The sequence below is a fragment of the Victivallis lenta genome, from assembly GCF_009695545.1.
Classification (GTDB): domain Bacteria; phylum Verrucomicrobiota; class Lentisphaeria; order Victivallales; family Victivallaceae; genus Victivallis; species Victivallis lenta.
This window is the reverse complement of sequence record NZ_VUNS01000007.1, coordinates 1-201,145: the sequence shown is the minus strand read 5'-3', so window position 1 is coordinate 201,145 and position 201,145 is coordinate 1. Positions and strand designations below refer to the sequence as shown.

At 62.3% G+C, this 201,145-nt stretch carries 161 protein-coding genes, 2 tRNA genes and 2 rRNA genes; 89 read left to right on the top strand and 76 right to left on the bottom strand.

The genetic code is table 11. The annotated features are described in order from the left end of the window. Positions 1-297 precede the first annotated feature (297 nt). The 6 genes from FYJ85_RS08940 (at position 298) to FYJ85_RS08915 (ending at position 7,913) form a co-directional block, all read left to right on the top strand. Positions 298-2,451 carry a pyruvate formate lyase family protein gene (locus tag FYJ85_RS08940; RefSeq protein ID WP_154417978.1) on the top strand — a complete coding sequence of 718 codons (2,154 nt, stop codon included), beginning with the start codon at positions 298-300 and terminating at the stop codon, positions 2,449-2,451. Between the two features lie 3 nt (positions 2,452-2,454). Next, positions 2,455-3,342, top strand: a complete 888-nt coding sequence (locus tag FYJ85_RS08935; RefSeq protein WP_154417976.1) for a glycyl-radical enzyme activating protein — start codon at positions 2,455-2,457, stop codon at positions 3,340-3,342. Between the two features lie 77 nt (positions 3,343-3,419). Next, on the top strand, positions 3,420-4,322 hold the full coding sequence (locus FYJ85_RS08930; RefSeq protein ID WP_106054271.1) for a helix-turn-helix transcriptional regulator: 903 nt from the start codon (positions 3,420-3,422) through the stop codon (positions 4,320-4,322). Positions 4,323-4,402: 80 nt separating this feature from the next. Then, on the top strand, positions 4,403-5,419 hold the full coding sequence (locus tag FYJ85_RS08925) for a glycoside hydrolase family 32 protein (RefSeq protein ID WP_154417974.1): 1,017 nt from the start codon (positions 4,403-4,405) through the stop codon (positions 5,417-5,419). Positions 5,420-5,422: 3 nt separating this feature from the next. After that, complete coding sequence (locus FYJ85_RS08920; RefSeq protein ID WP_154417972.1) at positions 5,423-6,277, top strand: carbohydrate kinase family protein; 855 nt, start codon at positions 5,423-5,425, stop codon at positions 6,275-6,277. A gap of 28 nt (positions 6,278-6,305) precedes the next feature. Continuing rightward, positions 6,306-7,913 carry a sugar porter family MFS transporter gene (locus FYJ85_RS08915; RefSeq protein WP_154417970.1) on the top strand — a complete coding sequence of 536 codons (1,608 nt, stop codon included), beginning with the start codon at positions 6,306-6,308 and terminating at the stop codon, positions 7,911-7,913. 34 nt (positions 7,914-7,947) lie between these two features. On the opposite strand, the gene FYJ85_RS08910 is transcribed toward FYJ85_RS08915, so the two are convergent. Further along, entirely contained in the window at positions 7,948-8,268 is a 321-nt protein-coding gene (locus tag FYJ85_RS08910) for an MGMT family protein (protein ID WP_177994532.1), read from the bottom strand. A gap of 265 nt (positions 8,269-8,533) precedes the next feature. Here FYJ85_RS08910 and FYJ85_RS08905 point away from each other — a divergent pair, with 265 nt between their 5' ends. Together FYJ85_RS08905 and FYJ85_RS08900 are read left to right on the top strand one after the other, a co-directional pair. Further along, entirely contained in the window at positions 8,534-9,448 is a 915-nt protein-coding gene (locus tag FYJ85_RS08905; protein ID WP_154417966.1) for a nucleoside hydrolase, read from the top strand. Between the two features lie 19 nt (positions 9,449-9,467). Then, entirely contained in the window at positions 9,468-11,810 is a 2,343-nt protein-coding gene (locus tag FYJ85_RS08900; protein WP_106054265.1) for an alpha-L-rhamnosidase-related protein, read from the top strand. Here FYJ85_RS08900 and FYJ85_RS08895 read toward each other — a convergent pair. Next, positions 11,749-12,804, bottom strand: coding sequence for a GntR family transcriptional regulator (locus tag FYJ85_RS08895; protein ID WP_158704129.1), 1,056 nt, complete (start codon positions 12,802-12,804; stop codon positions 11,749-11,751). The two genes, FYJ85_RS08900 and FYJ85_RS08895, sit on opposite strands and share 62 nt — an antisense overlap. Before the next feature lie 285 nt (positions 12,805-13,089). Between FYJ85_RS08895 and FYJ85_RS08890 the strand changes: the two genes are divergently transcribed. The 5 genes from FYJ85_RS08890 (at position 13,090) to FYJ85_RS08870 (ending at position 24,218) form a co-directional block, all read left to right on the top strand. Further along, on the top strand, positions 13,090-15,408 hold the full coding sequence (locus FYJ85_RS08890) for a beta-galactosidase (protein WP_154417964.1): 2,319 nt from the start codon (positions 13,090-13,092) through the stop codon (positions 15,406-15,408). Between the two features lie 70 nt (positions 15,409-15,478). Further along, positions 15,479-16,159 carry a prepilin-type N-terminal cleavage/methylation domain-containing protein gene (locus FYJ85_RS08885; protein WP_154417962.1) on the top strand — a complete coding sequence of 227 codons (681 nt, stop codon included), beginning with the start codon at positions 15,479-15,481 and terminating at the stop codon, positions 16,157-16,159. A 19-nt stretch (positions 16,160-16,178) separates the two neighbouring features. Then, positions 16,179-19,250, top strand: a complete 3,072-nt coding sequence (locus FYJ85_RS08880) for a glycosyl hydrolase family 2 protein (protein WP_154417960.1) — start codon at positions 16,179-16,181, stop codon at positions 19,248-19,250. Between the two features lie 9 nt (positions 19,251-19,259). Beyond that, entirely contained in the window at positions 19,260-21,278 is a 2,019-nt protein-coding gene (locus tag FYJ85_RS08875; protein ID WP_154417958.1) for a sodium:solute symporter family protein, read from the top strand. A gap of 54 nt (positions 21,279-21,332) precedes the next feature. Continuing rightward, the gene (locus FYJ85_RS08870; protein WP_158704128.1) at positions 21,333-24,218 is read left to right on the top strand and encodes a DUF4091 domain-containing protein; all 2,886 of its coding nucleotides are present in this window, start codon (positions 21,333-21,335) and stop codon (positions 24,216-24,218) included. Positions 24,219-24,251: 33 nt separating this feature from the next. Here the strand turns inward: FYJ85_RS08870 and murD are convergent, their stop codons facing one another. Beyond that, a complete protein-coding gene (gene murD / locus FYJ85_RS08865; RefSeq protein WP_106054258.1) occupies positions 24,252-25,511 on the bottom strand; it encodes a UDP-N-acetylmuramoyl-L-alanine--D-glutamate ligase in 1,260 nt (419 codons plus the stop codon). 99 nt (positions 25,512-25,610) lie between these two features. On the opposite strand from murD, the gene larB reads away from it, so the two are divergent. The 5 genes from larB to hisC all read left to right on the top strand — a co-directional run bounded on the left by larB (position 25,611) and on the right by hisC (position 32,090). After that, entirely contained in the window at positions 25,611-26,357 is a 747-nt protein-coding gene (gene larB, locus FYJ85_RS08860) for a nickel pincer cofactor biosynthesis protein LarB (protein ID WP_106054257.1), read from the top strand. A gap of 21 nt (positions 26,358-26,378) precedes the next feature. Continuing rightward, positions 26,379-28,073: a 2-isopropylmalate synthase gene (locus FYJ85_RS08855; protein WP_106054256.1), complete on the top strand. Its 1,695-nt coding sequence runs from the start codon at positions 26,379-26,381 to the stop codon at positions 28,071-28,073. Between the two features lie 70 nt (positions 28,074-28,143). Continuing rightward, a complete protein-coding gene (locus FYJ85_RS08850; RefSeq protein ID WP_106054255.1) occupies positions 28,144-29,334 on the top strand; it encodes a D-alanyl-D-alanine carboxypeptidase family protein in 1,191 nt (396 codons plus the stop codon). A 65-nt stretch (positions 29,335-29,399) separates the two neighbouring features. Further along, a complete protein-coding gene (locus FYJ85_RS08845) occupies positions 29,400-31,007 on the top strand; it encodes a glycerophosphodiester phosphodiesterase family protein (RefSeq protein WP_106054254.1) in 1,608 nt (535 codons plus the stop codon). Positions 31,008-31,019: 12 nt separating this feature from the next. After that, positions 31,020-32,090 carry a histidinol-phosphate transaminase gene (gene hisC / locus FYJ85_RS08840; RefSeq protein ID WP_154417956.1) on the top strand — a complete coding sequence of 357 codons (1,071 nt, stop codon included), beginning with the start codon at positions 31,020-31,022 and terminating at the stop codon, positions 32,088-32,090. A gap of 102 nt (positions 32,091-32,192) precedes the next feature. On the opposite strand, the gene pepF is transcribed toward hisC, so the two are convergent. The 3 genes from pepF to FYJ85_RS08825 form a co-directional block, all read right to left on the bottom strand. Continuing rightward, positions 32,193-33,968: an oligoendopeptidase F gene (gene pepF / locus FYJ85_RS08835; RefSeq protein ID WP_154417954.1), complete on the bottom strand. Its 1,776-nt coding sequence runs from the start codon at positions 33,966-33,968 to the stop codon at positions 32,193-32,195. Positions 33,969-34,087: 119 nt separating this feature from the next. Beyond that, complete coding sequence (gene rpsU, locus FYJ85_RS08830; protein ID WP_106054251.1) at positions 34,088-34,255, bottom strand: 30S ribosomal protein S21; 168 nt, start codon at positions 34,253-34,255, stop codon at positions 34,088-34,090. Positions 34,256-34,347: 92 nt separating this feature from the next. Beyond that, positions 34,348-35,223, bottom strand: coding sequence for a PHP domain-containing protein (locus FYJ85_RS08825; RefSeq protein WP_106054250.1), 876 nt, complete (start codon positions 35,221-35,223; stop codon positions 34,348-34,350). A 194-nt stretch (positions 35,224-35,417) separates the two neighbouring features. On the opposite strand from FYJ85_RS08825, the gene FYJ85_RS08820 reads away from it, so the two are divergent. Together FYJ85_RS08820 and holA are read left to right on the top strand one after the other, a co-directional pair. After that, complete coding sequence (locus tag FYJ85_RS08820; RefSeq protein ID WP_154417952.1) at positions 35,418-35,699, top strand: TM2 domain-containing protein; 282 nt, start codon at positions 35,418-35,420, stop codon at positions 35,697-35,699. Positions 35,700-35,832: 133 nt separating this feature from the next. After that, positions 35,833-36,906 (top strand): DNA polymerase III subunit delta, encoded by a 1,074-nt coding sequence (gene holA / locus FYJ85_RS08815; protein ID WP_206213059.1) that lies wholly within the window; start codon positions 35,833-35,835, stop codon positions 36,904-36,906. Here the strand turns inward: holA and FYJ85_RS08810 are convergent. After that, complete coding sequence (locus tag FYJ85_RS08810; RefSeq protein WP_154417948.1) at positions 36,887-37,522, bottom strand: phosphopantothenoylcysteine decarboxylase domain-containing protein; 636 nt, start codon at positions 37,520-37,522, stop codon at positions 36,887-36,889. The genes holA and FYJ85_RS08810 overlap by 20 nt on opposite strands. A gap of 148 nt (positions 37,523-37,670) precedes the next feature. Here FYJ85_RS08810 and gatB point away from each other — a divergent pair, with 148 nt between their 5' ends. Beyond that, entirely contained in the window at positions 37,671-39,110 is a 1,440-nt protein-coding gene (gene gatB, locus FYJ85_RS08805) for an Asp-tRNA(Asn)/Glu-tRNA(Gln) amidotransferase subunit GatB (RefSeq protein WP_106054246.1), read from the top strand. A 5-nt stretch (positions 39,111-39,115) separates the two neighbouring features. Further along, entirely contained in the window at positions 39,116-39,730 is a 615-nt protein-coding gene (locus FYJ85_RS08800) for a recombination protein O N-terminal domain-containing protein (RefSeq protein ID WP_154417946.1), read from the top strand. Here the strand turns inward: FYJ85_RS08800 and FYJ85_RS08795 are convergent. The 4 genes from FYJ85_RS08795 to FYJ85_RS08780 form a co-directional block, all read right to left on the bottom strand. Next, the gene (locus FYJ85_RS08795) at positions 39,715-41,337 is read right to left on the bottom strand and encodes a hypothetical protein (RefSeq protein WP_154417944.1); all 1,623 of its coding nucleotides are present in this window, start codon (positions 41,335-41,337) and stop codon (positions 39,715-39,717) included. The two genes, FYJ85_RS08800 and FYJ85_RS08795, sit on opposite strands and share 16 nt — an antisense overlap. Before the next feature lie 268 nt (positions 41,338-41,605). After that, on the bottom strand, positions 41,606-43,636 hold the full coding sequence (locus FYJ85_RS24285; protein WP_476756247.1) for a glutaminase family protein: 2,031 nt from the start codon (positions 43,634-43,636) through the stop codon (positions 41,606-41,608). A 98-nt stretch (positions 43,637-43,734) separates the two neighbouring features. Continuing rightward, the gene (gene rnhA, locus FYJ85_RS08785) at positions 43,735-44,205 is read right to left on the bottom strand and encodes a ribonuclease HI (RefSeq protein WP_106054242.1); all 471 of its coding nucleotides are present in this window, start codon (positions 44,203-44,205) and stop codon (positions 43,735-43,737) included. After that, a complete protein-coding gene (locus FYJ85_RS08780; protein WP_154417938.1) occupies positions 44,202-44,867 on the bottom strand; it encodes a 3'-5' exonuclease in 666 nt (221 codons plus the stop codon). Before FYJ85_RS08780 ends, rnhA begins: the two co-directional genes overlap by 4 nt. Before the next feature lie 366 nt (positions 44,868-45,233). On the opposite strand from FYJ85_RS08780, the gene FYJ85_RS08775 reads away from it, so the two are divergent. The 23 genes from FYJ85_RS08775 to deoC all read left to right on the top strand — a co-directional run bounded on the left by FYJ85_RS08775 (position 45,234) and on the right by deoC (position 69,942). Further along, a complete protein-coding gene (locus FYJ85_RS08775) occupies positions 45,234-45,860 on the top strand; it encodes an SGNH/GDSL hydrolase family protein (protein ID WP_106054239.1) in 627 nt (208 codons plus the stop codon). An 18-nt stretch (positions 45,861-45,878) separates the two neighbouring features. After that, entirely contained in the window at positions 45,879-46,544 is a 666-nt protein-coding gene (locus tag FYJ85_RS08770; protein WP_106054238.1) for an SGNH/GDSL hydrolase family protein, read from the top strand. Positions 46,545-46,639: 95 nt separating this feature from the next. Continuing rightward, positions 46,640-46,715: transfer RNA gene (locus tag FYJ85_RS08765), tRNA-Phe, on the top strand. A gap of 460 nt (positions 46,716-47,175) precedes the next feature. Continuing rightward, positions 47,176-48,318 carry a GntR family transcriptional regulator gene (locus FYJ85_RS08760; protein WP_106053555.1) on the top strand — a complete coding sequence of 381 codons (1,143 nt, stop codon included), beginning with the start codon at positions 47,176-47,178 and terminating at the stop codon, positions 48,316-48,318. Positions 48,319-48,405: 87 nt separating this feature from the next. Continuing rightward, complete coding sequence (locus tag FYJ85_RS08755) at positions 48,406-49,164, top strand: type II secretion system protein (protein ID WP_154417937.1); 759 nt, start codon at positions 48,406-48,408, stop codon at positions 49,162-49,164. A 24-nt stretch (positions 49,165-49,188) separates the two neighbouring features. After that, positions 49,189-51,249 (top strand): hypothetical protein, encoded by a 2,061-nt coding sequence (locus FYJ85_RS08750; protein ID WP_154417935.1) that lies wholly within the window; start codon positions 49,189-49,191, stop codon positions 51,247-51,249. A 4-nt stretch (positions 51,250-51,253) separates the two neighbouring features. Then, the gene (locus tag FYJ85_RS08745) at positions 51,254-52,696 is read left to right on the top strand and encodes an MFS transporter (protein WP_154417933.1); all 1,443 of its coding nucleotides are present in this window, start codon (positions 51,254-51,256) and stop codon (positions 52,694-52,696) included. Between the two features lie 352 nt (positions 52,697-53,048). Beyond that, a complete protein-coding gene (locus FYJ85_RS08740; RefSeq protein ID WP_154417931.1) occupies positions 53,049-53,825 on the top strand; it encodes a DUF1559 domain-containing protein in 777 nt (258 codons plus the stop codon). Positions 53,826-53,912: 87 nt separating this feature from the next. Further along, the gene (locus FYJ85_RS08735; RefSeq protein WP_177996064.1) at positions 53,913-55,850 is read left to right on the top strand and encodes an acetylxylan esterase; all 1,938 of its coding nucleotides are present in this window, start codon (positions 53,913-53,915) and stop codon (positions 55,848-55,850) included. 1,042 nt (positions 55,851-56,892) lie between these two features. Beyond that, positions 56,893-58,581 (top strand): 2-isopropylmalate synthase, encoded by a 1,689-nt coding sequence (locus FYJ85_RS08730; RefSeq protein ID WP_177996062.1) that lies wholly within the window; start codon positions 56,893-56,895, stop codon positions 58,579-58,581. Between the two features lie 15 nt (positions 58,582-58,596). Continuing rightward, entirely contained in the window at positions 58,597-59,346 is a 750-nt protein-coding gene (locus FYJ85_RS08725; protein ID WP_106053564.1) for a class I SAM-dependent methyltransferase, read from the top strand. Between the two features lie 212 nt (positions 59,347-59,558). After that, entirely contained in the window at positions 59,559-59,747 is a 189-nt protein-coding gene (locus FYJ85_RS08720; RefSeq protein WP_106053565.1) for a hypothetical protein, read from the top strand. A 152-nt stretch (positions 59,748-59,899) separates the two neighbouring features. After that, entirely contained in the window at positions 59,900-60,718 is an 819-nt protein-coding gene (locus FYJ85_RS08715; RefSeq protein WP_206213058.1) for a glucose-1-phosphate cytidylyltransferase, read from the top strand. Between the two features lie 6 nt (positions 60,719-60,724). After that, the gene (rfbG, locus tag FYJ85_RS08710; RefSeq protein WP_106053567.1) at positions 60,725-61,795 is read left to right on the top strand and encodes a CDP-glucose 4,6-dehydratase; all 1,071 of its coding nucleotides are present in this window, start codon (positions 60,725-60,727) and stop codon (positions 61,793-61,795) included. Then, positions 61,783-63,111 (top strand): lipopolysaccharide biosynthesis protein RfbH, encoded by a 1,329-nt coding sequence (gene rfbH, locus FYJ85_RS08705; RefSeq protein ID WP_106053568.1) that lies wholly within the window; start codon positions 61,783-61,785, stop codon positions 63,109-63,111. The genes rfbG and rfbH overlap by 13 nt, the downstream gene beginning before the upstream one ends. Further along, positions 63,108-63,932 (top strand): beta/alpha barrel domain-containing protein, encoded by an 825-nt coding sequence (locus FYJ85_RS08700; protein ID WP_106053569.1) that lies wholly within the window; start codon positions 63,108-63,110, stop codon positions 63,930-63,932. The genes rfbH and FYJ85_RS08700 overlap by 4 nt, the downstream gene beginning before the upstream one ends. Positions 63,933-63,947: 15 nt before the next feature. Continuing rightward, positions 63,948-65,738 (top strand): thiamine pyrophosphate-binding protein, encoded by a 1,791-nt coding sequence (locus tag FYJ85_RS08695; protein WP_106053570.1) that lies wholly within the window; start codon positions 63,948-63,950, stop codon positions 65,736-65,738. Next, positions 65,728-66,366 (top strand): HAD family hydrolase, encoded by a 639-nt coding sequence (locus FYJ85_RS08690; RefSeq protein WP_106053571.1) that lies wholly within the window; start codon positions 65,728-65,730, stop codon positions 66,364-66,366. The genes FYJ85_RS08695 and FYJ85_RS08690 overlap by 11 nt, the downstream gene beginning before the upstream one ends. A gap of 19 nt (positions 66,367-66,385) precedes the next feature. Continuing rightward, positions 66,386-67,342 carry a glycosyltransferase family 2 protein gene (locus tag FYJ85_RS08685; protein WP_206213057.1) on the top strand — a complete coding sequence of 319 codons (957 nt, stop codon included), beginning with the start codon at positions 66,386-66,388 and terminating at the stop codon, positions 67,340-67,342. Further along, positions 67,339-67,761 carry a GtrA family protein gene (locus FYJ85_RS08680; RefSeq protein WP_154417925.1) on the top strand — a complete coding sequence of 141 codons (423 nt, stop codon included), beginning with the start codon at positions 67,339-67,341 and terminating at the stop codon, positions 67,759-67,761. The genes FYJ85_RS08685 and FYJ85_RS08680 overlap by 4 nt, the downstream gene beginning before the upstream one ends. Further along, positions 67,758-68,729, top strand: coding sequence for an NAD-dependent epimerase/dehydratase family protein (locus FYJ85_RS08675; protein ID WP_154417923.1), 972 nt, complete (start codon positions 67,758-67,760; stop codon positions 68,727-68,729). The genes FYJ85_RS08680 and FYJ85_RS08675 overlap by 4 nt, the downstream gene beginning before the upstream one ends. After that, positions 68,726-69,217, top strand: coding sequence for a peptidylprolyl isomerase (locus tag FYJ85_RS08670; protein WP_106053574.1), 492 nt, complete (start codon positions 68,726-68,728; stop codon positions 69,215-69,217). The genes FYJ85_RS08675 and FYJ85_RS08670 overlap by 4 nt, the downstream gene beginning before the upstream one ends. A 14-nt stretch (positions 69,218-69,231) precedes the next feature. After that, positions 69,232-69,942 (top strand): deoxyribose-phosphate aldolase, encoded by a 711-nt coding sequence (deoC, locus tag FYJ85_RS08665; RefSeq protein WP_106053575.1) that lies wholly within the window; start codon positions 69,232-69,234, stop codon positions 69,940-69,942. A gap of 22 nt (positions 69,943-69,964) precedes the next feature. On the opposite strand, the gene FYJ85_RS08660 is transcribed toward deoC, so the two are convergent. The 4 genes from FYJ85_RS08660 to FYJ85_RS08645 form a co-directional block, all read right to left on the bottom strand. After that, positions 69,965-70,597, bottom strand: coding sequence for a GNAT family N-acetyltransferase (locus tag FYJ85_RS08660; protein ID WP_154417921.1), 633 nt, complete (start codon positions 70,595-70,597; stop codon positions 69,965-69,967). Positions 70,598-70,608: 11 nt separating this feature from the next. Next, positions 70,609-71,748 carry a hypothetical protein gene (locus tag FYJ85_RS08655; protein WP_154417919.1) on the bottom strand — a complete coding sequence of 380 codons (1,140 nt, stop codon included), beginning with the start codon at positions 71,746-71,748 and terminating at the stop codon, positions 70,609-70,611. Between the two features lie 526 nt (positions 71,749-72,274). Beyond that, positions 72,275-75,355: an efflux RND transporter permease subunit gene (locus FYJ85_RS08650; RefSeq protein ID WP_154417917.1), complete on the bottom strand. Its 3,081-nt coding sequence runs from the start codon at positions 75,353-75,355 to the stop codon at positions 72,275-72,277. Then, positions 75,356-76,525 (bottom strand): efflux RND transporter periplasmic adaptor subunit, encoded by a 1,170-nt coding sequence (locus FYJ85_RS08645; RefSeq protein WP_206213056.1) that lies wholly within the window; start codon positions 76,523-76,525, stop codon positions 75,356-75,358. A 230-nt stretch (positions 76,526-76,755) separates the two neighbouring features. Between FYJ85_RS08645 and FYJ85_RS08640 the strand changes: the two genes are divergently transcribed. From FYJ85_RS08640 to FYJ85_RS08590, 11 genes are all read left to right on the top strand, one after another. After that, the gene (locus tag FYJ85_RS08640; protein WP_106053579.1) at positions 76,756-78,024 is read left to right on the top strand and encodes an ABC transporter permease; all 1,269 of its coding nucleotides are present in this window, start codon (positions 76,756-76,758) and stop codon (positions 78,022-78,024) included. Further along, positions 78,017-78,706 (top strand): ABC transporter ATP-binding protein, encoded by a 690-nt coding sequence (locus FYJ85_RS08635; protein WP_154417913.1) that lies wholly within the window; start codon positions 78,017-78,019, stop codon positions 78,704-78,706. Before FYJ85_RS08640 ends, FYJ85_RS08635 begins: the two co-directional genes overlap by 8 nt. Before the next feature lie 36 nt (positions 78,707-78,742). Next, positions 78,743-80,011: an MFS transporter gene (locus tag FYJ85_RS08630; protein ID WP_154417911.1), complete on the top strand. Its 1,269-nt coding sequence runs from the start codon at positions 78,743-78,745 to the stop codon at positions 80,009-80,011. Beyond that, complete coding sequence (locus FYJ85_RS08625; protein ID WP_154417909.1) at positions 80,004-81,020, top strand: ABC transporter permease; 1,017 nt, start codon at positions 80,004-80,006, stop codon at positions 81,018-81,020. The genes FYJ85_RS08630 and FYJ85_RS08625 overlap by 8 nt, the downstream gene beginning before the upstream one ends. A 19-nt stretch (positions 81,021-81,039) precedes the next feature. Further along, complete coding sequence (locus tag FYJ85_RS08620) at positions 81,040-82,068, top strand: hypothetical protein (protein WP_154417907.1); 1,029 nt, start codon at positions 81,040-81,042, stop codon at positions 82,066-82,068. 232 nt (positions 82,069-82,300) lie between these two features. Continuing rightward, positions 82,301-83,005 carry a type II secretion system protein gene (locus FYJ85_RS08615; RefSeq protein ID WP_154417905.1) on the top strand — a complete coding sequence of 235 codons (705 nt, stop codon included), beginning with the start codon at positions 82,301-82,303 and terminating at the stop codon, positions 83,003-83,005. Between the two features lie 19 nt (positions 83,006-83,024). Next, positions 83,025-86,690 carry a cellulase family glycosylhydrolase gene (locus FYJ85_RS08610; RefSeq protein WP_206213055.1) on the top strand — a complete coding sequence of 1,222 codons (3,666 nt, stop codon included), beginning with the start codon at positions 83,025-83,027 and terminating at the stop codon, positions 86,688-86,690. Between the two features lie 329 nt (positions 86,691-87,019). Then, entirely contained in the window at positions 87,020-87,745 is a 726-nt protein-coding gene (locus FYJ85_RS08605) for a type II secretion system protein (RefSeq protein ID WP_154417901.1), read from the top strand. Between the two features lie 11 nt (positions 87,746-87,756). Beyond that, the gene (locus tag FYJ85_RS08600) at positions 87,757-89,865 is read left to right on the top strand and encodes a hypothetical protein (RefSeq protein WP_154417899.1); all 2,109 of its coding nucleotides are present in this window, start codon (positions 87,757-87,759) and stop codon (positions 89,863-89,865) included. A 101-nt stretch (positions 89,866-89,966) separates the two neighbouring features. Further along, positions 89,967-91,493: a sialidase family protein gene (locus FYJ85_RS08595; RefSeq protein ID WP_154417897.1), complete on the top strand. Its 1,527-nt coding sequence runs from the start codon at positions 89,967-89,969 to the stop codon at positions 91,491-91,493. A gap of 72 nt (positions 91,494-91,565) precedes the next feature. Beyond that, positions 91,566-92,795 (top strand): MFS transporter, encoded by a 1,230-nt coding sequence (locus FYJ85_RS08590; protein ID WP_106053588.1) that lies wholly within the window; start codon positions 91,566-91,568, stop codon positions 92,793-92,795. 93 nt (positions 92,796-92,888) lie between these two features. Here FYJ85_RS08590 and FYJ85_RS08585 read toward each other — a convergent pair whose 3' ends face one another. From FYJ85_RS08585 to recN, 6 genes are all read right to left on the bottom strand, one after another. Continuing rightward, complete coding sequence (locus FYJ85_RS08585; protein WP_154417895.1) at positions 92,889-93,302, bottom strand: helix-turn-helix domain-containing protein; 414 nt, start codon at positions 93,300-93,302, stop codon at positions 92,889-92,891. A 175-nt stretch (positions 93,303-93,477) separates the two neighbouring features. Further along, the gene (locus tag FYJ85_RS08580) at positions 93,478-95,421 is read right to left on the bottom strand and encodes a glycoside hydrolase family 71/99 protein (protein WP_154417893.1); all 1,944 of its coding nucleotides are present in this window, start codon (positions 95,419-95,421) and stop codon (positions 93,478-93,480) included. A gap of 4 nt (positions 95,422-95,425) precedes the next feature. After that, positions 95,426-96,154 (bottom strand): prepilin-type N-terminal cleavage/methylation domain-containing protein, encoded by a 729-nt coding sequence (locus tag FYJ85_RS08575; protein ID WP_106055732.1) that lies wholly within the window; start codon positions 96,152-96,154, stop codon positions 95,426-95,428. A 22-nt stretch (positions 96,155-96,176) separates the two neighbouring features. After that, positions 96,177-97,292 carry a GntR family transcriptional regulator gene (locus FYJ85_RS08570; RefSeq protein WP_206213054.1) on the bottom strand — a complete coding sequence of 372 codons (1,116 nt, stop codon included), beginning with the start codon at positions 97,290-97,292 and terminating at the stop codon, positions 96,177-96,179. A gap of 147 nt (positions 97,293-97,439) precedes the next feature. Continuing rightward, positions 97,440-98,054 carry an SGNH/GDSL hydrolase family protein gene (locus FYJ85_RS08565; RefSeq protein WP_106053593.1) on the bottom strand — a complete coding sequence of 205 codons (615 nt, stop codon included), beginning with the start codon at positions 98,052-98,054 and terminating at the stop codon, positions 97,440-97,442. A gap of 497 nt (positions 98,055-98,551) precedes the next feature. Beyond that, the gene (gene recN / locus FYJ85_RS08560) at positions 98,552-100,216 is read right to left on the bottom strand and encodes a DNA repair protein RecN (RefSeq protein WP_154417887.1); all 1,665 of its coding nucleotides are present in this window, start codon (positions 100,214-100,216) and stop codon (positions 98,552-98,554) included. A gap of 270 nt (positions 100,217-100,486) precedes the next feature. Between recN and FYJ85_RS08555 the strand changes: the two genes are divergently transcribed. Together FYJ85_RS08555 and FYJ85_RS08550 are read left to right on the top strand one after the other, a co-directional pair. Further along, complete coding sequence (locus tag FYJ85_RS08555; RefSeq protein WP_154417885.1) at positions 100,487-101,638, top strand: glycosyltransferase family 4 protein; 1,152 nt, start codon at positions 100,487-100,489, stop codon at positions 101,636-101,638. 7 nt (positions 101,639-101,645) lie between these two features. Next, on the top strand, positions 101,646-102,614 hold the full coding sequence (locus FYJ85_RS08550) for a polysaccharide pyruvyl transferase family protein (protein ID WP_206213053.1): 969 nt from the start codon (positions 101,646-101,648) through the stop codon (positions 102,612-102,614). Here FYJ85_RS08550 and FYJ85_RS08545 read toward each other — a convergent pair whose 3' ends face one another. From FYJ85_RS08545 to FYJ85_RS08525, 5 genes are read right to left on the bottom strand one after another with little or no spacing between them, the layout of a single operon-like run. After that, complete coding sequence (locus tag FYJ85_RS08545; RefSeq protein WP_154417881.1) at positions 102,615-103,493, bottom strand: ribokinase; 879 nt, start codon at positions 103,491-103,493, stop codon at positions 102,615-102,617. Then, complete coding sequence (locus tag FYJ85_RS08540) at positions 103,490-105,760, bottom strand: AMP-binding protein (RefSeq protein ID WP_106053599.1); 2,271 nt, start codon at positions 105,758-105,760, stop codon at positions 103,490-103,492. The genes FYJ85_RS08545 and FYJ85_RS08540 overlap by 4 nt, the downstream gene beginning before the upstream one ends. 7 nt (positions 105,761-105,767) lie before the next feature. Further along, positions 105,768-106,388, bottom strand: coding sequence for an MBL fold metallo-hydrolase (locus FYJ85_RS08535; protein WP_106053600.1), 621 nt, complete (start codon positions 106,386-106,388; stop codon positions 105,768-105,770). Further along, positions 106,389-107,372: an ROK family protein gene (locus FYJ85_RS08530; RefSeq protein ID WP_106053601.1), complete on the bottom strand. Its 984-nt coding sequence runs from the start codon at positions 107,370-107,372 to the stop codon at positions 106,389-106,391. A 25-nt stretch (positions 107,373-107,397) separates the two neighbouring features. Next, the gene (locus tag FYJ85_RS08525) at positions 107,398-108,390 is read right to left on the bottom strand and encodes an ROK family protein (protein ID WP_158704022.1); all 993 of its coding nucleotides are present in this window, start codon (positions 108,388-108,390) and stop codon (positions 107,398-107,400) included. Positions 108,391-108,500: 110 nt separating this feature from the next. On the opposite strand from FYJ85_RS08525, the gene FYJ85_RS08520 reads away from it, so the two are divergent. From FYJ85_RS08520 to FYJ85_RS08510, 3 genes are read left to right on the top strand one after another with little or no spacing between them, the layout of a single operon-like run. Next, positions 108,501-109,292, top strand: a complete 792-nt coding sequence (locus tag FYJ85_RS08520) for a MotA/TolQ/ExbB proton channel family protein (protein ID WP_106053603.1) — start codon at positions 108,501-108,503, stop codon at positions 109,290-109,292. 1 nt (position 109,293) lies between these two features. Then, complete coding sequence (locus FYJ85_RS08515) at positions 109,294-109,704, top strand: ExbD/TolR family protein (RefSeq protein WP_106053604.1); 411 nt, start codon at positions 109,294-109,296, stop codon at positions 109,702-109,704. After that, positions 109,705-110,637, top strand: a complete 933-nt coding sequence (locus tag FYJ85_RS08510) for a TonB family protein (protein WP_106053605.1) — start codon at positions 109,705-109,707, stop codon at positions 110,635-110,637. Positions 110,638-110,723: 86 nt separating this feature from the next. Here FYJ85_RS08510 and FYJ85_RS08505 read toward each other — a convergent pair whose 3' ends face one another. The 4 genes from FYJ85_RS08505 to FYJ85_RS08490 form a co-directional block, all read right to left on the bottom strand. Next, the gene (locus tag FYJ85_RS08505) at positions 110,724-112,205 is read right to left on the bottom strand and encodes an ABC transporter substrate-binding protein (RefSeq protein ID WP_154417879.1); all 1,482 of its coding nucleotides are present in this window, start codon (positions 112,203-112,205) and stop codon (positions 110,724-110,726) included. After that, on the bottom strand, positions 112,205-114,472 hold the full coding sequence (locus FYJ85_RS08500) for a DUF4838 domain-containing protein (protein ID WP_154417877.1): 2,268 nt from the start codon (positions 114,470-114,472) through the stop codon (positions 112,205-112,207). Before FYJ85_RS08500 ends, FYJ85_RS08505 begins: the two co-directional genes overlap by 1 nt. 16 nt (positions 114,473-114,488) lie before the next feature. After that, on the bottom strand, positions 114,489-115,172 hold the full coding sequence (locus FYJ85_RS23060) for a type II secretion system protein (protein ID WP_206213052.1): 684 nt from the start codon (positions 115,170-115,172) through the stop codon (positions 114,489-114,491). Positions 115,173-115,299: 127 nt separating this feature from the next. Next, positions 115,300-116,388 (bottom strand): GntR family transcriptional regulator, encoded by a 1,089-nt coding sequence (locus FYJ85_RS08490; protein ID WP_154417875.1) that lies wholly within the window; start codon positions 116,386-116,388, stop codon positions 115,300-115,302. A 188-nt stretch (positions 116,389-116,576) separates the two neighbouring features. On the opposite strand from FYJ85_RS08490, the gene FYJ85_RS08485 reads away from it, so the two are divergent. The 5 genes from FYJ85_RS08485 to FYJ85_RS08465 all read left to right on the top strand — a co-directional run bounded on the left by FYJ85_RS08485 (position 116,577) and on the right by FYJ85_RS08465 (position 125,210). Then, entirely contained in the window at positions 116,577-117,668 is a 1,092-nt protein-coding gene (locus tag FYJ85_RS08485) for a substrate-binding domain-containing protein (protein WP_154417873.1), read from the top strand. 14 nt (positions 117,669-117,682) lie between these two features. Continuing rightward, positions 117,683-121,114, top strand: coding sequence for a beta-galactosidase (locus tag FYJ85_RS08480; protein ID WP_154417871.1), 3,432 nt, complete (start codon positions 117,683-117,685; stop codon positions 121,112-121,114). 22 nt (positions 121,115-121,136) lie between these two features. Further along, positions 121,137-121,835 (top strand): type II secretion system protein, encoded by a 699-nt coding sequence (locus FYJ85_RS08475; RefSeq protein ID WP_154417869.1) that lies wholly within the window; start codon positions 121,137-121,139, stop codon positions 121,833-121,835. A 34-nt stretch (positions 121,836-121,869) separates the two neighbouring features. Beyond that, positions 121,870-124,335, top strand: coding sequence for a LamG-like jellyroll fold domain-containing protein (locus FYJ85_RS08470; protein WP_154417867.1), 2,466 nt, complete (start codon positions 121,870-121,872; stop codon positions 124,333-124,335). Between the two features lie 107 nt (positions 124,336-124,442). Next, a complete protein-coding gene (locus tag FYJ85_RS08465; RefSeq protein ID WP_154417865.1) occupies positions 124,443-125,210 on the top strand; it encodes a type II secretion system protein in 768 nt (255 codons plus the stop codon). 83 nt (positions 125,211-125,293) lie between these two features. On the opposite strand, the gene FYJ85_RS08460 is transcribed toward FYJ85_RS08465, so the two are convergent. The 3 genes from FYJ85_RS08460 to FYJ85_RS08450 are packed head-to-tail and all read right to left on the bottom strand — an operon-like array spanning position 125,294 to position 127,824. Beyond that, the gene (locus FYJ85_RS08460; protein ID WP_106053613.1) at positions 125,294-126,190 is read right to left on the bottom strand and encodes a D-hexose-6-phosphate mutarotase; all 897 of its coding nucleotides are present in this window, start codon (positions 126,188-126,190) and stop codon (positions 125,294-125,296) included. Between the two features lie 5 nt (positions 126,191-126,195). Beyond that, positions 126,196-127,305 carry a hypothetical protein gene (locus FYJ85_RS08455; protein ID WP_154417863.1) on the bottom strand — a complete coding sequence of 370 codons (1,110 nt, stop codon included), beginning with the start codon at positions 127,303-127,305 and terminating at the stop codon, positions 126,196-126,198. Between the two features lie 9 nt (positions 127,306-127,314). Next, positions 127,315-127,824, bottom strand: coding sequence for a nitroreductase family protein (locus FYJ85_RS08450; RefSeq protein WP_154417861.1), 510 nt, complete (start codon positions 127,822-127,824; stop codon positions 127,315-127,317). Between the two features lie 173 nt (positions 127,825-127,997). On the opposite strand from FYJ85_RS08450, the gene hisF reads away from it, so the two are divergent. Together hisF and FYJ85_RS08440 are read left to right on the top strand one after the other, a co-directional pair. Beyond that, positions 127,998-128,771, top strand: coding sequence for an imidazole glycerol phosphate synthase subunit HisF (gene hisF / locus FYJ85_RS08445; RefSeq protein ID WP_106053616.1), 774 nt, complete (start codon positions 127,998-128,000; stop codon positions 128,769-128,771). A 17-nt stretch (positions 128,772-128,788) separates the two neighbouring features. Continuing rightward, positions 128,789-130,120, top strand: a complete 1,332-nt coding sequence (locus FYJ85_RS08440) for a malic enzyme-like NAD(P)-binding protein (protein WP_154417859.1) — start codon at positions 128,789-128,791, stop codon at positions 130,118-130,120. An 82-nt stretch (positions 130,121-130,202) separates the two neighbouring features. Here the strand turns inward: FYJ85_RS08440 and FYJ85_RS24010 are convergent, their stop codons facing one another. Together FYJ85_RS24010 and FYJ85_RS08430 are read right to left on the bottom strand one after the other, a co-directional pair. Next, complete coding sequence (locus tag FYJ85_RS24010; protein WP_154417857.1) at positions 130,203-130,961, bottom strand: prepilin-type N-terminal cleavage/methylation domain-containing protein; 759 nt, start codon at positions 130,959-130,961, stop codon at positions 130,203-130,205. A gap of 89 nt (positions 130,962-131,050) precedes the next feature. Then, a complete protein-coding gene (locus tag FYJ85_RS08430; RefSeq protein ID WP_154417855.1) occupies positions 131,051-135,154 on the bottom strand; it encodes a glycoside hydrolase family 2 protein in 4,104 nt (1,367 codons plus the stop codon). Positions 135,155-135,302: 148 nt separating this feature from the next. Here FYJ85_RS08430 and FYJ85_RS08425 point away from each other — a divergent pair, with 148 nt between their 5' ends. Next, positions 135,303-136,229, top strand: coding sequence for a helix-turn-helix domain-containing protein (locus FYJ85_RS08425; RefSeq protein WP_106053620.1), 927 nt, complete (start codon positions 135,303-135,305; stop codon positions 136,227-136,229). A gap of 123 nt (positions 136,230-136,352) precedes the next feature. Here the strand turns inward: FYJ85_RS08425 and FYJ85_RS08420 are convergent, their stop codons facing one another. The 4 genes from FYJ85_RS08420 to FYJ85_RS08405 all read right to left on the bottom strand — a co-directional run bounded on the left by FYJ85_RS08420 (position 136,353) and on the right by FYJ85_RS08405 (position 141,250). After that, positions 136,353-138,392, bottom strand: coding sequence for an ATP-dependent helicase (locus FYJ85_RS08420; protein WP_154417853.1), 2,040 nt, complete (start codon positions 138,390-138,392; stop codon positions 136,353-136,355). Positions 138,393-138,465: 73 nt separating this feature from the next. After that, complete coding sequence (gene truA / locus FYJ85_RS08415; RefSeq protein WP_106053622.1) at positions 138,466-139,290, bottom strand: tRNA pseudouridine(38-40) synthase TruA; 825 nt, start codon at positions 139,288-139,290, stop codon at positions 138,466-138,468. Beyond that, a complete protein-coding gene (locus tag FYJ85_RS08410; protein WP_154417851.1) occupies positions 139,287-140,363 on the bottom strand; it encodes a coproporphyrinogen-III oxidase family protein in 1,077 nt (358 codons plus the stop codon). The genes truA and FYJ85_RS08410 overlap by 4 nt, the downstream gene beginning before the upstream one ends. Continuing rightward, positions 140,360-141,250 (bottom strand): AraC family transcriptional regulator, encoded by an 891-nt coding sequence (locus FYJ85_RS08405; RefSeq protein ID WP_206213051.1) that lies wholly within the window; start codon positions 141,248-141,250, stop codon positions 140,360-140,362. The genes FYJ85_RS08410 and FYJ85_RS08405 overlap by 4 nt, the downstream gene beginning before the upstream one ends. Positions 141,251-141,373: 123 nt before the next feature. Between FYJ85_RS08405 and FYJ85_RS08400 the strand changes: the two genes are divergently transcribed. The 5 genes from FYJ85_RS08400 to FYJ85_RS08380 all read left to right on the top strand — a co-directional run bounded on the left by FYJ85_RS08400 (position 141,374) and on the right by FYJ85_RS08380 (position 148,978). After that, positions 141,374-142,723 (top strand): ADP-ribosylglycohydrolase family protein, encoded by a 1,350-nt coding sequence (locus FYJ85_RS08400; RefSeq protein ID WP_206213050.1) that lies wholly within the window; start codon positions 141,374-141,376, stop codon positions 142,721-142,723. A 119-nt stretch (positions 142,724-142,842) separates the two neighbouring features. Further along, positions 142,843-144,780: a cellulase family glycosylhydrolase gene (locus FYJ85_RS08395; protein ID WP_206213049.1), complete on the top strand. Its 1,938-nt coding sequence runs from the start codon at positions 142,843-142,845 to the stop codon at positions 144,778-144,780. Positions 144,781-144,802: 22 nt separating this feature from the next. Then, complete coding sequence (locus tag FYJ85_RS08390) at positions 144,803-146,710, top strand: glycoside hydrolase family 5 protein (RefSeq protein WP_154417843.1); 1,908 nt, start codon at positions 144,803-144,805, stop codon at positions 146,708-146,710. Between the two features lie 290 nt (positions 146,711-147,000). Next, complete coding sequence (ilvN, locus tag FYJ85_RS08385; protein ID WP_338116699.1) at positions 147,001-147,501, top strand: acetolactate synthase small subunit; 501 nt, start codon at positions 147,001-147,003, stop codon at positions 147,499-147,501. Positions 147,502-147,892: 391 nt separating this feature from the next. After that, entirely contained in the window at positions 147,893-148,978 is a 1,086-nt protein-coding gene (locus tag FYJ85_RS08380; RefSeq protein WP_154417841.1) for a hypothetical protein, read from the top strand. On the opposite strand, the gene FYJ85_RS08375 is transcribed toward FYJ85_RS08380, so the two are convergent. Next, a complete protein-coding gene (locus FYJ85_RS08375; protein WP_154417839.1) occupies positions 148,970-149,818 on the bottom strand; it encodes a helix-turn-helix domain-containing protein in 849 nt (282 codons plus the stop codon). The two genes, FYJ85_RS08380 and FYJ85_RS08375, sit on opposite strands and share 9 nt — an antisense overlap. 85 nt (positions 149,819-149,903) lie before the next feature. On the opposite strand from FYJ85_RS08375, the gene FYJ85_RS08370 reads away from it, so the two are divergent. After that, positions 149,904-151,025 carry a uroporphyrinogen decarboxylase/cobalamine-independent methonine synthase family protein gene (locus FYJ85_RS08370; RefSeq protein WP_106053637.1) on the top strand — a complete coding sequence of 374 codons (1,122 nt, stop codon included), beginning with the start codon at positions 149,904-149,906 and terminating at the stop codon, positions 151,023-151,025. Positions 151,026-151,063: 38 nt separating this feature from the next. Here FYJ85_RS08370 and FYJ85_RS08365 read toward each other — a convergent pair whose 3' ends face one another. Together FYJ85_RS08365 and FYJ85_RS08360 are read right to left on the bottom strand one after the other, a co-directional pair. Beyond that, complete coding sequence (locus tag FYJ85_RS08365) at positions 151,064-152,236, bottom strand: AGE family epimerase/isomerase (RefSeq protein ID WP_177995213.1); 1,173 nt, start codon at positions 152,234-152,236, stop codon at positions 151,064-151,066. Between the two features lie 90 nt (positions 152,237-152,326). Beyond that, positions 152,327-153,229: a GIN domain-containing protein gene (locus tag FYJ85_RS08360; protein WP_206213048.1), complete on the bottom strand. Its 903-nt coding sequence runs from the start codon at positions 153,227-153,229 to the stop codon at positions 152,327-152,329. Between the two features lie 210 nt (positions 153,230-153,439). On the opposite strand from FYJ85_RS08360, the gene FYJ85_RS08355 reads away from it, so the two are divergent. Together FYJ85_RS08355 and FYJ85_RS08350 are read left to right on the top strand one after the other, a co-directional pair. Further along, positions 153,440-154,213 (top strand): IclR family transcriptional regulator, encoded by a 774-nt coding sequence (locus tag FYJ85_RS08355; RefSeq protein ID WP_106053640.1) that lies wholly within the window; start codon positions 153,440-153,442, stop codon positions 154,211-154,213. Between the two features lie 23 nt (positions 154,214-154,236). Continuing rightward, positions 154,237-156,162, top strand: coding sequence for an FAD-dependent oxidoreductase (locus FYJ85_RS08350; RefSeq protein ID WP_154417831.1), 1,926 nt, complete (start codon positions 154,237-154,239; stop codon positions 156,160-156,162). Between the two features lie 99 nt (positions 156,163-156,261). Here the strand turns inward: FYJ85_RS08350 and FYJ85_RS08345 are convergent, their stop codons facing one another. The 14 genes from FYJ85_RS08345 to FYJ85_RS08280 all read right to left on the bottom strand — a co-directional run bounded on the left by FYJ85_RS08345 (position 156,262) and on the right by FYJ85_RS08280 (position 170,690). Beyond that, positions 156,262-156,843 (bottom strand): hypothetical protein, encoded by a 582-nt coding sequence (locus tag FYJ85_RS08345; protein ID WP_106053642.1) that lies wholly within the window; start codon positions 156,841-156,843, stop codon positions 156,262-156,264. A gap of 1 nt (position 156,844) precedes the next feature. Then, entirely contained in the window at positions 156,845-157,204 is a 360-nt protein-coding gene (locus FYJ85_RS08340; RefSeq protein WP_106053643.1) for a hypothetical protein, read from the bottom strand. Further along, positions 157,201-157,788 carry a sigma-70 family RNA polymerase sigma factor gene (locus FYJ85_RS08335; RefSeq protein ID WP_106053644.1) on the bottom strand — a complete coding sequence of 196 codons (588 nt, stop codon included), beginning with the start codon at positions 157,786-157,788 and terminating at the stop codon, positions 157,201-157,203. Before FYJ85_RS08335 ends, FYJ85_RS08340 begins: the two co-directional genes overlap by 4 nt. An 85-nt stretch (positions 157,789-157,873) precedes the next feature. Continuing rightward, a complete protein-coding gene (locus tag FYJ85_RS08330; RefSeq protein ID WP_106055734.1) occupies positions 157,874-158,260 on the bottom strand; it encodes a (deoxy)nucleoside triphosphate pyrophosphohydrolase in 387 nt (128 codons plus the stop codon). A 32-nt stretch (positions 158,261-158,292) separates the two neighbouring features. After that, complete coding sequence (locus tag FYJ85_RS08325; RefSeq protein ID WP_154417827.1) at positions 158,293-159,426, bottom strand: SGNH/GDSL hydrolase family protein; 1,134 nt, start codon at positions 159,424-159,426, stop codon at positions 158,293-158,295. Next, on the bottom strand, positions 159,423-160,472 hold the full coding sequence (locus tag FYJ85_RS08320) for a substrate-binding domain-containing protein (RefSeq protein ID WP_106053646.1): 1,050 nt from the start codon (positions 160,470-160,472) through the stop codon (positions 159,423-159,425). Before FYJ85_RS08320 ends, FYJ85_RS08325 begins: the two co-directional genes overlap by 4 nt. A 135-nt stretch (positions 160,473-160,607) precedes the next feature. Continuing rightward, positions 160,608-163,553 (bottom strand): hypothetical protein, encoded by a 2,946-nt coding sequence (locus tag FYJ85_RS08315; protein WP_154417825.1) that lies wholly within the window; start codon positions 163,551-163,553, stop codon positions 160,608-160,610. 1 nt (position 163,554) lies between these two features. Continuing rightward, on the bottom strand, positions 163,555-164,319 hold the full coding sequence (locus FYJ85_RS23055; RefSeq protein ID WP_106053648.1) for a DUF1559 family PulG-like putative transporter: 765 nt from the start codon (positions 164,317-164,319) through the stop codon (positions 163,555-163,557). 101 nt (positions 164,320-164,420) lie between these two features. Further along, positions 164,421-165,356 carry a glycerophosphodiester phosphodiesterase family protein gene (locus FYJ85_RS08305; protein ID WP_154417823.1) on the bottom strand — a complete coding sequence of 312 codons (936 nt, stop codon included), beginning with the start codon at positions 165,354-165,356 and terminating at the stop codon, positions 164,421-164,423. 21 nt (positions 165,357-165,377) lie between these two features. Further along, positions 165,378-166,469 carry a GntR family transcriptional regulator gene (locus tag FYJ85_RS23050; RefSeq protein WP_106053650.1) on the bottom strand — a complete coding sequence of 364 codons (1,092 nt, stop codon included), beginning with the start codon at positions 166,467-166,469 and terminating at the stop codon, positions 165,378-165,380. 295 nt (positions 166,470-166,764) lie between these two features. Next, positions 166,765-166,841, bottom strand: a tRNA-Ala gene (locus FYJ85_RS08295). Positions 166,842-166,947: 106 nt separating this feature from the next. Beyond that, a complete protein-coding gene (locus tag FYJ85_RS08290) occupies positions 166,948-168,009 on the bottom strand; it encodes a glycoside hydrolase family 5 protein (protein WP_154417821.1) in 1,062 nt (353 codons plus the stop codon). 12 nt (positions 168,010-168,021) lie between these two features. Then, positions 168,022-168,780: a type II secretion system protein gene (locus FYJ85_RS08285; RefSeq protein WP_106053652.1), complete on the bottom strand. Its 759-nt coding sequence runs from the start codon at positions 168,778-168,780 to the stop codon at positions 168,022-168,024. Further along, on the bottom strand, positions 168,777-170,690 hold the full coding sequence (locus FYJ85_RS08280) for an alpha-amylase family protein (protein ID WP_154417819.1): 1,914 nt from the start codon (positions 170,688-170,690) through the stop codon (positions 168,777-168,779). The genes FYJ85_RS08285 and FYJ85_RS08280 overlap by 4 nt, the downstream gene beginning before the upstream one ends. 92 nt (positions 170,691-170,782) lie before the next feature. On the opposite strand from FYJ85_RS08280, the gene FYJ85_RS08275 reads away from it, so the two are divergent. Both FYJ85_RS08275 and FYJ85_RS08270 read left to right on the top strand, forming a co-directional pair. Continuing rightward, the gene (locus tag FYJ85_RS08275; protein WP_206213047.1) at positions 170,783-171,634 is read left to right on the top strand and encodes an AraC family transcriptional regulator; all 852 of its coding nucleotides are present in this window, start codon (positions 170,783-170,785) and stop codon (positions 171,632-171,634) included. A 95-nt stretch (positions 171,635-171,729) separates the two neighbouring features. Then, positions 171,730-172,497 carry an IclR family transcriptional regulator gene (locus FYJ85_RS08270; RefSeq protein WP_106053655.1) on the top strand — a complete coding sequence of 256 codons (768 nt, stop codon included), beginning with the start codon at positions 171,730-171,732 and terminating at the stop codon, positions 172,495-172,497. A gap of 18 nt (positions 172,498-172,515) precedes the next feature. On the opposite strand, the gene FYJ85_RS08265 is transcribed toward FYJ85_RS08270, so the two are convergent. Beyond that, on the bottom strand, positions 172,516-173,574 hold the full coding sequence (locus FYJ85_RS08265; RefSeq protein ID WP_158704036.1) for a LacI family DNA-binding transcriptional regulator: 1,059 nt from the start codon (positions 173,572-173,574) through the stop codon (positions 172,516-172,518). Between the two features lie 188 nt (positions 173,575-173,762). On the opposite strand from FYJ85_RS08265, the gene FYJ85_RS08260 reads away from it, so the two are divergent. The 4 genes from FYJ85_RS08260 to FYJ85_RS08245 are packed head-to-tail and all read left to right on the top strand — an operon-like array spanning position 173,763 to position 177,198. Beyond that, entirely contained in the window at positions 173,763-174,425 is a 663-nt protein-coding gene (locus FYJ85_RS08260) for a hypothetical protein (protein ID WP_154417815.1), read from the top strand. Between the two features lie 18 nt (positions 174,426-174,443). Next, complete coding sequence (locus FYJ85_RS08255; RefSeq protein ID WP_106053658.1) at positions 174,444-175,301, top strand: glycoside hydrolase family 16 protein; 858 nt, start codon at positions 174,444-174,446, stop codon at positions 175,299-175,301. A 23-nt stretch (positions 175,302-175,324) separates the two neighbouring features. After that, a complete protein-coding gene (locus FYJ85_RS08250) occupies positions 175,325-176,032 on the top strand; it encodes a type II secretion system protein (RefSeq protein WP_106053659.1) in 708 nt (235 codons plus the stop codon). 8 nt (positions 176,033-176,040) lie between these two features. Then, positions 176,041-177,198 carry a sialidase family protein gene (locus FYJ85_RS08245; RefSeq protein ID WP_106053660.1) on the top strand — a complete coding sequence of 386 codons (1,158 nt, stop codon included), beginning with the start codon at positions 176,041-176,043 and terminating at the stop codon, positions 177,196-177,198. Positions 177,199-177,240: 42 nt separating this feature from the next. Here FYJ85_RS08245 and FYJ85_RS23045 read toward each other — a convergent pair whose 3' ends face one another. Beyond that, complete coding sequence (locus FYJ85_RS23045; RefSeq protein ID WP_206213046.1) at positions 177,241-177,657, bottom strand: uroporphyrinogen decarboxylase family protein; 417 nt, start codon at positions 177,655-177,657, stop codon at positions 177,241-177,243. A 12-nt stretch (positions 177,658-177,669) separates the two neighbouring features. Beyond that, positions 177,670-178,248 (bottom strand): uroporphyrinogen decarboxylase/cobalamine-independent methonine synthase family protein, encoded by a 579-nt coding sequence (locus FYJ85_RS23040; RefSeq protein ID WP_206213045.1) that lies wholly within the window; start codon positions 178,246-178,248, stop codon positions 177,670-177,672. A 200-nt stretch (positions 178,249-178,448) separates the two neighbouring features. On the opposite strand from FYJ85_RS23040, the gene FYJ85_RS08235 reads away from it, so the two are divergent. Further along, a complete protein-coding gene (locus FYJ85_RS08235; protein WP_106053662.1) occupies positions 178,449-178,832 on the top strand; it encodes a hypothetical protein in 384 nt (127 codons plus the stop codon). 50 nt (positions 178,833-178,882) lie between these two features. Here FYJ85_RS08235 and FYJ85_RS08230 read toward each other — a convergent pair whose 3' ends face one another. From FYJ85_RS08230 to FYJ85_RS08215, 4 genes are all read right to left on the bottom strand, one after another. Further along, positions 178,883-180,856, bottom strand: a complete 1,974-nt coding sequence (locus FYJ85_RS08230; protein WP_154417813.1) for an LTA synthase family protein — start codon at positions 180,854-180,856, stop codon at positions 178,883-178,885. Positions 180,857-180,861: 5 nt separating this feature from the next. After that, positions 180,862-181,407 (bottom strand): class I SAM-dependent methyltransferase, encoded by a 546-nt coding sequence (locus FYJ85_RS08225; protein ID WP_158704037.1) that lies wholly within the window; start codon positions 181,405-181,407, stop codon positions 180,862-180,864. 276 nt (positions 181,408-181,683) lie between these two features. Beyond that, a complete protein-coding gene (locus FYJ85_RS08220) occupies positions 181,684-182,982 on the bottom strand; it encodes an FAD-dependent oxidoreductase (RefSeq protein WP_158704038.1) in 1,299 nt (432 codons plus the stop codon). Positions 182,983-182,994: 12 nt separating this feature from the next. Further along, positions 182,995-184,296, bottom strand: a complete 1,302-nt coding sequence (locus FYJ85_RS08215) for an FAD-dependent oxidoreductase (protein WP_106053666.1) — start codon at positions 184,294-184,296, stop codon at positions 182,995-182,997. Positions 184,297-184,427: 131 nt separating this feature from the next. Here FYJ85_RS08215 and FYJ85_RS08210 point away from each other — a divergent pair, with 131 nt between their 5' ends. Then, positions 184,428-185,282: a helix-turn-helix domain-containing protein gene (locus FYJ85_RS08210; RefSeq protein ID WP_154417811.1), complete on the top strand. Its 855-nt coding sequence runs from the start codon at positions 184,428-184,430 to the stop codon at positions 185,280-185,282. Positions 185,283-185,363: 81 nt separating this feature from the next. After that, complete coding sequence (locus FYJ85_RS08205) at positions 185,364-185,768, top strand: VOC family protein (protein WP_154417809.1); 405 nt, start codon at positions 185,364-185,366, stop codon at positions 185,766-185,768. Between the two features lie 6 nt (positions 185,769-185,774). Here FYJ85_RS08205 and FYJ85_RS08200 read toward each other — a convergent pair whose 3' ends face one another. The 11 genes from FYJ85_RS08200 to pyrH all read right to left on the bottom strand — a co-directional run bounded on the left by FYJ85_RS08200 (position 185,775) and on the right by pyrH (position 197,647). Beyond that, the gene (locus FYJ85_RS08200; protein ID WP_154417807.1) at positions 185,775-186,887 is read right to left on the bottom strand and encodes an ABC transporter permease; all 1,113 of its coding nucleotides are present in this window, start codon (positions 186,885-186,887) and stop codon (positions 185,775-185,777) included. A gap of 1 nt (position 186,888) precedes the next feature. After that, positions 186,889-188,010 carry an ABC transporter permease gene (locus tag FYJ85_RS08195; RefSeq protein ID WP_106053670.1) on the bottom strand — a complete coding sequence of 374 codons (1,122 nt, stop codon included), beginning with the start codon at positions 188,008-188,010 and terminating at the stop codon, positions 186,889-186,891. Beyond that, positions 188,007-189,746, bottom strand: a complete 1,740-nt coding sequence (locus FYJ85_RS08190; protein ID WP_154417805.1) for an ATP-binding cassette domain-containing protein — start codon at positions 189,744-189,746, stop codon at positions 188,007-188,009. Before FYJ85_RS08190 ends, FYJ85_RS08195 begins: the two co-directional genes overlap by 4 nt. Before the next feature lie 92 nt (positions 189,747-189,838). After that, positions 189,839-190,723: a hypothetical protein gene (locus FYJ85_RS08185; protein WP_106053672.1), complete on the bottom strand. Its 885-nt coding sequence runs from the start codon at positions 190,721-190,723 to the stop codon at positions 189,839-189,841. 3 nt (positions 190,724-190,726) lie between these two features. Next, the gene (locus FYJ85_RS08180; protein WP_106053673.1) at positions 190,727-191,746 is read right to left on the bottom strand and encodes a PSP1 domain-containing protein; all 1,020 of its coding nucleotides are present in this window, start codon (positions 191,744-191,746) and stop codon (positions 190,727-190,729) included. A 70-nt stretch (positions 191,747-191,816) separates the two neighbouring features. Continuing rightward, a complete protein-coding gene (locus FYJ85_RS08175) occupies positions 191,817-193,526 on the bottom strand; it encodes a hypothetical protein (protein WP_154417803.1) in 1,710 nt (569 codons plus the stop codon). After that, the gene (locus tag FYJ85_RS08170) at positions 193,519-194,064 is read right to left on the bottom strand and encodes a hypothetical protein (protein ID WP_106053675.1); all 546 of its coding nucleotides are present in this window, start codon (positions 194,062-194,064) and stop codon (positions 193,519-193,521) included. The genes FYJ85_RS08175 and FYJ85_RS08170 overlap by 8 nt, the downstream gene beginning before the upstream one ends. Before the next feature lie 82 nt (positions 194,065-194,146). Next, entirely contained in the window at positions 194,147-194,809 is a 663-nt protein-coding gene (locus FYJ85_RS08165; protein WP_106053676.1) for a carbohydrate-binding family 9-like protein, read from the bottom strand. Positions 194,810-194,816: 7 nt separating this feature from the next. After that, a complete protein-coding gene (locus FYJ85_RS08160; RefSeq protein ID WP_158704040.1) occupies positions 194,817-196,025 on the bottom strand; it encodes an ABC transporter substrate-binding protein in 1,209 nt (402 codons plus the stop codon). A gap of 56 nt (positions 196,026-196,081) precedes the next feature. After that, positions 196,082-196,909 carry an acyl-ACP--UDP-N-acetylglucosamine O-acyltransferase gene (lpxA, locus tag FYJ85_RS08155; protein ID WP_106053678.1) on the bottom strand — a complete coding sequence of 276 codons (828 nt, stop codon included), beginning with the start codon at positions 196,907-196,909 and terminating at the stop codon, positions 196,082-196,084. A gap of 18 nt (positions 196,910-196,927) precedes the next feature. Continuing rightward, positions 196,928-197,647: a UMP kinase gene (gene pyrH, locus FYJ85_RS08150; protein WP_106053679.1), complete on the bottom strand. Its 720-nt coding sequence runs from the start codon at positions 197,645-197,647 to the stop codon at positions 196,928-196,930. 175 nt (positions 197,648-197,822) lie between these two features. Between pyrH and FYJ85_RS08145 the strand changes: the two genes are divergently transcribed. The 3 genes from FYJ85_RS08145 to FYJ85_RS08135 are packed head-to-tail and all read left to right on the top strand — an operon-like array spanning position 197,823 to position 200,495. After that, complete coding sequence (locus FYJ85_RS08145) at positions 197,823-198,839, top strand: Gfo/Idh/MocA family protein (RefSeq protein ID WP_106053680.1); 1,017 nt, start codon at positions 197,823-197,825, stop codon at positions 198,837-198,839. A gap of 10 nt (positions 198,840-198,849) precedes the next feature. Then, positions 198,850-199,707: a 4-(cytidine 5'-diphospho)-2-C-methyl-D-erythritol kinase gene (gene ispE / locus FYJ85_RS08140; RefSeq protein ID WP_106053681.1), complete on the top strand. Its 858-nt coding sequence runs from the start codon at positions 198,850-198,852 to the stop codon at positions 199,705-199,707. 26 nt (positions 199,708-199,733) lie between these two features. After that, the gene (locus FYJ85_RS08135; RefSeq protein WP_154417801.1) at positions 199,734-200,495 is read left to right on the top strand and encodes a Nif3-like dinuclear metal center hexameric protein; all 762 of its coding nucleotides are present in this window, start codon (positions 199,734-199,736) and stop codon (positions 200,493-200,495) included. Between the two features lie 300 nt (positions 200,496-200,795). Here the strand turns inward: FYJ85_RS08135 and rrf are convergent. After that, a 5S ribosomal RNA gene (rrf, locus tag FYJ85_RS08130) occupies positions 200,796-200,910 on the bottom strand. 122 nt (positions 200,911-201,032) lie between these two features. Continuing rightward, a 23S ribosomal RNA gene (locus tag FYJ85_RS23035) occupies positions 201,033-201,145 on the bottom strand; the annotation flags it as partial.

The following is a 201,145-nucleotide window of genomic DNA, read 5'->3' as shown; positions in this document are numbered from 1 at the left end:
GGCATGGTCTCTTGAGACGAGCACGACACGCAGTGTCGGGCATGGTCTCTTGAGACGAGCACGACACGCAGTGTCGGGCATGGTCTCTTGAGACGAGCACGACACGCAGTGTCGGGCATGGTCTCTTGAGACGAGCACGACACGCAGTGTCGGGCATGGTCTCTTCAGAGAGCGGGGCCCCCGAAAAGTATCATCCGCCGCGCAGGCGCTGTGGATGACAAGTCCGACTTGTCCTCCGCAGCCTCGGCGAAGGAGGAAGGGGGGGAACTTTTCGGGAAACATCAGGAGGTGCATATCATGCTGGTTTTCAACCGGGACAAAGCGGAACTGGAGGCCGAATTCCGGAATCCGGGAATTCCGGAGACCGGACTTTCCGTCGAAGAGCTCAAGGCCGGACTGCTCCGGCTCGCCGGACGGAAAAAGGACGGTTCCCGCGCAGTCGTCAAGGCGGAGGCGTTTTCGTATCTGCTCGACAACATGAGGATCGGCGTATCGGCGCGGGATCTGTTCGTAACGCTGGGCGTCTGGGGCCGCAAACCATTCGACGACGCCATCCTGCCGGGCTGGAAGCAGGAGCTGTTCGACGGAGCGCTGAGGGAGGCCGCGGCGCGCGCCCGGACCCTTTCGGACAACGGGACCGTCGCATTCCATTTCGATTTCTGGCACAGCGTTCCGGACTGGGACGCGATCCTCTCTCTCGGCTTCTCCGGTCTTCTGTCGCGGGCGGAGGCCGCGGAAAAGCGCTTCATGGAACGCGCCGGAAATACGATGACGGCGGAAAACCGGGATTTTTTCGCCTCCGTCCGGCTCGAATACGAGGCCGTGCAGCGGCTGATGAACCGCATCTGCGCCTGTGCGGAGCAAACCGGCTGCCTCCCCGAAACCGTCACCGCGCTGCGCCATTTGCGCGACGGAGCTCCGGCGACCCTTTACGAATGCATGCTGCAGATCTGGCTCTATTACCAGCTTTCGGAGTATGCGGACTGCATCCAGACCCGTTCCTTCGGCAATCTGGACCGCGTGCTCTATCCGTACTACGTCCGCGATCTGGAATCGGGGGAGTTCACGCGCGACGACATCCGGGCGGTTTTCCGCAATTTCATGTGCAGAGTCTCCGCCATGAACTACTATTTCGGGCATCCGTTCTACTTCGGGGGCACGAATCCGGACGGCTCCAGCGCGGTCAACGAGCTGTCGCACCTGATTCTGGACGAATACGGAAAACTCGGAATTTACGACCCGAAGCTCCAGATCAAAGTCGCCGGAAACACGCCGCGCGATTTTCTGGACAAGGCGCTCAAGCTGATCCGGAGCGGCCGCAACAGCATCGTCTTCGTCGGGGAGCCGTGCATCTGCAAAGCGATGCTCGCGGCGGGATATTCGGAGGAGGAAGCCCGCACGGCGGACATCAAGGGCTGTTACGAATACGCTGTCCGGGGAAAGGCGGTGGAGACCTGTCCCTGCGTCCTCGGGCTGCCGGAGATTGTGGATAAGACCCTGCGGGCAGGAGACGGTTTCCGGAACTTCGACGATTTTCTGCAAAGCTGCCTCCGGCGTCTTGAAGAGAGCTGCGACGACTGCATCGAGGTTTCGAACGAATTCGAACGGTATCTCGACGCCGTTGATCCCGCGCCTCTCTTTTCCGGCGCCTGCGCGTCCGCCCTGGAGAAAGGGGTCGACGGTTATGCGAAGGGGTCGGTTTACAACAACTCGAATCTCTGGCTGATGGGTCCCGCGTCCGCCGCCAACGCGCTTGCCATGATCCGGAAATATGTGTATGAGACCCAGACCGTCACGCTGGACGAATTCCGAAAGGCGCTCGACGCCGACTGGAAAGGCTGCGAACCGCTCCTGCAGCAGATCCGGAACGATCCGGACAAATTCGGCAACGACCGGGATATGCCGGACAACCTCATGCGGCTGCTGGTCGAAACCGCCGCCGCCCGGATCAACGGACGCCGGAACAGCCGCGGCGGCCGCTACACCACGGCGCTCCATTCCGCAGACCGTTTCCTGACCTGGGGACAGGTTTCTCCGGCCACGGCGGACGGACGGCGGCGGGGGGAGGAGTTCTCCAAGAACGTCTCGGTCCAGCCCGGCAGCAACCGCAGCGGAGTCACGGCGATGATCCGGTCGGTCCTGAAGCTGAATCCCGCGTACTTCATGGCGGATTTTCCGCTCGATGTCATGCTCGCCCCCTCTGCGGTATCCGGCGAAGACGGCCTCGGCGCCATGCGTGCGCTGCTGATGACCTATCTCCTCCGCGGCGGCCATGCGATCCATTTCAACATTTTCAGCACGGAGACGCTGAAGGAGGCGCAGATGCATCCGGAGCGGTACGCCGACCTGCAGGTCCGGGTCTGCGGCTGGAACGTCCTCTGGAACAACCTCAGCCGCCGGGAGCAGGACAGCTACCTGATTCAGGCGGCAGCAAATGAAAGGGAAGCGTGAATCATGGAACCCGAAGGAGTTTTCGCCGACGTCAAGCCGTTCGCCGTGCACGACGGCCCCGGCATCCGGACGACGCTCTTCCTGAAGGGATGCCCCCTGCGCTGCGTCTGGTGCCACAACCCGGAGACGATCCGCCGCGAACCGGAACTTGCGTTCTTCGCCTCGAAATGCCTGTCGTGCGGAAAGTGCGCCGGAGCCTGCTCCCGACACCGGTTCGAAAACCGGGTCCACACCGTCGACCGGAACGGCTGCACGGCCTGCGGCGAGTGCGTGAAACGCTGTCCCGCCGGCGCACTGCGGATTTACGGAGAACGGATCTCCGTTCCGGAAGCGTTCCGGCTGCTGACCGCCGACCGGATGTTCTACGAGACCTCCGGCGGAGGCGTCACGCTTTCCGGCGGGGAACCGCTGCTTCAGCCGGAGTTCTGCGAGGCGCTGCTCCGGCAGCTCCGCAACGACGGAATCCACACCGCGCTGGATACCTGCGGCGATGTGCCGTGGCGCAATTTCGAGCGGCTCCTGCCGTGGACGAACCTGTTCCTCTTCGATCTCAAAGCGGTCGATCCCGGCGTGCACCGGAAATGCACCGGAGCGGACAACCGGACGATACTGGAGAACCTGCGCAGGCTGGATGCCTGCGGAATTCCGTTCGAAATCCGGATGCCGCTCATGCCCGGCTGGAACGATGCCGAGGACGACCTCCGGAAAGCCGGGGAACTCCTCTCTTCCCTGCGGAGCGCGCCGGTTCCTGTCCGGCTCCTGGCCTGTCACGATTTCGCCCGGAGCAAATACGCGGCAGTCGGCAGGCCGGATGCGATGCCGCGCCCGACGGCGCCGGAGCTCTCCGCCGCCGCATTTCTCCGGCGCTATCCGGTGCGGATCGTAAGCTGAATTCCGGCTTTTGCCGCCGCGGATCATTGCAATTCCCCTCCCGGCGTGGTACTGTATCCGCAGGGAGGAGAATTGTTATGGAGACCGTACTCGTATCGCGCGCCGTCGAGCAGCATGATCTGGATTCGGTTCCGAACCGGACCCGGCTGGAGTTCACGCACGCCGGCACCCGGCTCGTGCTGAACCTCGATCTGTTCAACTTCGGCTGCGACCTGCGCGAAGAAGAGCGGCACTACCGCCACCTTTCGCCGCCGTTCTGCCGGCTCTTCCACTTTGCGGGCGCAGTCTCGCCCGGCGCCGAAATCATCATCGGCGGCGCCGTCCACCGGCTCGACACGGCCGGAATCTATCTCCTGAATGCCGAGCATTCGTTCGACGTCCGCTATTTTGCGGGGTCGAAGCTCTGCTACGCGCACCTGCGTCTGGCGGACCACACCCGCAGTTCGGTGTTTCACGATGCGCCGGGACTGCTGCGCATCGAACAGCCGGTCATTTCCGCATATCTCGAACACGCCTGGGAAACCGGCATGCCGCTCGCCATCCAGAGCGCGGCTGCGGCGGCCATGTCGGAATTCGTCGCGCCGCATCTCGAACGGCTCCGCGAACGCAGCGAACTCTTCAGCCGCTTCGCCCCGGTGCTGGCCGCGATCGACCGGACGCCGCCGGCCCGGCTCCGAGTCTCGGAACTGGCCGACGTCATGCAGATGACGCCGTTCGCGCTGTCGAAAAGCTTCCGGCGGAAGATCGGCATGCCGCTCAAGGAATACCTGAACACGATCTATCTCGACCGCGCCCGGGAACTGCTGACCTGTTCCGGCGGAACCGTGGAGGATGTGGCCGTGCTTTTAGGTCACAGCGATGTCCATTATTTTTACCATGCGTTCCGGCGGCTCACCGGGCTCTCCCCCGGAGAATACCGGGCAGAACGCATGAATTTCGGGACCAAAACAGATGAAAGTCCTGAAATCGCACGTATCTGACCATTTTTTGCAGTTGCGTTCCGGGCGGTTTTCCATCATAATTTAACAGCAGAGCAACAGAAATCACAAGGGAGAGAACGATGCAGAAGATTCCGCCGCGTCCACAGTTTCATTTCACGGCACGCCGGGGCTGGCTCAACGACCCGAACGGGCTCGTCGTGCTGGGCAGCCGATATCACATGTACTTTCAGCACAACCCGGAGGCGCCGGAGTGGGGCAACATCCACTGGGGGCACGCCGTCAGCGACGACCTGCTGCACTGGGAGGAGCTGCCGATCGCCCTCGTCCCGAAGGCTGAGAATGACCTCTGCTTCTCGGGAAGCGCGTTCCTCGACACGGAGAACGCCTCCGGCCTCGGCACGCCGGAAAATCCCGCGCTGCTGGTTTACTTCACCTCGACCGGGCGCGGCGAATGCCTCGCGTACAGCCTCGACGGCGGCATGACGTTTACGGAGTACGAAGACAACCCGGTCATCCGTCACCGCGGCCGCGATCCGCGCATTCTGCGTTACGCCCCCGGCCATTACGTCATTGCGGTCTACGACGAAGTCAACCATATCGCCTTCTACCGTTCGGCGGACCTGAAGAACTGGACGTTCTGCAGCCGGATTCACGGCTTCTACGAGTGCCCGGAGCTCTTCGAGCTCGGCGGCCGGTGGGTGCTTTTCGGCGCCAACGGCGTCTATTCGCTCGGCAGCTTCGACGGAGAGGCCTTTACGCCGGAGACGCTTCCCCGACCGCTTTTCGAGGGGGACGCCTATGCAGGGCAGACCTTCGCGAACTGCGGCCGCCGGATCGCGGTATTCTGGCTGCGCGACAATGGAATATTCCGCAGCGGCGGCTTCAGCCAGCAGATGTCGATCCCGGTCGAGCTGACTTTGAAGGATGACCGGATTCTGGTCAACCCGGCGACGCAGGTTCCGGGCAGCCGCGTATGGTCGAGCCCGGAATGCCCGGTGACGCTCCGCGGGATCGAGCTTCCGGCGGCGGAGCATATGCTGATTATCGAGGATTCGGCCTCGGTCGAGGCTTTCATCAACCACGGCGAACGCTGTATCCTGCGTTCGACTTCCATCCCGATGCAGAAGGAGATTTGAAGCATGACAGCTGTACCCCTTGAAAACGGCGGCCCCGGGCGTCCGCTCCGGATCGTCTCGTTCGGAGAAGTCCTGTTCGATATTTTCGACGACGGCGCCCGCCTCGGCGGCGCGCCGCTGAACCTGGCCGTGCACCTGCACCGGCTCGGCGTGGAGTCGCTGCTCGTTTCGGCGGTCGGGCAGGATACGCTCGGCGACGTGGCGATTCAGGAGATCGTCCGCGAAGGGCTGCCGGTCGACCATGTAGCCCGCGTGCCGCAGCCGACCGGCAGCGTGACGGTGTCGCTCAACGAGGCGAAGGTACCGGCCTACCGCTTTTTGCGCGACTGCGCCTATGATTACATCCCGGTTCCGAAGCTCGACCTGTCGGAGCTTGATCTGTTCTGCTTCGGCACGCTGGCCCAGCGCGGTGAAGCGTCGCGGAGCACCCTCAGGCGGCTGCTGTCCGGAATCCGCTGCCGGGTATTCTGCGACGTGAACCTGCGGCAGGACTTCTATTCGAAGGAGATTCTGGAACACTCGCTGGCGGCGGCGGATGTCGTCAAGCTGAATGACGACGAGCTCCCGGTGATCGCCTCGATGTTCGGCATCGAGCCCGAAAGCGGCGCCGTGGCGAAGCGCTTCGGACTCAACACGGTGATCCTGACCCTCGGCCCGGAAGGGTGCGAAATCTGGCACGGCGGGGAGAAGTTCACCTCGCCGGCCTATCCGGCCGAGGTGGTCAGCACGGTCGGGGCGGGGGACGCATTCAGCGCCGGCTTCCTGTTCCACTGTCTTTCGGGCCACCGGATCGAAATCGCGGCGGCGGAGGGGAACCGGCTCGCGGCCGAGGTGGCCGCCATTCCGGGCGCATTCTGATCAACGGACATCACGCGGAGATGATACGATGACAAAAGGACGTTTATTGCTCTGGTCCATCACATCGGCCCTGGCCGGTTTCCTGTTCGGCTTCGACACGGTGGTGATTTCGGGGGCCGAAAAAGAGATTCAGGACCTCTGGGCCCTGAGCGGCACGATGCACGGCTGGGCGCTGAGTTCGGCGCTGTGGGGCACCGTGCTCGGCGCCTGCTTCGGCGGAATCCCGACCAAAAGGTGGGGGCGTCGGAAAATCCTGATTTTCAACGGTATTCTGTACGTGGTGTCGGCGATCGGCTCCGGACTCGCCTGGGATGTGGGTTCGTTCATCGTCGCGCGCTTCATCGGCGGGGTCGGCATCGGCATTTCGACGATCGCGGCGCCGCTCTTCATCGCGGAGATCTCCCCGGCGAAGGACCGCGGCAAGCTCGGCGGACTTTTCCAGTTCAACATCGTCTTCGGCATCCTCGTCGCCTATCTGTCGAACTACATCATCGGCAATCTCTGCGACATCGGAGTCGGCTGGCGCTGGATGCTCGGCGTCGAAGCGGTTCCGGCCGTCATCTACACACTCATGTGCTTCTCGCTGCCGGAGAGCCCGCGCTGGCTCATCGTCGATGCGAACCGGCCCGAAGAGGGCGTCGAGGTGTTCCGGAAAATCAATCCCGGCATGAGCGAAGCCGAAATCGCGGAGCTGGCCGGCTCGGTCGAAGCAACCCGGGTACCGGCCGGAAAACATTCGAAGTTCTGGACCATGCGCATGCGCAAGCCGATCTTCTTCGCATTCCTGATCGCCTTCTTCAATCAGGTTTCGGGGATCAACGTGATTCTGTACTTCGCGCCGCGGCTGCTCGGGCTGGCCGGGATGAACAACGCACTGGCGGCATCGATCAGCCTCGGCGTGACGAACCTGATCTTCACCTTCGTCGGGCTCTGGCTCATCGACCGGCTCGGCAGGCGGACGCTGCTTTACATCGGTTCGGCCGGATATATCCTGAGCCTCGGCGTCTGCGCGATCGCCTTCTTCAGCTTCTCCGAATTCAAGGTCGTCTCGGCCTCGATCGACACGATCACCGGCGCCGAGCAGGCCATGCGCATCGAAAGAGGCGAAGGCTATTTCTCCGCAGCCGACAAACAGCGCGCTGCCGCCGACTACGCCGCCGCCCGGAAAGCTCTGGCCGACGCTGCCGCATCGGAACGGTACAAGGGGGCGAAAATCCTCCTTCCCGAGCAGCTCCCGCCGGCCGAGGTGAAAGCGGCGGCCGAACTCTCGAAAATCGAAGCTTCGAAGCTTCTCGGCGCATCGAGTTACATCGTGCTCGTCTGCATGATCGTCTTCATCGCGGCCCACGCCGTCGGGTCCGGAACGATCATCTGGGTATTCATCTCGGAGATCTTCCCGAACGACCAGCGCGCGGCCGGACAGGCGCTCGGCAGCTTCACGCACTGGATTTTCGCGGCGCTGCTGACGCTGGTCTTCCCGATCGCGATCAAGGCGTTCGACGCGGGCTACATGTTCGCCTTTTTCTGCGCGATGATGATCCTGCAGCTGATCTGGGCGAAAACCATGATGCCGGAGACGAAGGGGCTGTCGCTCGAGCAGATCGAAAAGCGGCTCGACCCGGTGAGCGAAGCGTGAACGCAGGCGGAAGGGCCGTTTTCCGCGCCTCCGGTCACTCCGGCAGCGGAAACGCGGCCCACAGATGGCGGTCGAGGTCGACACAGCCGTTCGGCTTGAAACGGACACCTTCGCGCTCGAGCAACGCGCGCTGCTCCGGCCAGCCCGGAGCGGTGCGCCCGGCATGGTTCACGACCCGGTGGCACGGCAGTCTCCGGCCGGCCGGAACGCGGGAGACGGCCCGGCCGACCATGCGCGAACGGCGCGGGTGGCCGGTCAAAAACGCGATCTGCCCATAGGTGGCGACGCAGCCGCGCGGAATGGCGGCGACCAGCTCGCAGACGAGCGCTTCGTATCCGGCGGTTTCACCTGTCACATGTTCCTCCTTTTCCGCCAAGTTGAGCCGGATTTGCCGAACTGCGGCCGGAATGCCCGGCCGCCTTCCGTATCCCCCTGCCGTCAAGCGCGGAAAACTTTGCTGATCGGATGATTCGTTCTAAAATAGCCGCCGGGGAACCGTTTTGCAAGCCGGGAAGTCCGGACGATCCGCCAAAACTCCTTCCACGACCGCTTGCTTCCGGCGGCGGCCGGTGTTATACTAACAGGAAAACCGGCAAACCGGAATTACGGATGGATATCTTATGGAAACGATCATTCTCGACACTGATTTTGAAACCGACTGCGACGACGCGGGCGCGCTTTGCGTGCTGCACGCGCTCGCCCGGCGCGGAAACGCGGCAATCGCCGGCGTCATCGCCAGCGTTCACTCCCCCTGGCCGGCGGCGGGGGTCCGGGCGCTGAACCTCCGGCTCGGCCGGCCCGACATTCCGGTCGGCTGCAACTTCGACTACCCGGACAGCGGGCGCTACCGGCAGCACAGGGAGCGGATGCCCGACCGGCTTTACCACCGCGCCATGGCCGAAGCCGTCCCGGAGGCGCTGCCGGACCGGTTCCGGCCCGAAGAGGGCGTCGCCCTCTACCGCAGGCTGCTAGAACAGGCGGAGGACGGCAGCGTGACGATCTGCGCGATCGGGCTCCTGACGCTTCTGGCCGAGCTGCTGCGGCAGCCGGGCGGGCGCGAACTTGTCGCCCGCAAGGTCAAGCTCCTGGTCTCGATGGCCAACGGCGTCCGGCCGGAGGGACGTCCCGGGTTCAACTGGGAGATGGCGCCGGAGGCCGCCGCATTCGTAACCGCCGAATGGCCGACCCCGATCCTGGTTTCCCCGATCGGCGGCGACGTGCTGACCGGAGCGGAGCTGGCCCGCCGGGTCGCGGCGGACAACCTCGAACTGCTGGCCTACCGGAAATTCGGCGGCGGAACACCCGGCTTCCGCCGCTCAAGCTGGGATCAGCTGGCGGTGCTCGCCGCGGCGGACGTGCTTGAGCGCAGCGGTTTCGCCGCGCGCAGCGAGCCCGGCCGGATCGTGTTCGACCCGGCCGGCTGCTCCCACCGCTGGACGGAGCCGCACGGCGCACCGCACTGGTGCCTGTCGCTGACGCGCAGCCCGGACGAAAGTGCCGCATTCGTCGAATCGTTCATGGCCGAAGTCTGGTAACCGCCTGGGAAGGAAAACGATGGAAGAACCGCAAATTCCCCTCGCCCCGGAGACTCTGCCGGGCAGCTGGTGCTGGCACCCGGACTATCCGTCCGGCGCGCCGGAGTTCACACTCTTCCGCCTCGCCTTCCGAACCGCCCGGCAGCGGACCGTCCGGCTCCTGTTCAGCGCCGACAACCGCTGCAATCTGTTCCTCGACGGAGTCTTCGTCGGCCGCGGCCCGGCGCGCGGCGACCTCGAACACTACCGTTACGAATCCTGTACGCTGGAGCTCCCGCCCGGCAGTCACGTCCTCGCCGCCGAGGTGATCGTCTACCCGTGCGGCTTCCGGGAAGAAGAGGGACCGTGGAGTGAAATCCACACCGGCGGCGGCTTTCTCATCCTCTCCGGCGACGCGGCGTTTGCGACACCCGGAAGCTGGCGCTGCCGCCGGGACGCTTCGCGCCGTCACCGCAAATGGCGCGACAGCTGGAACGGCCGGGGCGGCATTCCGGCTCCGCCGATGGAGGAGTACGAGCCCGACCCGGCGCTCACGGGCTGGAAGCTGCCGGAATTCGACGATTCGGACTGGCCCGCCGTCAGGCATGTCGGGGAACCGTATTTCGCCGACCGCTGCAAAACCGATCCGCCGACCCGCTGGCGCCTGGTTCCCGGAACGACTCCGCCGATGCGGCAGGAACCGGTCGCGGTGCGAAGCATCCTCGCCGGAAACGAATTTCTCGCGCCGGACGGTTCCGGGGGAGCGACGGGGCGCATCCCGGCCGGAAAGCACACAATCCTGCTCGACCTCGGGCGCTACCGCACCAGCCTCGTCCATCTGCGTTTCTCCGGCGGAAAAGGCGTCTGCCGGATCGGCTATGCGGAAGCGCTTTTCCGCAACGGCGTCCGCACGGAGCGCGGCCCGGTCCCCGGCGGCCGCGTCGGGGAGTACGGATTTTCCGACCTGCTGAAGCTGAACGGCGCCGACGGAGCCTTCGACAGCTTCTGGTACCGTTCCGGCCGCTTCGTCGAGCTCGCCTTCGAACTTGATGCCCCGCTTGCGATCGAACGGCTGTCGTTCGAATTCGTCGCCTACCCGTTCGACCGCAAAGCTGTCTGGAGAAGCCCGGAACGCCCCGTCCTCGAACGAATCTTCGAAACGGCCTGGCACACGGCGCGCTGCTGCGCCCATGAGCACTACGAGGATTGCCCGTACTGGGAGCAGCTGCAGTACGCGGGCGACACGCGCATTCAGGCGCTGATCTCCTATCTTGCGACCGGCGACGCGCGGCTCGGCAGGCAGGCGGTCCGGCAATTCGACGAATCGCGGCTCGGCGGCGGCCTGACCGCCTCGCGCTACCCGTCGAATTTCCGGCAGGTCATCCCGGGTTTCAGCCTCTACTGGATCATGATGGCCGGGGACTGTTACGACTACACCGGCGACCAATCCGTCATTGCCGAACACCGGAACGGCATCCGCGACGTGCTCGAATATTTCTCCGCGCACCGCGACGGCGGCACCGGCCTGATCGGGCCGGTGCCGGGCTGGAACTTCAGCGACTGGGCCGCGGGGTGGCCGGACGGGCGCAGCTCCCGCGGCGAAGAGCTCCCGGAAACGCTGCTGAATCTGCTCTACGCCGAAGCGTGCCGGGTGGCCGGGCGGCTTTTCCGGGCAGCCGGGATCATCCCCGGACACGACTGGGAAGCGGAGCGGCAAAGCGTTCTCGCCGCGGTCAACCGGCACTGCTTCGACCAGGAGCGCCGCCGCTACACCGACGTGCCGGGAAAGGCGTACTTCAGCTGTCACGTCAACGCCTGGGCGATTCTCGCCGGCGCCGCGGACAGCGGCCTGAGAACGGAGCTTTCCGCCGCGCTGACGGAGGACCCCGGCCTGACCGGCTGCACGCTCTACTTCGCCTTCTACCTGCTCGAAGCGATGCACAGAACCGGCAACGATGCCGGCTTCGAAACGGTGCTGAAGCAGTGGGAGCCGATGCTCGAGCTCGGCTTCACGACCTTTCCGGAATGCCCGTCTGCCGATACCCGGAGCGACTGCCACGCCTGGAGCGCGGGGCCGCTTTACCATCTGCTGCGGCACTATGCGGGCGTATATCCGGCGGAACCGGGCTATGCGGTCGTCGGCGTGGAGCCGGCGGCGGGGGCTCCTCCGTTCACGGCCGTGCTGCCGGTCGGCGGCGGCCGGCTGCTGACCGTCTCCGGACGGCCGGGGGACGGCTGTACGCTCTCGTCCGCCTCCCGGCTCAGAATCCGGCGGAAGGACGGCACGGAATTCGATCTCAAGCCCGGCGAACCCGCGACCGTCAGCCCCACAGCACCCGGTACGGCTCCGGCGACTCCGACGGCGGGGTCAGAACCGGGTTGAACCGGTGCTCATGCGGCAAATTTCCGGCATTGTGAATCAGTTCGTTCACGACCCATTTCATACGTTCATTCATATTGAAACAGAGCGTCGCGCAGGCGGAGGGACCGGAAGTGTGATAGACCGAAATCACCGGTGAACTCCGGAACCCCGCCTCCTGCAGCCGGGTCTGCACGTAGCTGGCCTCGAAAGGGTCGTTGTCGTCGATGTAACCGCAGCCATCCTCCAGCGGCAGCTGGAATTCCTGCGGCTGCCAGCTCCATCTGAAACTCCTCACATCGAGCATCATCTTCCCGAACATGCGTTCCACCGGAAACGAAAAATCCGCGCTGGCCTCGTCCACCCCCTGCCGGAACTCCTCGTGCTGCCAGGCGATGGAATTGTAGGGAGCGATGTGGATCACCTTCCTCACATTCTGCCGCATGAGCTGAACCAGCGCCATATATCCGGCCCGGTGATAATTGAAGCTGTAAGTCGGATAGCGCCGCCGGAGCTCCTCCGAACCGTTCAGCAGCACGACACGCGTCCCCTGCGCGACAAACCGGTCGAGGGTTTCGCGCATCTTCGGATTTCCGGGGTGGGGATCGATGACCAGTGCGTGCAGCCGCCGGGTCAGCAGATGCTCAAGGCACTCCTGCTCCGCGACGATCTCCGCATGGTCGATGCCGAACAGCAGAAACTGGTATTTGTTTTCGAGCGCCAGCGAATGCGCGTCGCTCATCTGCGTGATCATGTCGTGCAGATACGAGCGCACGACCGCGATGACCCGCTCCCGCGGGCGGCGCTCGAGTCCGCCCGGAATGTAGGTTCCGGAGCCCTGGATGGTCACCCAGCCGCGCTCGGCATTCAGCTCGGCCAGCACCTTCCGGACCTGATAATGGCTGGCTTCGAATTTCCGGCACAGTTTGTTTTCGGTCGGAATCCGGTCTCCCGGCTCGAGATGCAGCGAATCGATATATTCGCCGACCGACCGTTTCAACGCGATGAAATCAAACACTTCCGATATCTCCCCGTCCATAAAAAACCGATGCCGGAAACATCCGCTCCGCCGGACATGTTCCCGCATTCCCCATTACTATAAAAGGGGGTTCGGGAAAATGCCAGCGGCATTCCGATGAACGGCAATCAATTTTTCAGTAAAAATATATTGTATATAACTTTCAATAAATTACAATATCTTTCTATTTCAAATTTATTTAAAACCTATTGTCTTTTGCCGGCAAATCGATCATAATATAAGCGAACGAAAAATGAAATGAATCAACCGGAGCGGTGAATCGAAATGTTTCAGGTGGAAAAAGAATATCTGGTAATCGGCGGGAAACCGCGCTTCATTTATGCGGGCGACTTCTCCTACGGCCGCATTCCGCGTGCGGTCTGGCGCGACCGGCTGCTGATGATGAAGGCGGCCGGAATCAACACGGTCAGCTTCTACTGCGTCTGGCGGTACCATGAAACCGCGGACAACGTCTGGGATTTCAGCGGCAACCACGATGTCGATCACCTGCTCGGGCTGCTCGGCGAACTCGGCCTTTACGCCATCTTCCGCATGGGGCCGTTCGTGCACGGCGAATTCCGCAACGGCGGCTATCCGGATTTCCTCGTGGAGAAGCTCGGTGCGAAGCTCCGCAGCAACGATCCCGAATACCTCGGCTATGCGGAGCGGTTTTACCGGAAATTTCTCGCCATTGCCGGGAAGCACCTGATCACTTCCGGCGGTCCGATCATCCTGTTCCAGCTCGAAAACGAACTCGGCTCGGCCGGCTGCAAAGGTGACGACATTCCGCGCGGCGACACCGATGACGCCGAAAACCGCAAGCATCTCGAATTTTACAGCCGTTTGGTCCGCGAAGCCGGCATCGACCTGCCGTTCATCGACATCAACCGGATCGAAGGACGCGAGGAGCTGCTCGGCAGCCGCGTCGATACCGGCGGACACTATCCGGCCTCCTGCTTCGGCACGGACGGGGAACTCTCCCCGCTGCGGCCGCGCGAAAACCGCGGCGTGCCGTATATTTCGATCGAAACCGGCTGCGGCATGTTCGTCCGTTTCTTCGATTACCCCGCCTACCGCAACACGAACGGCTTTCAGGGACCGATCATCAAGGCGCCGAGCGTCGAGGCGCTCGCCCAGCAGACGGTCGCCGAGGGGGCGTCCGGCGTCGGATTTTTCATCTTCTGCGACGGACAGCACTTCGGGGACGATAACGAATCGATGATCCCGCACCGCGACATGAATTTTCAAGCACCGATCAGCTGCACCGGGACGCTGCGCGACTCCTACCGCGGATTGAAACGGCTCGGCTGGTTCCTGCGCAGTTTCGAAACCGAAATCCTGAAAACCCATCCCGATCCGGACTGGTGCACACTCCGCGCCTTCGGCTCGGCCCATCCCGGGGAAAATCCACAGAGCGGCGATCTTTTCGACGGCTACGGCCGGGAAATTCCGGCTGAGGCGGCCGCGGCGCGCGCGCAGCCGGGCCGCAAAGTCGAAGCGCTCGCCCGGGTCACCACCGGGCTCAACCTGTCGGACAGCAACTTCATCTTCGCCCGCAACGTCAGCAACATTCACGCCGGCTGGAAGCGCGACGTGCGCATCGCAACCACGCCGAACCGGCTGGCCAGCGAGGTGTTTCAGGAGTATCCGAAACTGGTCCAGCTCGAGCTGCCGCCGCAGACCACGAAGATTCTGCCGTTCTTCGTCAAGCTCAAAGAACGCTGCTTTCTCGACCACTCGACCGCGACGCTGCTGGACCGCCGCGGTTACGGCAACGCCGTGCAGCTGATCGCCTTCGCCACGACCGACGAGTTCACCGAAAGCAGCTTCGTGCTGCCCGATGCCGATCCCGTCCGCGCCACGCCGGGACTGCTGATCAAACGCCACAGCCCGAACCTCGTCAGCGCGGTCGGCTCCCCGTCGCGCGGCATCGAGGCCGCCGAATTCGGAGGGAAGGACGGCGTCCGCTTCATACTCGTGGATACCGAACGGGCCGGTGAGTGCTGCGATATCGCCGAGTACGCCGCCTTCAGCTCGATGCAGATTCTCGAAAGCGTGCGCAGCGGAGAAAACGTACGGATTTCGGCACTCTGCGACCGCGACTTCTTCACGCTGGACGTCCTGAGCCCGCGTCCGCTCGAACTCCATTGCGGCGAGGCGGAGGTGCGGCTGCAGGAGACGCCCGGATTCGGCATCCGCAGCTTCTCGGGCAACCTGCCCGGCCACCGCGCGCCGGAACTCAGTTTTCACCGCAGCCGGGCCGGGAACGACCTCGTGCTCGAAACCGTCGTCACGCCCGATATGCTGCGGGACGCCGCCGACCTCGTCCTCGAAGCCGCCTACGACGGCGAATATGGACAGGCGTTCCTCGACGGCAGGCTGATCTCCGACCACTACTACGGGAAATTCCTGGTCTGGGAGATCGGGCTGGCGGCATGGAGCCGCCGTTCCGGCGCCGAACGCCTGACGCTGCGGATTCCGGGCGGACGCAACTGCGAAATCAAAATCAGGCTGCTCCGGAAGTACGAATTCCTCATCCGCCATTCAGACGCGGCAGACAAACGCCCCGCCCCCCGCCGGAAACTCCAGGAACAGGAGGTCTGATTTTTTGAACCGCAAATTGGAAAATACAGTCGGACACGCTACCTTAACCAATGACAGAAAGGTATTCACCATGCACAGGAAAATCAGGAACTTCACGCTGATCGAGCTTCTGGTCGTCATCGCCATCATCGCGATTCTGGCCGGCATGCTGCTGCCGGCCCTGAACCAGGCGCGCTCCCGGGCGCACTCCATCAGCTGCATCAACAACCTCAAGCAGATCGGGATGGGCATCAACTTCTACACCATGGAACAGGACGGCTTTCTGCCGATCCCGCAATACGGCCCCGGCGAATACAACAACAATTACTGGGTCATCTCCATCACCCCCTACATCGCCAGAACCGTCGCTCACGCGGGAGAGGATTACGGCAAGACCCTGCTCTGCCCGAGCAGCGAGGAGTCGATCCGGATCGCCGGAGACAATCCGATGACCAACTACGCGATCAACGGACACTTCGACCCCAGCGACAACGGCTCCTCCATCCGGAAGGTGACCTCGGCGAAAACGCCGGGCAATCTCGGGGCAGTGGCCGATTTCAAATGCCGGCAGAATGCGACCTGCCTCTGGCGCATCTGGGAAAACATTGTCCAGAGAACCGACTGGCGGCACAACGATTCGCTGAACCTCCTCTATGTCGACGGCCATGCGGCCAACACCCGCGATATCGGGCGCCTTTCCTGGGAGGTCGACAACTGCTGGAGCGGCAGCGAGCCCCAGTCCATGCTGACCTGGGCCTGGATCAAAGACTGACGGAGCAAAACGGCAAACAATGACCTGTTCCTGCAAAACAACCGCACCGGTTCCGAACGAATACCGCACGGTTCCCTTCTGGAGCTGGAACGACGAGCTCGAACCCGATGAACTCGTCCGCCAGATCCGCGCCATGAAGCAGGCCGGACTCGGAGGATTCTTCATGCACGCGAGAAGCGGGCTGAAAACACCTTACATGGGCGAACGCTGGTTCGAATGCGTAAAGGCGTGCATCCTCGAAGCGGAACGGCTCGGACTCGACGCCTGGCTCTACGACGAGATCGGCTGGCCCTCCGGCTTCGGCGGCGGAGAGGTCAACGCCTCCGGAGACGAATTCCGGCAGAAGTTCCTGCGCTTCCGCACGGTCCGGCGGGAGGAGTGCGCCGTGGAACAGGTCGCCGGCCTTTACTCGCCCGACGGCAGCCGCTATCTCGGTTCGGACCCTTCCGAACTGCCAGCCGGAGAGATCCTCGAAATCACGTATGAGGTCAACCCGTTCTATGTCGATGTGTTGAATCCGGCCGTGACGGAGAAGTTTCTCGCCGTCACCCACCAGCGCTATTTCGACACGCTCGGCGCCGGACTGTGCCGCCGGATCAAAGGGATTTTCACCGACGAGCCGCAGGTCGTCATCGGCAGGCCGGTCTGGTCGCCGACGCTGAACGCCGCCTACCGCCGACGTTACGGGCGCGAGCTGACGCCGGAACTGCCGATGCTCCGGCTGGACCTGCCCGGAGCCGCCGCGTTCCGCATCCGCTTTTACGGCCTGGTCGCGGAGCTGTTCTCCCGGAATTACACCGGGCGCATCGGCGCGTGGTGCAGAACGCACGGCTGGGAGTTCACCGGCCATCAGGTGCAGGAGATCAATTATGCCGAAGCAGTCTGCAGCAACGGGGCGGTCATGCCCCATTACCGGCATTACACCATTCCCGGCGCGGACTGGCTCGGCTTCGCCGAACCCTCCGTCTATGTCTTCACGCAGCCGGCGAGCGCGGCGGCGCAGTCCGGCAGAAAGCGCGTGATGGCCGAAGCGTTCGCCATGTGCGGCTGGAATCTGAACTTCCGCGGCATGAAGCACCTCTATTCGCAGATGCAGCTGCTCGGAATCAACTTTCTCTGCACCCATCTGCAGAGCTATTCGCTGCGCGGCATGCGCAAGCGGGATTACCCGCCCTCCCTTGCGCCGCATCAGCCGTGGTGGCCGGACTACCGCCAGCTCAACGATGCGTTCGCGCGGCTGAACCGGCTGCTGGCCGAAGGAGAGAATCCGGTCGATACCCTCGTGCTGCACAGCCAGAGCTCGGCCTGGGCGCTCTACCGCGACCGGATGGAAGATGAACGGATCGCTCCGCTCTGCCGCTCCATCGAGTCGCTGTCGGAACGGCTGTACCGGAACTTCGTCCCGTTCCACTACGCCGACGAGTCGATGCTGGCCGCATCGGGAGCCTGCGCTGCGGACGGGACATTGCAGCTCGGCTGCTGCCGCTACCGGCAGGTCATCCTCCCGGAAACCGTGAACTTCCCGGCGGCCGTTCTCGAACTGCTGCGGAAATTTCCCGGCCCGATCTGGCGCAGCGGGGAACGGCATGCGCTCCTGGTCGACGGAGAACCGGCTCCGGCCGAAACCGCAGCCTGGTTCGAAGCGCTGCCGGAGCTGCCCGACCAGCTGCCGTTTCGCGGCATCCTCTCCGTCTCCGGCGCCGGAACCGTCCGCGCCACGCGGCGAATCTACGACGACGGCGTCATCTACTTTCTGGTCAACACGGCCGAGACGGCGGCCGCAGAGGCCGAAATCACGCTGCCGGAGCCCTTCGCCTCGCTCGAACGCATCGACCCCGAAACGGGGGAACCTGACCCGTTCCCCCTGCGGGACGGAACTCGCTTCCATTACACGTTCCCTCCCGCCGGAACGCTTCTGCTGCGGGCGCGAAAAACCGCCGGCGCCGCGCCGGTGCCGGAAACCGTGCCGGAGACCGCCGCGCTGCCTCTCCCGGCCGAAGCGCGGCTCCGGCTGCTGAACGACAATTTTCTGCCGCTCGACCGGGCCGCTTACAGCGTGGACGGCGGCGCCTTCATCGACGCCGACGTCAGCTCGATCCAGTGGCGGCTGCTGGCGCTGAGACGCCCGTGCGACCTGGTCATGCGCTTCCGCTTCGAAACCGGTGAAACGTTCGCCCCGGACACGCCGCTCTCGCTGGTCATGGAGGAGCCGGAGCGCTATCGGCTTCGATTCAACGGCATCGACGTCCCGGCGCAGGCGTGCGGTACGGTATTCGACCGCGCTTTCCGCCGCGTGGCGCTGCCGGAAGGCGCGGTGCGGCGCGGCGGCAACACGATCGAACTCGCCGTCCGTTTCGGGCAGGGCGAGCAGGTCTATGACGATCTCGACCGGGCCGGGCGGTTCGAAACCGAATTCAACCGGCTCGCGTTCGATCTTGAGATCGAACCGCTCTTTCTCGCCGGGAAATTCGGCGTTTCCGGCGCAGGCGAGTGGCGGGAACTGCCGCACGGCGCACTGCGCCAATCCGGAAGCTTCCGGCTCGAAGCGCTGCCGGAACGGATCGACCCGGCCCGGCTGGCTCAGAACGGACTGCCGTTCTTCGCCGGGAAACTCGCACTCGACTTCGCATGCGAACTGCCGGAAACCGCCGCACGGGCGCAAATCGAAACCGGACTCGACGGCGCGAATTCGGTCCGTTTCTCCGTCGACGGCCGCGCGTGCGGTTTCGCCTGGTGCGAGCCGTTCGAAAGCCGCGACTGCGCCGCGCAGCTGCGGCCGGGCGGCTGCACCGTCACGCTGGAGCTGACCACCTCGCTGCGCAACCTGCTCGGCCCGTTCCATCTGTCCGAGGGCGAAAGCCGCAGCGTCGGCCCCCTTTCGTTCAGCAGAGAGCCCAACGGCGTGACGCCGCAGGAACCGCCGCCGTACGACGCCGGCTACTGCGTCGTCGCGACCGGTGCGCGCGGCAGCCGCATCACCGTCTCCCAGAAACTTATCCCCGAACAAGGAACCGGGAAAGCGAGGCGCCGAATATGCAGCGATGCCCGCCAAGACACAATGTCATCATTCAGGAATAAGCTCCAAGCATAAGGATTGAACATGCAGCCGATCGACTGGTTCCTTTTCTCGATTCCGATTGCCGTAATCGCCGTTTTCTGCTTCCACTCGCAGAAGTACATCCGCAGCGTGGCCGATTTCCTCGCGGCGGGGCGCACGGGCGGGCGTTATCTGCTCTCCTCGGCCAACGGCATGGCCGGGATGGGCCTCATCACGCTGGCGGTCGCCATGCAGAATTTCCGCCACGCCGGCTGGGCGGTGTCGTGGTGGGGCCAGGTCATCACGCTGGCCATGACCATCCTGAGCCTCTCCGGCTTCGTCTACTACCGCTACCGCCAGACCAAGGTGCTGACGCTTGCGCAGTTCTTCGAAATCCGCTACTGCCGCGCATTCCGCGTGGTCATGGGGATTCTCTGCTGGCTTGCCGGAATCATCAACTTCGGCATCTTCCCGGCGGTCGGCGCGCACTTCTTCATCGCCTTTCTCGGGCTGCCGCGCGAAATCGGCGGCATTCCGCTCTACCCGGTTCTCATGGTGCTGTTTCTAGGCAGCGCCGCGGTCATCACCATGAGCGGCGGCCAGGTGCAGAACATGATCACCGACATGATCCAGTCGCTGTTCGGCTACTTCATGTGCGTGGTGGTCGGCATCTCGGTGGTCTGCATCTTCTCGATGGAGCAGTTCCGCGAAGCCATGCTTGCGCAGCCGCCGGGACAGTCCTATGTGAATCCGTTCGACTCCTTCGAGGTCAGCGACTTCAACATCTGGTTCATCCTGATCAATCTCATCGTCATGGTTTACGGTTACGGCTCCTGGCAGGGCAACCAGGGCTACTCGGCTTCGGCGCTGAATCCGCACGAGGCGAAGATGGGCAACATCCTCTCGACCTGGCGGATGCTGTCGATCACGATGTTCTCGGCGATGATCTCGCTCGGCGCCTACACGTTCCTGACCCACCCCGCCTTCGCGTCGGAACAGCTTGCCATCAGCGGCGAGCTCGCCTCCTACTCCGCGCAGAACGCCGACCAGATGGCGATGCCGATGGCGACCAGTTCGTTCCTTCCGGCCGGAATCAAGGGACTCTTCGCCGCGGTCGCTTTCTTCTTCATGCTCTCGACCGACACGACCTACCTGCACAGCTGGGGATCGATCTTCATTCAGGACATCGTCCTGCCGCTCTACGGCAGACCGGTTTCCGCCCGGCTGCATCTGCTGCTCCTGCGCCTGGCGATCCTCGGCGTGGCGGTCTTCGGCTTCGTCTTCAGCCTCTGCTATCGGCAGAACGAATACATCAACATGTTCCAGATGATCACCGGAACCTTCTTCAGCGCCGGAGCCGGCTGCGCGATCATCGGCGGGCTCTACTGGAAGCGCGGAACGCGGGCCGGAGCCTGGAGCGGCGTGGCCGCCGGCGCGTTTCTTTCGCTGGCGGGAATCGTGCTCATGGATGCGCGCGGCTGGCACGCGGCGCGGCAGTTCCTGCTCGGCATCTTCCCGAACTCAACCGTTCTGCAGGAAGCGGCGGACAAATGCCCGGTCAACGGCGCCTGGCTGAGTCTCGTCGCCGTGCTCTGCGCCGGGAGCGTCTATGTCCTCGTCTCGCTCCTGACCTGCCGCAAGCCGTTCAACATGGACAGGATGCTGCACCGCGGCAGGTACGCCGAAGCCGACACCGCGCTCCGCGTCGAAAACGCCCGGAAGATCGGCTGGTGCAAACGGCTGTTCCTCGGCTTCGACGAGGAGTTCACGCTGCGCGACAAGATCGTTTCGGTCTCCGTCTTCAGCTGGACGGCGTTCTGGACGGTCTGCTTCGTGGTCATCACGCTCTACAACATCATCGCATTCGCACTTCCCGCCGCCGGATTCAAGCCGTGGGACGACGGCATGTGGTTCAACTGGATGATGTTCTACCTGATGGTTCACGTCGTTCTGGCGCCGGTCACGGCGGTCTGGATGACCTGGGGCGGCATCCGCGACCTGCGCGAAATGTACCGCCGGCTGAGCGCGCTGACCCGTTCGCAGGACGACGGATATGTCCCCGAGCCCCGCAAAGATGATTGAACCGCCATCGCCGCAATGCCGTATTCAACCCGAAACAACAAGGAGAATGAACCCATGAATCTTTCGATCGACAACCGCCTGCTGCGGCACGGCCTGACTGTGCTCGGCGTGGCTTCCGCCGCGCTGGCCGGCGCCGCCGACTGGAAGCTCTCCGGCAGCAATGAATGGAACACGGCGAAGCAGACCATGTCGGACGGCGTGCCCGAACTGCTGTTCACCGGCAGCGGCAACGGCGAAAGCGAAGCACGGCTGCGGACCGGCAGATTCCGGCCGGGCGGCTGGTACGCGCTCGACTTCGAATTCAGCACGGAGCTGAAATTCCGGGAGTGGCCGGTCGGCGCGCCGTTCGTCGAGCTGCCGTTCCGGCGCGAAGAGCTGTGGGAGCCCACGGCCGTCCGGCGGCATGTCACCTGGCGTTTCCAGGCGCCCGAAACGCTCGCGGACGGTGCGGATTTTCTGCGCTGCGGCCAGAAGGACCATACCGGCAGCGTCCGGATGCGAAACTTCGTTCTGCGCCCGGTGACTCCGCTTGCCGCCACCGTCGGCGGCGACACGCCGCTGCGCCGTCACGAAGCGATTTTCGGCAACACCTTTTATGCGAACGAGGATGTCGCCACCGTCGGGAGGCGGACCGAATTCACCGCCGAAAACCCGCTCGTGCTGCGCTACGCGCTGCCGGGACGCAAATTCACCGGCGCAAAACTCCATTACAACGGCTCGAACACCCGGATCGAATTCTCCCGCGACGGCGTGAATTATACCGTAATCGGCGAACACCGGGAAAACGGCGCGCCGTTCCGGCTGCTCGGCGAAAACGACTCTTCCGCCGCGCTCCATCTCCGGCTGACGCCGCTCGACCCGTCCATGCCGGGCCGCCTGAACCATACCCGGCTCTCGGCGGCCGTCGACGGCCGCCCGCTGCACACGGCGGGACGCACCTTCTTCGTGGAGAGCGCGGATAGAACGAAACCGCATCTTTCCCTCAGAAAGATCGGCTTTGATCCGGAAACCATGCGCTGCATTTTCACGCTCGACGCGGTCAACCCCGGCCAGACGCCGCAGGCTTTCCGGATTGCGCTCAGGGACAACGGAACCGAGCGCGCCGCGGCCGACGCCGTCACCGTCGCGCCGCAGGAGTGCGAGACGGTCACCATCGTCTCCACGCTGCCGGAAACCGGCGAACGCGTGCTGACCTTCACCGATCCGCAGCTCGGCACATTGCTCCGCGCCGATACGAATCTGCCCGTCATCGACGACCTCGCCCACGGCGTGAAACTGAAACCCGCCCCGGCGGGCGCCGAACTCTGGAGCGCGAGCTCCTCCTACCACGTCAACCGCCGGCGGCCCGCGCCTGAGGCGGAGGCGGAAGCGCTCGCCCTGGAACTCGCCCGCAACGAATCCGCTTCCCGCCAGCTCGTGCTGCGCGGAACCGGCCCGGAACAGCCGGCCGAACTCCTTCCGCGCGATCTGGTCAGCGAATCCGGGGACGTGCTGCCGGCGAACCTCTTTGACGTCCGGCTGGTCGAATACCTGTTCATCACGAATCCGACCGACGAGACCGGCACGACCGGATTCTGGACCGACCCGGCCTCGCCCGTCAGCGGCCCGGCCGCCGTCCGCCCCGGTGAAAACACGCCGCTGCTCGTCACCGTCAAAACCGCTCCCGACACTCCGGCCGGACTCTATCGCGGGAATTTCGAGCTGAAACTCGGCGCCGATGCCGTGAAGCTTCCGGTCACGGTCCGCGTCTGGGATTTCGCGCTGCCGGACACCCTCTCCACCACTGCGACCAGCGAGCTAGCGCCGCGCTATATCGCCGAACTTCAGCGGCTCGGGACGGATGCGGAGAAACGCGAAGCTTACAACCGGTACCTCAAGCTGTTCGCCGACAGCCATGTCTCGCCTTATGACCCGACGCCGTTCGACCATCCGGCCGTCACCTGGCCCGAAGACGGCTCGGACGAGGTGAAGATCGACTTCTCCGCATACAAAAGGGAGCTTGAGCGCGTTCTTTCGACCTATCACTTCAAGCGCTTCGTGATCAGCATTCCGCTTCCTCCCGGCATCAAGCGCCTCAGCGACCCCATGACTCCGGAGCAGGAGGCGCAGTTCGCCTCCGCCGCCCGGCAGTATGAAAGATTCTACGAGGAGAACGGCCTGCTCGACACCGGCTTCGTCTACACCTGGGACGAGCCGCACGTCAATGTCTTTCCCGACGCGGACCGCTGCCTCGACCGCTACCGGAAATACGCGCCGAAGCTGAAACTCATGATGACGCCGTTCTGGGTGCAGGAGCGCTGGCGCCCCCGCCTCGACATCTGGGCCTTCCTCAGCAATCACTACGTCGATTTCACCGCCGACGCCTGCCGCCGGAAGGGCGAGGAGCTCTGGTGGTACGTCTGCACCGGGCCGCGCGCGCCGTACACGACCGGGTTCATCGACCACGGCGGCGCGGAGTTCCGCACCTGGCTCTGGCAGACCCGCCGGTACGACATGGCCGGAACCCTCTACTGGTCCTCGACCGTCTGGTGCGACGCGATGAAAGCGCCCGGATATCCGGCCCGCAACGTCTACGAAACGCCGGTGTTCTTCAACGAGTCCGGCAATGAGTTCGGGAACGGCGACGGGCTGCTGGTCTATCCGCCGCGGGCCGCCTACGAGCCCGGAACCGGGCCGCTTCTCTCCGATCCGGTCACATCGCTGCGGCTGACCGCCTGGCGCGACGGCCTCGAAGACGTCGAATATTTCAAAATCCTCGAAAAAGCGCTGGCCGAAAAACGTTCGAAACTCACTCCCGCCGAACGGAAGCAGTTCGAAGCCCTGCTCGAAGTGCCTGCCGACGTGGCCGTCAGCCTGTACGAATACAACAAGCTCCCGGATGCGCTCGAACGCCACCGCGCGAAACTCGCGCGGGCGATTGAACGGCTGAACGGGAAATAGCCCCCGCGCAATCCCGGGGCGGCCGGCACCGGATTACGGCTCCGCGCCGTTTCTCACGTACTCCGTGAACCGGTCGCCGCGCTCCTTGTAGTCCCTGAACATGTCCATGCTCGCACAGGCCGGAGAGAGCAGCACGGTGTCGCCGCTCCGGGCGTGTTCGCGGGCGGTCCCGACCGCAAGGGCGAAATCCATGCCGCAGTCCGCCGTCGGAACCGACGGCGGCAGCGCGGCCGCGATCTTCGAGCGGCATTCGCCGTACAGCACGGCGAAGCGGATGCGGTCCGCAAACGGCGCGATCGGGGAGAAATCCATCCCCTTGTCGAGCCCTCCGAGCAACAGCACGACCATTCCCGGTGTCGACCGCAGCGCGGCGACGGTCGAAGCCGGGTTCGTCGCCTTCGAGTCGTTCACAAAACGCACCCCCGCCGCCTCATGCACGGCCTCGAGCCGGTGACGCCCGGGATGAAAGGTGCGGACCGCCAGCCGGAATTCGGGCGACAACACCGCTTCGGCAGGAAGGACCCGCAGACAGAGTTCGACCGCCGCCGCGAGGTTTTCACGGTTGTGCGGGGCTGAGAGCGCCGTGTCCCCGAGATCGATCAGCACTTCGTCGCCGTCAACCATCAACGCCTCGCCGCAGAGGGTCACGCGGCGCGGCGACGGGGAATCCATCGAGAGTCCGTAAACCCGGTTTTCCGGAGCGACCCGGTCGAAAATCCGCCTTTTCACCGCTGCATATTCGCCGAAGCCGCCCGCATAGCGGTCGATATGGTCCGACTCGAGATTCAGCAGCGCCGCCGCATACGGTGCGAAAGTGTCGCAGCGTTCGAGCTGGAACGAGCTGACTTCGACGACCGGCAGCGCTTCGGCGGAGAGCTTCCCTTCGCGCAGGTCGGCCGCGAGGTCCGAGAGCGGATAACCGATATTCCCGGCCGGGCGCGCGTCGACTCCGGCAGCCGAAAGCAGGGCGGCGGTCAGTTCCGTCGTCGTGGTTTTCCCGTTGGTCCCGGTAACCGCGAGCACACGGCCGGGCCAGTGGCGGAAACCGAACTCAAGCTCGCTCAGAAATTCGCACTCTCCCCGCGCCGCGCGGCGCATCGCAGCCTGCCAGAGCGGAGAAGTGAGCGGCTTCACGCCGGGACTCGTGACGACAAGATCGGCCGGAGCGACGGCGGCGTCGGCGTCCAGCCCCGGGGAATCGGATAAAACCGCGGCGGAGAACCCAAGCGAAACGGCCAGCCGTTCGGCCGCTTTTCCGGAGAGTCCGCCGCCGAGAATCAGACAGTGCTGCATGGTGCTTCCTTCGGCGTTTCGATGACGTTTTTTTTTCGGTTAACCCCCTTAATATAACTTGATATTTCGGCGGCCGCAAGTTATATTCTTTAATTCATTATGAACGCGAAAGATAAAATACTGGAGGATGCCGCGGCGGGGCGCCTCGGCTTCGCGGAAGCCGTGGCGAAACTGGCCGCGTCGGCCGGTGCGGTCGGCGAACTCGCCGAAGCGAGAATCGACCACGCGCGCCGGGAGCGCTGCGGCTTCCCGGAATTCGTCTACGGCGCGGGAAAGAGTCTCGACCAGCTGCTTGCGATCGTCCCCGAAATCCTCGGCCGCACCGGATCGGTGCTGGTCACCCGGATTCCGGCGGAATACGGCGCGGCGCTGCTCGAAGCGTTTCCGGCAGGCGAGCACGATCCGCTCGCGCGGACGTTCCGGGTGCGCGGTCCGCATAAGACGGCGGGGCGGGTGCTGATCGTCACGGCCGGCAGCAGCGATGCGGGCGTGGCCCGCGAAGCGCTCCACACGCTTGAAGCGTGCGGCGTCGGCGGCGAGCTCCTGAACGATGTCGGCGTGGCCGGCATCGAGCGGCTTTTCGCCTCGCTCGACAAGCTGCGCGCGGCGGACGTCTGCATCGTGGTCGCCGGAATGGAGGGCGCGCTCCCGAGCGTGGTGGGCGGCCTGGTCCGCTGCCCGGTCGTCGCGGTGCCGACCAGCGTCGGCTACGGCGCGGCGTTCGGCGGGGTCGCGGCGCTGCTCGGCATGCTGAACTGCTGCGCTTCCGGCGTGACCGTCGTCAACATCGACAACGGGTTCGGAGCCGCCTGCGCCGCCGCGAGAATGATCAAACATATCAGATAAGTTTCAACATACGGTAACATCATGGAAAGCTATCCGAAATATCGCTATCCGGACCCGGTAAAAATCGAAAACCGGCAGTGGCCGGACCGGGTCATCACCCAATCCCCGAAATGGGCCTCCGTGGATTTGCGCGACGGCAACCAGGCGCTCCCGGAGCCGATGAGCCCGGCCCACAAGCTTGAATACTTCAACATGCTGGTCAAAATCGGTTTCAAGGAGATCGAAGTCGCGTTCCCGTCCGCCTCGGCCGATGACTACAACTTCGTGCGGATGCTGATCGAAGAGAACCTGATTCCGGACGACGTGACGATCTCGGTTCTGACCCAGGCGCGGAAGCACCTGATCGACAGGACCGCCGAATCGCTGCGCGGCGTGAAGAAGGCGCTGATCCACTGCTACGTCCCGACCAGCGACCTGCACGGCCGCTTCGTCTTCAACCATTCGCGGGACGAGGTCAAGGCGATGGCGATCGAGGGCACCCGCATGGTCCGCGAAGCGATTGAGCGCGAAGGACTCAAAGAGGTCTGCGGGTATGAATTTTCTCCCGAGGAGTTCACCGACAGCGATCTCGATTTCGTGCTCGACCTCTGCTGCGCGGTCAAGCGGGAATGGGGGCCGTCGACGCCGGAGAGCTTCATCCTGAACCTGCCGGCCACCGTCGAACGCCGTCCGCCGAACCAGTATGCGGATATGATCGAGCTCTTCTGCCGCAACTATCCGTATCTGTCCGAGACCGCGATCAGCATTCATGCTCACAACGACCAGGGGTGCGCCGTGGCGGCCAGCGAGCTTGCGGTCCTCGCCGGGGCGACCCGGGTGGAAGGGACGATCTTCGGACACGGCGAGCGGACCGGCAACCTCGATCTCGCGGTGCTCGCGCTGAACCTCGAGTCGCGCGGCGTTCCGACCGGGCTTTCGTTCAGCGACATGCCGGAGATCGTCCGGATCGTCGAGCGCAACTCCGGCATCGAAGTGCATCCGCGCCATCCGTACGCGGGCGACCTCGCCTTCACGGCGTTTTCGGGCTCGCACCAGGATGCGATCCGCAAGGGGTTCGAACACCGCGCGGAGATCAGCGACTTCTTCCGGCAGGGTTGGAAGATTCCGTACCTGCACCTCGATCCGGCCGACCTCGGCCGCCAGTACGAGAAGCTGATCCGCATCAACAGCCAGTCCGGCAAGGGCGGCGTCGTCTACGTGCTGGAGAAGGAGTTCGGCATCTATCCGCCGAAGAGCATGCATCCGGAAATCGGCGCGGTGGTTCAGAAGTACATCGACGAGACCGGCGGCGAGATCGATTCGAAAATCCTGCGGCAGATCCTGGACGACACGTTCGTGAACATCGAAGGGCCGTACCGGATGGAGAACTACCAGCGCGCTTCGGTCGGCGACCGTTCCGGCGCGACCTTCACCTGGTTCATCGGCGGGGAAAAGCACGAGCTGACCGGACAGGGCAACGGGCCGCTGTCGGCAGTGGTCCATTCGCTGAAGAGCTCGGGACTCATGCCGTTCTTCAAGCTCGAGGATTTTTCGGAGCGTTCGCTCGGCAAGGACGCCGATGCGCACGCCATCGCCTTTGTCGGGCTGCGCTGCGGCCCGGACGGCGAGCACCTGGTTTACGGCGCCGGGGAGCACTCGAACATCGACCGGGCGGCGATCGCCGCGCTGATCAGCGCGATGAACCGGGCCGCGGCGGCCGGCGTATTCCACGACTGACGCGAACCAGACTGACGGAATCGGAAATTCGGCGGCACGGCGCCGCTTGCGTATAAGGAGAAGGGGATTTATGAACGAAGTCAACCGGGCCCGGTGGAAACTGCTGGGCGGCATTTTTCTGGTCATCATTCTGATTCACATCGTTGCAATCAGTTGTATCGTGGCGACCCACCGCACGCCGGAAGAGGAGCCCGCCGCAACGCAGACGCAGCAGACGGCGGCCCCGGCGGCGCAGCAGCAGCCGGCAGCGCCGGCCGTGCCGGAGCGGCAGCCGGAGAACAAGAAGAAATCCGGCGGTTTCTGGTCGTGGCTGTTCGGCGGCGGGGACAAGCAGCAGCCGGAGAGCGAGCCGGAAGAGGTCCGGCCCCCTCGTGTCTACCGTTATAAAAAGCCGTCGGAGAATCCGCTCTTCGGCAAGCCGTTCAACTACGCGCTGGCGAAAACGGGGGATTTCTCCGAAAAAGAGGTGCCGGGCAGCCGGGGGGCGACCTCCGGAATCATGGTCGACCTCGGAACCCGCACCGTGCTGTGGGAGAAAAATTCGTCGAAGCAGGTGCCGATCGCATCGATGGTCAAGATGATGACGCTGCTGGTCGCGTTCGAAGCGCTGGAGGACAATCCGTCGCTTTCGCTCGAAAGCCCGGTGAAAATCTCTCCCGAAGTGCTGAAGGTGGCGCGCACCGGCATCGTCTGGCTCGATCCGCGCGAGACGCTGCCGCTGTCGGATCTCATGAAGGCGGCGGCGATCAAGAGCGCCAACGATGCGGCCGTGCAGATTGCGCTCTTCTTCGGCAACGGAGACCAGGAAGCGTTCATCACGAAGATGAACGCAAAAGCACTCGAACTCGGCATGACCGGCACCCACTTCGTCAGCCCCTGCGGACTGCCGGACCGGAAAAAGGGAAACTCGCTCAGCACCGCCCGCGATATGGTGCTCCTCGGAGAACGCCTCCTCGAATATCCGAAATACCTCGAATGGAGCACGACGAAACTCGACTATATGCGGACCGGGGAGAAACGGACCATGCTGAATGCGACGAACCGCCTGATCAATCCGCACTGGCCCGGCGTGGACGGCCTCAAGACCGGCTACACCGACGACGCCGGCTACTGCCTGACCTTCAGCGTGCTGCGGGACGGACGCCGCATCGTCGGCTGCGTGACCGGTTTCCCATCCGCCCGTTCCGGCCGCGACCCGTTCGCGCGCAAGCTGATCGACTGGGGTTACAGGCGGGCCGCCGAGCTCGAGCAGAAGAAGTAGCGACACATGAGGGCGGGAAGGAATTTCCCGCCTGAACTTTTCTACTCAAGAGAGAGGATGTGAACATGAAACTCTGTGCGATCCAGCCGGAATACCCGTATACTCCCGACCGGGCGGATGCAGCCGTCGAATATCTCGTCGATGCGCTTGGCAGGTGTGATGAAAGCTGCGATCTGATTCTGCTGCCGGAGTATTCGAATGCGCCGACGGTGTTTCCGAAAGGAGAGTGCATTCCGTACGCGAAAAACCATACGGACCGGCTGATCCGCGCGGCAGTCGACGCCGCGCGCCGCTGCCGGGCGATCGTCGCAGTCAACTATGTCGCCGAAATCGGCGGGAGTTTCCGCAACACGACCCGGGTGTTCGATTCCCGCGGCAATGTCGCGGGGGATTATTACAAGCAGCACCTGCCGGTTTCGGAAACCGCGGTGAAGATGATGGACGACGCCTACACCTTCGGCTATCTTCCGCCGGAGATCGTGGAGGCGGACGGAATCCGCCTCGGTTTCCTGACCTGTTACGACTGTTATTTCAACGAGTACATCGCGCATATCGCGGCGCGGAAGCCGGATATCGTGCTCGTCTCCTCGCACCAGCGCTCGGAGCGGGCGGACATTCTTGAAATGCAGGTGAAGAACATCGCTTTCAATACAAACGCATTCGTGCTGCGCGCCTCGGTCGCCATGGGGGAAGGCAGGGACGGCGGCTGTTCGATGGTCGCCGGACCGGACGGACGCATCCTCGCCGGCTTCGGGCAGCAGATCGGAATGCTCAGCTGCGAAATCGGGGACCCGCACAGGAAATACATGCGCTCAAACAGCTTCGGCGGAGCCATGATCCCGAACGACCGTTTCGTCGAGCAGGGACGCACGCCGTGGAGTTACCGCGCCTGCGGCAGCGCGGTCATTCCCGGAGACGACAAGCTGCCGTATCCGCGCGTCTGCGCGCACCGCGGCTTCAGCGCGATTGCGCCGGAGAACTCGCTGCCGGCATTCGGAGCGGCGATCGCACTCGGCGCGACGGAGATTGAGCTCGACGTATGGGAGACGAAGGACGGCGTTCCCGTCGTTTCACACGATCCGTCCGTCGAGCGCACGTCGAACGGGACCGGCTCGATCCGGGAGATGACGTTCGCGGAGCTCCGTAAACTTGATTTCGGCGCACGCCATGCGGAAGCGTTCGCAGGGCTGCGGATTCCGGCGCTCGATGAGGTGCTCGGGCAGTTTCCGCGCCAGGTGATCGTGAATCTGCACGTGAAGTCTTCCGGCACGGAACATTTCAGCCGCGAAACGATCCGGAAACTCGACGCCGCCGTCCGCAGATACGACTGCCTCGGGCATGTCTATGTGACCGGGCGGGCGGATGTCATGGAAGCGCTGCTCGAAGCCGCGCCGGAGCTCATCCGCTGCATGGGGGCCGGGGATGACCCGATGAATGTCGTGAAGAACGCGATCCGGTACCAATGCCGGAAACTCCAGTTCATGAAGCCGCACTTCACCCGGGAGATGATCGACGAAGCGCACGCTCACGGAATCCGGTGCAACATGTTCTGGTCCGATATTCCCGCCGAAGCCGCGGAGATGGTCGGAATGGGGATCGACACGGTGCTGACCAACAACTATCTGCAAATCGCCCGTGCCGTCCGGAATAAAGTCAATAAATCTGATGATTGAGGGATAAAAACGATGAAATCCTATTTCAGAACGGAAATCGCCGGGATGGAAGGCTATGTCCCGGGAGAACAGCCGAAGCTCGAAAACCTGTGCAAGCTCAATACGAACGAGAACGCGTTTCCGCCGTCTCCGGCGGTGAAGCGGGCGATTGCGGAGCTCGACTGGGAGCGGCTGCGCCGTTACCCGGACCCGCTGGCCGATGCGCTGCGCGACAAGATCGCCGAAGTTTTCGGCCTGAAGCGGGAAAATGTGATTGCGGGCAACGGCTCGGACGACATCCTGACCATGCTGTTCCGCTGCTTCACATCGCCGGAGCTCCCGATGGCATGTCTGTACCCGACCTATTCGCTCTACCCGGAGCTTGCGAAAATGCAGGGGGCGGCCGTCATTCCGGTGCCGCTTGCGCCCCGGACATTCGAATTGCCCGGCGACCTGCTCAAACGGGTGGAAAAGGCAAATCTGCTGATCATCACGCGCCCGAATGCGCCGACCGGGAATTCGTTCCCGCTCGAAACGATGCGCGAACTCTGCCGTAATTTCGACGGAGTCGTGCTGTTCGATGAAGCGTACGCGGATTTCGCGGACGACAACTGCATGGAGTTCGTGAAGGAGTTTCCGAACGTGATCGTGTCGCGCACGTTTTCGAAGAGCTATGCGCTGGCCGGGCTGCGGCTCGGGTTTGCGGTCGGCTCCCCGGAGCTGATCGCGGGGATGTTCAAGGTGAAGGACTCCTACAACCTCGACCGGATGACGCAGGCGCTGGGGCTTGCGGCATTCAGCGACCGCGCCTATCTGAAGGAGTGCAGCGAAAAGATCAGAACAATCCGGAAGGATTTCACAGAGCGGCTTGAAAATCTCGGTTTTCAGGTGGTTCCGTCGCAGACAAACTTCGTCTTTGCGGCGCCGCCGGACCGTGACGGAGAGCGTTGCTTCCGGGCGCTGCGGGACCGTGCGATCATCGTGCGGTACTTCAGGGGGCCGGAGACGGGGGATTACGTCCGGATCACAATCGGCACGCCGAAGGAGATGGACCGCGTCATCACCGCCCTGCGGGAAATCTATGCGAATCCGGGCGCAAACTGACGCCACTCAGCTCCCTTAGAGCTTATTCAGGGATAAGCTCTTAACATGTCGCGGGACTCGCAGGAAGAGGAAGCGCCTCCTGCGAGTCCCGCGGTGCAACGGTTAAACGGCCAGTTCCCGCCGGAGCCTTTTGACGGTCTCGTGGAAATAATCGAGGGCGGCGTTGACGGGAGCCGGGGTGGAGAGGTCGACGCCCGCGTTGCGCATGATGTCGAGAACGTCCCGAGAGCCGCCGGCCTTCAGAAAGCCGAAGTAGGCTTCGCGTTTGGCGGGGTCCCCTGAAAGGAGGTTCCGCGACAGCTTGACGGCGGCCGACATGCCGGTCGCATACTTGTAGACATAGAAGTTGTAATAGAAGTGCGGAATGCGCGACCATTCGACCGCGATGAGCCGGTCGGCGTCGACCTCCGGACCGTAGTAGAGTTTGTTCAGCTCATAATATTTTTCGTTCATGAGGTCGGCGGTCAGCGGGACGCCCTGCTCCGCGAGTTCGTGAATCAGCAGCTCGAATTCGGCAAACATCGTCTGCCGGTAGATCGTGCCGCGGATCTCGTCGGCGAGGTGGCCGAGCAGGTAGCAGCGGAAGTCGCGGTCGTCGGTTTCGGCCAGCAGATATTCGAAGAGCAGCATTTCATTGGTGGTGCTGGCGACCTCCGCCACGAAGATGCTGTAATCCGCGTAATGATAGTGCTGCGCCTGATTCGAGTAGAAGCTGTGCATGGAGTGGCCGAGCTCGTGGATCAGGGTGAAAACATCGTTCAGCGTGCCGTTGTAGTTCAGCAGCAGGTACGGAAAGGTGTCGTAGCAGCCGCTTGAATAGGCGCCGGAGCGTTTTCCCTTGCGTTCCGGGACATCGACCCAGCGCTGGGAGAAAGCGAGTTCGAGGTTCCGCGCATACTCCTTTCCGAGCGGGGCGAGCGCTTTTTTCACGATATCGACGGCTTCGGCGAAGGTGTACTCCCTGCGGCAGGAGGGCACGAGCGGGTTGTACATGTCGAACATGTCGAGTTTGTCGAGCTTCATGACCTCGCGCCGCAGCTTCATATAATCGTAAAATGCGTCGAGCTTGCCGTGGACCGCCGTAATCAGGTTCCGGTAGACCTCGGCCGGGACGTTGTCGGAAAAGAGCGCCTGTTCGAGCGCCGACGGGTAACGGCGGATTTTCGCGCCGGTAACATGGCGCTTCACGACGCCGTCGAGCGTCGAAGCGAAAGTGTTGCGGAATTTGTGGTAGGTTGAGAACATTTTCCGGAACGCGCGCTTGCGGACCTCGCGATCGGAACTTTCGAGAAAGCGCCGGTAACTGCCGTGGGTCAGGGGCCGGCTTTTGCCGTTCTCCCCCCTGATCCTGCCGAAATCGAGATCGGCGTCGTTCAGGATGCCGAAGGTCTTCGAGGGGGTGCCGAGCACGTCACCGAGGGTGCCGAGCAGCCGCTCCTCGGGTTCGCTCAGCGTGTGCGGCTTTTCGCGCAGCAGCTCCTGCAGGCTCCGCCGGTAGAGGGCGAGCTCGGGGGCGTCGAGGAAACAGTTCATGGTTTCATCCGGAATCGCCATGATTTCGGGGTCGAACCAGGCGCTGGTTTCGGCGAGCGAGGCGAACAGCGCTTCGACGCGGTCGACCCGGGCGCGATTCGTGTTGTCGGCGGTGTTTTCGTCAGAGCGCAGGTGGGCGTAGACGTACACCTTTTCGCCGAGACGCTCGAAGTCGTCGAGCGCCTCGATCGCCTTGCGGAGCGTCGCGGCGCTTTCCGACAGCCTGCCGCGAAAGGCGAGAAACGCCTCCGCCAGCGGCCTGATGCGGCTGAAATCGGCCTCCCACGCATCGGCGTCCGGATAGATTGCTTCGAGATTCCAGGTTTGTTCTGCGGAAATGATCATGATAACTCCTCTGTCTCCTGTGAATTTCTTATAAAGTAACACCGGGGACGGGATACGTCAAGAAAAAAGAAGCGCCGCAATGACTGATTCACTGCGGCGCGATTCTTATCCGGCAAAGCTCAGCGGTGACGCTGCTTCGCCTCCCGGCGCTTGACTTCGCTCGGCTTCTCGTAATGACGCCGATTGCGAAGTTCCTTGAGGGTGCCTTCCTTGTCGAGCTTTTTCTTCAGCCGGCGCAGAGCGCGGTCGATGATTTCACCTTTTTTGACGCGAACTTCGGTATCCATGCAGATTCACCCCCTTTACCGGATTTTAGATTGATCACATAATCAATCAATATATCACGGAAGCGGCAAAATTGCAACCCGGTCGAACGAAATTAATGGCTTTTCGGCAGACGCTCCTTCAGGGGAGCAAGGAGCGATTCCGGCACACGGAGCCCGCCGGCGCCGACGCCGATGCGCAGGTTCGGGGAGTTGAGCCCGTGGTAATCGCTGCCGCCGGAGAGGGCGAGCCGGTACGCGGCGGCCAGCTCGGTGACGAGCTCCGTCTCGTGCGGGCCGAATAAACTGTAATACCCTTCGACCGCATCGAGTCCGAGCGGCGCAAAGCGTTTCATGACCCGCCGGGCCCAGGCGCGTTCGTTGCGTTCGCGGTAGACCGGGTGCGCCCAGACGGTGACGCCCCCGGCGGCGTGGATCGCCTCGAACGCGCGCACCGGGTCCGGCAGCGTCCGCTGCACGTAGGCCGGGCAGCCGCGCTTCAGGAGCTTGTCGAACACCGACTGCATGGTCGGAAAGCCGTAATTCTCCATCAGCGCCCGCGCGAAATGCGGGCGCCCGACCGAAGCGGTGTCGCCCGCCGCCGCAAGCGCCGGATGGTCCCAGGTCAGCGGATAGCCGAGCGAATTGAGCTTGATCCGGATCGCCTCGTTGCGGATCTCGCGGTTGCGGCGCATCTCCCCGAGGAATTCGCCGAGCTGCGGATTCGCATGGTCGACGAACAGCCCGACGATATGGAGCTCACGGCTGCTGAAGGCGGTCGAAATCTCGACTCCGGCGATCGCTTCGAGCTGCGGAAACGCCCGGGCCGCTTCGAGAAATTCCGGGACGCCGCCGACCGTGTCGTGATCGGTCAGCGCAACGGCGGCGAGACCGGATTCCGCGGCGAGCGCGGCGAGCGCGGCGGGAGTGTCGCTCCCGTCCGACGAACGGCTGTGTACATGTAAATCGATATAACGCATGCGGGAAAACATACCACTCCGGAGCGTTTTTTTCAATCCGAACCGCGCCGGAGCCGGGTATTTTCGCCCATTTTCTCAATATTGCGTAAATTTTTATGCGATGCGTTTGTATTGCGGCGGGGGAATAGTATAATAATAACGGGAAAACGGACCTGCGCCGAGATTTCCCCCCGGTTTATTCAACTTTATTCGAAGGAATCTGGATCATGGATCAGGAACAGTTGACCCCTCAGCAGCTGGAAGAAGCCCACAACAAAAAAATCGTCGCCGGAATTCTGGGCATTCTGCTCGGAGGCCTCGGCATTCACAAATTTTATCTCGGATATACCACGGCCGGCATCATCATGCTGGTGGTGTCGATCGTCTCCTGCGGTTTCGTCGCCCCGATCATCAGCATCATCGGCCTGATCGAAGGAATCCTCTACCTGACCAAGAGCGACGAGGAGTTCTACCGCACCTACATCGCCGGCCAGCGCCCCTGGTTCTGAACCGGCGGATGCATCCGGAGCGGAAACGGCCGTCGCAGGACGGCCGTTTTTCTGTTTACGGTGCCGTTCCGGCTTGAAACCGGCCCGGGATACGGTTATCTTATGCAATCGGCAAATCAACGGGAGCGGCAGCGTGGGAAAACTTTATGTTATTACAGGCGACGATGAATTCGCGGTCAAGGAGCGTTCGCGGGCGCTCGCAATCGAACTCGGCGGAGAAGCGCTCGAGGAGAATCCGGCCGTCGAAATCATCCCCGGCGACAGCGACTCGCTCAAGCCGGACGAAATCGCGCGCCGCTTCCTCGAAGCGATGCGCACTCCGCCGTTCCTCTGCGCCTCGAAACTGGTCTGGCTGCGTCACTTCCTGAACTTCGACGTCTTCAATGCGAAGGACCCGGTTCCGGTCTATACCGAGGTCCAGTCGCTGCTGACCGCGCCGCTGTCGGAGGAGCTGACCGTGCTGGCCGACGGATTCAACCTCGACATGCGCAAGCAGTTCGGCAAGGCGCTGAAGAGCGCGAAAATCGAGATTGAGGTCCTGAACCTGCCGAAAACCAACGACCGCCGCTATGCGGAGGACCGCCGCATGAGCATCCGCGCCGTCTGCCAGGAGCTCGGAAAAGGGATCGAGGGCAATGCGGCCGCGTATCTGGCCGAGACGCTCTCGGGCGACTCCGGGCTGCTGCGCAACGAGCTCGAAAAGCTGGCCTGCTATGTCGGGGAAGCGCCCTGCATCACGCTGGCCGACTGCCAGGCGGTCTGCAGCCGGACGCCAGAGACGGTCAGCTGGGAGTTCACCGGCGCGATCACGGCGCGCAACATCCCTGCCGCGATGCGGCTGCTCGATGTGCTGCTGTCGCAGGGAGAGCCGGAGATGCGGCTCATGGCCGCACTGTCGGGCGAGTTCCAGAAACAGATTCAGACCAAGCTTGCGATGCAGCAGCTGAACCTCACGCGGGTCAACGCGCGCACCTTCGATTCGCTGCCGCAGGAGCTGCGCGACAGGTATCCGGACAATTCGCTGCTGAAGCTGCACCCGTTCCGCGCCTTCAAAATCTGCGAAGGCGCCGCGAACTTCACCGATGCCGAACTGGTCCGCAACCTCGAGCTGGTCCGCAACGCGAACCGCAGCCTGGTTTCCGGCGGCGGCGACCGCCGGATCGTGCTCGAGCAGCTGATTCTGAAACTCACTGCCCGGAGTCAGTGACGATTTCGAGAATCGCTTCGGCCACGGCGCGTTTCGTATCGGGACCGATGCCGTAGCGGCGGCCGTCGCGCCCGAGCAGCGTCACACAGTTCTCATCGCTGCCGAAGCCGATGTCGGAACGGCCGACATCGTTGGCGCAGATCCAGTCGAGATTTTTCTTTTCAAGTTTTTCGGCGGCATTGGCCAGCAGGTCGTCGGTTTCGGCGGCGAAGCCGACGAGGAGCTGGCCGTCCGGCTTCATCCGGCCGAGCGATTTCAGGATGTCTTCGGTGCGTTCCAGCTCAAGCACGAGATCGCCCTCCCGCTTCTTCATTTTCCCGGCGACGACCAGCTTCGGACGGTAATCCGCGACGGCCGCGCACATGATGACGAGCGCCATCTGCGGCGCGCGCTCCTTCACCGCCTCGGCCATTTCGGCCGCCGACTCGACCGGCACCAGCGTGATCCCGCGCGGAACGGCGAGCGCAACCGGCCCTGAAACCAGCGTGACCTCGTGCCCCGCATCGCGGGCGGCCTCAGCCAGCGCATAGCCCATTTTTCCGGTCGAACGGTTCGTCAGAAACCGGACCGCGTCGATCTTCTCGCGCGTCGGCCCGGCGGTAACCAATACTTTCATCAGGATCGCTCCTTCTCTTTAGCTTCGTCATAAGGTAGCATTCGAATTGCCTGAAATCAATCGAAAAGTCGTCGGGCGCCATTGACAAAGCGCGGCTTCTCCATTACATTAAGTAGAGTAATCATCAACCCTTTAAGCTGAAAAGACCATGAAATACGAAGCAGTTATCGGCATTGAAATACACGTCCAGGTCCGTACCGAAAGCAAAATGTTCTGTTCCTGTGCGAACCGGTACGGAGCGGAGCCGAACACGCTGACCTGTCCGGTCTGCCTCGGGTATCCCGGCACGCTGCCGGTTCCGAACCGCGAGGCGATCCTGAAGGCGGTGCGGGCCGGACTCCTGACCGGGTGCGAGATCGCAAAGTTCAGCAAGTTCGACCGCAAGAGCTACTTCTACCCGGACCTCGTCAAGAACTACCAGATCAGCCAGTTCGACCTGCCGTTCTGCAAGGGCGGCAAACTCCGGATCGGAGGAACCGGCTTCTCCGGCGAGCCGCTGCCGGAAAAGGTCATCGGCATCACCCGCATCCATCTTGAGGAGGACCCGGCCAAACTGAACCATATGGGCAGCGCGTCCGGCGCTGATTACAACCGTTCCGGCGTGCCGCTGCTCGAGGTTGTCAGCGAGCCCGACATGCGCAGCGCCGACGAAGCGTACGCCTATCTCGCCGGAATCAAGGAGATCATGCAGTACGGCGGAATCAGCGACTGCGATATGGAAAAGGGACAGATGCGCTGCGACGTGAATATTTCGCTGCGTCCCGCCGGGCAGAAGGAGTTCGGCACGAAAATCGAGCTCAAGAACATGAACAGCTTCCGCGCCGCGCACCGCGCCATCGAATATGAGATCTGGCGGCAGGCCGAACTGCTCGACCGCGGCGAGACGCTGCGGCAGGAGACGCGCGGCTGGAACGACGACTCCGGCGAAAGCTATCTCATGCGTACAAAGGAGCAGGCGCACGACTACCGCTATTTTCCGGACCCGGACCTGATGCCTGTCACCTTCACCGACGCCGAAATCGAGGCGATCCGGGCGGAGTTGCCCGAGCTGCCCGCCGCGATGCGCGAACGGTTCCTCCGCGACTACGGCCTCACGGAATACGACGCCGGAATCATGACGCAGGACCGTGCGCTCGCCGCCTGGTTCGACCGCGCGGCGAAGGCGTCGAAGTCGCCCAAGCTCGTTGCGAACTGGATCGGCAGCGAGTTGCTGCGCATGCTCGGCGAGGCGAAGTGCCCGATCGACGAATGCCGCGTCACGCCGGAGAACCTGGCGGAGCTTGTCGATCTCATCGAGCAGAAAACCATCAACGGCAAGATCGCGAAAGAGGTGTTTCCGGAGATGTTCGAAACCGGCAGGAAGGCCTCCGAAATCGTGAAGGAGAAGGGGCTTGTGCAGGTCAGCGACTCCGGCGCGATCGCCGAGGTCGTCGCGCAGGCCGTCGCCGCGAATCCGGCGCAGGTCGAGCAGTACAGGAGCGGCAATGCGAAGGTGCTGCAGTTCCTGGTCGGGCAGGTGATGAAGCTCTCGAAGGGCAAGGCGAACCCGCAGCTCGTCGTCGCCGAGCTCAAGAAACAGCTGGATTGACCGGTATGATTTCGACCCAGATGATCGTGCTCGCCAAGCAGCCGTACAAGGAAGCGGCGCTGCTGCTTTCCGGACTCAGCCCCGATTACGGGCGGTTGAATCTGGTCGCCAACGGCGCGCAGAAGCTGTCGGAGAAGAAGTTCCCGGCGGCGGACCTGTTCCGCGAGCTTGAGGTCGAATTCAACGAGGAGGGCGCGAGCGATCTCTTCACCGCGAAGCAGCTCGAACTCGCCGCCGCATTCGATGCGCTGGCGGACAATCCGAAGCACTTCCAGCTCGCGGGCCGGATCGGCAGCTTTCTGTTGAAGAATGCGGTTCCGGCGGTGCCGCAGCCGCTGACCTACGATGCGCTGCGCTGCATTCTCGACCAGCTCTCCCGCCCGGCCGATGCGCCGGAGCGGTGGACCATGGAACAGTGTGCGGTCGTCATCCGTGCGACCTACCTTTATGAGAACGGCATGCTGCCGGAAGTGCAGAGCGAGAGGGAGAGCGATTTCCTCGAAAATCTCGTGGCCGCCGGCGTCGAATGTTCGGCGCTGCCCGAATGCCGGCCCGACTACTGGAAGACGCTGAACCGCTGGCTCGGCGACCTCTGCGACTACCATCATCTGCAGAAATAGAACTGCATCTCCGTGCTCCGCAGCGCAAGCGCCTTTTCCCAGTCGGCCGGCGTGAGATCGCCGGCCGGCACGGCGAAAATCCGGGCGATCAGTTTGGTTCCGGAAGCGTCCGCGACCGGCGCGAGGATCGGCTGATTCAGCATGATCCGGCGCGGCCACAAAGCGCGCAGCGCACTCCCGTTGATCCTCAGCCGCGATTCGCTCTGCGGCGGCAGGATGGCGACGACGACGCTGCCGGCTTCGGGAGCCTTCCGCAGCGGTGTCAGCGGATAGAGCCGCCCCGTGCAGCGTTCGAGCTTTACCGTTTCGGCGGGCTCCCCGAGGGGAAGCAGAACCTCCTGCCCCTCTTCGGTGAGTCCCGACAACCCGTTCCGCTCCCCCAGTTGAAGCAGGCAGCGCGGATTGCGCCCGCGATAGCGGATCCGTTCGATCTGATCGTGCGTGATGGCCGGGCGGTTGTTCCACTCGGCGGCGACCGCTTCATTGCCGCGGTAGACCGGCAGAATATTCGGCGGCAGCTCCTTCGCCTGGGCGAACACCTCGGCGAGATCCGGCTCGCGCATCGCTTCATAGCTCTGATGCGCATTCAGGCAGAGCAGGAGCCCGGCGCCGAGAACGACCGCGGCTTTTCCGGCCCGGCGGCGGAACCGGCGGCAGAGAAGTGCGATGCCGAATGCCGCGAGCAGCGAAAGCGGGTAGACGAGCGGCAGATAGACGCGGACTCCGCCGCCGCGCGTCAGCAGCGCCGCCAGCAGTGGAAACAGGATGATGCTTCCGAGCAGCGGCAGGAGCGCGAGCCGCCGCCGGTTGAAACAGCCCGGCAGGAGCGGAATCAGCATCCAGCCGGCCAGTCCCCAGAGCACCGAAGCGGCGAAGGCGAAAAAATCGCCCGGCGCCGCAAACGTTTCCCCGAACACCTGGCCGGCGCGGAACGCGGCGCAGTTCAGCGGATACCAGACTGCGCAGAAGAGGGCCGGCAGGAGTGCGGCGGTCCACGCCGCCCGGTTGCGCCGCTCCTTCCAGACCAGAAAGGCGAGCGGCGGAATCAGAAACAGCACCGAGGTCGGCAGTGTCAGGACCGCGCCGACGGCCGCCGCCGCGCTGCCGAACACAGCGGGCCACGGGCTCTTCCGGCCGTGCGCATCGGTCAGGGAGAGGAGCCCCCAGGCGAATGCGAGCAGCAGCGCGAACTGGATTTCGTAGCCGCGCGCCGACTGCGCGTAAAGCAGCGTCGGGATGTTGAGCGCGAGCATGGCCAGCACAAGCAGCGACACGCCCCGGCTGCGGGTCAGCCGCAGCGTGACCGGAATCGAGAGCAGCAGCACGGCGATTCCGGCCAGGAATGCCGGGAGCCGCAGCGTGATCACTCCGGCGCCGAACACGCTGATCGAGAGTTTGGCCAGCAGCGAATGCAGCAGGTGGTTATTCGGCACGGCGAGATCCGTGAAGATGACGGAGAGCGGTGCCGAAACATAATGCTCAAGCGTCCAGACCTCGTCGTATTCGAGCGCGCGGCCGAGCCCCGGAACCCGGAGCGTGGCGCCGAATATGACCAGCAAAGCCGCCAGCAGTTGAAAATTCCGCCGATTTTGAAACAGATAAGTCATGGCAGAGAATATAGCGCAAAACCGGCGAAAAAGAAAGCGGAAGAGCATTCCGCTCCTCCACTTTTTTCGGGAAATTATGCTGTGTGCAAGTTTATGCAGGAACAGACTGCCTGCCGTCCACGGGTCCAGGGCCGTCCGGTCCTGACGGATTCCCAAAGTGCGGAACCTCAGGCCGCGGGGACCCCGCCCGCTCTGAAGGCGAAACGTTCCCCGAAACTCTCATCCGGGAGAGCTGCGGACGGCGTTGCATCAGAATTTCCCGATGCTCTTACCGGCAGAGCGCCAGATATTTCTTCCGGAGCTCCGGGTCGGCCAGCATTCCGATGAAGACGCCGCCGACCACCGAACGCGCCTGGAAACCGACCTGCCTGCCGTCTTCCGTCTCATACCAGTCGCAGAGCGGTACGCGGGTCGGCGTTTCGTCGAGCCAGGTGTAAAGCGGGGCGACCAGCGCTTCGAAGTCGTCGCGTTTCCCGGTCAGCACCGCGCACCAGACGATCCAGTCGAATTTCGTGTAGCTCCTGCGGCTGTCGAGCGGCAGGCCGTAGCGGGTCTGGATTTTCCGGTAGTGCGCCATTTCGGTTTCGGCAATGTCGGCCGGGAAAAGTCCGAGTCCGAGCAGCCGGTCCCAGACGAGGTTGTATTTCTGGCTCCAGCTGCCGGGGCGGTCGAAGGCGAGGCGGTAGAAGCCGGACTCGTCGCAAGCGTCGTTTTTCCAGCGTTTCGCGGCCTCCTCGGCGGCGGCGCGGTACTTCTTCGACTCCGCCGCGTTCCCGAGCTTCTTCTCGACCGCCGCCCAGGCGCCGAGTGCGAGGATCGCCTTCAGCGACAGATTCGTATTGTGAGCGAGGTGGCCGGCGAAGTCGTCGGTGCAGAGCTGGTTCTCGGGATCGTACCCCTTGTCCAGCAGATAGTCGGCCCAGAGCTTCAGGGTCTCCCGGTAGCGCCTCGCAAAATCGAGATCGCCTCCGAATTCGACCAGCGCGCCGGCGAGCAGCAGCATGTTGCCGCACTCCTCGACCGGCATCTGATTGTCATCCGTGCGCTCGCCGCCGCCGTAGACCTGGCCGTTCGCGAGCGGATAAGTGCCGAGATCGTGCGGCGCAAACGGGAACTTCCAGCGGCCGGTCTCCGCATAGTCGAGGATCGGAATCAGCATCCCCTTCAGCAGCGCCGGAGCAGTCAGCAGATAGAGCGGCGCCGAGGGGTAGGTCACGTCGACCGTCGCAATGCAGCCGTTTGAAAAATTCTCCTTCGAGAAAAAGAGCGGCGTACCGTCTATGTCGGCGACAAGCTTGTGCGCCGCGATCGACTGCCGGAACGAAAGCGCGCAGATTTCGGCGTACTCGCTGCCGCCCGCCCGTTCGGCATCGGCCATCAGCATTTCATCATACGCTTCGCACTCCCGGCGAAGCGCATCGAACTCGTCGGCCGCAAGGGTCAGCAGTTCACTGAAGCTCGAAACCTTGCAGCGCCAGTAGGCCGGCAGCCGCCGGTGCAGGTATTCGATCGACAGCACGTCGTCGTAGGCCAGGACAGCCCACGCTTCGGCGGAGCCGGCGGCCGGAACGGCCAGCGGAAGCGCCAGCGCCAGCGCAATCCAGTTCTGGTTGGCCCGCTGCGGCATGTCGAGGTTGTCGGAATCAGGCAGCTTGCCCTCGGCCGCGAACCGGCCGCGGAGAATCCGGTTCTCGTCGATTGCGGTCTGCGCCCCGAACCGATGCGGCGCTCCGAGATAGAAATGTCCCCAGTCGATGCGGAGATCGTCGCCGCTGCGCAGGAGCGGCTGCTGGTTCGCCGCCCCGAAACTCAGAAGCTCGAACGCATTGTGATGGTAGCGGCTCCAGACGACCTGGTCGCCGGGCCGGTCCACGCAGGGTTCGCCGCCGCAGTCGAAATAGACTTCGCAGCTGTGCGCGCGGCCGTCGGTCGAATCGACGCGAAAAACCAGATAGGTGAGCGGCCGGGACAGCACCTCGAGCCGATGCGGCAGCGCCGGGGTCAGGAAGGTGACCGTGAGACGGATTCCCTCCCCTTCGAAGGTGTAGACGGTCCGGGTCGGCAGCACCCGGCATGAGGTTTGCGGCAGAAGCGGGGCAACCTGCTCCCCGCCGCTCCAGGTGAACGTTTTTCCGTCGATCCGGATCAGGCCCCCCAGACCGATGTTGCTGCCGGTCCAGTGGTGGTGCCAATGGCCGTTCAGCGTATCGTCGAACGACCAGATGCTGAAGTAAGGATCGTGAACGACCAGCGGCACGGCGGGGTAGCGAAGCGGGGATTTCCGGCTCATGACAAATATCTCCTTCGTAAATGCCCTGTTGAAAGAATTATGATGTAATATATACGCCCGGGCCGAATTATAAATGCGTTAAATTGTCAATTTGATGTGACAAATAATCATTCTGCGGCAGCAAAGCCCGTATCCGGCGGCAGGCCGGGCCGGAGCGCGGCTCCGGAGGCGAGTTCGTCACAGCGCGCATTGCCGGCGTTGTCGGCGTGTCCCTTGACCCAGACCGGAGTTACCAGATGAATTCCGAGCAGCTCCTGCAGCCGCCGCCAGAGATCGGCATTGGCGACCGGCTGCCTGTCCGCCCTGCGCCAGTTGTTCCGGCACCAGCGCGCCAGCCACCCTTTCGCCACGGCGTTGACCAGATAGCTCGAATCGGAGTAAAGCGTCACCCGGCACGGTTCGCGCAGTGCGTCGAGCGCCGCAATTGCGGCATAGAGTTCCATGCGGTTATTCGTGGTCGGCGCGAAGCCGCCGCACAATTCCCTGCGGTGAACTCCATATTCGAGAATTGCGCCCCATCCGCCGGGACCGGGATTTCCCTTGCAGGCCCCGTCTGTATAGATGACGATCTCTTTCACCGCGATTTCCCCTTCGGAACGACCCGGCAGCCGACGCAGCCCCGGGGCGAAACGAGCCCCGGGTTGATCCGCAGCTTCTCCAGCAGTTCCCGCCAGTCGGCTGCGCCGGTCGCTTCGAGCATCCTGCGGACGATGAAAGCGGCGGCGGCCGCGTCCTCTCCGGCCTGATGGTGTTCAAACCGGAACCCGAGGTAGTCGCAAAGCGTGTTGAGCCGATGATTCTCGAGTCCGGGCCAGAGGCGGCGCGCGAGTTTGCAGGTGCAGAAGTACGGAAATTCCGGCAACGGCAGTTCATACAGCTCCATGACGCGCCGGAAAGCGCCGATGTCGAAGGCGGCATTGTGCGCCGCGACGACATTTCCGGCGAACCGGCCGGCGATTCGCGGCCAGACGTCACTCCACTCCGGAGCGTTGCGCACCATATCCGGCCGGATGCCGTGAATCATGACGTTGAAACAGCTGAAACGGCTGCAGGAGTCATGCGGACGGATCAGGATCTCCTCGCGTTCGATCTCACCGCCGCCGCCGAGCGAAGCGATGCCGACCGAACAGATGCTGCCGGCATCGCCGTTGGCCGTTTCAAAATCGAGCGCGAGAATCATAGGTGCAAACAGGAACTGCGGTTGTTGTCGCCGCGCATATCCGGCAACAGGATGAATCATGAATCGAATCAGCTTTCCGGATAAAATACCCGTCTTCGGCGTTTTTGCAAGCGGCAAAGGGTTTTATTTGCCGGAATCGGCCGGAATCGGCTCCGATAACCGGAGCCGCCGCATATCGGTCTGCGCGAAATTCCAGAACCTCCGGCGGAACGGCCGGCAACGGAAAAGCAAGATGTCTTACCGGATATCTGCCGGTGATCGGACTGTTTTGATTTTCTCCGTTCGCCTTACCGTGAATCTCATCCCGGCGATTCTCAAATCCGGGGAGAGAAATTTGAAAGATTTCCGAAAACCGAATTTGCAAAAAAATGAGTCCGCAGTATAGTTAACTGGTTATCTTCAATTTTATCGATACGGAGTCCAACGATGAAAACATTGGTTGCAGGGGCGCTTCTGGCGCTGGTTCTGGCAGGCTGCGCGAGCGCGCCGCAATATAAGGAGATGCTGGTGATCGGGGATGCGATCAGCTTGTGCGCACCGATTCCGGCGCAGGGCTGGAACCACAACTGGGGAATGGCGGCGACGGCGAAGGAGAACGATTACGTACACCGCCTCGGCGCGGAGCTCCGCAAAAATTCGCCGGAGCTCAAGCTGACGGTGGACAGCATCATGTACCAGGATACAATGACCGGCTGGGTCCACCTGATCCCGTGCAGCGCGGACCTGATCGTGATCCAGCTCAGCGAGAACTATCAGGGCGGCGTTTCGCTCGAAGAGTATCAGGGGGCTTACGAGCAGATGATCGACGAACTTTGCGAAAACGGCCGGAAGACCGTGGTTTGTGTCGGGCCGTGGAAAAACATACAGCTCGAACCGGTCATCCGCAAGGCGGCGGAGAACCGGAACGCGATTTATGTTTCGCTGCGGGAGATTTACGCCGATCCGGCCAACCACGCCGCCGCGGAAGGGAAATTCCCGAAGCTCGGCGATATGCCGGGCGACCGGGGCATGCGGAAAATAGCCGAAGCGATTCTGGAATCGCTCGTCAAATAACCAATCGGGAGGTGGAAAATGTGGAAAAAGGGTTTATTGTTCGTCTGTTCCGCACTGATGCTCGCCGGAGTGCAGGCGCAGGAGATCAAAAAGGTCATGATCATCGGCAACAGCATCATGCGGCACGGAGCGGCGCCGCAGCTCGGCTGGAACTCCGACTGGGGCATGGCGGCGACCAGCCGTGATAAGGATTACGCCCATTTGCTCCATAAGAAAATCAGCGATGCGGTCGGCCAGGCGAAAGCGCCGGAACTGCAGCTGGCCAATCTGAGCAATGAAAAGCAGATGAAAGGCTGGGAACATCTGTCGGACAACGATGCGGACGTCATTGTGATTCAGATTTCGGACAACTACCGCGGCAAACAGAACGCCGAGGAGTTCCAGAACAACTATGCGCAGATGATCAGGGATCTCCGCGGAGACCGCGACCCGATTATCGTCTGCCTGACCAACTGGGGCGGCGGCAAGCTGAATGAAATGATTCAGGCGGCAGCGAAGGAGAACAACGCATTGGCGGTCGATCTGGCGCCGCTGGCAGCCAATCCGGAGAACAAAGCCGGCAGCGAAGGACATTTCACGAACGGCGGCGTCAACTGGCATCCGGGTGACCGCGGCATGGCGGCGATTGCGGACGCGGCCTTCACCGTTCTTGAAGCTCCCCTGAAAGCGAAAGCGGCGAAGTGAAAAAAGTGAAAAATCTCTTCAAAAATAATTTGACTTTTTCAAAAATCGGTGTTTATTATAAAATGTCAGAACGATAAGTGCTGACGTTTTAAGGTGGCAGGATAGCTCAGTCGGTAGAGCAGGGGACTGAAAATCCCCGTGTCCCCAGTTCGATTCTGGGTCCGGCCACCATTATTTTTGCCTTCTTTCGGGGATTCCCCCTCCCCTCAAACAGCTTCCGAACGATGGATCGAGCAGATCCGGATATGATGAGGAAATACCGTTCCTCCGCTTCGATAAAGTATCGATAAGACAGCGTTTTGCCGGCCGGAAATCACGGTTGTCCGGGACGGAACCGGAAAGGCGCGATTCTGCTGCCCAGATAAATTGTGCTGAATCAAGCGGTTTCAACACGAAAAAGGAGACTCCGGAATGGACACGGAGTCCCTTTTCGTCTCAAGACGACCGTCACGGATCCGGGATTGCCGGAAACCGTATTGGCCGGAAAATTGTCTACAAGTTCCGTATGATTGTCCACAGCCGGACAGTTTTGCTGTCCGCGGCACTTGTTTTTTCTCCCGGAATCGGTCATAATTATAGCGTGCTGACAAACGGAATTGACCGCAGGCGGTCGTAAACGGACAGGAATTCGATGATGATGCAGACGGCGGAAATCAAAACCGAGGAAACCGGGCGGAAATATCGGTGCCAGGATATCGTGAAGGCGCTCGAGGCTCATATCGTCGGCAGCCAGCTGGCCGCAGGCGTGGAACTGCCCGGCACGGCGGAACTTGCTTCCCGCTACCGGGTTTCCGAGAAAACCGTCCACCGGGCGCTGCAACACCTGGCCGACCTGAAGCTGATCCGCCGGGTGCGCGGCTCCGGCAGCTTCGTGCGCGGCAATATGGGACTGCCGCCGCACAGCCGCATCGGTTTTTTCTACTTCGAATCGCTGAATCATGAGATTCCGTCGCTCAACAGCATTCTGTGCCGGAATTCGCGGTCGCTGCTCAGGCAGGTCCTCGAAGATGCCGGTTTGTCGGTCGAGTTCCACAGCGAGCAGCTGCCGAAGGTCGAAAATTGTCCGCTGCTCGAAATGGAGCTGAGCCGTTTCGATTATATCATCGCCGAAGCCGGATACCGGCAGGTCGCGGCGGATGCACTGCGGAATTTCCCCGGCGAAGTGATCCTTTTCGGCGACGACGAATTCGTGTTCGGTCCGTGGCATCAGGTGTTCTTCGACTACCGCCCCGGATTCCGCCGGGCGCTGGAGTTCCTGATGGAGCGCGGGTTCCGCAAGGCAATGGCGGTCGGTGTACCGAATCTGTCCACTGCGGAACATCGTTACGAAGCGCTCTGCGATGCGGCCGAGCTGTGCGGTTTCGGCCGGGAAAACCTCTGTTTCCCGGTTCCGTCCGGCGACTACTTCCACTTCCAGATCCTCTGCGGCCGCGAATACGGCAAGATGTTCCTGAAGGAATTCAAATGCGACACGGCGATCATCTCGCTCTCGGATTACGTGACGGTCGGCGTGCTGGACGTCCTCTACGAACACGGCCTGAAGCCGGGACGCGAAGTTCAGCTGATCAGCTACGACAATCTCCTCAGCCAGGTGCCGGAGTTCAAGGAACGCTTTATCTGCAATGCGGTCACTCATCCGCTGAGCAGCGAATTCCGGGCGATCGTCAAGCTGATGTCGGAGATCCACCTTGCGCCGAACCCGGATTTCTACCGTTCGATCGTGGTTCCGGCCCGGGAGTTCGTGGTCAGAACCGACGGGCCGCGCCTACGTTGAAAAGCGGCCCCTCCCCCTGCCTGAAAACAGTTGTTTCTCCATATGGAATGTAACGATATCACCCTAAACCCGAAGGAATTCTGATCCATGAAAAGGAACTTCACGCTGATTGAATTGCTGATCGTGATCGCGATTATCACAATTCTGGCCGCGATGCTGCTGCCCGCCCTGAACAAAGCGCGCGAAAGGGCGCAGTCGATTTCATGCCTCAGCAATATCAAGCAGATTTTCATGCCGGCCACCATGTATCAGGCGGACAACGACGATTACTGTCTCGGCCGGGTGGCCGCGCTGCCGGCCGCCCGGAACGGCCTGAATGCCGGCGACACCGTCAGCTGGTCAGTCTACCTGAACGCGGCTTACGGATTCAGCCCGAAGTCCTTCCTGTGCCCCACGGAGCCGCTGGCGGCATGGTGGGAACACGACCCGATGTACCCCGATCAGAACAGCATCGCGATCGGCCTGAACATGTCCACCTTCGGCTACCAGTGGGAGGCGAAGGACGACAGAGGCACCATGCACAAGCTGTCGAGCATCCTGAATTTCGTCCGGCAGGAGGGGCGCGGGCTGCCGCTCTACTTCGCGGATACGCCGCCGGGGACGATCAGCGACCAGTACAACGGGGAGTTTTTCCAGCCCGGCTCGTGCAGCGAAGGCGCATTCCACATCCCCGGCCTGGAAGCGAGCAGCTGGTACCCGATGGCGGCGCGGCACAGCGGCGTCTCGGTGAACGCCGGACTGCTCGACGGCAGCGCCCGGAATATGACGCGGCAGGCGCTGATGGCCGACAAGAAGCAGTATCTCTGCGGTCCGCAGCAGTGGAACGGCAATTTTTACTACAAATAATCCGGCGGGAAAAAGGTTGATCCGATGAAACATCTCATGCTCTTTCTGATGATGCTGGCGACTGTCGCGGCCGTCGCGGCCGAAACCGACGGCTGGCGCGACCTGAGCGGCCAGACTGACCGCAGCGCCGGATTCGTGCTGGCCGACGGCGAATTCCCGTCCGGCGCCAACGGCTGGCGGAACATCGACGGCAGGGCGGTCCGGGTGGCCGCCAATGCCGGAGTCAACGGCAGCCCGGCGCTCTGCTACGAACGCACCGACCCGGACAACTATACGCTGGTCAGCCGTTCGCTGCCGCTGAAGGCGGGCAGTACCTACCGTTTCGGCGGAACCGTCCGCATCGAAGCGATCAAAGGCGGTTACGCCGGGATCGTCGTCGAACTCTATGACGCGGACGGCAGATGGCTGCGCAATGTCGAGTGTCCGACCAGCGCCGACAAGGTGTGCGGCTGGACACCGATGGAATACACGGTCACCGTCGCGCCGCAGGAGAAGCAGTGCACGTTTGTGATCCATCTGATGATGCCGCGCGGCGCAACCGGAAAGGTCTGGTTCGACCACGTGTTCGTGGAGGAGCTGGGGCCGCGCTGGAAGCTGCATCCGGTCTATCCGACCCACAACCTGATCGATGCGGAAGGCGGCGTGCTGCGTTTCTTCTCGCATTGCACAGGGAGTTTTCAACTGCCGGAGGGCGTGACGCCGTCGCCGGAACAGACGCTTGAACTCCGGCTCGAAACGGCCGGCCGCACTGTGCTTCGCACCGTCCCGGTGAAGGGACGGATCGCCGAAACCGAACTGCCTGCGCTCCCGGAAGGGGACGGCCTTCTGCGGGCCCGGCTGCTCGATCCGGCCAACCGCCTGATCCTGGCCTGGAAGGAGATGCCGGTGAAGATCCGGAAACGGTTCGGAAAAGCGCTGCCGGGCAACTGCGTGATCGACGCCCGGGGACGGGCGATCGTGGATGGGAAACCCTATATGCCGCTCGGCCTCTATACCGGGGAATTGACCCGCCGGGACGTGAAGCGCATTGCGGAGAGCCCCTTCAACTGCGTGATGCCCTACGGCAGCATGCAGCTCGGTCCGGACGGCGAAGTCGGCGGCAATCGGGCTCCCTTCGAGGCGGTGAAGCTGGCGCTGGACGAACTTCACGCCAACGGCCTCAAGATCCTCTTTTCGATCAAGGACGTGTACCGCTCCAACCCGCTTGGCCCGGACGATTACGTCTACCGCGATCTGAAGGGGGCCGACGAGACCGTGAAGCGTTATGTCGAAGCCTTCCGCAGCCACCCCGCCCTGCTGGCATGGTACACCTGCGACGAGAAGATGGCGGACTGGGTCGATATCATGACCCGACGGCGCGAACTTGTGAACCGGCTCGACCCGGACCATCCGACCTGGGCGGTCTTCTACCAGCCCAATGTGGAGGATTATCTGCCGATGCTGGACTTGTTCGGCGGCGACCAGTATCCGATTTCCCGGATTTCGGAGGGATACGACCACCATATGACTTCAATCGACCGGCTGATGGGGCTGGCTGAAGCGACCGGGATTCCGACCTGGAACGTGCCGCAGGCGCACAATCTGAATATCTATTCCCCGGCGGAAAAAGCCGCCGACTACCGCGACCCGACCGGCGAGGAGATGCTTTCTCTGGCGCTGGTGCAGGCCATCCACGGGGGAAAGGGATTCGTTTTTTACAGTTACTTCGACTTCTTCCGCGGTCCGGCCGGGACCGAAGCCGAGCCGGAGCTGGCGGAGAAGCGCTGGCGCGACGCATGCATGGCCGCCGGCGAACTCAAAAAGCTCGAGCCTTTCCTGATGGCGGAGGCGGATGGCCCGGCGGTTGAAATCGTCGAATCCGAGGGGAAGTTCCGGGCGCGCTGCTTCACGGACGGCAACGGCAATTACCGGCTGCTGCTGGCCGGGGTCGGGCCGGGCCGGACCGCCGGCACGCTCCGGGTGAAGCTGCCGGAAGGTCTGACTTTCCGCAGCCGCACCGGAAACACGGAGCAGCGCGCACCGGGTGAATTCCGGTTCACCGGGAACGATATTGCAAGCGACATCGTCGAGCTGAACCGGCAGTAATCCGATGAACGACGCCATTCTGACGATGGAGGCGGCCGACGACCCCTTGAAGGCGGAGGCCGTTCCCGGCCCCTGCCCGCCCGCCGCCTCCGACCCGAAGCGGCCGTACACGGTCGGCACGCTGCGCTACTCGCTCGGCGAAGTGATCGTGGTATCGGCCTGGGTGATCCTCGGCGGCACCGTGTTCGGGATGCTGGGCAGCCTGGTCCCGACGCTGCTGCCGCTGACGCTGGAGCATTTCGGCGCTTCCGGCGCGTTGATCGGCCTGGTGGTCGGCAGCGTGCCGGCGGCGATGAATTTCGTGATGAACCCGATCCTCTCCACGGCCAGCGACCGGACCCGGACGCGCCGGGGCAGGCGGATTCCGTACCTGCTCTTCGCAACGCCGTTCGTGACGTTTTTCCTGATCCTGATCGGATGGATTTCGCCGATCACCGGGTACGTACATGCGAACCTCTTTCCCGAAGCGGACATCAATACGCTCGGCGTGTTGCTGATCTGCATATTTTCGGTGGTGTTCCAGTTCTTCAACCTGATCGTCGGATCGATCTACTACTACATCTTCGCAGATGTGATTCCGCACCGGTTCATCGGGCGTTTCATGGCGGCACTGAACCTGGCCGGAACCGCCGGAGGATTCCTGTTCAACTTTTTCGTGATGCCGTATATCATCGACTATGCTCCGGCGGTTTTCACCGGCATCGGGCTGCTGTATCTGGTCTGCTTTCTGCTGATGTGCTTTTTTGTGAAGGAGGGAGAATATCCGCCGCCCAAAACGGTGCGGCGGCCGGAGGGCCCGCTGCTGAAACGGCCGGCGGAGTGGATCGGCATCTATTTCCGGCAGTGCTACCGCCACTGGTTCTTCACGTTCCTGTTCCTCGGAACCGCACTGAACAACGCCTCGACGGTCTGCCGCAGCACCTTCAATCTGCTGTTTGCAACCAGGGAGCTGCAGATGACCGCCGGACAGTTCGGCAAGGTGATGGCGGCGGGAGCGGTCGTATCGGCCGGCGTGGTGGTGCTGACCGGTTTCCTGATGGACCGGCTGCACCCGCTGCGGGTCTTCGTCGCAAGCGGCGTCATTGTGGTCGCCGCAAACGTGTGGGGCTATTTCGGCGTGGTGGACTACCCGACTTTTTTTGTGGTCGGAATCGCCATTTCCGTGGTGTATGCGGTGCAGTTCGTCAGCAACGGCCCGGTGTTCATCGAACTTTTCCCGCCGGATAAATTCGGTCAGTTCAGCAGTGCGAATGCGATGATGAACAGCATCCTGCTGATCTTTGCGAACTACTTCGGCGGCGTGGCGATCGACCGTTTCGGCTACCGCTTCATCTTCATCTGGGATACGATTTTCACGGTGGCCGCGACGCTGGCGCTGCTTTTCGTCTACGTCCGCTGGAAACAGCTCGGCGGCCCCCGGCATTACGCGCCGCCGCCCACCGACTGAGCCGTTGCGGACCTTTTCCGCTTTTCCGGTCCGGCTGCCCGGCGGTTCATCGTTCCGCCGGCAGTTTCGGCGGCGGGCATCGGCGGAAAACGTCCCCCCGAACCGAAGGGAGAAGCTGCGCGTTTACCGGATTCCGCACGAGCTTGTCAAGCCCGGCCGCAACCTGATTGCAACTGCGATGCCGATCTTGTGCGCATGGATTGATTCCGTCCCGCATCCGCCCACGAGTCTCCGGCGGCAGCCGGTCCCCGTGAATTTGCCGGAAAATCGTGCGAATGCCTTGCAAATACCCGAAACGCATTTTATATTGTTCTTTTCTTATCACGAATGATCGAGAGTCAGGGGCAATCCGGTGAATTCATTGCGGCGGCAAAGCATGGCCGGACGGCGGGAGTATACGCTCACGGAGCTGCTGGCCGTCATGCTGATCGTTCTGATCCTGGCCGCGCTGCTGCTGCCGGCGGTCAGCCGCGCCCGGGAAAATGCGCGTCGCAGCCACTGCCGCTCGAACCAGGCCCTGTTCGGGACGGCGGTCCAATTTTACGCCAACGACTGGAATGACTATCTGCCCTACTATATCATCGAAGACAAACATGCTTCGTATTCGACTGAATTCCGCTTTTTCTGGGAGCTGCTGAAGGGATATCTGCCGGTCGGCGGGATTTATTATCCGGATCAGTACAATCCGCCCGTGCCCGGGCCGTATCCGGGAGGAGTGCCGCGCGCGATGGCCTGTCCCTCAGCGGTGATGAGTTACGACGGCTGCCGCTCCGCGCTGAAGGAGAAGAATCTCTATCTCGCCCGCCCGACCCGGGCAGGTTCCTACCAGACCGTGCTGCTGGCCCGTTTCGTGCTGCCGGGCAATGTCGTTCACGACGGCGGAATCCGTGTCGGCAGCATCCGTTCCCCCGGCTCGTATTTCATCGTCGAGGATACCGGTTTCAACGACCGTACCGACGACCGTGAATATCCGTACTGGCGCTACGGCGGATTCGTCGACGGCCGCTATTTCTGGGGACACGGCAGATATTACAATGTCGCATTTCTCGACGGCCATGTGCGGGCATTCCGGCGCAAGCGGAGGCGGCTCGAGTGGCAGGCGGAATTCACGCGAGATTTTTCGGAATAATTTTTGCATTCCACCCTCCCCGCCGTTTTTCTCCGGCTTGCAAACCGTATGGACAAAGGCTATATTGGAGAAACCAGGAGGGATTCTATGAAACTGTTGTACGGCATGACGGCGCTGGCGGTTCTCGGCGGCGCGACGCTCCAGGCGGAAGTTCCCGAGCTTCTCGAATTGGTTCCGGAGGCGAAAGGGTACGAGCTCATCGCAAAGCTGAACCCGACCAGATGGGGCGCCGACGGCTATCAGGTCGACCGCACCGAAGCGCTGGACGGCAAGCTCAAGCGGGTCGGCTACCTGCTGAAGCTCACCGACCGGAGCGGAAAAATGAGCTGGGTATTCACTGCCATGGACCCGTTTGCGGAGACGCTTGCGGCCGTCGCGGTGCCCTCGCCCGGCGGCAGCATCAGCCAGACTTATGTGAACAATCTCGAGGTCTCCTCCAATGTCGAAGGGGTCAAGACCGGCAGGTTCGACCGGGGAAATGTTGAATTCTGGGGCAACGACTACGGCGCCGGGAATGCGAAGCAGATTCCGGGCGCCAGCGATTCGCAGTACGATTTCGGCGACTCGGTTTCGGGCGGCGGCACCTACGGCTCGATGCAGGTGCACAATTTCCAGGAGAAGCAGACTGTCTTCGCCTTCAACCACCTGGGACAGAACCAGAACTGCGACCTCGGCATCGGCAGCAGTCCGCAGGGGCATCCGGACTGGACCTTCACGGCCTCCGGCAAAAATTACAGCGACGCCGAGCTCTATGTCGTCGGGCAGTTTGACGACTTGAAGATCAGGGAGGTCATCACCCTGAATCCGGCCCGGACCCGGGTCACCGGCGTGACCGACAAGGACCCGCTCAGCTATGCGCCCGGCGAGGAGATGACCTTCACCATCACCGCCGACCTGATGGGGCAGCAGCCGACCGTGCCGTATTTCCTCGCATGGTCGCGCACCGGCGACGACGGCAAAAGCGACAGAGGGAAGGTTGAAGTTTCCGGCGAACCGCTTGTGATCAAAACCTCGATCGACAAGCCCGGGTTCGTCCGTATCATCGCCCGTCTCGTGGATCGGAACGGCGCGCCGCTGCGCGCGAAGAACATGTGGGGCGGCAGCATGGATATCTCCTTTGAGGGCGGCGCCGGCGTGCAGCCCGAAAAGCTGGTTGCGGGGGCGGAGGAACCGAAGGATTTCGACGCTTTCTGGCAGAAGCAGAAGGAGCGTCTCGCCGCGGTTCCGATGAAGTTCAAAATGGAGAAGCAGCCGACTTCGACTCCGGAGGTCGATGTCTACGAGGTCACCGTCGACTGTGCCGGGCCGCGCCCGGTCACCGGTTATCTGACCATTCCGGCCGGCGCGGAGGCAAAATCGCTGCCGGCCCAGGCCAACTATCAGGGGTACGGCGTTTCGCGGCAGACTCCGCCTTCCGGCGGGAGCAAAGACAGGATCGTCTTCCACGTGAATGCGCACGGCTTCAAGCTGAACCAGCCGAAGGAATATTACGACAACTTCACGAACGAGATCAAGTCGAACGGGCAGATTTATGCGTTCGACCCGAAGCAGAATTCGAATCCGGAAACCGCTTACTTCAACGGGATGGCGATGCGGGTCATGCGTTCGCTCGAGTTTCTGAAGTCTCTGCCGCAGTGGGACGGGAAAAACCTCACGGCAGCGGGCGGCAGCCAGGGCGGACTGCAAACCGTCTGGGCGGCCGGGCTTGATCCGGACGTCACGCTTGCGAAGCCGGATATTCCGTGGTGCAGCGATATGAAGGGCGACTCGAAGGGGCGTATTCGCGGCTGGTTCCCGCCGTACGTCGACGCGCTCGGCTATTACGACACGATCAACCACGCGAAGCGGATCAAATGCCCGGTGGAGATCACGCGGGCGGGATTGGGCGACTATACGTGTCCGCCCTCCGGCGTGGCGATTCTCTACAACAACATCAAGTCACCGAAGAAGATCCGCTGGTTCCAGGGGTCGACGCACGGTTACGTGCCGCCGAATCCGCAGATCATCGAGCAGACGGGCAGGTAAAAAGGCGGAAGGTAACTGCGTACCCGCTAAAGGCGGCGGAGCCGCCGACGGCGCCGGCGCCTTGCCGGTCGGGTTCCAAGGGCGAAGCGCCTTGGCCGCCGGAGGCAATCTGTACGCGAAGCGAAACAGCTGCATCAGCAAAATGAAATTTTGCCGCGCAGCGTACACGGTCTGATGCGCGAACGCGCAGAAAGACCGCGCCCCGCAAGGGGCGTGCATCCCGGAAGCAATGGCACAGCGGGGGAGCGTTTTAATAATGTGCGCGTTTCCCTCTAAAACATGGTTGTCCGGCCGAAGACGGCAATCATGCCTTGGCTTCTGATCGTGTCGGCACCCCCTGTCCGGAACTTTCATTTCCCGCAGGCTGCGCCCTTACCACTCACGGAGTCACCCCTCCGGGAGGGCTTACTTGTCCGGCTGAAAGCCGGACACTCTTCAACGCACGCCGGCGGTACGCCACGCCGGAGGAGCTTCGTTTCGCTGCGTTCACCTTCGTCATTATCGCTCGCGCTGCCCCTGTCCAGAAAGCAGCCACCCCTTCGGATACTTTCCGGAGCCGCTGCTGCCGCCGAGTCGTGCAGTCCGTTCGTATCCGCTGCGCGGAGCCTGCCGCGCTTTTATGATCGGACAACATTGGCCGAGTCTCTCCGGGTGCGAGCTGCACATTCGGATAATATTGAATTTTTTTTGCGAAATCAACTTGATTCTTCTGCAAAACATGATATTATATTTTTAAAGCGAAAGAAGCATGAAAGCATATGAGTTTCTCTGATTACAACCGATGCTCGATTTTCCGAAGCGGGACGGCGTGTCCGGTTCCGGCTTCTTTCATTTCCGCCAACTTCAATCTCCTGCGACTTACTTGCGCCGATCAGGCTTGAGTGAAGACGCTTGCGACACCGTTTTCCGGAACCGGACTCAGCCAGGTCGGCGCGTTGATGCCATGTTTCAGACCCCGGAAAATGTCCGTCTTTCCGTTCTCCCGGCGTTCTGAACCGGCTCCACCGAATCGAAGAATCGAATGAAGTCCCGGAGAATGAGAATGAGTGAATATCCGAAGTATCGAGCCCCCCAGCCCATCGAAATCGAAAACCGCGTCTGGCCGACCCGGCGCATCCGGTCCATGCCGCTCTGTGTCCCCGTCGATTTGCGCGACGGCAACCAGGCATTCGCGAAGCCGATGAATGTCGAGACGAAAATCCGTTACTTTGAAATGCTCTGCCGGATCGGATTCCGGGAGATCGAAGTCGCCTACCCGGCTTCGTCCGGCGAGGAGTTCGAATTTGTCCGCCGCCTGATCGGCGAAGGGCTCATCCCCGACGGCGTCCGCATCAATGTGCTCACTGCCGCCCGGAAGGACCTGATCGACCGGACGGTAGCCTCTCTCGCCGGCGTCCGGCAGGCGACAGTTCATTGCTATATTGCGACAAGCGAGCTCCACCGGGAATTCGTCTTCGGTAAAACTTCCGGAGAAATCATGCAAACGGCCGTTGACGGCACCCGCATGATCGCGGAAGCCGTCGACGCGGCCGGAATGCGCGACCGCATCCGGTACGAGTTTTCGCCGGAGGAATTTTCCGACAGCGAGGTCGGCGCCATCGTCGAATTGGCCGAAGCGGTCCGGGAGGCATGGAAGCCGCGCGGCAAACGCGATTTCGTGCTGAACCTCCCCGCCACCGTCGAACGCCGTCCGCCTTATGAATTCGCCGACATGATCGAGTCGTTCTGCCGGAGCTACACCGGCCGGAACGAAACGACCCTGAGCGTTCACACCCATAACGACCAGGGGTGCGCCGTCGCAGCGGCCGAAATGGCCGTGCTGGCCGGGGCGGACCGGGTCGAAGGAACGCTCGCCGGGCACGGGGAACGGACCGGAAACATGGATCTCATCACTTTCATCCTGAATTTGAAGTCGCGCGGCGTCGAGCCCGGGCTCGATTTTTCCAAACTGCCCGAAATCGCCGCCTTCATCGAAGAGGTCTCCGAGATCGGCATCCATCCGCGTGCGCCGTACACCGGAGGACTCGTGTTTACGGCCTTCTCCGGTACGCATCAGGATGCGATCCGCAAGGGGATGGCGCAGCGGAAGGAGATCGGCGAGCGTTTCCGGCAGGGCTGGAAGATGCCGTATCTGCACATCGATCCGGCCGACGTCGGCCGGAATTACGACGGGCTGATCCGCATCAACAGCCAGTCCGGCAAGGGCGGCGTCGCCTACGTGCTCGAGAGCGTTTACGGAATCTCAGTGCCGAAGGGGATGCAGCCGCTGGTGGCGAAGGCAGTGCAGGCCGAAGCCGAAGCGACCGGCAGCGAAATCACGCCGTCCGAGGTGTACCGGATTTTCCGGGAGAAGGTCGCGGCACGGAACGGCCGGGTCACGGTCGCCGGCTTCCGGCTGCAGCGCCCTGCCCCGGGAGCGGCGGACAAAACGGAAGTCGATCTCGAACTCGAGGCCGGCGGGGAACGTTTTTCCGTCTCCGGCACCGGCGGCGGCCCGATCGAAGCGGCCGCCGCGGCGTTCCACGACTGCGGCGCCGTCCCGCCGTTCCAGGTCGAGATGTACAGCGAACATGCGATCGGGCGCGGAGCGGGAGCGGAAGCCGCCGCTTTCATCGGAATCAGGCCGTCCGGCTCCGACCGGATCGTCTACGGGGCCGGAATCGACGTCAATATCAATCTCGCGGCGATCCATGCGATCGCCAATGCGATCAACCATATCGGGGATAACTAGACAAGGTACGGAAAAATGGAGAGGAATACGGTACAGACGGAACCCTGCAAAACCAATCTGTTCGCCGAGTACGGCAAATCGCTGATGGTGCATGTGGACATGTCGCCGGGGCAGCGGATTCTCGACCTCGGCTGCGGCACCGGCGCGCTGACTGCCGAGCTCGCGAAGAACGGCGCGAACGTGCTCGGCATCGACAACTCCGCCGAAAAGATCGTCAAGGCCCGCTTCAGCCATCCGGAGCTGATGTTCGCTGAGATCGACGCGCTCGAGCTCCCGTACAACGAGGAGTTCGACACGGTGTTCTCGAACTCGGTTTTCCACTGGATTCCGAACGTGGACCGGCTGCTCGCCGAGATCCGGCGCGCGTTGAAGCCGGGCGGCAAACTGGTCTGCGAATTCGGTGCGGCGAGCAATATCGCGACCATGCGCCAGGCGTTTGCAGCGGCCTGTGCGCGACGCGGGCGGGAGTACCGCGAACGCTTCTACTGCCCGACGCCGGACGAGTTCTTCGACCGGCTGAAGGCGGCCGGTTTCGAACCGGAGCGCGTGCTTGAATTCGACCGCCAGACGCCGCTGCCCGGCGGAGCGGAAGGGCTGCGCCGCTGGGTCCGCTGTTTCCTGGCTGATGAATTGTCCGTGTTCGGCGCCGCAGTGCAGGAGCAGATTCTTTCGGAGGTCGAGACCGCCTGCCGTCCGCTGCTCTGGAACGGCGAGGAGTTCGTGGTGGATTACCGCCGCCTCCGGGCCGTCGCCTTCAGGGGCTGAACGCTCCCTGTGCTCCGGCGTCGGAACCGCCTGCCCCTCAACGGCGGGCCGCAGAGGATGGCCGGTTTTCGCGGAAAAAGCGGCGCAAAAGGCGAAAAAATTGCTTTTTTTGCATAAAAATCATGTTTTGAGCTTGAATTTATGTATAACTCTAAGTATAATTACTCTCAGTTACCACGGCTCACCACAACCAAATAGGAGGGAGTTGAACGATGAAGCATGATTTCTACGATGTCAAGGCCAAGACCAAGGTCAGCGCGGATGTTCTGGATTGCGTTACGTTTGGCGATGCCGGCCGTAAGCGCTATGCGTTCAAGGGCAAGACTGCCGATGGCCGCAGCCTGACCGCCTTTGTCGGCAAAGACGTCTGGGAAAAAGCCAAGGCCCAGATGAAGAAGTAAGACTCTCTCTTGACTGAGATGTCCGAAGCTCCCTGCTCCGCCGGAACAGGGAGTTTCTTTTTTTCTGCCGTCCGTCCCGATTGACTTTTGTCCGGATGATGATACATTACCATAATTAGAGTAACTGTGTCATTCGACGGAAAGGATACGGCATGAATGGACCGCGACAGCCGATGCCGCCGGCAATGATTCTCTGCGGCGGCCAGGGCACCCGGCTGAGGGAAGTGACCGAGCTGCTTCCGAAACCGATGGTTCCGATCGGCGAGCAGCCGATCGTCTGGCATATCATGCGCTGTTTCGCGGCTTTCGGCGTGCGCCGGTTCATCCTCTGTCTCGGCTACAAGCGCGAGGAGTTCATCGACTATTTCCTGAATTTTCACGCCCGGTCGACCGACATCACGGTCAAGCTCGGCAAGGATCACGGCATTGTCTACCACGGCGAAGCCTACGAGGCGGACTGGGAGGTTACGCTGGCAGACACCGGCATCGAAACCATGACCGGCGGCCGGGTGCGCCGCGCATCGCGTTACCTCGCGCCGGAAGACCGTGAATTCTTTCTCACCTACGGCGACGGAGTGGCGGACATCGATATCGGCGCGCTGCTCGATTTTCACCGTGCTTCAGACAGGCTGCTGACGGTCTCCGCCGTCCACCCCGAGGGGAGATTCGGCGAAATGAAGCTCGACGGCGACCGCGTGACCGGCTTTGCCGAAAAACCGCTGCGGACCGGCAGCTACGTCAACGGCGGCTTCATGGTCGTCGACCGGCAGTTCCTGCCGCGTTATCTCGACGACGCGGAAGACTGTTATTTCGAGGCCGCGCCGATGCGCGAAGCCATGCGCGACGGCGAGATGGCCGCCCGCCGTCACGAGGGGTTCTGGCAGTGCATGGATACGCCGCGGGAACACCGGCTGCTCTCCGACCTCTGGAACTCCGGCGCCGCGCCGTGGACCAAATACTGGCAGGAGTGAAAGATCGTGTTCAACGATATTTACCGCGGGAAACGGGTGCTGGTCACCGGCCACTCCGGCTTCAAAGGATCCTGGCTGACGATGTGGCTCGGGCGCCTCGGCGCAGAGCTCTGCGGCGTTTCGCTGCCGCCGGAGACGGAGCCGAACCACTTTCGGCTGCTGAATCCGCCGGGCCATTCGGAGTGGTGCGACATCCGCGACGCGGAAAAACTCGGCTCCGTTCTTCGTGAGTTCCGGCCTGAAATCATCTTTCACCTCGCCGCACAGCCGCTTGTCCGCCTCTCTTACCGGAAGCCGGTCGATACGCTTGCGGTCAACGTCGGCGGCACGGTCAATTTGCTCGAAGCGGCGCGGAACGTCCCGGAACTTCGTGCGGTCGTGGTCGTCACCAGCGACAAATGTTACCGGAACAGCGAGAAGGCCGAAGGCTACCGCGAAAACGATCCGCTCGGCGGTTACGATCCGTACAGCGCCTCGAAGGGGTGCCAGGAGCTCGTCGCCGCGAGTTACCGCGACAGTTTTCTCCGCGCGGCGGGAGTGGGACTCGCCACCGCGCGGGCCGGCAATGTGATCGGCGGCGGCGACTGGGCGGCCGACCGGCTCGTGCCGGACCTGGTCCGGGCGGCGGCGGCCGGAGCCGTCGAACCGCTCCGTTCCCCGTCCGCCGTCCGGCCGTGGCAGCATGTGCTTGAGCCGCTCGGCGGCTATCTGCTGCTCGGGCAGCGGCTGCTTGAAGGGGATGCGGCTGCCGCGTCAGCCTGGAATTTCGGTCCGGAGACGGCGGACGCATTGACGGTCGGCGAGGTCGCCGCGCTGATGAACCGCTTCTGGCCCCGGGTCGGATTCCGCTTTGCGCCGCCGGCGGATGCGCCGCATGAAACGAAGCTCCTGCGGCTCGACTGCACGAAGGCGGCGAGGGATCTCGGCTGGCGCGGAGTCTGGAACGCGGAGGAGTGCATTCGCCGCACGGCCGGCTGGTATCGCGGTTATTACGATTCGGGACGGATCAATACGGCGGCGGATCTTGAAGCTTATGTCGCCGATGCCGCGCGGAAGGGATTGTCATGGACGAACTGAGTTTGAAAAAAGAGATTTTAAGCCGGGTCGAGGCGCTGGCGGCTTTGCGGGGACAGGAGAAGCCGCCGTTCGTCCCGGGAGAGAGCCGGATCAACTATGCCGGGCGGGTTTACGACGAAAAGGAACTCGTGAACCTCGTTGACGCGGCACTCGAATTCTGGCTGACCGCCGGGCGCTATACGCGGGAATTCGAAGAGAAGCTGGCGGCATACCTCGGCGTCGGGCGGGCGCTTTTCGTGAATTCGGGTTCCTCGGCGAATCTGCTGGCCTTTATGACGCTGACCTCGCCGCTGCTCGGAAAGAGGCGGATCGAACGCGGCGACGAAGTCATCACCGTCGCGGCCGGATTCCCGACCACGGTCGCCCCGGTCGTGCAGTACGGCGCCGTTCCGGTCTTTGTCGATGTCGAGCCCGGAACCGCGAATATCGATGTTTCGCTGCTCGAAGCGGCCCTGTCGCCGCGGACGAAGGCGGTCATGCTCGCCCATACGCTCGGCAATCCGTTCCGGCTCGATGCGGTGAAGGCGTTCTGCGACGCAAACCGGCTCTGGCTCGTCGAAGACAACTGCGACGCGCTCGGCTCGCGGTATTGCGGCCGGCTGACCGGCGCCTGGGGCGACCTCGGCACGTCGAGCTTCTACCCGCCCCACCACATGACGACGGGCGAAGGGGGCGCGGTCTACACAAGCGATCCGCTGCTGGCGAAAATCGCGCTCTCGATGCGCGACTGGGGGCGCGACTGCTCCTGCGGTTCCGGCGAAGACAACCGCTGCGGCAGCCGGTTCACGCGCCGGTTCGGCACGCTTCCGGCCGGATACGATCACAAATACGTTTACAGCCACTTCGGCTACAATCTGAAGGCGACCGACCTGCAGGCGGCGATCGGCTGCGCCCAGCTCGATAAGCTCGACGGCTTCACGGCGGCGCGGAAACGGAACTTCGAACGGCTGCACGACGGCCTGAGGGAGCTGCCGGAACTCGCTCTCTTCGAGCGCTACCCGGAGTCGGACCCGTCCTGGTTCGGATTCCTGATCCGGCTGACGCCGCGGGCCGGATTCACCCGCAACGAACTTGCGGAGCATCTCGAAAGCCGCGGGATTCAGACCCGCAACCTGTTCGCGGGCAACCTGACCCGGCACCCGTGCTTCGAAACGCTGCGGGAGGGATGCGACTACCGCGTCGCCGGGAGGCTCGCCAACACCGACGAACTCATGAACAACGCCTTCTGGATCGGCCTCTACCCCGGTATGACCGGCGCAAAGCTCGACTTCATGATCGAAACCATCCGTAATTACTGTGGAGGGAAGTCCTTATGATCGACAATATCACTCTTTTCGACTGCACGGCGCGCGAAGTCGGCTACCAGACCGGATGGTTTTTCGACCCGGCGTTCCTGCGCGACTACTACCGGTTCGTCGAAGCGGCCGGGTACGACTATATGGAACTCGGCTTTTTCCACAATCCCGAGGCGGACCCCGGCCGCGGCGCGATCCGGTACTGCGGACTTTGCACGGAGGAGCTGAACGATATTTTCGGCAGCACGAAGAACATCCTGAAACTTTCGGCCATGCGGGATATTCAGCGCCCGCTCGCGCCGGTCGGCCCGAAGGCCGATTCGGTCGTCGATGCGGTCCGCATCCTGACCCGGTCGAAGCAGACCGAACCCGATGTGCTCTGCCGGCATATCGAGGAGCTCCAGAAGCTCGGCTACCGTATTTTCATCAATTTCACGAGCGCCGGACGCAACACGGTCGAGGAGAACACGGCCTTCGCGCGGCTTGCGAAGAAGATGGGCATCGACGTCATCTACTTCGCGGACACCGAAAGCATTTTCACTCCGAAATACGTCTCCGACGCGATCGAGCTCTGCCGCGCCGAGGGCGTCGAGGCCGGCATTCACCTGCACAACAAGAACGGCACGGCCGAAGAGCTGCTTGATGTCGCCTTCGCCCACAAGTGCCGCTATACCGATTCGACGCTGCTCGGGCTCGGCGGCAAGTGGTACGACGGGAATATCGCAACCGAATATCTGCTCAAACACTTCAACTACAATCCGGGCTATGAACTGACCCGGCTCAAGACCATGCTGATCCAGCAGCTCATCAAATACCATGAGCACAGCGCGGCAGTTCTGTAAACAGCGGGAAACAATATGCGTACAGCCGATTATATCTTTCAGTTTCTGGCCGACCGCGGCGTGAGGGACGTCTTCATGGTTTCGGGCGGCGGGGCGATGTTCCTGAACGACGCGCTCGGTTCGGAGCCGCGGCTCCGGGCGGTCTGCACCCACCACGAGCAGGGAGCGGCCATCGCGGCGGAGGGGTACGCGCGGGTGACCGGCGGCCCCGCCGTGGTCAGCGTGACGACCGGGCCGGGCGGCACGAACGCCCTGACCGGCGTCATCGGCGAGTGGCTCGACTCGCAGCCGGTGCTCTATCTCTCCGGCCAGGTGAAGTTTCCGACTACCGTCGCTTCCGTGCCGGAGCTGCCGCTGCGGCAGCTCGGCGATCAGGAGATCAATATCGTCGACATCGTCCGTCCGGTCACAAAATATGCGAAGATGGTCACTGATCCGCTCGACATCCGCCGGGAGCTCGAGAAGGCGCTCCGCATTGCCTGCTCCGGGCGGCCGGGGCCGGTCTGGCTCGACATTCCGATCAACGTGCAGTCGGCCGAAATCGACCCGGCGGCGCTTCACGGCGAGGAGAACGTACCGGAATCAAAGCCGGAGATCCCGGCGGAGACGATCGAACGAGTCGTCGAAACCCTGCTTTCGGCCTCCTCGCCGGTGCTGGTGACCGGACAGGGAATCCGGCTTTCCGGCAATCTCGCCGGATTCGAAAAGCTGGTCGAACGCCTGAAGATTCCGGTGCTCGGCAGCTTCAACAGCTTCGATCTGCTGCCGACCGGCTCTCCGTATTCGATCGGGCGGATCGGCACGATCGGCACCCGGGCCGGGAACATCGCGCTGCAGAATGCCGACTGGGTGCTCTGCCTCGGCACCCGGAACAACATCCGGCAGGTCAGCTACAACCATGAGAATTTCGCGAAGCGCGCGAAGGAGCTGATCGTGGTCGATATCGACGCGGCCGAGCTGGCCAAGCCCACAGTGAAGCCGACGCTGCCGGTCCACGGCGATGCGGGGGAGTTCATCGACCGGCTGCTGGCGGCGCTCGCGGCGCGTGAACTGCCGGACTGGAGCCGCTGGCTCGCCTGGAACCGCGAACGCAAAGAGCGCTACCCGGTCGTGCTTCCGGAATACCGCTCCGCCGCGGGATTGAATCCGTATGCGCTGATGGAGCCGCTCTGCGAACAGCTGCCGGCCGACGCCGTGGTCAGCTGCACGAATGCGACGCCGAGCCTCGCGCTGTTCCAGGCCGGCGCCGTAAAGCGGGGACAGCGGATGTTCTGCAACTCCGGCTGCGCGGCGATGGGGTTCGGCCTCCCGGCTGCGCTGGGGGCGGCGGCCGCCGTGCGCGGCAAACGGCCGGTGGTCTGCCTCGAAGGGGACGGCAGCCTGATGATGAACCTTCAGGAGCTGCAGACCATCCGGCACAACGGTTTTCCGGTCAAACTGTTTTTGTTCGACAACAACGAATACTGTTCGATCCGCCAGACGCAGGATTCGTTTTTCGCGGGCCGCCATACCGGCTGCGACAACGGTTCCGGCGTGACCTTCCCGGAGTGGCAGGCGATTGCCGCCGCATTCGGCTGGCGGTATCTGCGGCTCGACTCGCTCGCGGACGCCGCCGCGACGGTCGCCGAAGCGCTGGCTTTCGACGGCCCCGTCTTCTGCGACTGCGTGCTGGCGCCGGGATACACGTTCGCGCCGAAGCTCTCTTCGCGGCGGCTCCCGGACGGTTCGATCATTTCGCCGTCGCTGGAGGATATGTTCCCGTTCCTGCCGCGCGAAGAGATGGAGGCGAACCGTTATGAAGCCTGACGGCTGTTTTTTCGATCTGGACGGCACGCTCTGCGATACGGCGCCGGATATCTTCGGCTGCTGGCTCGCCGCTCTGAAGGCGGCCGGACTGGAGACGGAACGTTTCCGCCGCGATTTCCGGATCGGGCCGCCGCTCGAGCCGATGATCGCCGGCCTGTTTCCGGAACTGACGGAGCCGGAGCGGGAGGCGCTGATCGCCTCCTTCCGGGAGCTTTACTGTACGAGCGGTTTTCCGGGCACGGTTCCCTATCCGGGGATTCCGGCGCTGCTGGAGCGGCTGCGCAGAGACGGCACGCGGCTGTTCCTTGCGACCAACAAGGCGCTGCGCGCGACCCGGCTGATCGTCGAAAAGCAGGGGTGGCTCCCGGTGTTCGAACAGATTCATACGCCCGATTCGACGCCGGGCCCCCTCTGCGGCAAGTCTGAACGGCTGCGCCGGGCGCTGGCCGAAACAGGACTCGATCCGGCGCGCTGCGCGATGGTCGGGGACACCGTGCCGGACATCGAAGCCGGGCGCGCGGCCGGAATGCGGACCGTAGCGGTCACCTGGGGCTACGGCGGCGCGGCGGAGCTCGCGTCCGCCGCGCCGGACCGGATATGGAACGCTCCGCCGGCGGAATGGACATAAGCGGAACTGCACGGAAAGCATGGAAAAGAATCAGGACATCATGAAAAAAATCACCGTCGTTACCGGCTGTTTCAATGAAGTTGAAAATCTCGAGGAGCTGTTCAACCGGGTTGCCGGCGCGTTTGAAACCATGCCCGGCTATACGTTCGATATGATCGTCGCCGACAACGCCTCCACCGACGGCAGCCGCGAGCTGCTGCGCCGCATGGCCGCGAAGGACAGCCGGGTGAAGGTCATCTTGAACGCAAACAACTTCGGGCATATCCGCTCTCCCTACAACGCGCTGCTTCAGGCGGACGGCGACGCGGCGATTGTGATGTGTTCAGATCTGCAGGAGCCTCCCGAAATGATTCCGGCCATGCTGCGGGAGTGGGAGGCGGGGGCGAAAATCGTCTGCTGCGTCAAGCCGGAGAGCCGGGAGAACCCGCTGATGTTCGCAGTTCGCCGGTTCTATTACTGGCTGCTCGATAAATTTTCCGAAACTCCTCAGCTGCGCAATTTTACCGGATTCGGCCTTTATGACCGCCGTTTTCTGGATGCGCTGAAGCTCTTTCACGAGCCGTATCCGTATTTCCGCGGTCTTGTGACGGAGATCGGTTTCAAGCGCGTCGAATTGCCGTTCGTGCAGGACAGGCGCAAACACGGGCGCACCAAAAACAATTTTTTCACGCTTTACGACATGGCGATGACCGGCTTCGTCAATCACACCAAGCTGCCGCTGCGGCTCGCCGTGTTCGCAGGTTTCCTGCTGGCGTTTCTGAGTCTGCTGGTCGCGGCCGGTTACCTGGTCTACAAGCTCTTCTACTGGGATACCTTCCAGCTCGGGCTCGCGCCGCTGGTCATCGGGCTTTTCTTCTTCTCGGCGGTCCAGCTGATTTTCATCGGCATCATCGGGGAGTATGTCGGCGCGATCTGGACGCAGGTGAAGAACAAGCCGCTGGTGATTGAAGAGGAAAAGATCAATTTCGACCGATGAAACTGCTCGAGCTCTACCGGAACAACCGTCCGGAATTTTTCCGGGTGATCCGCTACCTTCTGGCCGGCGGCTGGAACACCGTTTTCGGCGTAGGACTCTATACTGCGGTCTATGAGCTCTGGGGGACGTCGGGAAATTACCTGTTCTGGGCTGTTCTCGTCAACATCCTCGCCATCACGAATGCGTTTCTGTGCTACAAGTTCTTCGTGTTCCGGACAAAGGGGAATTTTCTGCGGGAATACCTGAAATGCTATCTGGTTTACGGCGCCGGGGCGCTGCTGGGGCTGGCCGGCCTGTTTCTGCTGGTCTCCATTGCCGGAATGAATCCGGTGCGGGCCAATATCCTGATCACCGGAATTACGGTGATATTGAGCTACTTCGGGCATAAGTACTTTTCTTTTCGAAGGAGATCCTCATGAGCGGCGCGGCGCGGATTCTGATTACCGGCGGAACCGGTTTTTTCGGGAAGAGCCTGCTCGCGGCCCGGAAACGGGAAGCTGTCTCCGAGGGGGAACTGGTGATCCTTTCGCGCGATCCGGAAGGGTTTCTGTGCCGCTTTCCGGCATTTGCCGGGCTGCCGGGCGTCTCTTTTGCGGCGGGCGACGTGCGGGATTTTCCGTTTCCGGACGGAGAATTTTCAGCCGTCCTGCATGCCGCGACGCCGGCCAGCGCCCGGCTTGAGGCGGAGAACCCGGCGGAGATGCGTTCGATCATCGTCGACGGCACGAAGCGCGTTCTCGACTTCTGCCGTTCCCGGAAGGTTCCGCGGCTGCTGCTGACCAGCTCCGGCGCGGTCTACGGACCGCAGGAGCCGGAGTGCGAACGAATGGCGGAGACGTATCCGTGCCGTCCGGTCACGGCTTACGGACAGGGCAAGCTCGAGGCCGAACGCCTCTGCCTCGACTCCGGCGTCGAAACGGTCATTGCGCGCTGTTTCGCTTTCGTCGGGCCCTATCTGCCGCTCGGCATCCACTTCGCGGCCGGCAATTTTCTGCGCGACGCGCTGGAAAACCGCCCGATTGCGATCCGCGGGGACGGGCGGCCGCTGCGCAGCTATCTGTATGCGGACGACCTTGTCCGCTGGCTCCGGCGGCTGCTTGAGGCGGGGGAGCCGGGCCGTATCTACAACGTCGGCAGCGAAAATGCCGTATCGATCGCGGAGCTCGCGGAGCGCTGCGCCGCACTGCGGACGCCGCCGTCCGCCGTTACGGTTCTCGGGCATCCGGACGGCCTGCCCGCGCCGCGCTATCTTCCGGATACGGCCCGGGCCCGGCGGGAGCTCGGCCTGGCGGAGACGGTCAATCTCGACGAAGCGCTCCGCCTGACATTTGAATTTCACCGCAACAACGGCTATTGTATGAAAAACCAGCAAGGAGAAAAATCATGATTACGTTGAAAACCAGCAAGGGCGACATCAAAATCAAGCTGTTCGAAAAAGAAGCGCCGATCACCGTGAAGAACTTCCTCGATTATATCGACGCGGGTTTCTACAAGGGGACGATCTTCCACCGCGTGATCCCGGGCTTCATGGTTCAGGGCGGCGGCTTCACGGCCGACTTCGTCCAGAAGCCGACCAGCGATCCGATCAAGAACGAGGCGGACAACCAGCTTTCGAACAAGCGCGGCACGCTGGCGATGGCCCGCACCAGCGTCGTCGACTCGGCGACGGCCCAGTTCTTCATCAATCTGGTCGATAACGATTTCCTCGACTTCAAGGCCCCCACGCCGCAGCACTTCGGCTACTGCGTGTTCGGCGAGGTCGTCGAAGGGATGGATGTCGTCGACCAGATCGCGGCGGTCAAGACCGGTTCGCACCAGATGCACCGCGACGTGCCGACCGAGAACATCGTGATCCTGGACGCAGTCCGCGACTGAAAAAGAGGTGCCGTATGCCGGATTGGACCGTTGACGAACTCGCCCGGATGATCGACCATTCGCTGCTCCATCCCATGCTGGACGATGAGCAGCTGATCAAGGGCATGGCCGTCGCCGTGGAGCGCAACTGCGCAAGCGTCTGCATCAAGCCGTATTTCGTCGGCATTGCCGCGAAACTGCTCGACGGGACCGGCATTCGAACCGGAACCGTCGTCGGTTTTCCGCACGGTTCCGGCACGGTCCAGCTGAAGATCAATGAGGCGAAGCAGGCCGTCGACGACGGCGCGGACGAGATCGACATGGTCGTCAACATCGGCAAGGTCCGTTCCGGTGAGTGGGGATACCTCCGCGACGAAATCGGCGGCGTCAACGCCTGCGTGACCGCCGGAGGAGCGATTCTGAAGGTCATCTTCGAAAACGACTTCCTCTGCGACGCCATGATCGAGCAGCTCTGCGGCATCTGCAACGAAATCATGCCGGCTTTCATCAAAACCTCGACCGGATTCGGGTTCACCGAACGCGAGTCCGGCGCTTACGATTACGACGGCGCGACGGTTCCGCACCTCGCGCTCATGCGCCGCCTCGCCGATCCGGGCATCGGAATCAAGGCGGCGGGCAAAGTCCGCACCCTGGACGATCTGCTGGCCGCCCGGAAGCTCGGAGCCACCCGTATCGGCACTTCCGCCACGGAACGGATTCTCGACGAGGCGGCGGAGCGCTGCTGACCGGCCGGAGCGCTTCTATCCTCTATTCCGCCGCGTGGCGTTCCTCCGGGCGCTCCGGACGGATTCCGTTTTCCCCGTCTGACGGTTTCGCCTTCTGCGGCGGGAACCAGCCCAGGTTGAGGCGGACCTCCTTCCGGGCGAGGTCGTTGTTGCCGTAGCAGCAGGAGTCCAGGCCGATCAGGGTGAACCCCTCGTGCAGGTAAAAGTCGACGGCGTTCACATTGCAGGACTGGGTCTCCAGAATGACGGCCCGCCTGTGTTCCCGGAGGGCCTGCTTTTTCGCAACCTCCATCAGCGCATGGCCGAGCCCCTGCTTCCGGAACGGGGCGTCGATCCACAATTCGGTGACCAGCAGCCGGTTCGACCAGATTTCGGGACAGGTTTCGATGGCGGCGACAAGCCGGCCGGCCTCCAGTACGCCCCAGGCGCGGGCTTCCGGATAATATTCGGCATACAGCCTGTCGGGACAGTCGTACTCCTCCGGAGTATGGGTGACGGGACGGCCGAATTTCTTTTTCCGGATCGTGAAGGTGAAACCGGATTCCTGCCGGTCGACCGCCACGTCGTAGTACTCCTGCGTCGTATATCCGATCGGCAGCACCGTGCCCTGCCACTTTTCTTTCGGCAGGTGGACGATCCTGTATTTCTCCTTCATCCCGTTTCCGTTCAATTACTTCCGGCAAGTTCGACGGCGGTGCGGTAGTAACGCAGCCGCTGCCGGGCGTCGGCGACGGCGCCCGGCAGAGCGGCGGCCTGAAAGACCTTGACCGCCTCTTCCTGAAGCCGCGCGGCCTCCTCGAGCTTGCCGAGGCGGGCGGCGAGCAGCGCCTGCGTATTCAGACAGGCGCCGCGGAGGGCGCCCTGCGTATCGCGTTTCAGCAGCGACATGGCGCGCCGGGAGAGCATCAGGGCGCTCTTCAGCGCCTCCGGGTCGCCGGGCTGGCGGGTCAGGAGCATCCACGCCATCTGGTTGTCGGTGTCGGCATTGTCCGTGACCGCTCCGGCGTAGGCCTGCACGGTCGGCCCGGTGTAGGCAGCCAGAGCCGGATTGCGCGCAATGAGGTTCATTGCCTCGAAGTAGAGCCGGGTGTTTTTCGGAACAAGCCTGAGCTGGGACTGGATCAGCTTCAGCGCCTCTTCAACGCGCCCGGCGCTCTCGAGGACGAACAGGCGGATGCGCAGCGCGGTCGGATGGCCCGGCTCGAGCTGAAAGATCGAATCGACGGTTTTGCGCATGCGCGTCTCGTTTTCCCCGCGAAGCAGCGTGGGCAGTTCCTCAAGCAGCGGAGCGATTTTACGCTGCGCTTTCCGGTCGAACGTTCCGTCGAAACATTTCTGCAGCGCCTCCCCGAGGTAGGCAGCCTCGCCGCTCCAGATGATTTCGCCGCTTTTGTCGGTCAGGAAAGCCAGCGGAAGAAGCGGGCTGTCGCCGATATATTTCGGAGTCAGCGTCCGCTTGGTGTCGATGCCGAAGCTCAGGGTGAAATCCGGCCGTCGGGCGAGCAGCGCCCTGACGTCCGCTTCGGAATCCGGAGTGACGACGGCGAAGCGGGCGCGGTTGGCGAAGGTGCGCCGCAGATAATTCAGCAGCGTCAGCGTGTCGTCGGTGTTCTGGGCGCGGGTCAGCAGAAAGATCACGGCCTTGTATTCCGGATCGCCCGGCGCGGGCTTGGCGGGGGGAAGCATGGCGAACGGAACGCCTTGAATCCACTTCACATCAACAAGTTCTTCGACCGGGTCGCCGGGACGGAGGGCAAACGCCTGAAAGGCCATGACGGCCGCGAGACATAAAAACAGCTTTTTCATAATAGTCCCCATATAAAATCTGCAAACGTCAAGGCGGCAAAGCCGCCGTCGGCACCGGCTCCCTGCCGGCCGGGCTCCAAGGGCGAAGCGCCCTGGCTGCCGGAGGAAATGTACGCGCAGCGTACACGGTCTGCTGCGCGAACGCGCAGAAAGACCCGGCGCCGCAGGCGCGGCAAATGACCGCATCACATTGTCAGCTCGCATTCTAACAGAATGTGCTGTTCCGATCGACCGTCGTTTGCCGGAGCTGCAACGGCGGCAGCCCCTTTGGACTGCCCGGCCGCCTTCGCTCACACCGGTCGAAGCGCCGCAACTCCGTTGCGGACATTTCGGCAGGGGCTTCGTCCGGGCAACCTGAAGCGCCGCCTCAAACTCCGTCAAGGGGCTCCGCGCCCCCTGGAACCTCGCCGGGGCCGAACGGCCCTGAATCCGGCCGCTTTCCTCCCCGCGAAGAAGCCGGCGTCCTGTCATTTCGTTAATATATAAAATTCGACTTTCCTGAATATACTCCGTATTTCGGCCGGTGTCAAGCCGCACGGTCCGGGCCTTTTTTCTTTTTTCTTCCGGCGAAGAGAATGTAGAGCGCCGGAATTACGTAGAGCGCCAGAATCGTCGAACTCACCAGCCCGCCGATGACCGGCACCCCGCAGCTCGACCGCATCTCGGAACCGATCCCGTTCCCGAACGCCATCGGGACAATGCCGAGAATCGCCGCAATGCTCGTCATCAGGATCGGCCGGAACTTGTTCTTCACCGCTGCGCGCATCGCCTCCGGCGGCTCCATCCCGGCCGCACGGTTCGCGTTCACGTCGTCCATGATCAGGATCGCGTTGTTGACGACGATCCCGATCAGCATCACAAAACCGAGCAGCCCGAAGATCGAAAGCTGCAGTCCCGCAAGATAAAGCGCCCCGAACATGCCGATCAGCGCCATCGGCACCGTGAACATGATCAGGAACGGACCGCTCCACGACTCCATGATCGCCGCGATCAGCAGATAGGTCAGGAGGATCGCCAGCACGATCGCACGGGCGAAATCCGCATTCGCCTCCTCCATGCTCGTGACTTCTCCGCTGAATGCGAGCTTGTAACCCGGCGGCAGGTCCGCCCTGACGGTCTCTTCGGCCAGCTTTGCAAAGTCCCCGAGCCCGACGCCGGAGGCCGGGTTCCCGTAGATCTTCGCGACCCGCTGCCGGTTGGTCCGGTTGATCTGGATCGGCATGGTCGAGGGCTGAAGCCGCGAAATCGCATCCATGCCGAGCGGTTTTCCCTCTTTCGAGGAGAACGAAAGCGACGGAAGCTGGTCGTACCCGTTGCGCTCGTCGAGTTTGACGCGGATGTCGAACGAACGCGAGCCGACCTTGTAGGTGCCGTTCCTGATTCCTTCGATCGAGCCGCGCAGCAGCGTGCCGACCGAGGCGGAGGAGATCCCGAGATTCTGCAGCACCGTGCGGTCCGGTACAATCCGGATTTCCGGCTTTCCGGGCCGCACCGAACTGTCCACATCCCGCGCGGCCGGGTGGGTTTTCAGCGCGTTCGCCCCCTGTACGGCGATCTTCTCAAGCGTGTCGAGGTCGTCGCCCGTGATTTCGAGTTCCATCGATGCCGACGAACCGCCGGTCGCCGACGGAATATTGATCGTGACGATGCAGTTCGACAGGTTCTTAAGCTCGTCGCGGAACAGGTCGCGCATGTCGTCGAGCGTCTCCTTCCGTTCGTTTTTCGGTTTGGCGACCACCGTGATTTCGGCGAGGTAGACCCCTTCCGACGCCTGGCCGACCACCCCCTGCACCTTGCCGACCACGGTCGAGGTCGCCAGCACGTTCGGCAATTCCCGCACATGCTTTTCGACCTCCAGCGTACGGTCCAGAGTACTCTCCAGACTGTAATCGGTCGGGAACTCGAGCTTGATGACGAATTCCCCCTGGTCGCCGTCCGGCACGAAAGTCATGCCGACCCTGGCCGGCAGATAAGCCATCGAAGCGAGGAAAAGCGCCGCCGCCAGCAGCACGGCCGCAAGCCCGTGGCGGCAGACGAAATCGATCGAACGGCCGAACTGCCGCTCGAGCGCGCCGAATCCGCGGTTCCACCACCGGAACAGGAAAGCCAGAGAGTTCTGCTCCGGCCGTTCGGCGCGCAGCAGGATCGCCGCGAGAATCGGCGTCAGCGTGAAGCTCACGAAGAGCGACACCAGCGTCGCAATGCCGATCGTGACCGCGAACGGCACGAGGAAGCGGCCGACCAGCGAACCCATCATCGCAATCGGCCCGAATACCACCACGTTCGTCATGGCCGATGCGAAAACCGGCAGAGCGACTTCGGCCGCGCCGCTGTCGGCCGCCGTCTTCGGGTCCTCGCCGCGTTCAAGGTGTCTGGCGATATTCTCGATGACGACGATCGAGTTGGTCACCAGCGTGCCGACCGAGGTGCCGAGCGCAAGCAGCGTGAAGATGTTGAACGTGAAGCCGCAAAGGTCCATCGCCCAGAACGAAACGACGATCGAAACCGGCATCGATATGACGACGATGAAGGTTGAGCGCGCTTCGTGCAGAAAGGCGAAAAGGATCACCGCAGTCAGCAGAATGCCGATGGCGATGCTGCTCCAGGCATCGTCGACCGATGAGCGGATGTAACTGCCGGAGTCGCGCACCCAGACCAGGTTCATGCCCGAAGGCAGCAGTTTGTCGCGGTTGATTTCATCGACCGCCGCGCGTACGCCGTCGATGACCCGCACAGCGTTCGCCTCGCCCTTCTTGACGACCTTCAGCACGACGCCCGGCTCGCCGTCGAAAAAGGCGAGCGAGCGCTTCTCCTCGGACTCCATCGTGATTTCCGCCACGTCGCGCAGATAGATCCGGCGTTTTTCGCGCGTGCCGATCTCAAGCGCGCCGAGGTCGTTGAAATCCTTGAACTCCGAATCGTAGGTGACGTTGATCTCCTGCACGCCCTGCCGGATGCGGCCGACCGGGACTTTGATGTTCGCTTCCCCGAGCTTCGAAAGCACCTGGCTCACGGTAATGCCGGCGGCGGTCAGCTTCTCCTTGTCGAGCGTGACCCGCAGCTCGAGCGGCTCGCCGCCCGACAACTGGATCTCCGCCACGCCGGAGATGACCGACAACCGGTTCGCCAGCGTCTCATCGGCATAATCATAAAGCTTGTCGACCGGCAGATCCCCGGTCAGCATGAGGGTGATGACCGGCGTTGCGTTCGGGTCGAACTTCGAAATTTCCGGCTGCTCGATGTCGGCAGGGAGCTCTTTCCGGATCTTGTCGATCCGTTCGCGGACATCCTGCGCGGCGACGTCGACCGACTGCCCGAGCTGGAATTCGAGCGTGATCTGGCAGACGTTTTCCATGCAGGTCGTATTCATGGTCTTGAGTCCGTCGATGGTGCCGACCGCGTCCTCGAGGCGCTTGGCGACATCGACCTCGATCTCGGCCGGGCTCGCGCCCGGATAGACCGTCGTGACCGTCACATACGGAATCTCGACGTTCGGGAACGCGTCGAGCCCGAGCTGGTCCCAGGAATTGATTCCGAACAACACGAGCATGATGAGGAAACAGCTCATCGCGATCGGGCGCCGGACGGAAGCGCGGGAAAGAAACATTTATTTCCCCTCCTTCCCCGCCGGCGCGATGTCGACCCGGTCGCCGCTGCCGAGAAACGCCTGCCCTTCGACGACGACCGGCAATCCCTTCAGCGCCGCGGGATTGAGCAGCATGGTCCATTTGCCATCGACGATGCCGGTTTTCACTTCAACCTCCTCGGCCCTGCCGTCCCTGACGACGAAGACGGCGCGGCGGTTGTCGCGCCGGTCGAGAAGCGCCTGGTTCGGCACGCCGACTCCCTCTTCGCTGCGCAGGATGAGGTCGAGCTCGCAGAGCTGGCCGCCGACCATGTGGAACTCCTTCGGGATGTCGATCTTGACCGTGAAGGTCCGGGACAGCGAGTCGATCGCCGGGCTGCGGAAGCCGACTGTTCCCTCTCCGGCCACAGAGCCGTTCGGCGCGTAGATGACAGCCCTGGTTTTGCCGGGAACGATCCGGTCGTAGTAAACGGCGCTGATCATGGTGACCAGCTCGAGCCGGTCCGGATCTTCGAGCCGGTAGATGATGTCGCCCGTATTCACGAACTCATCGGGGTCCTTCTTCTTCAGAATGACCATGCCGTCGAACGGCGCGCGGATCAGCGAGTCGGAAAGGTTCTTTTCCGCGATTTCGAGGTTCGCCTGCTCCTGCCCGACTTTGGCCCGGGCGCAATTCGCCTGCGCTTCGGCCTTCGAGACGCCGGCTTCGGCCTCCTTCAGGTTCAGCGCGGCGCGTTCATAGGCGTCGTCCGACACGGCATTCGCCTTCCTGAGCCGGTCGGCACGGTTGAAGTCGACCTGCGCCTTGTCGGCGACGGTCCGGGCCAGCTCACTGTTGATCACGGCGATTTTCAGCTCCGCTTCGGCGACGGCGAGCTTGTGTTTCTGCCCCTTGACATCGTTTTCGAGCTTGATCCGGTCGACCTGGAAAAGGATGTCCCCTTTCCTGACCCGCTGGCCTTCATCCGCCTTCATGAGGTCGAGCGTGCCGCTGATGCGGCTCGACACCTCGGCCTTCGCCTTCGTTTCGACGTTGCCCTGCACCCGGATCTTCTGGACGAATTCCATCTTCACCGGCTGCATGACGACGACCTTCACGACCCGTTCGGCCGCCTCTTTTTTCCCCGCGCCCCAGCCCCCGGCCAGCAACGCGGCGGCGCACAGGGCGGCAGACAGCTGCAATCCACGCATTTTCTCCCTCCAGATCATCATTTCCCGGCCGGGAAGCGGCCGGTTCTGTCCATTCCGTGAAAAACGCATCAACTTCCTCTGTCATTAGTTTACGGCTCCCCGCGGAAAAGTCAAGCCCGCACCGTAAAAAATCCGGCGGATATCGGCAGGGCTGTTGCGTTTCATTCCGAAACATGCTATATTAGCCCGAAATGACGAATCTCTAAGGAACCATCGGGGAAAAAGGCGCAATGCTCACAGAACTGTTCCTGGCCGGCCGCTACCTGAAGCCGCGGCGGAGCGCGGTCTCGCTGATCACCGTGCTCAGCATTCTCGGCGTGACGCTCGGCGTCGCCGTGCTGATCGTGGTGCTGGCGGTCATGACCGGCTTCACGGATCTCATGAAGGAGAAACTGATCGAAACACAGGCGCACTTCCAGGTGCGTCCGCTCTACGGCGGCGTGATCTACGACCCCGATGAGGCGGTCAAAGCCGTGGAGGCGGCCGGCGGCCGGGGGGCCCCGGTGCTCGAATCGCCGGTGATCGTCCAGCTCGGCAAATCGCTCGACCCGCGCGTGATCATGTTCGGAACCTCGGCGGAGAATCTGCTGAAGTTCGGCATCTTCAAGGCCGATACGCTCAAGGAAGGCAAACTGTCGCTCGACCGGGGGGAGATCGTCATCAGCGAGGACATGGCCCGGCGCTGGAACGTGCGCGTCGGCAGCAAGCTTCTGCTGCACACCCAGCAGCGGCTGACCCGGCTGGTCGATTTCAAGCCGGAGGGCGGCGTGGAGCTGAACAGGAACGCTTCGGCCTATCTGCCGGCCGAGTTCGTCGTCAGCGGAATTTACAGCGTCGGCAAATACGATTTCGACCGGACCTTCCTTTTCGTCGGGAGCGACGACGCGGCCGACCTGCTGACGCTGCCGTGGGGCGCGGCCACCGCGATTTTCGGGTGGGGGCCGGACCCCTTCGACCAGAAGGAGCTGGTCGGCAAGGTGCGGGACGCCCTCAGTCACCTGCGGGTCGTGACCTGGGAGGAGGACAACCGGCAGCTGCTCGGCGTGCTGGCGGTCGAAAAGAACATGATGTTCTTTCTGCTGATCTTCATCGTGCTCGTCGCGGCGTTCAGCATCATGAATACGCTCATCACGTCGGTTTACCAGAAAACGCGCGAGATCGGAATCCTGAAGGCGCTCGGTGCGAGCGACTGCTGCACGACCTTCATTTTCATCTTTCAGGGGTTCCTGATCGGTGTGCTCGGCAGCATCACGGGGACGCTGGCCGGCGTGCTGGTCATCTTCTACCGGAACGACATCATGGACTTCGCGTCGAAGACGTTCCATGTCGAGCTCTTCCCGAAACAGTTCTACTATTTCGACGGACTCCCGGCGCATATCGTTGCGACGGATGTACTGATCATTGTCGGAGCCTCGATCGCGCTCTGCACGCTGGGGGCGCTGCTCCCGGCGCTCTGCGCGGCCCGGCTCGACCCGGCCAAGGCATTGCGCTATGAGTGAACAAGAGAATATCATCGAACTGCGCGGCGTCACGCGCACCTACAAACTCGGCAGGGAAAAACTGCCGGTCCTGCGCGGCGTGGACTGGGAGATCCGGCGCGGCGAATGGGCCTGCCTGCTCGGCGCCTCCGGCAGCGGCAAAACCACGCTGCTGAATCTGATCGGCACGCTGGAGCAGCCGGATTCCGGGACGATCCGCATCGCCGGAGTCGACGTGTCGAAGCTGGGCCGCGGCGAGGCCGCCCGGTTCCGGAACCGGAAGATCGGCTTCGTCTTCCAGGCCTACCATCTGCTGCCGGAGCTGACCGTGCTCGAAAACGTCATGCTGCCGGGCAATCTGGCGGGGCTGTCGCGCGGCGAAGCGAAGAAGCGTGCGGTCCCGCTGCTGGAAACGGTCGGGCTTTCCGGCCGCATGCGTCACCGGCCGTCGGAACTTTCGGGCGGCGAACAGCAGCGCGCGGCGATTGCGCGAGCGCTGCTGAACGAGCCGGAGCTGCTGCTGGCGGACGAACCGACCGGGAACCTCGATACGCATACGGGAGAGGCGATTCTCGAGCTCTTCACGGAGCTGCGCAAGCTGCATCCCGGGCGGTCGATCATGATGATCACGCACAACTGGGAGATCGCGAAACTGGCCGACCGGACCGAGGAGCTGGTCGACGGCCGATTGACGAACCAATGAAGCACGGCGGTTGAAACTTCAGGCGATGGAGACGACATGCATCTGACGCGCGCGCAGTTGAGCTGGATCTGCTACGACATGGCCAATGCGGCCTTCGCACTGATCGTGCGCACGGTTTATGCGCCGCTCTTCTTCAAGGATTATTCCGCCGCCGGAATGAATCCGACGCTGGCGACCAGCATCTGGGGGTATGTCAGCGCCGGCGCCGGACTGGCGGCCGGACTCCTCGCCCCATGGCTCGGCAGCATCGCCGACGCGAACGCGGGACGCAAGCGTTTTCTCGCCGCCTTTCTCGGCATCGGAGTCGCGGCGACGCTCGCGCTCTGCTTCACCGGGCGGGGTGATGCGGGGCTGATGCTGATTTTCTACTTTACGGCGCTCGTCGCCTACATGGGCAGCAACTCGTTCTACGACGCGCTGCTGCCGGACATCGCGAGCCGCGGTTCGTCCGACAAGCTCTCTTCGCTTTCCTATGCGTGGGGCTATGTCGGCGGCGTGATTCCGTTTCTGGTCTGCCTCGGCGTTTCGCTGCTGCTGAAGGACGCGGTCACAGCCGCCATCCGGTTCGCGTTCGTGGCGGCGGCGGCATGGTGGATCGCGCTGGCGATCCCGATGTTCCGGTTCGTGAAAGAGCGGAAACGGAAGGAGGTGCGCCGGGCCAGTGCGCTGGACGGGTTCCGCAAACTCTGGCGGACCGCCAGCGAGATCCGGCAGCACCGCGACGCGGCCCTGTTTCTCGTCGCCTACTTCCTCTACATCGACGGAGTCGGCACGATCCTCATGATGGCGGCGCCGATCAGCGTGGATATCGGCATCCCGCAGGGATGGCTGCTGCTGACGATCCTCGCCTTGCAGTTCCTCGCCTTTCCGTTCACGATTCTGTACGGGGCGCTGGCGAAGCAATACGGCGCGCGGAAAATGCTGTATGCGGCGATCGGCGTATACATCCTGATCGCCGTCCTGGTCGGACTGATTCCGCTCTTCGACACGCCGGGGGCGAAACGGGCGCTTTTTCTCACCGCCGCGTTCCTGATCGGCACGTCACAGGGGGGAATCCAGTCGCTGAGCCGCTCGTTCTTCACGCGGCTGATTCCGGCCGGACAGGCGGCGGAATTCTTCGGTTTCTACAATATTTTCGGCAAATTCACCACGATTCTCGGGCCGCTGCTGGTCGGGCTGGCGGGCTGGCTCTTCGGATACAGCGAAATCGGCATCGCGCTGCTCGGCATCCCGTTCCTGCTCGGCGGCTTCCTGCTCGGGAAGGTCCGGCTCCCGGCGGAACGGAAGGGGACGGCACATGGTTGAGTACATCATCAAACGGCTGATCCTGGCCTTTTTCACGCTGCTGGCGATCCTGCTGGTCAGCTACGTGCTGCTGCGTCTCGCGCCGGGCGACCCGACCCGGAGCAGCATGTTCGGCAGCGATTCGGCCGGCAGCGCGCTCGACGCTTCGAAGGGCGCGCTCGCCCGCAACACCGCGATGCGCGAGAAACTGAACCTCGACAAACCGGTTCTGGTCGGCTTCTGGCTCTGGCTGAAGGAGGTCGCCCAGGGCGACTTCGGAACCTCGGCCTCGGTCGACCCCGGCCGCCCGGTGACCGAACTGATTCTCGACCGGCTGCCGGTGACGGTCAGCCTGAACGTCTGGGCGATTCTGCTGACTTATCTGCTGGCAGTCCCGCTCGGCGTTTATGCGGCCGTCCATGCCGACAGCTGGTTCGACCGGGGTTCGGCATTTCTGCTCTTTCTGCTCTATTCGCTGCCGGTCATGTGGGTTGCGCTGCTGCTGCAGTCAACGCTCTGCGACGGCGGCAAATGGCCGCTCTTTCCGCTGAAGGGGCTGACGCCGGCCAACGAGGATGCGCTGTCGACCTGGCAGCTGCAATGGGAAATCCTGCGGCACTACATGCTGCCGGTGCTCTGTTTGACCTATGCGAACTTCGCGGGACTTTCGCGCTACGCCCGGAACGGCATGCTCGAGGTGATCCACTCCGACTACATCCGCACCGCCCGCGCGAAAGGGGAATCCGAAACCGTAATCATCTGGAAACACGCGTTCCGCAATGCGCTCATCACGCTCATCACCCTGTTCGGCGGCCTGCTGCCGACGCTGGTGGCGGGAAGTCTGCTGGTCGAATACATCTTCAATATTCCGGGCATGGGGACGCTGTCGCTGCTGGCGCTGTCGAGCCGCGACTACCCGCTGCAGATGGCGCTCTTCGCGTTCACCGGGATGCTGACGCTCGGGGGGATCTTCCTCTCGGACATGCTCTATCTGGCCGCCGATCCGAGAATCAAGCTGCATACGAAATAACCGCCGGGAGGGACCTGCCATGCTTCGACTGCTTCTGCTGAGTTTCTGTTCTTCGGCCGCCATCCTGCTTCCGGCGGCGGAGCTGCGGATCGCGCTTTTCACTCCGGCGCAGGGCGACGCCGCCGCCTTCCGCAAGCTGGTCAACAGTTCGGTGATCGGAGCGCCGGCCGGTCAGCTCGAGCGGCTCAAGGCTGCGCTTTCCGAAGCGAAACCGCAGCCGACGCCGCCGGTCACGCTGCTGACCGACGGCCTGAAGGGGAAACGGGTCGAATCGGGCCGGAGCGGGAATCTGAACACCCTTGCCTTCGCCGACCCGGCGAAGCGGCAGCTGCAGATTCTGGTCTGGAACACCGGGTCGACGCGAGGCTTCGCCGAACTGGTCATGGCCGACGCCGGCCGCTTTTTCGGATCGAAGCGGGTCGATCTGCGGTTAAAGCTGCTGACGACTGACGAGAAGGAGAAACAGCCGAGTACGGACCGCGGCGACCATGCGATTCTCGACGGCGCGTTGAATTTCGGCATCCCGCTGCCGCCGGAATCGGCCGCGCTGCTCGAACTCGCCCCCTCCGGACAGCTCGAACCGGACGAAACCGCCCCGGCCGTCTCTGCCGAAACGGACCGGAAGGCCGCCGAACTGCCGCCCGGTGCGCGGAACGAGTTCGCGGACCCTCATTTCCTGCGGCACCGCACTACCGGCATGAACGGCGGCGTCTACGTGCAGTTCCAGGGGGAGTTCTGTCCGGTTTCCGGCGGCGGCCTCCGGATCGACGCGGGCCGCTCGCTTGCGCTGCGCGTGCTGCGCGTACAGGGAAGCGGCCGCTTTTACGCGTATTACGAAGCGCGCGCGACGGAAAGCGTCAAGCTCGTGCTCGAGGTGAATTTCATGCAGCGCCAGAAGCTTCTGGCCCGGCGGAAACTGGTCGCCGAGCCCGGCAGGGAGTGGCAGCGCCATATGGGTTCGTACCCGATCCCGGCCGGAACCACGCACGTCAACTGCACACTGACCGGCGGTCCCGCCGAAGTCCGGGGACTCGGCATCACGAAATGAACCTTTCTCCTCCGCCGCCGTGCCGCCGGGAGCGCCTTCCGGCGGCACGGCATGAAAATTCATAATTTTTTCGCAGTTTTCGTCATCGCCTCTTGACTTTTGCGGTATTTTAGGTCATAATAAAAGAAATGAAACGTTTGGTTATTTTGATAAAAAGGGTTTACGTTAAAAAAATGAAACGTTTGGTTATCGATTTGCAGATGTATTCTTCAAACAATCGGGAGGTCAGGGTATGAGCAGGAAACACACATTCACACTGATTGAACTGCTGGTAGTGATCGCGATCATCGCAATCCTCGCATCGATGCTGCTGCCTGCGCTGAACCAGGCGCGGGAACGGGCGTACAGCACGAACTGCATGTCGAACCTGAAGCAGATGGGCGGAGTACTCCAGCTGTACACGACATCCAATAACGATTTCCTGTTTCCGGTCGATACCTCCGCGATGGATTACCACTGGGCGCGCCGGATTTCCACGATGGTGGGCGAGCAGCTCGGTTATAACGCCAAAGCGAGCGGAACCGGGAAGAAGATTCTGCTTTGCGTCACCGGAATCCGGGTTTCGGGCGGGGGGAACAACCAGTGGCTCTCCTACTGCATGAACCGGCGCACCTGGCCGGGACACGGGGGAACGGTGGACTTTCAGAAGGGAGCCAAAGTGACCCGGGTGAGCAATTCCAGCCGGGTCACCCTGATCGGCGATGCGAGCTTCTGCACAGGCGGCTGGTTTTCCAACGCTCTGATCGATCAGCGCGACATGGGATTCTGGCACGGTTCGTCCGCCACGAAATCCGCCGGAACCACGGCCGACTGGCAGCCGGCCGTACAAGGCACCGGTTTCGGCAACTTCCTGCTCATGGACGGTCATGTCGACCGGATTCCGAAAACCGACATCGGCGAGACCTCCGAATCCAAATATACTTTCATTCCCCGGTAGGGACAAGGGAGATTCCGCCATGAAACAGCTCCTGGTCATTCTTGCCTGCATCGCCGTGTCTGCGGCGGAGGCGGCTCCGGAATATCTTCCGCTCCTTTCCGGCGCGCAAATCCGGGCTGAAAAGCTCGGCAACCGCTGCACCTTCTCTGGCGCCGGACTGGAAAGCAAGCTCATCCCCGGCGCAAATTCCGCCGTCTGGAACACCGTTGCGGGGAAAGGCGAAAAAGAACGCTGGTCCGCGCTCGGCATCGAATTTCAGAATCCCCGCACCGCCGCTCCGGCCGGCTTCCGGCTGGAGGTCACGCTGCCGCGGCCGGTCAGGCTCAACATCGAGCCGCGGATCAACAAGACGCCCGGCAAAGGGTTCTGGGCGACCGAATGGCTCGGGCGCCGCAGCGTCGAGCTCTCCGCCGGAAAACAGACGCTCGAATTCACCTGGGGGGACCTGAATGTGAAAAGCGCGGACTGGAACCGGGTCAACGCCGTCACCTTCTCCGTCGCGGAACCGTACCGCATGGAGCTTCACTCCTTCGGGCTCCTCTACCCGGAACCGCTCGCCGCCGACGCTCCGGTCGTTGTGAACTGGCTCGATGCCGCCGAGGGCGCCGTCAACCCGGTCGCCCGTCCGTTCGATAAATTGACCGGCGTGTTTTCCCTGCGCGGCGGCGGCGGCCTGACCAGCCGTCTCGAAGAAACCGTCGTGGACGGCGTAAAAGCCGCACTCTGGCAGGTGCAGGGAAAACCGGGCGCAAAAGGATGGGCGGTCTACGGCTTCGGTTTTATCGACCCGATCGATCCGCCGCCCTCCGGCCTCCGGTTCGAGGTGGTGCTGCCGGAGGAGACGGCGTTGACGCTGAACGTCTGCAAAGGCTTTTCCCGTGAAAAGGGTTTCTATGCCGCAAAAAAATCCGGGCAGTCGCGGAAAGTCGTTCTGCCGGCCGGCCGGCAGTTCATCGATTTCGACTGGGCCGCATTCGGAGTCCCGGAACAGGAGCGGGAGCTCATCAACTCGGTCGAATTCGTCGCCGGTGAAGCCGGGAAGGAGATGGCCATACTGAAGGTGGACATGATTTTTGCCGATGCCGGAAAAGCCGCGGCTTACCGATTGACGCGCGACCGCAAGCTGAACCTGGTTCAGCGGACGATGCTCGAGGCGCTCGAGGCGCGCGGCGTCCCGTGGCGTGCCGCGCTGAACGGAAAGACTCCGCAGGAGATCGAACCCTGCCTCTGGACCGGCATCATGCTTGCCGCACAGCGCGAGCAGCTGAATTATTTTAAAACACTGTTTGACCCCGAAACCGCCGGGCGGCTGCTGGCGGAAAACGCGGTTCTCATCGAAACCGGAAAACAGGGCGGTTTCAACGGCCTGCGGCAAAAGAGCGAGGAGCTCCAGAAATCGGCAGATGCCTATGTCGACGCCGCGCTCGCATCGCTGCCGCCCGAAAAACGCCGTTTTGTCTACGATCCCGTAACAGAACAGTTCCGTTACCCGGACGGCCGTGAGTTTCGGATGTTCGGTCCCCATTTTTTCCGCGCGCTGTACTCTCCGGGGCTGAACCAGTGGCGGCCGTGGGACATGCGGTATCTCGCCGGGCTCGGTTTCAACGGAATCCGCCTGCACGTGATCTGGCAGAAGCTCGAGCCGGAACAGGGAAAGTTCGACCCGGCCTTTCTCGGCATGCTGAAGGATATCGTCCGCGAGGCGGAGCGCTACGGTTTCGGTGTCAGCGTGGATCTGCACTGGCCGTATCCGGACTGGTTCAACCGGGGAAAACCGGGGTATGAACTCAATGGAAAACTCGCCAAGGCCAATTCCTATCACTGGCCGGAGGCGCTGGAAGATTCCTGGCGCCGCCTCGGCGCGGAGTTTGCGGAGCTGCCGAACATCGTCGCTTTTGAGGTGCCGACCAATGAAACGCCGATCGGCAGCGACAGGGACGGCCTGGCCGCCAGCCGCTACCTGCTGCGGCGCTGGAACGAATTTCTGAAGAGCGAATACGGAACCCGAGAAAACCTGCAGGCGGTCTGGGGCGCCGCGGCCGACGGAGCCGACCGTTACGGACTCGCTCCCGGCGAGAACTGGGACGACTGCACAATCCGCCCCCTCGGTTTTCAGGATGACGCTTCGCCGGATCAGGCTTATGAGTCGAATCCGCGCTTCTACGATCACCTCCGGTTTGCGGCGATGATGCAGAAGGAGCAGTCGGGCCGGATCGTCGCCGCTTTGCGGGAGACGCGCCCGGAAGCATACGGCATGTTCCAGCGCACGATCGGCGATATGTGGGACCGCAGTCCGGTTCCGGTCGATTACCGTGCGATTCTGACCTCGGTCGGAGAGCATGTCCTGCCCGGCACGCACTACAATATGGGCGGCGTGCAGGCACGCAAGGCCGCAACTCTGACGCGCGGCAGCTATGACTCCGAACAGCAGATGGAGGGCAGCCGCAATGCGGTCGAACGCCACGTCGCGCTCGGGCTCGGCTTTTGCCCGTTCGCCTTCCATTTTCGCGGCGGCGGCGGGATGCTGCTGGCGGATGACGACTGGCATCTGAAACCGGAGGTCGGCTATCTGCCGAAGCTTGCATCGCATATCCGCACATTCCGCCCGGTTCCGAAAACCGGCCCGGCGGTCGCGGTAATCGTCAACGCCCGGCTCGAAGCCTCGACCGGGGCGAAGCTCGGCGACCTGATTGCGCAGCTCGAAGAACGCGGCTGCCGGGTCGGCGTCTTTGAAACGCTGCGGATCATCGACGAGCCCGCGCTGCTGGACGGCTATGCGCTTGCGGTCACGGCAACGGATTATGCCGACCTGCGGCTTCTGGATGTGCTGCGGAACCGCTTCAAAGGCAAAGTCCTGCTGAACGGAAGGCTCGACTTGGATTCCTACGCCCGCAGGCAGGATGCCGGGCTGCCGGCGTATCTCGTGAAGAACGGCCTCCTGCTGAAGTCCGGCCCGGTCCGGCGCGCGGCGGAACATTCCGGGCGCATCGATCTTGCCGGAAGCTGGGAATTCATTTTTCTCGGGCCGCAGGAGAAGGCTCCGGTCGCTCCTCCGGCCGGCTGGAAGAAAAGCGAAACGGTGAAAGTGCCGGGGATGTGGGGCGAAACCGGCATGACCGGTTCTCTGCAATACCGCATCGGCGACGGAGCCTGCCGCCGCAGTGTCGTGATTCCGGCCGGCTGGAAAGGACGCCCGCTCAAGCTGAAACTCGGCGCCGTCGATGATCTCGACTGGGTTTTCTGGAACGGCAAACTGATCGGGCATACCGGCGAAAAGACGCCGAACTACTGGATGGTGTCGCGCGAATATGCGATTCCGGAAGACGGAACGAACTTCGGCGGAGCGAATGAACTGGTCATCATCGTGCGGAATCTGCGCGACGATGGGGGGATCTGGAAGGCTCCGATCGAAATCACCGGCAGTGCTTCAGGCCGTTTTCTGCCCGCCGGCGGCGGCTCGATGGCGGCGCCGTGCGGCGGCGCGACTTCGCTGGTGGTTCCGGAGCAGCTCGCCGACGGCTGTGAAGTCCTCGCCCGGTTCCGGATTCCCGGTTCGGCGGGAGAAAGCGCCGCATTTGTCCGGCAGGGCCGCTTTTACTGGTATTTCAGCGATCAGGAGTTCCATGCCGAAAATCCTGCCGACCGGTATGTGCTCGACCAGGCCGTCGGCTCGGTCAGAAAATAAATGGCGCCAGGAGGATATTGCGACGTATAATATTGAGTATGTTATACTTGCCGATATTCTTCTTCATAATTCATTTCCTTTGCAGTTAATAGGTTATGGTCATCCTTACAGCACATTGTCCGATCCATGTCGCATGGCTTCGCGGCTGCGGGCGGCGCTATGTTCCGCCCGTATGCCCGGTGCTGCATCCTGATTCCCCATCCGGGGCTTCGGGCACTTTCCGAGGAGGCCGCCGCCGCCGGACCGTGCAGTTCGTTCTCCGGCGCCGCGGGGCTCCGGCAGCGCTTTTCTTCATCGGGCCGGCTCTCCTTTTTCACATACTCAATATTATGCGCAACACATTTACGCTGATCGAGTTACTGGTTGTTATAGCGATCATCGCAATCCTCGCATCGATGCTGCTGCCGGCATTGAATCAGGCGCGTTCCCGCGCTCACGCCGTCAAGTGCGCCGGGAATCTGAAGCAGTTCGGCATGGCCGAGGCGATCTATTCGACGGCATATGACGATTTCGTGGTTCCTCTGCTGCTGAACAACAGCTGGGACAATGCGATGCGCTGGTGCAACAATGCCGGCTTCCTGCAGGCGCTCGGAGCGAGCATGAAAAGCACGTATGACGACGGCAACGTCAACCTGAATACCGGCTTCTTCTGCCCGGCCAAGCCGGCCGACCGCAACGCCAACAACTATACCGGACACTGGTATGCGAAGAACATGCACTATCCGGGCGTCGCGGCCAGCGACAGCTTCCCGTCCGGGACGGACGCCTCGCGGCAGAGTTTCAAGATCACCTCGCTGGCCCGGCCCTCGCTGCGCATGAACATCGTCGACGGCGTCGGCACCTTCGTCCGTTACAACGACCCGAAGTACATGATTCCGGAGAAGGGAGACAGCAGCGGCTACTGGATGGCCTTCCGCCACCACAATTACACGCTGAACGCACTGCTCTGGGACGGCCACGTCGAAACGCTGAACCGCCGCCAGCTCCACGATGGAAACTGGACGCAGCAGCCCGGCTGCCCGATTTTCGACCGCTGGATTCTCTCCGCCAGATAAGGAATATGCAGATGAAGAAATTTCTGACAACCGTATTTGCGGCAGCCGCCTTTGCAACTCCCCTCGCCGGGGCCATGTATGAGAACGAGTTTCCGTTCATCATCCGCGAACCGGCGGCCGATTCCGTGGTCAACGTCTCGTTCCTGAACCACAAGCCGGCCGGAAAGCACGGTGTGCTGCGCGCCGTCGGCGGGAATTTCGTCTTCGAGGACGGCACGCCGGTACGCTGGTTCGGACTCAACGTGGTCGACAACCGCGTCTTCAACATGTACGCGCCGGAAACGGCGAAAACCGTCGCCCGGAAGATGGCCGCGCTCGGCATCAATATCGTGCGCATCCATCATATGACGGCCGGCTGGCAGAATGCCGCGCCGTTCTTCAAAGACCGTGCCGAAAGCACGCTCGAATTCAACGACAGGGCGCTGGAACTCCTCGACCGCTTCACGGCAGCACTGAAGGAAGAGGGGATCTATGTGACCTGCGAGCTGCCGGATTCGTCGCTGGAACCGGCCCTCTCCGAAATTCCGAACGGCACGCGCGAGGGGTTCGACCTCAAGTTGCTGATGCTGTTCGACCCCGAAGTTCAGGCGTATGTGAAAAAATATGTCCGCGCTTTTTTCATGCGGCCGAACCGTTACACCGGCAGGAGCCTCTTCGAGGACCCGCAGTTCGTGATGCTCGGCGTCGTGAACGAGGTCGCCTACAACTATCACCCGAAGGGACTCGCCGGGCTCAATCCGTACTACACAGGCAAACTGAGGCCGAAATTCCGGGAGTATCTGAAACGCAACCGGCTGCCGGAACGGGAACTCGACCTCTCGCTGAACGACGATGCTTCCGCGAAGTTCTGGAACGAAACGATGGCGGAGGGATACCGCATGTGGCGCGATTACGTCCGTTCGCTCGGTTACCGGGGCGTCATCAGCGGTTCGAACGTCGGGGAGAACTTCTACCATACGCAGCCGTCGCTGGCCGGGGATTTCATGGACGCCCACCTCTACTGGGGCTACGCGCCGTGGTCGGAGGGCAATGTCCGCATTCTTTCCGGCGGCCGCTGGAGCCCGCTGCTGAAGAAACCGGTCAACGAGTCGCGCGAAAAGGAGAAATACACGAAGGACCTTTTCGCCCGGTTTTCACTCGCCTCCGTGGCCGGAAAGCCGCTGATCTCGAGCGAACACCGCACCGCGAAGGGCGGCGCGACCGCGTCGCTCGGAGCGAACCCGATGCAGTACAACGAGTACCGCGCGGCGGGACTGCCGTTTTTCTCGGCGGTCCATGCGTTTCAGGAGTGGGACGGCTTTTACCTCTTCGCCTCGCAGGGAACCGAGCAGCTGAATCAGTACGAACGCATGGGGCACATTCTCGACGTGCGGCACGACACGACTTATCTGGCGACCTTCCCGCTCTCGGCCTGGCTGCTGCGCGGGGGAGCGGTTGCGCCGGCCCGGCAGCGCGTGCTGCTGAAGGTCTCCGAAAAGGATATCCTCTCGACGAAGAAGTCGCCGTCGTTCTTCAGCGATCTCCTGTTCAACACGCCGGAACGGCACCGGCTTGAGCTTGCCTACCCCGGGACCGCATACCGCCCGGAGGATTACGCGCAGGTGTTCGACTATGCGTCCTCCTGCGACCGGAAGCTCGATGACATCGGCCCGGTCATCGAGTCCGATACCGGCGAATTCCGGCGGAACTGGGAAGAGGGCTACTGGGTGCTCGATACGCCGTCGGCGCAGGGGGCGGAAGGCTTCTTCGACCGGACCCGCCGCTTCGAGCTGAACGACATGACGCTTGAGATGGAGTCTCCGTTCGGAGTCTGCTTTCTGGCCTCTTTCGGAGAAGCGGAGATCGCCGGGGCGAAGCGCATGATGTTCCTTGCCGCCGGAGAGTGCGGCAATACGCTTGCGCCGGGAACCGATCCCGCGCCGAACGGCTGGTGGCTGAAAGGCGGGAGCCCGGTCGTTCTGAAGCCGGTGGCCGGAACGCTCCGGCTGAAAAGCGGCCGCTGCGATGTCTGGATTCTCGGCGAACACGGAGAACGCAAAACGAAAGCTGCGGAAAAAACCGACTGCTTCCGCTTCGACACCGGCCGCGACAGGACCGTCTGGTACGAACTGGCCAGGTGAAGGGGAGAGACGATGCAGGCGCGGTTTTGCCGGACAATCCGCAGAAGCATGAAATTCCTCATATGGCTGACTTTAAAACCGCAAAGGAGAAAAATTCAAAAATGTCAACAGAGAATGCTTCCGAAACCGCTCCGCTCCGCCTGACGGCGGACGAGTTGTCGATCGCGACGGGCAGCCCGGAAAAAAGAACGGCCGTCATCGATTCCCGGGCGGTCCCGGTCTGGACCTTTTCCGGGAAAGACGCGGATCAGTCTGTCGCCGGAACCATCTCCCGCCTGCCTGCGGATTGCCGCGGAGTGAAGGTCGAAATCGTCGTGGCCGCTGCGGGCGGGGCGGAAAACTCCGGACTCGAAGACGTATACCGGCTGCATCTGTCGCAGGGAGCGGGCAAAGCGCCGGAAGACACATGCGAAGAGCATATGACGCCGGTCCGCACCGCGCTTTCCGCCGCGCCGGGTCTCCCCCGGACGATCGAACTGGAGTCATACTGCGCGACGGACCCGGACCGGCCGCTGACCGTGCGGATTGAGCGCTGTCCGGGGGATCCGGCCGATACCTGCCGATGCCCGACGGACCTGCTTCTGGTCCGGGTCACGCCCGTGAAAGCCCCGGCCGCGCCGTTTATCGTCGAAGATGCTCCCGGCTATAATTCGTGGCCCATGCTCCAGGCGATCGGCCCGAAGCTGGTCTGCGCCTACAGCCGGGGGCGCGGGCACGACATCGTCGAAAGCTGCCGGGGCGTCTACGCCCGAACCTCCGGGGACGGCGGGAAAACCTGGTCGCCGGAGACGCTGATCTCGAACGCGCCGGACTGCGGCGAAGTCACCATCGGGAAAGGGCTGGACGCCGACGGCGCGATGCTTCTCTGGGTGCGCTGCTGGGGGGCGAAGCGGCGTCATGATCTCTACCGTTCGGCGGACGGAGTGACCTTCACCCGCATTGCGACCCCGGTTCTGGACCCGATGCCGATGCAGATCACGGATATTTTCCCGGTCCCCGCAGTCGGGCTGATGGCACTCTGGTTTGCGGGAAATTACAGCGACGACGGACAGAATTCATGGGGCACGCTGACCAGCAGCGACAACGGCGCGACCTGGAAACAGCGTGTCATCGAGTCCGGACTTCCGAAGTCCGAATGGCCGACCGAGCCTTCGGCGGTCTGTTTCGGGAACGGCAGAATCTTCGCCGTCGCGCGGACGGAATGTCTGGAAAACACGACGGAACGCGCCCAGTTCCAGCTGGAGTCGGAGGATTGCGGCGCAACCTGGACCCGCTCCAGAACGAACATCGGAGATGTTGCCCTCTCCACCCCGAGCCTGGTCTTTGACGAGGCGACCGGGCTTTTGAGCAACTACTACTTTCACCGGGGCAGAGGCGTCCTGAAACGCCGCGTCGTAAAGCTCGACCGCATCATCGGCAACCCGCTTGCCTGGCCGGAGCCGGAGCCCGTCGCCCTCGGCAGCACGGCCTTTCCGGATGCGGGAAACGTGAATGCCTCGGTGATTCAGAACATGCATTTTCTGGCGTACTATTCCGGTACGGCACCCGACACCTTCGTCGCGGTGTCGGCGGCGGCGGCCCCGGCCGGCGCAACCGGCGAAAATGCGGTGCCGGGAAAACAGGACTGAATCCGAATCCTCCGCCGGAGGCGCCGGGAAGCAATTTCCGGCACTCCCGGCGTGGCTGTCTCACGGGTCTTTATGAAAAAACACAGTGTCGTGCCGACCGCGTTCCATGCTTCGGGAACCCGGGTCGCCGTTCTCTCCGCCGCCCATTTCACGGCGGATATGCTCGGCGGGCTCCTGCCGGGATTTCTGCCTGTCGCGCTGAAGTATTTCAGAATCGATCTCGGCATGGGAGTGATCATCCTCACCTGCATGAGCATCGGATGCAACCTCATGCAGATTCCGGCCTCCCTGCTCGGCCGTGAAACGCGCACTCCCCGCCTGCTGACCGTCGGTCTTGTGATGGCGGGAATGATTGTCCTCCTCGCGGCGATGCCGGAAACCACTCCGGTCATCGTGCTCTGCCTTCTGATGGCGGCCGTCGGCGCGGGAATAGCGCTTGTCCACCCTCACGGACTTCGCGGAACCCAGCATATCGGCAGGATCGCCTCCAGCATTTCCGTGCCGGCTTTCATGACGGGCGGCTTCCTCGGCAGCGCGGTCGGCCCCTGGGTCAGCGCACTGCTGGTCGGCAGTTTCGGGCTGAAGGGACTTTACTGGATGGCTCTCCCCGTTCTGGCCGTCATTCTTGCTTTGCGCCTGAGCAATGTCAAGCTCGCGCCGGATCGTCATGCCCCTTCTTCCGACAGAAGCCCGGCGGGGAAAAATGCCCCGGCCGCTCCCGGAGAGGATTGCCCGTGGAGCTTCCGGAGTTTGTGTCTGATCGCGACCCTGCTGAACACGGGGACGCTTGCAATTCAAGCCCTGCTGCCTTCTTATCTCGTGACACTGGATTTCACCCTTTCTTTCGGCGGCTTCAGCGCGATGCTGTTCGGTGCCGGGTCCGCGGCCGGGTCCATTGCGATCGGCTTTCTGGTCCGGAAATACCGGAACGCCCCGTTTGTTCTGGGCGGGCTTGTGCCGGGAATTCCGGTTGTGCTGCTCTATTTTCTGTTCGCCGGGCACCCGGCATCCTGTCTGCTGATCATGCTCGGCGGGCTGCTGGCGAGCTCCTGCTATCCGCTGCTGGTTTCCATGTCGCGCCGCGCGGAAGGAACTTTGCCGATGAGCGCGCGCATGGGGATTATCGTCGGCGGAACGTGGGGGATCGCCGGAATCGCGTTGCTGGCGATCGGCCAGATCGCATCCCGGATCGGCCTTGCTCCGGTCATGCATCTTTCCTGGATTTTTTATTTGCTCTCCCTGATTGCCGCATTGCTGACCAGGAACGGAAACGCACGCAGCCTGCCGGTTCCGGGAAAATGATTCCGCCCCGCCGGCAGCCCGATCAATCCCCGCAGCCTGTCAAGTGAAAAACCCGGAATCCGGTCGCTTCGTGTCTTCGGCGGCCCGCGGCGTTCAAAGATTCTCCGCCGGCTTCTCCGCCGCGATCGACTCCAGCAGAGCGACACGTTCCTTCCGGCTCATCCCGCGAATATGCGCCAGGAGTTCCAGACTGCGCGGCGCGGGTTTGTTCCCGCCGCGCTCCCAGCTCCGGATCTCTTCGCCGCTCACTCCGAAAAACTCGCCGAAAACGTCCCGCTTCAGCTTCCACTTTTTCCGGAGTCTGGCGATATCCTCCGCCTCAAACACCGCCGTGCTCTTTTGACCGGAAACGGCTTTCCCCTGTTTCTCCGGCTTTCCGGCTTCCGGTCCGGCGAGCTCCTTTTTCAGCTCGGCGATCTGTTTCCTGAGCGGCCGGATCGCGGCTTCGACCTCTTCCCGCACCAGCCGGCGAAGCTTGTCATCCACTTTCGATTGATTGCCCGACATCGTTCCGTCTCCCTGTCAGTTGATGCTGCAATTTCCCCATTTCTCCCCGCTTTATTCTACCACGGGACGATGGACACGGCAAACGGCATAACGAAAGTCTAATACAATCCTAACGGAAAAGGCGCGCTCCTTCCCGAAGAAAAAGCGTCAGTTCCGCTTGCCGGACCGGTTTGCTTTACTTCAGGAAGTCGAACTGCCGGAGCGTCAGGGTTCCGGCGGCATCACCCTCAGCCGGAATTCCGATCGGCCCGATATGTCCCCAGCGAATCCGGGCGGCGGTCGGAATGTCGACCGGAGACGCGGCACTCCAGCCGGTCCGCCGGAACTGCGCGAGCGGGACGATCAGCTCGCCGCCCCCGGCCGCCTCCTCCGGCAGCGGCAGCTCATACGAACAGCTGACGCCGCCCTCCTCCTGCAGAACGCAGAGCAGTTTCATGCCGGCCGGAATTTTCCCCGTGTAAGCGAGGCGCACGAACCGCGCGTCGGCCGGAACGCTCCCTTCCGGCATATGGTTCCGCAGATAGATCCAGTTGTGCTTTCCCGGAACCGCAGTGAAATTCATAGTAATTCCCGTCGCGGCATCGAACGACTTCTCCGCCCGGCTCTCGTCGTTTTTCGAAAAGTCCCAGCCCGTCTTCGGGTTGCCGACCGTCCGCATGGCGGCGGAGCCGAGCAGATTCACATAACGGTGCTCAAGGCCGCCGCCGTCCCCTTCCCGGGCCGTTTTCACGACGGGCGGCAGAACAACCGTCCGCCCGTCGAGCTTCGCGCCGACCGGAATCGACGCGGGGTCGCCGCCCGGGTCGAGCGGAATCTCGCCCATCGCAATCCCGGCCGGAAGCTCGAGCGTCCGGCCGGCCAGCCCGACACGTTTCGGCCGCCGCAGCGCGCTCCAGTAGAACACCTTCGGTTCGAATGCCGGAGAGGCCCACTTGCCGCCGCCGTAAACCGGAGGCTTGGAAGCCGCCTCGGCCGGAGCCCGGAACGGATAGGCGACGATGAGCTTCTCCTTCACGATCTCCGGCTGTTTTCCGCGTTTGAACCAGTCGTTATAGAAGGCGACCACATCGAGCAGTTCGCTCCCTTTGTTCGCGGAGGGCCAGATGTCATGGTCCTCGCCGAGATCGTTCCAGGTCATGACGATGATTTTCCGCGCCCCGGCACGCAGGGCGGCCAGGTAAGTATCGTGCAGCCGGGAAAAATCAGGCTGGGTGTAGTCGCGCCGGATTCGGTGATATCCGCTGCTGACCGTCCAGTAATACGGCGTTATCCTGAGGCGCCGGGAGATGTCGGCCTGATACTCCGTCATGAACGGCGCGGGGCCGGCCGGGGCGAACAGATAGGCGGCGTCGGCCAGGCCGTCCCAGTCGCCGTCCCTGCCGTGCGGCCGAATATCGGAGACGAAAAAGAATTCGTCCCCCTTCTCCCGCAACAGCTTCCAGACTTCGCGCCAGCCGCCGTCCGGCATCGGCGCCCCCGGAACCGGCGAAGCTTTCAGGTTGTAGACGCAGTCAGTACCGAAATGGACCACGCCGTCGACGCCGTTCACCTTCCACGCCGCCGGCGACTCCGGAATCATCCCGAGCGCGGCATGCAGGATCTTCACCCACTCGTCCCGGGTGATGCTGCGGTACTGCGGATAGCGTGCCGACTGATTGCCGACATCCGCGAAGATTCCGAGCTTCAGATTATTCTCCTCCGCCGCCTTCATCCATTCGAAATAGTTCGAAAAGTAGTAGAACGGTTCGTTCGTGAAGGTCAGCGCCTGCGCCGGATCATAGTCCGGAATCGGCAGCATGTCGAAGAAAACAAGATCAAACCCGGATTCGCGGATCCGCTTCATATGCTCCCGCGCCGCGGCGAGTTCGAGCGGCAGATATCCCTCCTGTCCGTACAGCACGGCCTTCTCCGGCAGCGCGGTCAGCGGCAGCGGATAATTCTTCGCCTCGCGGCTGTTCTTGTGCATGCGGTAATCGTACGAGTTGAGCGATTCGCGCGCCACCGGGCTGATGAATGAGAGCACAACGACCGCGGTTTCACGCTCCGGCAGTTCCGGCGCACCGACCGCGCCGGATGCCAGTGCGAACACCGCTCCCAGAATCAGCAGAGTTTTCTTCATTTTCTCACCACCACGCAAAGTAGATTTTTTCGGAATTGTAGAGCTCGAGCCACTTGTGATATTCGACGTGGCCGTCCGCAAAACTGACGTTCGCTCCATCGCCGTGCCAGTTGGCCGGCTGCTTGACGTTGTTGCCGAGCCAGTCGATATGGGTGCGGAGCCGGGTCTCCGCCGCAGTCAGCGGAAAATCGTTGACCCGGAACTGCATCGCATCGGAAAGGACGATCCGCTTCGAAACCTGCGAAGCGTTCCCCCGCAGTCTGGTCCGTTCGCCTCGATTGTATCCCCATCCATAGCTCATCTGGGGATTGAGCCAGGTGATCGGCCCGAGCGAATACGGCGCATACCCGGCGCCCCAGCTCTCCCCTTCGCACATTTCGGATTTGACCGACGGGCAGGTCCAGACGCATTTTGCATTGTACCTGACGCTTCCGGCCTCCTCGGAGCGCCATTCGACCGGCGGCAGGTAGACGGCCAGCATATTCGTCCACCAGCGTTTATCGGTCACGTTCGAAGCGCCGCCTGCGTTGATGACCGGGAAGTAGCCGTGGTTGTCGTTGCGGTAGAAATCCACCGCCGACATGATCTGCTTCAGATTGCCGGTACACTTGACCGTCCGCGCCCGCTCACGCGCCTGATTCAGCGCCGGCAGCAGCATCGAAGCCAGAATGGCGATGATCGCAATAACCACCAGAAGCTCGATCAGAGTGAACGCACGTGACCTGATTTTCATGGGAAACCTCTTTCGTTGAAAGTTAAAGGTTGTCGGGCGGTAAAAGCGGCGATACCGTTTCTCCCGGAACCAGTTCCGGCTCAACGGTGAAACAGCGCGGCGGCAGGCCGGGCTCCTGCATTCTCCGCCGCAGGGCTTCAAACGCAAGCTCGGCGTGCCGCCGGTAGGAGACGCGCACCAGCGAGAGCCGGGGGCGGTAGAAGCGCGCCTCCTGCCGGTCGCCGATGCTGAGGATCGAAAGCTTCTGCGGGACGGCCAGGCCGCTGTCCGCCGCGGCGGAGATGACACCCCACGCGACCGCAAGCGGCAGCATGAGCGCGGTGAAGGGCAGGTCTTTCCCGTTCACATACAGATAGTCGTAAAACGCCTGGTGAGGCAGCTCGTAGGCCTTGACCGGAATCCGGATTTCCATCCGGTCGACCTCCTTCGCGGAAAACCGTTCCAGCATCCGCAGCCGCCAGTTCCGGTAAAAGGTCTCGGTCTGGCGAAGCAGCTTTCCGCCGCGCTCTTCGACCTGAGTCATCAGGCCGATCCGGCAGTGCCCGAGCCGGCGCAGCTCCCGGATTCCGGCCTCCGTGCAGGCGTCGCCGGTCACCGAATCGAGGCCGTACGGCGTTGCGTCGAGCCCGAGCACGACGACCGGCGTCGTTCCGGCCCGGAAACGGACCAGCATCTCCTCCGGAAGATCCGCGAGCGGCGCCGGCGGCACGAGCAGCAGGTAGTCGCAGCTCTCATACGCATCGACGACCGTCCGGTCCTCCCACGAGCGGCAGAGATGGAATTTCGGCAGCACTCCGTTCTCCCCGGCGATTGCAGTGAGGATCATCATGAGGTCCGCATGTTCCGGCGTCTCCCAGGCGGGGACGACGATTCCGAGCGTCTGCTGCATCCGGTGCAGCGGCACGTCGCCGCGCACATAAGTGCCCTTGCCCTGCACACGGGTCAGAAAGCTGTCATCAACCAGTTTCCCGATCGCGCGCCGAACCGTCATATAACTGACGCCCAGCTGCTTCGCAAGCTCCCGCTCCGACGGGAGCAGGGAGTTCCGCCGAAAATTGCCGAGGTCGATCTGCCGCAGAATCTCCTGCTCGACCAAGCCGGTCTTGCCGCCGTTGAATTTCTCAAAATTGTCTATCATTGCTATCTCCATTTCGATATTAATTATAGCATACTGCTAACAAATATCCAAGCGCCGATCCGACTTTTTTCGATTTATTTTGAAAACGGGGGCATTCGAGGCGCTGCCGGCGCGAATATTCCGGCAGAGAGGAACCGAGACGGCAGACTATCCGAGTTCGGCGAGGCGGGATGGATACGTCTCGTCCCGCTTGAGTCCATACCCGTAGGTCAGGCTGTCGCCGAAGCAGACGATCCGGGCGGACGGGAGAGCATATTGCCGGATCGCATCATCCGCGCAACGCGCGACGGCCCCGGCTCCTTCCGGAGTCAGATGCAGACCGTCGGGGACGCCGCTGTTCGAGAGGTTCCGCAAATACGATTCGGGAACTTCGTCGACCGGACGGCTTCTGACCACCGCTTCGAAATCCGCCAGCGGAACGCCGAGACTCCGGAGATGGGCGTTGACCGGGGCCAACCGCTCCTCCGGGGTTTCCGGAAACTCCGCGATGGGCGGAAACTGCGTGAAGAGATACGGCTTGTACTGCGGCGGCAGGGTTCCGATCAGCACCTTTGCACCAATCACGCGGATACGGTCGAGCAGTTCGGCATAATTCGCCCTGAATTCCGCCGGTTCGACGGTGTGGCCCGGATAGAGCCGGTCGTTGACGCCGGCCCAGAGGATAACCAGATCCGGCGCGCGCATGGCGACATCCCGCTGAAAACGCGCCAGCAGTTCGCGCGTCGTGTCGCCGGGGATTCCGGCATTGAAAACCCGTCTCATAAACCATACCTCAAAACAATCGAAAATTCGCACACACAAAAGGCGGCAAAGCCGCCGACGGCACCGGCACCCTGCCGGTCGGGGCTCGGGATGAAGCGCCCCCGACCGCCGGAGGCAATGTACGCGCAGCGTACACGGTCTGAGCCCGGAGGGCGACAGACCGCGCCCCGGAAGGGGCGCCTCCCTCTTCCGGCCAATCACACTGTCAGCCCGCATTCAACCATCGCCTGCCGGTCCGGTGCATCATCGGTTTTACGGCGGCAACTACGCCTCGGCCCCTTCGACCGCTCCGCAGCCTCCGGCCGCGTCGCTCACACCGTTCGAAGCGCCGCAACTCGGTTGCGGACTGTCCGGATTGAGCTTCGCACGGGTCTGCCTGAGGCTTGGCCTCAAACTCCACCAAAGGCTTGCGCAGCCTTTGGAATCCCGCCAGGGCCGAAAGGCCCTGAACCCGATCGCTTCGCTCCCCGACTTAGAGCTTATTCAGGGATAAGCTCTTATTGCTCTTTGATTTTACTCAGGATAGCGCGCGCGTGGGTCACCGCCGACTCCCCGCCGCCGAGCATCCGCCCGATCTCCCGCACACGCCCTTCCGCATCCAGCTCCCGGCACTCCGAAAACGTCCGTCCCTCTTCCGTGTGCTTCTCCACCCGGAAATGACGGTCCGCACGCGCCGCGACCTGCGCCAGATGCGAAATACACAAAATCTGCCGGTTCCGGCCCAGATGGTGCAGCTCTTCGCCCACCCGGTTCGCCGTCTCGCCGCCGATATTCACGTCGATCTCATCAAACACCACCACCGGAATCGAATCCGCGTCCGCCAGCACCGTCTTCAGCGCCAGCATCAATCGCGACAACTCCCCGCTCGACGCAATCTTCCGCAACGGATGCACGCTCTCACCCGCATTCGCGCTGAACAGAAGCTCAACCCGGTCCATCCCGTTCGGCCCCGGCTCGACTTCCGAAAACGCCACCTCAAGCACGCATTTCGCAAACCCGATCGCTCCGAGCTTCGAACGCACCCGCTCCGCAAACTCCGCCGCCTTCTTTTTCCGCAGCGCCGACAGCTTTTCCGCCGCCCGGCGCAGCTCAGCCGTCAGCTCCGCCTTCCGGCGCTCGAACTCCTGGCGGCGCACAGCGGTATTCCGGTACAGCTCCAGCCGCCGGAACGCCTCCCCGCGCACCGCCAGCACCTGCTCGAGCGTCGGCCCGTAACGCCGCTTGATCGTAAACAATTCTCCCAGCCGGCTCTCAATCGCGGCCAGCGCCTCCGGGTCCAGGTCCACTTTGTCCGCCAGCTCCGCAACGCGGCCCGAAAGCGCGCTCACATCTTCCTGAATCCGGTCGCACTCCTCAAGCAGCCCCGCCGCCAGCGCCTCATCGATGCGCGACAGTTCGAGCAGCCTGCGGTAAACGCTCCCGAGCCGGTCTGCCACCGAGTCTTCCCCCTCAGTCAGCGCCGCGGTCAGCTGCCCGGCCGTTTCAAGCACCTGCCGCGAATTCCCCGCCACCTTGAACCGAGCCGAAAGCTCTTCATCCTCGCCCGGCGCCGGGTTGACCTTGTCGATGTCTTCGAGCTGAAGCTCGAGACGGCTCCGCTCGGCCTCGTCCGGCGTCTGCCGGTCGAACTCCTCGCGCTCCTTCGCCAGGGCTTCGAGCTCTCCGGCGATCCTGCCGCAGAGGGCAGCCGCCTCCTCCGCACCGGCGTAACGATCCAGCAAATCGAGCTGCCGGGCCGGGACCGTCAGCGAAAGCTGCTCGTTCGCGCCGTGAAGATCGATCAGCTGCTCCCCGACCGAAGCCAGCAGCCGCGCGCTGACCGGCGTGTCGTTCACATAATTGCGGACGCTCGACTGCCCGATCACCCTCCGCAGCTGCAGCGGCTCCGCCGGATCGAACGGAATTCCGGCCGGAACGAGAATCGCGCCGACCGCACCGGCCAGCCCCGCCGGCACGGCAAATCCGCCGCACACCATGCAACGGTCGCACCCGTTGCGGATCACTCCCTTGTCGACCCGGCCGCCGAGCAGCAGCTCAACCGCACCCATCAGGATCGATTTGCCCGCCCCGGATTCCCCGGTGACGACGTTGAAACCGGGCCCGAACTCCAGCTCGGACTCCTCAATCAACGCAAAATTCGTGATTTTCACATAGATAAGCATGCAGAGAAAATATCGCCGGAAACCCTCTTTTTCAAGCCGGAAGCCGGAAGAAAAGACCTGAAAATCCCCCGGCCCCGCCTTTCATTTCCCCCGTGCCGGAGAAACCGGCCGGGAACGGCCGGGCGGTCCGTATGTTCCGTGCCGAACCGCAGTCAGGAGGGCTCCGATTGTACGCAAATTTCTGCGGTACGCCCTTGACATGGAGCGGCATCTGCGTTATTGTATCGGAAATTCAGTTCCGCAGCAACAGCAGAAAGGGCCTCCGGGTTTATGAACATATGCCTCTTCACCGCCTCCTTCCTCCCGAAGGTGGCCGGTATGGAGATCGTGATCGACCGGCTCGCCAGAGAATATATCGCCATGGGACACCGGGTCGCGGTTCTCGCCAAGACGCCGCGCGGCATGAAAGAGGCACCCGCCTTCGACTATCCGGTCTGCTATTACAAGCGCAGCATGTCCGAAGTGTGGTTCAACGGAGCGCCGAAGCGGATGCTGACCCGCCTGCACCGTCAATACCGTTTCGACGTGATCCACGCCCACCAGATTTATCCGACCGGATACCTTGGCTGGAAGATGAGCGGCAAGCTCGGAATTCCGACCGTCATGACCTCCCATGTCGGCGATGTGCGCGAAGGCTCGCGCCTGCGGAAAAAACCGGTCACGAACCGCCGGATGATCGAGGCGATGACCTCCGGAAGCGCCGTCACCGGCGTCGGCCGCGGCGTCTGCGACACGATCGACGCGATGGTCGGTTTCCGCCGCGCGTTCTATATCGGCAACGGCGCGGATATTCCGCTGCCGCCGCCCGAACCGCCGTCGCTCGCGGGGCGGCTGCCGGTTCCGGCAGCCGAACGCGGCTTCGACCTGACGCTTTGCCGGCTCCATGCGAATAAAGGGCTGACCTGCCTCATCGATGCACTCGGAATTTTAAAGAAGCGCGGCGTCGGCCGCCCGCCGCTCCTGATGGCCGGAACCGGCCGCGAAGAGGCGGCGATCCGCGCGAAAATCGCCCAGCACGGTCTCGAAAACGACGTTTTCCTGATCGGCCAGGTCAATGCGGCGGAACGCGACTGGCTGATGAGCCGCTGCCGGCTGTTCCTGCAGCCCTCCGTGGTGGAGGGCATGCCGATGACGGTGCTCGAGGCGATGGCAAGCTCCTGCGCGCTTATCGGAACCGACATTCCCGGCATCCGCGAGCTGCTCCGCGACGGCGTGAACGGCCGTCTCGTGCCGCCCGGAAACCCGGAGGCGCTGGCCGACGCCCTCGAAGCGTCCGCCGGAGAGTCGGGTACGCTTGACCGGTTCCGCGCCGCCGCGCGCGAAACGGCGGAAGCCAACTCCTGGCGTGCCGTGGCCGGACAGTATATTCAACTCTTTGAACGGACTATCGCCGTGAATGGCAGGCCGGTTCTGCCGGAATAAAGGTTCCATGAAGTACGGATTGCTCTCTTACGAATTCAAGCGGCATTTCAATGTAGGCGACTATGTGCAGAGTATCGCCGCGCGTCAATTCCTGCCGCAGGTCGACCGGTTCCTGAACCGGGAAAAACTCCACGGATACCGCGGGGAAAAGATCCGGCTCATCATGAACGGCTGGTTCATGTTCCATCCGGAAAACTGGCCGCCGTCGCCCGACATCGAACCGCTCTTCGTCGCATTCCATATCAACCCGAAACACGCCGATGCGATGCTGTCTCCCCGGAAAGCCGATTACCTGCGCCGTTTCGCGCCGATCGGCTGCCGGGACGAACAGAGCCGGGCCGTACTCGAAGCGCACGGGATTCCTGCCTGGAATTCGGGCTGCCTTACGCTGACGCTCCATCGCAGCTACCGCTGGTCGCCGACCCCGGACTCCCCCGTCCTGCTGGCGGACGCCCTCTTCAAGGCGCCGACCCTGCGAAGCTGCTTTAAAAGTCCGAACGCCTTCGTGAAATCGCTGAAAAACGGCAGATTATTCCGGATCGGACGACGCCGGGCGCTGCTCAACCGGCTGCTGGCCGGAGTCGGGCAGCGGAAAGAAGAGTGCACCTGCGACTACCCGTCGAACGCATTTCCCGCGCCGGAAGCCCGTTTCAAGCTGGCCGAACAGCTGCTGGAACGCCTTGCACGCGCCCGGCTGGTCATCACCTCGCGCATTCACGTCGCGCTGCCGTGCATCGCGATGGGGACGCCGGTCATCTTTGTGGACAGCGATCTGGCCAAGAAAAGCGAGCGCGCGCGCATTGAGGAGTTCCTGCCGCTTTTCAACCTCGTCACGGTGCGGCCGGACGGAAGCTATGTCACGAGCTTCGACCCGGCGACCCCGCTCTGCGAGCTGAGAAACCCCGGCGACGCGTGGCGGAAAAAGGCCGAAAAGCTCACCGCGCTCTGCACCCGCTTCGCCGCAGGACAGCCGTAATTACCGGAGCTCCTTCCGGAACGGAATCGAATCGGCTGCCCCGGCGCGGCTCACCGTGATTGCGGAAGCCCGGCCGGCCAGCTCCATCGCGGCCTTCAATTCCATTCCTTCGAGCAGCCCGGCGAACAGATAGCCGATGAACGTGTCGCCGGCGCTCGTCGTATCGACCACCTCCGCCGGACAGGGCGGAACGGGCACCATGACGCCGTCGTCGCCGAGGAAGGCGGCCCCGGCCTTGCCGAGCGTCAGGATGACCCGGCAGCCGGGATAACGCTCCTTCAACGTCCGGAGAATCGCCTCCGGCTCCGCGACGCCGGCGACGCCGGCGCCTTCGATCTCGTTCACGATGAGGTAACTCAGCAGTCCGAGCGGCAGCGTTTTCGCGTCCTCCGGGTCGAACGGGGCGAAGTTGAACGCGGTCCGGATTCCCCGCGCATGCGCCTTCTCCAGAATCGTTCCGAGCGAATTGATCTCGTTCTGCAGCAGCAGGATGCCGTCCCCGACCGCGTCGAGCGCCGCATCGATTTCAGCTTCGGTGATCCGCCGGTTCGCGCCGCCGTAGAGAATGATCGCATTTTCTCCCTTCGCATCGACCTGAATGATCGCATGTCCGGTCGGAACGTCCCCCTCGACGAGCAGGGAGACGTCAACCCCGGCCGCTTCAAGGGCGGAACGCAGAATACCGCCGTCATGCCCGATCCGGCCGGCATGCATGACCGGCGCACCGGCCCGGGCCAGGGCGATCGACTGATTCAGCCCCTTCCCGCCGCAGCCGACCGAATAGGATTCGGAGCCCAGCGTCTCGCCGGGACGGACAAAGTGATCGAGCCGGTAGACGTGATCGAGATTCAACGACCCGAGGCAGACGATTTTTTTCATGCGCTTGCTTGCTCCTCCGCGAGTTTTTTCAATTTGGCCAGATCGAGTTTGCCGCTGCCGAGCAGCGGCAGGCGGTCGAGCTTCACAAAATCCTCCGTCTTCGGAATCCAGAGATTCGGCAGCTTCTCCTTCCGCAGCTCCTCGACCACGGCGGCGGGATCGAAATCATCCGGCGTATAGAACACCACGAGGCGCTCGCCGCGCTTCGGGTCTCCGCGGCCGGCGACGGCGACTTCGCGTTCCTCGCTGCCGCGCAGATTCGCGATCGCCTGCTCGACCAGTTCATGCGGCACCATCTCGCCGCCGATTTTGCTGAAGCGGGAGGCGCGCCCGGTGATGTAGACATAACCGTCGCGGTCGATCCTCGCAATGTCGCCGGTGTTGTAATAGCCGTTCTGGATCACGCGGGCAGTCTGCTCCGGATCATTCAGATACCCCTTCATGACGATGCCGCCCCTGACCTGCATGAGGCCGGGCTCATCCGGACCCAGCTCGACGCCGCTCTCCGGATCGACCACCCGCACGTGAATGCCGGGCAGCGGAATCCCGATGCTGCCGGGATGGTGCGCATGCCTGCCGAGCAGATAGATCGAGTTGCAGAGATTGATGGTCACGATCGGGGAGAGCTCCGTGCAGCCGTACCCCTCGATGATCTCGAGCCCGGTCATGTCGCGGAACTTCGCGGCGAGCTCCGGCCGCAGCTTCTCGGCCCCGGTGATGACCAGCCGCAGCGACTTGAGCTGTTCCGGCTTCGCCTTGCGCATGTAGCCCTGCAGGAAGGTCGGCGTCGCAGTCAGGAGCGTGATGTCGTACTCGTCGATCGCCTTGACGACCCCGGCCGCGTCGAGCGGATTCGGCAGGTAGACCACCGGGGTCCCCGAAAGCGCCGGGAACGCGAATTCGACCGTAAAGCCGTAAGCGTGGAAGAGCGGCAGATTTCCGACGATCCGGTCCCGCCGGCTCCAGAGGATCATCCGCCAGAACGCCCAGAGGTCGCAGTTGATGTTGCGGTGCGTGAGCTGCACCGCCTTCGGCCTGCCGGTCGATCCGCTTGAAAACAGCAGCACGGCCTCGCGGCCGGCGTTGAACGCGCTCTCCGGCGCCAGACGGCGCATCAGCATCCGGAACGGCAGCAGCAGAACCAGGCGGATCATCGCGCGTTTTTCGGATTTCGTGATTTTTTTCGCTTCATCCTCGAGGATCACCATGCCGGGTTTCTCTTCCCAGCCGAGCTTGTGCAGAAATTTCCGGCTGGTCAGGATCTTCCCGATTCCGGCACGGGAGGCGGCTTCGAGCGCGACCTCGGCGCCGGCGCTGAAATTGATGACAGCCGGAGTGCGCCCCGCGAAAAGCACGCCGAACATCGCGGCCGCCATCGAAGTGCAGTTCGGCAGCAGGACGCCGATATAACGCGATTCCGTCCCGAGCGCCCTCACACGGCGCGACAGAAGCGCGGCCCGGACCAGCATCTCGAAATTCGTCAGCTTCGTGCCGTCCGCATCGAGATAGGTCACCGCGAACGGATGGCGCTTCGCCCGCTTTGCGAACGCGACATGCAGCGGCAGTTCGCCCGGCTGCGGAGCGGCTTCCGCCTCGGCGCCGAGCTCCGAAATCAGCTGGCGCAACTGAAACGCCGAGAGCCCCGTCGAAGCGGGCGCGCCGATGCGGAGGCTGAAATTCAGCGGCAGCGAGCGCGGAGCGCGGTATTTGAGTTTTCCGTCATGCACGGAAAACAACCTGCCCCAGAGCATGCCGATCCGGATCGGTATGACCGAAACGTCAACTCCGGCCGGCAGCAGCGGCGCAACGCCGGAACGGAAACGCATAAGCCCGCCGTTGCCGGAGATTCCCCCCTCCGGAAACAGGCAGAGCACCTCCCCTTTGCGAAGTTCGCCGCGTACCCGCCGGAAAAAACGCTGCATCGCCTTCGGCCGCCGGATCGACGGCACCCGGATCACCCCGAGATACCAGAAGATGAAACGGGTCGGCACAAACTCCAGCACCTCCTGATGGACCATGAATCTGACCGGGCGGCGCGAGACGGACTGGATCAGCAGCATGTCGATCAGCGAAACATGGTTCGACACGATCAGCACCGGGCCCGAATCCGGGATGTTCTCCAGCCCCTCCACCCGCAGCCGCACCAGCGTGTGCCGAAGAATCCAGGTCAGCAGCTTCAATGTGAAGGAGGGACGCAGGAACAGGATCACTGCGCCGAGCAGAATCAGCGCATCGAAAACGATCATGAAAATCATCGACGGGGCCATGCGGACCTCACTCCAGATGCCGCAGCTGCTGCCGGAACGCTTCGAGCGTCGGGCAGTTCAGATACGGGTTGAACTTTTTCTCTTCCCCCAGCGTCCGGAACGGCACGGAACCGTAATCGTGGCCGGAATAGACCACAAGGCCGTCCGGCAGCGGCAGGAGCTTTTTCGTGATGGTGTCGAACATATCCTTCGACCGGCAGAAACCGATGCAGTCCACAAAAAGCGTGTCGCCGGTAAACAGCGCCGAATCGTCGGAGAGCCGGAAGGCGATCGAATCACGCGTATGCCCCGGCATCGCAATCGCTTCGATCCAGCCGCCGCCGAACGGCAGACGCATGCCGTCATGCAGCTTGATCCGTCCGGAAAGCGGATGATTCGGGTGGCTGGCGATCCCGGCCGGAAAAAAGCTGCAGACCTCGCCGAGACACTCGGAATGGTCCTGATGGCCGTGCGTCAGCAGGATATAGCGCGGCGTGAGCGGCCCCGCCGCTTCGACCGCCCTGCGGATTTTTTCACAATCGCCGGTCGGGTCGACCAGCGCCGCATCGCCGTTGTCCGCGACAACCAGATACGAGAAATTATGATCGTACCCGCCGACATTCAACTGTTGAACCTGAAACGCCATCATTCAATACTCCCCGAGCGCCAATGCCAGCGCCGCATAATCCCCGATCGCTTCGCCCAGCGCCGCCGGAACGACCCGGCAGCGGGCAGCGGCGCCCGGCAGCGCCTCTTCCGCAATGCTCCGCTCCATCGCGGGGCGCAGCAGAGACTCCGAACGCGCAAACACGCTGCCGATCACAATGAGTTCGGGATTCAGCAGGTCGATCAGCACGGCGAGGCCGCGCCCGAGATATGCGCCGCACTCGGCGTAAACCGCCAGCGCCAGCGGATCCCCTGCCCCGGCCGCATCGCCGACGATTTTGGCGTTCAGCCCCGGAATCGCTTCGGGCGACGGACACCATGCAACCCGGTTCCCGAGCTGAAGCTGTTCACGCACCCGCACAGCCGCGAGCTGCGCAATGCCGCCGCCGGAGCAGAAACCTTCGAACGAGCCGGCCTTGCCGAAACCGACCGGCCCGAACGGAGCGAGCCGGATATGCCCGCACTCGCCGGCCGAGTCGCCGATGCCGCTGTAAAGCCGCCCGTCGAGGATCAGCCCGGCGCCCAGCCCGGTGCCGAAGGTCAGGAAAACCATGTTCCGAACGCCGCGACCGGCGCCGAATTTCCACTCGGCCACAGCCCCGGCATTCGCATCGTTCTGAAGCCGGACCGGAATGCCGAGCCGGCCGCCGAGAATATCAACCGCCGGGACCTCATCCCAGCCCGGCAGATTCGGCGGGGACTGGATTACGCCGCGGCGGCTGTCGAGCGGGCCGCCGCAGGAGACGCCGCAGCCGCGCAGCCGTTCGTGCGCGACGCCGTGCCGGGAGCAGAGCTCGAGCCCGAGCTCCGCCATCCGTTCGAGACACTGCCGCGGCGTCCCGGCCTCGGCGGTGGGAAATTTGACTTTGTCGAGAATTTCGATGCCGCCGCCGGAAACCGCCGCGCCGAGAATGCAGGCGCACTTGGTTCCGCCGACGTCAAGGCCGAGGAGGAAATTTTTTTCCATTGAACCAGACGTCCCTTTCCGGCGGTCAGCGCTTCTTTTCGTCCTGTTCCTTCAGGTAGTTCAGTGCGGCGGCGACGCCGGCGTAATAACCGATGTCGCGGCGCAGTTCGGAAGAGACGATTTCGCACGCCTCCATCGGTTCCTTCCAGCAGAACTGCGGCAGGTACTTCCTGATCGGGTCGGTGTAGAGATCGCCGACCGCCCAGGCGAGCGTGCCGAGCACCAGCCGCTCCGGATTGAACATGTTGATGAACATGCCGAACGCCTGCGCGTTGCGGAGGCTCATCTCGTCCCACAGCGCAACGGCGTACGGGTCGCCGGCGCGGACCGCCTTTTCGAGCGGGACCATGTCGATCGCGCCGACGTTCCCGTCGACGAGCTGCATGATCATGCTGTCGGGTTTGTTCCGGAGCTCCTCCTGCATGCGCTGGGCGAGCGCGCGGCCGCCCGCATACGCCTCGTAGCACCCCTTGAGCCCGCAGTTGCACTGCCGGCCGTTGAGCTCGACGCAGATGTGGCCGAGTTCGCCGGCGCTGAGGGCGCGGCCGCCGCGGACGAGGTGGTTCGCGGCGATGATGCCGCCGCCGATGCCGGTGCTCATGGTCAGATAGATGAAATCCTTACAGCCGCGCCCGGCGCCGAAAAACCATTCGGCGAGCGCGCCGCAGTTCGCGTCGTTCTCGAAGCAGCCGGGCAGCCCGAGCCCGTCGCGCAGGTACTGGAGGATCGGCACATTGCGCCAGTGGCGGTTGTTGGTCGGCGCGGTCATGATCCCGTTGGCCGGATCGGCCGGGAACGGGGCGGAGATGCCGAAAGCCGCGATGCCGGCCATCGTCAGGCCCGCTCCGGCGACGAGCTTCTTCGCCTCGGCGACCATCTGCGGCAGGACGTCTTCCGGATAAGTATCGACATTTTCGATGCGCGCCTTGCCGAGAATCCTGCCTTCGCTCGAGCCGAGGCCGACGCCGATTTTGGTTCCGCCGACGTCGAAACCGAGTACGAGTTTTTCCTGTGCCATGTTTTTCTCCATTTTTTTGGATTTTGTCGCATACATACATTTGTAGAATATAATCCCTGTATTATATTTTATAAAGGGTGTTATTTCAACTTTCTCGGAGTTTTTTCAATATGTTCTCACTTCCATCCGTCATCGCGGCCTCCCCCGGCGTTTATTATGCGTTTGAAAACAGCGACATGGTCGGCAAAGGGATCGTCGTCCTCCTGCTGGTCATCTCGACCTTCACCTGGTCGGTCATGATCGAAAAGGGCATTTCGCTCTACCGCGCGAAAAAGCTGTCGCGCCAGTTCGTCGCGCGCTTCAAGTCGAACAAGAAGACCATCACGAATCCGCAGCTGCTGCGCGAGGCGGCCGGCAATGCGAGCCCGGCCGCGCAGATCTACAACCAGGGCGTCGAAAAGCTGCTCGAATTCTACGAGAGCGACCCGGCGACCTTCAGCCACAGTTCCGGCATTTCGGTGCGCCCGACCAAACTCTCCGAAGCGCAGTACAACGCGATCGAGGCGGTCCTGATCAGCGAGGTCTCGGGGCAGGAGATCGAACTAGAAACCCGGGTCGGCTTCCTGGCCACGATGGTCAGCGTAAGCCCGTTCCTCGGGCTTTTCGGCACGGTCTGGGGCGTCATGCTCGCCTTCTGCGGCATCGCGGCGGCGGGAAAGTCGGATTTCTCGGCGCTGGCGCCGGGCGTGGCGGGCGCGCTGCTGACCACGGTGGCCGGGCTCGTCGTCGCGATTCCGTCGCTGATCGGCTACAATCTGCTGACTTCGACGATCCGCAACATCGCAACCCAGCTCGACAACTTTTCGGATGAATTCATGGCGCGGATCAAGCTCGAACAGCTGAGCATCGCCCGGGAGCTGGCCGCCGAGGCGAAAGCGGCCGCCGCGGGGGAGGAGGAGTGAGATGAGGGGCCGCCGCAAAAGACGGCAGATGGCCGCCATCGACCAGATCAACGTCACGCCGCTGCTGGACCTGACGTTCCTGCTCCTCATCGTCTTCATGATCACGATGCCGCTGATGGAGTACGGCACGAACATTTCTCCGCCGGAGATGAACAGCGACAAGCTGCCGGAGGACAATTTCAAGAGCGTGACGCTGACCAAGACCGGCACGATCATGCTCGACAAGGATACGGTCACGCGCGAAGAGCTGCCGGCGCTCCTGGCGCGGCTGAAGGAGAGCGAGCCCAAAACCCAGCTTCTGCTGCGGGCGGACGGTTCGCGCACCTACAACGATGTGATCGAGCTTATGGCGCTGATTCGCCGCGCCGGTTTTCAGGATGTTTCACTGGTCACACAAGCGGAGGGCAAGTAAATGAGACAGAATCCGGTCGCCCCGCCGCTGCGGCCGCAGGAGCCGCAGCCGCTGACATCGCACAAGCTCCGTTTTTCGATCGGAGCGCAGGTTGTCGCCATCCACTGCCTCGTGATCTTCGGGCCGCTCGGCTATGTGCTTTACCGGAACTGGCTCACTCCGCAGGAGAGTGCGTTCAAGGTGAAGCTGGTCGGGCCGCTTTCGACCGGAGAAGAGGTCGGGCCGCCGTCGCGGCTGCGTCCGTCGCCGAATCCGGGTCCGCCGGAACCGCCGGCGCCCGAACCGCCGGCTCCGGAGCCGCCGAAACCCGTGCCGCCGTCCCCGAAACCGCCCGAGCCGCCGCCGGTCCCGAAACCGGCGGTGAAGAAGCCGAGCCCCAAACCGCCGGTCGTGCGGAAACCGACGCCGAAGCCGCCGGTCGTGAAAAAGCCGGTGCAGAAGCAGCCGGCCCGGCAGACGACGCAGCGGAAACCGGCGACGCAGCAGCGCCCGCGGCAGCTCTCCGCCGCCGAACAGGTCGCCCTTGCGCGCAGGAATGCGACGAAATACGGCGACGGCGGCGGCAGCAACACGAACATGGCCGTTCCGATCGGAAACGCCGACCGGGCGCAGACTTACGGAAAGCAGAACAACGGAACACCCGGCGGCGGAGCAAAGGGCGAAGACGAACGTTACTGGAGCCGGCTCGGCAACTACATCAAAATGCGCTGGTCCGAACCGCCCGGGTCGCTGCTCGGCGATGCGCGTCCCCAGGTCACGATTCAACTTGCGATCGCGGGGGACGGCCGGGTGACCGATGCGCGGATCATCAGGCGCAGCGGAAACCGTTCCATGGACGAATCGGTTCAGCGGATGCTGGCGAACCTGGACCGGGTTCCGGCGCCGAGCAACGGCAGCACTTCCATTCAGATGATCCTCCGCACCCAGGATTGAGCCGGAGGAGGACTTTCGCCGCGCGGCGCAGAGTGCGGCGAAAGTCCGGGCCGGACTGCCCGGGCGGACAGTCCGTCGCCGAACGGTCAGTGATCGGCCAGCATTCCCCTGTCGCGGTAGAATTTGCGGTAGAACGGATTTCGGATCCAGCCGGCCGGAATCTTCTCTCCGGCGGCTTTCCGGTGGTCGATCTGCCGCTGACGTTCGCAGGCGGCGCGGTACTCCTCCTGCAGCGAGGCGGTTCCTTCGACGGTTGACCGGATCGAGTAATTGATCGCCTCCTCCGCCTGCTTCAGCGCCTCCTCCGGAGAAGCGAGTTTGCTTTCGACCTTCGCAAAGGCGTAGGAGAGTTTATTGTCGCCGAGCGGATAGTACGGACTCTGGCTTTCCGGAATCCCGATCGAAAGCGTCCATTTGAGTTCGTTGTCGTGGAGATCTCCCTCGAACTCCCGCCCCGGCGGGGTCCGGAACTCCGGATTGCCCTCTGCCCACTCCGGATTCGGCGGCAGTCCGTCGGAGCTGCGGATGATGAGATCGTTGTACTCCTTCGCCGCCAGGAACTTCAGGAACAGCCTGGCCTGCTCCTTGTGTTTCGAGCCTTTGTAGATCGCGGTGTTGCGCGAGGTGGTGACCAGGTTTTTGTACTCCCATTCCGGCAGCTGCACGAAAGCGAGACGGAATCTGCCGTTCCGGAACCGGCGCAGATCCATATTCACATAGCGGCCGGTCAGGATCATGCCGTAGCGGCCGGCCGCGAGTTGCGGCGTCGCTTCGCTGTTCACGCTGGTGCCCTCGCTCTCCGTGGAGGTGGCCTCGGCGGCGGTCGGGATCAGGTGATGCCGGTAAACCCAGCCGTAATAGGTTTCGAGCGCCCGGACGAAGGCGGGGTCCGTCAGCGTCGCAGCGGTCAGCGTCTCGTTGAAGACGTCCGCGCCGAGGCTCCGGGCCAGCGGCAGGATGGCCTGCGGCATGGCGCCGGAAAAGAAGACCTCCTGCCGCGGACGGCCCGCGTTCGCCTTGCGGACGAATTCCCGGCCGATCCGTTCAAAGTCGGCCGGAGTCCACTCCTCCGGCGGCGGTTCGACGCCGTATTTTTCGAACAGATCGAGATTGAGGAGAAGTCCGCGCGTGGCGAGATTGCAGAAATATGCGTACTGCTTCCCGCCGTACATCAGCAGGTCGCCGGCCGCCTCGCCGTATCCGGCGGCCGGGTCGAGCCCGTTTTCACGGGCGAACCCGGTGATCTCCTCGAGGACGCCCATCGGAGCAAACCGCTTTACAGGCACATGATCGATAAGATCGCCGGCCATGCCGGAAACCGCCTGGATCAACGCGCTCTGGTTGTCGGTCGTCTCGAGCCGGACGGTAAACAGCAGTTCGCCGTCCTTGTCGACATACCCGTTTGCGCGCAGCCACCCGTGGAACGCTTCGACCTGTTCGACCCGGTCCGGTGAAAGCCCGGCGGTCCAGACGATCTGCGGATGCGCCGAGCGCTCCTGCAGCGTGTACCAGGTCGCAGCCGATGCCAGCGCAAGCAGGACGAACAGGATGAGGAAGATGCGGCGCATTATCTTCCGCTCTTCCGGGGGATCAGGATGATCCGGTCGATCCAGACATTCCGGACGGCAGGATTGACGACCGGCGCGATGAAGATGCAGATGTCGTCATTCAACGTCACCGTCCCGATCCGGACGGCCCGATAGTTCTCTCCTGAGATCTCGGCGGCAGGGATGTCGCGGTGGAATTCCCGGCGCCTGCTCCAGTCGTAGGTGCCGACCCGGATTGCGTTTCCGGCAGGAGCACCGCTGTCGCAGCGCAGCTCGGCATAGAGCTCGAATGTTCCGGCCGGAAATCCGAAACCCTGGATATGCCATTCATTGTGAGTGTTCGGCATCCGGGCCGCTTCGCCGACGCTGGCCGCCGGGTCTTTCTCCCAGAAGAGCTCCCGGCCCAGAGCGTGCAGCTCGGCCGCCTTGCGGATGCTCCAAGCATGGTAAGGGCCGGAGCCGGCCGCAGTCGGGCGTTCTCCGTCATTCGGGAGCACTCCGTACCCCCGGGCGGTTTGTTCCACCCACTCATCGGGGGATAGTCCACCCTCATTCACGCGGGCAACTCCGGCCCGCTTCATCCGGGAAACGGTTTCGACGGCAGCCTGATTCACATCGACGTCCTGCAATTCCGGCAGCCGTTTTCCGGCAGGCGGGCTCAATAGTTCCCGGCGCTCAAGCAGCGCCGCGCGGATCGGCACGGTCGCGGCGGCCATGCGCGGCCCGTAAACCGGATCATCCTTGACGCGCCCGTAGGCCTGTTCCATCTCCCGGTAGCTTTTCACCAGCACGGCAGGCTCCAGCCAGCCTGCCGTGGAAGGCGCATAGCAGGTGTTCCGGCAGTCGGGACGACGCCGGGCGGACTGTTCCATCACCTGCAGATAACTCTTTACGGCCGGGGCCGCGGGGCCGTAGTAGCCGGTGACGAATTCATCCATCAGCTTCTCCGTGTCGAGATCCGGATTCCAGAGCAGCTTGCTGAGAAGCCATGCCCGCAGGTCGGCGAGGTCGGCGACTGCCCCGCCGCCGTTCCACGAACCCTGTTCATAGATTGAAATTGCGCCGCACTTCCGGAAAAAGCGCAGATCAGGCGCCGCTGTATGCCAGTTCGGGTGCGGCTGGTAATATTTTGTAAAATCGGTGACATAGTTCCAGATCATGAAATGGTCCGCCATGCGCGACCACTCCTGCAGGTCCTGCTCCAACGCCCGGTTGGCTTCGGACTCCAGCGGGTGAAAACTGGCGGCTTCGATCGTGCAGTAGCGCACGACCACGTTCCGCCGGGCCCGGACCCGTTTCGGGGCGCTTCGCGTGTAGTAATATGCCAGGGTTTCGACATAAACGCCGGGAAACTCCTTTTCCACCGCCGCGGCCACCTGGTTAATAGCGTCGATCAGCAGGTCTGACTGGCTGCCGTGCGACTTGACGAACGCTTCGCACGCCGCGCACCGGCAGAAATCGTGATTGTCGTCCTGAGAGACCGAAATATAACGTGTCTCCGGGTAATTCCGCAACCGTTCGAGGACGCGCCGCGTCAGCTCCTTTCGCATTTCCGGGTTGCTCAGGCAAAGCTGGCGCGGAACCCGCTTCCCGTCCCGTTCGGAAAACCATTCCGGATGGGACGCAAAATCCTTGTCCCGGGAGAACAGCGGCATGTTTTCACTGAAGGTGTGGACGCCGCCGAGCAGCTGCTCCGAACCGCCCCATTCGACCGAATCCACAACTCCGTGTCCGTTATTCCGGGTACGGGCAGAAAAGCGAGGGTCGTGCCTGATGAGGTCGTAACCGGCCGCCCGGACTTCGAACGGAGGAGCATATCGCAGGTCAATCTGCGGCAATTCGAGCTTTTCCCGCTTCGGAACGTGCGTGGCGTCAGCCGTCCAGAAGCGGACTCCGAACTCCTTCTCCAGCAGTTCGTAAACGGCGTAGAGCGTACCGCGCGGCCGATCCCCGGCCAGATACAGATTGCCGCCGGCGCTCTTCAGCCGGATCTCGTCCGGCTTCAGCCGCTTCCAGTCCGGAATCCCGAGCGCCGAGGCGGTTTCCGGAGATTGGCCGATGAAAATCGCCGGACCGGACGGGGAGGCGACAATCGGCAGTTCCACTCCAGAAATCTGTTTCAGAAATGACTGCAATTCCCTCGCCGCGGTCTGCTCAGCCGGCACGGCATCGGCCGGCAGGACGATTTCATAGCGGCTCCTTCCGCCTTCAGTCAGAAGTTCGGCACCCGACAGCGAAAGGCCCAGCAGGCAGCACAGCAGGATCGTGATTTTCCACATGGTTCTCATTTCCTTTTCCGGATGGTCAGAGCGAGGTTTTAAGCACGTCGTTCTCGACGGCGACGGTGAAGCCGCGTTCCTTCAGGTCGTTCTTCTTCAGACCGGCCACATGCCCGTCGCCGAACGCCATGTTGCAGGTGCCGGTATGACGCAGGCCTGCGGCGCTGTTCTCATAAACGATAACCGGAGAAAAGGTATAGAAATTCCGCCCCATATAAGTCCCTCCGACGGAAGCCGTATACGTATCCGCAAGCAGGAACACCCGCGAGGCCTGCCGCATGCGCCCGGTATCGAAATACATCCTGGTCCAGTGCAGGGGCGCGACGCCGAAGTCGCCCCATTCCGCCTTCACGCTGTTGTAAAAGGTCTGGTTGTCCTTGATGTTCAGCACGCCGTAGGTTCTGTATTTATCATAAGGGGAAACGCAGTAGGTCACCGGCGCATCCTCCGGCAGATAACCGTCGTCGATCAGCGCACTGCTCCAGGTCACATCCGGAGACGTTTCGGCGGAGTAACCTTTGATCAGTCCCTTGAAGTCATTGGCGTACAACAGCATGGCCGACATGCACTGCTTCAGGTTGTTCGCGCAGGTTGCGCTGCGCGCCCGTTCCCGTGCCTGATTCAGCGCCGGCAGCAGCATGGATGCGAGGATTGCGATGATCGCAATCACCACCAGGAGTTCGATCAGGGTAAAGGTCCGTCTTTTCATTGTTTCATCCCTTCTGTTGTGTGGAGGTCCGGTTAATCTGTTTTTGGATTACAATATTAATTATACTGGATTTCGATGCCAATGTCAAGAGCGGAATCAGGAAAGTTTGCAATATTTTACGGCCGTCTCACTCCGCCGCCGTTTTTTCCGGCGCCGGCAGCAGCCATTGCACGGCCGGTTCGCCGCTGCCGGTGCGCAGCCGCGTGAGCAGCATCCTCACCGTCAGCTCCGCGATCCTGCGGCAGTCGACCTCGTAGTTGACGACGTCGCGGCACGGAAAATCAATCGGCGCGTTGCGGTTGCGCAGGCAGAAGCCGGGCGGCATGTAGCCGATGCGGCTGCCCTGCCGGCGGACGAGCTCCGAAAAAAAGCCCTGCGCGATGATGTCGTCGCACAGCACCATGCAGTCGGGACGTTCGGCGGGGGGCAGAGCCAGCACGTTCCGGGCCGCCGTCCGGCCATGCTCGAGGCCGTAGCCCTCGAGATAGAGATCGTCGAGCGGAACCCGGCATTCCGGCCAGTGCCCGAGAAACTGGGCGAGGCGCGGAAGGCTGAAGTGACGCAGCGGACCGGGCCCGACCAGCACGCGCGGGGAACGGAACCCCCGTTCCCGCAGCTTTTCGAGCGATTCAAGCATAAAGCCGACCGTGTCGATGAATACGCCGCAGTCGGCGAGTGCCGGAGAACCGCTGAAACAGAGCTGAAGCCCGGCATTTTCGAGCCCGGAGAGAAGCTTGTCCGGAAAAAAGTCCGCGATGCTGATCAGCCCGTGCAGCCCGCCCTGGCCGACCGCGTATTCGAGGCCCGGGAAATCGGAAAACTCCGGGTGTTTCCGGTAACCGTCGCGGAACGGGAACATCGTACACTGGCAGCCGTTCCTCTGCAGTTCGCTCTGAAGGGCGTAGGCCATGCTCCAGTTGAACATGTGCGGCGTGTCGAGCAGCAGCCCGGCCACGCCGATCGACCGGCCCGGCAGCCCTTCCGGGCTCGCGTTGCGGACGAAGACGCCGACCCGGCGGCGCGATTCGAGAACACCGTCCTGCACCAGCGATTTCACCGCCCGGTCGAGCGTTGCGCAGCCGAGCCCGAGGTGGCGGCTCAACTCGGCCTGAGCCGGAATCTTGTCGCCCGCCTTCAGCTTCCGGTCCCAGATATAGCGCAGGATTCCCTGTTTCGCCTTCTCCGTCTGCCTGCCGAGGTTCTGGCCGAAAATCATGATCGTTCTCCCGTCATTTATAATCCATAACAGGATTACAATAAATCCTGTCCACGGCAAAATCAAGCAGGAATGCGGAAAATCAACTTTTTTATCGTCGGACTCTTGACATCGGTTTTGTTCTGTGTCATAATTATTGCTAAATAAAATTAATTTTTCATTAGCACTATTGACACTGAGAGGGTGAAATGGGCGATTCACTGTTTGCGGAGACGCGCAGATATATTCTGGACCGCATGCGGCGGCGGCTGGCCGAGGGGAGCCGGAAAATGCCGACCGAGAAGGAACTGGCGGCGGAAGTGCTGGCCAGCTATGCGACGGTCCGGCTGGTCATGAAGGAGCTTGAGCAGGAGGGCTTCGTACGGCGGATTCGCGGCTCCGGCACCTATCTCGAACCGCAGGCGGAGACGCTGCTTGAGGAGGCCGCCTGGCCGCGGCTCGGGCTCTTCACCTCTCCGGTCGGCGGAAAGCCCGACGACGACTACGCGGCATGGCTCGTCGAGGAGCTGCGGCGCGAGGCGCGCCGGGCGCACCGGCGGGTGGTCCATACGCAGGTCCGGACGCACGACGAATTTCTCGCCGGGCTCGAACGCTCGGCCGAACCCGGCGACGCAGTCGTCTACCTGCCGCCGACCGAGGCGTTCACGATGCGCCAGCTCGGCGTACTCGGCAAATACGACGAGCTTCCGCTCATCGTGATCGACTGCGAGCTCGGCAACATCAACGTCGGCAATATCGCGACCGACAACCGTCGCGGCGGCATGATCGCGGCCCGCGCGCTGCTCGAAAGCGGCTGCCGCGACCTCGCGGTCCTGCTCTGCGAACCGATGCTGCGGCAGAGCGCTCAGCGACTGCAGGGTTTCCTGGAAATCGCCGAGCTCTCCGGCCTCGAACCGGCCGTGGTCGACTGCGAGGTCCGGGTTGAGGACGACCGCGCGGGGCTGGCCTATGCGAAAATGCTGGCCGTCCTGAAATCGGGGCGGCGCCCGGACGGAGTCTTTGCGATTTCCGACTGCGGCGCGCTGGCCGCGGCGGAAGCGATCCGGGAATTCGGCCTCGAACCCGGCCGCGACATCGCGCTCATCGGCTTCGACGGGCTGGCGGCCGGACGGCGGAACGATCCGCCGCTCACGAGCGTCGCCCAGCCGGTCGGTGAAATCTGCCGCGAGGTGTTCCGGGTCCTGCAGGGCTGGAAGGCCGGAAATCACGAACAGCGACTGCTCTCGCCCGTTCTCCAGCCGGGCGGAACGCTCTGGAAGATCAACGAGAAATTTGCCTGAGGAAAGGAGCCCGCATGATACGGAAAGCACCCTGTTTCGCATTGTTTCTGACCGCCGCCGTCGTTGCGGCGGAGCCGTTCGACTGGAAATTCGACGCTTCCGAGTCGTGGAAGGCGGAACCGTCGCTGCCGCTCTGCATCGGTTTCGACGGTCTGGAACTCCTTCCGCCGAAGACGCCGGAGTGGGGAAAACCGCCGGTCGTCTACTCGCTGCGGGAGGCCGGCTCGCAGAAGACGCCCGGAAATCCGGAGCAGATCGCGTTCGAGGCGGAACTGCTTTCGGGCGGCGGCGCCACGCTCGGACTCTGCCTGCAGGATGCCGACGGCGAGTTTTTCGCCTATCCGCAGCGCCCGCTGAAGCCCGGCCTCAACCGCGTCGGCTGGAAGACCGCATCGGAAGCCATCGGGTCATGGGGGGAGAAGAAGAACGGGAAAGTCGATTTCCCGGTCCGGCTCGAAGCGCTTCAGCTGCACCAGTATCCGGCGAAGGAGGCGGCCCGCGTCCTGCTGCGGACGCCGGAACCTGAAACGGCGGAGGGGAGCCGCCGCGTCGTCCGCTCCTTCGTGAAGTTCGACGACACGGCCCGCTGGAAGCCCTCCGGCGAACTCGAATGCGGTCCGGAGCCGGACGGCCTTCGCGTCCGCAGCAGGCAGGTTCCCGAGCCCGGCAAGCCGGCCGTAATCGGCCGGTTGAAGGAGGTCATGTTCGATTTGAAGGAGATCGGTTCGCCGGATGCGGTCGGCTTCGACGTCGAACTGCTCGACGGCTCCGGCGTGAATCTCGCACTCGAACTCGTCGATGCGGCCGGGGAGAATTTTTCGATGAAGCAGAAACCGCTCCGGAAAGGAGCGAACCGGGTTGTCTGGGATCTCCGGCACGACATCGCCGGAAGCTGGGGGAAGAACAAGGACGGACGGCTCGACCTGCCGGTCCGCATCGCCAATCTCGTCGTCCTGCAGTTCCCGGCGCGGAAACCGGCGGAACTGCTCTTCCGCGACGGGCTCAAGCGCGAGACGCTGCGCGACATCGACGCCGTCGAAGCCCGGCTCGACACCGGCAATCCGCTGAATATCCTGAAACCCGGTGCGGAGAAGCCGCTGAAATTCCGTTTCCGCAACCGCTATCCGGAGAAGAACGTTTTTACCGCCCGCCTCCGGCTTTACACGCTGACCGGCGCGGAACGTTGTTTCGAACGATCCTTCGAACTCGCTCCGGGAGAAGAAGCGGCCTGGCCGCTCGACTGGCCCGCCGCCTCGCCGCGCGGCATCTGGCGATGTGACCTTGTGCTCCGCAATGCGTCCGGCCGGGAACAGCGTCTGAACCGCCCGGCCTTCGCCTGCCTGACCCCGGCCGGCCCGACGGAGGGGCGCAACCCGGAGTTCGAAATCGGCATGAATATGCGCCAGCAGGGCTGGAGCCGCGCCGAATGCGAACGCGAATCGCAGGCCGCCGCCGCAATCGGCGCGAAGCTCCTGCGCACCGGCTTCACCTGGGAATCGCTGGAACCGGCGCCCGGCGAGTTCCGCTTCGAACTGCTCGACGAGCTGCTCGCCATGAATGCGAAGTACGGCATGCGGCAGATCTTCATGGTCGCCTATACGCCCGCCTGGGCCGCGAAGCCCGGACTGGTCGCCAACGCCAAGGACTGGAACGAGTGGAACAAGAGCGCCCCGGACCCGGATGCGCTCGAAGCCTTCGTCGAAAAATTCGCGGAGCATTACAGAGGGGAAATCGAATTTTACGAATTCTGGAATGAACCCGACCTCGACTTCTGGCGCGGCACGGCCGAAGAGTACCTCGAATGCCTGAAGCGGGTCCGCCGCGCGCTGAAAAAGTCGGACCCGGAGGCGAAACTCATCACCGGCGGCTTCGCCTACGTCGGCGCGCGGTCGAAACCGGGCTTTCAGGAACAGGTGCTGGCGGAGGGACAGGACGACTTCGATTTCCACGGCTACCACCAGCACGGCGATTTCTCCGAATACGAGCGGGTGCTCGAGGGGCCGCTGGCACGGATGCGCCGGGTTCTGCGCTCGCCGAAACCGATTTTCTTCACCGAAACCGGTTTCTACATCAGCAACGGGAACTATCTGCAGCAGGCTGAAAACGTGGTCCGAAAGATCGTCCACGCCTGGGCGACCGGCGCGCGCGGTTATCTCTGGTTCAACATGCGCGACGACGGGTTCCTGCCCGGCTACTGCGAGCACAACTACGGGCTGGTCACAAATGACTGGTATCCGAAGGAGGGATTCGCCGCATTCAACACGCTGAACCTGCTGCTCGGGCAGGCGCGTTACGGCGGAGTGCTTCTCCGGAATCCGCGCACAACCGCCCACTGGTTCCGGCGCGACGACGGGCAGGCCGTGGTCTTCTGGAAGAGCGGGCGCGGCACGGTCGAGGAACCGCTGACCCTGCTGACCGACGCCGCCGAAGCCGAGTTCGTCGATCTCTTCGGCAATGCGACGCCGCTGAAACTCTCCGCCGGGCGGCTGACCGTGCCGGTGCCGGAGCATCCGGGGTACCTGCTCCTGAAAGGAGCGGCGCGTGCACCCGAGTGCGGCCGGAGTGTGGTGAGTTTCGCCGGAACCCGGGTGACCGCCTCCCCCGGAGTGCCGTCCGGAATCCGGGTGACGCTGCACAACCCGCTCCCGGCGGAGGCCGTTGCCGAACTGCGCTGGAAGCTGCCGGAGAACATCGACGCTCCCGCGCCGGGAAAACGCCGCCTCGCCGCCGGAGAAGCGGTCGAACTCGTGCTGCCGGTCACGGTTTCGGAAGCCACGCGCGGCGGCATCGTCCGCCCGGAGCTGCAGGTCCGGCTGAACGGCGGCGACTGGTCCTCGATTTCGATTCCGGTCAACGTGGCGACCCGGATCGCCGACGGCGCGTATCCGGCCGAACCGCAGTTCACGCTCGATTCGCGGGCGAATCTCGTGAGCCAGATGGAGCACAATCCGTACACGGCGCACCGGGTCTGGTCCGGGCCGGAGGACCAGAGTGTGCGGATTTTCCTCGCTTCCGACGATACGGAGCTGAAGTTCCGGGTCGAAGTGACCGACGACGTCCATGTGAAGTCCCCGGGCGCCGCCTCGAGCTTCATGGAAGACGGCATTCAGCTCGCGCTCGCCGTTCCGGGGCAGAACGGCCACTGGGAGTTCGGTTTCGCGGAGCTGGAGGACGGTTCCCCCGGCACACACTGCTGGATCAGGCCGGACAACCTCGCGGAGCCCCGGACGAAACTCGCCGTATCGGCCCGCGGCAGGGTGACAATTTATGAGATTGCAATCCCGCTCGCCGGAATCGGCGCCGCGCCGGAACAGCTGAAACGCGGCATTCAGTTCAATCTTCTCGTCAACGACAACGACGGCGAAGGACGCGACGGCTGGATGCAGATCGCCCCCGGCATCGGCGAGGCGAAGAACCCCGAACTTTACCCGTTCATTCTGAAATAACCGCAAACGGAAGGAAAGCGTCATGAAGAAAACGTTCACCCTGATCGAACTGCTGGTCGTTATCGCCATCATCGCGATTCTGGCCTCAATGCTGCTGCCTGCATTGAATAATGTACGTTCCAAAACCAAACAGATTCAGTGTGTGAACAATCAGAAGCAGCTGATGGGTGCACAGCTCCAATATACCTCTGACAATCAAGGACATCTGACGCCGCTCAATCTCGGCCCGAGCTGGTCCGCAAGAGTCAATAAGAAGTGGTGGGAGAATCTCCTGTCGGAAGGCTATCTGCCTCCACCGAAATGGTTTGATGAAAACAGCGGTTACCCGGCAACCGGAGTACAGATCTGTCCCTCCACTTTGGACTATTCCACCGGATCCGGAATCGGCATTCACGGGCAGGGGGACAATCATCGGTTAGTGGGATACGGTTTTTCAGTAAAGATATCCAAAATCAAACGTCCTTCCGAATCCGTACTGATCGGAGACGCCAGTTGCCTGAAAGCAAACGGTACAATCGTTCCGGCCCGGGTATTTGTCTGCTGGTGCTGGTATACCCGCTGGACGGTTCCGAACGACAACAATTACAATCTTCTACCCCGCCACCGGGACCAGTCGAACTGCGGTTTCCTTGATGGGCATGTTGATTCCTTCACCTACGCGGAAATGACAAATGACCAATCCAACTTGTTCGGTCATATTTCAAATTATACCGGTTACTGATTCTCTGTGAACTGAAATAAAGGAGTCTTTTGCAATGCGTATTCCCAACAGAAAAATGGTTTCTCTTCTGATGTTGAGTTTGTCGCTCTCACTCTCCGGTGCGGAAAAATTACTCGACTGGAATTCCACCAGGCCGGATGACTATGGGAAATGCCGCCTTTCAAAGAAAGGTGCTCTGACGATTACAAAAGAGGGGGCTCAATTCAACGGCCAGGACTCTTTCCTGCATCTGGGAACTCCGAAGATCGCCGAATCTCTTACGATTGCGCTGCAGGTGAAGCTGACCGGACTGCCGGAAAAGCAGTATACGTTCGCCGTACGGCGCGGTTTCAACCATACGCTCGGCTGCGACAATCAGGGACGGGTCACGTTGGAGATCTGGGGGCAGGACAAAAAGGAGAGAATCATCGTCCGCTCACAGCAGAAACTTGTTCCGGGGAAGTTTTACAACATCGTTTCCGTGTTTGACCGGGCCAATAATCAGAACCAGTTAAAACTCTACATCAACGGCAAACTCGAAGGAGACGCACGGCTCGGAACTCCCCCATTTCCGTATGACACCGAGGTGATCTTCGGTAATGCCAATCCCTACGGGAAATGGTCCTTCCCGCTGAAAGGGACATTGAACTTTCTGCGGGTGTATGACGGAATTCCCACCGGTGAGGAGTGGAAGAAGCTGAACGAGGTACCGCCCCCCGCCACCGGATCTGCCGACGGAACGGTCTCGGTGATCGATTTCGGTGCGGTTCCGGGGGACGGTGTCGATGATACCGCGGCTGTCCGGAAAGCACTGGCGTTTGCGTTGGAGAATAAAGCACGCCGCCTGTATTTCGGACCGGGAATCTTTGATTTCGAAGAGGCTGCCGGTTCTCTCTGGACTCCGCCGCACTGGGTGCTCTGGCTGGAGAAGGTGTCCGATCTGGAAATCGACGGCGGCGGCGCAACGATGATGCTGCATGGGACCCAGTGTTTTGCCTGGTCGAAGAATTGCCGCAACGTCACGTTTAAAAACATGACTCTTGACTACAAGGAACCGCATTTCACCTGCGGCAAAGTCACTTATATCTCGCCAGACAAGTATATTTTTGATGTCGCCTTCAACCCCGTTTACCGCCCGCGCGGCGGAGAACCGGTTCCTTCGTGGGCAGAGGTGGAGGGAAAAGATTTTCTGAATGTTAACGGAGGACTTTTCGTCTGTCACCGGGTATCGAAGACACAGCTCGTCCAACCTAATGTCATGCGGATATATGCGTCAGATGCCATGCATCCGCTCAAGGAGGGAATGCAGCTCATGTTGCGGCATCACATCTATACCGGATCATTGTTCCGCCTTCATGATTCCGTCGGGCACAAACTTGAGAACATCAATATTTACGCCGGCAAGGGTATGGGAATCGTCGGCCAGTATCTCGACGGGATTACGCTGAATAAAATACAGATCCGTCCGGCCCCCTATGCCGCGTGGCCGCTCTCGACCTCCAGTGACGCGATCAATCTGCTCGGCTGTTACGGAAAAATTTCAATCACCGACTGCTATATCAAAGGGGCCAAGGACGATTCCATCAATATTTTCAGCAACTACTACGGTGTCAAGAAGGTGACCGGGGGAAACAGCATCCTCATGCACAACCCGAAATTCAACTCCGGAGAGATGCCGCAGGATAAACCGGGCGATACGCTGCTCTTTCTGCACAATGATTTTTCAGTCTATGCCAGACGGACGGTCGCCCGCATAAAAGCGGTGGGGTCTCAGCGTCATTGCGAGGTGGAATTCACTGAATCGCTTCCTGCGGAACTGGACTGGAAAAACGACCTGATCATGGCAGCCCGTCAACCGGAACAGATCGTGATCGCCAACAGTAAATTTCACAGCGAAGGCCGCGTCGTCCTGCAGTGCGGCAATGCGATTGTGGAGAACTGCGAGTTCATCGATGCTGCCGGGTTTCAGCTCAATACCTGCATCGCACCGTGGTACGAGGCGGCTCCGGGCAATCACGTTGTGGTTCGCAAAAACCGTTTCATCAACTGCGGAAGAAATGGAATGCGTAAAATTCCTGCCGTCATCGCCGTCACCGCTGAAGGGCCGCTGCCCAATGTGAAAGATCTCTCCAGCCAAGGAGCACCAGTACCTTACCCGGTTCATTCCGATATCGAAATCTCCGACAATCTGATCGACAAATCCAACAATTCGGCCATGATTTTCACTTCGGTGAGAAACCTTGTCGTGAAAAACAATATTCTGCGTGATCTCTCTCTGCAGCCACAGGTGAAGCCGTGGCAGCTCACGGAACGCAACTGGAATGAAAATGCCGTGACGTTTGTCTGCGGCATTGAATCCGCCCGCTTCGAAGGGAATAGTTATCAGAACTCCAAAACTCCGAAAAAAAACGGCGTCATTGCGGTAGGAGACTCCATCTCAAATGATGCCATCTCCTTCAAAGACAACAAAAATTTCACGATCCTGCGAACCGATGTATTCCCCGAGCAACGGAAAAAATAATTCTGTACCCAAAGGCGGAAACGATGTTGCCGGAACTCCCGGGAATAGCCCGAATGGATTAATCGGCGCTCCAGCTCATCAATCTTCAACAAAAAGAAAAGCAAAACATGGAAAAACACTTTTTCGAAACAGCGTCGGTGAAACGGCGTCTCCCGGCGGAATATCGGCACTTCACCCTGATCGAACTGCTGGTCGTTATCGCCATAATCGCGATTCTGGCCTCAATGCTGCTGCCTGCGCTGAACCAGGCGCGGACGCGGGCGAAATCCATCGCCTGCGTGAACAACCTGAAGCAGCTTTTCACGGCCGAAACGATGTACGAAAACGATTACGGTTATTATACCATCGGATCGGCCGCCGAATCAGGCGTCCAGTTCAAACAGAACATCTGGCACCAGAAGCTGCGCCATTACCTCGGCTGGACCGGTGAGGTGACAAGCTGGAACGACTACCGCAACGGCATCGCCCGCACGAAGGTGCTGCGCTGCCCCGGCATTGCGGACTACGGCACCGATACGCTCGGTTATTCGGTGAACCGTTTCGGCTGCCTCGCCGAATGGTTCAAGCTTTCGCCGCAGAAGCCGGCGTCGGAACCGGCGAACCAGGATACGCGGCGGTATGTGAAGTCGAATTCGGCGTGCCCGGCAATCCAGCCTTCCCGGATCATTTTTCTGGCGGACATGGGGCACACCCGGGATACCGATTCCGGCACGAAGGAGACGCCTCCGGATATCTGCAACCGGGATTATCTCGTCGGCAAAGCCGATATCGTCTACGACCTGCGGCACGGGATTTCGCAGAACATCGTCACACTGGCCGGCAGCGCCAGAAATGTCCACCCGGACGAGGTCGACTATTCGATGTACCTGAAGTGACTCCGGCGCTCTGAACACACTCCCCCGGATACAGCGGAAGAATCAGCCCGGGGGAACCGGATCCCGGTTCCCCCCGATTCAGCTCACTTCAGCGTGATTTTCTGGCTGATGACGTGAGTTGCGCCCGGGGCGAGAATCCGGCGGTCCTTCGCGGCGTTGACCGCCTCGATGCAGACCATCGTGTGATACTCGTCGTCGCCGAAATCCGGCATGGCCTGAGACTTGCGGATCCACGGATTCCAGACGACCGTCGATTCGCTGCCGAATTTTTCGACGAGAATCGTCCGGTCATAACCGGGGTCATGGATTTCGACCGCATCGGCCGTATCGAGATAGACCCGGTCGACTTCGCGGTCGATCCGGATGTCGCCGTCCTGAACGCCGCCGAAAACCTTCGCGCCGACCACGCGGTCCTCATAGCTGACCCCGTCGAGGCCGGAAATCGTGATCGCCCCGGCCGACTTGACGTTGAAATAGGTGTGAAGCGCGTCGGTGATGATCTGCTCGGAGTCGGAGCAGTTCTTCATGGTCAGCGTCATCTGGAGCACCTTGCCGATCACGAACTCCATCCGGAGTTCGAACGGGAACGGCACCGGCACAGCGGTCACATCGGCAGGAGAAAGCGTCAGCGCCACGCGGGTCATCCCTTTCTCAGAGGAATCGATTTCCGCGAGGTTCCACTCCGAAAGCCGGGCGAAGCCGTGGGCCGGCAGCGCCGGGTCCGCCGCCGCACCGAAGTACGGCCAGCAGATCGGTACGCCGCCGCGGATCGGCCGGTTCGGTTCGAACCAGCTCGATTTGCTCATCCAGAGCACCGGAACCGCGCCGGCCGGAACGAACTTCATGAGATGCGCGCCATGCAGGCAGATCTCCGCCTCGGCCGCGCCGTTGTCGATGATGACGGTGGTGAATTCGCCCGGCCCTTTCCTGAATGTCACGGTGTCGGCGCCGAATGTTTTCTGCAATTCTTCGAGATTCATTTTCCTTATTGCTCCTCAAGCGGAAGGCGCGGGTACTCACCCAGATTGGCCGCGCTCACGGAACCGGCGAACGGCCCTTCCGCCGCCGGCGTGATCCGCAGATGATGACCGTTTTTGGCAAGCTGCCGGTTTCCCCACAGATAAAAACTGATGCAGTCGTCGAGATCGAGATGCTCAAGCTCCTTTTTTCCGGGGCGTTCGAGATGGGCGGCGGCGCAGCAGCAGCCGGGCGCCAGCCCCCCGATGCGCAGGTCCGCCGCAGAACGCCGGACGAAATCCCGGAAAATGCGGCGCGCGGCCGGACTGGTCAGGCAGGGGCGCGATTCCGCCTCCCCGCCGCAGCGGACCCTGCGTCCCGACTCCGGCAGAGCAACATCGGCAAAATCGAGCACCGCCTCGTCGCCGGGCGCGGCGAACGTATCGCCGGGGAGAGACCATGCAAAGCTGTTCCGGAACCGCCACGGCCGTTTTTCGATGACCGCGTCCGCCCCGAAGGCGAACACCTTGCGGGTCAGCACGATCCGGTCCGCGCCGCCGGAAAGGGCATACTCGCCCACCGCCTCCGGCAGGTGCATCGCCGCGCGATGACGCCAGAGATCGCCGCCTGCATTGAATTCGACCCGGGCGCCGTCCGCGGCGGTCAGCCGGACGGACATGACCAGCTCGCGTCCGCGGTAAAACTCCGTCTCCGTTTCGCCGGGCTCGACCCGGCGGAACTCCTTTTCACCGTAGATCAGATATTCGAGCGTCCGCCACGGCCCCGGAAAGGTGACCGGCTCAAGCTCGACGGCGCTGACGATCCCGCGTGCAACGGCGCTGACGTCGACCGTCCAGAGCGCAAGCCCCGCAACCATTTCAAGTTCGCGCGAAACCAGGTATTCGCAACCGAACGGAATGACCGACGCCGTATCGATCGACGCCGAAAGCGAATCGAGCGAAGCGTGAAAGCGGAGCTTTTTGAGCAGCGCGCCGTCTTCGGCGAAACCGCCGCAGCGCGTGCGGCCGAGACGAAGCAGCGGGCGGCCTCCGGCAGCCAGTTCGAAGACGGCGCCGCCTTCGGCGTATACCGTCCCGGTGAAACCGGGCCCGGCGATGGTTTTCATTTCAACAGGCATATGATTCTTTCAGTCGATGATTTCAAACAGTTCCGGCACCGGCTTGTGCTCGATCGGCGCGGCCGGTTCGGAGGCGTAACCGAGCGGAGAGACGGCGAGCGCGCTCCACGGTTCCCCGAGTTTCAGAGCCTCGTCCATGCGTTTCCGGTCGTAGGCGCAGACCCAGCAGGTCGACAGCCCCTCGGCCGTCGCCGCGAGAACCGCGTGTTCAAACACGATGCCGAGGTCGATTTCGACGATGGAGTGGTCGTCCCCGACCCGCCGCCATGCGTTTTTCATATCGCCGAGAGCAACGAGAATGACCGGAGCCTCCGGCAGAAAACGCTGCGGGCAGGCCCGGCAGATCGCGGCGCGAAGCTCCGGATTGCGGACCGCGAGAATCCTGAACGGCTGCCGGTTGCAGGCGGTCGGCGCCAGCTGCACGGCCTGCGCGATCCTGTCGAGCGAGGCGTCCGGAACCGGACGGTCCGAATAATGGCGAATGCTGCGCCGCGTGGAAATGACGTCGTAAAAATCCATATGGTTACCCCCTTCCGTAAAAAAACGAAACTCATCCTGTACAATTTAACCGAAAAGCCGCCGGAAAGCAAATTTCCGGCCGGAAATTTCCGGGAAATCCGTGCAAACCGGGGAATCCGGTGCTATATTTAAATATCCATAATCCGACTTGAAAGAGTGAACGAGAGGTCCGAATGCTCGCAAAACGCATCATCCCCTGCCTGGACGTGACCGGCGGCAGAGTGGTCAAGGGGGTCAATTTCGTCGATCTCGTCGACGCCGGCGACCCGGTCGAAATCGCGCGCCAGTACGATGCGCAGGGGGCGGACGAGCTGGTTTTTCTCGACATCACCGCGAGCAGCGACGCGCGTGAAACCATGGTCGACGTCGTGCGGCGCACGGCAAGCCAGGTGTTCATTCCGCTCACGGTCGGCGGCGGCATCCGCACGGCGGAGGACATCCGCCGCATGCTGCTGGCCGGGGCCGACAAGACTTCGGTCAACACGGCGGCGATCCAGCGCCCGGAGCTGATCCGCGAGGGAGCGGAACGGTTCGGCAGCCAGTGCATCGTGCTGGCCGTCGACGCACGGAAAGTTCCCGGAGAAGAGCGCTGGCTCGTCTACACCCACGGCGGACGCCGGGCCACGGAACTCGACGCCGTCGAGTGGGCCGTGCGCGGCGTCGAACTCGGCGCCGGCGAAATCCTGCTGACCAGCATGGATGCAGACGGAACCTGCGCCGGGTACGACTGCGAGCTGACGAGGCGGGTTTCCGATGCGGTCTCCGTGCCGGTCATCGCCTCCGGCGGCGCCGGGACGCTCGACCATCTGGCGGAGGTGCTCGATGCCGGGCACGCCGATGCGGTCCTGGCGGCAAGTATTTTTCATTTCGGAACTTATACGATTCCGGAAGCCAAGCGGTTCCTGAAGGAGCGCGGCATTCCGGTCCGGGAACCATCCACTTTCTGAATGCGGGGAGAATTGATATGAACAAAGAAGAGTTGAGAGCGAAGGCGCTGGCTTACCACAAGGACGGCAAGCCGGGCAAAATCACCGTGAACGCATCGAAACCGTGCGAAACCGCCGAGGATCTGGCGCTGGCCTACACGCCGGGCGTCGCGCAGCCGTGTCTTGAAATCAGGGAGAAGCCGGAAACCGTCTGGGAGTACACTTCGCGCGGAAATCTCGTCGCCGTAGTCAGCGACGGTACCGCCGTGCTCGGGCTCGGCAACATCGGCCCCGAGGCCGGGCTGCCGGTCATGGAGGGGAAGGCCGTGCTGTTCAAACGCTTTGCGGACATCGATTCGGTTCCGATCTGCCTCGGCAGGGTGTTCAATGAAAAGGGCCGCTCCGACGCGGCGAAGATCATCGAAACGGTCGAGCGGCTCGAGCCGACCTTCGGCGGCATCAACCTCGAGGACATCGGCGCGCCGGCCTGTTTCGAAATCGAGCAGACCTTGAAGAAGCGCATGAATATCCCGGTCTTCCATGACGACCAGCACGGCACGGCGATCATTTCGCTGGCCGCGATCATCAATGCGCTGAAGGTCACCGGCAAAAAGATCGAAGAGTGCCGTTTCGTGGTGAACGGCGCGGGCGCGGCCGGAATCTCCTGCTCGCGCTTCTACATCACGGCCGGGGCGAAGAGAGAGAATTTCATTCTCTGCGACTCGAAAGGAGTCATCCGCAAAGGGCGCACGGACCTGACGCCGGAGAAGGCGGAATTCGCAGTCGAGACCGAGGCGCGGACGCTGGCCGATGCGATCAAAGGCGCCGATATCTTCCTCGGTTTTTCCGCTCCGAACTGCGTAACCGCCGAAATGGTGAAAACGATGGCGCCGGGGCCGGTCATCTTTGCGATGGCGAACCCGGTCCCGGAGATTTTCCCGGACGTGGCGCTCGCGGCGGGCGCAGCAGTGGTCGGCACCGGCCGCAGCGACTTCCCGAACCAGATCAACAACGTGCTCGGCTTCCCCGGCATTTTCCGCGGCGCGCTCGATGTGCGCGCGAAGGATATCAACGAAGCGATGAAGCTCGCCGCCTCGCAGGCGCTGGCCGAGCTGGCCGCCGAACCGGTTCCGGCCGGCGTGAAGAAGGTCCTGGCCGAAGCGTATCCGGCGGATGCGGCGGCGGGAATGTTCGATTCGAAGGGCGGCGTCAACGTGAACTGCGTGATTCCGAAACCGTTCGATCCGCGCGTCGTGCCCCGCGTGGCGCGCCGCGTGGCCGAAGCCGCGATGAAATCCGGCGTGGCGCAGCTCGACATCGGCGACCTCGACGCATACGAGAAAAGCGTCGCCGAACGCCTCGGGAAATAACCGCATACAGCCCGAAACCGCAGCGGGAGCGGAGAAGCAGCGCCTTCTCCGCTCCCGCATTTTTCCCGTTCCGGAAAGCGGATCAGTCCGCAAGGTTGGCGGTATAGAAGCCGAACCAGAGATGATCGACGGCGACATCCTGCCAGCCGCGGCTTTCCACATGGCCGTCCATCAAACCGACATTCGTGAAATTGCCGTGCCGGTAGGCGACGTTCCGGCGGTTGAGCGTCCAGTAATTCAGGGTAGACCACCGCTTGTCGGTCGTCGGATCGGCCGAATCGATGAACATCAGCCGCTGCGAGGGGCCGATGATGCGGCTCAGCTTGTAAGCGGCCACGCCCGGCAGTCCCTGATAGTTCCAGCCGGAAACCGGAATTTCCTCGTGGGTCATCCCGTAGGAGTTGCTGTAATACGGCCCCTGCCTGCCGGCGGCGTTTGCCGCAAGCGCCGGGCAGAGCAGCCCCGGATTGCCCGCCCGGTCATTGGAGCTGTCCACCTGCGTGGCGCCGAACCAGAGAGGCCCCGGGCAGTCGCCGAGAAGCCGCCGGAAGGCTGCGTTGCGATACCAGATGCAGACGGTTACGTTGGTCGGGTCGGCAGGCACGAGATAGTCGTTGCTGTCGTTCGCGTAAGTGAGGCCGGACATCGTATAGGTTTTCAGATTGGCGACGCACTTGGTCGAGTGCGCCCGGTCTCTGGCCCGGTTCAGAGCGGGCAGCAGCATCGCGGCGAGAATCGCGATGATCGCAATTACAATCAACAATTCAATCAGGGTGAAGTGCCGATATTCCGCCGGGAGACGCCGTTTCGCCGACGCTGTTTCGGAAAAGTGTCTTTCCATGTTCTGCTTTCCTTTTTTTGAAGATTGATGAACCGGGGCGCCGCCGGTATGCGAATCAGGAGACGCCCGAAGAAATTGATCCATCCGGGCTATTCCCGGGAGTTCCCGAATTCGTACCGGATATCCGCGACCTCAAAGGAAACCGGGCCGCGCGGATAACCGGACCGCCGTTCCTTGCCGTTGAAGAAACCGATTTCGCTGCGCGGCCCGGCCGGGGAGAACGCCTGCCCGGAGAGCCGGAAATCCTTTGCGAGATCGAGCCGCACCCGCACCCACTCTCCGCGTGAAAGGCCGAGATCCAGCGGCGCCGACAACCAGCCGCGCCACTCCTTTTCCGGCAGCTGCACATCAACAACGCCTTCGGAACGGCTGCGGAAGAGGAGGCTCAAATGCGTCGGCCTCCTTCCTTTCATGCCCCCCAGATACGCCGGAGCGATTGCGAACGGGCAGCCGCCGTTTTCCGCGGCCGGGAAATCGACTCGCATCGCGGCTTGTCCGACCGGTGTTTCGAGCCTGACGGCGCGGGCAACCGCCTTTTGGCCGGGACCGTCGCAGCCGCAGACCCACTGCTGCTTTCCATTGGAGAACGGAATCAGGTTCGTCGATTCGGCGGGAGGAAGCAGCGTGAGCGCCGCCAGCACCGCGACGGCATCCGTTCCGGCGGAGACGAAATCGATCGATTCGATCTCCTTTTCCGGGGCCGGATTCTCCCACGCCGCAATGAAGAACGATACTCGGCCGGTCGCTCCGTTCGGGCGGGAAAAAGCCGGGAAGGCCTCCTCCGGCAGCGACGGCGTCCACCAGTCGGCAATATTCCGCCCGGGGACCAGCGGAAACTTCGCCGTCGTCCTGTCCGCATAACGGATCAGGTAATGCGCCACCGGCGCGCTGCCGGAAACATAGGCGGCGGTATGCAGAAAATAGAGCGTCTGCGCCCTGGCATGGACCGCGATCCTCCGCGCCGCCGGTCCGTCCGGGAACCCGCGCCCCCGCAGCATGACGCAGCCGAATCCGCTGTTCTCCGCCGGGTCGATCAGTTCGAAATCAACTCCGGCATCGCGCTGTTTGCCGGCGGGCATATTGCGGAAATCGTTTTCGCCCTGATCGGTCCAGCCGCCTCTGCCGTCCCCGGCCTCATCGTCCCGGAAAGCGCGATTGGCGGCGGTGCGCAAGTCCACGAATTTCGCCTGCGCCATGTCGGCACTGAACTCGGTGGGCCGTTCCAGCGGAACCAGTTGCTCCGGCTGCGCCGGCTTCACGGCGGCGGAGGCGAAATAGTGCAGCAGATTCCCGAGCCACTTCGCCGCCGCGCCGTTGCGCCCCGCGATCCGGCGGGCGTTGAAAGCCGATATCAGCAAACGCCCCTTGCCGAATCCGGCTTCGACGAGTACCGCGCCGTTCCTCCGGTTGTGAGTGAAAATGCCGGCGGCGGCCAGCAGGGTTTCGTCCAGCGGCTCGAACGCGGTTTCCGCGACATAGCCGCTGCCTTTTTCCGCCCACGTGTCGAAATCATCCTGCGACATGCCGTCGAAGAGCGGATGGCCTGCGGCGACGAGCTCCACCAGCGGCGCGCCGACCGCCAGCGAACGGTACTCGGAAAAACCGGGAATAAATCCCGATTCGCATTCCAGCGCCAGCAGAAAACCGCCCTCTTCCACCCAGTTGCGCAGCGACCGCTGGAAATCGCGCGAAAGGGTGTGACGTCCGGCCACCGCCGCCCGGCGGAATCCCGCCAGCTGTTCGGGCGAGGTGACTTCGACCGCCTCGATCCGCAGCTCCTTCAGAAGCGTTTTCAGCGCCGGATCGCCGGAGAGGAGTGCGACCGGGAGCGGGTCTTCGACCGGCTCCGGTTTCGCGTGAAGCGTCACGTCATAACTGTTGCGCCCCGCCTCGCGGCCGCCGTCGAAGAGCGTAAGCTTGAGCTCTCCGGCGCCGGGTGAGAGCATCGGAACCGTCACGCGCAAGTTCCGGAAAAGGCGGCTGCCGGTGGAGGAGACGGGAAACTTCACCTTTCCGAGCTCGGTCTCCGTTCCGCTGATCTCAAGCGAGACCCGCAGCTCCGGATCGGCCAGCTCCGGCCCGGCATTGAGAAGGAAGCACTCCAATTCAAGTTCGGTTCCGGCCAACAGCTGGCGCGGCGCAAAGGAACCGGGCAGCCGCAGACCGGGATAGTGCTCCTGATTCCAGACCGGGGCGCTCCGCATGGAATGGTCGGCAAACCACGGGGCGTAACCGGCGTAGCGCGGGTCAAGCCGGAACTGTTCGAGAATCCGCCGTCCCATACGGTTCTGGAAATAGCGGAACCCCCGTTCCGGATCGGCGGCGGCCGCCACGCCGATCGCGCCGGAATAACCGGCCGAACCGGGCTGCCCCCAGTGAAACGGACGCCTCATTTGCTCGAGATAACCGGGAACGTTCGAGCGGTAGCCGGGGTCAGGCGCATATCCCCAGCCGCCGCCGACGCACTCGGAGATGATGTAGGGCTTTTCGAAAGTTTTTCCGTCGCCGTAAATTCCGGCCAGCTGCCGGTAATAGAGATCGCCGACCTGCCTCGCCAGCGTCCAGGAGTCGGTCATGCCGATGTAGCAGTGGATGTCGATCACGTCCGTCTTCAGCTTCGCGCTGCCGTATAACTCGGTATCGCCGAGACCTGCGAACGAACAGATCGGCCGCTTCTGAAGATCGAGTTCCCGGACCAGGTCATACTGTTTGTCGAGCTGCCCGGGCAGCTCCGGGTCGAGCTTGTGGGAGACCTCATTGCCGAGCGACCACATGACGACCGAGGGATGATTGTGATCGGCCGCGACGAATCCGGCCAGTTCCTTCAAGTTGTTCTTCTCGAATACGGCTTTGTCGATGCCGGTGACGAAGCACATGCTCCATTCGTCGTAAATCATCATGCCGAGCTCATCGGCCAGGTCGAGGACCTCCTGCGGAACCGGCATGTGCGCGGTGCGGATCATATTGTAGCCCAATCTCCTGTAACCGGCAATGCGTTCGGCCGGGCGGACGGCGTGTCCGTCCGGAGACGGATAACCGCCGAAATGGACCGAATGGGCGCTTTCAAAGAAAAGGAAGGTCTCCTGCCCGTTCAGATAGAATTTCGTGCCGCGTATTTCAAAGTCGCGGAAACCGAACCGGGTCGTGTCGGCGGAGAGAATCCGGTCGCCGTTCCGGAAAAACAGGGTGGCGAAATAGAGATTCGGCTGCTGAACAGACCACAGCTCCGGCCGGGGCTGGTCGAAAGTGAACTTCAGCCTGTTCAGCCCGGGCCGGAGCAGGACGGGATCGTATTCGCGGCCGCGGGGCTCCGCCCCCTTCCTCGCCCGGACGACGCTGACTCCGGGCGTCACTTCAAGCGGCTCTTTCCCGGAAAACACAACTTCGGCGTGAACCTCGAGCTTTCCGGAAGCCGGCGCGACCAATCTGACTGACGCGACACGCGGCTCGGCAACCCAGTCAAGCTTCACATGCCCCCAGATTCCTCCTTTGTAGGAGTCCAGACTCCACATCGCTCCGTAGGTGTGCGGAAACCGTCCGCTGATGGGCCGGATATCGGAGCGAACCCGCAATGCCAGCACATTCCGGCCCGGCTTGAGCAGCTCCGTCACATCGACTTCGAAGCCGACAAAATCGCCCTGATGTTCGACCGGAGCCGGTTTCCCGTTCACGAACAGCTCGGCCTGATAACCGATCCGTTCGAAGCAGAGGATTGCCCGTTTCCCGGCCGGAACCGTGTCGAGCCGGAATTCACGGCGGTACCAGCCCTTGACATAGGAATTTACCACGCCCCTGACAAGGCCGCCGCCGGTAGAGAGCGGGTCGAGCACTTCACCGTGGCGGAAAATCTTGCCGTATCTGTTCTCCGGATGAAGATACCAGTTCAGCGGAACCCGGATATCATGCCAGCCGGAGTCGTCGAAATCAGGCCGGGCGAATTCCCGTTCGCTCCCGTTCAGCGGCCCGAACGGTTTTTCGGAACTTTCGAGGGGAGTCAGCTTCCAGGTTCCGTCCAGCGAAAGCGACGACGCAAATCCGTCCGGCTTGAAGCTGCCGAGCGCCGGAGACTCCGCGACGATCTCATTCCGTTTCGCAAGATCCGTCAAATCCGGCAGCGGGCGCTCCGGCGGCAGCCAGGTCTCCGCCACAGCCAGGAAAGGCAGAAGAACCAAGAGAAAAATTCGTTTTCGCATTCAACAGCTCCTTATGCACTCTTTTCATCCGATGCAGTATTTGAATCACACGGCAGGCCCTGCAATTATATTATACCGGATTTTTCCGGAAATAAGTTGAAAAATACGACAATAAAGAGTATTTTTACGACAAAGAGGGGTTGCAGCCATGAAAATCAGCCGGGGAACGCGAAACCATCCGTACCGGATGCCGCGGAGCAGTATTTTCAACGAAACGGGTCCCGGTATCCGGGTGATCCGGAAAAAATACCTGCTCGACGCCGATCTCGTTCACGAACACGATTTTCATGAACTCGTGCTGGTACTCTCCGGCTCCGGGTTCCACATGACCGAAGACGGCGAATATCCGCTCTCGCGCGGCGACCTCTATCTCGTGCGCCCCGGCTGCCTGCACGGCTACCGCGACCTCGACGGGCTCGAAATCGTGAACATCCTGTTCCTGCCGGAGCAACTCGGCATGCCGTTCGCGGAGCTGCGCGGCGATCCGGGTTATCTGGTCTTTTTCGAGCTGTCGCCGCAGCTGGCCGATTCGTTCCGCCCCCGGTTCCGGCTCGACGCGGAGGCCATGCGGAACGCCGAAACGGTCATCGACGCCATGCTTGCGGAGCAGTTGAAGCCGAAGGCGTGCAGCGGGTTTGCACTCAAGGCATACTTCATGCAGATGGTCGTCCTGATTCTGCGCGCCTTCGCCTCCTCCGCCGGAACCGGGAACGGCGACGGGCTTCTGCGGCTCGGACAGTGGTTCAGACGGCTCGAGGAGCGGTCGGGCGAACCGCTTCAGATTTCGGAGCTGGCGAAGGAGCACGGCATGTCGGTCCGTTCGCTGGAACGCTGCTTTCTGGAACTGACCGGGCGGACGCCGAAGGAGTGCCTCACCGAAATCCGTCTGGCAAAGGCGATGCGGCTGCTGACCTCAACCGAGCTGCCGATTTCACATGTGGCCTGCCGGGTCGGATTTTCCGGCGCCGGCTATTTTTCGCGCGTATTCCGCCGCCGCTACGGCCGTACGCCGGGCAGCTGCCGGCGCAGCGCAACGGCCGGCGGACTCAACGATGCTTCCGAGCCGATGGAATAAAAAATATCCGCGCCTGCCGATACGATGTGACCGGCAGGCAGAACAGCCATAATCGGCAGCAGCGCCTTCCATACCTTCATCGCACAGCGGCGGCATGCCGGGAAGCGACGGAATGCGGAACCGTCAGCGGTTCTTCCGGTCCAGCATCTTGAAGATGTCCGCGAAAGCCTGCCGGACCGAATCCTCCGAAGCCGGGCGCAGCAGCTCGTCCGCCGCCGGGAACTCCGCCACATCGCCGGTCAGGAGTTCGAGGAACGGAGAGGGCAAACTCGGCTTGAGCATGCCGCGCTGCATCCGCTGCGCCGCCCGCGTGATGTAAAGCTGACGCCGCGCCCGCGTGATCGCAACGTAAAAGAGCCGCAGCTCCTCCTCGACCGACCCCTCCTCGACGGCGCGTTCGTGCGGAAAAATGTTCCGCTCCAGCGCGACGCAGAAAACGATCGGGAATTCAAGCCCCTTCGAGGCGTGAACCGTCGAAAGCGTGACCGCGTCGCCGTTGTTCTCCTCGTCATCGGTCCGGTCGTTCTCCTCGAGCAGCGCGAAGCTCTCAAGGTAATTTTCCAGCGTCGGCGGTTCCGTCTGCCGCTCCTCGAACTGGGCGACCGCGTTGATGAACTCATCGACGTTTTCGCGCCGCTTCATCGCGTCGTTCAGGTCCTTGTAGATGCGCTGGAGTCCGTCGAGATAGCCGACGCTGCGCAGGAAACCGACGATCTTCCCGGCGAGCTGCCCCGGCTCGGTGAACTTCTCCGCATACTCCCGGAACACTTCGGAGAGCTCGAGCGCCGCTTCGGCGGCTTTGGCGGACATGCTTTTCCGGAACTCCGGCTCGCCGAGCTGCTCCAGCATCGGCTTGTGCGAGACGGCCCGGCCGATCTTCAGCTGCTCGACCGCCTTGGCGGCGAGCCCGCGCGGAGGCGTGCCGAGGATTCGCAGCAGGCTCTGGTCGTCATGCGGATTCACAAGCAGTTTCAGATAAGCGACCGCGTCCTTGATCTCGCGCCGCTTGTAGAACTCCTGCCCGCCGACCAGCCGGTACGGAATCTGCTGCCGCCGCAGCGCCTGTTCGAGCTCGCGCGACAGGTGGTTCGAGCGGTACAGAATCGCGAAATCCTTCCACGACGCGGCCGGATCGGAATTCTTGAGCTGGCTGATCATGCCGGCGATGAATTCGGCTTCGGCCTCTCCTCCGGCGGTCTTGATCACCTTGACCTTCTCGCCCCGGCCGAGGTCGGACCAGAGTCTCTTGTCGTGGCGGTTTTCGTTCGAGCCGATGACCGCGTTCGCCGCATCGAGAATGCTCGAGGTCGAGCGGTAGTTCTGCTCGAGCTTGACCACCTTCGCACCCGGGAAATGCTGCGGGAACTCGAGGATGTTGCTGATGTCCGCGCCGCGCCACGAATAGATGCTCTGGTCGTCGTCGCCGACCACGCAGAGGTTGCGGCGTTCGCCGATCAGCATCTTGACGATCGTGAACTGCGCGGCGTTCGTGTCCTGATACTCGTCGATCAGCAGATAGCGGTAACGGTCCTGGTAGTGCGCCAGCACATCGGGAAAATCGCTGAACAGCTTGTGCACCAGAAGCAGCATATCGTCGAAATCGAGAGAATTCTGCAACTCGAGAAGCTCCTGATAGTGCTCGTAAATCGTCGCGCACGCCTCTTCGAAGCCGTTGTCGGCAAAGCGTTTCGCATCGGCGGGAAACAGCAGTCTGTTCTTCCACTTGCCGATCATCGCCTGCACCTCGGCGAGCGGGAATCCTTCGCGGGTGTTGCACCCGGCCGCTCCGGCCGCCTGCTTCAGCAGCCCCTGCTGGTCGGAGTCGTCGGCGATCGTGAAGCCGGGCAGGTAACCGAGCTTCTTCGCTTCGCGGCGCAGAATCCGGATGCAGAAGCTGTGGAACGTGCCGAGCGTGACCCGGGCCGCGACCTTCGGGTCGACGAGCTGCGCAAGGCGTTCGCGCATCTCGCGCGCCGCCTTGTTCGTGAAAGTCATGCCGAGAATCTGCTCCGGGGGAATTCCGATCGAAAGCATATGGGCGATCCGGAACGTGATGACCCGGGTCTTGCCGGTTCCGGCTCCGGCCAGCACGAGAACCGGCCCGTTCACGGTGCCGGCGGCATCGGCCTGTTCGGGGTTCAGCTGCGAAAGGAAGTCGCTCATTCTGTAATCTCCTGAAAGTATGACAATAACATCCGGATACTATACCACCCGGACAGGAGTTTTACAACGGCACTCAAAAACAAAACGGCAGCCCTTCGAGCCGGAAGGCGGCCCGCTCCTCGGGGGTGTAGAACACCTTCATCAGAAAAAGCCCCTGCGGCGGCGCAGTCTCCGGCGCCTGCGTCCGGTCGCGCGCTTCGAGAATCCGCCGGACCGCTTCCGGATTCAGCTTGCCGGAACCGGCCGCCTCAAGCGTCCCCATCAGGCAGCGGATCATCTTGTAGAGAAAACCGTTGCCGACGAAGGTGCAGCAGCAGAACTGCCCGATCGTTTCGACGTCGATCCGGTAGATCGTGCGGACCGCCTCGTCGATCATGCTGCGCTCGACGACGAAGCTCGAATAGTCGTGCGTGCCGACCAGGACCTGCGCCGCGGCCCGGATTTTATCGACGTCCATGCGGTGATACGGCACCCAGCTGTAGCGGTCGGCGAAGGGCGACGGCGCGCCGAGATTCAGGACGTAGGTGTACGCCTTGCCGAGCGCGTCGTAGCGCGCGTGGAATTCAAGCGGCACTTCGCGCACGGTGCGGAGCTTGATGTCGGCCGGAAGCTGGCGGTTGACCGCGCGCAGAATCTTGTCCGGCGGAATGTCCGGGCGCTTCGGAGTCAGGTAGCCGGCGGCGAAGCGCTGGGCATGGACGCCGGCGTCGGTCCGGCTGCTGCCGATCAGGTGGATCGGGTGCCCCGCGTACATTTTACTCAGAATCCCCTGCAGCACCTCCTGCACCGCGAGACAGTGCGGCTGGATCTGCCAGCCGCTGTAATTGCCGCCGTCGTAGGCGATTTCCAGCAGATACCGTTTGTACGGTTCGTAAGAGGTCTGTTCAAGCGAGGTCATAGAATCGTTTCCGCCACCGTGTTCCAAAAGAGCAATCCCGAGTCGCTTAATGTAATGCGTTCCGGCGAAATGTCAAACCATTCCGGCAAAGTTTCGGCGGCGGCGCGGCGGGCGGCGGCAACGCGGGCGTCCCACGCGTCCGCGTTCGGGACCTTCGCCCAGAGCTCCGGCGTCCAGCCGGAAGCGGTACGCAGATTCACGGCGAAGATCTCGTTCAGCCGCTCCGCCGGAGCGATGGCGTCGATCTCCGGCGGGTCGCCGCGCAGCCAGCCGGCGAGCGAAGCGGGTTCGGATTTCCGGTCCGTGCCGTCGAAGCCGGCGGCGGCGGGGCCGAGCCCGGTCAGGAGCCCGCCGCGCCAGACGTTCCGGTTGTGGCGGCATTCGCAGCCCGGGGCGGCATAGTTGCTGATCTCGTAACGGGGGAGGCCGCAACGCCCGGCGAGCTCCCACATCCGCGCCGCGTCGTCCTCATCCGGAATCAGCGAATCCGCGAGGCGGGCTCCCTCTTCCGGCGTCAGGCTGTAACACGACAGATGGTCGATGCCGAGCGCGACGGCACGCGCGAGATCGCGCTCGAAATCCGCCGGTCCCTGCCCCGGAATCGCGTAAATCAGATCGCAGCTCCAATGCGGAAAGCGCGCCGCCGCGACCCGTTCGATCGCCCGTTCAAGCGCGGCCTGCTCGCAGTCGCGCCCGAGCATGGCGCGGAAACGGGCGTCGAACGACTGTACGCCGAGGCTGATCCGGCTGGCGAAAGAGCGGAGCAGGGCGATCTTCGGCACGGTCAGCGTTTCGGGGTTCGCCTCGATTGAGATCTCCGTCTCCGAATCCGGCCGGAGCGCCCGCGCCGTCATGGAAAAAAGCCGTTCAAGCTGCATCTCCGAAAGCAGCGTCGGCGTGCCGCCGCCGAAGTAGACGGTTTCGCAGGGCTCCGCCGGTTCGAGCCGTTCGAACTGGAATTCGAGCCGGTCCAGGTAGGCGTCGACGGCACCGGGCACCGGCGCCGCCTCGGAATAGAACGCGCAGTAGCCGCACTTCGAACGACAGAACGGCACATGGATATAATAGTTCATGGCGTCTCCCCGGCGAGCGAACGGCGAAAACGCCCCGGCGAACTCCCGCGCTGGCGGCGGAACTGCCGGTTGAAACTCGACAGCGTCGGGTAGCCGCACTCCGCAGCGACCTCCGAAAGCGTCAGCGTTCCGCCGCGCAGCAGCGACACCGCCATCGCAATGCGCAGCTCGTTCAGGTACTCCTGGGGGGTTCGCCCGGTCGCCCGCGAGAATACGCGGCGGAACTGATTCTCGCTGAGGCTGCACGCTTCGGCCAGTTTCTTCACCGCGAGCGGCTTCGAAGAGTTGCGGAACAGCAGATCGAGCGCCTTCCGGACCCGTTCGATGCAGGGGCCGTTGCCGTCACCGGCCGGCCGGAAACGGCGATGCAGTCCGCTCGAAAACAGTGCCAGCACCGCCGACAGCCGCCGGGCGACGTAGGCGCGGTCGGGCGAACGGACGATATCGAACAGCTCGGCGATAAGCCGGTTCTCCTCCGGATGCGTCTCCGCCGGAAACAGACTCGGCGTCCCTTCGCCGTGGAAGCAGTCAAGGTCGACCAGCTCCGGCGCCCAGACCAGCAGACGGGCCGTGTCGAGAGAGAGCCAGTACCAGCGGCTGACCGTGTGCGCCGCGCTCTGCGCGAGATGCGGCAGCCAGGCCGGAATGAAGGTGCAGTCGCCGCCGCGGAACGGGAAGATCCGGCCGCCGATCATGAAAACTCCGTTCCCTTCGAGGCAGATGCCGAATTCGGCCGAATCGTGCGTGTGCAGATAGGTGATCGGCCGGTCGGTCTGGCAGTCCGGAACGCTGCTGACGGCGTAGAGATTCCCGCCGGTCAGCGTGATCGGAGCATGCTGAAGCGGCAGAAATGGTGGTTTCTGCTCTTTTTTTGATGTTTGATGCATATATTTTCCCGTTATCACCATCTATATTGTACCAGCAATCTGAAAAAATGCAAACGGCAGAGCCGATTTCGAAGAAAGTTTCGGACCCGGCTCGGAAATCATGAAAAAAACAGAGGTGGAATCATGTTGATCAGCGGTTATACCTCGCCGTGGGACCTGCTCCGGGAAGAGCTCAATCAGCGGAAGGAGGAGGGGTTCCTGATTCCGGCGGAGCTCACGACGGAGTTCGACGGACTCGACCCGGAGAAGGATGCGTGGAACGAGGCCGCCATCGCCGGACTGTATGCGAAACTCGAAGCGTGCCGCCGCGACCCGGCCTTCCCGTTCGAGGAGCCGAACGGACTCGATGAAATCCGCGCCTGCCGCCCGGAACGGCGGAAGCTGCCGGAGCTCCGGCTCTCCGACGACGAGCTGCTCGACAAATTCCACGGCGCCTGGCTCGGCCGCTCGGTCGGCTGCGCGCTCGGCAAGCCGGTCGAATGCATGGGCATGGGCGGCGAACGCTGGAAGGACATCCGCGCGCTGCTGAAATCGACCGGCGACTGGCCGCTGCGGGACTATTTCCGTTTCTCGGACAAAGTCGGCTGCCGCCAATCCTGCCGCGGCTTCATCGAATATATGGAGAGTGACGACGATATCCGCTACACGCTGATGGGCCTGCTGATCATTGAAAAGCACGGGCGCGATTTCACCTGGCGCGACGTCGCGTGGCTCTGGGAGAACCAGTTTCCGATGGCGCAGCTCTGCACGGCGGAGTGCCAGGCCGCGCTGAACTACAACCTCTGCGGCGGGCGGCAGAACAAGCCGGCATGGGACATCGACCGCATCCGCTGCTTCAACAACCCGTACCGCGAATGGATCGGCGCACAGATCCGCGCCGATTTCTTCGGCTGGGCCTGCGCCGGGAATCCGGAGCTCGCCGCGGAGTTCGCCTGGCGCGACGCGTCGTGGACCCATGTGAAAAACGGCATCTACGGCGAAATGTTCATGGCCGCGGTCGAGGCGGCGGCGTTCGTCGAAAGCGATCCGGTCCGTCTGGTTGAGATCGGGCTCGGGGAGATTCCGCGCAACTGCCGGCTCGCGGCCGCCCTGCGCAAAGCGCTCGCCGAAATTCCGAAGCATGACGGGATGGAGAGCTTCATGGCCTATATGGATGACGAATTCGGCACGATGTCCTCGGTTCACACCATCAACAACGCCGTGCTCTGCGCCGCCGCGCTGATCTACGGGAAAATGAATCCGGACGCCTGCGTCTGCGAAGCCGTCACCGGCGGACTCGACACCGACTGCAACGGCGCGACGGTCGGCGCGATCGCCGGCATCGTCGCCGGGCGCCGCTACTTCGGCGGTACGCTCGCCGCCCGGCTGAACGACACGATCAAAGCCGAGTTCGGAGAGTTCCGGTGCGTGGCGATGGCTTCACTCGCCGAGCGGACCCTGCAGGCATACAAAAGCGTGAACGCGAACCGGTAACCCCGGAAAACGGAAACGGATGCGCGCGCCGGACTTGACAAGCGTCGGGTCCGGCGCTATCTTTTTCACGGCACGGGATGAAACGTATACTCTCACACTTTTCGGAAAGGGGGCGGACCATGCTTTCACGGATGAGACGGATTCTGGCGGGAGTCGCCGCGGCGCTGCTCGCACTGCCGGCCGCAAACGCCGCGGCGGAGACGGAAAAAGAGCTTCAACCCTATGCGGAGGCCGCCGCCGGAGCCGCCGCGCGTTACGATGCGCTGAAGCGGAAGGGCGGTGAGGCAAAGTGCGGCCCGGACCTGATCGGAACGCTGCGCGAACGCGCCGGAAAGAACATCGTCTATCCGCTGCTTTACTCCCCGAAAAAACGCATGCAGGGGAGCGTCGAAAGCTGGAACGACATTCCGGCCGTCGGGCAGCTGTCGTTCCTGAACACGAGCCACGCGGCGCTGCCGCCCGGTCTCGAAGCGTACTTCAAGGCGGCGGTGTCGGACGACACGCTCTACGTGCTGGCGGTCGCAAAGGACAGCCATGTCAACTTCGGTTTCCGCCCGGCCTACAACAGCGACTGCTTCGAACTGTTCCTCGACCCGTTTTTCACGCGCGACACGCGGTCGGACGACTCGAGCATGCAGCTTTTCATCACCGCCGCGGACCCGGCCGGAAAGACGTTCCGCTCCGAAGGGAAGATTCCGGCCGAAGCCAGGCCGGTTCCGGTCGAAGGCGGATGGGGCGTCGAAATTGCGATTCCGCTCGACAACGCCTATTTCCGCCTGAAGCCGTTCGACGGGCTCGCCTTCGGCTTCAACCTCAGCTACAACAACAATGACGACGGCAAGGCGCGCAATCAGAAAATCACCTGGAGCGGGCTCGACCGGAACGACAGCTCGTGGAACAACCCGTCGGTGTTCGGTGTGATGGAGGTCGTGCGGACCGATGCGCAGCCGGTCGAACCGGTCCGCCCCGGTCCGGCGATCGAGGAAAACCGCCGGCGGCGCAGCGCGGGCGAGACCTTCGAAGACCTCGGGGCGCTCGCCCGGAGCCGCCCCTCCCCGGCGGTCGTCCGCGGCTTCATGTCCGGACGGCTCGACAACGGCAGGGCGTTTCACGACATGGCGAATGACTGGGGAGCGAATGCGGTGCGGCTCCAGCTGCACGGAATCGGGCCGAAACCGACCTGGACGCCGGAAAACTATCCGGTCTTTCTCGACCGGCTTGAAGAGGCCGTCAAACAGGCGAAGGCCGCCGGAATCAAAGTCATCCCGGTCGCCTTCGAGGTTCCCTGCGAACTCGGCGGCAGGGAGATGTGGGAGGTCCCCGGCGTCGAAGAGGGGTTCAAACGCTACTGGCGCGGCATCGCGGAACGGTTGAAGCCTTACGCCGGCACGATCTGGGGGTACGACCTCTACAATGAGCCGCTCGGCCGCAGCCAGCTGCCGTATGCGCCGGTCGAATGGCGGCAGATGGCGGTCAACATCATGAAAGCGATCCGCGAAGTCGACAAGGATGTCTGGATCATCTACGAAACCGGGCCCGGCGGCGGCTGGCGCGGTTTCGAGGACCTGAAACCGCTGCCGGATTCGCGCGTAATTTACAGCCTCCATTTCTACGAGCCCGGCGCCTTCACGCATCAGGGCATTGCGGCGACCCAGCTGCAGGACCCGGGGCTGCTCGCCAGGGCGCAGGAGTCGACCGGCGTCGAATATCCGGCCTTCATCGGCGGAATCCGGTTCGACGAGGCGTCTCTGGAAAGATCGCTGCGGCCGGTCATCGAGTTCCAGGAGAAATACAAGGTGCCGATCTATGTCGGCGAATTCAGCGTGATCGCCTGGGCGCCGGTCGACTCCGCCGTCCGCTATCTCCGGGACGTGACCGGCATCTTCAACCGCCACGGCTGGAGCTGGACCTACCACGCCTTCCGCGAATATCCGGGCTGGAGCCTCGAGCACGAGGACGGCGTGGTCCGCAAGGATGCGGCGCTGAAGCCGGTCAGGGAGAGCGCCCGCGGCAAAGTCATGAAAGAGGCCTTCAGGGCTCCGGTCGTCAACAAATAGCTTGCGTGAAAGGAAAAGAGGGATGAAAGCAAAATTCCGATGGGCCGCGCTTACGGCGCTTCTGGCGTCGACGCTCGGCTTCGCCGCCGTACCGGTGGAGCTTGCGATCGATTTCGCGGCGGAAACGGCGGCGGAATGGGGCAAAACCAAAGGCACCGAACTGAAGATCGACTCCGGCGTGCTGACGCTGAACGGCACCAACTGGGACAGCAAGGCGTTCAAATCGGTTATTCTGACGCCGGACCTGCGCTATAAACTGACCGGAACCGGACGCGGCAAAGTCGTCGTCCGGCTCCATGTCGGCTGGAGCAGGGCGTTCGCCCGGCTCGACCTCTCGGGCGATGCGTTCCACACCGGATCGACCGAATTCACGACGCCGGCAGGAAACGGCAAATACACGCTCTCGATTCAGGTCAATTCCGATAAAGGCGAAGCCGAAGTGAAAAATCTCGTGTTTACGCCGGTGGCGGAGCCCGCTCCGAAAGCCGCGCCGGTTCCGGGAGAGGTCCGAATCGATTTCGCGGCGGAAAAAGCGGCCGGCTGGGGACATACCAGAGGCGCGACGTTCGAAATCACCGGCGGAACGGCCGTCATCGACGGCACCGACTGGGACAGCAAAATCTTCAAGACCGTCACGCTTCAGCCGAACCGGCAGTATCTGGCGACCGGAACCGGGCGCGGCAAAGTCATCGTCCGGCTGCATCCGGGCTGGAGCAAACCGTTCTGCCAGCTGAATCTGTCGGGCGATGCGTTCCGCACCGACTCGGTCAAGTTCACGACGCCGGAAGGAAACGGCAAATACACGCTCTCGATCCAGATCAACGCGCCGAAGGGGCGCGGCGAAGTCCGCGAGCTCGCCTTCATCCCGCTGGCGGACGATCCCGACAAGGTCGAGCTCGACGCGGCGAAGCTGCGGGCGAACCGGCCCGATCCCGAAATTGTGCGCGGTTTCATGGTCGGCCGGTTCGACGACCAGACCGCAAAGGATATCCGCAGATGGGGCGGCAACATGATCCGGCTCCAGCTCTTTCCGCTCCGGTTCGCGCAGCAGCGGAAAAGCGACTGGGAGTCGGCGCTGCCGGCGTTTCTCGACGACGTCGAAAACAAGGTGAAAATCGCGCGCGACAACGGGCTCAAGGTCGCGGTCGACCTGCATCAGGCGCCGGTTCCGGGCGTTCGCGGCGATTACAGCGAACTCTGGACGCACCCCGACCTCGAGAAGAATTTCATCAGGCTGTGGACCGCGCTGGCCGAACGGCTGAAGCCGTACAGGGAGACGATCTGGGGATATGACCTCTACAACGAACCGCTCGACCGCAATCAGCTGCCGAATGCCCCGAAAGAGTGGCGGCCGCTTGCGATCAAGCTGCTGAAGGCGATCCGGGCGATCGATCCCGAGGTCTGGATCATCTACGAGCCGGGCCCCGGCGGCGGCTCCTTCGGACTGAACAATATGTATCCGCTGCCGGACTACCGGGTGATTTACAGCACGCACTTCTATACGCCGGGCGAATTCACGCACCAGGGAATCCTGAACATTGCCGGAACCGATCTGGCCAAGGCGATGGAGAAGATCAACATCCGTTATCCGGGCGAGATCAACGGAAAACAGTACGACAAAGCCGCGCTCGACGCGAGCCTGAAAACGGTCGACGAGTTTGTCGCCAGATATCCGGTGCCGTATTACATCGGGGAGTTCAGCGTGGTCCGCTGGGCGCCGGAAGGCTCCGGCGAACAGTATCTGCGTGATGTGATGGAACTGTTCGAACAGCGCGGCTGGTCGTGGAGCTACCACGCCTTCCGGGAATTTCAGGGCTGGAGCCTCGAACATGACGGAGAGTACTGGATGCCGGGGATGCCGGAGCCGGTGCCGACCGGAGACTCCGAACGCGGCAGGATCGTCCGCGAATTCCTGAAAAAGAACCGGTAAACCGGCAGCAGCCCGGTATTTTGACGCCGGTTCCCGGCGGACTCCGTATCAAGGGACCGGGCTTGCGGCGGCATCGTGATTCATGGCGACACGGCCGCCCGGTCCGTCATGGGGCCCCGAGGGGACATTTCATCCCCCCAGAGTCTCGCGGCGTATTCACAGCGGGAAAGATTCACGCGCCGACCGGCGGCGCCAAACCGCGAAATCACCGTTTTTTCCCCGGAAAAAGTTGAAAAAATCCGCTTCCGGCATCATCTTATAGAAAGGACCATTCAGAGAGGGAGACAGACATGATGGAAACGCCGGAAAAGCATACGATATCGGTTTTGGTGGAGAACAAATTCGGCGTCCTCGCCCGGGTCGCCGGGCTGTTCAGCGGACGCGGCTACAATATCTCAAGCCTGACCGTCCACGAGACCGAAGACCCGCGTTTTTCGAAGATGACGATCGTCACGACCGGAGACAGCGCGATTCTCGAACAGATCGACAAGCAGCTGCGCAAGCTCGTCGATGTGATCACCGTTGAAAACCTGACCGGCAGCCACTTCGTCGAGCGCGAGATGGCGCTTATCAAGCTCCGGACCGATTCGCCCGAGAAGCAGACGCAGCTGATCCAGCTGATCGAGATCTTCGACGGCACGATCGTATCGGTCAGCAAGGGCGAAATCGGCGTCGAAATCGCGGGACGTTCGGACCGGCTCGACAACTTCATCGAGATGGTCCGCGACTTCGGAATCGTCGAAATGGCGCGGTCCGGCCGCGTGGCGATCAACCGCTGCAAGAAAATCTGACGCGCGGACCGGGCAACCGGACCCCGGGGGCCGGGAATGAAAATTTACCTGCGGCGGCTGATGCGCTTCCGGTATTTTTCATTGCCGGCCCTTGTGCTGCCGTCATCATTCCCGCTTATCCGGCCTGCCGCGCCTTGCCCGGCCTCACGGAATTCGCTGCGGGGACGGCGAAGGAGCACCGCCGGATACCGGAGCTCCCGCCCGAACCGGCAACCGGGAATCCGTACCGGTACGAGAGCGGCGGAACCGGCTTCCGGCTGATGCTGCCGAATCGCCGCGATCTGCAGTTTTCCGGTCCACCCGACCTCAATATGCAGCAATAGACGACAGATGACGGCAAGACAGGCCGGACGAAATCGGGTATAATATGAAAAACGAAAGGATGCGAATCATGACTGACCTTGCCCGTTTCGACTGGAACCGCCTCACCGCGAACTGGGAGGCGTGGTGGCGTGGCGAACTCCGCCGCCCGATGGTCCATGTCCGGATCGAAGCGCCGCCCGGGGCCGTCGATGCGTATCCGCTCCATTACATGTCGATGTACGACTTCTCGGTTCCGGCCGAGGAGATTCTGGCCGTTCAGGAGGAGTACCTGAAACGCTGTACGTATCTCGCGGACTCGTATCCATCCTGCTGGCTGAATTTCGGTCCCGGAGTCCTTGCCGCAATGATCGGCGGCGAGGGGCACAACGGCGAAAACACGGTCTGGTTCACGCCGGGACGCTGGGAGAACTGCGACGCCGCCGGCATCCGCCCGGCGTTCGACCCCGCTTCGCCGTGGTTCCGCCGCATCGAAGAGCTCTGTCGCGCCGCCGACCGGCTCTGGAACGGAAAGATCCACCTCGGCTGCACCGACCTCGGCGGCGCACTGGACGTCATCAGTTCTCTGCTGCCCGGCGAGCGGCTGCTCTACGCCCTCTACGATTCGCCGGACGAAATCAAGCGGCTGACCCGGGAGATTCACACGGCCTGGTTCGAAGCCTTCCGCCGCATCAACGCCCTGCTGCCGGCCAACCGCGGTTACAGCACGTGGGACGGCATGTTTTCCGGAAAGCCGTTCTACATGCTCCAGTGTGATTTCTGCTATATGATTTCGCCGGAGATGTTCGCGGAATTCGTCCTCCCGGAACTCGCCGAAAGCTGCCGCAGGCTCGACCGCAGCTTCTATCACCTCGACGGCAAGGGCGAACTGCCGCACCTGCCGCAGCTGCTGTCGATCCCCGAACTCGGCGGAATTCAATGGGTTCCCGGCGCGGGGGAAACGCCGTATTACGAGTGGATCGACGTCTATCGCGCCGTCGCCGACGCCGGCAAGCGGATCTGGATCAACATCGACGGCGATTTCGATTCGGCCGCCCGGCTCATCGACGCCGTCGGCCGCCCCGAGCTGTTCGTCGTGCGCGGCGGCATCGGCCCCGAGCGCGAGCCGGAGCTGCGCGATTTCCTGCGCCGCTATTCCGTCCCGGCCTCAGAGTGACCCGGCTCCGCCGCCGCGCCGGACCATCGCGGGAGAGAAGCCGAATACCTTGCGGAACACCCGTGAAAAGTAGAACGGGCTTTCAAATCCGAGACGATCGGCGGCCTCCTTCACGCTCAGCTGTTCGTCGTGCAGCAGGGCGTAGCCGCGTTCCGCCAGTTCCCGGTGAACGTATTCGCCGGGGGAGACGCCCAGCTCCCGTTTGAAAATCGCATTGATTCGCTGCGGGGTCAGGCGGAAACTCCGCGCGAGATCGCTGCGGGTCGGGTGCCGCAGAAGGTTCTCGTCAAGATAAGCGAGCATGGCCGAAAGCCGTTCGCTCTGCTCCCCGCTCCGCGCCTCCTCCAGCAGATAGAGCCAGATCAGCTTTCCGACGCAGGAGAGCTGCTCCTGCGCAAACCGGCCGGGGCGATGAAACAGCTGATCGGCGCGACGGAACAGCTCATGCACGGCATAACCGTCCTCCCGCACGGAAAACGCCGTGCACCGGGCCGGCGGCTCCGGCACCCCGGCCGCGCCTTCGAAATCGAGATGAATGCAGCTGAAAAACGCCCGTTCGGGGTCCCCGAGCAGCCGGTAGGTGTGCAGCTCGCCGGGCCGGATGGTCAACACCTCGCCCGGATGCTGGATCACCCGTTCCCCGGAGTCGTGCACCAGATACTCGAACTCTCCCCGCAGCGAAAGGATCAGCTCGTAGTCGATCAGCCGCCGCCGTCCCCAGACCGGCAGCTCCATACCGGCCAGCCCCCGGTAATTCACGAACCGGATTCGCGGCGCAAAGGCGGAGACGCGGGAAGTCTCCGCATTACGATCGTACAGGTCAAAGCGATCATTATCCATTCCAAACTCCCTGTTCCGGGAGTATAATAATACCGTTGACCCTGATTTTCAAATTCGAACAGTTCCGATCAAGGAGAAAATGACAATGTCGACCAAACCGCTGCTCCCTCCGTGGCCCGGCACCATGACCGGCCGGGAACGTTTCAACCGCCAGATGCACTTTCAGAGCGTGGACCGCTGCTTCAACATGGAGTTCGGCTACTGGGAGGAAAACTTCAGGGAGTGGCCGCTCTTCGTCGAAAACAATATCCGCAACAACGAGGAGGCCGACCGCTTCTTCAGCTTCGACCCCATCGCCGTCATCTATGGCCGGACCTGGATGTCTCCGCCGTTCGAAACGAAGATCATCGAACGCAGAAACGACGTCAACATCATGATCAACCACGACGGGCTGCTCGCCGAAGTCCCGGCCGACGGGCACGACACGATTCCGCACTACCTGAAGTCGAGCATCGTCACGCCGGAAGACTGGAAACGCTGCAAGGAGGAGCGCTTCCGGCGCGACGATCCGTCCCGGATTCCGGACATCGAAGCCCTCAGGCGGCAGCACCCGGCCGACCGCGACTATCCGCTCGGCATCGACTGCGGCTCGATGATCGGCAAAATCCGCGACATGCTGACCTTCGAAGGACTCGCCTACGCCGTCTACGACTACCCGGATATGGTCGAAGACATGGTCGAAACCTGCTGCCAGCTGGTGGAGGATTCACTCGACCGGCTGCTGCCGCACTTCGATTTCGACTACGCCTCGGGATGGGAGGACATCTGCTTCAAAAACGGCCCGATCGTCTCCGTCGACTTTTTCCGCGATGTGGTGACCCCGCGCTACAAGCGCATCCGCCGTAAGCTCGACGCCTACGGCATCGATCTCTGGTACACCGACTGCGACGGCGACGTGCGGCCCATCCTGCCCTATCTGATCGAGGGGGGCATCAACTGCCTGTTCCCGTTCGAGGTCATGGGCTGCTCGCATCCGGGCGAACTGCTCGACCGGTATCCGGGCACGCTCCGGATCATGGGCGGAGTCGACAAAATCCAGCTCGGCAACGGCCCCGCCGCCATCAAGGCTTATCTCGAAACCCTCGTCCCGTACGTCGAACGCGGCGGCTACATCCCGTTCTGCGACCACCGCTGCCCGCCGAACGTCAGGCCGGAAGACTATCTGTACTATCTCGATCTGAAGCAGAAGATGTTCGGTCTGAAATAACAGCCGGCGGCACTGCCGCCGGCCCGGCGCCCGGCCGCCTACCGCATAGCGCGCATCAGTTCGGACGACTTCATGAGGCAGCGCGGCAGGTGGAAGAAGGTCTTCCATTTGCCGCCCTTCAGCATATTGTTCGGCCGGCCGGCGCGGTCGAGATAGGCGAACCACTCGCCGTATTCCGGGTCCGGGAAATGGCTCCACATCCACGCATCGACCGTTTTGAAGTGCGTGAGGAAGCGTTCCTCTCCGCTGAGCTTGAAGGCGAACAGCGCCGCGATCGCCGCCTCGTTGTGCGGCCACCAGAGTTTCATGTCGTGCTGGAGTTCGAGGTGCGGCCTGCCGAGCGCGTCCATGAAGTAGAAAATGCCGCCGTATTCGGGATCGGTTCCGAACCGGAACAGCTCGTCGACATAGTCGCAGGCCTGCCGGATGAGCTCCGCATCCCCGATCCGCTCCGCGTACTGCAGGACGAACCACATCGATTCAAGGCCGTGGCCCGGATTCACGAACCGCCCCTCGCAGCTGTCGAGGTCGAAGCTGCCGTCCGGATTCACGTTCTCGAACAGGACCTTGAGCTCCGGGTGGTGGAACATCCGCATGACCGTCCGGACCGCCCGGTCGGTTTCGGCATCGAACTCGCCGGTCGCCAGGCACTCCTTCATGACGCACCCGAGGTTTGCGAGGATCATGAAGGAACCGAGCGAAAGGCGCGCCGGAGTTCCGGGCAGCAGCTTGTTCCAGCGCCCCTTCGGGTTATCCAGCCGCCGGATGTAGCTCCGCATGGCGGAGCGGGCTTCGTCCCGGTACCGCTCCTCACCGGTCGCGGCAAACATCGCCGCGGCTCCCATCGCCGCAAAGCAATCCGAAAAGATGCTGTACGGCGTCATGGCGGGGACGCCCTCGCGATTCAGCGCAAAATAGTAGCTGCCGTCCCCGGTGCGGCCGTGCTCGAACAGGAAGTCAAACCCCTGCCGCGCAATTTCGAGATACTCCGGGTGCCCCTCGCCGCAGCGCCTGCGATAGAGCTCCGCGAACATATAGACGATCCGCCACTGCATCCACATGTACTTGGTCGTATCGTAGACCGAACCGTCGCGGTCCAGCATCGTGAAGTAGCCGCCGTATTCGCGGTCCACGCAGTTCTTCACCCAGAACGGAATCACATTCCGCGTCAGCTCATTCTCGTATCGTTCGATCACCGGTTGCCAGTCCATTTCGACCTCCATTTCAGTTGCGATTGTTTTGTTAAATCATTTTAGTTATCAGATAAAAAAGGATGCCCCTCTTTTCGGATGCCGGGAAATTCAGTTCCAGCTTTTGAGCCGGGAACTGCCGGAGATGCGGATGCCGGAAGTATCGACCTCGCCGCGGAATTTCAGGGATGAACCGCCCGACAGATCGCCTTCGAGCTTATCAGTCACCTCAAGCTTCAGCTTCGATGCGCCGGAAACGTCGATTTCGGCCTTTTCGACCTGAACCGCCTCGGCTTTCGACGCACCGGAGAGCCGCGCCTCGAGCTTGCGGATCGAACCGCGCAGCTTCGCGTTGCTGGCGCCGGACACCTCGATTTCAGCAAGGCCGAACTCCCCGCCGCACTCGGCGCGACAGCTGCCGGTCAGTTTGACGACCAGTTCTTCCACCTTGGCGCCGGGCACCTCAAGCTTGCCGCCGTCGGTGATTTTGCAGACGAACTTCGGCGCTTCGACGGAATCGATCCAGATGCTGTTGCGGCCGATCGCCTTGACCTGCGCCGGAACGCCGGTCGAGGATAGTTCGATGGTCATCGGCTCCTCCGGCCGTTTCTTGCCGGTGTAGCGGATCAGCAGGCCGTCGCGGCTGTTCTCGACCTTCACGAACCGGGCGAAGGCGGGGTCGATTCCGATCTGGCAGCGGTTCGCGGCGGCGCGGCACTGCAGATGCACCTGCCAGCAGCCTGCGACCGACAGATAATTCAGCTTCGAAAACGAATATTCCCGCAGGGCCGGAACGCCGCCGACCTCCTCTTCGACGACAGCCGGAACCTCGGCCGGCTTCGCGGCGGGCGGCTCCGAAGGACTTTTCTTCCCGGTCTCACCGGCGGACATGGGGAGAGCCGGAGTCTCCCCCTTCTCCATCCGGCGCCTGAAAAGCAAAATCAGGATGACGGCCAGAAACGCAATGGCAACCAGCAGAAACGGGTTGACGATGAAACCTGTACACACTCCCATGAATCCACCTCCTCCATGAATGTCGTGAAACACCGGATTCAGGAATAATATAGCATTCCGCCGGCATTTTCCCAACCCCGGCATAAAAAATATGAACGAAAAAACAGAAATCCGCCTCCACGCCCCGGAAATCATTTCATCAAAAAATATATTTTCACTATTGAAATATATTTTCATATATGATATTTTAAAAAAGGAGACCGGATTGATATGAAAAAGAGAGAAAACCCGTCAGCCAAACCGTACATGGTTCCGGCGCTCGAACGCGGGATGCGGATTCTGGAACTGCTTTCCGAACATCCCGCCGGGCTCGCCATGTCGGATATGGCTCCGCTCGGTTTGCCGGCCGCAAGCCTTTACCGCATGCTGGCAACGCTGGCGGAGCTCGGTTATGTCGTTCGCGGCGAACAGGACCGCTACCGCCTCGGCCGCAAGCTGCTGACGCTCGGCTACCGGAGCATCGACGAATCGTCGCTCCTTGAAAATGCGCTCGGACCGATGCGCGACCTGCGCGACCGGACCGGCGAAACCGCCATGCTCGGCGTGCTCTACGGCGGAGAGGGCGTCGTCATCGAATCGGTGAAATCGAACCGGGCGGTCTGCGTTTCGGTGCGAATCGGCCACCACTACCCGCTCCACACCGCCGCCCCCGCCAAAGCGATGCTCGCGTTTCTGCCCGACGGGGAGCGGGATGCGCTTCTCCGCCGGATCACTTACACCGGCTTCACGGATAAAACCATCCGGAATGCCGCGAAGTTGAAGTCGGAATTGCGGAGAATCCGCCAGACCGGAATCGCTTTCGACCGCGGCGAGGAGTTGCGGGAGCTGCGCTGTGCGGGCGCGCCGATCCTCAATGTGAAAGGATACCCCGTCGCCGCAATCTGGATCGGCGGCCCGGAATCGAGACTCGACGAAGCCGCCCTCAAATCCTGCGGAGAAATGGTGAAAGAAGCAGCGGAGCAAATTCAGCAGCGGCTGATCTGATAAACAACCGGGAGACTTGTCTTATGTGCAGTCTGTTTCTTGAAGCGGAATCGTTTCGCGCCCCCGGCGGCTGGGTGATCGACCCCTCCGCGATGCATGAAATGGGTTCCGCGTACCTGATGGCGCACGGAATCGGCACGCCTGTCGCCGACGCCGTGACGGAAATCGAAATCGCCGAATCCGCCGTCTATCACATCCGGGCGAGAACACGGGACTGGACCGCCGTCTGGAAACGCGGCACTCCCGCCGGACGTTTCACGCTTCGGATCGACGGCTTCGAACTGCCGGAAATCCTCGGCACCAACGGCGAAAAATGGGCGTGGCAGAAAGCCGGGTCCCTGCATCTTTCCGCCGGAACGCACTCCGTTGCCCTGCACGATCTCACCGGATTCAACGGGCGCTGCGACGCGATCTATTTCTCCACCGATCCCGATGATGTCCCGCCGGACGGCGGAACCGCGCTGGAACAGTTCCGCCGGGAGAAAAACGGGATCGCCGCCGTCGACGATCCCGGCGAATACGACCTGATCGTCGCCGGCGGCGGCATCGCCGGAACCGTTACCGCACTCGCGGCGGCACGGCTCGGACTCAGATCCCTTCTGCTGCAGGATAAATCCGTGCTCGGCGGCTGCAACAGCTCGGAGGTCCGCGTTCCGCTCGGCGGCTGCACGCACATCGGCGCCTACCCGAATATCGGCAACACGGTCCGGGAAATCGCGCCGGTCTACCTCATGCCCGGCGCAAGGCCGGCAGAGTGGTATGAGGATACGCGCAAAATCAACGCCTTCCGGAATGATTGCGCCGGGGAAGCGGAGCTCCGGCTGAATGAACGGGTCGTCTCCGTGGAAACCGATCCCGCCGATCCGGCGCTCATCACGGCAGTCGTTACGCGCAGCACCGTCTCCGGGCGCGAAACCCGTTACCGGGGCCGGCTCTTCTCCGACTGCACGGGCGACGGCTTTCTGGCCGCCGCGGCCGGAGCGAAGTACCTGTATGGGACCGAGGGACGGAACGTATTCGGCGAGTCGCTCGCGCCGGACGAATCATCGAATGAAGTCATGGGACTATCCGTGCTCTGGACCAGTGCGCTTGAGGAGCGGCCCGTCTCCTTTCCCGATATCGACTGGGGAATCGAATTCAGCGAGGAGAACTGTTACTATCTGACCGGCGGCGACTGGGAAACCGAAACCGGGCAATACCGCAACCAGGTCGAAGAGATCGAATACATCCGCGACTATTCTCTGATGACCACGTTCGCCAACTGGTCCTTCCTGAAGAACCATTCGAAACGGAAGGAGGAATGGGCGAACCGCCGGATCGACTGGATCTCAAAATGCGGCGGCAAACGGGAAAGCCGCCGTTTCATCGGCGACTATATCATGACGCAGAACGATATCGAACAAGAAATCCGCCACCCCGACGGAACGGCGTCGATTTCATGGTCGATCGACCTGCACTACCCCGAACCGGAGAACCGGGAACGGTTCCGCGAACCGTTCCGTTCCTGCGCCTATCACCGCGGCATACCATCCTGTTGCGGAGTTCCGTATCGTTGTCTTTATGCACGCGACGTGAAGAACCTGTTTCTCGGCGGACGCCTGATCAGCCTCTCGCACGTGGCGTTCTCGTCAGCCCGCGTCATGCGGACACTCGGATGTCTCGGCGAAGTCGCCGCCATGGCGGCAAAAGTCTGCATGGAACAGAACGTGCTGCCGCGCGGAGTGTATGAACGGCATTTTGACCGCCTGAAAGAAAAAATGCAGTTGGGAATCCCGGTTCCGACACAATTCGACTGTCCTTCGGTCGGCAGATGGGAATCGTACCACTTCAAGGAACTCGGCCATTTCCGGTATGACGAACGGGAACAGCACTACAATCTCAGCGAACAGACCCGGGCGGACATCCGCAGACTGCACAAGGAACATCTGTTCCGGCATACGGGCAAGTGAAACACGACGGAGGATTCGGAAGGGGGGGACTTCGTCATCCTCCGGATCCCGCGGCATATCAAAGGACGGCGGGAGCTTCCGGGGAAAGGGCGGCGAATGCTACTTTCCTGCTTTCGGCGGGCGCTTGCCCGGCTCCGGCCGCTCGCCTCTGATCAGTCCTTCGGCCCGCGCCTTGATCACCTCTTCGGCGTTGGCCTCGCGCTTGCGAAGCTCCTCCTCGAGACGCGCCGTGCGGCGTTTCATCTCTTCGAGCTGCCGCTTGTTGTCTTCAAGGCGCTCCATATAGTGCGTGCGGATGCGGCCGACGATCTCCTGTTTCAGCGCGGCCTTCTCCTTTTCATCGGTGGCGGCGCGGCACTTCTCGGCCAGCTTCAGCAGCGCTTCAAAACCCGCCTTCTCCTCTTTCCGCAGCGCTTCGCCGAGCTCCCGCATTTTCGTGCGGAACTGTTCCGCGTCGGAGACCTGAAGCTTCAGCAGCTCCTGCCGCTGCTCCTCGGTCAGCCGGGAGAAGGCGCGCCAGACCGCGGGCCCGAAGCCGCGCTGCTCCCGCGAAGGCGGGGGCGGAGGCCCGTCAACCCCGTCCGGCGGAGGCGGCGGCGGACCTCCCGCCGGCGGACCGGCATAAAGCCCGGCACAGAAAGCGAAGGCGGCCAGACCGGCCAACAGATATTTCATGCTCATCTCAATATCCCTCCTGAATCCTGACATTCGCAAGCTCCGCCACCGACTGCCGCCCCGAATAAAGTTCAAAGCTCAAGTTGTACGACTCCTGTTCGAGAGCCGACCAGTCGTTCAAGGCCATCAGCTCGCTCTTCACCGACTTGGTCGGCACGGCCGGAGTTTCGCGGTTCGCTTCGGGCAGCAGGAAAACCGTTCCGGCGACCAGAAGCGCCGCAGCCGCGGCGCCGGTACTCAGGAAGCAGCGGACCAGCGTACGCCGGAACCGGATGGCCCCGGCCCTTTGCGCCGCGGCCGCCATGATTCTGCGGTCCAGCGCCTCGGGCACTTCGCGCGCCCTCAGTGTTTCAAACCGATTTTTCATGTCACTATCCCTCCCCGGTCGATTTCCAGGATCAACCGTCTTAAACTTTTCATCGCGTACTGCATCCGTCCGAGAACGGTGTTGATCGAGCAGCCCTGTATCTCCGCGATCTCCTTGAATGCGAGCTCCTGCTGCCGCAGCAGGAACACCTCGCGCTGTTCGACCGGCAGTTTCCCGACGGCTTCGGCGATTACGCTGCCGACTTCACCGAGCTCAAGTTCCTGGTCCGGCTCCAGCGAAGCCGGGCCCGGCAGCGCCGGCGCCTCCTCGGCGTCGAGGTTCAGCGCGGCAAACGCATTCCGGTTTTTCCGCAGCCGGTCGATAAAGATATTCCGGCCGATGCGGAACAGCCAGGCGCTGAACCTGCCTTCGTCGCGGTAGCCCGGCAGCTTGTCGAGCACCCGCAGCCAGGTCTCTTCAAACACTTCATCGACTTCCGCCGGATTGTCCGTGATCAGATTGTTCAAAAAACCGTACAGCTGCCGCTTGTACCTGCCGTAGAGCTGCTCGAACGCCTTCTCGTCGCCTCGGACGAATGCGGCGATCAATTCGCCGTCGCCGGCATCGAACTCTCTCTCTTTCATGCTGTATTGGCCCTTGTCTTATCCATATAACGCAATGCCGCACGTAAAAATTGTACCGCAGACCGAAAAAAATGCGGAAACCCCGTCATTCAGCGAGAAACTCCCAGACCGGACGGTCCGGCGCAAGCAGATCCGGAGGCATCGGCTCCTTCAAATCGAACCAGCCGAAACTCTGTCCCTCCAGCGGCGTCACCGCCTCCCCCTCCGGCAGAACCGTGCGGATGAACCGGAGACGGATCACGGCGTGTTCCGTCTCATGCGTGATCCGGAACAGCTCGTCGAGCGCCACGACGCCGACGCCGAGCTCCTCCCGCAGCTCCCGCTCGGCGGCCTGCTTCAGCGTCTCGCCGGGCTCGAGCTTGCCGCCCGGGAATTCGCGGCCGGCCGGCGGCTTGTCCTCCGGACGCGTCGAAAGCAGCACCCTGCCGTCCCGCCGGATCACGGCGGCAGCGACCTCAATCGTCTTTTTCATTTTTCCCACCATTCTCTGTCATTCAAGCCGGTTTACGGTCCGGTCAGCAGCAGACAGCCCAGCCGCAGGTTCGGGCCGTGCGCTTTCACTGTAATCGTATGCTTTCCCGCAACGGGCAGCAGCTGAAAACGGTTCCCGAGCCCCGGATACGGCCAGGGGAATTTCGTGTCGGCGGCAAATATGCTCACCCCGTCGGCCAGAAGCTCGAACCGGTCTCCGCCCGGAACCGTCTCGTAATAGACGCCGGCGCCGGAACACGCGGTTTCCAGAGAGAGGGAGGCCGTTTCCCGCTCCGGAACGATGACGCTCGGAAGCCAGCGCGACGGCTGGTGATCGAACCAGACGCCGGTCACCGACGGCAGCTCCCGCCTCCATGCCGCCGCGGATGCGGCGGGGGGCAGCAGCGAAGCGAGTTCGATCATCCGGGCCGACTCGAACCGGTTGGCGGTCAGCGGCTTTTCCGGCCACGGCCCGGAGTCGCCGCAATTCATCAGCTGCTCGAAAATGATGTCGCAGTAAAGGGCATAGCCGCGGTCGTTCGGATGAGTGCCGTCGGTCAGGATGTCGCGGCAGGAGAACTCTCCCGCCGCGATCCGGCGACGCACTTCGGGAACGACGCTGATTGCCGGAATTCCGTAATACGCGGCGAGGCTCCGGTAATCCTCCTCACGCGGACTCTCGAACGACTCCGCGCCGTAACCGGTGATGACCAGCACGATCGCCATATCCGGCCGGCCGGTGTGAAGCTTCCGCAGAATCCCCTCCATGCACTCCAGCCGTTCCGGATTCTGCGCATCGTTGACCGCAAACTCCACGAAAGTCAGGTCCGGCCGAAAAGGGAGCACGTCGCGGTCCATGCGGAATACGCCGAGATCGGACCCTTTGCCGCCGATCGCCGCGTCGACGGGAACGAGGCGGGCCGCCGGAAACTCCCGCTGCAACCGCTTCGCAAGCAGCGCCCGCCAGGAGGTTTTCAACGGGTCGGTCGCCGTGGCTCCCCAGGTGATCGAGCCGCCGAAATAAGCGACGGTCGCCTCTTCGCCGCATTTGAGCTTCTGAAAAAATTTCCGCATGTTCGAATGTTCCTCCGGTCTGGCGCCGGGGCTGACGCACCCGGCGGAAAACATGATGCCGATGATCAGTAAAAACAGATTTCCCGCGTTCATTCCGCCTCTCCGCAGCTTCTGCCGACGATCAGCTCCGGCGTCACCGGCCGGGCCGTGTAGGCGTCGCCGGTGATCTTGCCGGCGATTTCGCGGAACACCTCGCGGGTGAGCGCAAGCGGGTCCACTTCCAGCCGGGTCAGCGGAATATGGGACATCGGGAGCCGCCCCCGGTTCGCGTGGGTCAGCACGGCAAGCTCTTCCGGAACCCGGATTCCCTTCTCCAGCAGAAAATACCAGGCTCCGATGAAAAGCCGGTCGTTGGCGATCAGCAGCGCGTCCGGCAGCCCGGAACGGCTCCCGCAGAGCTCCCGCATCAGCCGGTAGCCTTCGTTGTGGTTGGCGTCGACGGCGTCGAAGCGCCGGAGCGGCAGCTTCGAATGACAGGTGCTGATCCCTTCATCGAAATTGTTCGGGCGGTCGAGATGGTAGGCGAAGACCGCGATATCTCGATATCCCCGCTCCTCCAGATAATTCACCCCCTTGTGGATAAAGGCAATATTGTCCATGGAGACGTCGCAGAGCGAGACCGGAACCGGGCACTCCGTCCGCAGATAGTCCCGCACCGTGGGGTTGGTGCAGAATTCGACCACCGCGCGGACTTCCCCGTCGGCGATCGCTTTCTTCAGGTCGAGCAGTCCCTTCTCGCCGGAGGCGTCTTCGGGGGAGAGATTCTCGGTCACCATGAAAAGGCGGCAGTTCCACTGCTCCTGCTCCGCGAGCAGAATGAAGTCATTCAGGAATCCGGAGTAGAAGCTGACGTCCTCATCGGTGAGCACCGTCCGTTTGAAGATGATGCCGAACGTTCTGGAGTTGATCCCCTTGCGGACGAACGTCCCCCGGCCCGGCGCCCGGGAGACGAAACCGCGTTCCGCCAGCAGCTTCAGGCTCTGCTGCACCGTATCGGGATTCACATTGAAAATCTCCGACAGCCGGGTCGTCGCCGGAATCCGGTCGCCCGGTTTCAGCCTGCCCTGCAGAATCTCCTCTTCGAAATAGGAAACGATCTGCCGGTAAAGCGGATCGTTCCGTTTGATGATCGCCTGCATCGCAAGACCCTTCCGTAAACCTGCCCTGGTTATTATTCCGTATTATACGGTTTCACAGATAACCATACCACGAAAAAGGGCCGGTGTCAATCGCCGGAACGATCTTTCCCGAAATTTTTCCGGGATTCCGGGGTGTCAGCGCGAGTGAAAGATCCGGACGTTGCGGATCTTCACGCTGACCTCCTGCGTGAACGCATTGACGCCGAGCCGGAACATGCGGATCGACTCCGGGCGCGGATACGACGGCAGGAACACGCTGCGGTACTCCCACTCCCCGGTCGGCGCCGGAACGGCGATGCTGATGTAGGGACCGTGCTCCTTCGTGTCGGAGCAGACCGCCATCAGCACCATCTGCCGGATCTGATCGGCCGGGGTGACCTTCACCTCGAAGCCGACGGCGATCGCATCCTTGAGCACACCCGGCGGAAGCACGAATTCCGGATAGCTCCAGCGGTCCACGCCGACCGGGAAACGGGTGCGGAACTCGATCGAACGATCCGTCTCATCCCGCCGGATCGTCAGCTCGCCGGCGGAGTTTTTGCGCCAGGCTGCCGGGTTCTCCATCTCCGGCAGTCCGCTCAGCCGCCCTTCCCGGACATGTTCGGGCGACGGCTGGCGGTGCAGCGCGACGGCGAGCGGCGTCGTATTGCCCCGGCGGTCCCCGAGCCTGACCAGCGAATGGCGGGCCACGCCGAGATCGTCCGTCGCCCTCAGGGTAAATTCCAGCATGCGGCTGCCGTTCGGTCCGAGTTCGAAGGCGGCGGCGGGGAAATCCGGAGCGACGATGCCGCGGGGCAGCTCGATGCCGGGCTCGACGGTGACCGGCCGGCCGGAGAGGTTGTTGTACCGGACCCGGCAGCGGAACGTCCCGTCCGCACCGAACCGGATGCCGGTTCCGCTGTAAAAGGTTTCCCCGAGATCGTAATCCGGCTGGATCACCACCGGTTTGCGGCAGCGGGGAGCCGGGCGGTAGTCGCGGGCCGCCCGGTAAAGCGGCATCGCCCGGGTATTCCGGTCGAGCAGCCGTTCCGGCAGGTCGGCGAAATAGAGGTAGACCACACCGTCGCCGCCGACCGGAATCCGGCCGTTTTCGACGGCGAGCGGCCGCCCGTCGGCCCCTTCGGCCCGGAGCAGCTCAACTCCTTCCGGCAGCACCAGCTCTTTTTCCGGAGCAGCCGGGCGGAGCGGCACATAAAGGCAGGCCACCTTCCCGTTTTCATCGCCGAACACCCGGCTGCGGACGGCCCCCGGCAGCCGGAAGTCGCCCAGATACTCTTTATGGGAGAGCACCCTGACCAGATGGGTGTAGGCCGCCATCGAACGCATCGGCGCGCCGTTCGCGTCCAGCATGCCGAAATTCTTATGCAGTTCGCTGTAATATTTGATGATGAAGGCGAAATAGCGCTGAATACCGAGCGCGCGGAATTCGATCGCCTTCCCTGCGATCTCCGATGCGCTGCGCCGGTCGTCGGCCGGAGCCGCCCGGAGTTCGCGGTTCGCCCACGGCATACCGGCCTCGGTGATCCAGTACGGGATGCCGCAGCGGGCGGTCCCGCTCTCGCGCTCGATCTCCCGGAGGCGGAAGACGCCGTCCTCCAGCGTGTCGGCCGGCTGGTAATCGTGGTAGCTCACCGCATCGACATAGTCGAGCAGGCCGTTTGCGATGTAGAGCCCGTAATTCTGGACCGGCGGTCCGGAGTAGACGATGCCGGTCACCGCCGTCGGATTTCCAGTCAGACTGAACCGCACGGAAACCGCCTTGGTCAACGCGCTGACGAATTCGACCGGGAACGAGTTGTCGAAGGTGGGAGAACTCGGCTCGTTCCAGACCTCGACCGCCTTCTCCGCAGGTTGAAAACGGCGGGTGACGGCGTCGAACCCGGCTGCGGCCGCAATCAGGTCCGGCGGATAAAGGTTGTTCCCGTGCATGTAGTAACGCCCGGCGATTTTGTCGCCGACCCGGTCCTCCCTGAGCTTGACCGGATATTTGTTCCAGTTCGGCGTATCGTGGATGACATCGAGCAGCTTCAGTCCCTCGCGAGCGGCCGCCTCGCGCAGCTGCCGGTAACGGCCGGAAGCGGCTTCGAAATCGAAGCGCCCGGCTTCCGGCTCAAGCACGCCGTGGGTCAGCCGGTCGCGAATCCAGAGGATGTTGTTCCTGCGCAGAAGCCGGAATATCTCTTCAAGCTCGGAGAGCGGCGTCACGCCGCGGCTGGCCGCCACATCCACGGCGAAAAATTCGTCGGCGGGCCCGGAAACCGGGCGGTCCGCGACGACGGCGGAATGGATGCCGAGCGCGGGGAAGAGCAGATCGTAGTAGCCGACCTCCCGCGGCGGCGGGACTTCGAGCATGCCGCCGTTGCCGGAAAGATACTTCGCCTGTCCGGAGGCAACGGTTTTCCCGGTGTAATCCGTATAAGTGTAGACAAGCTCCTCCGGCGTGAAATCGGGGCGGCTGCTGAAGAGCCGGAGCCGGACCGGCTCCGTGCCGCCGGGCACGACAAAGCTGTTCTCGAGACGGTCCGGGCGGGCCTGGAACTTCAGTTCCGCCGTGTCGGCCCCGCGCAGCGTGATGTCGCCGATTTCGACCGTTCCGCGCCGGCCGGGCAGCTGCCCGGCATGCAGCAGAAACGCAATCTCCCCGGCCGGGCCGCGGAATCGGCCGTCATTCGCGCCGCCCCAATGGACGGCGGAATCGGCCAGCGGAAGCGAGAGCTCCCGCCACTCACCGCCGGCGGCGGCAGCCGGCAGCTCATATTGATGCGTCTGGCCTTCGGCATCGAGGCAGCGGAGCGTGATGCGGCCGGCCTCCCCCCTCACCCGGAAAGCGAGCTCCCGGAACGGCGGCAGCCTGCCGCGGCTGACGACGCCGACATAACGGCCGCCGCCGGTGAAGTCGCCGGAGAGGGAGAGCAAGCCGTCCCGGCTCTCATACTTCCCCTTCGCTCCGGGGAACTCGGAGCCGTTCGTGAACTTCCAGAGCGCCGGTTCTCCCGACAGCCGAAGCTCGCCGCCCGAAACGGCCGGAAACAAAACAGCGGAAAACAGGGCCGCCGCCAGAATCAGGAGCTGTCTTTTCATATCAGTTGGTCTCGAAGATTTTCGCCGAGTTGTACGACTTGGTGATCGGGAAAGTCGAAATGGCGGCAAGTCCGGCCTTGTCGAGAGATTCGGCGTGACCGTCGAAGAAGAGCAGATTGCCGCGGTTGGAGTGCGACCGCGAGAACCCCATGCTGACGATCAGGTTGTTTCCCTGAAAACGGCAGGAACCCGACATGACGTTGACGTCCCCGTTGTAGGTGTCGCCGTAGATGGGCGAGCGGGAAGGATTCTTCGCCTTGCCGAGAATCATCGCCCACGGCTGGTTGTACGTGGTGGTCGTCAGGAAAAGCTTCGTGTCGGCGTAGTTTTTGCACTCCTGCCCCTCAATGCCCTGCTGGTGATAGCGGAGATAGTCGAAAATGCCGTTGATGCCGTCATACATGGAGTGGCTCTCCCTGTAACGGCCGGCGTTGGCGTCGGAGGGGCAGACGGCCGTGTCGCGCGGCACATATTTCCCGGCGTCCCCCGCATGGCTCAGCAACTGGTCTCCCCAGGCCAGGTTGAAGCTGTTCTTGTTGCAGCCGCTCATCATGCCTTTGTTGTCATCGGCGTACAGATTCATGGCCAGCCCGATCTGCTTCATGCTGTTGAGACAGCTCGACGCGCGCGCCTTCTCCCGCGCCTGATTCAGGGCGGGCAGCAGCATGGAGGCGAGGATCGCGATGATCGCGATAACAACCAGAAGTTCGATCAGTGTGAAACGGCGATACGGAAATTGCGGAAAAACACTCTTGCGTTTGCTCATTTTCAGGTTACCTCGTTTTGTGAAGGAGAATTATCTTCTACCGGCTTCAAAAGTCCTTCCAGCCGTCCGGATGCAGCCGGAATCGCTTTTGAACGCGGCGTTTATGCCGTGACGGGACAGAAAGACGCCGCCCGTTCCGGCCGCCGCCAGCGCGGCTCCTGAACGCGGGCCGGACATAATCCGGCGCGGCTGCCGGGATAACGGTTCGAGAGATAGCTGTGCAGCAGCGCCGGGAAATCGGTCTGGATCACCCGGAAGCCGTGTTCGATCATCCAGCCCCAGTGATCGTCGGCGGAATCGAGGATCGCGCCGCGGTCGTCGCGGAACGCACTCAGGTTGTACTGCTTCCGGCCGAGACAGATCGCGTTGGCCCAGAGGAAAAGTCCGGCATCGTGGAACTCCGCCTGGAATTCCGGCGTCAAAAGCTCGCTTGCCCCGTCGGAGAAAAGCAGTTCCGCCCCGACGAAGTTCAGTCTGCGGCGCCGGACCGCCCGCCACTCCTCCGCCGTCCCGACGATCGGCATGAAGAGAAACGGGTGACCGCACCGTTCGAGCGCGTCGAGCGCATCGGCGTCGGCGGCCGGGCATTTCAGAATCAGCTGGTCGGACATCTCCAGCGAGGCAAGCCGCTCAAGCAGCCCGCTGCTCCAGTAACGCCACGAACGGTCGATGTTCAGCAGTCCGCCGCCCCGGAGCGCGGCGAGCACGCCGTCGAGCCGCTCGACCGGTCCGGCCGGTGTCCGCGACATGTTGAAGTATTCAAGACGGTCGATTTCGCTCGAATTGAGCGTTTCAAGATTGCCGCACTCCCCGATCAGCCGCGGCTCCATGCCGTCGTGCAGACAGTAATAAACGCCGTCGGTGCTGCGGACCACATCAGTCTCGGCGATATCGCCGCCGCAGACCCAGGCGGCCCGAAGCCCGTCCGCCGTGTTTTCGATGATGTCGCCGCAGGCGATGCCGCGATGAACGGCAATGAGCACCTGATGCCGGCCGAACAGCGCATCGAGCCGTTTGCGATAAGGGGAAACATTCATGACGGGAAATACTTTCTTTTGCTATTGATTACGGGCCGCCGCCAGGGTCTGCCCGGGTTGGAAACAGCTGTTGAAAAGGAGATTGCGGGCCGGCTGCCTCGGATTCTTCTGCCGCCAGCGGATCTGTTCGAAAACGTTCCGGGCGAGATCGTGAAGCGGCGGCGTCAGCGTGGCCGGCCGCGGCCGGTAGTAGTTGGCTTCGAGCCGGTCGCCGACACAGACGACCGAGACATCTTCGGGAACGCGCAGCCCGAGATCGGTCAGCGCGGAGTAGACTCCCCAGTAGAACGGCAGCGGACAGACGATCGCCGTGCAGTCGGTTTTCGCCCCGAGCCGGAGAATTTTTTCGTGGATCGCCTCGAACGGCTGGCCGAAGGAGGGGACCTCCACCAGCAGCGTGGTGTCGTCGTAATCGACATCCGGGTAGCGGCGGCGGAAGCACTCCCCGATGCCGTTGTCCGACAAGCTCAGAAAACGCTTGCCGCCGTTGCGGCGCTCGAACTGCTCGACCTGCAGAAGCCGGCGGTGGCCGAGCTGATGGAGCCGTTCGCAGAGCTCCGCAGCCTCTTCGGTAAAACACGGCGAAACGGAGTCGAAGCCGAACGGCACGGCATCGCCGCCGCTGATGACGACCGGCTTTTCGCGGCTGCGGAACTTTTCGGCCAGATCGTTCGGCAGATCGTTCAGGTCCTCGATCGCCTTGGTGACCAGCGCATCGCTGGTCTGATAAAGGTCGGCGATGGTCCGGTCACGCCACGAACGGGCGAACACGAACTTCGGAATCCAGTTCTCCTGCCGGGCAGCCGCGCTCAGGTGCATGATGAAATCCATGTTTTCCGGAGCCCCCCAGGCCGGAATCACGGCCCCGAGCTGCCGCGGCAGTTTGTTTTCGGAGATCGTGCTGCAGACGAAGGTCCCGACTCCGGCAACCCGTTCCAGGCACCCTTCCGCCACCAGCAGATCGACTGCCTTGCGCAGCGTCATATAGCTGACGCCGGCCCGTTCGGCCATCTCACGCTCCGGCGGCAGCGCCGTTCCGCGCGAGTAGTTGCCGAGCACGATTTCCTCATGGATGTATTCACGGGTTTCCGTGACTTTATTGCCGTATCCCATATCGTTTTCCTTTCGGAGAAATAAGCTGTGTTTCCGCCTTCTCCATTAATTATAGCAAAGACATATGAATTTGTCAATAGGAAATTGATTTATTTTCAATTAAAATATAGCGCAGAGCTATTTTTATCAAAAAAGCAGGGTTTCTCTGCGGGATACAGGAGGAACCATGACTCCGCCTGCCGTGTTCCGGCGTACGCTGTTTCCGGCGGAAAGCCATAGTTGCGCCGGGAAGGAGTGTGAAGAAGAAAAAAAAATCGGAACTCCGTCGCCGGAATCCCGATTGCCACCTCGATAATGGTGGAGCATAGCGGATTTGAACCGCTGACCCTCACACTGCCAGTGTGATGCTCTAGCCAACTGAGCTAATGCCCCTCGCATGTCATAAAAGATACTCTCTCCCGAAGGAAAATGCAAATCGACTTTTGAAAAAAAACGGGAAAATCCGGGCCTTTTCGTCCGAATCGCCCGGATTTTCTGCTTATCTGGCGTTGCGGTCCAGAAATTCCCTCATGACCCGGGCAGTCGCAGTCGGCGTTTCGGAGCGTTCGGTTTTGCCGAAAACCGGCTTATGCTCGAAGCTCCAGCAGTTGTGTTCCCGGAAGGCGTGATAGGTCCAGTCCCAGCCGTACTCCTCGAAAATTTCGAGGTTGTCGCGCAGATACCGCTCCGCATTCGGCGCCCAGCGGACCACGCCGAACTCCCCGACATACATCCGCACATTATGCTTCAGCTGGAATTCACGGGCCGGGGCGAGCTCCCGCTTCAGCCGTTCCTTGTTCCAGAGGCCGCCGCCGGAGTCGCCGTAGGAGCCCGGCCAGCCCAGGTTGGTCTCCAGATAAGCTTTCGCCAGATCGGTGTTTTCAAGCGAGCTGATCCCCTGGTGTGTATAGGCGTGCGGCTGGTAGTTGTGAACCGAGTAGATCAGCCTGTCGCCTTTCAGCTTCGGAAACTCCCGGAAGCCCCAGCAGAGTCCGCCCGGTCCCGGCTCGATCACGATCTCATGCACGGTGTCGATCCGCCGGATCCGGTCGATCAGCGTCTGCGCCCAGAGCGGCCACTTTTTCGGATATGACGGCATATCTTCCCAGTTGAGCGGTTCGTTGCAGAGATCGAACCAGATCGTCTCAGGACGATCTTTGCAGAGCTCCGCAACCTGCGTCCAGAAGCGGATCATGAATTCGAGATTGCCGTCGTCCTTCCAAAAATCGGCCTTCGAGCCGACCCGGTCCGAGCGGTAATTCTTCCGGTTCGGGTTCGGCACATCGTGCAGATCGATGATGACCGCGACTCCGGCTTCCTTCGCCGCGTCGAGAAACGTTTCGATGTGAGAGATGTCGAGCGTATAGCCGCCGTCCGGCGCGGACTTCACCTTCGGCCGGGTCATGAGGCGGACCGCATTGCCGCCCGCCTCCTTCGCCGCCTTCAGGTGCTGCGGCGCATCCGGCATGGTGAAGCCGCGGAGGCGCGGCGTCGGGGACTCCTCCGCCCCGGCGGCAGATCCGGCCAGGAGCAGCGCGGCGATCATCGGCAGAAGCTTCATCGTCGTTCTTCCTTACAGTTTGACGTTCCAGTGTCTCTTATCGGCGTGCCAGACGTTCGCGGCCGCCCAGTAGATGGCCGCCTTGAGCTGTCCGGCATGGCCGTCGGTGAATGCGTAGTTCGAAGACATCGCGCCATGCTGGATGTAACCGTACATGCCGTTGCAGTCGGTCACCCACCAGTGCAGATAGGAGGTCATGGTCACATAGCGGGTGCCGCGGGCGAAGTGGCTGCCGTTGTCGACGATGCCGTTCTTCGGAGTCGAGTAACAGGCGAAAAGCATGACTTCCGAAGCGTTGCGGATGCTCGACAGCTTCTTGCCGGCCGGACCGGTCGACGTGCGGCAGTTGTCGACCTCCTCCGCCCGCATCGCCCCCTGTTCGTTGCTCCAGCCGTTGATCCGGTAGGAACGCGGCGAGGCGCCCGCATAGAGGTTGTTCGGGTCGAGCGGGCAGCGGAACACCTGATAGTCCGCGCTTTTCCCCTTATGGCTCAGATAGCGCGACAGCATCATATCCCAGATCACATCCCCGGCCTCCTGCGCCGTGTAGATTTTTTCCCCGTAGACGTAGCCCGGAATCACGCAGTAATCCTGATAGTCCACCGCGTAGAGCCCGTTGGCCATGCCGAGCTGCTTCTGGTTGCTGAGGCAGCTTGTGGTCTTGGCCCGCTCCCGCGCCTTGTTCAACGCCGGCAGCAGCATCGACGCGAGAATGGCGATGATGGCGATAACGACCAGGAGCTCAATCAATGTGAAGTTTCGTTTCATCATAATTCTCCTTCGGGTTGGTATTCGAGTTCGAGGATCACATAAGGCGTATCTGCCGGGAGCTCGAAGCACAGCTCTTCCCCCTCCCGCGAAAACGGAATGTTCCGCCCTGCCGGCTGCAGCGTCGCCCGGAACGGACAGCGGCGCGAACGCAGCGACACCCGGCAGGTAAACGGCGTGTGCGGCCGGATGACCGGGTAACCGGCCATCGTGTTGCGCTCCGCCGAATAGTGGACGAAGTGAATCCGCTCCCGCGCGTCACCGTCATCGACGATATTGACATCGAAACCCGGCGCGGAAATCCGCACGGCCGGCGTGATGCCGACCTCCTCCAGCAGCCGGCGGAAGGCACGGAGCAGCCGCGTGTCGCCGGTCCGCCAGAAATTCCGCGAGAACGGCACGGCCGTTTCGATCAGAAGCCCGGCGCCGCGCGGCCGGGCAACCGCGCCCGGCACTCCCTCCGGCGCCGGAGGCGTGAACGAGCTCCGCCACGGCACGCCGGGCGGCGCGTACGGAACAAGCGGCGGGCGCAGCCCGGTAATGACCCGGTCGCCGTCCCGGAGTTCCAGCGGGCGGTATCCGGTCCGGAGCAGAATCGTCTCGCCGCCGTCCTCCCAGTAACAGTGTCCTTCGGGGACTCCGGACGGCTCGCGAATCAGGACGCCGCCGTTTCCGACATAGGCATCGAGCGCGGAGCGCACCGCCTCCGGCAGCGCGGTTCCGCCCGGAACGAGCACGGCGGCATAGTGTTCGAGATTGCGCAGCAGCGCCGCCGAGCTGCAGAATTCGAACTGCTCATTCAATCCGGCCAACAGCCCGGCCATGCCCGGCAGCTCCGGCGGCAGCTCGTCGACCGAAAACGGAAACGACCCCTGCTCGCCGCAATAGACTGCAATATGGCGTCTCGCCCGGCCGCCGAGAAACGGTTCGCGCTCCCTGACGAAGTCGAACGCTTCGCGCAAAGTCCGGTGAGTTCCGGCATCGAGATTGCCGTCGTAGTCCCCCTGGTCGCCGCAGCAGACCCTCCCGCCGTGCGCGGCGATGAGAGAGAACTCGTAGCAGAGCTGCTCGCGGCTCTTCAAGGAGAGCTCCCCCCAGCCGCCGCCGTGAAAACGAACCGTGATGATCTGGAACGGGCGTCCGTCCGCATGGCAGTATTTGGCCTGCATCATCTGCAGCAGATAGCCGCCCGAACTGACATGGGCCGGCTGGGATTCGACGACGAGAAAATCGACGATATCCGCGATCTCGACCGGCTGGCCGATCCCCCAGGAGGCATTCGCGCACAAAGCGAGGGAACCCGCCGCCTCCCGGATTTTCCGCAGCGCGCGGCGCATCGACTCCGCGGCGAAACGGCGCTGTCCGGGACCCGGCGTCAGCTCCCTTCCGGTCTCCGCGCGGAAACGCTCCCGGCAGTGCGGGCAGAAACACCCCTGCGGGTTCATCATGGCGATGTCGATGAAAATCCCGTGAACCGGATACCATTCGACGATTTCACGCAGCTGCGGCAGAACCAGTTCCTCCATATACGGAGAATTCACGCAGACGGTTCCCCACGGGCCTTCCGCTCCGAACGGACGGTTTTCCGCGTCGAGCTGCCGCCATTCCGGGTGCAGGTCGGCCGCACGCTTCTCCCAGCAGAGGGAGTAGTAGGCCAGCACCCGTTTCCCGGCCTTGCGGAGTTCCGCGGCGGCCGTGCCGAGCAGGTCGCAGGGCAGGTCGCGGTGGCGATGCCCGGCCCGCGTCGGATAGAACGAATTGCCGAAATGGTCTTTTGCAAACAGCGTGACCGCCTCTGCATCGGACCGGCGAAGCTGTTCGAGATAGTGCGCCATGTCGAACCGGCCGAAAGCTGGAATGGACAATTCCGGAATATGATAATCGAGGTGCAGTGCGGTCAACGGCAGTTCCATAGAGGAAAAACTCCTTGTATCATACGATTCTTCAGTCTATATTATTATACGATATCCGCCGCCGGATGAGAATGGAGCAATTCGGAAACCGCATGGACTTTTTCAAAAAAACAACGGATGAAGCGCCGGAGGAGTGCATCAGCCGCGCCGTGAACGACCCGACTCCGTTCAGCCGGCTCGACCTGCAGCTGTGGGAGGTCGGCCGCGCCCGGAACCAGAATCACTGGGCGCTGCGCCCGTTTATGGAAGATCCGTACTTCCGCTGCTACTACATCGCGGAGGGGCGCGGCAAACTCCGCACGCTCGACGGCAGTTTCCCGCTGGAACCCGGCGGCCTTTACCTGATTCCGGCGAACTACCTGTTCGCCTACGAGCTCGACGGTCCGCCGCCGGCGCACTACTGGCTCCACTTTTCATCCGAGCTGCTCGACAAGCTGCCCGGCTGCCGCGAACCGGCCGGAACGCCGGCCGACGTCTCGGAGGAGATGGAGCGGCTTCTGGAGCTCGCCTCCGCTCCGGTCACACCGGCGGCCGCACAGGAGATGGATCTTCTGATGCGGCGGCTGCTCGCCCCGCTCCTGCTCAAGGTGACGGAGAACTGGAACGGCGAATTCCATTCCGGCGCCTTCGCCGACAGCATCGACTACATCAAGCGGAATTTCCGGCACGATATCGCAATCCCTGAGCTCGCGGCGCGGGCCGGAACGGACCGCGACAGCTTTTCCCGCGGCTTCCGGCAGGCAGTCGGCATGTCGCCGAAATCATACCTTATCCAGACCCGCATCAACCATGCCCGGATGCTGCTGCTGAGAACCGGCATGACCGCCCGCGAAATCGCCCGCGAAGTGGGCTATCACGACGAGTTCTTCTTCTACCGCCTCTTCCGGAAGCGCGTCGGCATGACCCCGACCGGCTACCGCGAACTCAACAACGCCCTGCGCTGACGACTGCCGGGCGCATCGCCGGACCGAATTCCGGTTCCGCCCTTGCTTTCGCACCGGACCGGCGTTATGTTATCGCTGCAACGGAAGGATGGTACATGCAGAAAAAGGAAGAGAGCGGAAGCGTAAAATCCGTGCTGAAAGCGCTCGGAGCCCTGGACTTCGTGCTCGAGCAGTCGATGACCCGGCCGGGAGTCGGGCTCTCCGAGATCGCCGCGGCGCTGGCGATCCGGCCGACTACGGCGCGGAATATCCTGAAAACCATGGAGCAGGCCGGTTACATCGGCCGCGCCGGAGACCGGCTCTACGTGCCGGGGCCGAAATGCCACGGCATGAGCCGCGGCGCGCGGGTCTCCGCCCGGCTCATGAAGGTCATGCCGCCCGTGCTCGAACGGCTCGCCGCCGACCTCGGAGAATCGTTCGTGGTGACGACTTTGTTCAACGGCATGCGCAAGGTCCTGCTCCGGCAGCAGGGCAGTTCGCCGATTGTGGTCGAAACCCGCAATGCGGAGCAGGATGCGATGGCCTACCGGCTCGTGACGACGCGGATCATGCTCGCCTTCACATCGGAGAATGAACTCGACCTCTTCATCGGCCAGAACGGCCTGCCCGGCCGGGAATGGGACGGCATCGACAGCCGCGACGGCCTCGAAGCCCGGCTGCGGCAGCTGAAACTGGCCGGCTATGCCGAGGACGAAATTCCCGCCGGAATCTACGCCGCCGCCTTCCCGCTGCTCGACGGCACCGGAATGATGCTCGGCGCGCTCGGACTCTTCCTGCCCTCCTTCCGGCTCACCGCCGGGGAGAAGAGCAGAATCTTCGCAATGCTCCACGAGACGCTCCTGACCCTTCAGGAACGGCTCTGATTCTGTGCGGACCTGCATTCACCGGTTGTCTCTCGTGGAGAACTCCCGAAATACGCCGGAGCCGTCATGCCCGGAAGCCGGATTCGTGTTCCGCAGCTCCCCGGGAACCAGTACCGGAGTGACGATCGTCGTAATTTTATTCTTCTGAATATCCTCGCCGGTTATGGCGCAAAACAGCTCATTCAGCGCCAGCCGGGCCAGCAGCCGCGGCCCAAGGTCGATTCCGGCCGGACGCGGATAAAAGCCGCGCAGGTATTCCGGCGTATGATTGCAGGAAACCACCGGATAACGAACCGGGACTCCCCGTTTCATATGCAGCCGGTAGTAGAGGGCCGTCAGCCGTTCCTCCGGAAAAAAGAAGCCGTCAGCCTGTTCCAGCACCTTCGACTCCATCACACTTTCCAGAACCGCCTCCTCCACAGTTTCAAGCTGGTCGGAGGGGTCGGGAAATGGCAGCTCGATGCAGAGACACTCCTGTTTCAGCGTGAAATATTCAAACAGAAAACCGTCACATTGGGCCGCACAGCCGGGATTGAGCGCCGGCAGCCGCAGCACCGCCGGATTCCGGCAGCCGCATTTGTTCAGATAACGGGCGGCAAGCCTGCCGGCAAACTCATTTCCCATTAAAATATTCTTTCCAGCCTCCGCCGTCCAGTAAGAGTTCAGCCAGACATGCGGAATCCGTTCCACCACGCGGCGCAGCTCCTCCGACTCGATTCGGTGGCCTGCGATCAGCATTCCGGAAAGCTCCCCGCGACGGAAGCTGCTCTCCAGAACCTGCGGCAGAATATTGGGAGAAAGCAGCGATAAAATGGATTTCCCGGGCAGGGAATCTGCCAGCTCGCAAAGTTTGTCCAGCATCGAAAACGAATCGAAATGCGCCTCCGGCAGCAGCAGAACACCGATATTGACTCCACGCGATGTTTTTTCCCGCCTGCGGATCGGTTCACGCCGCTCACCGATGACCGCCAGAACCCGTTCACGCTTCTCCGGCGCAACGCGTGCCGTACCGTTGATAATGCGCGAAACCGTCGCGGCGGATACGCCGGAAGCCTCGGCTATTGCTTTGATCGTCATTGGCATGGGTGGGACGCCTCTCTGTTATTTACAGGAGAATATATGAATGTTTCTGAAAATTTCAAACCATAATTGCAAAAAAACATGAAAACATCCCTTGCCGGTTCCGGAATTCTCTGTCATAATTTAATCAGTATCCCGCTCATATTGACGGAATGTGGAACCATGAATCGGAAAGGAAGAAAAACATGATGAAACGTTTTCTCGTATCACTCGCCTTCATCGCTTTCGCGATATCTGCGGCAGCCGCCCAGCTGCCGGCCGTGTTGAAAGCTGAACCGGACGGTTCGGTTCAGCTCGGAAATATCGGGATGTATGTCATCCACATCGGAGAACAATGGGCCGGCAGCATGCAGCGCTCGCTGAATCCGGATGAAAAGACAAAAATCGGACCGGATCGGATTTTTGTTTCCGGTTCCTTTCCCGCCGCCAATTCCAGTGAAAATTTCACCTTTGTCGAAGAACTTCTTCCGACGGAAGCGGAGAAGGTCAGCTGTTCCTGGCGAATCACGGCACCGCAAGATGTCATCTGCCGCGCTCTCGCCGTTTCTTTCGATATCCCGGCCGGAACCGCAGGAACCGGAATCACCGTCGACGGAACAAAGGTCGTCCTGCCGGAGCAAACGCGCGGTATCGGGCTGTTCCGGAAGGGAGGGGCGACAGAAGTCGTCATCACCCCGGCCGGAGGACAAGCGATCAGACTGGTCGGAAAATTCGATGCAGCCATCCAGGACAACCGCAAATTCTCCCAAAACACATTTTCCGTGCGGCTCAGTCCGGTTGGCATGCCGCAGAAGCTGCGCGACTGGAAGCTGGACTTTCAGCTCGAACTGCTGCCGCAAAACAAATAAACGAAAGGGAAACAAAACATGATCTGCAATCAATCAATCCTGTTTGCCGCGATACTGGGACTCGGCGTTTTCGGAACCGCCGCAACGGAAGCCGTGGAAATCCGGGAACGGGACGGCTGGGACCTCGTCTGGGCCGATGAGTTCAATACTCCCGGACAGCCGGATCCGGAGGAATGGACATACGACAGGGGACTGCGTCGGAACCAGGAGTCGCAGTTCTATACGGACAAGCCGGAGAACTGCCGGATCGAAGACGGAAAACTGATCCTTGAAGCACGCAGGGAACGGGTGAAGAATCCGAACTTCGTTCCGGGCAGCAGCAACTGGAAGGAGGCGGAATTTGCCGAATACACCTCCGCCTGCGTGGTCGCAAAGCGCGACTTTCTTTACGGACGGCTTGAAATCCGGGCGAAAATCCCGGCGGGGAAAGGAACCTGGCCGGCCTTCTGGCTGCTCGGCAAGAGCGGATATGCCGGAAAATGGTGGCCGGAATGCGGCGAAATCGATATTCTGGAATATCTCGGCAAAGATCCTTCGAACATCATCAACGATGTTCATTACAAAGGTTCCGACGGAAAACATAAGCACGCCGCCAGGCGCATCTCCGCCGGAGCCCCTTCGGAGGACTTCCATATTTATGCGCTGGAGTGGGACGAAACCGAGCTGCGCTTCTATTATGACGACCGGATGACATCGAAATTCACAATTGCCGAAGCCGACAGCGGAGATGAAAACCCGTTTCGCCATCCTTTCGAGCTGAGACTGAATTTTGCGCTCGGCGGCTGGGGCGGAACGGTGGACCCGCAGATTCTGCCGCTGCGTTACGAGATCGACTATGTCCGCCACTATCAGAAAAAGAATCAGGCGGCAGAGTAAAACGCCGCAGCAAAGGAAATATCATGCAACATGATCCGCACCCCATCCGGTTCACCCTGATTGAACTCCTCGTCGTTATAGCGATCATCGCAATTCTGGCCTCGATGCTGCTCCCGGCGCTGAATCAGGCGAGAATGCGGGCCAGAACCGCAAGCTGTACCGGAAACCTGAAACAGCTCGGCACTGCGATTCAACTCTACGCCGACAGTTGCGGCGGCTACGCCCCGCAAAGCAACGATTCGAAGAAACTCTGGGGCCAGATTCTGGCGGATTCCGGCAATCTGCCGGAGCCGATCAGAGGAAAACAAAGTGTGCTCGCCTGCCCGGCCATTATGAACATCGGCCCCACGGAAAGTCAGTACGGCGCATTTTACAGTTATACCTGCACTTACGGCATGAGCAGCGGCATGAAGGAGTATGGCAGCAAAGAGGTCGTGGACGGCTGGAGAATCGCGCCCTGGAATCCCTGGAGTTCCGTCGAAGGTTTCTGGAATCTGAAACAGGTCCGCTCCGCCTCAACGACTCCGCTTCTGGCAGATTCCCAGAACGGTTCCCGAAGCAGTCAGTACTACATCGTGAAAATCTATGAGAAGCTCAGCGGCGGCGCCTATGTCTATCTGGTCCACAATCGACGTGGGAACACGCTTTTCATCGACGGGCACGCCGCCAGCCTCAACCGGGCGGAATTCGAATCGAAATACGACGCCCTTTCCTCAACGCTGATCGAATGAACGCCGCCATGAAATACACCGAGCTCAGATACCAGCCGGAGAAGTCCGGTATCTATGTCGGCAGTCCGTCGCTGCTCCGGCTGCCGGACGGCGCCCTGCTGGCCTCCCACGACTATTTCGAAGCTGATCCGGTCAGCAACCTGGCGCCACGGATCTCGGAAATTTACCGCTCGGAGGACGGCGGCGCAAGTTGGCGGAACGTCAATCACTTGAGCGGCGCCCTCTGGGGTTCCCTCTTCCTGCATGACGACTGCATCTACCATCTCGGAACTGATCGGGAATACGGCAGCATTGTGATCCGGCGCAGCCGGGACGGCGGATTCAGCTGGAGTGATCCGCAGGATGAACGAACCGGGCTGCTCTTTCGCGGCGGCCCCGGGCGAACCGGACCGAACTACCATTTCGGGGGAGCCACCCCGGTTGCCGTCCACCGCGGCCGGGTATTCCGGGCATGTGAACTCTTCAGCGAGCCGGACGGGCGCTTCGGCTGGGACGCCGCATCCTTCCGGGAGACGATTCTCAGTGCGCCGGACGACGCCGATCTGCTGAATGCGGACAACTGGACCCTCAGCCGGCCGCTCGCTTTCGATGCGGAGCAGCTCAACACCATCCATCCCGGCCTGGCCGGACAGCATTCAGGCTGGCTTGAAGGCAACCTCGTCACTGCGCCGGACGGTTCGCTCGCAGATCTGATGCGCGTCCACCTGAACACGCCCAACAAGGCAGCGCTTCTTGAGATCGCCCCGGACGGTTCCGACCTGAGTTTCCGCCCTGAAACGGGAATCATCGATTTCCCGGGCGGAGCCTCCAAATTCACCGTCCGCCGCGATCCGGCAACCGGTCTCTATTTCACACTCAGCAACCCGGTCACCATGCCGGAGTGTCCGTGGCAACGGAATATTCTGTCGCTCTGCTGCTCCGGCGATCTGCGGAACTGGAAAATCCTGAAAAACCTGCTGACGGACGATACCGGGCTGCCGCCGGAAGAATCCGTCCGGTACACAGGGTTCCAATACGCCGACTGGGAGTTCGACGGCGACGACCTGATCTATCTGGTTCGCATGTCCTACCGCGGAGCACGCAACTATCACGACTCCAATCGGATCACCTTTCACCGCGAACGGAATTTCCGCCGAGCCACATCCCCGGATTCCGGAGCGAAGTGAAAAACGGCAGGGGGGAACGGCAGGACGTTCCCCCTCCATGTTTCAGGAACGGCTCTGATTCTGCACCGTGTCGATCAGCGCCGCAAGGTTCTCCAGCGGAACGTCGCCCTCCACACTGTGGGCCGGCGACAGGATGAGCCCCCCATGCCTCCCGGCCTCCAGCAGCGACCGGCACTCGCGCCGGACGTCGTCCGGCGTGCCGTAGGGCAGGGTGCGCTGCGTCGAAATGCCGCCGTAAAAACAGAGCCGGCCGCGGTACTCATTCAACAACGCATGGACATCCATGACCTCCGGCTGGAACGGGTTGAAGCAGTTCAGCCCGATGTTGATCAGATCCGGGAACAGTTCGTCCACATCCCCGCAGGAGTGGATGCTGACGAATTTGCCGGTTTCGACGCCGACCGCATACATGCGTTTCAGCTCGGGATACAGAAATTCCTTCCAGAGCGGATATCCCATGATCAGTCCGCGCTACTGTCCCCAGTCGTCCCCGAAGTGGATGCAGTCGATGTCGTACCTGACCGCTTCGCGCATCTGGGCGATATTGTAATCGGCGATGGCCCGCAGCAGGTCGCGGACGAACTGCGGATTCAGATAAAAATCCATCAGCAGCTCCTCCATGCCGCGCAGCGTCCACGCCCGCTCAAAGAGCGAAAAACCGAGATTGAACACGCGGAACCGGTCGCCCTGCTCCCGGATGCCCGATTCGATGTCGGCGAAAAAACGTGCATCCAGCGGGTCCGGGAACGTGTAGTTCCTCAGATCCGGCTCCGGCAGGAGCTGCCCCCGGACCACGCCGATATCCTTGTCCTCGCTGCGGTCCCAGAGGACGCCGAAATAGTCCCGCACACACTCGCCGCCGGCCGGCTCGAAGTAGCCGTAGCCGTTCCCGAGCATCAGAAAATGGTTGTCGAGCGCCGCGTCGACGTCTTCGGTTCCGTAATGCCGGGCCAGCAGCTCCCGCGCCTCCAGCGTAAGGCCGATCTGCCACGGCACATACGGAACCTCCTCGTGCCGCATGGCCGCCTTCACGACTTCCCGTTTGTTCATGATCCGGGCCTCCTTTCCTGAAATTCCACCGGGAAAGATATCATCCCCGCGCCGCTTTGTCAAAGCCGGAGGCGGTATTTTCCCGCGTTCCCGCGCCGGAGACGGACTTGACAATCGACCGGCAGGGAATATATTATCATATTCTTCAACCCATGAGCAGCACGGTTGCCGCTCGAACAAACTATAACCAGGAGAAGAAAATGTTGAAAAAATCTCTCACCGTCGGCCTTGCCGGTGTCGTCGCATTCGTTTTTTCGGGCTGCGGCACGCTGTTCTGGTCCGAGCGCAAAACCGAAACTCCGTCGATGGAGATCGATCCGACCGTGCTGATCCTCGACTGCTGCGGCCTGTTCTTCGGCATCGTCCCGGGCGTGGTCGCCCTCGTGCTCGACTTCAACAACAACACGATCTATTTCTCGAAATCCGAAGCCAGGAAACGTTCCGCGAACACGGAGCTTGACCAGTCGAAGATGGTTGCGCTCCACGTCGAGCATATGGACCGCGCGTCGATCGAAGCCGCGCTCTCCGAACAGCTCGGCTACCAGGTCTCGCTGAACGGCGTTCAGCTCAGCGCGATCCGGTAATTCCGATCGGAAAAAAGCGGATGGTTCCCCCGTCCGCTTTTTTTATGCCTTTACTCCCGGTTCAAGGTCAAGTCGCCGGTCACTTTCAGCGCTTCGACCTCATCCCCGGTGGAACAGATCCATTTCCCCTGTTTGCCGAAACCGAGAATCCAGGTCTTTTTTCCGGCAGCTCCCGGCAGCCGGCCGGCCGGTCCGGCGGATTGGCCGAATACGATATATTGATCCGAATCCTTCGTCCCGCGGCTTATCTCTTCGATCCAGCCGGCGTCGCTGCACCAGGTCGCCTCCGCAATCCGGCGGAATGGAGAGAGCCGCAGGACCAGACAGTGCTCCTTGTCGGGAAGCCCCTGCACGGCCGGCTGCCGGAGGTAGAGCGGAAACGAAACGCCGCCGATATTCAGCATATGGACGGGACTGGTCCTCACCGATATCTCCGGCCGCCGGTCAAGCACCAGATCGCTGTTCAGCAGCGTATAGGAACGGATGGCTTCGGCGTGAGCCCTCTCCCGTTTCAACCGTTCCGGATTGGCCGGTTCCAGAAGATTTTCCCCGAGCGGGAAAGTGAAATTGTGTTCGACGCCGAGCAGCGCAAGCACGGTCGGGGCAAGATCGAATGTCATTCCGCGCTCCGAAATAATCTTCGGTTCCCCCGCATTGAGGGCGAAACAGAGATGCCGCCGTTCCCCGCACGCATCGAGGCGGGCGGACAGGCTGTTCGCCGTGGCAAGGTGGTCGGACGTGAAAACGACACAGGTATTCTCCCAGCCGGGTTCGTCTTTCAGCCGTTCAATGAATCTGCCGACTTCGTGATCGGTATTGTAAATCGCATGCAGCAGCTGCGGACCGCCCGGCTCCGCCGGATAGCGGAGGGCGGACGGCTTCAGGAAGCCGTCCGGGACATGGGTATCGATCGTATAAAGCATGAGGTGGAACGGCTGCCCGGAGGCGACCAGCTCCCGGTACCGGGGCAGCGCATATTCAAACAGCTCCCGGTCGGAACACCCCCAGCTGTCTCCTGCCGCCTCGAACGAATTGTCTCCGCAGGAAATCGCTTCGTCAAACCCCTCCCGGTTCAGCAGCACGTTGACTCCGGCGAACTTCACCTCCGGCCCCAGGATGAAAACCTGGCGGTATCCGGCTTTGTGCAGAATCCAGGGGAACGACGACAGCCGGCTGCCGATATGCGGGTTGACTCCACCGTTCAGCCCCGCCGACAGATGCTGATTGATCAATACGGAGCCCGTCAGCGCCGCATACATTCCGCCGAACGAATAATCGGCATTCGGCGCATTATCATTGTTGTCGAAACAGATTGCCTCTTTCCGCAGCCGGTTGATGTTCGGCGTCAGTCCCGGAAAGACATTGTCGTCGCAATGGGTTCTCTCCAGGCTTTCCAGAAAAATGAACACCAGGTTTCTGCCGGGCTTCGCCTTGATGTCCTGCCGGGAGGTCGCGTTGATCTTGATTCCCAGCCCGGCATAGGCTTCGGGATCGAGCATCTGAATCCGGTATTGCAGCCAGATATCGCCGAAGAGTCCGGCCAGTTTGGTCAGCGGTGAACAGAACAACGTGAGGACCAGACCGCTGACAAGAAAAAAAACGGCCGTCCGGCCAGCGATTTTCACATTCAGCTTCCGCGTGTACAGATAAGCATAAAGAGCGATTCCGGCCAGGAGGATCAGCATTCCTCCGATGATTCCCGCGGAAAACAGCCTGACGCCCATCCGGAGATTCTCCGGCGTCACGTTGCAGAGCACCTCGAGACAGACGGGCCTGCCGGTCGCGAAGGCGCAGCTCAGTTCACCGATATAAACCAGGAGAAAGACGATGAACGGCGGCATGACAACCCACGCCCGGTAACGCCATCGCCTCAAGACCAGAAGCAGTCCGGAAAGCAGCAGCACCATTCCGGCCGCGCCCTGAAGCAGAACCAGCATTCCCAGGGAATCGAATCTGGAATAACAAAGTCCGGTCAGGAGAGCCAGCAGGAAAAACAATCCGAAGGTCGCCGCAAGCTGAACCATCGCGCTTACCGGACCGTGCTCTTGCCGCACCGGAACAGAAAAATCGGCGGAACATTGCTCCAGACGGTCGGCGTCATCTCGACCTGCCCGAAATAGTCCTGCAGCAGGCGCTTCAGCCTGAGCCCGGTCGGCAGATACTGGGCGTGCCAGTAGCACAGCGTGACGAATACGCCGTCCTCCGACATGTTTTCGGAGACCTTCCGCAGAATATCCCGGCTGAGCCGATCGGGAAAGAGGGTCCACGGCAGACCGGAAATGACTGCGTCCATCTTCCGCATCTTCTGCCGCTCAAGCAGGAATGGAATATTCTCCGCGCTGTCATGGAAAACGGCGGTTTCCGGGAAACGCACCCGAAGCTGCCGATAAAAGGCCCCGTCGATCTCCACCGCGAAGAAACGGTCTTCTTTTTTCAATGCCGAAAGAATATGACGGGTGATGACGCCTGAACCGGGCCCCAGCTCCACGATATTGCGCCGACGCTTCAGGTCAACGGCCTCCAGCGTCGCCCGGCAGAGCTTCTGCGAGGAGGGTCGCAGTGCACCGATCTTCATCGGATTATTCAAAAAACGCCAGAAAAATGAAAAAGCATTATCATCTGCGGCAACGCCGCCGTGATCCGGAACCATGGACTTGGAGTCCAGCACATCGGAAGACATACGAAAAATTTCCTGTCGGTTGCGGTTGTTTCTGCGGCGACGAGTCGTATTAATTATACTGAAAATCCGGCTGAAAGCAAGTCCGCTTCTCAAAAAAATCCAACTTTACCACAAAAAAACGCCCGGCGCCCGGAACAGGAGCTCCGGTCGCCGGGTTGTTTCGGAATGTCCTCAGATGTTCGCACCGAACTCCCGCAGCGCTTCGCGCACCTTTTCGCCGATGAGCTCTTCCGGGGCGCATCCGCGCTCGACCGCCATCGACGCAGCCATGCCGGCCGCCTGCCCGATCGAACAGACCGGCGGCATGACCCGCATGCTGCTGTGCAGCGCATGGTCAACCGAAATCGCCCGGCAGCCGATCAGCAGGTTCTTCACCGACGGCGGCACGATGCAGCCGTACGGAATCTCGTAATACTCGTCCGGCTTGAGCATGCGCATCTCCGTCCCCGTGCCGCTCGGATTATGAATGTCCACCGGATAGTTGACCCGGGCGATCGCATCCTTGAAACGGGCCTGCCGGTCGAACGCCTCGACGGTCAGGTACTCGAGCCCGAGAATCCGCCGCGACTCGCGCACACCGATCTGCGCCGCAACCGAATGGATCTCGGCATGCTCGTACCCCGGAACCGATGAACGCAGGAATGCAAGGTACTCCCGCAACTGTTTTCGCGCGATGATCTCCGCGTCGGAAAGTTCCTCGGCGTTCGTCGCATTGTGCTTGATGACCCGGGTCGTATTGAAATGAACCACGTCGGAATCGAAATCACTGAAAAACAGCACGTCCTCGCGCGGACAGTCGATCCGGCCGGCCGCTTTGGCTTCATTGTACAGCCGCGTGATCTCCGACCGCGCCGGCGTGCGGGACAGATCGACATGCGACAGCTTGAAGCAGAGCGTCATCGGCTGGCAGAAGCCGTCCTCGTTGCCGAATTCATAGTCGCAGCCGGCCTTGGCCGCCACGTCGCCGTCGCCGGTCGAATCGATCACGATTTTCGCACGGATCGCGGAAAGACCCGACTTCCCGCTGAAAATCACCGCCGAAATACGGTTTTCCTGCTTGACCACGTCGAAGAACGTATGGTGGTAAAACAGCCTGACGCCGGCCTCCAGCAGCATATCCTCCATGGCGAGCATCGCACCGTAGCGCGAAACGTTGCGGTCGTCGGCGCGCTTGACCTCCATCGGCGCGAAACCGGCCGACTGATAGGCGCGCATACGGTTGACCCACTCGATATAAACCGGTTTGTCGAGGCTCTCTTCGCCGCAGTGATTCGGCATGAACGGCGAAATTTCACCGACGTTGGCCATGCCGCCCGGACTGCCGTAGTGCTCGGCCAGCGCGACCGAACGCTTCTGCCGCGCGGCCGTCACGGCCGCGCAGAATCCGCCGGGACCGGCGCCGATTACCAGAACATCCACGTCCGCGATGACCGGGACATCCGCCTTCAGCTCATACTTCACCGTTTCCATCACCATCTCCCGTTACTTGAAATAAGCGCCCATCTCCGCGAGACGGGAACGCAGTTGAACCGTATCGACGCTGCGCACATCCCCATCGGCGAGCCCGGCCGCCACACCGGCCGCCTGGCCGGTCACGAAGCAGGGCGGCATGACCCGCAGACTCGACTGGATCGCCCGGTCGGCCGAGAGCGCCCGTCCCGGAACGAGCAGGTTCGCCAGCCCCAGCGGAATCATGGCGCGGTACGGGATGCCGTAGCTTTCGCCGCGTTTGAAGCGGGTCTCCTCAAGCACCCGCTCGACCCGCTTCTGCTCCTCGGCATTCGTGCTGCCGGAGTGGATGTCGACCGGGTAGCAGCAGCGGCCGATCTCATCGTCGAAAACGGCGCGCCGCCTGAAATCCTCCACCGTCATGCGGTACTCGCCGCGGATGCGCCGGGTTTCGCGCACGCCGAGCAGCGAAGCCGTGGCCAGCAGCTCGAAATTCTGGAAGCCCGGTACATGCCTGCGGTAGAACTCTTCCATGGTCCGCGCGATGCGCCTGCCTTCGACATATCCCCGGGTCAGCTCGAATTCATCGAGCGTGTCGATGCCGTAGATGTGCCCGAGGTTGCTGGTCGCGGAGACCTTCGTGACCGGTTTCATGCAGACGAAATGGTGCTCCCGAAGCGGCGCCGTGCCTTCCTCGGTCATCTTCTGCCAGATCGAGCGATCCGACACCCCGGCGCGGATCGCAGCGAAATAAGCGTCGAAATCGATGTTCGAAAACTGTGCGCAGAGTGTCGGGCTCATGGTGCGGCCGTTCTCATCGCCGAACTCGAACTCCGCACCGGCGAGCGATGCGAGCAGCGCATCGCCGGTCGCGTCGATGAACATGCGGCCGGTCACGCGCTTGAGTCCCATCGAGGTGGCGGCCAGCACCGCTCCGATCCGGCCGCTCCCGACCTCGGCTTCGCAGACTTTGGCTCCGAACACGAACCGGATTCCGGCCTCTTCGGCCTTTTCATCGAGCAGCCGTTTCAGGATCTCCGGATTGATCGCCTGCCAGGACTCCTGCCACGGCTCGACGTTCATGCGGCGGCACATTTCGAGGTTGATCTCCTCGAAGATTCCGCCGTACACCATGCGTTCCCCGTTCGAGGTCGGCGCGAACATCGGCACAAGACCGGCCGTGCCGAGGCCGCCGAACATGGTTGACTGCTCAAGCACCAGCACCTTCGAACCCTGCCGCGCCGCCGCCAGCGCCGCCGCAAAACCGGAGGGACCGCCTCCGACCACCACAATATCCGCATCCGCCAGAAGCGGCAGCTGCAATGTCTGAATCATTTTCCCAGCCTCCTGTCGAAATCAATTGCATCGTTCTTCTATCAATATAGCGTCCCATATTGGTTTTTATATCGGTTTTGTGCTATATTTTATAAGAAAAATGCTGCAATCATCATTTTTTCAGTATAATTATGATAGAATTCGGTGAAATCCTGCGGGAACTGGAACGGAAACTCCGGGAGCTGGCCGGCATTGCCGGAACCGGCTGCATCTGGAAGGTTTCGGGGTACCTGCTGCCGGAACCCGATCTTGAGCGCCGGTTCAGCCAGCATACCTGCAAATTCTGCGCGGGAGTCAAAACGCACGGCGACGGAGAGAAGCAGTGCGTCTACCACGACACGCGCGAGCTTGTCGCCCGGCTCCGGCAGCACACGGTGCCTTTCGTCGGCACCTGCCACGCCGGCGCGGTCGAAATCATCGTGCCGCTGCCGCCGGAGACAGCCGGATTCGCCGGAGCAGTCATGCTCGGCCCGTTCCGGACGGAAGGGACCGAATGCCGCTACCCGGAACTGGAAGCGCTTTACCGGCAGCTGCCGGTCCTGCGCCCGGAGGCGGCGGAGGGATATTTCGACTTCATCCCGGCCATCTTCAGCGACATCATCCATCGCGCCTATGCGGAAACGGGCGGGCTCCTGCCGCGCCGTCCGCGCGACAAACGGATCCTCGAAGTCCTCGAATTCCTGCGGCTGCATTCGCACGAAAATCCGACCGCCGTCCGGACGGCGGAGCTTGTGTTCATGAGCCCGTCGCGGCTGCTGCATCTCTTCAAGCTCGAATGCGGCATCGGCATGGGAGAGTACCTGCTGAAGCTGCGGCTGCGGAAGGCGCGCCGCTTTCTGCTCGCTGCCGACTGGCCGATCAGCCGCGTGGCCGAAAAGAGCGGTTTTACCGACCAGAGCTATTTCACGTCGATGTTCCGCCGCGAATTCGGCCTGCCGCCGCTCCGCTACCGCCGGAAGCACGGCCATGCGCCATACACGGTATAAAATCATGACTCCGGCTTGCATTTCCCGAAACGGCGTGGTATCCTAACACCAGTCAACGAAAACGGAAAAGGAATCAGCATCATGATCAAAGGGATTGCCCATCTCTGCATCCGTGTAGCCGATCTCGGCCGGACCGCCCGTTTCTACTGCCAGGGGCTCGGGCTCGAAAAAGCGTTCGACTTCCGGCGCGACGACAAAACGGTCGGCTTCTACCTGAAGGCCGGCAACGGCAATTATCTCGAATTCTTTGAGCGCGAACCGGCCGAACCCGGCGCGAATCCGATCGACCATCTCTGTTTCGAGGTCGATTCGATCGACAGCGTCAACGCCGCCGTCGCCGCCGCCGGCTACACGCCGGGCGAGAAAAAAATGGGCGCCGACCACGCCTATCAGGCCTGGCTGACCGATCCGGACGGCGTCCGCATCGAGCTGCACGAATACACGCCCGACTGCTGCCAGAAAACCGGCCGGACCTGTTATCTGTAAACGCCCCTATTCAAGCTTGCGCGAGAAGAACCAGCCCGCAACGCCGAGCGTCACTGCCGTGATGAGGCAGAGCGGGTAGAGGCTTCGCCATGCAATCGCCCAGGAGATGTCTTTCAGGAAAACCCCTTTCACGATCGCCATGATCCAGCGCACCGGGTTCGCCAGCGAAAGCGTCTGCAGCCAGTGCGGCATATTCTCGATCGGCGTCGCGTAGCCTGAAATCAGCACAGCCGGAACTGCAAAGACGAACGCCCCGAGAATCGCCTGCTGCTGCGTTTTGCAGAGCGACGAGATGAACAGCCCGACCCCGATCACAGACGCGATGAACACCGTCATTCCGGTATACAGCATGAGCCACGAGCCGACCATCGGCGAACCGAGGCACCAGATTGCGGCCGCGATCATCATCGTCGCCTGCAGAAAGCCGATGAGCAGCGAAGGCGCGGTCTTGCCGACGATGATCTCGAAAGTCGACAGCGGCGAAACCAGAATCTGGTCGAAGGTGCCGAACTCCCGCTCCCGGGCAACCGACAGCGCCGGAATCATGATCCCCATGATCATGAGGATGTTCGCAATCAGGCACGGCAGCGTGAAGTACAGATATTCGAGATTCGGGATGTACCAGTTCCGTACGATCAGTTCGCTTTCCGGCCGCCCGGCGGCTCCCCGCCCGGCCAGGATGTCGCGGTTGAAATCCCGGACGACCGTATTGATGTAGCCGTTCACGATCTGGGCCACGTTCGTGCGCCGCCCGTCCAACGCGAGCAGGAGCTCCGCCGGTTCGCCGCCCCGCAGCCGGCGCGAAAAATCCTCTCTGATGCAGATGACTCCGATGCCGCGCTGCGTATCGATGTAGCGGCGCATCTCCCCTTCGTCGGCGACCGGGTCGAGCCGGACGAACGACGGCGAATTCCGGAAACGTTCGATCAGCGGCGCCGAATCCGCCCCCGCATCCCGGTTCAGAATCCCGATCGTGATGTTCTTCACCTCAAGCGTCGAGGCGAAGGCAAAGAGAAAAATCTGCAGGATCGGCGGAATGACGATGATGATCCGCGTCTTGCGGTCGCGCAGAATAATCTGCAGCTCCTTGATGATGAGCGATCTGATCCGGTTCCACATATCAATCGATCCTTTTGCGCACCATGACGATGACGATTCCGAACAAAATCACGCTGACCGCGCCGAGGAACAGCAGATTCGGCAGCAGCACCGGCCAGACGTCCCCGACCAGGAAAAGGCTGTGGAGGCACGAAACGAAGTATTTCGCCGGAATGAAGTTCGTCGCAATGCGGATCGGCAGCGGCATCGAGCTGATTTCGAAAACGAAGCCGGAGAGCATCATCCCCGGCATGAACGCAGTCAGAAATGCGATCTGGCACGCGACGAACTGGTTCCTTGCCGCAGCGGAGATCAGCATGCCGAGCCCGAGCGCCGTGAACAGGAACACCGCCCCGGCGCCGGCCAGAACAAGAAACGAGCCGCGCAGCGGCACGTGAAACAGCAGCACCATCGCCGATACCGACAGGAACAGCGAGAGCATCCCGAGCAGGAAATACGGCAGCAGCTTGCCGAGGATCAGTTCCCCGCGAGTGATTGAAGTAGAAAGCAGCGCTTCCATCGTGCCGCGTTCCCACTCGCGCGCGACGACGAGCGCAGTCAGCAGCGTGCCGATCAGCGTCATGATCAGCGCCAGCGCCCCGGGCAGCAGGAAATTGCGGCTCTCGAGCTCCGGATTGTACCAGACCCGGTCGACGACCGTCACCGGCGCCGGCGCGGCGCGGCCGCCGTCGAGCGCCCGCTGGCGCAGCCAGACCTGCCAGGCGCCGCGTGCATAATTCTGCACGAAGTTCGCGGTGTTCGGTTCGCTGCCGTCGGTGATGATCTGCACCGGCGCCGCCGGGCCCGCCGCATTGCCGAGCCGGGAAGCGAAGTCGCCCGGGATGACGACGATGCCGCGGATATCCCCCGCCGTCAGCGCCGGAACGAGTTCGCGGCGGTCGCGGGCCGACCGGACCTTGAAATAGCGGCTGCTCGTGAACGCTTCGACGAAACTCGCCGCTTCGGGGGAGTCGTCTTCGACGGCGATTCCGACGGCCAGTTCGTTCACGTCGAGCGATACGGCGAAGGCGAAGATGAATATCAGCAGCAGCGGCAGCACCGCCGCGATCAGGATCGAACTCGGGTCGCGGATGATCTGCAATGCCTCCTTGCGCATCAGGGCGTTGAGCCGGCGGATGTTCATGCGCCGCCTCCCCCGCGCTCCCGGTCCGACCTCCGCACCAGCGAGATGAAGGCATCCTCCATGGTCGGATCGGGCGTCCCGCCGTCCGCGACGCTCTGCCTGAGCTCATCCGGCGTGCCGACCGCGATGGCGCGCCCGCGGTAGATGAGCGCGATGCGGTCGCAATATTCCGCCTCGTCCATAAAGTGGGTCGTCACCATGACGGTCACCCCTTTTTCGACGATGCCGTTGATGTGGTTCCAGAATTCGCGCCGCGTGACCGGCGAAACGCCGGAGGTCGGTTCGTCGAGGAACAGCACATCCGGACCGTGCATGGTCGCGCAGGCCAGCGCCAGCCGCTGCTTGTGTCCGAGCGAAATGTCGCCGGAGTTGTCGTCGAGGATATTCTGAAAATGGAAGATTTCAACCATCTCTTCGATCTTCGCCTTCTGCGCCCGTCCCGAAAGTCCGTAGATGCCGGAGAAAAACGCGAGGTTCTGCCGCACGGAAAGCCCGTCATAAAGCGAAAATTTCTGCGCCATGTAACCGATGCGGCGGCGTACGCTGCCGCCGGACCGGCCGAGCTCGCAGCCGGCCACCAGCGCCCGTCCCGAAGTCGGCCGGGCAAGGCCGCACATCATCTTGAAGGTCGTCGATTTCCCGGCGCCGTTCGGGCCGAGCAGACCGAAGATTTCTCCGCGTCTGATCCGGAAGGAAATCGAGTCGGCAGCCGTAAAACTGCCGTATTTCTTGGTCAGGCGGTCGGCTTCGACCACGACGGCGCCGTCGTCCGGCAGCGGAGAAAGTCCCGCCGCCAGCGCGGATTCCCCGCCGGGACCGCCGCCGAGTATGTCGATGAACACATCCTCGAACCGGGGGGCGGCCGGGGCGAGCGTTCCTCCGAGTTTCCGCGCCAGTGCCTGCGGCTCGCCGTCCGGCAGCTCCGGCGCGGTGACGAACCGGACGCTGCCGCCCTGGATGACGCCGTCACGGACGAACGGTTCGCGCAGAACCCGGCGCAGCGCCCCGCGCCGCCCCCCGGACGGCTCCGACAGCAGAAAGACGCGCCCCTTCAGCCGCCCGGTCAATTCGCCGGGCGGCCCCTCGAAGAGCTTCTTCGACTCGTCGAGCAGAATGACTTTATCGCAGTGTTCGGCCTCGTCGAGATAAGCGGTCGACCAGAGGACGGTCATGCCGCCCTCCATCAGTTCGCCGACCATGCTCCAGAGCTCGCGGCGCGAAATCGGGTCGACACCGACACTCGGCTCGTCCAGCAGCAGCAGCTTCGGCCGGCCGAGCAATGCGCAGGCGAGTCCGAGCTTCTGCTTCATGCCGCCCGAAAGCCGGCCGGCCAGCCGCTCCGAAAAACGGGCGAGGTCCGTAAAACGCAGCATTTCGTCGAACAGTCCGCGCTCCTTCTCTTTCGGCACGCCGTTCAGCGCGGCGTAAAGCCGCAGGTTCTCGAGCACCGACAAATCCTCGTAGAGCCCGAACTTCTGCGGCATATAGCCGATGAAGCCCTGCCGGGCGACCGCCTCCGCCAGCGAAACGCCGTCGAGGCGGATTTCGCCGGAATCGGAACCGAGCAGACCGGTCAGAATCCGGATCAGCGTGGTTTTTCCGGCACCGTCGGGACCGGCCAGACCGTTCAGCCGGCCGCGCAGCAGAGTCAGGCTGACACGGTCGAGCGCGGTTGCCGCGCCGAACCGTTTTGTGAGGTCGCGAACCTCGAGCAGCGATTTATCTTCTTCCGGCATTCCATACTTCCTGTCGACAGGGAACCCAAAGCACCGGGGAGAGCCGCGAAACCGCGGCGGCAGACGACGAAAAATCGTTCACCGGACCACAGTCAGGACCGCAGGAAACGGTATTTGACGATCTCCCAGCGCAGCTCCTTCTTCTCCTCCACATACGCATCAAAATCCTCCCGGCTCCGGAGCGTCCCCAGCTCGCGGATCTCGGGCGTCGTCGAACGGAACAGCACCGCCATCGGCTTCCCGACGCCGAACGCGCGCAGTTTTTTCGCGGCCCGGAACACCCAGTGCCGCGCCCGCGCGTTGCGGAACAGCAGATAAGCCGGATAGGCCAGCGCAACGATCCAGAACGGCCAGACCGGCAGCGCCGGCAGCCAGAACGACTGCAGCAGCACCGAACCGAGCAGAATGAAAACCGGAATGACGAAAAGCAGCGCATCATAATCGCGGATAAAGCAGTTGCCGAGATAGCGCCGGAACGGGCTCGGACTCGTCCGGTAGGCGAAAAACTCCTCCAGCGGCACATCCCGCAACGGCTGCCGCATCGAATGGCAGAGCTCGTGCGCAAGCAGCTCGCGGCGGTTGTAGAGAAACCAGCGCTGCCGGTTGCGAAACGCCCCCCGGATCAGGAAAAACGAAAACGGAAGCTCCGTATCGCTGATCATGCAGCCGCCCCAGAGCAGCCCGACGTCACGCGAGATGAAAAATCCCGGCACATGCGCGGTGCGGAAATCGTAAAGTCCGCCGGTGACCTCCCCCGCCTCGGCGATGATATCGGCCGGAATGCGTTCGGATTCACGCAGGCGGAATTCGTCGAAAACGACGACTTCGCCCTTTTCGGCCAGCTCCTCCCCGAACTCCTCGTGAGCAGCGCGGATCGCGGCGATTCTCGATTCGAAGTCGACGGGCTCCTCGCCGACGCCCGGCAGGAAACCGGACGCGTCGAGCGCCGCATAGCGTTCCAGCTCCGCGCGCTCCATCGGTTACTTCTCCCGCGGCGCGTTCTCTTCGGCGCGGGGAGACTCCTCCGGACGGCGGGCTTCCTCGCGCGGCGGCCGGTTGTCGCGGACTCCGCGACCCTTCTGGACGCCGTTCCCGCTGCCGCGCGGACGGCTGTCCCGATTTTCGCGTCCATTGCCGCTGCCGCCGTCCCGCCGTTCGCGCCCCTGCTGCCGCTCGCTGACGATGCGCGGCCGCTGCTCGGGAACATGGATCGTCACCTCGGAACGGTGAAAATGCACGATGTTGCCGGACTCCAGCTGAATCGAAACCTTCTGAGTCAGCAGATTGCGGTCGCAGACCCGCCCGCGCCCCTGCGGCGTCTCGCACCAGTTGCCGCGCTTCGGCATCTCGCGCTCGAGCTCCTGATACCCCTCGTGCTCGTACTTCAGACAACACTTCAGCCGGCCGCAGGCACCCGAAATCGTCGCAGGAGTCAGCGAAAGATCCTGCTCCTTGGCCATTTTCACGTTGATCGAATTGAACTCCTTCAGGAAACGGCAGCAGCAGAGCCGCTGGCCGCAGACCGCGATGCCGCCGTAGATGCCGGTCTCGTCGCGCACGCCGATCTGGCGCAGCTCGATCCGGGTGCAGAGCGCGCGCGACAGCTCCTTGACCAGTTCGCGGAAGTCGACCCGCCCGTCTGCGCTGAACTGGATGACCACCAGCTTGCCGTCAAGCGAGTAGTGGGCATTCAGCAGTTTCATGGCCAGCCCGAGGTTGCCGACCAGCTCGCGCGCCGTGCGCATCGCGCCGCGCGAACGCATGTAATTGTCATTTGCGGCGGCCAGTTCACGGTTATCCGCAATATGCTGCACGGTCGGCAGTTCAGCCCAGTTCGTGCTTTCGGGCGGTTCGGCGACTTCACGGACGACCTCGCCCGCATCGGTGTAGAAGTCGCGCCGGAAGACGCAGGTGTCGTGCGGCTTCACCTCGAGCTCGGCCGGGGCCTTCGCTTCGAGCGTGCTGCCGTTATCCAGTTTTATGACGAGGAGCCGGTCCATCGCAGATCTCCGATAAATGGTTGCAGTTAATTGATCAAGCACTGTCTTTCAATATAGCAGGGAACACGGACTATTGCAAACGGCACTCGCCAATCAGAAGCGTCATAAATCCGCTGCCGGGGGCCGGGAGCCGGTACGGCTCGGCCGAGAGCGGCGCCATTTCAAGGAACTCCGCCAGCGCCCGGTCGCCGACCTGCCGGAAACCGGGCAGCGCCGACAGGACCAGCGTGAAACGGTCGATCCCCTTTTCGCGCAGCAGGCCGGTCAGTTCCCGAAGCTCCGTATCGTTCTTCACATAAAGCCACTGTTTGGCGAAGAAGAGCCGCGGCGTCATTTCCGGCAGGAAGAAGAGGTCCGAAACCACCACGCGGGGCTCAAGTGCGCCGATCGTCGCCTCCGCCCGCGCCGCATCCTCCGCCACGCCGAACAGCGCCCGGATTCCCACCGCCTGCAAAACGAGGGTGGCGCCGATCAGAACGGCGGTCAGCAACCGCTGCCTCCGCAGCCATCCGAGCCGGGCAAAACCGGCGAAGCTCAGGACAAACAGCAGCGGATAGACCGGCAGATAGTGCCGCGCCCCCCAGATCAGCCCGATGTCGCTGCGGGTCAGCACCACCGGCAGCGCCAGACAGTAAAGCAATGCGGCCAGCGTGACCATCCGCAGCGGCCGCGGTCCGCAGGTCAGCAGATTCCGCCACATGAGGAAAAACCCGGCAAGCAGCGGGGAAGAGGTCACGAAGCCGACGGTAACTCCCGACGCCAGAACCGGGAACGGATTGCACCAGAATCTCCAGAACAGAAACGCCCAGCCGGCCGCCGCGATCCAGGCGGCCCAGAGCTTGATGCGCGCCGACCTGACCGCACCGGCCGCCAGCAGCAGGAACATCGGCACAAGCGGAATCCAGCCGGTCTCCACGCCGGGCCAGCCGGATTCGAATCGGAACAAATACAGATAAAATCCCTCGAACACCCCGCCGATCCGCTCCGCCAGCGTCGGAACACCCTCCGCGTTGTGCGTGTAATAAAGCGCGCCGTGCAGCCCGAGGATATGGCCGTAATTGACCAGGTTGTAAATCCAGAGCGGAATTGCTGCCAGAAGAAAGCCAGCCCCGAACGGAACGCACCGGCGCCACTCCTTCGGGTAAAAAAACAGCGCCGCGATTCCGGCCGCCAGCGCGATGAGATAGAACTCCTCGCGCAGCCAGAGCCCGAGTCCGAGCAGGAGTCCGGCCGCGAGCAGCCGCCTCCTCCGCGCAGCCAGCAGCGCGGCAAGAGGGAACGCCGTCGCAGCAGTCATCTCCCAGAAAGTGCCGGAATAGAAGAGAAGCGGCGAACCGCAGAGCAGCAGCCCGGCCAGTCCCGCCTCGAGTTTCCAGCCCGGCCCATATTTCGGCAGCAGCGCGAGAAACAGCGCAAGGACCGCCAGCGTTCCGCCGACCGGCAGCAGCCAGAGTCCGACGGCGCCGAACAGCCGGTAGCCGGGCAGCGCCAGCGCCGAAAAAAATTCCGGATAGACCGACACGATCCGGCCGCAATGCCGTTGAAAGTGAAAATTCCCGTCCGGAAAGAAACGGCGGCCGGGATCGATCTCCGCCGCCGGATATGCAATCGCCGCGCTCCCGTTCCGCAGCAGGTTCTCGAGGATGATGAATTTGTTTCCGTTGTCGGTCACCCAGACCGCACCGGCCGGCAGCAGGGCCGCCTGCAGCAAAAGCAGCAACCCGGCGACTGCCGGAACCGCCGCCCGGGACTTCCAATGCTCCCGCATCCGTTCAGACACCCGGAATCACCTTTCCGTCGGCTTCGAGTTTTTCGACCGCCGCCGTGCAACTGAGGCGGAAACACCATTTCAGCGCTTCAAAAAGCGGCAGCATCGGGTCATAGCTCCGCAACGCCTCGTTGCCGGCGTTCGCATCGTGCCAGTCCAGATAAGCCTGAGCGCAATCCGCCGCGAGATTGATTTTCTTGAAATATCCGGTCAGGCGGTCGTCGGCATAGATCGGAACCTTGCCGTCAAGCATGCCGAGCAGGTCGAAATTGTTCGGCTGGGAGTTGACGAGATTCGTGACCGCCTCGGCCGCTTTCGCATATACGAACGTGAACAGCGATGAAATTTCATCCGCCGTCAACTCCGCCTCCCCCTTTTTGCGGCGCTCGTCGAGGCGGGCAAGCATCTTGACGAACAACTCCTTTTCCGCTTCGGCCAGCACCGGCGAAGCAACCATGGCCCCCTTCAGGTAGCCGCCCTTCTGCACGGCTTCGACCATCGCGAGCGCCACCGCCTGCGATACGACCGAACGGCTGAATTCCTTTGCCATATTCCGGTTTTCTCCTCTCCGTTATTTCTCCGTCACTTTCCCGTTATTCTGCAATTCCATGCCGGACAAGGTATTCCATTCGTCATTCGAACTCCAGATCGCCAAAACAGTCGGGTTCGTGAAAATTGACCCGCCTGACCGGCCGCCAGGATGCCCAGTGCGGATGGCTCGTATCGTCGCCGCACTTGTAGACGTTCCCGCTCCAGACCGTCCGCGACACGGGCGCCGGAGCGCCGTGCGTGCCGGCGAAAATCGAAAACGGCAGGAAGAAGCCGAGCTCATAACAGGTCTCCTGCGCCAGCTCCTGCTCAATCCGCCCGGGCAGGGAGTGGTATATCCGGATTCCGGCCGCCTCCCGTTCCGTAAGCGGCCGCACATCGTCCGTCCCGGGGCGGCGGCGGCAATCCGCGACATGCTGGGCCAGCAGAACGCCCGCCGCACTGAATTCGAAATTCACGTAGCCGCGCCCGTGGGCGGGACGGACGAAAAATTCGACGCAGCTGTCACGGCAGACCGGGTCCTGAAACTTCCGCGCCACACAGCGCACAAAGCGGTCCCGCACCGAAAAGAGGCCGTACAGCCCCTCGCGGTCATATTGAAGCCGGAAGCGTGTCTCCGGCCGGTGGCCGCTGCCCTCGGGGCGGAACACATCGACGTTCAAAGTCCGGCAGCCGCTCCACTCGCCGGAATCAAAGCCGGCGTCAAGCGCGGGCGTCCGCCCGGCCCGGTGAATCAGATAGCCCATTCCGAATTCAATCCTCCTTGAGCTGATAGATCTTCTTCATGTTGAAGCTGCGGCTGAGCCGCGACTCGGGCTCCTCGTCCGGCCCGGCGGCGGGCCGGATGGTTTTGATGAACATCGTCCGGTCGATGCCGCCGTGCGGCTTCATGGTGTACAACGCACTCGCACCCGGAACGTTGCGGATATGCTGCATGTTCCGGTTGAACTCCTGCACGCTCGTCACGTTGCCGAGCCCGATCGCCAGCATCTTCAGCGCATCGTACCCCTGCGCCTCGCAGGTGGACGGGAACACGAAATAGGTCCGCCGGAACAAATCGCGGAAAGCGAGCTGCTCGGGGAGATCATACTCCTCCGAATAGAGCCCGACAAACGCACAGTCGCCGGGGTCGGCGCCGCAATTGCTGAAGAATTCCCGTTCGTCCCAGCTTTCCGGCCCGAGCAGCAGCCCGCGGTAGCCGAGTTCGCGGATATACTTGACCAGCACCCCGGCGTTGTCCGGCTCCGCCGGAACCAGAATCGCCTGCGGGTTGTAGGCGACCAGATCGCGCAGCTTCTTCGCAAACTCCTCGCGGTCCCCCTGGAATTCGACCATCTGCACGACCTCGCCGCCGAGCTCCGTAAACGCATTCGCCGCCGCGCGCGCCACATTCCGGGAGTAGCTCGCCTGCTCGTCGTCACTGATCAGGATCGCGAGGCGCAGCAGCTTCCGCCAATACCAGGCATAAGCGGCGATCGCCTCCCCCTGCTGGCTGTCGGTGAAACAGGTCCGGTAAATCATATTCGTTCCTTCCGTCACCTCATCGCCGGTGGCGAGCGGGACGACGGTCGGAATCAGCTTTCCCTCGACCACCGGCCTGATCGCCAGCGCTTCGTTCGTGCTGTACGGCCCGACCAGCCCGATGATGCCCGCGTCGAAAAGCGCCTCGGCCTGCCGGCGTGCCTCGGACGGGTTGCTCTTCGTGTCGCGCACGAGAAGCTCAACCCGGCGGCTTGAAATACCGCGCCCGTTATTGAGCTCGCTCGCGGCCAGCTCGACCCCCCGCAGCGTCCGCTTGCCGAATTCGGCATTCGCGCCGGTCAGCGGCAGAAGCACACCGATCTTCACGGTATTGCCGGACTCCTCCGGCACGATCGGATGCGGCAGCGGCGTAACCTCCGCGCATCCGGCAAAAATCACCGCAACCGTCGCGGCGAACAGCAAACCGATCCATTTTTTCATATTGAAACTCCGATGACTTTCTTTCGTACAGGCGTTTCCGTTATCCGGAGCGCCTCTCATTCCTTCTCCTCATCCACGCCGCGGATGCCGAGCGCGATCAATTCGGGGTCGCCCGGCATGATGCCGCGTTCCGTACTGCGGATAAACTGCACAAAATGCCGGACCTCCGGCAGCAGATCCGGCGTCTTTTCGATTTCAGCCAGCGCGTTTGTCGCGTTCAGCCCCTTGAAGAAATAGGTTTTGATCGCGCGCCGGATCGCCATGCGCGCAAAGCTGTCATATCCGGCGCGCCGCAGCCCGATCACGTTCGGACCGCAGACGCATTCATTTTCCGCCAGCATGCAGAACGGCGGGATGTCCTGCCGGATGATCGTGCGCGCGCCGACCATTGCCAGTTTTCCGATCCGGCAGAACTGATGAATCAGAATATAGCCGGAAAGCACCGCCATATCCTCGATGATGACATGCCCGGAGACCGCCGTCTGGTTCGCAACGGTCACCCGGTCCCCGATCTGCGCATCGTGTCCGACATGGACGAAGGACATCAGCAGCGTCCCGCTGCCGATCCGCGTGTAGCGCTCGGGGAACGGCGAACGGTGAATCGTGACATATTCCCGGATCGTCGTGTCGGCGCCGACCGTGGTCCACGCCACGGTTCCCGGCTGGAAACGGTGGTCCTGCGGCTCCTCGCCGATCAGAGCTCCAAGATAGACCCGGCAGCGCGGCCCGAGCGTCGTATACCGCGCGATCTTCACGTGGGAATCGATCCGGCAGTCATCGCCGATCACGCAATCGTCCTCGACGACCGAATACGGCCCGATATGCACGCCGACGCCGATCTGCGCCTTCGGGCTGACTACTGCGGTCGGATGGATGTCCGTCATAGCCCGCCTCCCGTGTTCCTAGCTTACGATGGTTCCGGCTTCGGTATCTCCGGACAAAATCCGTTCGAGGCTGTCCGGGTCCGAAAAATTGAAGACGATGATCGGCAAATCGTTGTCGCGGCACATCGAAAACGCAGTCGAATCCATGACTTTCAGCTGGCGCGCCAGCGCCTCGTCGAAGCTCAGCTCCGCATACCGCGTCGCCGCCGGGTCCTTGAACGGATCGGCGGTGTAGACGCCGTCGACCTTCGTCGCCTTCAGCACAGCGTCGCAATCGGTTTCGAGCGCCCGCAGCGCGCTGGTCGTGTCGGTGGTGAAGAACGGGCTGCCGGTGCCGCCGGCGAAGATCACGATCTTGCCGGCCTCGAGCGCCCGGATCGCCTCGTCGCGGTTGAACCGCGGCGCGATCGGCTCCATCCCGATCGAACACTGCACGACCGCCTGGATGCCGGCCGCCCGAAAGAAGTCCCGCAGGCAGAGCGCGTTCATCACCGTCGCAAGCATCCCCATATAATCGGCGTTGACCCGGTCCATGCCGCCGCTCCTGCCCATAACGCCGCGCCAGATGTTCCCGGCCCCGACCACGAGCGCGACCTCCACGCCCTGGTCGACGACCGACTTGACCCGCTCGACCACGGAACGGACCGCGTCGGCGTCGTACCCATGCTCCTGCGCGCCCTTCAGCGCTTCTCCGCTGAGCTTCAGCAATACCCGGTTGAATCGGAATTTTTCATTCATGGCAGACCCCTTATGCTTCTCAATCGCGAGGAAGAATTGTTCTATTTATCGGAATATACCCCGTAAACCCCGATTTCGCCAAGAAAAAGCGGCTTGAAATGGTGTTTTTATCAAAAAAACGTGTATATTACTCCAGAATACATACTGAAAAATCCAGGAACCACAGGAATCACGAATGGAAAGCGACAAAAAGCTCAAAGTCGGCGTACTCGGTGTCGGGGCACTCGGCAGGCACCACGCCCGTCTCTATGCCCAAAGCCCGAATGCGGAGATGGTCGGCATCTTCGACGTCCAGCCCGAGACGGCCGCGAAGGTCGGGGCGGAGTTCAATCTGCCGGTTTTTTCCGACTGGCGGCAGCTTGCGGAGAAATGCGATGCCCTCAGCGTGGCGGTTCCGGCCAATTTTCACGCCGTGACGGCGATTCCGCTTCTTGAGATGGGCAAGCACGTCCTCGTGGAAAAACCGATTGAAGCCGATCTTGCCCTCGCCGAAAAGATGGTGGAAACGGCGCGGAAGAACAATGTCGTCCTCGCCGTGGGCCATGTCGAACGCTTCAACCCGGCAATGGATTTTCTGGAAAAATATGCGGCCAACACGCGCTTCATCGAGGCGCACCGCCTTGCGCAATACCCGCCGCCGCGCCCGGGCCTGCCGCGCCGAGGCACCGAAGTCAGCGTCGTCGTCGACCTCATGATCCACGACATCGACCTCGTGCTGACCATGGTCGACTCGGAGGTCGAGCATTTCGATGTGGTCGGCATTCCGGTTCTCAGCAAGACCGAAGATATCGTCAATGCCCGAATCAAATTCAAAAACGGCAGTTGCGCGAGCCTGACCGCAAGCCGGGTCAGCCAGGAGCCGATGCGCCGGTTCCGCGTGTTCCAGGAGGACTGCTATATCTCAATGGACTACGGCAAACATTTCGGCATGGTCCTGAAGCGCAACCGTATCGGACTCGCCCGCAAGGATGTGAACCTCGATGAAAAGAACGCGCTTGCGGCCGAACTCGAAGACTTTATCCTCGCCGTGAACAAAAGCCGGGTCACCGGGCAGCTCTGCGACGCGAAGGTGCCGGGAGAAGCGGGCCTGCGCGCGCTGCGTCTCGCCATCGCGATCGAAAACGAGGCGCGCCGCTACAATGACCAGTACGGATTCAAATTCGCCCCGTGCACGCCGGACGAGCTGAATTGACGGTATTGTCATGGCACTCTCGATTCCGTCCCGGTCGAAAATCAACCTTTACCTGAAAGTTCTGAAGCGGCGGCCGGACCGCTATCATGAGCTGGAGACGCTGTTTCTGCCGCTCGACACTCCGGCCGACCGGGTTACGCTCGATTTTGTCGACACGCCCGGAATCAGGGTCTGCTCCTCCCTCGCCGGGCTGCCGGAAAATCTCGAAAATCTGGCCGGGCGGGCCGCACTGGCCTATGCCGACATGGCCGGAATCGCCCCGGCCTGGTCGATCCGGATCGAAAAAGAGATTCCGGTCGCGGCCGGCATGGGCGGCGGCAGCTCGAACGCCGCCGCCGTGCTTCGGCTGCTGAACCGGCATTACGGAAAACTGTCGAGCGAGGAGCTCGCCGACCTTGCGCTCACGCTCGGGGCGGATGTGCCGTTTTTCCTGCACGGGCGCGCCGCCATAGCGACCGGCATCGGGGAGGTGTTTCACTATCCGGCCGGGAAGCTGTACGCCCCGCCGCTTCTCGTCGTGAATCCGCAATTCCCGGTCAGCGCCAAATGGGCTTACATGAATCTTGATCCGGAACAAATCGGAGAAGACTCCTCCGGAAAGCTCAAGCGCCTCATCAATGCACTTCGCCGCAATGATCCGAAGGGGGTCGCCGACAATCTCCACAACGACCTCGCCGCCGCGCTCTACCGGAAATTCCCGCTGCTGGCGATCCTGCGTGATTTCCTGCTCGAAAACGGTGCGCTGAATGCCGAAATCACCGGCAGCGGCCCGTCGATTTTCGCCGTCTGCGCGTCCCCTGCCGAGCGTGACGAGCTCTGCCGCTCGCTGGCCGGAGCCTTCCGGGCGGTCACTATTTTCGTCAACTGACCAACTGTTCAAAGAGGAGGAACGGTATGAAACGAAACGAACTGGTCGAGGAACTCGACCGTACCCTGAATGTGGCCGCCTTCCCGGGCGATGCTTCAAACAACGGACTCCAGATCGAAGGCTCGCCGGAAGTGAAACGCATTCTTTTCGGCGTGGACGGCTGCCTGGCGCTGTTCGAACACGCCGCCGCCGGGCATTTCGATTTTGTCTTCGTTCATCACGGTATTTCCTGGGGCGGGGAACCGCGCCGTTTCACCGGCATTCACGCCGAACGGTTCCGGGTCATGTTCGGAAACAATATCAGCCTGTACGGGGTACACCTGCCGCTCGATGCCCATCCGGAGCTCGGCAACAATGCGCGGCTGGCAGAGCTGGCCGAACTGACCCGGCTTGAACCATTCTGCAATTACCACGGTTACGACATCGGCTTTCTCGGCCACACGAAAAAGCTCGTCAAAGCCGCCGAACTTGAAAAAGAGCTCGGCACGAAGCTGAAAGCCAAACCGCGCCTGATCGCCGACGACGAACGCATTCTGAAACGGATCGCCGTGGTTTCCGGGGGCGGCGGCATGGATGCGCTGGAACAGGCTGCCGCCGCCGGTGCCGACCTGCTGATCACGGGAGAACTTGAACACGTCATGTACCATCCTGCCTACGAGCTTCGAATGCCAGTGCTTGCGCTCGGCCATTACGCAACGGAAACACTCGGTCCCCGAGCCGTCATGGAGTACATCGGCAGAAAGTTCGATGTCGCCTGTGAATTCGCCGACTTTCCGACCTCCCTCTGAGATAGGCTGATTCCGTCTCTGCGCGTCAAGGCACCGTGCCGGTGCCGGTCCGGGGGCGATGCGCCCCGGCCGCCGGAGGCAATCTGTACGCGAAGCGAAACAGCTACACCAGCAAAATCGCAGATTTTGCCGCGCAGCGTACACGGTCTGCAGCGCGAATGCGCAGAAAGACGGCGCCCCGGAAGGGGGGCGCGCCTTTCCTTTCCGAAACCATGGTGCGCCAGTGGGACGAGCGTCCTGTTCCGCGCCAAAAAAAGACCCGCCTTAACGTGTGCGAAACGTCAAGGCGGGTAAAAAAATTCCCGGCACCGTGCTACTCTCCCATAGTCAAATTTACAGTACCATCGCCGCTGGAGCCCTTAACTGCCGTGTTCGGGAAGGGAACGTGTGTTTCTGCTCCGCTATAAGCACCGGAAAAAAATCCAATCATAGAAAATGTCTCTACGGAGATACTGCATGTGAGGTAACAACTCTCCATTGAGAGAGACCTTTTTCCGCCGGCTCCTTACCATATGGTATGGAACCCTCGGAAAAAAGGTGGTTAAGCCTCACGGCCGATTAGTAACGGTAAACTGAACGCATTACTGCGCTTACATCTCCGTCCTATCAAGGTCGTAGTCTTCGACCGGCCTTCAGTCCCTTGCGGGAAG

What these genes read in the sequence shown, in the direction of transcription:
- FYJ85_RS08845 (WP_106054254.1), top strand. Translation starts at nt 29,400, where the DNA reads ATGAAACTCTGTGCGATCCAGCCGGAATACCCGTATACTCCCGACCGG.
- FYJ85_RS08550 (WP_206213053.1), top strand. Translation starts at nt 101,646, where the DNA reads ATGAAGTACGGATTGCTCTCTTACGAATTCAAGCGGCATTTCAATGTA.
- pepF (WP_154417954.1), bottom strand. Translation starts at nt 33,968, where the DNA reads ATGATCATTTCCGCAGAACAAACCTGGAATCTCGAAGCAATCTATCCG.
- FYJ85_RS08925 (WP_154417974.1), top strand. Translation starts at nt 4,403, where the DNA reads ATGCAGAAGATTCCGCCGCGTCCACAGTTTCATTTCACGGCACGCCGG.
- FYJ85_RS08305 (WP_154417823.1), bottom strand. Translation starts at nt 165,356, where the DNA reads ATGAATGTTTCCCCTTATCGCAAACGGCTCGATGCGCTGTTCGGCCGG.
- FYJ85_RS08735 (WP_177996064.1), top strand. Translation starts at nt 53,913, where the DNA reads ATGAAACTGTTGTACGGCATGACGGCGCTGGCGGTTCTCGGCGGCGCG.
- FYJ85_RS08285 (WP_106053652.1), bottom strand. Translation starts at nt 168,780, where the DNA reads ATGATGAAACGAAACTTCACATTGATTGAGCTCCTGGTCGTTATCGCC.
- FYJ85_RS08500 (WP_154417877.1), bottom strand. Translation starts at nt 114,472, where the DNA reads ATGAGAACCATGTGGAAAATCACGATCCTGCTGTGCTGCCTGCTGGGC.
- FYJ85_RS08250 (WP_106053659.1), top strand. Translation starts at nt 175,325, where the DNA reads ATGCAACATGATCCGCACCCCATCCGGTTCACCCTGATTGAACTCCTC.
- FYJ85_RS08605 (WP_154417901.1), top strand. Translation starts at nt 87,020, where the DNA reads ATGCGCAACACATTTACGCTGATCGAGTTACTGGTTGTTATAGCGATC.
- FYJ85_RS08880 (WP_154417960.1), top strand. Translation starts at nt 16,179, where the DNA reads ATGACCTGTTCCTGCAAAACAACCGCACCGGTTCCGAACGAATACCGC.
- FYJ85_RS08275 (WP_206213047.1), top strand. Translation starts at nt 170,783, where the DNA reads ATGGACTTTTTCAAAAAAACAACGGATGAAGCGCCGGAGGAGTGCATC.
- FYJ85_RS08455 (WP_154417863.1), bottom strand. Translation starts at nt 127,305, where the DNA reads ATGCCTGTTGAAATGAAAACCATCGCCGGGCCCGGTTTCACCGGGACG.
- FYJ85_RS08870 (WP_158704128.1), top strand. Translation starts at nt 21,333, where the DNA reads ATGAATCTTTCGATCGACAACCGCCTGCTGCGGCACGGCCTGACTGTG.
- FYJ85_RS08695 (WP_106053570.1), top strand. Translation starts at nt 63,948, where the DNA reads ATGCGTACAGCCGATTATATCTTTCAGTTTCTGGCCGACCGCGGCGTG.
- FYJ85_RS08935 (WP_154417976.1), top strand. Translation starts at nt 2,455, where the DNA reads ATGGAACCCGAAGGAGTTTTCGCCGACGTCAAGCCGTTCGCCGTGCAC.
- FYJ85_RS08570 (WP_206213054.1), bottom strand. Translation starts at nt 97,292, where the DNA reads ATGATAGACAATTTTGAGAAATTCAACGGCGGCAAGACCGGCTTGGTC.
- FYJ85_RS08255 (WP_106053658.1), top strand. Translation starts at nt 174,444, where the DNA reads ATGATCTGCAATCAATCAATCCTGTTTGCCGCGATACTGGGACTCGGC.
- FYJ85_RS08480 (WP_154417871.1), top strand. Translation starts at nt 117,683, where the DNA reads ATGATACGGAAAGCACCCTGTTTCGCATTGTTTCTGACCGCCGCCGTC.
- FYJ85_RS08620 (WP_154417907.1), top strand. Translation starts at nt 81,040, where the DNA reads ATGCTTCGACTGCTTCTGCTGAGTTTCTGTTCTTCGGCCGCCATCCTG.
- FYJ85_RS08905 (WP_154417966.1), top strand. Translation starts at nt 8,534, where the DNA reads ATGGAAACGATCATTCTCGACACTGATTTTGAAACCGACTGCGACGAC.
- FYJ85_RS08515 (WP_106053604.1), top strand. Translation starts at nt 109,294, where the DNA reads ATGAGGGGCCGCCGCAAAAGACGGCAGATGGCCGCCATCGACCAGATC.
- FYJ85_RS08760 (WP_106053555.1), top strand. Translation starts at nt 47,176, where the DNA reads ATGATGATGCAGACGGCGGAAATCAAAACCGAGGAAACCGGGCGGAAA.
- FYJ85_RS23045 (WP_206213046.1), bottom strand. Translation starts at nt 177,657, where the DNA reads ATGGGATATCCGCTCTGGAAGGAATTTCTGTATCCCGAGCTGAAACGC.
- FYJ85_RS08610 (WP_206213055.1), top strand. Translation starts at nt 83,025, where the DNA reads ATGAAACAGCTCCTGGTCATTCTTGCCTGCATCGCCGTGTCTGCGGCG.
- FYJ85_RS08200 (WP_154417807.1), bottom strand. Translation starts at nt 186,887, where the DNA reads ATGTGGAACCGGATCAGATCGCTCATCATCAAGGAGCTGCAGATTATT.
- FYJ85_RS08400 (WP_206213050.1), top strand. Translation starts at nt 141,374, where the DNA reads ATGTTGATCAGCGGTTATACCTCGCCGTGGGACCTGCTCCGGGAAGAG.
- FYJ85_RS08215 (WP_106053666.1), bottom strand. Translation starts at nt 184,296, where the DNA reads ATGATTCAGACATTGCAGCTGCCGCTTCTGGCGGATGCGGATATTGTG.
- FYJ85_RS08430 (WP_154417855.1), bottom strand. Translation starts at nt 135,154, where the DNA reads ATGCGAAAACGAATTTTTCTCTTGGTTCTTCTGCCTTTCCTGGCTGTG.
- FYJ85_RS08460 (WP_106053613.1), bottom strand. Translation starts at nt 126,190, where the DNA reads ATGAATCTCGAAGAATTGCAGAAAACATTCGGCGCCGACACCGTGACA.
- FYJ85_RS08345 (WP_106053642.1), bottom strand. Translation starts at nt 156,843, where the DNA reads ATGAGCATGAAATATCTGTTGGCCGGTCTGGCCGCCTTCGCTTTCTGT.
- FYJ85_RS08315 (WP_154417825.1), bottom strand. Translation starts at nt 163,553, where the DNA reads ATGAAAAGACAGCTCCTGATTCTGGCGGCGGCCCTGTTTTCCGCTGTT.
- FYJ85_RS08375 (WP_154417839.1), bottom strand. Translation starts at nt 149,818, where the DNA reads ATGGATAATGATCGCTTTGACCTGTACGATCGTAATGCGGAGACTTCC.
- FYJ85_RS08555 (WP_154417885.1), top strand. Translation starts at nt 100,487, where the DNA reads ATGAACATATGCCTCTTCACCGCCTCCTTCCTCCCGAAGGTGGCCGGT.
- FYJ85_RS08625 (WP_154417909.1), top strand. Translation starts at nt 80,004, where the DNA reads ATGGTTGAGTACATCATCAAACGGCTGATCCTGGCCTTTTTCACGCTG.
- FYJ85_RS08600 (WP_154417899.1), top strand. Translation starts at nt 87,757, where the DNA reads ATGAAGAAATTTCTGACAACCGTATTTGCGGCAGCCGCCTTTGCAACT.
- FYJ85_RS08370 (WP_106053637.1), top strand. Translation starts at nt 149,904, where the DNA reads ATGTCGACCAAACCGCTGCTCCCTCCGTGGCCCGGCACCATGACCGGC.
- FYJ85_RS08205 (WP_154417809.1), top strand. Translation starts at nt 185,364, where the DNA reads ATGATCAAAGGGATTGCCCATCTCTGCATCCGTGTAGCCGATCTCGGC.
- FYJ85_RS08380 (WP_154417841.1), top strand. Translation starts at nt 147,893, where the DNA reads ATGACTGACCTTGCCCGTTTCGACTGGAACCGCCTCACCGCGAACTGG.
- deoC (WP_106053575.1), top strand. Translation starts at nt 69,232, where the DNA reads ATGCCGGATTGGACCGTTGACGAACTCGCCCGGATGATCGACCATTCG.
- FYJ85_RS08280 (WP_154417819.1), bottom strand. Translation starts at nt 170,690, where the DNA reads ATGGAACTGCCGTTGACCGCACTGCACCTCGATTATCATATTCCGGAA.
- FYJ85_RS08145 (WP_106053680.1), top strand. Translation starts at nt 197,823, where the DNA reads ATGGAAAGCGACAAAAAGCTCAAAGTCGGCGTACTCGGTGTCGGGGCA.
- FYJ85_RS08410 (WP_154417851.1), bottom strand. Translation starts at nt 140,363, where the DNA reads ATGAACTATTATATCCATGTGCCGTTCTGTCGTTCGAAGTGCGGCTAC.
- FYJ85_RS08290 (WP_154417821.1), bottom strand. Translation starts at nt 168,009, where the DNA reads ATGAAGCTTCTGCCGATGATCGCCGCGCTGCTCCTGGCCGGATCTGCC.
- FYJ85_RS08420 (WP_154417853.1), bottom strand. Translation starts at nt 138,392, where the DNA reads ATGAGCGACTTCCTTTCGCAGCTGAACCCCGAACAGGCCGATGCCGCC.
- FYJ85_RS08180 (WP_106053673.1), bottom strand. Translation starts at nt 191,746, where the DNA reads ATGGACCGGCTCCTCGTCATAAAACTGGATAACGGCAGCACGCTCGAA.
- FYJ85_RS08795 (WP_154417944.1), bottom strand. Translation starts at nt 41,337, where the DNA reads ATGACTTATCTGTTTCAAAATCGGCGGAATTTTCAACTGCTGGCGGCT.
- FYJ85_RS08520 (WP_106053603.1), top strand. Translation starts at nt 108,501, where the DNA reads ATGTTCTCACTTCCATCCGTCATCGCGGCCTCCCCCGGCGTTTATTAT.
- hisF (WP_106053616.1), top strand. Translation starts at nt 127,998, where the DNA reads ATGCTCGCAAAACGCATCATCCCCTGCCTGGACGTGACCGGCGGCAGA.
- pyrH (WP_106053679.1), bottom strand. Translation starts at nt 197,647, where the DNA reads ATGAATGAAAAATTCCGATTCAACCGGGTATTGCTGAAGCTCAGCGGA.
- FYJ85_RS08820 (WP_154417952.1), top strand. Translation starts at nt 35,418, where the DNA reads ATGGATCAGGAACAGTTGACCCCTCAGCAGCTGGAAGAAGCCCACAAC.
- FYJ85_RS08425 (WP_106053620.1), top strand. Translation starts at nt 135,303, where the DNA reads ATGAAAATCAGCCGGGGAACGCGAAACCATCCGTACCGGATGCCGCGG.
- FYJ85_RS08915 (WP_154417970.1), top strand. Translation starts at nt 6,306, where the DNA reads ATGACAAAAGGACGTTTATTGCTCTGGTCCATCACATCGGCCCTGGCC.
- FYJ85_RS08635 (WP_154417913.1), top strand. Translation starts at nt 78,017, where the DNA reads ATGAGTGAACAAGAGAATATCATCGAACTGCGCGGCGTCACGCGCACC.
- FYJ85_RS08160 (WP_158704040.1), bottom strand. Translation starts at nt 196,025, where the DNA reads ATGAAAAAATGGATCGGTTTGCTGTTCGCCGCGACGGTTGCGGTGATT.
- FYJ85_RS08320 (WP_106053646.1), bottom strand. Translation starts at nt 160,472, where the DNA reads ATGCAGGCGATCATCAAACGGAACGATCCGCTTTACCGGCAGATCGTT.
- FYJ85_RS08930 (WP_106054271.1), top strand. Translation starts at nt 3,420, where the DNA reads ATGGAGACCGTACTCGTATCGCGCGCCGTCGAGCAGCATGATCTGGAT.
- FYJ85_RS08885 (WP_154417962.1), top strand. Translation starts at nt 15,479, where the DNA reads ATGCACAGGAAAATCAGGAACTTCACGCTGATCGAGCTTCTGGTCGTC.
- FYJ85_RS08220 (WP_158704038.1), bottom strand. Translation starts at nt 182,982, where the DNA reads ATGGAAACGGTGAAGTATGAGCTGAAGGCGGATGTCCCGGTCATCGCG.
- FYJ85_RS08645 (WP_206213056.1), bottom strand. Translation starts at nt 76,525, where the DNA reads ATGCGTGGATTGCAGCTGTCTGCCGCCCTGTGCGCCGCCGCGTTGCTG.
- FYJ85_RS24010 (WP_154417857.1), bottom strand. Translation starts at nt 130,961, where the DNA reads ATGGAAAGACACTTTTCCGAAACAGCGTCGGCGAAACGGCGTCTCCCG.
- lpxA (WP_106053678.1), bottom strand. Translation starts at nt 196,909, where the DNA reads ATGACGGACATCCATCCGACCGCAGTAGTCAGCCCGAAGGCGCAGATC.
- FYJ85_RS08810 (WP_154417948.1), bottom strand. Translation starts at nt 37,522, where the DNA reads ATGAAAGTATTGGTTACCGCCGGGCCGACGCGCGAGAAGATCGACGCG.
- FYJ85_RS08365 (WP_177995213.1), bottom strand. Translation starts at nt 152,236, where the DNA reads ATGGACTGGCAACCGGTGATCGAACGATACGAGAATGAGCTGACGCGG.
- FYJ85_RS08615 (WP_154417905.1), top strand. Translation starts at nt 82,301, where the DNA reads ATGAGCAGGAAACACACATTCACACTGATTGAACTGCTGGTAGTGATC.
- FYJ85_RS08235 (WP_106053662.1), top strand. Translation starts at nt 178,449, where the DNA reads ATGTTGAAAAAATCTCTCACCGTCGGCCTTGCCGGTGTCGTCGCATTC.
- FYJ85_RS08650 (WP_154417917.1), bottom strand. Translation starts at nt 75,355, where the DNA reads ATGTTTCTTTCCCGCGCTTCCGTCCGGCGCCCGATCGCGATGAGCTGT.
- FYJ85_RS08585 (WP_154417895.1), bottom strand. Translation starts at nt 93,302, where the DNA reads ATGTCGGGCAATCAATCGAAAGTGGATGACAAGCTTCGCCGGCTGGTG.
- FYJ85_RS08640 (WP_106053579.1), top strand. Translation starts at nt 76,756, where the DNA reads ATGCTCACAGAACTGTTCCTGGCCGGCCGCTACCTGAAGCCGCGGCGG.
- FYJ85_RS08190 (WP_154417805.1), bottom strand. Translation starts at nt 189,746, where the DNA reads ATGCCGGAAGAAGATAAATCGCTGCTCGAGGTTCGCGACCTCACAAAA.
- FYJ85_RS08940 (WP_154417978.1), top strand. Translation starts at nt 298, where the DNA reads ATGCTGGTTTTCAACCGGGACAAAGCGGAACTGGAGGCCGAATTCCGG.
- FYJ85_RS08720 (WP_106053565.1), top strand. Translation starts at nt 59,559, where the DNA reads ATGAAGCATGATTTCTACGATGTCAAGGCCAAGACCAAGGTCAGCGCG.
- FYJ85_RS08355 (WP_106053640.1), top strand. Translation starts at nt 153,440, where the DNA reads ATGAAAAAGAGAGAAAACCCGTCAGCCAAACCGTACATGGTTCCGGCG.
- FYJ85_RS08165 (WP_106053676.1), bottom strand. Translation starts at nt 194,809, where the DNA reads ATGGGCTATCTGATTCACCGGGCCGGGCGGACGCCCGCGCTTGACGCC.
- FYJ85_RS08775 (WP_106054239.1), top strand. Translation starts at nt 45,234, where the DNA reads ATGAAAACATTGGTTGCAGGGGCGCTTCTGGCGCTGGTTCTGGCAGGC.
- FYJ85_RS08230 (WP_154417813.1), bottom strand. Translation starts at nt 180,856, where the DNA reads ATGGTTCAGCTTGCGGCGACCTTCGGATTGTTTTTCCTGCTGGCTCTC.
- FYJ85_RS08690 (WP_106053571.1), top strand. Translation starts at nt 65,728, where the DNA reads ATGAAGCCTGACGGCTGTTTTTTCGATCTGGACGGCACGCTCTGCGAT.
- FYJ85_RS08655 (WP_154417919.1), bottom strand. Translation starts at nt 71,748, where the DNA reads ATGAAAAAGCTGTTTTTATGTCTCGCGGCCGTCATGGCCTTTCAGGCG.
- FYJ85_RS08680 (WP_154417925.1), top strand. Translation starts at nt 67,339, where the DNA reads ATGAAACTGCTCGAGCTCTACCGGAACAACCGTCCGGAATTTTTCCGG.
- FYJ85_RS08595 (WP_154417897.1), top strand. Translation starts at nt 89,967, where the DNA reads ATGTCAACAGAGAATGCTTCCGAAACCGCTCCGCTCCGCCTGACGGCG.
- FYJ85_RS08465 (WP_154417865.1), top strand. Translation starts at nt 124,443, where the DNA reads ATGGAAAAACACTTTTTCGAAACAGCGTCGGTGAAACGGCGTCTCCCG.
- FYJ85_RS23040 (WP_206213045.1), bottom strand. Translation starts at nt 178,248, where the DNA reads ATGAACAAACGGGAAGTCGTGAAGGCGGCCATGCGGCACGAGGAGGTT.
- FYJ85_RS08670 (WP_106053574.1), top strand. Translation starts at nt 68,726, where the DNA reads ATGATTACGTTGAAAACCAGCAAGGGCGACATCAAAATCAAGCTGTTC.
- FYJ85_RS08325 (WP_154417827.1), bottom strand. Translation starts at nt 159,426, where the DNA reads ATGAACGCGGGAAATCTGTTTTTACTGATCATCGGCATCATGTTTTCC.
- FYJ85_RS08270 (WP_106053655.1), top strand. Translation starts at nt 171,730, where the DNA reads ATGCAGAAAAAGGAAGAGAGCGGAAGCGTAAAATCCGTGCTGAAAGCG.
- FYJ85_RS08575 (WP_106055732.1), bottom strand. Translation starts at nt 96,154, where the DNA reads ATGAAAATCAGGTCACGTGCGTTCACTCTGATCGAGCTTCTGGTGGTT.
- FYJ85_RS08920 (WP_154417972.1), top strand. Translation starts at nt 5,423, where the DNA reads ATGACAGCTGTACCCCTTGAAAACGGCGGCCCCGGGCGTCCGCTCCGG.
- FYJ85_RS23055 (WP_106053648.1), bottom strand. Translation starts at nt 164,319, where the DNA reads ATGAGCAAACGCAAGAGTGTTTTTCCGCAATTTCCGTATCGCCGTTTC.
- FYJ85_RS08510 (WP_106053605.1), top strand. Translation starts at nt 109,705, where the DNA reads ATGAGACAGAATCCGGTCGCCCCGCCGCTGCGGCCGCAGGAGCCGCAG.
- FYJ85_RS08530 (WP_106053601.1), bottom strand. Translation starts at nt 107,372, where the DNA reads ATGGAAAAAAATTTCCTCCTCGGCCTTGACGTCGGCGGAACCAAGTGC.
- ispE (WP_106053681.1), top strand. Translation starts at nt 198,850, where the DNA reads ATGGCACTCTCGATTCCGTCCCGGTCGAAAATCAACCTTTACCTGAAA.
- FYJ85_RS08825 (WP_106054250.1), bottom strand. Translation starts at nt 35,223, where the DNA reads ATGTTTTCCCGCATGCGTTATATCGATTTACATGTACACAGCCGTTCG.
- FYJ85_RS08265 (WP_158704036.1), bottom strand. Translation starts at nt 173,574, where the DNA reads ATGACGATCAAAGCAATAGCCGAGGCTTCCGGCGTATCCGCCGCGACG.
- FYJ85_RS08580 (WP_154417893.1), bottom strand. Translation starts at nt 95,421, where the DNA reads ATGAAGAAAACTCTGCTGATTCTGGGAGCGGTGTTCGCACTGGCATCC.
- larB (WP_106054257.1), top strand. Translation starts at nt 25,611, where the DNA reads ATGAACGCGAAAGATAAAATACTGGAGGATGCCGCGGCGGGGCGCCTC.
- FYJ85_RS08730 (WP_177996062.1), top strand. Translation starts at nt 56,893, where the DNA reads ATGAGTGAATATCCGAAGTATCGAGCCCCCCAGCCCATCGAAATCGAA.
- FYJ85_RS08245 (WP_106053660.1), top strand. Translation starts at nt 176,041, where the DNA reads ATGAAATACACCGAGCTCAGATACCAGCCGGAGAAGTCCGGTATCTAT.
- FYJ85_RS08405 (WP_206213051.1), bottom strand. Translation starts at nt 141,250, where the DNA reads ATGCATCAAACATCAAAAAAAGAGCAGAAACCACCATTTCTGCCGCTT.
- truA (WP_106053622.1), bottom strand. Translation starts at nt 139,290, where the DNA reads ATGACCTCGCTTGAACAGACCTCTTACGAACCGTACAAACGGTATCTG.
- murD (WP_106054258.1), bottom strand. Translation starts at nt 25,511, where the DNA reads ATGCAGCACTGTCTGATTCTCGGCGGCGGACTCTCCGGAAAAGCGGCC.
- FYJ85_RS08540 (WP_106053599.1), bottom strand. Translation starts at nt 105,760, where the DNA reads ATGGCCCCGTCGATGATTTTCATGATCGTTTTCGATGCGCTGATTCTG.
- FYJ85_RS08770 (WP_106054238.1), top strand. Translation starts at nt 45,879, where the DNA reads ATGTGGAAAAAGGGTTTATTGTTCGTCTGTTCCGCACTGATGCTCGCC.
- FYJ85_RS23060 (WP_206213052.1), bottom strand. Translation starts at nt 115,172, where the DNA reads ATGAAAAGACGGACCTTTACCCTGATCGAACTCCTGGTGGTGATTGCG.
- FYJ85_RS08525 (WP_158704022.1), bottom strand. Translation starts at nt 108,390, where the DNA reads ATGGCACAGGAAAAACTCGTACTCGGTTTCGACGTCGGCGGAACCAAA.
- FYJ85_RS08565 (WP_106053593.1), bottom strand. Translation starts at nt 98,054, where the DNA reads ATGAGACGGGTTTTCAATGCCGGAATCCCCGGCGACACGACGCGCGAA.
- FYJ85_RS08330 (WP_106055734.1), bottom strand. Translation starts at nt 158,260, where the DNA reads ATGAAAAAGACGATTGAGGTCGCTGCCGCCGTGATCCGGCGGGACGGC.
- FYJ85_RS08470 (WP_154417867.1), top strand. Translation starts at nt 121,870, where the DNA reads ATGCGTATTCCCAACAGAAAAATGGTTTCTCTTCTGATGTTGAGTTTG.
- FYJ85_RS08210 (WP_154417811.1), top strand. Translation starts at nt 184,428, where the DNA reads ATGATAGAATTCGGTGAAATCCTGCGGGAACTGGAACGGAAACTCCGG.
- FYJ85_RS08700 (WP_106053569.1), top strand. Translation starts at nt 63,108, where the DNA reads ATGATCGACAATATCACTCTTTTCGACTGCACGGCGCGCGAAGTCGGC.
- FYJ85_RS23050 (WP_106053650.1), bottom strand. Translation starts at nt 166,469, where the DNA reads ATGGGATACGGCAATAAAGTCACGGAAACCCGTGAATACATCCATGAG.
- rpsU (WP_106054251.1), bottom strand. Translation starts at nt 34,255, where the DNA reads ATGGATACCGAAGTTCGCGTCAAAAAAGGTGAAATCATCGACCGCGCT.
- FYJ85_RS08390 (WP_154417843.1), top strand. Translation starts at nt 144,803, where the DNA reads ATGAAAGCAAAATTCCGATGGGCCGCGCTTACGGCGCTTCTGGCGTCG.
- rfbH (WP_106053568.1), top strand. Translation starts at nt 61,783, where the DNA reads ATGGACGAACTGAGTTTGAAAAAAGAGATTTTAAGCCGGGTCGAGGCG.
- FYJ85_RS08685 (WP_206213057.1), top strand. Translation starts at nt 66,386, where the DNA reads ATGGAAAAGAATCAGGACATCATGAAAAAAATCACCGTCGTTACCGGC.
- FYJ85_RS08340 (WP_106053643.1), bottom strand. Translation starts at nt 157,204, where the DNA reads ATGAAAAATCGGTTTGAAACACTGAGGGCGCGCGAAGTGCCCGAGGCG.
- FYJ85_RS08225 (WP_158704037.1), bottom strand. Translation starts at nt 181,407, where the DNA reads ATGAAGATCGGTGCACTGCGACCCTCCTCGCAGAAGCTCTGCCGGGCG.
- FYJ85_RS08475 (WP_154417869.1), top strand. Translation starts at nt 121,137, where the DNA reads ATGAAGAAAACGTTCACCCTGATCGAACTGCTGGTCGTTATCGCCATC.
- FYJ85_RS08335 (WP_106053644.1), bottom strand. Translation starts at nt 157,788, where the DNA reads ATGAAAGAGAGAGAGTTCGATGCCGGCGACGGCGAATTGATCGCCGCA.
- FYJ85_RS08890 (WP_154417964.1), top strand. Translation starts at nt 13,090, where the DNA reads ATGTTTCAGGTGGAAAAAGAATATCTGGTAATCGGCGGGAAACCGCGC.
- FYJ85_RS08745 (WP_154417933.1), top strand. Translation starts at nt 51,254, where the DNA reads ATGAACGACGCCATTCTGACGATGGAGGCGGCCGACGACCCCTTGAAG.
- FYJ85_RS08350 (WP_154417831.1), top strand. Translation starts at nt 154,237, where the DNA reads ATGTGCAGTCTGTTTCTTGAAGCGGAATCGTTTCGCGCCCCCGGCGGC.
- FYJ85_RS08260 (WP_154417815.1), top strand. Translation starts at nt 173,763, where the DNA reads ATGATGAAACGTTTTCTCGTATCACTCGCCTTCATCGCTTTCGCGATA.
- FYJ85_RS08755 (WP_154417937.1), top strand. Translation starts at nt 48,406, where the DNA reads ATGAAAAGGAACTTCACGCTGATTGAATTGCTGATCGTGATCGCGATT.
- FYJ85_RS08875 (WP_154417958.1), top strand. Translation starts at nt 19,260, where the DNA reads ATGCAGCCGATCGACTGGTTCCTTTTCTCGATTCCGATTGCCGTAATC.
- FYJ85_RS08490 (WP_154417875.1), bottom strand. Translation starts at nt 116,388, where the DNA reads ATGATTTTCGGCCAGAACCTCGGCAGGCAGACGGAGAAGGCGAAACAG.
- FYJ85_RS08630 (WP_154417911.1), top strand. Translation starts at nt 78,743, where the DNA reads ATGCATCTGACGCGCGCGCAGTTGAGCTGGATCTGCTACGACATGGCC.
- gatB (WP_106054246.1), top strand. Translation starts at nt 37,671, where the DNA reads ATGAAATACGAAGCAGTTATCGGCATTGAAATACACGTCCAGGTCCGT.
- hisC (WP_154417956.1), top strand. Translation starts at nt 31,020, where the DNA reads ATGAAATCCTATTTCAGAACGGAAATCGCCGGGATGGAAGGCTATGTC.
- FYJ85_RS08135 (WP_154417801.1), top strand. Translation starts at nt 199,734, where the DNA reads ATGAAACGAAACGAACTGGTCGAGGAACTCGACCGTACCCTGAATGTG.
- FYJ85_RS08675 (WP_154417923.1), top strand. Translation starts at nt 67,758, where the DNA reads ATGAGCGGCGCGGCGCGGATTCTGATTACCGGCGGAACCGGTTTTTTC.
- recN (WP_154417887.1), bottom strand. Translation starts at nt 100,216, where the DNA reads ATGCTTATCTATGTGAAAATCACGAATTTTGCGTTGATTGAGGAGTCC.
- FYJ85_RS08715 (WP_206213058.1), top strand. Translation starts at nt 59,900, where the DNA reads ATGAATGGACCGCGACAGCCGATGCCGCCGGCAATGATTCTCTGCGGC.
- FYJ85_RS08395 (WP_206213049.1), top strand. Translation starts at nt 142,843, where the DNA reads ATGCTTTCACGGATGAGACGGATTCTGGCGGGAGTCGCCGCGGCGCTG.
- FYJ85_RS08505 (WP_154417879.1), bottom strand. Translation starts at nt 112,205, where the DNA reads ATGCGCCGCATCTTCCTCATCCTGTTCGTCCTGCTTGCGCTGGCATCG.
- FYJ85_RS08855 (WP_106054256.1), top strand. Translation starts at nt 26,379, where the DNA reads ATGGAAAGCTATCCGAAATATCGCTATCCGGACCCGGTAAAAATCGAA.
- ilvN (WP_338116699.1), top strand. Translation starts at nt 147,001, where the DNA reads ATGATGGAAACGCCGGAAAAGCATACGATATCGGTTTTGGTGGAGAAC.
- FYJ85_RS08170 (WP_106053675.1), bottom strand. Translation starts at nt 194,064, where the DNA reads ATGGCAAAGGAATTCAGCCGTTCGGTCGTATCGCAGGCGGTGGCGCTC.
- FYJ85_RS08195 (WP_106053670.1), bottom strand. Translation starts at nt 188,010, where the DNA reads ATGAACATCCGCCGGCTCAACGCCCTGATGCGCAAGGAGGCATTGCAG.
- FYJ85_RS08450 (WP_154417861.1), bottom strand. Translation starts at nt 127,824, where the DNA reads ATGGATTTTTACGACGTCATTTCCACGCGGCGCAGCATTCGCCATTAT.
- FYJ85_RS08485 (WP_154417873.1), top strand. Translation starts at nt 116,577, where the DNA reads ATGGGCGATTCACTGTTTGCGGAGACGCGCAGATATATTCTGGACCGC.
- FYJ85_RS08900 (WP_106054265.1), top strand. Translation starts at nt 9,468, where the DNA reads ATGGAAGAACCGCAAATTCCCCTCGCCCCGGAGACTCTGCCGGGCAGC.
- FYJ85_RS08360 (WP_206213048.1), bottom strand. Translation starts at nt 153,229, where the DNA reads ATGGGAGTGTGTACAGGTTTCATCGTCAACCCGTTTCTGCTGGTTGCC.
- FYJ85_RS08660 (WP_154417921.1), bottom strand. Translation starts at nt 70,597, where the DNA reads ATGAAGGAGAAATACAGGATCGTCCACCTGCCGAAAGAAAAGTGGCAG.
- FYJ85_RS08545 (WP_154417881.1), bottom strand. Translation starts at nt 103,493, where the DNA reads ATGAAAAAAATCGTCTGCCTCGGGTCGTTGAATCTCGATCACGTCTAC.
- FYJ85_RS08185 (WP_106053672.1), bottom strand. Translation starts at nt 190,723, where the DNA reads ATGGAGCGCGCGGAGCTGGAACGCTATGCGGCGCTCGACGCGTCCGGT.
- FYJ85_RS08780 (WP_154417938.1), bottom strand. Translation starts at nt 44,867, where the DNA reads ATGATTCATCCTGTTGCCGGATATGCGCGGCGACAACAACCGCAGTTC.
- FYJ85_RS08725 (WP_106053564.1), top strand. Translation starts at nt 58,597, where the DNA reads ATGGAGAGGAATACGGTACAGACGGAACCCTGCAAAACCAATCTGTTC.
- FYJ85_RS08535 (WP_106053600.1), bottom strand. Translation starts at nt 106,388, where the DNA reads ATGATGGCGTTTCAGGTTCAACAGTTGAATGTCGGCGGGTACGATCAT.
- FYJ85_RS08440 (WP_154417859.1), top strand. Translation starts at nt 128,789, where the DNA reads ATGAACAAAGAAGAGTTGAGAGCGAAGGCGCTGGCTTACCACAAGGAC.
- FYJ85_RS08590 (WP_106053588.1), top strand. Translation starts at nt 91,566, where the DNA reads ATGAAAAAACACAGTGTCGTGCCGACCGCGTTCCATGCTTCGGGAACC.
- FYJ85_RS08750 (WP_154417935.1), top strand. Translation starts at nt 49,189, where the DNA reads ATGAAACATCTCATGCTCTTTCTGATGATGCTGGCGACTGTCGCGGCC.
- FYJ85_RS08850 (WP_106054255.1), top strand. Translation starts at nt 28,144, where the DNA reads ATGAACGAAGTCAACCGGGCCCGGTGGAAACTGCTGGGCGGCATTTTT.
- FYJ85_RS08800 (WP_154417946.1), top strand. Translation starts at nt 39,116, where the DNA reads ATGATTTCGACCCAGATGATCGTGCTCGCCAAGCAGCCGTACAAGGAA.